Consider the following 230,686-nt stretch of genomic DNA (forward strand, 5'->3'; position numbering starts at 1 on the left):
AGGAGCGCGTTCCGCGAATTCCCGCCGATAGCGGAACCACGATTGGGAGAGGGATCTGCAGCGCCCCGTATCGATACGGAATCCTGCCGCCCACGCTTCCGAAGTCGAACCGCTTTCGGACCTCGTCTGCCATCGACGCGCCCAGGTCCGCGTACAATTGCGCATGGTCACGAATAAACCGGAACCGTTCGGCTAGTTTGACCGCGGAAGCCGAAGGGACGAGGATGCCGGAACAATCCCGGCAGAAGACAACGGGAACGCCGGTCGCCTGGAAATCGAGGGCGGAAAGGGCCCTCCCGCATCTTGGGCACATCAGGGTCGCGGCCAGCCGATGCATCCGGGCCATCGGACGCGTCTCGGCTCGGTCCCGCCCATCCGCGACGGAAGGGAGCTTCGCTTCCGGCGAGGGATCGACAGCCGTGGGGGTGATCCGTCCCTCGGTCAATTCGGAGATCTCGCCCAGGTCGAACCAAAAGGCGCCGCAAGTCGTGCAGCCGTCGACCTCCTTCCCCCCGGAGACGATCTTCTCCATCGAGGAAATCCTGCAGATCGGGCAACGCATCGTAGGATCATGGGTCATCGGGAATCCGGACCTCGAATCGGGAGATCATGATGATACGGGAAGCCATTGCCATCGCTTCGGCCTGGGCGCTTTTCGCGATCGTCCACAGCCTGACGATCACGGACCGGTTTCAGATCGGTTGCCGAAATGTTTTTGGTAAGCGCCGTTTCGACGCTTGGCACCGCCTGGCCTACACGTTCGTGTCGATCGGGACCTTCCTGACGCTCATCGCCTATCTTCGGACGTTGCACGACCGTTCCCTCTATTCCTTGACCGGTTTCCCGCGGGCCGCCCTCCGCCTGGTCCAGCTGGGCGCCCTTGTTTTCCTGCTCAGGACCCCGCTGTCCATCCTCGACTTCCTCGGTGTCCGTTCAGTCCTGGGCCCCCCCGGCTCTCGACAGACAGGACCTACCGGCTGGTCCGTCATCCGCTCTACCTCGGTTGCGCGACGATTTTGGTCTTCCAGCCGGACCAGACGCTCGTTTCCGCCGTCTCGACGGTGATGGCCATCCTCTATTTCTACGTGGGCTCTTTCCATGAGGAATCGCGGCTCGTCACGGAATTTGGAGATGCCTATCGCCGTTATCAGCGATGCGTCCCGCGCCTGTTTCCGATCCGGTTCCGGCGCAAATGAAAATGGCCCCGGAAGATCGCCTTCCGGGGCCACGCATTGACCGGTCAAGGAATTCTCGCCTACATCAGCAGGGAAAGCACCGATTGCTCGGCCAGTGCAAGCACCGACCCGGGGAGCAGGCCGAGCACAAGCACCGCCGCCGCACAGGCGCAAAGCGCAAGCGCGTAGCTCATCGGGGGCGTGTGCGGGACGACAACCTCCCCTTCTTCGGGCATGAAATACATGTAGACGACGATGCGCAGGTAGTAATAGACCGAGACCGCGCTGTTGAGAACACCGATAACCGCCAGCCAGATATAGCCGTTCTTGACGGCCGCACTGAACAGGTAGAACTTGCCTACGAATCCGCCGGTCGGAGGAATGCCCGCCAGGGAGATCAGGAACAGGGTGAGAAGCGCACCCAGGACGGGGTACTTGAACCCGATCCCCCGAAGTGCCCCGATGTCGTACCCTTCGTCTTCCTTCTGGGCGATCAGCATCAGCACACCGAACGCGCCGATGTTCATGAACGAATAGGTGAGCAGGTAGAAAAGCGACGCCTGGCCGCCCAATACGTCGCCCGCCACGAGACCGACGAGAATGTAGCCCGCGTGGGCGATGGAGGAATAGGCGAGGATGCGCTTGACGTTGTCCTGGCGGAGAGCGGTGAGGTTGCCCACCGTCATCGTCAATACCGCAAGTATCCAGAGGACCGGGCCGATCGCTGCCGGTGCGCCGGGGAACAGCAGGAGCCCGACACGGATAAGCGCGGCGAAGCCCGCGGCCTTGACGGCCGCCGACATGAACGCCGTGACCAGGGTGGGGGCCCCTTCGTAGGCGTCGGGCGTCCACATGTGGAACGGCGCCAGCGAAACCTTGAAGGCGAACCCGACCAGCAGCAATCCGAGCCCGCCGACGAACATGGGAGTCCCGGCCATCCCGCCGCCGGCAGCCAGGGAGGCCAGCGCCGGAATCTTGGTCGTGCCGGTCGAAGCGTAGATCAGCGCCATGCCGTAAAGCATGAAGGCGGCGCCGAACGCGCCGAGGAGGAAGTATTTGAGTGAGCCTTCAACCGCCGTCCACCGGTTGCGCTGGAATCCGACCAGGACATAGATCGGGATGGAGAGCGTTTCGAGCCCCAGGAAAATCGTGATGAGGTCGGTCCCCTTCGCCATGAGCAGCATGCCGGCGGTGGACATCAGGATCAACGCGTAGAACTCGCCTTTCTGCGTCCCGGCCCGCTCGGACCAGCCGGTGCCCATCAGCAGCACCAGGGCACAGGCCGAGAGCACCACGAGCGAGAAGAACATCCCGAACCCGTCGGAGGTCACCATGCCGGAGAAACCGACGATCAGAGTCGTCCCGATCGAGGCCACGGTCGCGATCGAGACGAGGACGCCGGCGATGCTCATCCAGCAGAGCGCCGCCTTGTTGTCTTCCGAGAAGAACAGGTCGGCCATGAGGACCGCGAGGGCCGTCAGCACCAGGATGGACTCGGGCGCGACGCTCGCGAGTCCCTGCATGACCTGGGAATTATCGAAGGGAATCGGGGCCATCCGCTTGTCTCACTTCCTCACGTCGAAATATCGGGCCATCAAGGTTTCGCCCACGGGCGCCGAGGCAATCGCCGCCTGCCTTTTCGCATGGATCTGCTGTACGAAAGCGTTGACCGACGCGTCCATTTTGCGCAGGAAAGGCTGCGGGTAGACGCCGATCCAGAAGATGAACAGGATGAGCGGAGCCATGTAAGCGATTTCGCGCGGATTCATGTCGGTCAGGTGAAGCTTGTGGGCGTTGGTCAGCTTCCCGAACAGGACACGCTGGACCATCCAGAGCATGTAGACTGCGGCCAGGATGACGCCGCTGGTCGCAAAAACGGTCGCGATCGGCGATGTCTTGAAGGCGCCGAGCATGATGAGGAACTCGCCGACGAACCCGTTCAGGCCCGGAAGGCCGATGGACGAGAACGTGACGAGCATGAACGTCAGCGTGAACAACGGGACGATCTTGGCGATCCCGCCGAAGTCGGAGATCTGGCGCGTGTGCGACCTCTCGTAGATGATGCCGACGCCGAGGAACAGGGCGCCGGTGGAGACGCCGTGGTTTATCATCTGAAGGATGCCGCCTTCGATGCCTTGCAGGTTAAGCGCGAACAACCCCAGCATGACGAAGCCCAGGTGCGAGACCGACGAGTAGGCGACCAGTTTCTTGATGTCTTTCTGGACCATTGCGACCAGCGCACCATAGATGATGCCGATGACGGCCAGAACCGTGATCAGCGGCATCAGGTCGAATGTGGCGACGGGGAAGAGCGGCATCGCGAGCCGAAGGAATCCGTAGGTGCCCATCTTCAGGAGAACAGCCGCCAGGATGACCGATCCGGAGGTTGGCGCCTCGACGTGGGCGTCGGGAAGCCAGGTGTGGAACGGGAACATCGGCACCTTGAAGGCGAAAGCCAGCCCGAACGCCAGGAACATCCAGAACTGCATCTTGACCGGCAGGTTCAGATTGTAGAGGGCCGAGATCTCGGTCGTGTAGACCCCCGTCACCTTGTAGTTGTAGAAGTAGAGCGCCATGATCGCGACCAGCATGAGCACGGAGCCGGCAAACGTGTAAATGAAGAACTTGACCGCGGCATAGATCCGCCGCTCGCCGCCCCACACGCCGATGAGGAAGTACATCGGGATGAGCACGAGCTCCCAGAAGATGTAGAAGAGGAACAGGTCGATCGCCAGGAAAACGCCGACCATGCCGACTTCAAGCACCAGCATGAAGATCATGAACTCCTTCACGTGCTTCTCGACGGCCGCGTAGGTTGATAGCACGGCGATCGGCATGATGAAGGTGGTCAGCATGAGAAGCCACAGGGAGATGCCGTCGACCCCGACGTTGTAGCCGATGCCGAACTGGGGAATCCACGCGACCTTCTGCGTGAACTGCATGGCCGCCGTGGCCCCGTCGAAGTTGAACAGCACCGGCAGCGAGAGAAGAAACTCGACCAGCGTCACCACGAAAGTGACGTGCTTGATCGCGCGTCCGTTCTCACGGGGCAGGAAAAAGAGGACGAACGCCCCCGCCAGCGGAAGGAAGATCAGTATCGTCAGAATATTCGCCATCAGGTTCGGACTTCCCGTCATCGGTTTATGCTCCGGAAGACTTCCATGCGTAGCTGCCCTATCGCCAGATCAGATAGCCGAGAATGAACACGGCGCCCAGCAGGATCGAGAATGCGTAGTTTCCTACAACGCCGGTCTGCACCTTGCGGGTCTCGTCGCCGGCGTTGCGAACGGTATTGGCGATTCCATTGACGATGCCGTCGATGAACCGGGCGTCGAACATCTGCCACAGCCATTCGGACCAGGAAACCAAGCGGCGGACGACGAGCCATTCGTAGAACTCGTCGACGAAATACTTGTTGTAGACGGCCCGGTAGAGGTTCGGATTGGCCTCGGCGATCTGCGCCGGCTTTTCCCGGTGGGCCATGTAGAAGTAGTACGCGACGCAGATACCGATGATCCCGACCGCGACCGAAAGACCCATGAGGAGATACTCGGTCGGATCATGCTCGCCCGCTCCGTGCGCGGCCGCTTCGGCGGCGAAGGCGGCCGCCTTTTGCCCGCCTTCGAAGATCGGGTCGAGCCAGTGCTCGAACTGGTTGGCCCCGCCAAGCGCGGCGGGAATGCCGATCCAGCCGCCGATGATCGATAACACCGCGAGGATGGACAACGGCAGCGTCATCGTCCAGGGCGACTCGTGGACGTGCGCCTCGACTTCCTTGTCCATGCGCGACTCGCCGAAGAAGGTCATGAAAACCAGGCGGAACATGTAGAAGGCCGTAATCCCCGCGGCAGCGGTGCCGACGAGCCAGAGGAACCGATTGCCGTGGTTCGGGTCACTGAACGCCTTCCACAGAATCTCGTCCTTCGAGAAGAACGCGGCCAGCGGCGGGATGCCCGCGATGGCGATGGTGGCGATGAACATCGTCCAGAAAGTGATCGGGAGATGCTTGCGCAGCGAACCCATCTTGCGCATGTCCTGCTCGCCCGACAGGGCATGGATCACCGAGCCGGAGCCGAGGAACAGCAGCGCCTTGAAAAAGGCGTGGGTCATCAGGTGGAAGATGCCCGCCCCGAACGCGCCGACGCCGCAGGCGAGGAACATGTAACCGAGCTGGGAGACGGTCGAGTAAGCCAGGACACGCTTGATGTCGGTCTGGCAGATGCCGATCGATGCGGCGAAGATCGCCGTGGCCGCCCCCACCGATGCGACGACGGTCATGGAAACCGGCGCCAGCATGAACAGGGCGTTGGAGCGCGCGACCATGTAGACGCCCGCGGTGACCATCGTGGCCGCGTGGATGAGGGCCGAGACCGGAGTGGGGCCTTCCATGGCATCGGGCAACCAGACATAGAGGGGAAGCTGCGCTGATTTGCCGGTAGCGCCCAGGAACATGAGCAGCGTGATGGCGGTCGCGAGCCCCGCGGTCAGGATGCCGGATTGCTGGAGCATCGGGATCCGGGCGAAGACCTCGGTGTAGTTGAGCGTGCCGAAGTTCCAGAAGACGAGGAACATCGCGAGCAGGAAACCGAAGTCGCCGATGCGGTTGACGACGAACGCCTTCTTGCCGGCGTCGGACGCGCTCTTCTTCTCGTACCAGAATCCGATGAGCAGGTAGGAGCACAGCCCCACGCCTTCCCAGCCGACGAACATGAGCAGGTAACTGGAGCCGAGCACCAGCGTGAGCATCGAGAACATGAACAGGTTGAGGTAGACGAAGTAGCGGGCGACGGCCGGCTCGTGCGACATGTAACCGACAGAGTAGACGTGGATCAGGAACCCGACGCCGGTAACGACCAGGATCATGACGGCCGAGAGCGGGTCGAGCTGGAGTGCCGCGGTGACGTCGAGTCCCCCCGACTGGATCCAGGTGAACAGCGGTTTCACCACGGTCCGGGCCTCGGCGGGCATCTGCGCCAGCTGGATGACCGAGAGGAGCGACACGACGAAGGCGGCGAAGATCATCCCGGGGGCGATGACGGCCACGAGCTTCCGATATCCGGGCGTTTCGTGATGGCCGCCGTGGGCGTCGTCATGCCCACCGTGGCCATGGTCGTCGTTCCCGTGCCCTTCGGCAGGCAGAAGCAACGGCCGCTCGGCGACGAGGGCGATGACCCCGTTGATGAGAACGCCGGCCAGCGGAAATGCGAGGATCAGCCAGAGGTATTCGTGAATGTTGCTTACCATTTCAGCACGCTCAGCTCGGTGATATCGATCGTTTCCTTGATCCGGTAGATCGCGATCAGAATCGATAAGCCGACGGCGGCTTCGGCCGCGGCCACCGTCATGACGATGAAGGCGAACACGCCGCCCGTCGGATCGCCCAGGTAGGAGCCGGTTGCGACGAGCGCCACGTTGACTCCGTTGAGCATCAGCTCGACGCTCATCAAAATGATGAGGGCGTTCTTACGGACCACGACGCCGATGGCGCCGATGCCGAACAGCAGCGCTGACAGGACAAGGTATGCGGAAGGTTCCATCATCGTCTCGAATCCCTCAGATCTTCTTTTTCGCGAGGACAACCGCGCCGACCACCGCTGCGAGCAGCAGGACCGACGTGACCTCGAAGGCCAGCAGGTAATCGGTGAAAAGCGCGTGTCCGATGGCTTCGACCGAACCCGAATCCTTGACGGCCAGGGGCGAGGCCGAGAGACGCCGGCCGGCCACCGCCGCCTCGACCATGAACAATCCGGCCGTCACGACGCCGAGCAATCGGTAAACCGTCATCTTCTCGACCGGAAGCTTGTCCTGCGGCACGTTGATCAGCAGGATGACGAAGATGAACAGGACGATGACCGCCCCGGCATAGACGATCACCTGGATCACGGCCAGGAAGTGCGCCTGACGAAGGGCGAAGAGCGCGGCGACCGCAAAGAGCGACAGGATCAGCGAAAGGGCAGCGGACATCGGGCTCTTGCGGGTGACGACCATGAGCGCGCCCGCAACCGCGACGGCGCCGAACAGGGTAAAGAGAATGGGTTCCATGTCGGCCTATTTCTCCAGGAGATCGTCGATCGAGAAGACGAACTTTTCCCGGGCGTCGTCGGGCGGGGTGAACCAGCCCGTGTCCATCCGGATCGCATCGCACGGGCAAGCCTCGACGCAGAGCCCGCAGAAAATGCAGCGCAGGTGATCGATGTCGAAGCTGACGGGCACCTTCTCGATGTCGGGGTTGGGCGACTCGCCGGCCACGATCGTGATGCAATTCGCCGGGCAGGCCGTCTGGCAGCAATAGCAGGCGACGCAGCGCGGCGTGCCGTCGGGCCGCTTCATCAGGCGGTGTTTGCCGCGAAAGCGGGCCGGCATGACGCGCCGCTCCTCAGGGTATTCGTAGGTGTAGATTCCCTCGTCGTGAACGAGGTTGTGCAGCAGGTGCCCTATCGTCACGCCGAGGCCCTTGACGATCTCGACGAGATAAAGGCTCTCGCTGAGAGACATGTTTTCGGGCCGGGAGACTTTCTTGATTCCGATGGTCATGGTCGTTAGAACCTGCCTCGATCGATCAGGAGCAGGATGAGCCCCGTCACGAAGATGTTGATGAGCGAGAGCGGCAGCATCACCTTCCAGCCCAGCCGCATGACCTGGTCGTACCGGAACCGGGGGATCGTCCAGCGGACCCAGATGAAGAGCCAGGCGAAGAAGAGCAGCTTCGCCATGAACGCCCCGATCCTGAGCAGCAGGACCAGCGCGGAGGGGAGCTGCACCCAGAGGCTGGCCGGAGTCCCGAGGCCCTGGTCGGTGAGGAACGGAAGCTGCCATCCGCCGAAGAAGAGCGACGTGATGACGGCGGACCCGACCACGACATGGACGTATTCGGCCATCATGAACATGGAAAACTTGAAGGATGCGTACTCGGTGTGGTAACCCGCGACGAGCTCGGATTCGCCTTCGGGAAGGTCGAAGGGCGTCCGGTTGGACTCTGCGTAAAGTGCGACGATGAAGATGATGAAACCGAGCGGCTGGACGATGATGCCCCACTTGGGGATAAACCCGAAGATCAGGTCGCCCTGACCCTTGACGATCTCGGAGAGCTGGACCGACTGGAACACCATCAGGATGCCGATGATGGATAGACCCATCGTGACTTCGTAGGAAAGCATCTGGGCCGAGGCGCGCAGGCTGCCGAGGAGTGGGAATTTGCTCCCGGAGGCATAGCCGGCAAGGATGACGCCGTAGACCGCCATCCCGCCCATCGCGAACAGGTAGAGAATGCCGACGTTGAGCGGCGCCCCCTGGAGCGCATAACTCTTGCCCATGATGCTGACATCGGGGCCGAAAGGCACGACCGCGAACGTCATGAACGCCGCGGCAACCCCGAACATCGGCGCCATCTGGTAGAAGAGCCGGTGGGCGTGGTCGGGGATGAAATCTTCCTTGAAAAGGAACTTGATCGCATCGGCCAGCGGGTGGAACATGCCGCCGAGCGTGATCCCGGCGATGGACGCGCGATTGGGGCCGCGGCGGTCCTGGATGTAGCCTGCGCCCTTGCGCTCTGCCCAGACGAGGACAGGCACGAGCATGAGCGGGAAAAACATCGATATGAGGACACGGACGACCGATACCGTCAGATCAAGCATTTCCGGCCTCCGACACGTTCTGGCCTTGCTCGCCGAGCGTCTCGTAGGTCATTCCGGAGAACGGCGGCAGTACGGCGGCAAGCGCCGAGAACACGGCAGCCTCGTCGTCGTCTTTCCATCCGGCGCCAAGCCGGTTTGCGATGCCGGCCACGATCTCGATCTCGGGCCTGGCGTTGCCGCGAAGGGGAATGCCCGCGAAGAAGCGCTGCACGCGCCCCGCGAAGCTGGTGAACGTCCCACCGCGTTCGAAAACCGTGGCCGAGGGGAGGACCGCCTGAGCCGCCCGGGAAAGGGCGCTCTCGTTCGATCCGACCACGGCAACGAACGGCACGGCCGACAGCAGCGTGGCGACTTCGTTGTCGCCCAAGTCTCCCAGCACGTTCCCGAACAGCAGCAGCGCCTTGATCTTCTTGTCTGCGATCTTCTGGAGCAGGGCGTCGAAGTCGGCGTCGGAGATGCCGACCAGCTTCGCGCCCCGGCTGTTGGGGTTCTTGTCAGCCTTGATGAGGAAGTCGTCGGCGAAGCCGTCGCCCGCGACCCTGGGCGTGAACGCCAGGTTCGACGTGCGCAGGACCTCGGCCGCCAGACGCCTGAGAAGGAAAAGCGATTCGTTGGAGGACTTTGGCGAGGCGATCACGGCGACCGATTCGGCCCCGCCGTTCTCGATGGCCTCCTGGAACTTGTAGGCCACGTCCGCGAGGGCAGCGTCCCACCCCGGGGTCCGGTCGGAGCCGCCCTGCCGAAGCGTCGGCTCGACGAGCCGCGCCTCGTTGGCCTTCTTGTATTCGAGACGCCCGAAATCGCACATCCAGGTCTGGTTGACGGCGTCGTTCTGCCGTGGCTTGACGCGGTACATCGTCTCGGCGCGATAGTACGCGTCGATGTTGCACCCGTTCGCGCAGCCGGTGCAGACCGACTTCGTGGAGGCGAGGAACCAGACGCGGCACTTGAAGCGGAAGTCCTTGCTCGTCAGGGCGCCGACCGGGCAGATGTCGGCCAGGTTGCCGGTGTAGTTGTTGTCGAGCGGCCGCCCCGGGAAGATCGAGATCTCGGAGTGGTTGCCCCGCTGGCAGATTTCGAGCTCGCCCGTCTTGGTGACTTCGTTGAGGAAGCGCACGCAACGGGAACAGAGGATGCACCGCTCGGAATCGAGCATGATCTGCCCGCCGATGTCCTGGTGCTTGGTCTTGCGCACCTTGTCTTCGAGCGCAAACCGGCTCTTGTGGAGCCCGTACTTCATGTAGTAGTCCTGCAGCCCGCACTCGCCCGCCTGGTCGCAGATGGGGCAGTCGACCGGGTGGTTGACGAGCAGGAACTCGAGGACGCCGGTGACCGCCTTGCGCACCTTCTCGTTGTCGGTATAGACGACCATCCCCTCGGTGACCGTCGTGGAGCAGGCGGTCATCAGCTTGGGCGCCTTCTCGACCTCGACCAGGCACATTCGGCAGCTCCCGGCGATGGGCAGCTTCGGATGGTAGCAGTAGGTCGGGATCTCGATCCCGACCTGCTTGGCCGCATTGAGGATGGTGGTCCCTTCGGGGACCTCGACCTGGATACCGTTCAGTGTGATATTAGGCATGGGCACTCTGGAATTTGTTCCCGTATGGGCATTTCTGGTCGCGGATGTGTTGTTCGAATTCGTCGCGGAACTTGGCGAGGAACGACTTGACCGGCACGCTGGCCGCCTCGGAGAGCGGGCAGATGGTGCGGCCCATCATGTTGTCGCAAAGGTCGAGCAGCAGCTCGATATCGCCCTGCTTCCCCTTGCCGTTCTCGATCCGGGTGACGATGGTCTTGAACCAGCCCGTGCCCTCGCGGCACGGCGTGCACTGGCCGCAGGACTCGTGCGCGTAGAAGTTCATCAGGACGTTGAGGATGCGCACCATGCAGGTGCCCTCGGGGATGACGATGATGCCGCCCGACCCCGACGCGCTGCCGATCTTGGCCATCGACTCGATGTCGTAGGCGACGTCGATCTCGTCGGGCCGCAGGATCGCGGTAGACGAGCCGCCCGGGATGACCGCCTTGAGCGCCTTTCCGTCCTTGATGCCCCCGCAGTGCTTGTAGATGATGTCCTTGAGGTTGGTGCCGCACGGCAGCTCGTAGACGCCCGGCTTCTCGACCCAGCCCGAGACGCCGATGAGGCGCGTGCCGCCGTTCTTCTCGCTTCCGAGCGCTGCGAATTTCTCGCCGCCGTTGTTGATGATCCAGGGGACATCGGCCAGCGTCTCGACGTTGTTGACGATGGTGGGAAGGCCGAAGGCGCCGACGACGGCAGGGAACGGCGGCTTGAGACGAGGCCAGCCCCGCTTGCCCTCGAGCGAGTTGATGAGCGAGGTTTCCTCGCCGCAGACGTAGGCGCCGGCCCCGCGGTGGACCGTGAGGTCGAGGTCGAACCCGCTGCCCAAAATGTTCTTGCCAAGGTAGCCCTTGGAATACGCCTCGTCGATCGCTTCGTTGAGGATGCGCGCCTCGCGGACGAACTCGCCGCGGATGTAGATGTAGGCCTGGTGGGCGTTGAGGGCGAACGCCGCGATCGCGATGCCCTCGACGAGCAGGTGCGGCCCGCGCGACATGATGAGGCGGTCCTTGAACGTGCCCGGCTCGCCTTCGTCGGCGTTGACGACAAGGACGCGGGGACGGTCGTTCTTGGGCAGGAAGCCCCACTTGACGCCGGCCGGGAAGCCTGCGCCGCCGCGCCCGCGCAAGCTGGCCTTCTTGACCTCGTCCATGATCGCGTCGGGCGTCATGGTATAGGCCTTGCGCTGCGCCGCGTAACCGCCCAGCTCCTGGTAGGTGCCGATGGCGCGGTACTGGTCGTTTCCGAAATGGGTAGTCAGGACGAGTTCCATCGTGGTTTCCGGGCTCCTCCTACTTGAGACCGTCGAGGATCGAATCGATCTTCGCCGCCGTCAGGTTCTCGTAGTAATCGTCGTTGATCATCATGACCGGGGCGGTTCCGCAGGCGCCCAAACACTCGACCTTGGCCAGCGTGAACTTTCCGTCGGCCGTCGTCTGGCCGGGCTTTACGCCCAGCTTGCCGGAAACGTGGTCGATCAGGTGCTCGGCGCCCAGGAGCGAGCAGGCGATGTTTCGGCAGACCTGGACATGGTACTTGCCCACCGGCTTGCGGTTGTACATCGTGTAGAAGGTGGCGACGCCCTCGATGCGTGCGGCCGAAAGGCCGAGCAGCCCGGCGACATATTCGATGCCCTCGCTGGTCACGTCGCCGTATTGCTGCTGGACCAGGTGCAGGGCGGGCAGGATCACCGCCTCCCGGTCCGGGTAACGGGTCAGGAGCCGCTCGAATTCCTTCTGGTTCTCTTCGGAAAATGCGACGCTCACCGGTCAAGCTCCCCTGCGATGATATTGACGCTGCCCAGGACGGCTACGAGGTCGGCAAGCATCTGCCCCTCGCAAAGGGTCGGCATCCCCTGGAACATGTTGAGGCAGGGGGGCCGCACCTTGATCTTGTATGGGCCGCCTCCGCCCTTGCTCACGATATAGAAGCCCAGCTCGCCGTTGGCGGTCTCGGTGGCGTCGTATACCTCGCCCGCGGGGACCTGGATCCCCTCCATGATGAACTTGAAGTGGTTCATCAGCCCTTCGATGTTGCCATAGACGTCGTCCTTGCGCGGGATCATGAACCGGGGATCGTCGATGTTGATCGGCCCGCCCGGAAGCTGGTCAAGCGCCTGCCCGATGATCCGGACGGACTGCCGCATCTCTTCCATACGGACCATGTAGCGGTCGAGCGTGTCCCCGGTCTCGCCGACGGGAATATCGAAATCGAACCGGTCGTAGACCAGGTAGGGCTGGTCCTTGCGCAGGTCGAGCGGCACGCCGGTCGCCCGCAGGCAGGGGCCGGTGAAACCGAGCGCGATCGCCTTCTCGGCCGTGATCGGACCGACATCTTTTGCCCGCTCTATGAAGATCCGGTTCTTGGTGAGCAGCGCGTTGACGTCGGCCAGTGCCTTGAGGATCGGCCCCTCGATGAACGCGCGAACCCGATCGGTCCAACCCTCGGGGACATCGGCCGCAAACCCGCCGATGCGGGCAAAAGTAGTCGTGAGCCGGGAACCGCAGACTTCCTCGATAAGCTTGTAGATCTCCTCGCGCGGAGCCCAGAAATACCAGAAATTCGTGAGCGCCCCCATGTCGAGCACGTTGGTGCAGACACACACGAGATGGTCCATGATCCGGTTGAGCTCGGCGAGGATGACACGGACATACTGACACCGTTCGGTCACTTGGAGGCCGCAAAGCTTTTCGACGGCCATCGCGTAGCCGATGTTGTTGGCCAACGGGGAAACGTAGTTCAGCCGGTCGGTGTAGGCCACGACCTGGGTCCAGGTTGCCGCCTCGCACTCTTTTTCGAAGCCGCGGTGCAGGTACCCGAACTCGGGCTCGAGCTTCAGGACCGTCTCGCCGTCGAGCTCGGTGATGAAGCGGAGCGTCGCGTGGGTCGCCGGATGCGACGGGCCGATGTTGATCCGCATCGGCTCGGTCTGGAGGTCGAGCTTGTCGTGGGTCCTCTGTCTTGCGATGAGTTCTGCCATGTCCCTTTACTCTTCCGGTCCGATGGTGGGCTGACGCTTCTTTTTCGGGTAATCCTTGCGGAGCGGGTAGCCGACGAACGTTTCGGGATTCAGGATGCGCCGCAGGTCGGGATGATTGTTGAAGCGGATGCCGTACATGTCGAAAGCTTCCCGCTCGTACCAGTTCATCCCGGTCCAGACACCGGCAACGGAGTCGATCGTCGGGTCTTCGGCCGAAACGCGCGCCTTGATCCGGAGCCGGCTCTTGTGCTCCAGGGAAAAGAGGTGATAGACCACCTCGAAGCGGGGCTCCTCGCCGAGGTAATCGACGCCGGTCAGGTCCATCGCAAAGTTGAAGCGCATGTCAGGATCGTCGCGGAGGAACGTGCAGATCTCGACGATCCGCTCGCGTGCGACCTGAGCCGTGGCGTCTCCGAAGTCGGAATGGGTGGCCAGGATCGCATTTCCGAAATGCGACGCCAACTTCTCGAGAACGATCTTGTTTCGCTGTTCGGTCATGATTTACCCGTCAGACCGTCCGACCTTCGGCGGCCCAGCGTTCGGCCGCGCGCGGGGCGCCGGTTTCGATGAGTTTCTGGAGATTCACGATCGCGTCGATGACGCTTTCGGGGGTGGGGGGGCATCCGGGGATGTAGACGTCGACCGGGAGGATCTGGTCGATTCCCTGGAGGACGCTGTAGTTGTTGTAGAAGCCGCCCGAACAGGCGCAAGCGCCCATCGACACGACCCACTTGGGCTCGAGCATCTGCTGGTAGATGCGCTTGAGGACAGGCGCCATCTTGTAGTTGATGGTTCCGGCCACGAGCAGCACGTCGGCCTGGCGGGGGGAGAAACGGACGACCTCGGCTCCGAAGCGCGAAGCATCGTAATGGGTGCCGAGCACCGCCATCACCTCGATGCCGCAGCATGCCGTTGCGAACGTAAAGGGGTAGAGCGAATACTTCCGCCCCCAGGCGAGCAGCGATTCGAACGTGGTCAGCGAATAGGCGGGGGCGCCGCCGCCCGGTTGCGCCTGCGATTCTACTGCCATTCCAGAGCTCCCTTTTTCCAGACGTAGATCAACCCGACAAGAAGGATGCCGAGAAAGACAACCATTTCGACGAAACCGAACAGCCCGAGCGACCGGAAGAGGATCGCCCATGGGTAAAGGAACGCGGACTCGAGATCGAACAGCAGGAACAGGATGGCGATAAGGTAGAACTTGACGGACACCCGGATCTGGGAACCGGTGAACGGGTCGACGCCGCACTCGTAGACGTCGAACTTGACCTTGTCGTATCGCTTGACGCCAAGCGCCTGCGAAAGCGCAACGAAACCGATCGACATCGCGACTGCGATGACCAGCATCAACAGAACCGGGAAGTACGGGTTCGAAAACTGGATCGTGGACAGGTAACCGGTCATAAGGTCGTCACCTTTTCCCTAGAACGCGCTCAATTTGCTGGATGCTTCGGCGGCCATGCGGATAACGGGTTCCCAATATACACCAAGCAACACGGTCGGGACCATGAAAATCAGGACCAGCGCGGAGGCCAGCGGAGAAACGGAAAGCTCGGTCGTATCGACCGCCTTATCGAGGAACATCGCCTTGACGACACGCGCGTAATAGTAAAGCGAGACGGCGCTGTTGAGCGCTGCGACGATGGCCAGCCAGTAGATGCCCTTGGAGACGAGGGCGGCGAACAGGTAGACCTTGCCGATGAACCCGGCGAACGGCGGGATTCCGGTCAAGGAGAAGAGAAACAGGGCGAACGCGACTGCCAGGAACGCCGAGCGGCTTCCCATGCCCCGGTAGTTCTCGATCTCTTCGCTATTGGTCCGGTTCGCGACCAGGAGAACGATGTAGAAGGCGCCGAGATTCATGAACAGGTAGGTGACGAGATAGAAGAGGATGGCCTGGACGCCCAGAGGTGAAAGCACCACGAAGCCCATCAGCATGTAGCCGGCGTGGGCGATCGAGGAGTAGGCGAGCAGCCGCTTGACGTTAGTCTGCTTGATCGCGACCAGGTTGCCGACGGTCATCGTGACGGCCGACAGCACCGCGAAGAGCATCGGCCAGTCGACGGCTGCGGTGGCTTTCCAGAGGCCCGTGACCGCGTCCTGTGCGGCGAAATTCGAGAAGAAGAATCGGATGAGAAGCCCGAAGCCCGCGGCCTTGGGACCGACCGAGAGGAACGCGGTGATCGGCGTGGGAGCGCCTTCGTAAACGTCGGGGCTCCACATGTGGAACGGGACCGCCGCGATCTTGTAACCGAAGCCGACCGTGACCAGTGCAACCGAAAGCGCGACCGGAACGAGCGGGACGGTGCCAGAGGCCAGCACCCGGGCGATCTCGGAGAAGTGGGTCGACCCCGACACGCCGAACAGCAAGGAGAAGCCGTAGATCATGGAGCCCGAGGCGGTGCCGCCGTAGACCACGTATTTCATCGCGGCCTCGGTCGATTTCTTCTCGCCCTTCAGGTAGCCGGCCAGAAGATAGGACGGGATCGACACGAGCTCGAGCGAGACGTAGAGCATGACGAGGTCGGTCGAGGAAACCAGGGTAAACATCCCCAGAAGCACGGAAACGAGGAAGATGTAGTATTCGGCTTGGGTACGCCCGCAAAGATCCTTGCTCTGGACCGACATCAGGATGACGAAAAGCGTGGTCAGCGACATCAGCACCTTGAAGAAGGTGGCGAAGGCGTCGGTGGCGACCATGCCCTCGAAGAGCCCCGACCCGTTCCCCGGCGCGGAGATGCTCGCCAGGACCAGCGCCGCCCCCACGCCGACCAGCGAAAGAATCGCGGCCGAGGAGGATGTGCGATCCTTTCCGGCCACGTGGACGAGGACAAGCAGGAGCACGGTCGCCGTCAGCGCGAACTCGGGAAGGAAATATTGGATGGAGCCGAGGTTGTCGAGCAACATTTACATCACCATTTTGACGACGTCGACCAGTTTCACCATGGACGCGTTCATGAGGTTGAGGATCGGCATCGGATAGCAACCGATGAACAGGGCCGCGACCGCGAGCGGGACGAGCGTGAACAGCTCGCGGCCGTTGATCTCGGCCAGTCCGGCGTATTTCGGGTTGAGGGGGCCGAGGAACACGCGCTGGAGCGCCCAGAGATGGTAGGCCGCCCCGATGATGATGCCGAACGTAGAGATGATGACAAGCGCCTTGAAACCGGCGAAGGCGGCGGAGAACGCCCCGAGGAACACCAGCTGTTCGGCGAGGAACCCCGGGAGACCCGGCAGGCCGAGGGAGCCGAAGAAAGCGACGGTCACGAAGAAGGTGTAGACCGGGACAACCGCGGCGATGCCGCCGAAGCCGTCGATCTGGCGATGGTGCGCCCGGTCGTAGACGACGCCGACCAGGAGGAACAGCATGGAAGTGACGATGCCGTGCGCGACCATCTGGAAGGAGGCGCCGACCATGCCCAGCGGGGTGAGTGCCGCCATGCCGAGCAGGCAGAAGCCCATGTGGCTGACCGAGGAGTAGGCGACCATCTTCTTGAGGTCGGACTGCGCTAGCGCGCACATCGCCCCGTAGATGATGTTGATCACGCCGAGCACCGCCATCGGATAGACGAAGTACCGGGTCACGTCGGGGAAGATCGGGAACGCGATCCGCATCATCCCGTAGGTGCCCATCTTCAGCAGGATGCCGGCCAGGATGACCGAGATCGCCGTGGGCGCCTCGACGTGGGCGTCGGGCAGCCAGGTGTGGAACGGGAAGAGCGGCACCTTGATCGCGAACCCGATGAAGAGCCCGAGGAACATCAGGATGCGAATGTCGAACTGCTTGAGCCAGGTGCTGTGCCCCGCCTGGTTCATGAACGTCAGCAGGTTGAAGCAGTGCTTCCCGGTCACGGGGTCGGCGGCCGTGTTGAAGTAGAGCGCGATCATGGCGACCAGCATGAGCAGCGACCCGGCCAGCGTGTAGAGGAAGAACTTGATCGCCGCGTATTCCTTGCGGGGACCGCCCCAGATGCCGATGAGGAAGTACATCGGGAGCAGCATGAGCTCCCAGAAGACGTAGAAGAGGAAAAAGTCGAGCGAGGCGAACGTCCCCATCATGCCCGTTTCAAGCAGCAGGAAGAGCGCCATGTATCCCTTGACCTGCTTCTCGATGCCGAACGACGCGATGACCGCAAGGAACGAGATCAGCGAGGTCAACATGAGCATCGGGATCGAGATCCCGTCCGCGCCGAGATAGTAGTCGACGTTGATCGAGGGGATCCAGACGTAATGCTCGACGAACTGGAACTGGCTGGCCAGGTTGACGCCGGCCAACGCCCGGTCGAACCCCCCCCAGAGCTTCACCGAGAGAAGCATCGGGAAGATGGTCGTCAGGACGGCCATGGTCTTGATGACCTTGTCGTTCCCCTTGGGCACCATAAGGATCAGCGCCGCCCCGATCAGGGGGATGAACGTCATCAGGCTGAGAATGTGATTGTCGATCAACTCCACGGAATTCTACCTCCGATTCGTTAAAAAGCTTTTAGCAGGAAGATGACCACGACGCCGCCGATGAGCACGAAAACGTAATGGTATATTTTGCCGGTCTGGATCCTTCGGAGCACGGTGCCGCCGCCGATGGTCGCGCTGGCGACGCCGTTGACCGCCCCGTCGACCACCAGGTTGTCGAAGCGGCCGACGAACCGGCACGCCCACAGGTTGATGCGCGCAACCAGGTTGACCAGCCCGTCGACGATCTTCTGGTCGAACAGCGCCATCAACCTGGCGAGCCACATGGTGCCCGCGATGACGGTCATCGCGTAGAGTTCATCGAAATACCACTTGTTGGCCAGGAAAGTGTGGAGGGGAAGGCACGCGGCCTTGACCTTGGCCGGATCGATCCAGCCCAGGATGTAGACGACTATCGCGAGCAGGATGCCGGCCCCGGCGACGATCAGCGAACAGATCATCGCCCGGCCATGGGCCAGGTGCGTCACGTGCGCGACGTGCTCGGCGTGCTCCTTCTCTTCGGCCGACATGCCGGCGGCCTCGGGAGCGGTCGCCGCCGAATGCTCCATGCCCGCAGGAGCGACGGCCGGAGCCGCTTCGACCTTGGCCGCTTCGCCGTGACCGGACCCGTGGGGGAGGACCACCGCGCTCTGGGGCTTGACGATCAGCTTCTTGAACCAGTCATTGTGCTCGAACGGGTAGGCGAAGGACAGCAGCGCCAGCACGACCAGCGGGAACGCCATGTTGAAAGGCGATTCGTGCGCATGGTCGAACTTGTGATGGTCGCGCGGCTCGCCGAAGAAAGTGATGAACACGAGGCGAAACATGTAGAAGGCGGTCATGCCCGCGGTGACCAGCGGCAGGATGAACAGCGCGTAATGCTGCGGGTTGAGCATCGCGAACGCCAATGCATCGCCCAGGATCATGTCCTTGCTGAAGAATCCGGAGAAGAACGGGACGCCGGAGATGGACAAGGTACCGATCAGGAACGTCGCAAAGGTGATCGGCATCTTCTTGCGCAACGCGCCCATGTCGAAGATGTCCTGGCTGTGGACGGCGTGGATGACCGACCCGGAGCCGAGGAACATGCACGCCTTGAAGCCGGCGTGGGTAACGAGGTGCGCGAGTCCCGCCGTGTAGCCACCGACGCCCAGCCCGCAGACCATGAACCCGAGCTGGGAAACGGTGGAGTAGGCGAGAATCTTCTTGATGTCGTTCTGTGCCAACGCAATCGTCGCCGCCATGAACAGCGTGACGGTTCCCGTGTAGGCGATGACGAGGAAGGCGTCGGGCGTGAAGATCGGGTACATGCGGCCGATGAGGTAGACGCCGGCGGCGACCATGGTGGCGGCGTGGATCAACGCCGAGACGGGCGTCGGGCCTTCCATCGCGTCGGGCAGCCAGACGTGGAGCGGGAACTGCGCCGACTTCCCGACTGCGCCGCAAAACAGGGCAACGCCGGCCAGCGTCAGCATGGTGCCGCTCAGCTTGCCCGCCGCGACGCTCGCGAATATCTCGTCGTATCCGAACACGCCGGTGAAGGCGAACAGGATCAGGATGCCGGCGAGGAATCCGAAATCGCCCACCCGGTTGGTGATGAACGCCTTCTTGCTCGCATCGGACGCAGACTTTTTCTCGAACCAGAACCCGATGAGCAGGTAGGAGCACAGGCCGACCAGCTCCCAGAAGATGAACAGGAAGAAGATGCTTTCGGAAAGAACCAGCCCCAGCATCGAGAAAGAGAAGATCCCCAGATAAGCAAAGTAGCGATTGTATTTGGGATCGCCGTGCATGTATCCGACCGAGAACAGGTGCACCAGGGAGGAAACGAGCGTGACGACGACCAGCATGATGGCCGTGATGTTGTCGATCATGATGCCGACGTTGATATGGAAACGGTCGAGGATCGTCAGCCACGGATACGTGAAATGGTACTTGAAGCCGGGGTTGAACCCCTGGATGATGACTTCGTTGAAAATGCCGAGCGCCATGACCAGCGCGGAGAAGATGGTCAGCAGCGAGACCCAGTCACCCTTGCGCGGCAGCCGCTTGCCGAAGAAGATATTGATAAAAAACGACGACAGCGGCAGGAACGGGATGATCCAGGCGTATTTCAGAAAGAAGTTGGTTTCGTTCAACAGAGCACCCTCTTGAAGTCGGCGGTAGCTGCGTCAGTTCTTGAGCGAATCGGAAATGTCGACCTCGACCGAACCGACCGAGGCGAACATCCGGAGGAAGATCGCGAGCGCGACGGCGGATTCGGCCGCGGCGATGACGATCACGAAAATGGCCAGGATCTGCCCGCCCATCACCGTTCCCAGGTAATGCGAAAAAGCGACAAGATTGATGTTTGCGGCGTTGAGGATCAATTCGACCCCCATGAGCAGCGCAACACCGTTGCGCCGGGTCATGATCGTGTAGAGTCCGCAGCAGAAGAGCGCGGCGCTGACGACCAGGAACTTGTCGAGGGCCATTAGTTGCCTTCCTCCATATCGGGCTTGCCGCCCTGTTTCGGAGCGTCGGGGCGCGACAGCAACGCGGCGCCGATCAGGGCAGCGAGGAGGAGTACCGAGACGACCTCGAACGGGAGCAGGTATTTCGTCATGAGCAACCGGCCGATCGATGCGGTCGTCGGGGCATACTCGACGCCCTGCTTGACGGCCCACGGGGTGGTGACCGCGGTGTGCGACAGGAGGCCGAACAGCGCAAGACAGATGAGAAAAGCGGGAATCCGGAAGTGGGTCGGATTCGACAGCTTGACGTCGGAGATGCGGTTGGACAGGAACACCGCGAACAGGATCAGGACCAGGATGGCGCCGACGTAGACCAGCATCTGGGTCGCGGCAAGGAAGTCGGCGGAGGCAAGGACGTAGAGCCCGGCGACGCCCATGAACGTGAACAGCAAGCCCACGGCGGAATAGACGATGTTGGAGTTGCCCGCGACGATGAGCGCCGAGACGACGATCATCACCGAAAAGAGGACGAAAACGAGATCGGCCATTACTTTTTCTCCGTATCGGCGGGCGGAGCCGCCGGCTTCGGCTGCGCTTCGACTGCCTTCGCTTCCGTCGCCGCCTTCGCCGCAGCCTCGGCAACCGCCTTCGCCACGCGCTGCCGGATCACCGCGGCGTCTTCGTGGATGAAGTGCAACACCATCTCGTCGCGTCTCTGCATGGCTCTTTCGAACCCGTGGGAGTGGGTAAGCGACTTGACGGGGCAGACCTCGACGCACAGCCCGCAGTACATGCAGCGGCCGATGTTGATGTCGTAGGAGACCAGCACCATCTTCTTGTCGGCACCGCGCACCGCCTCGAGCGAGATGCAGTCGACCGGGCAAATCTTGACGCACATGTTGCACGAGATGCAGGTGTTGATGTCGTTCTGGAGGAAGCCCCGGGAGCGTTCGAAGATCGGCGCGCGCTGCTCGGGATACTGGATCGTGACCTCTTCCTTGACGTCGATCCCGACCCGCCCGGTGATGCGCATCCCCTTGGCCGTGGTGCTCACGGCCTCCCAGATGTCGTTGATGTAGGATTTCATGCTCATATTTTTCTCATCCGAAGATCGAGGCGATCAGCTGCGGGATGCCCTTGCCCTTGAAGATCAGCACCCACGCGGAAACGCCCAGGAAGTTGAAGAACGTCAGCGGGACCAGGTATTTCCAGGACATGCGCATCAGCTGGTCGACGCGGATGCGGGGAAGCGTCCAGCGGACCCAGATGATGACGCAGACAAGGGCGAGCGCCTTGGCCATGAAAACGGCGAGAGACAACAGGTTGGCCCAGACCGCCGGGAGCGCAGCCGCATTGATGAAGGGGATCTGCCATCCCCCCAGAAAACAGGCGGTGGCCAGCGCCGAGACCACGAAGACGTCGGCGTACTCGGCCATGAAGTAGATGCCGAAGCGAATGCCGGAATACTCGGTGCTGTAGCCGGCGACCAGCTCGGACTCGGCCTCGGGAAGGTCGAACGGCGCGCGGTTCGTCTCGGCCAGCGCGGCGGTCAGGTAGAGGAAGAAGGAAAAGAAGCTGAAAGGGTTGTGAAACAGGTTCCAGCCGAAGATGCCGAGCAGCCCGCCCTGGGACTTGATGATGTCCTGCGTGGAGAGTGACCCGGCGATGAGCACCGCGGGGATGAGCGCCATGCCGACCGGAATCTCGTAAGAGACGATCTGGGCCGCGGCGCGCATGCCGCCGAGCATGGACCACTTGTTGTTGGAGGCCCAGCCGGTGATCAGGATGCCGATCGCGACCAGTGATGTGACCGCCATCACGTAGTAGATGCCGATATTGAGGTCGGCCGCAACGAGCGAGTAGCCGAACGGGACGACGACGAATGCAGCGAACGACCCCACGAAAACCAGGTAGGGTGCCAGCCTGAACAGGTGATGGTCGGCGGCGGCCGGGATGACGTCTTCCTTGAGGATCAGTTTGACGCCGTCCGCGAGGAACTGGAGGAGGCCGATGGGGCCGACCCGGTTGGGGCCGATGCGGCCTTGGACGTCGGCCGCGATCTTCCGTTCGAGGTAGGTCCCGAAGCCGGCGAACACCATCGCGAAGTTCAGGATGATGAATGCGACGATCCCGATGAGCAGGAGCGTCACCGCCCAAGGGGCCACGGCGAGCGCGGGCACCTTCTGGATGATAAGTGCGGTGAGCTGTTCCATGTTAGCGATCAATCTCCGGAAGAATGATGTCGAAGCTGCCGATGACCGCCACGATGTCGGCGATCATGAGCCCCCTGGTAACCTTCTCGAAAATGTTCATCGTGACGAAGGAGCCGGTTCGGATCTGGACGCGGTAGGGATTGGCCGATCCGTCGCTGATGATGTAGAAGCCGGTTTCGCCGCGGGGATTCTCGGCGCGGAAGTAGACCTCGCCCGGCGCCGGCTTGAACACGCGCGGGACCTTGGCCATGACGGGTCCCTCGGGGATCATCTCGAGGGCTTGACGGAGGATCTTGATGCTTTCGCGCATCTCGTCGATCCGGACCATGTACCGGTCGAAGCAATCGCCGAGCTGCCCCTTCTCTCCGCGTCCGACGCAGACATTGAAGTCGAACTTCGGGTAGACGGAGTAGGGCTCGTCCTTGCGCAGGTCGAACGGAACGCCGGATCCGCGCAGGTTGGGCCCGGTCAGGCCGTAGGCAATGCAATCCTCCGGGGAAATCGCCGCGACGTTGGCGAGCCGGTGGACGAAAATCTTGTTGTAGGAGATGAGCTCGTTGTACATGGGGATCTTCGGCTCGAAATAGTCGAGGAAGTCCTTGACCTTGCCGAGCCAGCCGTCGGGGAGGTCGGCGGAGACGCCGCCGATCCGGCAGTAGTTGTAGGTGAGCCGGTTGCCGCACAGCTCCTCGAACAGGTCGTTGACCCGCTCGCGCTCGCGGATGGCGTAGAGGAACGGCGTAAACGCACCCATGTCGGCCGTGAACGAGCCGAAGGAGATGAGGTGCGAGGAGATCCGGTTAAGCTCGCAGACGATGACGCGGATGAACTCGGCGCGCTCGGGAACCTCGATGCCGGCCAGCTTCTCGACCGCCCAGCTGTAGGCGGCGTTGCAGTTCATCGAGGCCAGGTAGTCGAGCCGGTCGGTGTAGGGCATGAACGAGCCGTAGACGTTGCGCTCGGCGATCTTGGAGAGGCCGCGGTGGAGATAGCCGATGTCGGGGCGGGCGTTGACCACGACCTCGCCGTCGGTGCGCAGGATCACCCGCAGCACTCCGTGCGTGGACGGGTGCTGGGGACCCATGTTGAGAAGCATTTCCTGGGTCGGAAGCGCCTGCCGTTCGGTGGTCTCGATCATACCTTCACCCCGTGGTACGACTCGGGATAGACGTAATCCTTGCGAAGCGGGTGCCCCGGCCAGTCTTCGGGGAGCAGGATGCGTCGCAGGTCGATCGACCCGATGAAGTGGATGCCGAACATGTCGTAGGCTTCGCGCTCCATGAAATTGGCCGTGGGCCAGACCGAGTCGACGCTGTCGAGACGGGGCTCTTCCTTGGGAAGGAGCACCTTGACGCCGATCTTGTGCCGGAGCGACATGGAGTGCAGGTGGTAGGCGACGGCCAGATTCTCCTTGTAGTCGACGCCGGAGAGGCACATGAGCGCGTCGAACTTCATCGAAGGATCGTCGCGGAGGAAACGGGCGATCGACAGAATCGCTGCGGGCGATACGACCACGAACGCGGGATCGAACCCCGCGTCCTGGAGTTCGATCACGGCGTCGCCGAAACGGGATTTGAGCGACTGGAAGATGGCTTTCGCGTCCAAGTGGATATCCTTTTTCAGGCCGACTTGCCGAAATTTTTGCGCTGGTCGATCAATTTCTGGAGGCGGATGATGCCGTCGATGAGCGCCTCTGGCCGTGGCGGGCAGCCGGGCACGTAGACGTCGACGGGCACGATCTGGTCGACGCCCTTGACCACGCAGTAGGAGTCCCGGTAGAAAGGGCCGCCCGTGTTTGCGCAGGAGCCCATGGAAATGACGTACTTGGGCTCGGGCATCTGATCGTAGAGCAGCTTGACGCGCTCGGCCATCTTGTGGGTGATCGTGCCGGCGACGAGCAGCAGGTCGGCCTGGCGCGGGGAAGTGCGGAAGACGGAGCCGAACCGGTCGAGGTCGTAGCGCGAAGCGCCCGTCTGCATGAGCTCGATGCCGCAGCATGCGGTCGCGAACAGCAGATACCAGAGGGAGGAACGGCGCCCCCAGTTGATCAGCTTGTCGGCGCTGCCGACCATGACGACGCCTTCGGGCGCCATGGGGGCGTTGGCCGAAAGGACGGGATCGTTACTCATGAGTTGGCCTTCCTGGCCTTGGCGCCCTGGAGGGAACGGACCCATTCGAGGTCGCCCTCCTTCCAGAGGTACGCGAGGCCCGAGATCAGGATGACGATGAAGATCAACGCTTCCACGAAAACGAGGCCGCCCTGCCCCTCGAGAATGAATTGCTTGAAGATGACCGCCCACGGGTAGAGCAGCGCTACTTCGACGTCGAACACGACGAAGACGAGGGCAAGGACGTAGAAGCGGATGTTGAACTGGACCCAGGAGCTGCCGATCGTGGGCTCGCCGCACTCGTAGGTGGTGAGCTTCGCGGCGCTCTGGTCGCGGGGCTGGAGCAGGCGCGAGCCGCCCACCATGACGAAAACCGTCAGGGCGCCGAGCAACATGAACACGAAGACTGATGCAAATTGAGTCAGCATTTGGACACTTCCCGATTCCTTCGAAATGTATTCGGGCGATCCCCGGGCGCCGGATCAGTCGGTTGGCAACGCGGGGAATGATCACCACTTGTCGGGGGTTCGGTATGTTCGAAAACTGTTGATTCATAACTCGCGGATAGGGACCTGTCAACCAAAAAATGATTTCATCCAGTCGCCGCCCGCGATTCCGGATCGGCAACGAACGCATCGATGCAGCCCGAAAATGGGGTACATTAGGCGCATGCGACCCTTCGATTTCCTGAGATCCCGGAACGAGACAACCTCAGGTACTTCCGTCCCGCCCGCGCAGGACCGGCCGGCGCCCGGCGACCACGGGAACGGGGAGACGAAGCGCTCCCTCCTGCTCGCGCCACCCGCCTCGGTGACGATCAGCCTCTCCGTGCTCGCCGTGCTGGGAGTGCTCGGGCTTCTCCACTACGCGGCGTCGGTCTTCATCACGATCTTTTCCTCGATCCTGATCGCCATCGCGCTCGAACCTCCGGTCCGGGCGCTCCACCTCCGGCTCAGGCTGCCCCGTCACGTCGGCAGCATGATCGTCGTCTTCCTGGCCGTCGGATCGCTCTACGGCATCCTTTACTTCGCCTATACGGGGGCACAGGGCTTCCTGACCGACCTCCCCGCGCTGGCCGACAAGATCCGGACCGCGCCGATCATCGAGTCCGCCACGGAGCGGATGCACGGGTTCGAGCGGGGGCTGGATGCGTTCAAGAAGGGATTGGTTCCGCCGGTGGCCCCGGTCGGAAAATCGCCCCAGGTCATCGTCAGCCAGGACAACTCGTTCATGGAAAAGCTGTTCAGCGGGCTGGGCTCGATCACCTCGGTCGTATTTTCTCTCAGCTTCATCCCCTTCCTGGTGTATTTCATCCTGGCCGAGAAAGATTCGCTGACGCGGCGGACGCTGGCGCTGTTCCCCGACCGCGAGGCGCGGATGCGCGCGCTTCTGACCGAGATCGAGGAAATGATGCAGACGTTCCTCGTCGGCAACGCGATCATCGCGGCGATCCTGAGCAGCCTGACGATCCTCCTGTTCTGGGCGGCCGGACTCCCCTACTGGCTCGTTCTGGGCGCCCTGAGCGGCATCATGAGCACCGTCCCGTACCTTGGGCTGGTGCTGGCGATGGTCCCGGCGCTGATCGTGGGGCTCGTCTCCTTCGACTCCGGGCTGCCGCTGCTGGCCATCGTGGCGGGCGTGACCACGTTCCACCTCCTGGCCGCGAACTACCTGATCCCCCGGCTGGTCGGCGGGCGGACGCACCTGAACGCCGTCTCCTCGACGCTCGCCATCCTCTTCTTCGGCTGGATGTGGGGGGGGATGGGACTCCTCCTCGCGATTCCGATCGCCTCGGTCCTGCGCAGCGTGCTCGAAAGCAATCCGGGGACGCAGCCGCTCGGACAGTGGCTGGGCGATTGAAAAACGTGTACAATTCGCCAATTCACCCAGGAGGCAATCCCGTGGCCCGTTTGAAGATCGCGATGTCCAAGAAGTTGTTCGCAGCGGCCCAGTCCGTCATCCCCGGCGGCGTCAATTCGCCCGTCCGCGCGTTCCGTTCCGTGGGCGGCACGCCGCTCTTCATCGAGAAGGCCAAGGGGGCGACCGTCACGGACGTCGACGGCAACACTTTTATCGACTACGTCTCGTCGTGGGGCCCCATGATCCTGGGACATGCGAACCCGAAGGTGCTCGCGGCCATCAAGACCGCGGCCGTCAAGGGCACGAGCTACGGCGCCCCGACCGAGGGCGAGACCACGCTGGCCCACCTGATCCGCAAGGCGATGCCCTCCATCCAGAAGGTGCGGCTGGTCTCCTCCGGCACCGAGGCGGCGATGAGCGCCATCCGGCTCGCGCGCGGATTCACCGGTCGCGACGGCATCCTCAAGTTCGAGGGCTGCTACCACGGGCATGCCGACTCGATGCTGGTCAAGGCCGGCTCCGGCGTCATCACTTTCGGGGCGCCCGACTCCCCCGGCGTGCCGGCCGACCTCGCGAAGCACACCCTCACCGTCCCCTTCAACGACCTCGACGCCGTCAAGGCCGTGTTCGCCAAAAACAAGGGGAAGATCGCGGCACTGATCGTCGAGGCGATTCCCGCCAACATGGGCGTCATCATCCCGCAGCCCGGCTTCCTCGAAGCACTGCGCGAGATCACGAAGAAGGAAGGCGCGCTGCTGATCTTCGACGAGGTGATCACCGGCTTCCGCGTCGCGTTCGGCGGCGCACAGGAGCTGTTCGGCATCACGCCCGACCTGACGGTTCTCGGGAAGATCATCGGCGGCGGGCTGCCCGTGGGCGCCTTCGGCGGCCGCAAGGACATCATGGACGCGCTTTCCCCGATCGGCCCCGTCTACCAGGCCGGAACCCTCTCGGGGAATCCGCTTGCGGTCGCGGCCGGCATCGCCTGCCTGACCGAGCTTTCGCAGAAGGGGATCTACCAGCTTCTCAACGACAAGGCCGATTATCTGGCCGGGAAGCTGGCGGCCGTGCTGCGCGAATCCGGCGTGCCGACCTACACCAACCGCGCGGGATCGCTGTGGACCACCTTCTTCCAGAAGGGGCCGGTCACCGACTACGCCAGCGCCAAGAAGAGCGACGCGGCCAAATACGGGAAGTATTTCCACGGCCTGCTCGAGCAGGGCGTCTACGTCGCCCCGTCGCAGTTCGAGGCCGGGTTCGTCTCGCTCGCCCACACCAAGGCGCAGCTCGACGCGACCGCCGAAGCGGTCAAGACCGTGCTCAAGAAGCTGAAGTAGGCCCGCCTTTCGGGTTGACCCGGCGGCGGCGGATGTGATAAAAAATGTTCGTTTAACCGCCATGACCGATAAAGACGACCGGAGATCTTTTTACCGCGAACTGGGACGCTACGGCGCTCTCGGGATCGAAATGTCCATCTCGGTGGTCATCGGAATGGGCATCGGCTGGTACCTCGACCGATGGCTCGGCACCGCGCCATGGCTCATGGTGGTCTGGATCGGCTTCGGCTTCGCCGCGGGCGTCCGCAGCCTCTACCGGGCAGCAATCCGGGCGCAGCGCGAGGCCGACGAGGCCGACAAGAAGGATGTGAAACCCGGTGGTGACTGATGGGGGGAAACCGGGCTCCGAAGGGCCGCCGCCCGAACCGGTGGCAGGCGAGTCGCCCGCAAGCGCGGCGCTCTCGCTCCGGCCCGTCGAGCTCAAAATCTTTCTCAGCGCAGCGGTCATCCTGGGGCTGATCGCCCTGCTCGGAAGATACAAGATGCTCCCGGGCGCCCTGTGCGGCGCCGCCATCGCCTGCGGAAACTTCTTCCTCATGAGGAAGATCCTCGAAAAGGCGTTTACGGCGGGCGGAACGCTCGGCAAGGGGTTTGCCGTCCGGTACATCCTCAAGTTTCTCGGCCTGGTCGCGCTGGTCTTCCTCGTGATCCGGTCGGGGTGGTTCGATGCTGCGGGTTTCCTGCTCGGCCTGTCCGCCCTGTTCCTCGGCATCCTGCTCGAGGGACTGTCGCGGGCGATCGAAGCAAAGAATTAGCTTTCTCTAGAAGGGGGTTGGCAATGCGGAAATGGCTCTGGGGAATCACGGCGACCGCGCTGTTGCTGCCGGCGACCGCGATGGCGGCGGAACACGGGTTTACCTGGTTCCAGCTGCTGCCCGAAGGTGGACATCTCGCCCCGATCTACGCCTCCGTCACGATCGCCGTCCTGCTTGTGATTCTCTCGGTGCTCGTGGTCCGGTCGAAATCGACCGACGAGATGGTCATCCCCGACCCGAACTTCACGCTGCGCAACTTCCTCGAGCTGATCCTCTCCTTCCTCGTCGGCATCGCCGAAGACATCCTGGGGCACCACGCGAAGAAATACATGCCGCTGCTCGGCTCCTGCTTCATCTTCATCCTGTTCATGAACCTGCTGGGGCTCATCCCCGGCTTCCTGCCGCCGACCGACAAGATGAACATCACCGTCGGGCTGGCGCTCGTCATCTTCCTGTCGACCCACTTCTTCGGCGTCAAGGAAAACGGTCTCGCCTATTTCAAGCATTTTCTCGGGCCCGTCTGGTGGCTCGGCTGGCTCTTCCTGCCGATCGAGATCATCTCGCACCTGGCCCGACCGATGTCGCTCTCGCTGCGTCTTTTCGGCAACATCAGCGGCGACCACGCCGTCGTCACCGGCTTCATGGCGCTGGTCCCCTTCGTTGTCCCCTCGATCTTCATGGGACTCGGTCTCTTCGTCGCGTTCATGCAGGCCTTCGTCTTCACCATCCTGTCCATGATCTACATCGCGGGCGCGGTGGTGCACGAAGAGGAGCACTAGTCGCAAAGGCTTTTTGTCCGGCTCCACCCTGGCGGGCGGGCGGAACCACCCGTCGGGCAAAACATACAAGGGGGTACACCCAATGTTCCGCAAAACCTTTCTCTTTTTCCTGACGTCGCTGGCACTTGTGCTGGCGGCTTCCGTGGCCTTCGCTGAAGGCGCCGCTCCCGCCGCTGCGGGCGCCGGCGACAGCTCCGTCAAGATGGTGATCGCTCTCGCTGCCGGCTTCGGCATCGCGATCGCCTCGTTCGGCGGTGCAATCGGCCAGGCCAAGGCGATCGCAGCGGGTCTGGAGGGAATTGCCCGCAATCCTTCCGCCCAGAACAAGATCTTCATCCCGATGATCGTCGGTCTCGCGCTGATCGAGTCCCTCGTCATCTACACCCTGGTCATCGCGTTCGTCCTCGTCGGCAAGCTCTAAGACAAAGACGAAAAACCAGGGTCCGAAGATCCGGACCGAAAGAAAAGGCCCTCCCGGAAACGGGGGGGCCTTTTTTGCGTTTTGCCGGACAGGGTTATAATGTCGGCATCCAACCCAACCGGAGGGGCCGGCGTGCCTAAGATCGATCCGCTCGTCTTTACCGCGAAATTTCCCCATCGATGCGACCTCGCCGCCTGCGGCAGCAAGTGCTGCGCGCACGGCGTCTGGACCGACCGCGAGGAGTCCCGCGAAATCCTCGCCCACCAGGAACTGTTCAAGCCGTGGGTGCGGCCCGAGGCGGCCGACCCGGTGTGCTGGTTCGGGGTATCCGAGCCCGACGAGGATTGCCCCAGCGGCGTTGCGGTCGAGACGCAGGCGATCGGCGGGGCGTGCGCCCTGTTCCACCCCGACCACGGATGCGCGATCCAAAAAGGGGCGATCGAGGCGGGCTTCGACGGCTGGCGCTTCAAGCCGCGCTTCTGCATCATGTTCCCGCTCGTCGTCACGGGCGGCCTTCTCACCGTCGATGAGGATATGAAGATGCTTTGGTGCATGCAGCCCGAGAACCGCACGCGCCCGATTCTTTCCGCCGTCGAAGCCGAGGTTCGGAAACTGTTCGAACCGCACGTCGTGGAGAAGCTGCTGGGGAAGGGGCCATGAACTTCCGGTGCTTTAGGCCGCTTTCCCGAGGCGTAGGTTGGCGCGTGGCTCCCCGGCTAAGCGCCACGCGGGGGCTCCCTTCCCGGGGGACGACTTGCCGGCCCTTCCATGGACCGCCTGCGTCTCCCTGAGGCGATTCTCCGGCATCCATGCCTCCCGGATCGCCTCAGAGGCCCCCGTCCAGGGACCCCCGCTTGGGCGTACGCCGGGGAGCGTGAGGCCGCGGTGTCCGTAAACCGATCCGGGGCCTGGTGCCGAAAGGAGCTTTTTTTTTCCGAAACACCGCGCCTACGCAATACCCCGGCGTGCGCAGCGGCTCCGGGCACATTTCGCGTGCATCTTGACGCGGGTCAAGGTCATCCCACACGCGACGGGTTATCCTGCCGTCATCATGTCGTTCAATTTCAACCGAAATGAAAAACGAGGAGGATGACGATGGGCATGTTCTGTAACCAGTGCGAACAGGCGAAGGGCGGGACGGGATGCGACCTTGTGGGCGTCTGCGGGAAGAAGCCGGACGTCGCGGCGCTCCAGGACCTGCTGCTCTTTGCGCTCAAGGGCATCTCGATCTATGCCGACAAGGCACGTTCGTTCGGGGCGCGCGACGAAGCGATCGACCTGTTCGTCATCGAGGGACTCTTCACCATGGTGACCAACGTCAACTTCGACCCGGAGCGGATCGAGTTGGTGATCCGCAAGGCCTTCGAGATGAAGGAAAAAGCGAAGCAGATCTACGTCGAGGCCGCAACGGCCAAGATGGGCGCCGCTCCGCCTCCAAGCCGCATCGATGCCGCCAACTGGGTCCCTGCCGACGACCTTGCCGGGCTGATCGCCCAGGGTGAGCAGCACGGGATCAACACCCAGAACGCAGATCCCGACGTCCGCTCGGCCATCGAGACCCTGGTCTACGGCCTCAAGGGGATGGCCGCTTATGCCGACCACGCCTACATCCTGGGGGCGAAGGACGACGAGATCTTCGGCTTCACCGAGAAGGCGCTGGCGGCGACCACCGACCATTCGCTGGGGCTCATGGAATTCGTCGGGCTGATCCTGGAATGCGGCCGCGTCAACCTCAAGACGATGGAAATCCTCTCCAACGCGCACACCGGTCGTTACGGGCACCCGGTTCCGACGCCGGTCAACCTGGGGACGAAGGCGGGCAAGGCGATCCTCGTTTCCGGCCACGACCTGCTCGACCTCGAGGAGTTGCTGAAGCAGACCGAGGGCAAGGGGATCTCCATCTACACGCACGGCGAAATGATCCCGGCGCACGGCTACCCCGGCCTCAAGAAGTACAAGCACCTCGCGGGCAACTACGGCGGCGCGTGGCAGGACCAGGCCAAGGAATTCGCGCAGTTCCCCGGCGCGATCCTGATGACGACCAACTGCATCCAGAAACCGGCGCAGTCTTACATGGACAACATCTTCACCAGCGGGCTGGTCGCGTGGCCCGGTGTGAAGCACATCGCCGACCGCAACTTCGCCCCGGTCATCGCGCGGGCGCTCTCGCTTCCCGGATTTTCCGAGGCGCCGGGGAAGGACATCCTCGTGGGCTTCGGCCACAACGCCGTGCTCGGCGTCGCCGACCAGGTGATCGCGGGCGTCAAGGCGGGCGCGATCAAGCGCTTCTTCCTGATCGGCGGCTGCGATGGCGCCAAGCCGGGCCGCAACTACTTCACCGAGTTTGCGGAGGCCGTGCCCAAGGACTGCGTGATCCTGACGCTCGCCTGCGGCAAGTTCCGCTTCAACAAGCTCGACTTCGGCGACATCGGCGGCATCCCGCGGCTGCTCGACGTCGGGCAGTGCAACGACGCCTATTCGGCCATCCAGATCGCGCTCGCGCTGGCCGGCGCCTTCGACTGCGGCGTCAACGACCTGCCGCTGTCGTTCATCCTCTCCTGGTACGAACAGAAGGCGGTCGTCATCCTGCTCACGCTGTTCCACCTCGGCGTCAAGAACATCAAGCTCGGGCCGGCGCTGCCCGCGTTCATCACGCCCAACGTCCTCGACTTCCTGGTTGCCAACTTCAACATCGCGCCGATCGGGAATGCGCAGGACGACCTGAAGCAGATCATGGGGCAGGCGTAGGTCCGGCCGAAAAAGTCGGAGTCATCGCAAACGGCGGGGGGAGGCCTTCAGCGGCTCCCCCCGTTACCTTTCGGACCAATCGACGATATTTTCCCGTTGCAGGATCTCGGCCCGGCACTTCTTGAACGCCTCCATGCTGCGCTGCTGCTGTTTCCCGAGCGCTTCGACCGCCTTCAGCTGCTGGTCGGCGATCTCGATCTGCTGGAGGATCCGCTGCCGGCTCAGCGCCCAGTCGGTGGCGCTGTAGCCGTACTTGACGAGGAAGTCGCCGAAAGCGACCGGGAGGGTGCTCATCCCCGCCGCCTCCAGCAGCGATTCCATCTCCTTCCCGAAGACGAAGCCATGCAGGTCGACCATGGGAAAATCCTGGTTGATGATGGCGCCGACTTCCGGGTCGCGGATCGCCTCCGCCAGGTACCGGTCGCCTTCGCCCTCGATCATGGCGATCTCGCTGACGGCGTTCATGAACTGCTCATAGTAGCCGATCCCCTCGGCCCCCGCGTTGGACCATCCCGGGATGCGCGCCTTCGAGATCAGGCGGGTCGCCTTGTCGTAGGACCGGGAGGTGACTTCCAGCTTCGACACGAGCTTGTTGAAATTCTTCTGCCCGTATTTTCCGATCAGCTGCCCCTCCATGTTGTTGAGGCCGGTCCGGAGCTCGGTCGCCCGCGCGACGCGCTTGTCGAGCGCGGCGGTGCAGGAGGCGACCACCGCCTCGACGCCCGCCATGGCCGCATCCTTCCACGCCTGGTCGTTCTTCTCGGTCCACTCCGCGAGCTGCGCCTGCGCCTTCTCGATCTCCTTGCCGTACCGCTTGTTCGCGTCGATGTCCTGCTGAAGCTGGCCGTAAGTCTTGCAGCAGGCCGCGACCTCCGCATCGGCACCCGACGCGAACGCCACCCGGAGCCGCCGGACGGACGCCAGCTCGTTTTCGATCCCTTCCTTCGCCTTCTCGGCTTTGTCCTTCGCCTTCCGCGCATTCACGGCCGCTTGCCGGGCGGTCGCCTCGCTTCCCTTTCCGGCCTCCCGCGCCTGGTCTGCGAGCCGGTCGGCCTTCCCTGCCGTCCCCTCGTATCGGACGATCCGCTCCTTCACCTCGGCGAGCTTCGCTTCGAGCTTGGCCGTGACGTCGTCCAGCCAGAGGTCGCTCGGCGTGGCGGAATAGGCGGACGATACGAAAGCGGAGGACACGAAGAGCAGGGCGATCAGGAAGCGTTTCATCCGGGTTCAACCTCCGTCCCGGACGAAGCCAGGTCGCGGATCGCCTCGGGGGTGATCTCGTAGACCGTCCGGCAGAATTCGCACGTCACGACCACGGGCTCTCCCTTTTCGGAGAGCTCTTCGCGGTCGGCCATCGGCAGCGCCGCCAGCGCATTGAGCACCCGCTCGCGGCTGCAGGGGCAGAAGTAGCGCGGCTCCTTGCGTTCGAGGATGTCGAACGGGATGCCGATCGCCTCCTTGAGCATCTCCTCGGGCGTCATGCCGTCGCGCAGCATCGCCGTGACCGGCTTCGTCTCGGTGATACGATGCTCGAGGAATTCGAGCATCAGGTCGTCGGCCCCGGGAAGCGCCTGGAGCATGTACCCGCCGGCCGCGCCCACCGAGCCGTCCGGATCGATGAAGACCCCAAGCGCGACCGCCGACGGGATCTGCTCGGACACGTGCAGGTAATGCGCGAGGTCCTCGGCAAGCTCGCCGGTCTGCATCGGCACGCTGCCCCGATAGTTTTGCCGGACCCCCAGGTCGCGCACGACGCTGAGAATGCCCTTCCCGACCGCACCCCCGACATCGATCCGGCCGTCAGGAAGATAGAGATCGGCGTGCGGCTGCTTGACGTAGCCGCGGGTACGCCCGGCGGCATCGCCCTCGGCGACGATCCCGCCCAGCGGGCCGTCGCCCGCCACCTGGAGGATGACGCGCTGGCCCTCCTTGAGCATGGCCGAAAACAGCAGCGCGCCGCCCAGAGCTCTCCCGAGCGCCACCGCCGCGGTCGGATGGCAGTCGTGGATCCGGGCGGCCTCCGCCACCGCCGCCGTGCAAGAGACGCCGACGACCAGCAGCGGCGCCCCTTTGGCCGTTCCCTTGATCAGTTGGTCGCCCACTTCTGCTCCTTTTCGATCTTCATCGGACGCGAATCCTTCCGGGAGATGCCCCGCAAAACCGACACTCGAGGAGAAGGGCCTTCAATCTCCCGGAGCGCTCCTCCCCATCCCCGGCAGCTCGCGCAGGAAGCGGCCCGTGTGAGATGACGCGACACGCGCGACTTCCTCGGGCGTTCCCGCCGCCAGGATCTCTCCACCCCGGTCGCCTCCCTCGGGCCCCAGGTCGATGACGTGGTCGGCCGTCTTGATCACGTCGAGGTTGTGCTCGATCACGATGACCGTGTTGCCCGCGTCGGCGAACATCTCGAGCACCGAGAGCAGCTTCCTGATGTCGTCGAAGTGCAGGCCGGTCGTCGGCTCGTCGAGGATGTAGACGGTGCGGCCGGTCGACCGTCTCGAAAGCTCTTTCGCAAGCTTCACGCGCTGCGCCTCGCCGCCGGACAGCGTCGTGGCCGGCTGCCCGAGCTTGATGTAGCCGAGCCCCACCCGCTCGAGCGTTTCGAGCTTGTGCCGGATCGCCGGGATGCTCGAAAGGAACGCGTGGGCCTGCTCGACCGTCATCTCGAGGAGGTCGGCGATGCTCTTGCCCTTGTAGAGGATCTCGAGCGTCTCGCGGTTGTAACGGCGGCCGCGGCACTCCTCGCAAGTCACGTAGACGTCGGGCATGAAGTGCATCTCGATCCGGATGATGCCGTCGCCCTCGCACGCCTCGCACCGCCCCCCCTTCACGTTGAACGAGTATCTCCCGGCCTTGTAGCCGCGCGCCTTGCTCTCGGGCAGCATCGCGTACAGGTCGCGGATCGGGGTAAACACGCCCGAATAGGTGGCCGGGTTGCTGCGCGGCGTGCGCCCGATCGGCGACTGGTCGATGTCGATCACCTTGTCGACGTGCTCGAGGCCGGAGACGGATTCGTGGGCCCCCGGCCGCTCCCGGGCGTCGAACAGCTTCTGGGCCAGCGCCCGGTAAAGCGTGTCGAGCACCAGCGTCGACTTGCCCGAGCCGGAGACGCCGGTCACGCAGGTGATCAGCCCCAGCGGAAAATCGACGTCCAGGCGCTTGAGGTTGTTGGCCGTGCATCCGCGCAGCGAAAGCGCGTGCCCGTTCCCCTTCCGCCGCGCCTTCGGCACCGGAATCGATTTCTTCCCCGACAGGTAGAGCCCCGTCAGCGATTCCGGGTCGCGCACGATCTCGGCGGGAGTCCCGCGGGAAACGACATACCCCCCGTGCTCGCCGGCGCCTGGCCCCATGTCGAGCACATAGTCGGCCTCCCGGATCGTCTCCTCGTCGTGCTCGACGACGAGCACCGTGTTGCCCACGTCGCGCAGGTGCTTCAAGGTGCCGAGCAGCCGCCGGTTGTCGCGCTGGTGGAGCCCGATGGACGGCTCGTCGAGGATGTAGAGGACGCCCATCAGCGAGGAACCGATCTGCGTGGCCAGCCGGATCCGCTGCCCTTCGCCGCCGGACAGCGTCCCCGCATGGCGGGAGAGCGACAGGTAGTCGAGCCCGACGTTTATGAGGAAGCTGAGGCGCGCCCGGATCTCCCTGAGGATACGGGAGGCGATCTTCACCTCGCGCTCGGGAAGCGATATCTCCCCGAAAAAGGCTTCCGCTTCGCGGATCGAGAGGCGGGTGAGCGCATCGATGCCCAGCCCGCCGACCTTGACGCAGAGCGCCTCTTTCTTGAGGCGCGCGCCGTTGCATCCCCGGCAGGGGCGGTTGTTCGTCCAGGAGGATAACTCCTCGCGGATGTCCTCGGACGACGTCTCCCTGGACCGGCGTTCCAGGTTGCCGATCACCCCTTCCCACGGCTTGGAGTAGGAGAAGTCGCGCGTCCCTTCGGAGAGCCGGAAGGTGACGGGTTCGGAAGAGCCGTTGAGGATCATGTCGCGGACCTTCTGCGGCAGCTCGATGAACGGCTTGTCGAGCGAGAAGCGGAAATGGGCGGCGAGCGCCTCGAGCGTCTGCCAGTAAAAAGGCGTGGACCGCTTGCGCCACGGGGCGATCGCCCCGCTACGCAGCGATCGTGCGGGATCGGGCACGATCAGCTCGGGGTCGAAGTAGACCGTGGCGCCCAGGCCGTCGCACTCGGGGCAGGCGCCGTGCGGGCTGTTGAACGAGAAGAGGCGGGGGGTGACCTCGGGGATGCTGACGTTGCAATCGGGGCAGGCGAACTTCTCGCTGTAGAGCATCGAGGCGCCCCCTTCCTCGGTAACGCGAACGAGTCCGTCGGACAGCGAAAGGGCGAGCGTCACCGAGTCGGCGAGACGCCCCCGGGCGCTTTCCGCCACCCGGATCCGGTCGACCACGACGTCGACATCGTGCTTGAGCTTCTTGTCGAGGGCGATCTCGTCCTCGAGGTCGCGCGTCTCGCCGTCGACGATCGCGCGGGTGAACCCATCGCGCCGGAACTTCTCGAACTCTTTCCGGAACTCGCCCTTCCGGCCCCGGACCACGGGCGAAAGCAGCGACACCTTCGCCCCGTCGCCGGCGGACATGACGGCGTCGACGATCTGGGTCACCGTCTGCCGCCGGATCTCGTTGCCGCACTCGGGGCAGTGGACGCGGCCGATCGAGGCGTAGAGGAGGCGCAGGTAGTCGTAGATCTCGGTGACGGTGCCGACGGTCGAGCGCGGGTTCTTGCTGACCGATTTCTGCTCGATCGAAATGGCGGGGGAAAGGCCGTCGATCGCGTCGACGTCGGGCTTCTCCATCAGTTCGAGGAACTGGCGGGCATAGGACGAGAGCGATTCGACGTAACGGCGCTGCCCTTCGGCGTAGATCGTGTCGAAGGCGAGCGACGACTTCCCGGAACCGGAGACGCCCGTGATGACGACGAGCCTGTCGCGCGGGATGTCGACGTCGATGTTCTTGAGGTTGTGCGTACGCGCGCCGCGGACGACGATATGGTCGAGCGCCATGGGAGCTACACCCTCCGGGCGGCGGCGGCCATGCCCGCAGCCATGCGAAGGGCCGCGACGAGGCTGCCGGGACCGGCCTTCCCGGTTCCCGCGATGTCGAACGCGGTGCCGTGATCGACCGACGTGCGGATGATCGGCAATCCCATCGTCACGTTGACGCCGTCGTCGAAGTGGACGAGCTTCAGCGGGGCGAGGCCGACGTCGTGCGTCATGGCGACGACCACGTCGAACTGCCCCCGGTAGGCCCGGTAAAAGATCGTATCGGGCGGGTAAGGACCCGTGGCGCCGATGCCGTCCCGGACGCACGCCGCGATGGCCGGGGCGATGATCGTCGATTCCTCGTCGCCGAAGAGGCCGCCCTCGCCGGCATGAGGATTGAGCCCCGCGACCGCGATGCGCGGCGCCGGCGTCGCCATGTATTTACGGAAAAAGGCGTCGGTGATCCGGATGGTCCTTTCGACGAGCGGCGCGTCGATCCGCGCGATGGCGTTGAGCAGCGACGTGTGGATCGTGACGAGCGCCACGCGAAGGCGGTCGCCGGCGAGCATCATGACGACGTGGTCCGTCCCGCACATCCGCGCGATGAATTCGGTATGGCCCGGGTGCGGGACGCCTGCCAGCTTCAATCCCTCTTTCGTGATCGGACAGGTGACGATGGCGTCCATCTCGCCGGCGCGGACGTCGGCGGTGGCCGCCCGGATGTAATCGGCGGTCGCCCGGGCGCCCGGGAGCGTGGTGACGCCGTATGGGGCATCGGCCAGCTCGAGGGAAGAGGCGGGACGAACCCAGACCGCGCCGGGCCCGGGCTCGGCGCCGGGAGGCAGCGGCTCGACCGCCGCGCTGCAGCCGGTGACGGCGGCCGCTCGCCGCATCACGGAGAGGTCGCCGTAGACGACGGGACGGCAGATCGACGCGACCTCGTGCATCGTCAGTGCGCGGCAGGCGATCTCGGGCCCGACGCCGCCCGGCTCGCCCATCGTCACTGCGAGGCGGGGGAGCGTCATGGCCGCCCTCCCGCGATCGCCGCCTGAAGCTGCGGACGATGCGCCTTCTCGTGCTCGAGGATCACGATGGCCAACCATTCATAGAGATTGAGCGACCCGAACCGGTGGTGCGGAAACACGCCCGCGCCCGGGTCGACGGCGGACAGCATCCGCAACGTCTCGAGCGTCGAGGCGCGGACGTCCGCGGCCTGCGACATCAGCGTCTCCCGGGTCGGTGCGCCTGTGGGACGCGCGGCCGGCGGCGCCTCCATCCCGTCGAAGGAAACCGGCTGCCGGATGCGGAGGCCGGAGTCGTCGGACGGGTAGGGGGGAAGCGACGCGCCCGACTCCCGCAGCACCTTCCGGACGACCTTGCCTGCGGAGATCTCGGACAACAGGAGATGCTCGAGCAGTTCCGGAGCGGTCCAGGCACCGGCCGGTAGCGACGGCGCGCCCGCGTCGGCAGCGGCCAGGACGAGCCCGAGCGTCTCGGCCCGGACCGTCTCGATCGCCTCGAACAGCTCCGCAAGCTTCGGCGGCAGCGTCCCCGGAATCGGAGGATCGGTCCTCATAGCCGGATCTCGATCGATGCGGCTTTCCGGAGTTCGTCCATGAGCTCGGTGAACGCTTTCTCGCTCCGGCGGTCGGTCAGCTCCTCGGTCAGCGCTTCCTTTAGCGTCGAAAATTCGGGAAGCTTCCCTCCCTTCCGCTCGAGCAGGCGGACGATCCGTGCGCCCTCCTCGTTGAAGAAGGGAGCCGAAGTCTCTCCGGTGCGCAGCTTGTGCAGCTCGCGCGCAAGATCGGCCGCCAAATCATCGGTCTTCATGAGGTCGGAGGCGATCAGCCGGACACCGGGGGTCGCAGTGCCGACCAGCGCGGCCGTCTCGGTCATCGATCGGCCTCCGCGCAGCGACTCGATCGCCTGTTGCGCGGCAAGGCGAAGCCGGATCGTCTTTTCCCCCGTGTCGGCGCCCTCTGTCGGCATCGGGATCAGGAGCGTCTCGAAGCGGACCTCGGCCCCCTCCCGGAACCGCTCGGACTGCTCCGAGAAGTACGCCTTGACCTCGTCATCGGCCACCGTCACCTCTTTCATCTTCCGGACCCGGACGATGTTGCCGCGCTCCATCTGCCAGCGGATCCGGCGACGATAGGCGGCCATCGTGATCCCCTCGCGGACGAGCGCCTGGGAAAACTCGTCCTCGGTCATGTTGTTGCTCTTGCGCACCGACGCCACTGCCCCGTCGACGGCGGCGTTGTCGACGGCCGCCCCCGCGCCCGCGAGCGCCTTCCGAACGACCAGGGAATCGACCAGCGGCGCGATCCACTTCACGATGCGTGCGCTGTCGCGCTCCTCGCGGAGCCATGCGTCGGCATCGCCCTGCGGCACGTTCATCCCTTCGGCCACCGCCTCGCGCACCTCGGACAGCGTGATCGGCTCCTCGTCGACGGTCGCCACGACGCCGTCGATGGTCCTTGCCGACGCATACCCGGCAAGCCCCGCGACGAGGATGGCCCCGGCCAATGCAGCGATCGTTTTCCGGTACTGTCTCATGTTTCCCCCGAGGTCTATACAGATGCGGAAAGGCCTTATGCCGATTCCCGGCAGGCAGGCGGTGAAAATGGAACGGGGACACCGCGGCCCGTCAATCACGGTGCCGGCCGGTGCCCCCGTTCGAGGTGGCGCGATCCTTCCGGAACAAACGGAAGGGTTGGTAACCGATTAACGGCCCGGAGTGCCGTGCGCCGGAGGCATGGCGCCCTGGGAAGGACCGGCGCCCTGCTTCATACCGGCCGGCGCCTCGGACCCCATGCCGGGAAGGGGGGCGATGTCGCTCTCCTTGATCATCAGGCGAACGTTGCCCTCTTTCTTGAGCCGCTGGACCAGCTGGTCGAACGCTTCGCGCTGGACCCGCTCGCGCATCTCGCCCGCAAGCTGGCCCTTGACCTCGTCGAAGCTGCGGGTGCCGGCCGGGCGTTTGTCCTCGACCCGGATGATGTGGAAGCCGTAGGTGGTCTTGACCGGCCCGACGACCGTGCCGGGGGCCGCGGCGAATGCGGCGGCCTCGAACTCCTTCACGAAGCTGCCCTTCTCGATGAAGCCGAGGTCGGCCGAAGTCCCGCCCTCGGCGGTTGCCGCCTTCATCAGCGCGTCGAACGGCTCACCCGCCTTGGCCTTGGCGGCCACGGCGTCGGCCTTGCCCTTGTCCTTGAACAGGATGTGCTTGACCCGGACCCGTTCGCCGACCTGGAAGGCGGCGACGTTGTCGTTATAGAACTTGCGCAGCACCTCGTCGTTGACCGCGGCCTTCTCGGTCACCTCGCGCAGGAGCGATTCGAGCACGATCGAACGGCGCGCCTGCGCCAGCTTCTCCTGGACGTCGGGGCGACGGTCGATGCCGCGGCGGACGGCCTCGCGCATCAGCAGGTCGCGGGTGATCATGCCGTCGAGCAGCTGAATCTTGCCGCCGGGCGTGTCGAGGATCGGGCGCAGGTAAGGCGGCAGGTTCTGCGCCTCCTTCTCGAGCGAGGCCTCGGTGATCTTCGCCCCGTTGACCACCGCGAGCGTCTTGCCTTCGCCTTTTCCCTTGGGAGCGGGGCTGCAGCTCCAAAGGAACGGAACGGCGACCAGGACCACGACCATCAGCTTGCGCATGCCGGTATTCTCCTCTTTCTTGATATGTGAAATGGTTGACAGAAACTCTATATGTTACTTCCCGGGGCAAAGCGGTTCAACAGCTTTCTGGCCGACGACAGCACCACACCGGGCGCGTCGCTCTCGATCCGCATCGCCAGCACCTCGCCGCGGACGAAGGAGAAGGTGCCGCGCTCTTTCGTCACCCAGCGCACGAGCTGCGACCGGTCGACCTCGGCACGGGCCGACAGCGTGAGATATAGCGCCTTTTCCCCGCGCTTGAGCTCCTTGACGCCTCCCTCGCGCATGGCCACGCGCAGGCGCGACAGGTCGCACAGCGCCTCGGCCGGATCGGGGAGCCGCCCGAACCGGTCGAGCAGCTCGAGCTCGAGCTCGTCTCCCGCCTCGACGGTGCGCACCTTCGAAAACCGGCGGTAGAAGTCGAGCCGGGTGCCCGCCTCGAGGATGTAGTCGTCGGGGAGGAACGCCGGGATCCGGAGGTCGAGCTCGGGCTCCTCCTCGGCGAGCGAAGCGTTGCCGGAGATTTCCTGGACCGTCTCGGCCAGGAGCTGCGTGTAAAGCTCGTAGCCCACCTGGTGGATATGCCCCGACTGGTCTTTCCCCAGCAGGTTGCCCCCGCCCCGGATCTCGAGATCGTGGCTGGCGATCTTGAAGCCGGAGCCCAGCTCGGTCAGCTCTTCGAGGACGGAAAGCCGCTGCACGGCCTCCTTCGTCATCGCGACGTCCTTGGGGACCAGGAAGTAGGCGTAGGCCCGGTGCCGGTCGCGCCCGACCCGGCCGCGCAGCTGGTAGAGCTGCGACAGCCCGAACCGGTGCGCCTGGTTGACGAGGATCGTGTTGGCGTTGGGGATGTCGAGCCCCGACTCGATGATCGCGGTGCACAGCAGGAGGTCGGTCCGCTTCGAGGCGAAGTCGTCCATCGCCGTGGCAAGCGCCACCTCATCCATCTGCCCGTGGGCGACGCCGATCCGGACGCTCGGGAGGATCTCGCCCAGGTAGCGCGCCAGCGCCGGCAACGACTGCACCCGGTTGTGGACGAAATAGAGCTGCCCGCCGCGGTGCACCTCCCGTTCGACCGCCCCCTTGATCGTCTCCTCGGAGAACGGCAGGACGAAGGTGCGGATCGAGAGCCGGTCCTCGGGCGGCGTCGCGATCACGCTGATGTCGCGGATGCCCGAGAAGGCCATGTGGAGCGTGCGCGGGATCGGCGTGGCCGAGAGCGTAAGGATGTCGACCGAGGCGCGCAGCTTCTTCATCTTCTCCTTGTGCGCCACGCCGAACCGCTGCTCCTCGTCGATGACGACCAGCCCGAGCGCCTTGAAGGCGATGTCCTTCTGGAGCAGCCGGTGCGTTCCGATGACGATGTCGACCGTGCCGTCGGCAAGCCCCTTGACCGTCTCCTTCTGCTCGTCCTTCGACCGGAAGCGCGACAGGATGTCCACCCGGACCGGCGTGGCGGAAAGCCGGGACTGGAAGGTGCGGTAGTGCTGCTCTGCCAAAACCGTCGTGGGGACCAGGATCGCGACCTGACGGCCGTCCATGACGACCTTGTAGGCGGCGCGGATCGCGACCTCGGTCTTGCCGTAGCCGACGTCGCCGCACACCAGCCGGTCCATCGGGCGCGCCGAGGTCAGGTCTTTCAGCACCTCGCGGATGACCGTTTCCTGGTCGGGCGTCTCCTCGTGCGGGAAGGCGGCCTCGAACTCGCGGTAGGTGGCGTCGGGCGGGGAGGCGGGCGGCCGCGTCGCGATCTCGCGCTTGGCCTGGAGGTCGATCAGCTCCTGCGCCATGGCGAGGAGGGAATCGCGCACCTTCTGCTTGGCGCGCTGCCAGGCGGTGCCGCCCAGCTTCGCGAGCGTCGGGCGGCTCTCCTCGGAAGCGATGTAGCGCTGGACCCGGTCGAGCTTCCCGACGGGGACGAAGAGACGGTCGCCGCCCGCGTACTCGAGCACGAGATAGTCGCCCTCGACGCCCCCGGCGGCCCGCCGGAGCATGCCGCGGTAGACGCCGACGCCGTGGTCGACGTGGACCGCGAGGTCGTCGATGCGCAGCTCGCGCAGCGTGAACTCCTCGACCGGCGCCGTCGTGGCCTTGCGCGCACGGCGGTTGCGCTGCTTCTCCCCGAAGATCTCGGCCTCGGTGACGACGCCCACGGAAAGCTCGGGGCAGCGGAAACCGCGCGTCACCTCGGAGCAGCACAAAAAGACGCCCCGGTCCGCGGACATCGCCTCGGCCAGCGTCTTGCCCGTCGAGAAGGGCAGCGCGTAGTTGGAGAGCAGCTCCTCCATCCGGTCGGTCTGCGAGGGGGAAAGCGACGAGATGACGAAGCGGGCGCCCCGCTTCCACCAGGCCTTGCCCTCGGTCGCCAGCGGCAACAGCAATCCCTCGGAGGCGGAGGCGACCGTCACGCGACGGATCTCCTCGTTGCCCTCGATCTCCATCATGCCCCGCAGGGCGTCGCGCCTGTCGAACGGCGCCAGGTCGAGCGCGTCGAAGCTGACCAGCGGCGCGTCCTTCAAGTGGACAGAGAGCGCTTCGGGCGGGAGAAACAGTTCGTCGGGCGCCGGCAACCCGGCCTCCTGCCCCGAGATCAGGAAGTTGTCGGCCCCCTCGTCATAGGCTGCGCGCACGGCGGCCTTGCAAGCGGACGCATCGACGGCGATCGTCACCGTCCCGGGCGGCAGGTATTCGAACAACGAAGACGAGCGGCCATAGAGCCGGGGCAGCAGCGCCTCGATGCCGTGGAAACGGATGCCCTGGCGCAACGCCTCCTCGGAAGTGTCGGAGAGCCCGCCCCCCGCCAGCGCAGCCGCCACGTATTCGGGCTGCAGAAGGACCTGCGAACAGGGGACGACGACCAGCGTCTCGCCCGTGCCGCGCGTCCGCTGCGTCTCGGGATCGAACCAGCGGATCTCGGCGACACGGTCGAAGTCGAGCGTCACGCGCGCGGGATAAGGATGGGCGGGGCTGTAGATGTCGACGATCCCGCCGCGCACCGCGAAGTCGCCCGGGTCGGCCGCCGCCGGCAGACGCGCGTAGCCCAGCGCGGCCAACCGTCGGGAAAGCGCCTCGATGTCGACCTCGACCCCCGGGGAAAGGCGCAACACCGCCTCCTGGAAGATCTCGGGAGGGAGCGTCTTCTCGATGAGCGTCGCCGCGGTCGCGACCACGATGACCGGCTCGGCATCCGACAGCCGCAAGAGGGTCCGCATCCGGTCGTGCACGGCCGGGCCGAACGGAGGCGACGCCTCGTAGGGCGCGACCTCGGCCGACGGAAAGGAGACGACCCGGTCGGCTCCGGCGTAGGCCGCGACCTCTCGGCACGTCTCTTCCGCCTCGGCGTCGGTGGGCACCACGAACAGGAGGGGCCGCGCCAAACGGGTGCAGAGAGCGGAGGCGAGGAAGGCGCGGGCGCCGGGCGGGACCTTCAGCAGCTGGATCGCCGGCGACGCAGCCGGGTCGGTCAGCGCGACGGCGACGTGCTCGAACGACAGGACGGGATGATCGGAAAACATCAATCGCGGGGGATCCGGATCATCGCCTCGAGCGCCAGGACGGCCTTCTCGCGGATGTCGGCCGGCACGGTCACGGACGGGGAGAGGGTAACGAGCGACGCGCGGACGTCCTCGAGCGTGGTCAGCTTCATGTTGGGGCAGACGAGCACGCGGGAAGCCAGGTGGAACGCCTTGCCCGGGTTATCGCGGCGCAGCTTGTAGAGGATTCCCATCTCGGTGCCGATGATGAATTCTTTCGCCGGCGACTTCGCGCACCAGGAATACATCCCGGCGGTGGACAGCACCGCGTCGGCCATCGCGACCACCTCGGGCCGGCACTCGGGATGGACCACCACCGGCGCGCCCGGATGCGCCGCCCGTGCCAACTCGATGTCGGCCGGCGTCAGCCGCTCGTGCGTCGGGCAGTAGCCGTCCCACCACGAGAGTTTCCGCCCGGTCTTTTCGGCTGCGTACTGCGCGAGGTTCCGGTCGGGGACCATGAAGATATCGCGGTCTTCCGGGATGGAGCGGACGACGTTGACCACGTTGCCCGAGGTGCAGCAGATGTCGGACTCGGCCTTTACGTCGGCCGACGAGTTGACGTAGGTGACCACGACGGCCCCGGGGTGTTCCGCCCGCCAGGCGCGAAGCGCTTCGGCCGTGACCATGTCGGCCATCGGGCAGCCGGCGTCGATGCGCGGCAGCAGCACCGTTTTTTGCGGGGCGAGGATGAAGGCGCTCTCGGCCATGAAGTGGACGCCGCAGAAGACGATCACGTCGGCCGCAGACTTCGCCGCCTCCTGCGAGAGCGCCAGCGAGTCACCGGTGATGTCGGCGATCTCCTGGATCTCGTCCCGCTGGTAATTGTGCGCCAGCAGCACCGCGTTGCGATCCTTCAAGAGGCGGCGGATGTCCGCCTTGAGCGCTTCCTGTTCCATCCCCGGGACGTTCTCCTCAAACGTAGTATTCGGTTCAAACGACAAGAGCCGGGAGGCGTTGATCCGCGCCCCCCGGCTTGCCGGTTGCCTATGCCCTTAATATATCATCCCTGCCGGCGGAAGGTCCGCCGCGCCCGGGCCCGCCTACTTCTCGACTTGCCTACGCCTCTTGGACGGCGGGGGGCGCAGGATAATCAAACCAGGCTCGCTGCGTGCATCTCCTTCAGGCGTTCGTAGTCCGCCGGCGTGTCCATGTCCAGGATTACGCCCGCGTCCGGAACGTCCAGCAACCGCACCCGGCCGGCATCCCGCCCGACCACGTCCCGCAAGGTCGAAAGACCCGACAGCTCCTCGATGACCGGGCGCGGGAACAGCGTCGGGTGGCCTTTCCGGCCTGCGTGGACGGGGATCACGATCCGGCCCGGGTCGGCGTAGTACGCGGCGCAGATCGTGCGGATCGTCTTGGGCGCGACCAGCGGGTGGTCGGCGAGGCAGATCATCACCGCCCGTGTGGACGGGTCGATCGCGACCAGCCCGGACCGGACCGATCCGGCCATGTCGCTTTCGGGGTCGCGGTTGCGAACCACCGTCACGCCCAGCGGCGCGACCGTCGCGGCGACCGCCTCGCCGTCGGGCGCGGCGACGACGACCGTCACCTGCTCGATCCCGGCCTCTCGCAGGGCGCGGATGCAGCGGACAACCGCGGGAACGTCACCCAGCGGCAGGAGCGGCTTGCAACGCCCCATCCGCCGCGAAGCTCCCGCGGCGAGCAGGATCGCCTGTACGCCCGGCACCATCATTTTCCCTCCTGGCCTCGATGAGCTGCGCCACGATGCTCGCCGCGATCTCCGCCGGCGTCTCCGCGCCGATCGGCAATCCGACCGGCATGACGATCCGGTGCGTGTCCGACGCGGGGAATCCCTCCTCGGCGAGCGTGCGCAACAGTGCTTCCCGCTTCCGGGCGCTGCCGACGACGCCCACGTACGCGGCCGGCGTGGCCAGCGCGGCCCGGACCGCCTCGAAATCACTCCGGTGATCCGTCGTCGCGACGACGATGAACGTCCCCGCGTCCACCGGAACTTTCGAGAGCGCGAACGCGGGATCGCCCACGATCGTTTCCTCCGCCTGGGGAACCCGTTCGCGGGAAGCGTATTCGGGACGCGCATCGGTCACCGTCACCCGGAAGCCCGCCAGACCGGCCGCGGCGGCCAGCGCCTGCCCCACGTGTCCGGCGCCGAAGACGAGCAGCCGGGGGGCGCACAAAACCGGCTCGACATAGACGAGGAGACTTCCGCCGCAGACGAAGCCGTGCGCCTCGGTCAGGGTGAAGCTCAGCATGCGGGGGCGGCCCGTCGCGAGGATCTCGCGCGCCGCGTCGATCGTTTCCGCCTCGACCCGCCCGCCGCCGACCGTCCCCAGGATCGAGCCATCGGCATGGACGAGCATCTTCGCCCCCGCCTTCCTCGGCGCAGAGCCGGAGGTCTCGACGACCGTCGCCAGCGCGGTGGGCAATCCCTCGCGCGTCGACTGGAGGAGCGCCTCGTAAAGCCGGAGATCGTCCATCCTCTTTGCCTCCTACGCCTGACGCCGGGCGGCGCGGATCGCGTCGCCCGTCAGCGGGAGCGTCCGCAGGCGGATGCCTATGGCCGCGAACAGCGCATTGGCGACCGCCGGAGCCACGGGCGGAACCCCCGGCTCACCCACGCCTCCGGGCGCTTCCGTGCTCGGAACGATGTGCACCTCGACCCGGGGCGCCTCGTGCATCCGGAGGACCGGGTAGTCGTCGAAGCTGCCCTGCTCCACCCGGCCTTTCTTGAGCGTGATGGCCCCGTAGAGCGCGGCTGACAGGCCGAAGGCCACCCCGGATTCCATCTGCGCCTCGATGATGCCGGGATTGACCACCTCGCCGCAATCGATCGCGGTCACGACCCGGAGGACGCGCAGCTCGCCGTCGGCGTCCACCGAGACCTCGGCGACGTGCGCGATGAAACTTCCGAACGATTCGTGGACGGCGATCCCGCGCCCCCCCCCCTTGGCCATCGGCTTGCCCCACCCGGCTTTTTGGGCCGCAAGCTCGAGCACGCCCCGATGGCGGGAGCCGGGCGGGAGCAGCGACAGGCGGAACGCGAGCGGATCTTTCCCGGCGGCCCCGGCCACCTCGTCGAGAAAGCTTTCGACGACGAAGGCATTGTGGGAGTGCCCCACGGAGCGCCACCAGAGCACAGGAACCCCGTTCCGGGTCGAATGCAGGTCGACCTGGAGGTTCGGCACCTCGTAGGGGAGTTCCTTCGCCCCTTCGACGGAGGTCTCGTCGATCCAGTCCTTGCCCGGGTCCGGCATGAACGGGGTCCCGCCCAGGATCGACTGCCCGACGATCGTATGCGTCCAGGAGACCGGCTTCCCCGCAGCGTCGAGCCCCGCGGCGATCCGGTCGCGCCACATGGGTCGATAGAATCCGCCCCGCATATCATCCTCCCGCGTCCACACCACCTTTACAGGCGCATTTGCGCCTTTCGCGACGTGTACCGCCTCGGAGACGAAATCGGAGGCGGGATTGGCCCGACGGCCGAAGCCGCCACCCAGGAGCGTTGTGTGGAGCTTGACCTGTTCTTTGGAGAGGCCCGAGATGCGCGCCGCGGCGTCGCGATCCCACGTCTGCGCCTGCGACCCGGTCCGGATCTCGCAACTGTCTTTCCGGAGATCGACGAAGCAGTTGAGTGGCTCCATGGGGGCATGCGCCAGGTACGGCACCTCGTATTCCGAGACGATCCGTTTCGCTGCGCGAGGGAACGCCTGCGCCGGGTCGCCCTCCTTCCGGGCGACGACGCCGGGCTTCTCCGCCAGCCTCCGGTATTCCTCCCGCATCCCGCCGGTCGACAGCGTCGCCCCCGCCCCCTCGTCCCACGTCACGTCGAGCGCCTCCCGCCCCTTGTTCGCCGAGAAGAAATCGACCGCGACGACCGCGACGCCCGACGGGATCCGAAAAACCTCCTTTACGCCGGGGAAGGCTTTCGCCCGTGTCGCGTCGACCCGAACGACCTTGCCGCCGAAGACCGGCGGGCGGGCGACGACGGCGGTCAGCATCCCGGCAGCGGAAACGTCGAGACCGAACTGCGCCTTCCCCGACACCTTGTCCGGAGAATCCAGCCGGGCGATCCTTTTTCCGAGCAACGTCCGCTCGCCACGCGCCTTGAGCCGGACCTCCTTCGGGACAGGCACTTCCGCCGCCGCCTCGGCCAGCGCGCCGTAGGCGAGCGACCGGCCGTCGTCGTGAAGGACCCGGCCGTTCACGGCCCGGCAGTGCGAACGGTCCGTTTTCCACGTTTCCGCAGCGGTGCTGACGAGCATTTCCCGCGCCGTGGCGCCGGCCATCGAGAGCCGTTCCCACTCGGTCCGGACGCTGGTGCTGCCGCCGGTCACCTGCGTGCCGTACTTGGCGTGGTTATAGGCGGGATCGACCGGGGCGGGCTCGACGTGCACCGACTTCCAGTCGCACATGAGCTCCTCGGCCACGAGCATGGGGAGGCTGGTGTAGACGCCTTGCCCCATTTCGGACTTGTTGACCACGATCGTCACGACATCGTCCGCGCCGATGCGAAGGAAGGCGTTAGGGGCAAACAGTGCCGGGAGTGCCTTTGCTCCTTCGGAAGCCCCCGGAAAGGGAAGCCGGAATCCGAGCACGAGACCGCCCCCGAGGGCAAGGCCGGTCTTCAGCAGATCACGCCGGGAGAGGGAGACGATGCCGGTCATGCCGCACCTCCCCGCCCCGCCTTGCCTGCGGCGCGCCGGATCGCCTTCCGGATCCGCGGGTAGGTCCCGCAGCGGCACAGGTTCGGATCCATCCCCGCGTCGATCTCGGCGTCGCCCGGGTCCGGGTGTTCCGCGAGCAGCGCGGCCGCCCGCATGATCTGTCCCGGCTGGCAGTAGCCGCACTGGGACACCTCCTCCGCGATCCACGCCTGCTTGACGGGGTGATCCTCGGCGATCCCCTCGATGGTCGTGATCTTCCGTTCGCCCACGTCCCCCACTGCGACCTGGCAGGAGAACTCGGCCTTGCCGTCGATGTGGACCGTGCAGGCGCCGCACAACCCCTCGCCGCAGCCGAACTTGGTCCCGGTCAGGTGGAGGTGGTCCCGGAGGACCCAAAGGAGTGGAACATCGGGCGAGACGTCGGCCTGGTGCCGTTTTCCGTTGATCGTCAGAGGAATCATCTGGACCTCCTTATCCGGACGACGGGTTGAATTTCGGGATACCGGAACAATATACATTCATCCGACGTTTCCGGCACACGCGAATTCTCTTGCACCCGCGCGCCGACCCCGAGCGTCCAAAGGAGCGAGGAAGCGGTGCACCGACAGGGCGCTTTCGGGAGGCAACCATGATCAGGCGCAAGCTGGGAGATTCCGGGATCGAGGTTTCTCCACTGGCATTCGGCGGAAACGTGTTCGGCTGGACGCTCGACGAGTCGGCGTCCTTCCGGATGCTCGACGCGTTCGTGGACGAAGGGTTCGACCTGGTCGACACCGCGGACGTCTATTCGAGGTGGGCGCCGGGCAACAGCGGCGGCGAATCGGAAACCATCATCGGCAAATGGCTCCGGAAAAGCGGCAACCGGAACCGGATCGTCCTCGCCACCAAGGTCGGCATGGAAATGGGACCGGGGCAGAAAGGCCTCTCGCGCGGCTACATCCTGCGCGCCGTCGAGGATTCCCTCCGGCGGCTGGGAACCGACCGGATCGACCTGTACCAGGCGCATCTCGACGATCCGGAAACGCCGATCGAGGAAACGCTCGACGCCTTCGGCATGCTGGTCCGGCAGGGGAAGGTGCGCGCCATCGGCGCCTCGAACTACACGGGAGAACGGCTCTCGGCCGCCCTCGAGGCCGCACGTGCCGAGGGGACGCTTCCCGCCTATGCCACGCTGCAGCCGCTCTACAACCTGTACGACCGTGCGGGATTCGAGACGGATCTTGCCCCGGTCTGCACGCGGGAAGGGCTCGGCGTCATCACCTTCTATTCGCTGGCGAGCGGCTTCCTGGCGGGCAAGTACCGGTCCGAGAAGGACCTGGCCGGGCACGCCCGCGCCGAGAGTGTCCGGAAATACCTGGATGCGCGCGGCCTTCGGATCCTCGAAGCGCTGGACCGGGTGGCGAACCACTACGCGGCGCCACCCGCGACGATCGCCCTCGCGTGGCTGATGGCGCGGCCGGGCGTCACGGCGCCGATCGCGAGCGCCACGAACCTGGACCAGCTTCACGACCTGGTGGCGGCCACGCGCATCACGCTCGACGAGAACGCGACGGCGCTTCTGGACCAGGCGAGCGACTATTCCACCGCTACTTCACCGCCCCCATCGTGAAGCCGGAGACGAACCGGTCGAGGAAGAAAGTGTAGACGACCGCGACCGGGATGCTCGCGATCAGCGCGCCCGCCATCAGCGGACCCCACTGGAACACATCCCCGCGCACCAGTTCGGTCGGCACCCCGATCGACACCGTCTTGGCCGCCGAGTCCGAGATGAAGGTCAGCGCGTAGATGAACTCGTGCATCGACAGCGTGAACGAGAAGACCACCACCGTCAGGAGTCCCGAGATCGAAAGCGGGAGCACGACCCGGACCAGCGCCCCCAGGCGGGAAAGGCCGTCCACCATCGCCTGCTCCTCGATGTCGCGGGGAATCGCTTTGAAGAACCCCATCAGCAGCCAGGTGCAGAACGGAATCGTGAAGGTCGGGTAGACCAGGATCAGCGACCAGAGCGAGTTCTGGAGCCCCCAGTCGGCCGTGAAGCGCGAAAGCGGGATGAACAGGATCGTCGGCGGGACGAGATAGGTGAGAAAGATGCCGATCCCCAATATTTCGCCCCACCGTCTCGCCCAGCGCGCGAGGCTGTAGGCCGCAGGAACCGCCAGCAGCAGCGTGACGGCCGCGACGGCCGCCCCGACCAGGAAGGTGTTCGACAGGTAGGTCAGGAAATGCGTCTCGGACAGCAACGTCCGCAGGTGGGAAAGCGTCGGCGGCTCGTTGAAGATGAAGGGGTTGTTCGCCGGGGCGTACAGGTCGTGGTCGCGCTTGAACGTCGCGATCACCATCCAGTAGAAGGGGAACGCGCTGAACGTGACGAACAGGAGAAGCCGGGCGTAGAGCCCGCCGCGCTCCAGATTTTTCCGGATTCCGCCCATCTTCAGGTCACCTCGGCGCGCCGCGCCATCCGGAGGAGCAGGGCGGCGATAGCCGCCAGCACGGGGAACATGAACAGCGAGATGGCCGCCCCCTGGGCGAGGTCGCCGCCCTCGATCCCCTTGAAGAAGGTCCAGGTCGAAAGCACCTGCGTGGCGTTGACGGGCCCTCCGCGCGTCAGGACGTAGACGACCGTCATGTCGGTGAAGGTGAAGACGATGCCGAACAGGAAGGCGATGGCGACGATCGGCAGCGTCAGCGGGATGGTGATCCAGACCGACTTCCGCCACCCGTGCGCCCCGTCGATCTCCGCCGCCTCGAGGATCTCGCCCGGGATGGCGGAAAGACCCGCGAGCTGGATCACGGTCGCCAGCGGCAGGAGCCGCCAGACGTGGACGATCACGACCGACGCCATCGCCAGCGTCGGGCGGCCGAGCCAGTAGATGTTCGACATCGCCCCGAAGAGGTCGCCCGGCTTGCCCAGGAGCCCCGCCCGGCGGTACAGCCAGTCGAAGGGGCTGTAGATCGAGTCGTACATCCAGAGCCAGCCAATCGCGCCGAGGGCGATCGGCGCCGTCCACGGCAGCATGACCAGGAAGCGGACCGCCCATTTCCCCCGGAAAGGCGTTGCGAGCGCCGACGCGAGCAACCGGGACAGGACGATCACGATCGACTGCGACAGCAGCGCGAAGACGAAGGTGTTTTTCAGGGCAAGCCGGAACACCGGATCGGCCAGCGCCGCCCTGAAATTGACCAGCCCCGCGTAGTGGTGGGAAGGGTCGCCCGTCGTCGCGTCGCTCAGGCTGTAGAGGACCGCCATGACGAGCGGGACGCCGATCATCGCGGCGATGTACGCCACCGCCGGGGCGATCAGGATCGCGGCGAGCATCCCCGTCCGGTCGCTGATCCCTCCCCGCTCCTCCGGACCGGTCACGACGACACTCCCTCCGACCGAAGGCCCGTCGCCGGGTCGAAGAAGCGGAGGTCGGAACGGGCCACATGAAACGGATAGGCGCGCCCCATCTCGACTGCAATGCCCAAGTTGGCGGGAATCCGGGACACCACCCGCTCACCCGCGCTCCCCTCGCCCAGCGTCCCGTAGACCAGCCGTTCGGCCCCAAGATCCTCGATCCAGGTCACATCGAGGGACCAGGTGACGGCGTCTGGCGGGATGTGCCCCGCGGCGGCGGGCAGAAACCGTTCCGGGCGGAAACCGACCAGCCGGTCTCCCTGGAGAACGAGATTCATGGGAGGGGACCCGAGAAATCCCGCCACGAAGATGTCGGCCGGGCGGTCGTAAATCTCCAGCGGCCGGCCCACCTGCCGGATCTTGCCCTGGCTCATCACCACGATCCGGTCGCCCAGCCCCATGGCTTCGACCTGGTCGTGGGTGACGTAGATCGTGGTGACGCCGATCCGACGCTGGAACTGCCGCAGCTCTTCCCGGGCGGAAACGCGCAGCTTGGCGTCGAGGTTCGAGAGCGGTTCGTCGAGCAGGAACACGCTCGGGTTGCGCACCACGGCGCGCGCGAGCGCCACGCGCTGCCGCTCGCCCCCCGACAGCTCCCTCGGCTTCCGGTCGAGCAGCCGGCCGATGCCGAACATGCCCGCCGCCGCCTCGACCTTTCCGGCGATCGCCTTTTTCTCGAAATGGCGCATCCGCAGCGGAAAGCCGATGTTCTCGCGGACCGTCATGTGCGGGTAGAGCGCATAACTCTGGAACACCATGGCGACGTTCCGGAGGCGGGGGGGAAGGTCGTTCACCAGGCGATCGTCGATCAGGACGTCGCCCCAGGAAGGCTCCTCGATCCCCGCGATCAGCCGCAGGAGCGTGGTCTTGCCGCAGCCGGACGGCCCGAGAAGGACCAGGAACTCGCCCTCGGCGGCCGACAGGTCCACGCCGTCCACCGCCCGGACTCCGTCGAACTGTTTCGAAAGCCCCCGCGCCTCGACCCGCGCCATCGATCCGCCTCCCGCCCGTTGGACCCCTAGCTGCGCCCTCCGACCAGCTTCTTGCCGCGCCATTTGGCGAAGATCGACCGGGCCTGGCTCGCCGCCCGGGTCACCGCCTCCTCGGGCCGCATCCCCTGCGCGGCCGACGCGAGCATGTTCGGGATCACGAAGGTCGAGAAGATCTCGCCCTCCGCCGGGTTGGCCGGCCCGGGATGCCCCAGGTTGGTACTCCACCGCTCGGCGTCCTTGAGCACCGCCAGCTTGCCTTTGGCTTCCCCGGGCAGGGCAAACGGGTCGTCCTCGAACCAGGCGTTGTGCAGGTCGCGCATCCGCTTCGCACCCGGAACCGGCTTGTATCCCCGGTTCCCCTTCGGGACGGGGGCGTCGAAGAAGGCGGGAGAGTTGTAGAGCTCGCTGTGGTACATCGCTTGGTCGTAATTCGCGACCAGGTCGAGCAGGAACTTCTTCGCCGCATCCAGGTTGTGCGAATATTTCGGCACGATGTACTCGTAGATCACGTGCTCGCAGTTGAATCCGGATCCGCGGGGCCCTTTGAGCGCCGGCGTGAAAAAGATGTCGCGGGCGATCTCGGGCACCTCCTTCTGTGCGGATCGGTAAGCCGAGATGGAGTTCAGGATGTAGGACGCCCGGCCGGCGATGAGCGCCTGGTTGTTCGAGACGGCGGTCCAGGAGAAGACCTCCGGCACCATCGCCTCCTTGTAGAGCCGCGCCATATACGCGACCGCCTCGACGGTATCGGGTTGGTCGAGCACGACGTTCTCGCGGGCGTCCTGGATGCCGCTGTCGTACGACCAGAGCAGCGCCCGCCCCGCCATGTTGGAGTCGAGTTCCTGCGACAGACCGATGCCGAGCTGGATTCCCTGCTCCCGCTTGATCTTGCCGCCGTAGACGACCAGGTCTTCCCAGGTGACCGGGCCGTCGGGCTTGCCCGCCTTTTCCCAAAGGCTCTTCCGGTAGTTTCCCGGGTCGATCGTCCAGCCGGGGACGAAGGCGTAGAACTTCCGGGTGTTCGGGTTATACGAGCTGCGGCGGCACAGCGGGTGCATCTTGCCGAACCGTTTTTCGGCCTCGCGCACCACGTCGCCCAGGTCTTGCACCGCGGGCTCGAACTGGGACGGCGGCGAGATCCACTCGATCAGGTCGTGTCCGCGGCCCGCGGCGATCTCGGCGGCCGTTCGCGCCGGAATCTCGGCGAGGTTGATGTGGTCCACCGTGACCGCAATCCCGTTGGCCCGGCCCCAGTCCGCGGCGTACCCGTCGTACCACGCCTTGTCGAAGCGGGGAACGAAGTGGGACCAGACGAGAATCCTCAACTCCTTCGACGCTGCCGCTCCGTATCTCGGGAAGAAGAAGTCGGGCGCGACGCCCGCCGCCAGCGCCCCAACGCCCGCGGCCCGGATGAATTCCCGCCGCGTCAGACCCTTTTTGCTCCATGCCGACATGACGACCCCTCCTTCCGGTCTTCAACTATTGTTTGGATATCGGCGGAGGTGGAACGGTTTCAGCGGGCGGGCGCCTTTTCGCCGGCGTTGCCCTTGAAGAAGACTTCGAACCGGAACGTGACGGCGGACACCGGGGAATACCCGCCCGTCGGGCCGCGCAGCCAGCTCTGGACCGGCTCGACCTCGGCGAAGAGCCATTCGCGCAGGATGGCCTGGCGGTAGCGCGCGAGGACGTAGTACGTGCTGACGATCGCCGCGGGGCGGGTAAAGCCGCTCATCCCGACGGCGAACGTCGTCGCCTTGCCCCGGCCGAGGGCATGGAGAACGCCCGGCTCGCTGTTCCACTCCATCCCGTGGGTGGCCTCGGTCGCCGTCTCGCTGTTGGCCCAGCGCAGCAGGTAATCGCCGGGCAGGCTGTGTTCGAGGTCGATCGCGGTGGATTGCCCGAGCCCGTCGCGCGTGCGCCAGAACACGTTGGGCGAAAAGCGGAGCAGGGTGTTGTCTCCCAGCGGCAGCGCATAGCGATAACGCGCCCGGGTATAGAAAACGAACGGCAGCTTGACCAACACGCCGGCCCCGATGTCGGCCTCGGAACGGCCCTTGTGCAGCAGCTCGTACCGGATCTCGGTCGAGGATTGCGACAGGACGCCGCTCGTCGGGAGCCCCTGGACGGCCGTCGCGTCGCGGTTGATCCCCAGCGCATCCTCGAACGTCTCCGCCGAGAAGACGATCCGCAGCTTCCGGCTCAGCTGTGCGAGCCGGATGTTGGCCCGCAGGTCGGTCCGGTACGTGAAAGCGCGGTCGGTGCCGAAGCGGAAGTTGTTCCGCCAGCGGACCGTCGACTCGGCGGGCGACGTAGGCTCGCGGGTCGTGTCGCCGAAGAAGTCGTCGAACCACTGGACCGTGTCGAGGGTGCTGCGGGACAGGTAGGCGTGGGTCCGGTCGACCCAGCTGTTGTCGCCGGGGCCGGGGTTGAGATAGTTCGAAACGGATTGCGGGAGGGAAACGTTGTCTTGCGGGGCGCCGGGCGGCGAATCCGGCCATGCGGGGCTCGCGGCGGCCGCCAGCAGGAGAATCACCCCCGCGAGCCGCCGTCGCATCGTCAGTCCCGTTCCATCTTGAGGTCGCGGGCAAAAAGTTCGGAAACCGCCGTCCGGACGTCCTTCCCCTCGTGGAGGATGCGGTAGACCTGCTCGGAGATCGGCATCGGGACGCCCGTGCGCTGCGAAAGCGTGAACGCCGCCTTCGCCGTGTTGACGCCCTCGGCCACCATCGTCATGCCCGAGAGGATGTCGGCGGGCTTCTCCCCGCGCCCGAGGCGCATGCCGACCGTGCGGTTGCGGGACAGGTCGCCGGTGCAGGTGAGCACCAGGTCGCCCAGCCCGGCGAGCCCGGAGAACGTCTGGTGGTGCGCCCCGAGGTAGACGCCGACCCGGGTGATCTCGGCCAGCCCGCGGGAGATGAGCAGCGCCCGGGCGTTGTGGCCGAAGTCGAGCCCGTCGCACATGCCCGCCGCGATCGCCATCACGTTCTTGAGCGCCCCCCCGACCTCGACGCCGACGACGTCGGTCTCGGTGTAGACGCGGAAGCGGTTGGCGGAGAACGCCGCCTGGAGCCGGCGCGCCACCGAGATGTCGCGGGCGGCGACGGTCGCCCCGGACGGCTTTCCCTCGCCGACCTCCCGCGCGAACGTGGGCCCGGAAAGGACCGCCGGCCCCTGGACGTGGGCGGGCAGCGTCTCCTCGAGCAGCTCGCTCATCCGTTGCAGCGAGGACATCTCGAGCCCCTTGGTCAGGGAGACGGCGCAGCAGCCCGGCAGCATGTGCGGGGCGCAGCGTTGCGCCACCGCGCGAAGGTGGTCGGACGGGACGACGAAGGCGACGATCGATTTGCCGGTGACGGCCTCGGCAAGATCGTTCGTGGCGCGGACGGATGGCGGAACCGGGATGCCGGGGAGGAATGCGGCGTTCTCGCGGTCCCCGTTGACCTGAGAAACCACGGCGGGTTCGTGCGCCCAGAGGGCGACGTCGCCGTGCCGTTGCGAGAGGAGGATGGCGATGGCCGTCCCCCAGGAGCCGGCCCCGACCACGGCGATCTTTTCCGCCGCGTACACGCCCTAGGCTTCCGTTTCCGGCGTATCCGGCGCTTCCGGGTCGCCGTTCTCCACGGGTGCTTCCGGGTCGCCCTGCTCTTCCTTCTCGGCCAGCCGCGCGAACGACACGACGCGCTGCTCGTCCCGGACGTCGATCAGGCGCACGCCTTGGGTGTTGCGGCCGATGACGCGGATCTGGCGAACCGGCATGCGGATGATCATCCCGCCGTCGGTGACGATCATCACGTCGTCGTCGGCGGCCACCTGCGCCACGCCGACCACGCTTCCGGTCTTCTCGGTCACCTTGAGCGTGATGATGCCCTTCCCGCCGCGCGACTGGTTCCGGTATTCCTCGACCGCAGTGCGCTTGCCGTAGCCCTTCTCGGTGACGGTGAGCAGTGACCCATGCTGATCGAGGATCTCCATGCCGACGACCGCGTCGCCCGCTTCGAGCGCGATGCCGCGGACGCCGACCGCCCCCCTGCCCATCGACCGGACGTCGGTCTCGGGAAAGCGGATCGACTTGCCTTGCCGAGTGGAGAGGGAAACCTCGTCGGATCCGGAGGTGAGCGCGGTTGCGATCAGCCGGTCGCCCTCGTTGAGCCCCATCGCGATGATGCCGCCGGTGCGGGGGCGCGAATAGTCCATCAGGCCGGTCTTCTTGATGACGCCCTGCGCGGTCGCCATCATGATGAAGCGGCCCTCGACGAATTCGCGCACCGGCAGGATCGATGCGATCCGCTCGCCCGGGGACAGGGGAAGCAGGTTGACGATCGCCCGCCCCTTGGCCACGCGACCCGCCTCGGGCAGTTCGTGGACCTTGAGCCAGTAGACCTTGGCCTGGTCGGAGAAGAACAGGACGTAGGAATGCGTGGACGCGATGAACATCGTCGACACGAAATCCTCTTCCTTGGTCCCCATCCCGACCTTGCCCTTGCCCCCGCGCTTCTGCGCGCTGTAGAGGTCGATCGGGTTGCGCTTGATGTAGCCCGTGTGGGAGACGGTGACGACCATCTCCTCGTCGGCGATCAGGTCCTCGATCCGGATGTCCTTCATGTCGCGGACGATCTCGGAGCGGCGCGGGTCGGCGTACTTCTCGCGGACCTCGCGGAATTCCTCGCGGATGACGCGCAGCAGCTCGGACTCCTCGCCCAGGATCTTCTTCAGGCGCTTGATCTCTTCGAGCACCTCGGCCAGCTCGGCCAGGATCTTGTCGCGCTCGAGGCCGGTGAGCCGCTGCAGCCGCATCTCGAGGATCGCCTGGGACTGGACGGCCGAGAAGCCGAAGGTCGCGATCAGCCCCTCCTTGGCAACAGCGGCGTCCTTCGAGGCGCGGATCAGCTTGATCACGGCGTCGAGCCGGTCGAGCGCGATCTTCAAGCCCTCGAGGATGTGTTCGCGCGCCTCGGCCTTGGAAAGAAGGAAGATGGTCCGGCGCGTGACGACCTCGCGGCGGAAGAGGAGGAACTCCTCGAGCAGCTCCTTGAGGTTCATCGTGCGCGGCCGGTTCTGGACGATCGCCAGAAACTGCACGCCGAACGACGTCTGCATCTGCGTCTGCTTGTAGAGGTTGTTGAGGACGACCTCGGAGACGGCGTCGCGCTTGAGCTCGATGACGACCCGCATCCCTTCGCGGTCGGATTCGTCGCGGATGTCGGAGATTTCCTCGATCGCCTTGCTGCGCACCAGGTCGGCGATCTTCTCGATGAGGCGCGCCTTGTTGACCTGGAACGGCAGCTCGGTGATGACGATGTGCTCGCGGTCGCCCTTCTTCATCTTTTCGATTACGGCGCGCGCGCGGATCTGGACGCTGCCGCGGCCGGTGCGATAGGCCTCGCGCACATGCTCGAGGCCGTAGAGAATGCCGCCGGTGGGGAAATCGGGCGCCGGGACGAACGCCATCAGCTCGTCGATCGTGACGGCGGGGTTGTCGATGAGGGCGACCAGCGCATCGATCACCTCGCCCAGGTTGTGGGGCGGGATCGAGGTGGCCATGCCGACCGCGATGCCGGCGGCGCCGTTGACGAGCAGGTTGGGGATGCGGGCCGGCAGCACTTTCGGCTCGTCGAGCGACCCGTCGTAGTTGGGCCCCATCTCGACGGTCTGCTTGTCGATATCGGACAGCATCTCGCCCGCGATCTTCGACATGCGCGATTCGGTGTACCGCATGGCGGCCGCCGAGTCGCCGTCGACGGATCCGAAGTTGCCTTGGCCGTCGATCATCGGGTAGCGCAGCGAGAAGTCCTGCACCATGCGGACGAGGGCGTCGTAGACCGAGCTGTCGCCGTGCGGATGGTACTTGCCGATGACGTCGCCGACGATGCGGGCGGACTTCTTGTACGGCTTGCCGTACTCGTTGCCGAGGTCGTGCATCGCGAACAGGATGCGCCGCTGGACGGGCTTGAGGCCGTCGCGGACGTCGGGCAGGGCGCGCCCGACGATGACGCTCATGGCGTAGTCGAGGTAGCTCTGGCACATCTCGTCCTGGATGGTGCGCCGGAGCGCCGGCTTGTGAGTAGCGTCCATACGGTGCGGTGACTCCTCGTGGAATGCTCGGGCAGGATTGAACGGTTATTCTATCACGTATGGGGGGTTACGGTCGCGCGCCAAGGCGCGCCGATCACGCGTGCGGCGGGCGCTTCCTCTCGCTTTTGATCTGCTGGACAGCCCCGGAAAAAAGGTATCCTTAAAGCAGTGCCCGCGATATTCGACAAGCCGAAGGGAACCATGTCCACGACCCGCATCCGCCGGTTCTTTTCCGGCCTCCGGGGCCGGATGCTGCTCCTCGTCCTGGCGGCGATGCTGCCCGCGCTCGGGCTCATCTTCCACACGGCGCTGGAGCAGCGAAACGACGCGATCTCCGAAGTGCAGACGCACGTCCACGAGATCGCCGGCCTGGCCGCCTCGGAAGAGAGCGCGCTCATCGCCGGCTTTCGCCAGCTGCTCATGGTGCTGTCCCGCCAACCCACATTCCGGACCGGGAGCCCCGACGAATTCCGGCGGATCGGCGGCGAGCTGATCCGCGACGACCCCCGCGTCCACAACATCGCCCGGATCGATCTCTCCGGCAACACCGTGGCCAGCGTCCTCCCGTTCACCCCGCCGGTTAGCGTGGCCGACCGTCCCTATTTCCGCCATGCGCTTGCCACCGGCGGCTTCTCCGTCGGCGACTACCAGATCGGCCGCATCTCCGGAAAATCGACGATCAACTTCTCCTATCCGATCCGGGACGACCGGGGGAAGATCGTCTCCGTCATCTACACCGCGCTGGACCTCGACTGGCTCAACCGCGGGCAGGCCGAGAAGACCGGGCATGTGCCTCCCGGCGCCACGCTCTCGCGGATCGACCGGAACGGCATCGTCTTCGCCCAGTACCCGGAAACGCCCGGCTGGCGCGGCGCGAAGTTCCCGGTTCCGGAAGTGCTCCGGTCCGTGCGGAAAAAGAACAGCGGCGCCGTCGAGGCGGCGGGGCCGGACGGCATCCCGCGGCTTTACGTGTTCAGCCCGATCGAGCGGCCCGCGGGGTCCGGGGCGGCTTACGTTCTTCTCGGCGTCCCGCGCGACCTGCTTTTCGAGAAGGGCAACCATCTCCTGCGAGTGCGCCTGACGGGACTCGGCCTCGTGACGATTTTGGGCATGCTCGCGGCGTGGTTCGGCGCCGAGGCGACGCTCCTTCGCCCCGTTCACTCTCTGCTCGAAGCAACGCGCCGGTTCGGGGCGGGCGACCTGACGGCACGCAGCGGATTGCCCCACACCAATGGCGAGGCGGGATTGCTGGCGGCCGGCTTCGACCGGATGGCCGAATCGATCGAGAGCCGGGAATTTGCGCGACGGCGAGACGAAGCGCGGCTGGCCACGGCGACCGCGCAGCTCCGCGCGATCTACGACGCCTCTCCCGACATGATCTTCGTCCACGCCGAGGACGGGAACGTCATCGATGCCAACGACCGGGTAGTCGAGACGCTTGGCTGCACTTCGGACCGGTTCATCGGGCAGATGATGCCCGACTTCATGGGCGGCGGGTACCTCGTCGAAGGGGCGATGGACCTTATCCGGGAGACGCTCGCCGGGGGAACCCCCGAGTTCGAATGGGCCTCCCGCCGGGTGGACGGCTCCGACTTCCCGACGGAGGTCCGGCTTCGCCGCTTCGAGCGGGTCGGCGACGACGGCGTGTCCCACCCTTGCGTGCTCGCGTCCATCCGGGACATCTCCGAGCGGAAGCGGCAGGAATCCGCGCGCCGGGAGGCCGAGCAACTGTACCGGACGCTGGTAGAGACGCTACCGGATGCCGTGACCGTCACCGGCATCGACGGCGACATCGAGTATGCCTCACCGCGGGCGCTCGAGATCTACGGCGCGAAAAGCGAGTCCGATGCGATCGGAACCTCCTTCCTTCGCTGGATCGACCCGTCGGACCACGAGAAGGCACTTGCCAACCTTCGCAACGTCATGACGGGAGCGGTCTCCCCGAACGACAACGAGTACCGGCTGCTCCGGTTCGACGGCACGCATATCGTCGGGGCGATCAACGCGAGGCCGTTGCTCGACGCGGAAGGGCACGTCAAGGGCATGATCGCGACGACGCGAGACACGACCGACCGCAAGCGCCAGGAAGAGGCGCTGCATCGCAGCAACGCCCTGTTCCAGGCGCTGATCGACGCCTCTCCGCTCGCGATCGCGACCCTGTCTCCCGAAGGCGAGATCCGGAGCTGGAACCCTGCCGCGGAGCGGATCTCGGGCTGGCTTGCCAAGGACGCCATCGGCCGGAAGTTGCCGATCAACCCGGAGACCGCCGACCCGGAGTCGCTCGCGATCATGCGGCGGATCCTGACCGAGGAGAAGGTCACCGGCATGGAGCTTCCGCGGCCCCGTGCGGACGGCACGCTCTCGGTCGTCAATTTCTCCTCGGCGCTCCTGCGGGACTCGGCCGGCGCAGTCGAGGGGGTGCTGCTGCTCGGGGAGGACATCACCGCCCGGAAAGAGGCGGAAACGCAGCGGGAGACGCTCGAGGCGCAGCTCCGCCAGTCGCAGAAGATGGAGGCGGTCGGACAGCTCGCGGGGGGCATCGCGCACGACTTCAACAACCTGATGACCGTCATCCTCGGGCAGGTCGACAGAATTCGGAAACGGTGGCATGAGCCGGAGCTCCTCGATTGGATCGGCGACATCGGCAAGGCGGGGGAGCGCGCCGCGATGCTGACGCGCCAGCTGCTCGCCTTCAGCCGAAGGCAGCTCCTTCAGCCTAGAGTCGTCGACCTCAATGCCGTGCTCGACGACATGCGCTCGATCCTGGGACGGCTTATCGGGGAGAACTATCCCCTCGACCTGCGCAAGGATCCCGCACTCTGGCCGGTCCTGGCCGATCCCACCCAGATCGGTCAGGTCGTCGTCAACCTGGTCGTCAACGCGCGCGACGCCCTGGCTGACGGCGGGGAGATCCGGATCACGACGAAAAACATCCCGGCGAACGGGCACGGCCGGGCCGGAGGCACCGCCCTTCCGGCCGGCGACTGCGTCCTGCTTTCCGTGCACGACGGCGGGGTGGGGATGGACCCGGCCACGAAGGCCCGGTTGTTCGAGCCGTTCTTCACCACGAAAGAAGTCGGGAAGGGGACCGGCCTCGGCCTCTCGACGGCCTACGGGATCATCATGCAGAGCGGGGGCGCCATCGCGGTCGACAGCGCGCCGGGGGCGGGAACCACCGTCGACATCTACCTTCCCCGGTCGAAAGACCGGCCGGCCGAGCCGCTGCGCGACGATGCGGTCCGGGAGCCGCCGCACGGCCGCGCGACGCTGCTCCTGGTCGAGGACGCCGACCATGTGCGCGGGATGGTGCGGGAGCTCCTCGAGGAATACGGGTACGCGGTACTCGAGGCGCGTCACGGCGCCGAGGCGCTGGTCGTCGCCGCCGCGCAGGACGGGCCGATCGATCTGCTGCTGACCGACATGGTCATGCCCGAGCTGGGAGGCCGGCAGCTGGCAGAAGCGTTGCGTGCAGCGCGTCCGGGGATCCGGGTGCTCTTCATGTCCGGATATGCGGAGGATGCCCGGCTGCGGAGCAACGAATCCACCCGCGACTTCTTCTTTCTCCAGAAACCGTTCTCGCCCGAGACGCTCGGCTGGAAGATCCACGAAGTGCTCTCGGCCCCTTGCCCCCGATAAAGGCGGACGCCGCATCGAAACGAGACGGGCGGGAGCCCCCTTTTCGGGGGTCCCGCCCGTCGTCTTTTCGATGCGCCCGATTCCGGGCGATGCCTTCGCTACAGGCCGAGCTGCTTGAAGAAGTCGTTCCCCTTGTCGTCCACCAGGATGAACGCGGGGAAGTCGACGACATCGATCTGCCAGACCGCTTCCATGCCCAATTCGGGGAAGTCGATGCACTCCACCTTCTTGATGTTCTCCTCGGCGAGCAGCGCCGCGGGGCCGCCGATCGACCCCAGGTAGAAGCCGCCGTACTTCTTGCAGGCGTCGGTCACCTGCTGGCTGCGGTTCCCCTTGGCGATCATGATCATGCTGCCGCCCTGCGACTGGAGCAGGTCGACGTAGGAGTCCATCCGGCCCGCGGTCGTGGGCCCGAAGGAGCCCGACGGCTTGCCCTTGGGCGTCTTGGCCGGGCCCGCGTAGTAGATCGGGTGGTCCTTCAGGTACTGCGGGACACCCTTGCCGGAATCGATCAGCTCCTTGAACTTGGCGTGCGCGATGTCGCGGCCGACGACCAGCGTGCCGTTGAGCAGCAGCGGCGTCGAGACGGGGTGCTTCGACAGCTCGGCGCACACTTCCTTCATCGGCCGGTTGAGGTCGATCTTGACGCCGTGCTCGTGCTTGCGGCGATAGGCCTCGGGGATGAGACGGCCGGGGTTGCGGTCCATCTCTTCAATCCACAGACCGTCCTGGTCGATCTTCGCCTTGATGTTGCGGTCGGCCGAGCAGGAGACGCCCATGCCGACCGGGCAGGAGGCGCCGTGGCGCGGCAGGCGGACGATGCGGACGTCGTGGACGAAGTACTTACCCCCGAACTGCGCGCCGATCCCCAGCTTCTGGGCGGACTTGAGGACCTTCTCCTCGAGCTCGAGGTCGCGGAAGGCCCGGCCATGCTCGTTTCCCGTGGTCGGCAGCGAGTCGTAGTATTTGGCAGATGCCATCTTCACGTGCTTGAGGCACGCCTCGGCGGAGGTGCCGCCGATCACGAACGCCAGGTGGTAGGGCGGGCACGCCGCGGTGCCCAGCGTCTTCATCTTGTCGACCAGGAACTTTTCGAGCGTGGCGGGATTGAGCAGCGCCTTGGTCTCCTGGTAGAGATAGGTCTTGTTGGCCGACCCGCCGCCCTTGGCGACGAAGAGGAACTTGTAGGCCGCGCCCTCGGTCGCGTAGAGGTCGATCTGCGCAGGCAGGTTCGTGCCGGTATTCTTCTCTTCGTACATGTCGAGGGCGACCGTCTGCGAGTAGCGGAGGTTCTCCTCGGTGTAGGTCTTGAAGACGCCCTTGGACAGGTATTCCTCGTCCTTCGCGCCGGTCCAGACCTGCTGGCCCTTCTTGCCGACGATGGTCGCCGTGCCGGTGTCCTGGCAGGTGGGCAGCTCGAACTGCGCCGCCACCTCGGCGTTGCGGAGGAACGCGATCGCGACGCCCTTGTCGTTCATCGACGCCTCGGGGTCGGAGAGGATCTTCGCGACCATCTCGTTGTGCTCCGGTCGCAGGAGGAAGGAGACGTCGCGCATCGCCTGGTTGGCGAGCACGGTCAGCCCCTCGGGATCGACCTTGAGCACATCCTTGCCGTCGAACTTGGAAACGGAGACGTAATCCTTCGTCAGCAGCCGGTACTTCGTTTCGTCCTTCCCCAGCGGAAAGGGATCCTGGTAGACAAACTCGGGCATCGTCGTTTCGCTCCTTTTCGAGTGTGGTCAATCGCGGTCGTTCGAGGATGTTCGCCGATTATATCCATTTTATCGAGGATCAGGCGGACTGGGAGATCGCCGACAGCTTCCAGCCACCGGCGCCGGAAGGCCGGGTGAACGTCCAGTACTCTTCGAAGAGCACGGGGTCGTTCTGGCTGCCGGAAACGAGCGCCCCGGCCTCGTCGACCACGTAGTCGAGCAGGTTGGCCCGGAAGAGGACGGTCACGTAATCCTGCCCCGGCTCCTGCCACGCCTCGACGATCTCGACCTTGCGCATCGCGATGTTCTCGAGCCGGTTGAACTGCTTCCGGGCGCGCAGCGCCTCGGCCTCGACCTGGAACTCGTCGCGCACTTCGGGCGTGAGAAGTGCCGCCACGGGGGAGACGTCCCGGGCCGCGAAGGTGCCCTGCACCTTGAAGAAGAGGCCGGTCGCCGTGTCGTCGCAGAAGCGCTGCGCGTCGAACGCCGGGTCGAGCCCACGGATTCCCGCGATGCCAGCCGCGACGTCGCCGCCTCCCGGCGACTCCTGGTACCGCTGCTGCCAGTCGGACGCGGCCGGCGGCTGCGGCTCGCTGTCCACGGCGCGCGGCCCCGAATAGCCGGTCGGCGCTTCCGGCTTCCGCGCGAACAGCATCTTGTACGCAAGGTAGCCGAGGCCGCCCACGACCAGGATCTCGAAAGGCCCGATGCCGGAGCCGCCGCAGCCGCCCATCCCGCCGCCGTGGCCGAACAGCGAGCCGAACAGCATGCCGCCTAGCAGGCCGCCCGCGAGCCCGCCGCCGAAGCTGCGGAGGAAGCCGCCGCCCGCCGGCGCGGGGGCAGGAGCGGAAGCCGGCGCCCCGGGCGACGGCGTCGGCGCCACGCTCGGGGCGGATCGGTAGGGCGTCGACGAAGGCGAGGAGGGCGACAGCGAACGGCCGCCCCGGCTGCCGAAGGAACGACTCCCCCCTCCGAACCGGGCCTCGGCGGGCACGACCTGATAAAGGACGAACAATGCGGCGGCGAGCAGCAGACAGAAGATCGTGGCGGATCGGCGCATGGGCTTCGGACTCCTTCGCCGGCTCAAGCGATGACCGCCGCTGCGGCCAGCACGGCGTCGTAATCGGGTTCGGAGGTCACTTCGGGGACCTGCTGGATGTAACGGACAACGCCGGCGCCGTCGAGGACGAAGATCACCCGCGACAGCAGCATCAGCTCCTTGATCTGGATGCCCCAGGCCAACCCGAAGGCGTGATCGCGGTAATCGGAGAGCGTGCGCACCTTGTCGATGCCCGCCGCCCCGCACCAGCGCTTCTGGGCGAAGGGCAGGTCGGCGCTCACGGTCAGCACCTCGACGTTCCCGGGCAGCTTCGCCGCCAGGACGTTGAAGCGGCGCGTCTCGGTGTCGCACACCGGCGTGTCGAGCGACGGCACGCAGCTGACGATCGCGACCTTGCCCGCGAGGTCGGCCAGCGTGACCGGCGCCATCCCGTTGTCGATCAGCCGGAAGTCGGGCGCCTTGTCCCCGACCTTGAGGGCGGGACCGAGCAGCGTGAATGGATTTCCCTTGAACGTGATGACTCCGCTTCTTTCCTGCATGACGACCTCCGTTGATGAATGGATTCCTGCGGCTTCGGTTCCCGTGCGTCTTACGGCTTCCGTTCCCCGGCGGCCGGCTTGTCGCCGAACCAGCTCTTGAGGATGCCGCGGACGAGCAGGGACGACTTGAGCGACCCGAGCGGCTTCCCGTTGTGCGACGCGGCGACCGTCCCGTCGCCTCCCAGCAGCAATTCGACCTTGTCGCCCTTGTAGAAGTCGACCTTGAACAGCGAGAGGAACCGCTTCGCATCGGGCGACGTCGCGAAGTCGGGCGAGTCCTTGATGAACCCCTCCTCGAACGCCCCCATGATCCGTTCTTTCTCGACCTTGTCCTTGAGGATGTCAAGGCGCAGCAGTTTGTCGCCCGGCTCCTCGATCAACGCCTCGGGGGTCGGAGAAGATTTCGGCGCGTAGAGCGACCCGGCGAAGGCGTCGTAGACGGAATTGTCCCGGACGCCCGTTCCGTTGAGCTTCAGCGATTGTCCGTTGATCGTCACCGACGGGGGCGCCGGCCTCACGGCGTTGTCCTGCGCGAACAGCGGGGCGGCCAGCGCCAACAGCAACAAGGAAACGGACAGCGTCCTTTTCATGCGAGCCTCCGATCATCCTGGATCACAGCCCCAGTATATTCCGGCTCTGGTATCCTGTGATGCGTGATGTCGCGATAGCGGTTCCGGATCGGAGTGCCGATGTTACCCTTGTTCGTGGCTGACGCCTTATTCGACCGGGGGGACCGGGTCGCCGCGCTGCGGATCATCCTCGTTTACGCCCTGTTCTCCATGGCCTGGATCTACCTTTCCGACCACGCGCTGGAATACATCGCCTCCGATCGCGCGACCATCGTCCGGTTCGCGGTCATCAAGGGCTTCCTGTTCATCGGCGTCACCGCCGCCCTCCTATACCAGTTGATCTCCCGACACCTCCGGGCGAACCGGAAAATGATGGAGGAGCTCCGGGAGGCGCTCGAGCTGAACCGGCAGATGGTCGACTGCGCCGGAGAAGGCGTCATCGTCTACGGCCCCGATATGCGCTATCGGGTCTGGAATCCGTACATGGAGCAGCTTTCGGGCCGGCTTGCGGGCGAGATCCTCGGGAAGCTCCCGCTCGAGACCTTCCCATTCCTGGCGGAAACCCCTGTCCCCGCAGCGATCGGGCGCGCGCTGACGGGGGAGACGCCTCCCTCGTTCGACTATCGGCGCGAGGCCTCCGTCAACGGCCAGGAGATCTGGATCTCCACCGCGATCGCCCCGCTGCGCAACACCGGAGGGGCGGTCATCGGCGCCATCGCGGTCGTGCAGGACATCACCTACCGGAAGAATCTCGAGGAGCACCTTCTCCATGCCCAGAAGATGGAAGCCATCGGCCAGCTGGCCGGCGGCGTGGCGCACGATTTCAACAACATCCTCACCGTGATCTACGGCTACGCCTCTCTGGTCCGGATGAACATGCCGGCAGATGCGCGCTGGCGCCAGGAGATCGACCAGGTGATCGCGGCGTCCGAGCGGGCGGCCCACCTCACCCGCAGCCTGCTCGCCTTCAGCCGGAAGCAGGTGATGGCCCCCAGGCCGATCGATCTCAACGCGCTCGTGCGGCACATCCAGGGCATGCTGACCCGGATCATCGGCGAGGACATCACGCTGGCGACGTCGCTCTGCCAGGGCGCGGTCCGGGTCGTGGCGGATCCGGGGCAGGTCGAGCAGGTCCTGATGAACCTGGCGGCCAACGCCCGGGACGCGATGCCGCACGGCGGACGGCTGGGGATCGAGACCGGGACCGCGGAGGTCACTGCGGACCCATCGGGCACGAACGGAGAGCGCGCGCCCGGCCGCTACGCCGTCCTCTCGGTCTCCGATAGCGGCGAAGGGATGTCTTCTGAAACGCAGGCGCGAGCCTTCGAGCCGTTCTTCACGACCAAGGATGTGGGCGGGGGCACCGGCCTCGGACTGTCGATCGTCTACGGCATCGTCCACCAGCACGGGGGATTCGTCGGCCTGGACAGCAAGATCGGGGAGGGAACCACATTCCGGATCTGGCTTCCCCTCGGAGACACGGAGGTGGCGGAAGAGACGCCCGTCGAGCCCGAGACTCCCCGGAGAGGGGCCGAGACGCTGCTGGTCGTCGAGGACGATGCGACGGTTCGCCGGTTCATGCAGCAAACGCTGGAGCAGTTCGGGTACGCGGTGTTCCTCGCGAACGACGGGGACGCGGCGATCGCGCGCTTCGCGGCCGAAGCCGACAGGATCGATGCGGTCATCCTCGACATGGTCATGCCGGGGAAAAGCGGGATGGAGACGCTCGAGGCGCTTCGGAGGATCAAGGCCGATGTAAGAGCGATATTCGTCAGCGGGTACAGCCCCGAGTCGCTGGATGGGCGGGGACTGGCGCGACGCGGGGTAGAGATTGTACAGAAGCCGGTCCACCCGACGCTGCTCGCACGAAAGGTGCGTGAAGTGCTCGACGGTTAAGCGGTTTACGCCTGTTTCTGGGGTTTCGGCTTCCGGGCGCTCTGGTGCCTGCGATAGGCCTCGAGGTAGAGGGCATCCTCGGCGTAGTTGCCCGGGTAGATGCGCGGGACGGGTTGCGGGATCAGGTTACGATCGACGTGGACGAAGGTGAACAGGCATGAGTTCGACAGGGCGCGGACGGTCCGGTCGAGGCTGGTCCGCTCGATGTCGGCCTCGACGCAGACCGAGTGTTCGCCCGTATAGACGATGCGGGCCGTGTAGTGCAGCTTGTCGCCCATGCGCACCGGCTGGAAGAAGTTGATCCGGTTGACGGCGACGATGATTGCCCGGCCCGGCAGGATCCGCTCGGCGCAGATGTCGGCCAGCTCGTAGGCGCGGCGGACCAGGTAGCCGCCGAAGATCTTGCGGGGGACGTTTTCCTGCTCCGGGTACATCCGCTCCCATGAGCTGGTGGTCAGCTTGCCCGCCAGAAGCCCGGAAAAGCCGGGCCGTTCCAGCGCGTGGTGGAGGCCGGTCAACAGGTCGAACTCTTCCCGGGTCGGCGGTTCGAGCGATGCGGCCATCTGCTGCCGGTAGTTGTCCCGCCGCTCGACCGCCTTGTGCGCGCGCTGCTTTTCGATGTCCGAGGTGTAATCGAGCCCGGGCAGGGCGATGCTCTTCGCGTCGTCGCCGAACCCCTCCCGCGCGACCATCGTGAAGTAGCAGGAGGCGATGTGGGCGGGCGGCCCCCCCGGATGCTCGACCCGGATCCCCACCTCCATCGAGCTGCGCCCGACGTGGTTGATCCGGGCGCGGAACGACAGGTCGCGGGTGACGTCCGCGGCGTGGCGGATGTGGATGTTGTCGATCGCGGCGGTGACGACGCGCCCCTCGGGAAAGAAGCGACGCACGTAGCCCAGCGCCGTATCTTCAGCCAACTTGTCGAGCACCTCGAGCAGCAGGCCGAAGCGCAGGTTCCCAGGCAGCTCGGCATCGAGTACCTGGAAGCGGCGGCGAAGCGCGGGATCGCTCCCCAACGGAAGCGTCCGCTCGACCGATGTGTCGAAAGGCGTCGTCATCCATTTGTCCTAATCCGGCGCGATGGCTCCGCCGATGTAACCTGACCGGTTCCCCGTACGCCTCTTTGTTGCATATCGCGCAAGGAGGGATTCAATGAAACAGGTCAAGAAGGGGATCGTGAACCTGGCCATCGCGGCCATCGTGGCCGCCGGCGGGGTCCTGACGGCCGTTCCCGCCCACGCCGGCCACGGCAGCGGCCGATGCGACTGCGAAGCGTACGCCCGGTGGCAGGTCAACCGCTCCGGCAAGTGGCGACAGATGGCGAAGGCGCTCCACCTGACGAAGGAACAGCGCGAACAGGTCCGGGGGATCTTCGAGAAGCACCGCGAGGGGCTGGCGCCGCTGCGAAAAGAGCTGCGGGCGGGCAGGGATGCGCTTCGGGAGCTGATGCAGGCCGACAAGCCCGACGAGGCCGCCATCCGGGCGCAGGTCGGGAAGGTCTCCGCGACGCAGGCCGAGCTCGCCGTCCTTCGCGCGAAGATGTTCGCCGAGGTGCGCGCGGTGCTGACGCCGGAGCAGCAAAAGAAGTTCAAGGCGATCCGGGAAAAGCGGGACCGGAACTGCGGGCCGCGGGGGGACCGCCACGGCGGCAGGCACGGCAGGCCTTCGCACGACGACGACGACGGGGAATGACCGCCTGCGGGGGCTGGGGAGGTCACTTCTCCCCCATCCAGCCCCGCTCCGACAACGCATCCAGGATGCGGCGGGCCGCCGCCGCCGCATCCTCCCGGCTGCCGTCCACGACGACTTCCGCCGCCGGGGGAGCCTCGTAGGGGGCGTCGATCCCCGGGACGTTTCCGATCTCCCCGGCCTGCGCCCGCCGATAGATTCCCTTGGGGTCCCGGCCGACGCAGACCGAGAGCGGCGTCGACACGTACACCTCCAGAAAACGCCCGATCCTTTCCCGGGCCTGGTCCCGATAGGCTTGCCGGTTCGCGGTCGCGTCGAAGACGACGCAGGCGCCGCGCCCCAGCGCCTCCAGGCCGAGACGCAGCAGCTCGGCGTAGAACGCATCGCGACCGGCGTTCTTGTAGTCGGGCGCAGGGGAGAGGGTGGCGCGCACGGCATCCGATTCCAGGCGCTCCACGGGGATTCCCGCGTCGGCCAAAAGGGCGCAGAGTTCGCCGGCGACGGTCGATTTCCCCGACGCCGGGAGGCCCGTCAGCCAGACCGCGAAGGGAACTCGTCGTCGGCTCACACGCCGCAATATCGGTTGACCTGCCCCGGGTCGAACGCCGGTTCCGAGAGCAGCGCCTGCATGAAGTCGAACAGCCGCCTCCGGACCGATTCCGCCAGCGTTGGATACCAGACCGGCGAGGCCATCACGAGGCAGCGGAAGGCAAAGAAAGGGGCGGCGACCTCGAGGATCTCCGCGTCGCCGCTGCGGGCGATGTACCGCTCCCAGAAGCGCCGGAACAACGTGTCGAAACTCCCGGCGAGACGGCCGTGGCGCTGCAGGGAAGCGAAAAGATAGTTCCCGGTCAGCGAGGTCACATCGTCGGCCGGGTCGCCCCACTCGCCCCGGGAGCGATCGAGCACCGAGAAGTCGATCCCTTCGCGGAACAGGATGTTGTAAGGGTGGAAATCGCCGTGGACCTGGCGGAGCCGGTGCGTCTTCTCTTTCAGCCGCCAGCGCCACCGCACGCAGGCCAGCTCGATCTCCTCGAGCAGACCGGACGTGATGAAGCCGTGGCGGGCGGGGTAGCTGTCCGAAAGGCCGAAGATGCATTCGCCGTGGCCGACCAGCTCGCGCAGCCGCCGGACGTAGAGCCCGGGATCGGTCCCCCGGACGTCGTGTATCGAGACGAGGTAGTCGCACAGCGCGTCAGCCCGCGCGATGTCCCGGTTCTCGAGGAAACCCCCGCCCTGCAGCCGCGTCAGGTCGTTGATGTATTCCTCGCCGGAAACGTGCTCCACCAGGAGGAACAGCTCCTCTACCGCCGCCAGCGACACCGGCGGGCCAACGGCCCGGAAGGCGCCGACGTCCAGTGCGCGGACGTGGCGCGGGAGCCGGTTGTACGCCCCGTGGTCCCAGAGCGCCATCTGGGCCCGGTCGGCCATGTGCTCGTGCCCGAACGGCCCCGGGCTCGTCGTGTCGAGGACGGCGCGCCCGGCCTTCCCGTCCGCCTCGTAGTCCACCATCACGGGGATTCCGTACCCGTACCCCTTCACGGCGCCCTCGCGCGGGGTTTCCCCCAGCCGGGACAGGCCGGTGACGCGCACGCGGGTATTCAGCAGGTCGGAAAGATACGGTTCGAGGAGACGCGGGGTGAGATCGGGCACGGTGCATCCTCCCTTCGGAACTTCGTTACCAACCCCACGGGTACGGGTAATAACCGTAATCGCCGTACTGGTAATCCAGCGTCATCTTCGTCTTCGCCATCTCATCCTGATATTTCGCACGCTCCTTCTTTTCCTGTTCGAACTGCCGCCCTTCTTCCGCGATCCTTTGGGCATCCTCCTGCTTCGCCGCTTGCGTGACGCGCTTGATGATGTCCTGATGCGCGAGGATGCCTTTCTTCGCCGCTTCGTTGTCGTAGTTCATGGTTGCGGCAAACCCCCGCTGGACCAGCCCCTTCCCGATTTGCGGGGCGTCGATGTACACCTCGTCCTCGTAGGTGCTCTCGACGGTCCCTTTCCCGACGAAGCTTCCCTCCGGGTCGAAGATCGAGACCTCCGCGCCAGGCCTGAAGACCCCCTTCATCGAAAGGACGACGAGTCGCCCTTCGGTCGCGGCCAGGCGGGTGACCACGCCCGCCGCCTGCGGGGCGGGCGCCGCGTTCGACGGCGTGGTGCCGTTTTTTAGGTATCGATCGAAGATATTACGGTCTTCCCCGCTTCCGGCCAGCTCCGAGATGGTCGCGTTGACGAGGTCGAGAAATTCGGAATCGCTCTTGCGGACGGCCAGACGCAGCCCCTCGTCGGAGACCACGACCGATTTGGGAATTTCGTACTCGCCTTTCGGAAGGGCGGAAAGGGAACCGTTCAGGACCAGGATGGAGGCTGAGATCGCATCGACCTCGCCGCTCCTGAGCGCGTCGACCGCCTTGCGGATATCGCCATAGGATTTAAGGATTGCCCCGGGCGCCTTCGTTTTCAGGTTGCGCTCAGCGGCGGAGCCGGGCGCAACCGCGACCTTTTTCCCCGCCAGGTCCGTGATCGAGGAGACAGCACCCTTGCGGGCCAGCACCCGCTGGGATGAGTGGAAATAGACTCGGCTGAAGTCCACGAGCATCAGGCGGTCGGGCGTCCGCGTCATGGGGGTGGCGATGAGGTCGATGTGGCCCGACAGCAGTTCCGGGATCCGCTCTTCCGACGTCACCGGCTTGAGCTTCAGGCTGACGCCCAGCCGGCTTGCGATCGCCTTCGCGAATTCGACGTCAATCCCGACAAGTTCCCCGGAGCTCCGTTCGGTGAATCCGAACGGCGGGGCGTCCATCCGCACCCCGACAGCCAGAAAGCCTTTCTTCCTGGCGCTTTCGACGGTGCCGGCGGCTTGAACGACATGGGAGTTGATGGCAACGAGGAACAGCACGGAAAGCAACGCGACCAATCGGTTCATAGGCACGCTCCTTTGGTACTGACGGATGTGCTTCATCATACTGCAAACCGCCGGCCGAATCCGGGAAGGCCTCCGTGCCATCCAAACATACGTGGGATTTGAAACGGGCATGAGGGAAGAAGGGGGGCTTGAACATGTGCCAGACCTGCGGATGCGGAAAGAAGTAACGTTGCTATCCACATATCATCTCGACCGAAAGGGGCGGCCGGCCATCGACCGCTCCTTTTGATTTTATCCAGCGGTTATCGCGCCTTTCCGGTCCCGTCAATTAATGTAGGAATCAGGACCTGCCCTCCTTGCGGCAAATCGGATGCGGGAGCAACATGTGCATCGGGACGTTGGGGAAAATGGCCATTTGAAGAAGGGAGAATATCGACATGACGACCGCAAAGGATACGACGTCGGGACGGATGCTCTCGCTCGGCAGCGACGTCGCGATGCGCCGGCGTTTCCAGGTGCTCGATGAGGCGTTGCCGGGCAACCTGCGGTTCGGCCTGCTGCTCGAAGTGCTCGACAAACTTGCCGAGGACACCTCGCTCGCCTACGTGCGCCGCTTCTATCCCGAGGCGCGCGTCGTCACCGCGGCGATCGACAACATCCAGGTCCGGCATGCCGCCGACGTCATGCGTGACCTGTGGTGCCTCGCGCGGATCAACCACGTCGGCCGCAGCTCGATGGAGGTAGGTATCCGGGTCGAGCATCCGGGCGATCCGCCGACGCATATCGCCTCCTGCTTCTTCACGATGGTGGCGCGGTCTGGGTACGGCGACGACGCGAAGAGCGTCGCGCTGCCGTCGCTCGAATACGTGAGCGACCGCGAGAAGGGGCGGGCGCAAAAGGCGATCGACCGCCGCGACGCCTACCGGGCGCAGCTCGCCGCGTCGCTGGAGCCGCCCAACCGAGAGGAATTCGACCTGCTGACAGGGCTGCACAAGGAGATCGAGAAGCCGTCGTTTTCCGGATTGCTTGCGAGCAGGCTGACCTGCAGCTCATGGGAGCGGATGTACCCGGAGCAGGAAAACGTCCCCCGCAAGATCTTCGGCGGCTACCTGGTCCGCCGCGCCTACGAGCTGGCCGACATCTGCGCCGAGCGGATCCTGCCGGGTCGCGCGATCATCGTCGCCGTCAACCGGATCAACTTCTTCCAGCCGGTCCGGATGGGCGACAAGCTGCACTACAATGCCCGCGTCGTCTACACCGGCGACCATTCGGTCTGCGTTGAAGTCGAGATCGAGCGGACGAGCATCGACCGCACCGTCCGGTCGCTGTCCAATTCGTGCATTTTCACGTTCGTCCACGTCGACCGCGACCTTGTGCCGCAGCCGGTGCCGCCGATCTATCCCGGGAACTACGCCGAGGATGCGAGGTATTTGGAGGCGCATCGTCGCCACGCCCGCGCTCGGGACGTCAAGGCGGCCCCGGTCACGAAATAGGAGTAATCAGACTTCCCATCCATCGGTCGAATGCGCCGAGCGCATCCGGGTCGAGGTAGAGGAAATTGCATTGCTCGCAGGGAGAGGAGAACGCACGATCCGGGAGGGTCGGAAACCGACCCCGGATCGCTTCCCATATTTCTTGCGGACCCAACACACCGAGAAGGTTGAATGAAAGGTTGCCGCAGAGCCTGCACAAAAGTTCCGGGAACGGAATTTCTCCCGCAACCCCCGCGAGACGGGCTCCCTCTCCGAACCCGCAACAGGGGAAAACCGCCCCGCCCGGAAAGACGGTGGGAAATCGGATGACCTTGTCGCACCGGCCGCCGAGCGCTTTCCGCGGCAGGCGCGGCCCGCCTCCGGGCGTTTGACCCGGTGCCCGTTTCGCCCGCCCTACCGGAACCAACGGGACGGAGACGCATCGGACGTTCTTTCGGGAAGGGTCCAGTTTCAGCAGGCGGCCCGGGTCCGCGGGCGAGGGAGGATATCCCGGCGAGACGGTCGTTTTCACCGTCACGTTGAGCCCCAGTTCGGCGGCGGCCTTCACTGCGTTTCCGATGTTTTCGACCGGTATCTGCTCCAGGTGGAAATCGTCGAGGCTCGTGACGAAGTTGACCAGGCCCTGACGTGCCAGCGGCTCCAGCCGTTTTCTTGCCCCCGCTTCGGTGGCCGCCCACGAACCGTTCGTCACGACTTCCGATGAGATTCCCATTCTCCCGGCGAGCACGACGAGATCACGGAGCAGATCGTACTCGAGGAACGGTTCCCCGCCGGTGAAGCTGACGATCCGGAGCGACGGGATCGAAGCGGCTCCCCCGATGTATTCCATCGCTTCGTCCCGGGTCATCGTCTCGCTCGTCGCATCGTTGCACTCGAAACCGCAGTGGCGGCATGAGACATTGCACCGTCGCGTCAGCACCATGCTGAAACCCGCAATCTCGATCACGCCCGTTCCCCCGGCTTTCCGATCGACCACTTCCGCAGGAGGGCGAGAAGCGTTTCTCTAAGGGCGGGGTTGTGGTAAAGCTCGACGCAGACGTCGCAATTGCTGAGATAGCGGCCATGTGTCGATAACCATGGAGACGACGCCATCGCAAGCTGGAGCACCCGGTAAGGGCCGCACTCGGCAAAGAGGCGGAAGAGCAGGTTGTCTTCCATGACCGAGAGGACCCGACGGAGACCGCCTTCGCGCGCATCTCCGCAATACCCGATCCGATCCGCCGGATTACCCGCGGAATTTCCGAAACAACAGCAGGCGAAAACGGAACCATCGGGCGTCACGGTCGGTATCTTCGTGACGAATCCGCACGCCCCGTCGAAATGGTCCGCCTGGTCCGTTTCGATATATTCGGCGGGCGCGATTTCCCTGGCGGCCCTTCCGATCTTCAAGGGGCCGAATTCCTTGAGCATCACGGCGCCTCGCGCGATGTCGGCCGGGGACAGCCCTAACAGGCGCGGGACATCGTTCTTCCGGATCGAACCGGTGCGGGTCACCACCGTATTGACGCAAACGGATATCCCGAGGCCAAGCGCTGCGTGGACGACCCGCTTGACCTGCTCCGGGGAGACAAATTCAAGATGATGGTCGTCGAGGCTCACGACGATGTTCCGTAGCCCGGCGGCGTGAAGTTCACGGATCCTTCGTCCCGCCGAAATCGCGTTGCCGGCCCAGTAGCAGTTCGTCACGACCCCGCCCGCGATGCCATGCCGTTGCCGTCCGTACTCGATCAGCTTCCTCAGCTGCTCGTACAGGAGGAACGGTTCTCCGCCCGTATATCCGATCTGGCTCGGGCCCAGGCATTCGGCCGCCTCGTCGATCCAGCGCCGGGCTTCGTCGAACGACATGGTCTCCCGCCGCGCCGGGCCGCAGTCGCTGATGCAGTGCCTGCATTCATAGTTGCACCGGTAGGTGAGCAGCAGGTTGAACACGGTTTGCTGGACGCTCGTCATCCGGTCCCTCCCGCGACGGTCGCGCTGGATCCGTTTTCGGCCAGGTCGCGAAGCAGACGTCCGACCGCAGCCCGAAGCGCCGCATTTCCGGAGATCTCCTCGCAGATGTCGCAGTTGCTGACGTACGCTTCCCGGAAACGGACATCCGGCTCCCGCTCCCGCACCATCTTGAGCAGCAGGTATGGCCCATCGGTCGCGATGAGGTTCAGAAGCAGGTCCCCTTCGAGCCGCTTCGCCAGCTCGTGGAAAGGGTGCGTCTTGAGGTTCCCCGCATAGGACAGCGAGGAGGGGCCGTTTTCGGTCGCCCCGCCGAATCCGCAGCAGCCGAAGAGGGATCCGTCGGGGGCCGCTACGGCGTTCCGGATGACGAAATGGCAGGGATTCGAAGAAAGCTCTTTTTCCCCGTAGCGGTAAAGATCATCGGCGCGGAAGCGGGCTCGTGCGCGCCCCACGAGCAGCGGGCTCGACTCGCGGATCCAAAGCCGGCGGAGGTCGTTCCTTATCTCGGCATCAAGATCGAGGCGGTTTGCGACATCGGTTTCCCGGAACGCGCCATTCCGGGTCTTCAGCAGGTTGATCCCCACCCGGATGCCGGCGTCGATCGCGGCATGCGCCACCCGCCGGACGTTTTCGAACGGCACGTGCTGTTGATGGTACTCGTCCACGCTGGTGATGATTTCCACGAGCCCGGCCGCTTTCATCTCGGCGATCCGCGTCGCCGCGAGACGGTCGTCCGATGCCCAGAGGCAGTTGGTGACGATGCCGCCCGACATGCCACGGAAGAACGCACGGGTCATGAGCTTGAGGATCTCGTCGTAATGAAGGAAAGGTTCTCCGCCCGAGTAGGCCACCATATCCATTCCCGGGATCGCGCACGCCTCCTCGACATAGCCTTCGGCCTCCCGGAAATCCATTTTCTCGGTACGCCGCGGACCACAGGAGAACCCGCAATGTCTGCAGGCGATATCGCATCGCAACGTATACAGGAGCGTGAACGTGGTCAGGGGATTCATGCCGGCTCGCTTTCCCGGCAGGCGCATATATCGGGCGACGGAACGCGACGCCCGGAGCGCAAGCTGTATCCCAGCGCCCGGCGGAAGGCTTCCACGATCCGCCCATTCGACAGAAGCTCGGTTGACAGGAAGGACCGGGTGTTGATGTCGAGGTCTTCGACGTCGTGCGGGATGACCCGCAGGCCGTAAGCGGAAGGCCGATTCCCGATCGGCGTCCCGGGAAAGGGCGTCAGCATGTGGATGCCGCTCTCAACCCCTTCGAGACGCCGGATCAATGCGAAGGTTTGCTCCAGATCCGATTCCGTTTCGTTCGGCAGTCCGACGATGAACGAGAAAAAGGGACGGATGCCGGCGCGGAGACACAGACGATAGACCTCGAAAACGTCGCGGGCGGAATAACGACGTCCGAGCCCGGCTAGCACGCTGTCGCTGCCGGATTCGACGCCGAAGAACATGTGGCGGCAACCCGCGCGATGCAGGCGACCGATCAGCTTTTCGGACATCGTCTCGATCCTTCCGGTGCATCCCCATAGCGCGCCGACCTCCGCCCGCTCCAGCGCATCGCAGATTTGCTCCGCCCGCCCCGGAACCAGGGTGAAGCAATCGTCCGCGAAGGAAAAATAGGAGAGCTTCTCTTCTCGGCGCAACAGGGAGCGGATCTCCGCGAGGATGTTCTCGACGCTCCGCACCCGGAAGCTCCGCCGCCAGAAGGCCGAGGAGGAGCAATAGGGACATCCGTAGGCGCATCCCCTGGCGCCGAGGATCGAGCGGGGATAAAGCTCGGCGAGCGGCAACCGATCCCGGGCCGGAAAGGGAAGCGCGTCCAGATCGGCCACGAGCGGCGCGTTCCCGGTGCTGAAGGGTTTCCCGTCCTTGCGGCAGGTGATCCCCGGGATGCCCTCGATCGCTTCGCCGGCCGCCAGCGCATCGACCAGCCGGGGGAACGTGACGTCTCCCTCGCCGCGCACGACCACGTCCACCTCGGGGCGTTCGAGCAGTCGATCCGCAAGGAACGTGGCGGTATTGCCTCCCAGGACCGTGATCGTTTCGGGACGGATCGCCTTGATCCCGGCGCAGATTTGCAACGCGGTCCGCCAGGCGCCCGTGAACACCATGCCGATTCCGACGAGGCCCGCCTCTGCGGCGACCAGCCGATCGACGGTTTCCCGGACGTCAAACCGCCGGGCGAAGCTGTCCAGAATTTCCACCGGGTGCCGATCGCCTATGGAAGCTGCGAGGTATTCCAGGCCAAGCGGTTCGTCGATCCCGTGGACGTATCTTCGCGCGACGGGAGGGTTGACGAGGAGGACTTTCATGGGACGTCCCCTTCGTCCGCCGCCGGACCCAGCCAGGCCAGGCCGGTCTCGAGGCTTTTCCGGACCGCGTCGCAATAATGGCGGCGGAACTCCGGTTGCCGGGTCAACAGCTGGCAACCGCCCCCGCACAGCGGCAGGATGGAACAATCCCGGCAGGAAGGAAGGTCCAGCGGACTCAGGTCGTACCAGCGGGAAAAGGCGGCCGGGTCCACGGTCAGGTCGGGCCAGTAACGGCCGACGATCCCGTCCGGATCGTGGGCCTCCTCGGCACAGAGGTGGAGATGCCCGTCGGGGACGAAGACGACCTGGTTCAGGTTGGCTTCGCAGACGTGGGTCTTTGGATAAGGAAAGACGCCCTGGTTTTCCAGGTTGCGGACCGCCGTATAGCCGTCCCACCCGAGGAAATCGAAGATTTCCATCTGCGGGTGGCATTCTTTCATTAGAAGAAGCGTGCCCAGCAGTTTCGCCCGGTTCCGAATCAGACCGAAATCCGCCATGGAGGCATCCCGCAGAGGGGCCACGTAGGCGTAGAATTTCCGGCTGGTGTACCACTGACGATCGATGACGGCATTCGCCAGTTCGGGGAGAAAGGCGGCGTTGTCGGAGTCGACGTTGACCCGCATCTTGACCATGACGGTCTCGCCTTCCACGAGCCGGTCAATGGAATCCATCAGTTCCGCGAAACGGCTTCCGATCCGGCGGCGGTCGTGGATCTCGTCGGGACCGTCGACCGTCACCTGGACTTCCGCGACGCCGTGACGTTCGATCAGTTCCCGATATTCCGGAAGGGTCTTGCCGTTCGTCGTGATCTGGACGGGCCAGCCCAGCGTTGCGCAACGTTCGAGGATGTGGGCGACGACCTCCCGGTTTTCCGCCAGCAGCGGCTCTCCCCCGAACAGATGCATCAGGGGCGGTTGGTTGCCGTCGACGGTCAGGCACCGCATGAGCGTCGGGACGGATGCGATCATGGCGTCCGCCTGCTCCCGGGTCATCGTCCTTCCGGCGGCCTGCGTCGACCGGTGCTGCTGCCAGCAGTACGCGCAACGGAGGTTGCAGTCGAACGAGAGGATCGCGATGCAGTGCAGCGGCATCTTTCGCCGCGTGTCTTGAAGCGATGCCGGGTAGAACTTCTCGACGAACGTCGCTTCGTCGACATCGTCTTTCAGGAGGTACCGGCGGGCGACCAGGAAAGCGTCGGATTCGTCCGCAGGCCCGGCCCCGCCAGCCGAAAGTCGGGCCGCCGTTTCCGCGGGGACGAGATCTGCCGCGCCGGACAGCGTGTTCAGCAGGAACTTGCGGCCGCCGGACAGACCGACGACGAGATTGAATCGGCTCGGCTTGATGATGCACCTCCCGGTTCGGGTTCCTTCCACCCGAGTCGAACGGATCCGGTGGTGCGAGAGGACTACCTGACCTTGATGGCGCCCGGAACGCTGATTTGCGGATTGACCTGCCCGGGAGCGACAGTGTGCTTCAGGTCGTGGGCTTTCAGACCCGCTTCCGGAGACGGAATGCTCACGGAAGATGCGACCGTGGAAACGGGACCGACGACGGAAGAACCCACGGAGGCATCGACGCAGCAATAGTCGCTGGCGATCGAAACAGGTCCGATTCCACCGACTCCTCCGAGTTTCTCCCCTTTGGCCCCGATGACCTTGCGTACGATGTCGTTGATCTGATCCTTGCTGAGAACGATATTCAGATTCCCCGTCATGTTCTGGATCTTGGGTCCCGGCATGGTATTCCTCCTGTTTCGTTGCGGCGGGTTGAACATGCGTGCAGCGACGATAAAACGGGTCGGGAATCGCACGCGACCCGGGTGGAAGGCCGTGGAATACCGCTCCGGATGCGCCACAATGCTGCAATACAATGCGGGATAGTGGGGATTATAGGCTTTGATATTCCATAAAATCAAAAAATATATTTCCGTTACGCTTCCATGGCCTCCCGCTTCCCTTCGGCCGACGCCATGTCGATACCGAATCAGGCAACAAATGCGCAGGATCGGTCTACCGGTCCCGGTTTGCCTGGCCGTACGATGAAACTATCGAAAGCCAGCAAGGAGGAAACGATGCAAAAACGAATCTTGGGAAATAGCGGACTGGAAGTCTCGGCACTCGGGCTGGGCTGCATGGGGATGAGCTTTTCCTACGGCCCGCCCAAAGACAAGCAGGAGATGATCGCACTCCTGCGGACCGCCGTGGAACGCGGCGTCACGTTCTTCGATACGGCGGAAGTCTATGGTCCGTACACCAACGAGGAACTCGTCGGGGAGGCGCTCTCACCGCTACGCGACCAAGTGGTGATCGCCACCAAGTTCGGCTTCGACCTGAATCCCGGAAAAGACCCTCGGGGGATGGGGGGCGCACCCGCCCTGAACAGCCGCCCCGAGCACATCAAGGAGGTCGCCGAGGCCTCGCTCAAGCGGCTCCGGATCGAGGTCATCGACCTGTTCTATCAACACCGCGTCGACCCGGACGTTCCGATCGAGGACGTCGCCGGAGCGGTGAAGGATCTCATTCGGGAAGGCAAGGTCAGGCACTTCGGGCTCTCGGAAGCCGGCGTCCAAACGATTCGCCGCGCGCACGCCGTGCAACCCGTTGCGGCGCTCCAGAGCGAATACTCGCTGTGGTGGAGGAAACCCGAGGAGGAGGTGCTGCCGACGCTCGAGGAGCTGGGGATCGGCCTCGTGCCCTACAGCCCGCTGGGCAAAGGATACCTCACGGGAAAAATGGACGAGAGCACCACGTTCGACAGCACCGACTTCCGCAGCACGCTGCCCCGCTTTACGGCGGAAGCCCTGAAAGCGAATCATGCCCTGGTCGATCTGCTCGGCGCCATCGCGGCGCGGAAGCACGCGACCCCGGCCCAGGTCGCTCTTGCGTGGCTGCTGGCGCAGAAGTCTTGGATCGTGCCGATCCCGGGCACGACGAAGCTGCATCGCCTGGACGAGAACAACGGAGCCGCTTCCCTCGAACTGACCTCCGACGATCTCCGCGAGATCGACGGCGCGGCTTCGAAAATCACGTTGCAGGGAGCCCGCTACCCGGAAAAGCTGGAGAAACTGACGGGGCGTTAAGCGGCACGTTTTCCACGAGGAGGGAGCGCGTCCATAGACGGCAGCTAGCAGGATAATAGATAGTATGCTATCTATTATAGATGAAGATATCCGACACGAAAATCGATCGCAGTAACCTGCTCTACCATCTTGGGCTCCTGACACGACGCTGGCGCCAGGCTCTGGACCGCGAGTTTCGGGCTGCCGGACTGACGGATGCCACCTGGCGCCCCCTCCTGCATCTCAAGCACCTTGGTGACGGCGTTCGTCAGAAAGATCTGGCGACATCCGTCGGCATCGAAGGGCCTTCCATGGTCCGACTGATCGATACGCTTGTAACCAAGGGGCTGGTCCTGCGATCGGAAGATCGTACGGACCGTCGTGCGAAACGGCTCTGCCTGACGCCGGAGGGACAGTCGATCGTCGCCCGGATCAAGGAAATCGAGGCGCCTCTTGAAAACGAGTTGCTCAACTCCGTAAGCGATGTCGCCATCGCCCGGTTCGGGAGGTTCATCCTTTCTCTGGAATCGACCGTGAACGAAGTGCGGAATCGGGGGAAACGATGATGCGGCGCAACTTGCACCTGCTTTATCATCGCGAGTGGCCACGCGTCGTCCTTGCCACCCGGGGAACCGTTGCCGCTGTTGCTGCCCTGGCCGTCGCGGTCTTGCTGAAACTGGAGTGCCCTTATTGGGCGGCAATGACGGCGCTCATCGTCATCCAGCCGACTCGCGGGCTGCTCCTCGAAAAGAGCTATTACCGCCTGGTCGGCACCGCCGCCGGTTCGGTGGCCGGGTTGATGATGCTCCTCTCCTCCCGGTCACCGGCGATGCTGACGATCCTGCTCGCCCTCTGGCTGGCGGCGTGCGTCGGGGCCGGCAACCTGCAGTACGGTCTTAGCTCCTACGGCGCCATGGTGGCCGGCTGCACCAGCGCCGTCATTGCCATGGCCGGCTACAACAATCCACCCCACCTGCACGACCTGGTTTTCGGGAGAATCGCCGGCATCGTCATCGGGATCATCGTCTCGACGACGGTGACCCTGTTCTTTACCCACCGCCGCTCGAAACGCGAACTGCTGGACCGCCTGCGCGCGGTGACCCTGGCCAATATCGAATGGGTGGCGTTGCTGGTGCGTGGAGGCGAGGAAAAGGAACTGATCGCGCTGCGGCAGGATATCCTTGTGGAGATCGCGGATATCGAGGGCGCCGTGGATGCGGCCTGGGCCGGCTCTCTGGACCTCAAGCGCAGGAAGCGACATATCCGGGAGCTGATCGTCTCGCTGCTGGCGCTGCTGGAAACCGGCAAACTGGCCGGCGATCATCTGGTCCGGCAGGATCCCGGCCACACCCCCTGGCGGGAGTCCCTTGCCCGGCACCTGGAGGACGTTGCACTGCATCTGGCGGAACATGGATCAACCAGCCCCGCTGTTGCCGAGATCAGATCGGTCCTGTCCGAGACAAGCGTACACGCCCCCCTGTTGGGTGAGACGCTGGGCGAGCTGATCAATGCGCTGCAACTCCTCATCGATGAATGGGACACGACAACACCGGAAACCGAAAGACCGGCCAGTGCCACGTTCATACGACACCGCGACTGGCAGGAGGCAGGGCGGTCGGCAGTCCGGGCTGCGGCGGCCATATCCGCAGTCGGTGTCGTCTGGCACTTGACCGGCTGGGGGGCCGGCCCACCCATGATGATGGCAACGTCCATCATGGTCAGCATATTCTCGACGCACGATCGCCCGACGGTCATGCTTTCCCATATTTTCTGTGGTGCCGCGTTCGGCGTTGCATCGGCATTCCTCTGCCGGCTGCTCCTGCTGCCGGGAACCAGCGACGCGCTCACGCAGGCGGCCATCAGCGTTCCCTTTCTCATGGCCGGCATGTTGGCGCTCTCCCATCGCAAGACAGCTCTGGGGGCGATGGACTACATGCTTTTTTTCCTGTTTGTCATGCAGCCGGGGCTGCCTGCCGTTCCTGCGCCTGCCGGCTTTGTGTTGGGGGGATTCGCCTGCCTCGGAGGGATCGCTGTCGCCATCCTTGCCTTCCGCTTCCTGTTGCCGATCGATCCTGCCAGGCGTCTGCGCTCGATCCTGATCGCCATCGTCCACGATCTGAACACCATGGCTTCGGCAGATTCGCTTCGGTTGGTGGAGAAGTGCCGGGCCCGGACCCACCACAGGGTCCTGCGCATGCTCGCCAATGCCGGAAAACTGGATCACGATCTCGGGGCCATCGTGGAGGGGGGACTTGCAACGCTGGCCATCGGCAGGTCCCTGCAGCGCTTGAGAGAAACCGAGATGGCCGATGGAATTTCCCTTGTGGCCTCCGGCGCTATCCGGGAGACAACCTCAAGACTCTCGGCGGTCGTTTCGCGACCGGGAGAAATCTTGTCGGTACTGGAAGACGTGTCAAAAAATCTCTGCAAGGTGATGGAAGCCCCTCACGAGGATTACTGGAGTTCCCCCGCTTTCAACTGGGTTTCCCCTGCTTCGGGGCGAAAAATCAGCGCATTGAATGCGTCTACTTCAGATACTTGATCGAATAGCTCGTGCTCCGGCCGCCGGCCGGGTCTTTACCGAGGATGCCACGCTCGAGCAATACCTGGATGTCGCGCCATGCCGTGTCCTGGGAGCATTTCGCGAGCTTACTCCACTTGGTTGATGTCAACTTTCCCTCGAACCCATCCAGAAACCGGGTCAAGACCATACGCTGCCGATCGTTGAGCGAGGCGGGGGTCCAGGATTCCCACAGTCGAGCCCGGGAGATCACCGCTTCGGTTGTCTCCTCGGCCGCTTGAAGCGCCCGGTCGAGGCAACCGAGGAACCACTCGAGCCAGGGCGTGACATCCAGGCCGGAACTCGCCGATTGGGTTCTCTCAAGCCTGTCGTAGTAGTCGTCCCGCTCCAGCCGGATCTGCGCCGACATGCTGTAGAATCGCCTCGAACTCTCCTCCGACCGCGCGAGCAACAAATCGGCCAACGCCCGGGCGATACGACCGTTTCCGTCTTCGAAGGGATGGATCGTGACGAACCACAGGTGGGCCAAGGCGGCGCGCAGGACGAGATGGGTGGATTCCCCCCGGTCGTCGAACCAGGCCAGGAATGCGGCCATCTCCTTTTCGATCCGCTTGGCGGCGGGAGCCTCGTAGTGGACGTTCTCCCGACCGACCGGCCCGGAGACCACCTGCATCGGGCCTTCCGAGTCGTCGCGCCAGGCGCCGACCCTTAATTTCTTCATGCCGCTGTAACCGGCCGGGAAAAGCGACGCGTGCCACCCGAACAGGCGTTCGCGCGTCAGCGGCGCCGCGTAATCGCTGGTGGCGTCCAGCATCATCGACACGACCCCGTCGATCTCCCGATCGGAAGATCCCACCGCTGCGTCTGCGATCCCGAGTCGCCTCGAGACGGAGGAACGCACCCTGCTCCAGTCGAGTACCTCGCCCTCGATCTCGCTCGACTTGACGATGTTCAGGGTGTTCGCTTCCAGCTCCGCATTCTCGCTCTCACGAAGACCCAGCGACTCCATCCGACCGAGTAGCCGGCCCTGTCGGTAGGAAACGCTTGCGAGCTGCGTCGACAGCGAACCGAGATCCCAACGGAATACGGGCCAATCGGGTAGTTCATGGATGTACAGGACCATTCTCCGCACCTCACACGGAGATTATAGGTCTTATTCTCCGCAAAAAGCCAGCAGTATCTTCGCAGTATGTGCGGTCATTTGCGCGAAGACCGCAGGGAGAGCACCATCACCTCAGGTTTGGCCGTTGCCACTGGATAGTCCCCCGCGTCGAACGCCCTGCCGGCGGCCTTCCCGAAGGATTGCTTGCCGTCGTAGCGCCAGTCCTCGCCAATGTCGATCGGCTCGTACTTCTCGAAAAACGAGCGGCCAACCTCGCCGCCTTCCAGTTGAATACCGTCCTTGTAGACGTCGAACAACGCCTTCTTCTGCTCGAAGACGTCGTTGAGCGCGCCGGTGTGGGAACACGCCTGCATCTTCCGCGACAGTTCCTCATACCGGGCGTGTGTCTCATATATGGCGACACCCTATGGGCGGCATAGTAGACTCGGGGGCGAGACTCATTTATCGGAGGATTGGCGATGCGGCTGGACGTCCTGGTCAGGTTCCTGAAGATGCACCGGCTGCTCTCGCGGGTGACGGGCGCTACGATCGCCGACTTGATGGAGGAAGCCCAGGTTTCCCGCGCCACGGTCTATCGGTTGCTGGCCGCCGTCGAAAATTCCGGCGACGCCCTGGAGAAGGAGGAGCTGCCGACCCGTCACGTCCGATACCGGCTGCTCGACCCATTTTGCAAGGGGAACAACAGCGACCACGCCTTCCGGATTGCCCGGGACGAACTGATCGCGGTGCAGTTTGTCCGCCGGTATGCACGGATGTTCAAGGGCACCGAGCTGGAAGAGGACGTCGAGAACGTGTTCGCAAAGATAGAAGGTTCCGTTGACCCGAAGCACTACCGGATGCTGAAGCGGCTCGACCAGCTTTTCATCCCGGCGTTCAAGGGGGTCAAGGACTACACATCGTCAAAGACCGCGGGCGCCATCGACAAGCTGGCGAACGCGATCCTGCTCGAGCGCACCTGCGTCACGAAATACGAGTCCTTCTCCAAGAAAGAGACGAAGGCGCTGACGATCGACCCGCTCCACTTCTTCGACCACAACGGCCTCTACCTGTTCGCTCGCGTGAAGGGGCATACCGACATCCGCATCTTCGCGGTCGAGCGGTTCCAGTCCGTCGAGATGACGGAAGAGCGATACGAATATCCGGAAGGGTTTGACCCGGTCAAGCGGCTTGAAAGCACCTTCACGATCTTCGACTACCAGGCGCCGACGACGTTCCGCATCCGCTTTTCGGAGAACTCGGCCAAGTACGTCAAGGAACGACGCTGGGCGAAGGGGCAGAAGATCGAGAAGCAGGATGACGGTTCGATCATCCTGACGATGACGACGATGGGACACGAGGATGTGCTGCGCTGGCTGCTGAGCTACGGTCCTGACGCGGAGTTGATCGAACCGGTGGATTTGCGCGAAGAGCTTAGGACATCGCTGCGGCGTACGTTGGAGAAATACGGGAACGAATGAGGCGCAGATAATCCCATTCCGTAATCGAATCCCTTACCTGTCCGGAATCACGATTCAACGGACCCCCAAAATCCACCCCTCGACTCCGGCGACCAATTTCTCGGCCGGGTACAATCCCGGGTTCAAATATTCCCCGAGGCGCCCTTCGCGATCCGTTCGCCGCAGCCAGGCCGCAACCGCATACGCATCCTGCTGATCCTGCGTGCGGTCTTCCCGCGGGAACGTACGACTCCAAAGCGATGGGTAGACTTCGAGGAGCGCCGACTTGCCCGATGGAATATCCCACCCATCGAAGGGCCAGAAGTGGACACGGTCCCCCATGCGTTGCCGGATATACCGCAACCACGTAATCCCGGAGTGCGTGGATTTCGCGACCGTGCCCTGGACGTCGAAGTGGAAGACGGACTTCGCTCTTCCCGCCCGTTCCTCCGTCATCCTTCGCCATCGGGAATTACCGGATCGGGCCGCGGCGTCACCGAGCAAACCGTCGCGCACGAAATTGACATATACGTTGTCATCATCGGTCGGCCAGTGCTTCTGGAAGTCGTCCAAAATTGCCGGCCACTCCGGCGGCAGCCAGTGGACCTCGAAATATCGCAGGGGGAAAGAGAAGGCGTGATCGATGCCGACGATCGTGGCGCAGTCTTCCGATATGCGCTCCGCCAACCATTCTGCGATGCCGCGCCGCGTCCAATATTTCCGGGGACTGGGCGGAGGGGGGACCTCGACCGGCGTATTCTCCGCACAAGCCATGTAGACCCGCAACCCTTTCAGGCTCGATGTGGGCGTTTCCGCCCCGGAGTAGTCGATCCCGATGTAGCGATCAAAAATCACTGGACCCCGCTTGGTGCAGGGGAATAGCCATCCCTACACAGTTTAGTATAAAAATACTTATTATCCTATTTCGATTCCGCCATCTGAAATATTCTTATGTGTGCCATTATCTAGTTGAAGATCCCAGTGGTCTCTCCTTTCGGTATCTCTAACCCACTCCCTACCCAATTTATCTATAAAACCACCATTCGGTCCACGCGATACAACACCCATCTTTTCCCACCCCCTCGGAGGGATAAATGGATTATCTCCCCCACTGGGCAAATTATTATCGTACTTAGCCTTCCATGGATACCGTATTATTTCAATATCTTTTAAACTCCATATAACTCTAAATTCATTATTACAACATATACACGCCTTATCTTTGGAGGTAATCCCTATCCCTTCAACGCCATTAAACACCTGAGCCGCATTGCTTAGCATAAAACCCCACCTCTTGCATTCCGCCCCTGGATATGACAACAACCCTTTACATAAATTTTCTCCTTCAGAAGAAATCTGTATCAAGGCCTTAGTTAGTATTGGGAGTATTGCGGATTGCCATTCCAATATATAGCCCTTCCATTGCATGTCACTCATGTGATTCCATGGAAATCCATTAAGAAATCGGTCAACAGTCATTGATAATACTTTTATTTCAATATCGTTCTCCTTACAAACCTTGCTAAACGTAAGGACCCTCGCAATATACTTTTCTGCAAATTCAGCCGGCGTGCCACATATATTGTTTTCCAAATTATTTGGACACATCAACGCCACACAACTCATTTATTTAACCTTGCCAAGATTATTTGTTCAGCTATTTTTTGTGATTCATCCAAAAAACCATCTGGCCAGTCGGGAGGCATCCCGTCTTCGTTAAATTCAAATTGTCGTATATTTACATCCCCAGTTGAATCTGGCTCAATAAATACAACGTTTACCAGTTTAGACAACTCATTATTCTCTACTATTCTCAACCTTAATTTATTTATAAGATCAGCGCTATGTGTCTCAACAATACTTCGCCTACCATCTTTCGCAAATATAAACAACACATCCGCTATTTTGCCTGCGCTAGAAGGATGCAGATGTATTTCCGGTTGTTCATATATTGTAAGAATATCTCCACGCACCGAAAGTCCTCGAATAATCATTGGGAGTATCTGCGAGTACCCAAATCCGACATCTGATATCGGAACCATTTTTTTGGAACTGCCAGGCAGTCGTGCCGTCAATTGATACAATATTCGATTAGTACGCTTCACTGAAATTTCTTGGTCTAATCCTATCGCCTTAAGACATTCATTAACTGCAACAAGCAATGGCTTACTCTCTCCAGCAAACGCAACTTTTTTATCCTTGTTATGCCACAAGTACATAGCCGAATTAGAACCATCGATGGCAATATCTTCATCTTGACTTGAAAATTGCAGGTAAGCCCTTTGGGGAACCGCTCGCAAAGGGCTTAAATACCGTATCTGGTTAATAAAATGAAACAACTCCTTTGCATAAACCATGATAGCCTTAGAAGTTTCCACACCAACAAACCGATTCTTCCCCTTATCCGTTTCCACCAATATTGCTTCTGGCAAAAAACGGAACAATGTCAACTCGGCTGGCAATTTATATGTAGAACTTTTATCCTCATTAATTAAATCAAGAAAAACTTTACTTCCAATCTTCAATTTATCGTTTTCGAGTTTTATCTGCTTATGGCCTATATCCTTATTACCCCAATACATTTCGGAAACGTACGGCCCTTTCTTTGATTTTTTTACTCGACCAGATTGACGGAAAACTATTCCGAAATACCCAGAGGGCATTTTATCGGGTTGTACAAAAAATCTATATTCAATTTTTGCAGAATTTGGTTGTGGTAGACCATGAGCAATATCCGACAAATGAGCATAATGCAAATATTCACCCTCCAAAGACATCTCCACTGCATTTATCCTAGGAGCGTCCAAAGTTTGCTTGAGCAACAATAGGCTTTGGATTAATGAAGATTTCCCACTTGAATTCTTTCCACAAATTATTGTGATTGGCTTAATGTTTATTTCCGCGGTTTTTTTAATTGCCTTGAAATTGCTTACAGAAAATCCCGTTATCATTTTACCCCTCCGTATTTATTAAACAACGTACCGGATTGATCCACTTCGTGGGATAATTGGTGTCAATCGGCTTCAAATAATGACATACTCACGGCGTACAAATCTAATCCTCAGCATATGGAATATCAGCAACTTACGAAACATAGGTGGGTCAAGCACAAGACCGAAAGGGTCACGTTTAAATTCTGGCTCATTACCACTATGCTACATGCTGGTCAGGTTGAACACCATGTCGGTCACGTAGCGGTTAAACGACGGGTTCTCGACAAACTGCCTGTAGACCTCGGTGTCGTCTTTGAGCAGCGTGAGCATCACGCGGGCGAGCGCCTTGTCGTGCTCGATGCGGGCGGTATTGGGCGTGTTCTTTTTCGCGTTCTGATAAGCAGGATCGGCGGCGACCTTCGTGGCGATGTCTTCCTGGATCCGTTTCGCGACGCGGTCGGCATCGGAAAAGAGCGTTCCGAACGTCTCGTTGAACGACTTGAGGATGTTGCTCAGACGGTCCATCTCGGGTTCGGGCTTGTGCCCGCCGCCGCTGGCCGGAACCGGGCCGATCGCAGCGTCCGCATCCGGCAGTGCGATCTTCATTGCGGCCTGTTTCTCGGCGCGGTAGCTGTCCATGTCGATCGATTCGAGGATGCCCCGGGCTAGATCCACATCATTCGGCGAGGGCAGTTTCGCCACCAGGAAGTTCAGGAAGATGGAGAGCTTCTCCCACTCGGCATTGTTGTACGGAAGGATCGACGCGAGGAAATCGTAGGTGCGGGTAAACGCCTTCGCCTTCCCTTTGAAATCCACTTGCCCGTCCTCGTCGAGCTGCTGATACGCAGCCACGCAGACATCCAGCAGCGGATCGAGCGTTTCCCGGCTCTCGCCTTCCAGATACCACGCGACGAGTGTATCCACCTGCTCCTGCGAATAAATCTGTCGGGCGTCCAGCTCGGCTTTCAGGTCGTGCAGCTTGTTCGGGTCGGTCTCCTCGCTCAGGATGGTCGTCCGGTAATAATCCGAGAACGCCAGCGCGATCGCATCGGCGTCATTCATGAAGTCGAGCACAAAGACATCGTGCTTCTTCGGATGGGCGCGGTTCAGCCGCGATAGAGTCTGCACGGCCTTGATGCCGGACAGCGTCTTGTCGACGTACATCGTGTGGAGCAGCGGTTCGTCGTAGCCGGTCTGGAACTTGTCGGCGCAGATAAGGAATCTATAGGGGTCTTCCCGGATCCGGTCGGCGATCTCCCCGCTCGGGAAGCCGTTGAGCGATCCTTCCGTCACCTTCGCCCCGCCGTATTCGTGCTCGCCGGAAAATGCGACAATCGGCTTGTACGGGCTCTTCCGCTCCTCGAGGCATTTCCTGATGGCGTGGTAATACTGGATAGCCCGCTCGACGCCGCTGGTCACGACCATCGCCCGCGCCTGCCCGCCGATCTTGTTCAGCGCCAGCACCTGGTCGTGGAAATGATCGACCATGATTTCGGCCTTGAGGCCGATGGCGTAGTCGTGACTCTCGACATACCGCCGCAACTTCTTCTGCGCACGCCGCGCATCGAACTCCGGGTCGTCCTCGATCTTCTTCACCAGCTTGTAGTAACTGTTGACCGGCGTGTAGCTCTTGAGCACGTCGAGGATGAACCCTTCCTGGATGGCCTGCTTCATCGTGTAGCTGTGGAAAGGGCGATGCGCGGTCTTCCCCTCCGGGCCGGGAACCGCTTCCCCGAACATCTCGAGCGTCTTGTTCTTCGGCGTGGCCGTGAACGCGAAGTAACTCGCATTGGTCAGCATCTTCTTCGCCAGCATCCGCTTTTCGAGCGCATCGTTGACCGTGTCTTCCGGATCGGGGTCGGCCAGCGCCTGGCTCATCGCAGCGGCGGTCTTGCCGCCCTGGCTCGAATGTGCCTCGTCGATGAGGATCGCGAAAGTGCGATCGCGGTGCGAATCTCCGATCTCGTCGAGGATGAAGGGGAACTTCTGCACCGTGCTGATGATGATCTTCTTGCCGCCCTCGATGAACCTGCGAAGGTCGCCGGAATTCAAGGCGTGCCCGACGGTTGCTTTCACGTGCGTGAACTGTTTGATCGTGTCGCGAATCTGCTTGTCGAGTATTTTCCGATCGGTAACGACGATGACCGTGTCGAAGATGTCCTTGTCGTCTTTCTTCAGCCCGATGAGCTGGTGCGCGAGCCAGGCGATCGAGTTCGACTTCCCGCTGCCGGCGGAATGCTGGATCAGGTATCGCTTGCCGGCGCCGCTCGCCCTCACATCGGCCAACAGTTTCCGCACGAGGTCGAGCTGGTGGTACCGCGGGAAGAGCTGCTTCCGCACGACCTTCTTCGTCTTCTCATTCTTCTCTTCGACGAGCTGGGCGTAATTCTCGAGGATGTCGGTGAGTCCCTGCGGCGTCAGCAGCCGCTTCCAGAGATAATCGGTCTTGAGCCCTTCCGGATTGGGCGGATTTCCCGCGCCGTCGTTGTAACCCCGATTAAGTGGCAGGAACCAGGACGCCTTGTCCTTGAGCTCGGTGCACATCCGCACTTCGGAATCGTCGACCGCGAGATGCACCACGCACCGGCCGAACGCAAACAGCCGCTCGCGACGGTCGCGATCGCGACGATACTGCTCGACGGCATCCTCGACCGTTTGCTTGGTGAGACTGTTCTTTAACTCGAACGTGGCGATGGGGAGGCCATTGATGAAAAGGACCAGGTCGAGCGCACGCTTCGTCTCGTCGAGACTGTACCTGACCTGCCGGGTGATGCTGAACCGGTTCAGGGCATGCAGTTCGGCGGCTTTCTCGTTGCCGGGGGAAGGGGTGCCGTAAAAGAGGGCGATATCGTGCGGACCGTGCTTCACGCCGTGTCGCAACACGTCGACCACTCCCCGCTTGGCGATCTCCTTTTCCAGACGGGCGAGAAAGGCGCGGCGGGCGGGCGTGTCGGTCGTCAGTTCCAGCGCGGCGGCAACCTTGGACTGCGTCGCCTCAAGGAAGGTCCGAAGATGGACGATGTCGACGCAATAGCTCCGGTCGTAGTCCTTCGGGTCGCCGGACAGCCAGCCCGTCCCCGCGCCGGCCGGTTCCGACGTAGGCCAAGGCCGCCCGGTCATCGCGGTCACGATCAGGCTCTCAAGACCCTTTTCGCTCGTGTCGGTCGGCAATGCCAAGCCCCTCCCAAAATCAACGACCCGTCAACGAAATTTCCGGGCAAACGGCACAACCTGGCCGCTTTGATAGACTCGCCTGCTATCGGGATTCTGACCCGGTCAAGTTATCAAAGCCTAACACGCTGAAAAACATAAACATGCTGTTTGTGCCTTATGGAAGTACCTTGATTAAATTGCTCGCCGGCGCGCCAATCTATCAAAGCGCCTTTTCATCCCTCTCCAGACGAATCGACTAACCGCCATTGGGATCGGAATTTACTGCCCGCATTCCGAATTTTCCCTTTCCTGGCAAGTTCCGACAGCATGTTATGAACCTTGATCTTTTTTTGCTTGTCGGAAAGGACTTCGGGCAATTTGCCAAACAGGAGGTTGTCAATCGTTTCCCGATCCACAGGCCCATGCTCGCGAATCAGCGAGCGGCGTGCGTCACCGCACCCTGTTTCAACACCTTCGCCTTGTTGAGAAAAGTCCGGTCGTCCCATCCTGCGACTTCGCCCGCCTGGCCCGGATGCTTGATGACGAATTGCTCACGCGCTTTGGCAATGGCTTCCGGATCGAGGTCGTCCAGCGTCGCCGATTCGCATCGCTCGGCCGACCAGTCGCGTCCCTTGGCCCAGATGGCCCTGGCTTTCCCGGGATGCCTGTTCAATTCTGTCGTGCTTGAGCCGACCCGGACAGAATGCTTGCCCAGAAAGGAGACCGGCTGGTTTCTTGCCGGCGAAATTTCGAACAGGACCACTCGCCCATCCGGATGGTCACCGATATGGACCTCGAATCCCGGATTCGGATTCAGCCCCGCAGCAAGCCAGTGGAGAAGGTCCTCTGGTTGCCTTTCCCTTTTTCAGCGTAGGGATCGAACCGGGGCCCGACAACGCGATGCGTCGAGTCATCGATGCCGAACACGAGATACCCTCGGGTCTTGTTGTGCAGGCACGCGGAGTTCGCGAGGGCGGACAGATTTTCACCGATCCGTTGTGGTTCGTGGTTGTTGGCCTTGAATTCCAGCCACTCCGTTTCGGTCGGTTCCGCACGAAGACGGTCGACAAGAGCGATCAACACCCTGATATCCATCGTTATGCGCTCGCCTCTCTCACCGGTTCCAGACTTCGAGGAGCTGTCCGGCAAACTCCCGGCTGACTCGCCCCTCTCGGTCGAGCCTGACTTTCGATCCCGGACCCAAGCGCTTGATCAGGTTTGTCAGGGAGATTCGCCTCTGGTCAGCCCGCTCCAGATAGACAATAGTCGTATTTTCTCGTCCCTCTTTCCACGGCTTCAAATGCACAACGACCCCAGGAGGGGACACCAGCTTCTTTCCCCATCCTTCGTCGGATATCTGGATAATCCGATTGCCGATTCCGATGGGACATTTACCAATAAAGGTAAATCGCTCCAACTTGTTTATTCCTGGTTTCTCCATTTGTTCAATCGCCACTTTTTCGCCGGCTTCCTGTGCCTCCCGGCTGCCTTCCGGAAGGTCCCTATCGTAAAGGTGTTCTATTCGAACCGGATCGAGTGCGAGTCGACCGCTGTTCCGGGTAACACCCTTCTTCCGGGTGCCACCGTCCGGAACTCGCGGGGGCTTGTAGATGTCTGCCAACCGCTTGAGCATTTCGAGACCAATCGGCTGAAGGCACAGCCCACGTACGAATTCCCGGGCTGAAGCAACCGCGGTTGCTTCCGTCGTTTTGATTACGGCTTCGACGAGATTGCGCGCCGAATTTCTGGAGACATTCGCGGAACCGATGATCGCCGTCCTGCCGATCACGAACACCTTGGCGTGAAGATTCTGAACGGTGTAGATCCGGATGCCTTGCCTCATCATCTTCTTCAATTCGGCCGGGCAGGTCTGGCCGCTCTTGACGGCCGATTCGCTGGCGTCGACGACCAGCCGACTTCCGGACGGCAGCGGCAACATGGCGCCAGCGCCCTGTCCGAAGTAGGCGACGGCGACAGACGCTGCAGTCTTCGACCTCTTCGCCGCATCCGTGATTGTTGGCCACACATCCCGTTCAGTCAGCAATCGGGTGCTCATGCCCCGGCCTCCGAGGCTTCGTCGTCCGGATCCGCCTCGAAACCTTCCACCGCTTCGGCTTCAAGAGGTTCGGAATCCTCGACCTCGTCGGGCAGCGAGGCGGCCGCCTCGCGCACATCCAGCTTCCCGGTCACCACGTCGGCGATCAGGCGGGTGCGGTATTCGCGGAGGAGGGAGATTTCGCGCTCTGTGCGATCGAGGACAATTTGTACCGGAGCGGTTGCCTCTGCAATAAACGCTACTATGGCTTTCTGTTCTTCCTCTGGCGCGGCACATATCGCAATACTCATGAGTCGATCTTGGGTAAGTTTCGGTTGTGCAGCCCCTGTGATCCAGGGTCGATAATTAAGGGTTTCTAAGAATCCAGCCAAATATTCGATATTGCCGCGCTTGGGCTTCAAAATGTGTGCGTGGTTATTCACCCAATACTTACCGCGAGCGATTATGGCAAGCGGCAGATTGCGTAGAACAAGATTCGCTCCGTCCTCGGCGATCAGCAGCAAGTCCTCGGCGAACAGATAATCGTCCACCTTGTCAATGACACCCGACGCACCGTAATAGTCATACAGGCGCGAGATCATTCTCCCCCGTTCAACAGAATTTATTGGGATCCGCCGCGTGTTAAGGCAAGAAAACTCATTCTTCATTCGCGATAATTCCCAATGCGCCGGGATTTCGCCGAGCCAGGGGATGCCGGAATCCTTGAGCGGGACGCTCGGGTCGAGGCCGCGGGTGACGGCGCGGTGGATGATGACCTGCTTCTGCTCAGAAAGCAGCGCGATCGTCTTCCGCTTCGCCCGGATCGCCTTCTCCAACCGCCGGTTCGCGTGATCGAGAAAACGCCCGATGGCATCCTGTTCGTCGACCGGAGGAACGGGCATCTCGGCGCGGGCCAAACGACAGTAGTCGATGTTCTGCCCTTCACGGATACCGGTGACGAAAAGCGTCAGCGCGTTGATGAAGTCTGGCGATTTGAAGAAGTGGGTGAAATAACTTTTCCGGGCACCTTCGCGCGGTGTGAGGATCGTATAGGCAGGGCTGATGATCCCTCGACAATGCGCGATTTCGATGCCTCCCTGGAATGACCGCAAACTGATGACGAAATCATCGGGTTCGACCAGTTTGAGAAGGTGCAGATCTTTCTGAGCTGTTACAGTCCGACTTCCGTAATCTTCCTTCCGCACAACTCCCTTGGTCTGCGTCGCCGCAAGCAACGGCTCGTCGGGATAACCCTTTTGGGTCCGTTCTCGGAACAAGACTTTCATCCGACGCTGAGACCAATGCCCCGGCACCGCCCCGAGCCACGCTACCCCCGAGTCCTTGTACTCAAGGTATGGTTTGAGACCGTCGATCACGCCTTGCTTCCCCGTCCCGCGAGCGATTGCCGCGTCATGAACCCGTTGAGCGCTTCCAGCACCGCCCGCCCTTCCGGGGCGACTTCCGGGGTGAAAACAGTCACTGTGGCACGACGGATCATTTTCCACCCCCAATGATCTGCTCTAGCAGCCCTTCGCTCTCCTTCTCCAGCGCCAGGATGTCGGCGCGGATTTCCTCGAGCGGGCGCAGCGGCTGCGGTTTATAGAAGTGACGGGTGAAGCTGACTTCGTAGCCGATCTTCGTCGCCTCTTCCTTGATCCATGCGTCGGACGTGTAGGGCAGCACTTCGCGGCGAATGAATGCCTCGATGCCGCCTTCTTCGAGCAACGGCACCTGCTCGGTGTCGCGCAGGTCGCTGTCGGGCTCGTATTCGACGACGCACTTCTTCCCGTCGATCGTCGCCTCGAACAGCCCGCAAAGCGGGTCTGGCTTGACCCTGCCCGGCTTGTGGATCTTCGCGATGACGGGCGGCGCGTCCTCGTCGGAGCGACTGACTGCGCGCAGGACGAGCTTGAGCATTGCGGCGGGGACCTTCAGGTCGAGCTTTTCGAGCGCCTCGGCCACCGCCTTGCGGAACGCGTTGTGGTCTTCGAACGGCTCCCCGCCGAGCGCTTCGCGCAATTGCATCGCGAGTTCCACGAGCTGCCCGTCACGCTCCCACGTCTTCCCGTCGAGCAACTTTTTCTTTTTCTTCTCGGACAACCCCTTCTTCGCGGTGCCGTCCTCGCCTTCCTCTTCCTCGTCGTCGCCCGAACCCCATTCGGCCAGACGCTTTTCCAACGCCTTTTCGACCGAGGCAAAATCGTCGAACAGCGCGTCGCCAAATTCGTCATGGAGCTGGGCGCGCAGTTCCTCGTCGCCCGACGCGAACCGGAGCGATTCGATCGCCGGCAACGTCAACTGGCTGACCAGCCGCAACGGCCGCTCGACGGTCACTTTCCAATAACCGAACGCCGCGTTGGGGAAGATCTTCGACTGCTCCGTTTCCTCGAACGCGAGGTAGGCATCGCAGATCCGGCGGATGTCCTCCTCGGACAGCTCGCAATTCTTCTTGCCCAGGTTCTTGCGCAGCGGCTTGAACCACTGGCTGGCGTCGATGAGCTGCACCTGCCCCTTTCGATGGTCGGCTTTTCGGTTGCCGATCACCCAGATGTATGTGGCGATTCCGGTGTTGTAGAAGAGGTTGAGCGGCAGGGCGACGATCGCCTCGAGCCAGTCGTTCTCAATGATCCAGCGGCGGATGTTGCTCTCGCCCTGGCCCGCGTCGCCGGTGAAGAGCGACGAGCCGTTGTGCACCTCGGCGATCCGGCTGCCCAGCGGCGTCTTGTGGTTCATCTTCGCGACCATGTTGGCGAGGAAGAGCATCTGCCCGTCGCTGGAGCGGGTGACGAGCGAATATTCGTTATCTTCGTCATGGCTTACCAGGAAGCGGCCGTCGAGGATGCCGTCCTTCCCGCCCATCGCCTCGAGATCCTTCTTCCAGCTCTTGCCGTACGGTGGATTGGAGAGGAGGAAATCGAACTCCATCGCGGGAAACGCGTCGTGGGAGAGGGTGGACCATTCGGCCCCGCCAACGATGTGGTCGGCGTTCTCGCCTTCGCCTTTGAGCAGCATGTCGGCCTTGCAGATTGCGTACGTCTCGGGATTGATCTCCTGCCCGTAGAGGTGCGTGATGACCTCGTTGCCGCGCTCGGCCGCCAGCCCTTTCAGCGTTTCCTCCGCGACGGTCAGCATCCCGCCGGTGCCGCACGCGCCGTCGTATAGAAGGTAAGTGCCCGACCGGATCGCATCGGCAACCGGCAGGAAGATGAGGTTGGCCATCAGCTTCACCGCATCGCGCGGCGTCCAGTGTTCCCCGGCCTCTTCATTGTTATCTTCGTTGAACTTGCGGACCAGCTCCTCGAACACCGTGCCCATGGCGTGGTTGTCCATGGCGGGCTGCCGGACCGAGCCATCGCCGTTGAGGACGGGATTGGGGCTCAGGTTGATGTCGGGGTCGAGGAACTTCTCGATCAAGGTCCCTAGTGCGTCGGCCTTCGAGAGCGTGGAGATCTGGTTGCGGAACTTGAAGTTCTCGAGGATGTCCTGGACGTTCTGGGAAAAGCTGTCGAGATAGGCCTCGAAATCCTGCCGGAGTTGCTGCTGGCTGCTGCGCGACTTGAGGTCGCGGAGCGTGAACTTCGAGGTGTTGTAGAACGCCTGCCCCGCGGCCTGGCATAGCGCGGCGCGCTGCTCGGTGATGCCGGCCCGGTCAAGCATTTCCTTGGTATCGAGCACAGCCCGTTTGGTCGGTTCGAGTTCGGCGTCGAGGCGTCGGAGCACGAACATCGGCAGGATGACGTCGGGATACTTGCCCCGCTTGAACAAATCGCGCAGGACATCGTCGGCGATGCCCCAGATGAACGAGACGATCTTGTTGTGGGTGGCCTGGTCCAAATCGAATCACTCCCGATAAAAAAAGGGGCCTGTGGAGGCCCCTTCAAGATTTTGCTGGTTACAGGATCGTCGCCGCCTCAGATATCCAGCGACGACACGTTCAGCGCGTTGGTCTCGATGAAGCGGCGGCGCGGCTCGACCACGTCGCCCATCAGCTCGGAGAAGATGATGTCGGGGTCTTCGCCTTCGCCGATCTCGACGCGCAGCAGGTCGCGCTTGGTGGGATCCATCGTGGTCTCCCAGAGCTGCTCGGGGTTCATCTCGCCCAGGCCTTTGTAGCGCTGGATTGTGTGGCCCTTCTGGGCGGCCTCGAGAAGCTGGGTGAGCAGGCACAGCGGGCCGTCGGCCTCGGGAAACGTGCCGTCGCCCTCGAGCCGGTAAGGCGGGGGGAGCGTCTCGCGCAACGACGTGAACAGCATGTTGGCTTCGCGAAGTTCGGCGGAGGCCAGAAGCTTCCGGTCGATCTTGTATTCCATCGGGAAGCCGCCCCGCTTCCAGCGGAGGACGACGCGCACCGACTCGCCGTCGGCTTCGGGGTCGTTCTCGACGGTGAAGCCCGAGAAGATGATCTCGGGACGCGCCGCCTTCATCCCGGCGACCAGCGCTCCGAAGTAAGCACGAGCCGACGCCTCGTCGGAAAGCGCCGCGAGCCCTTCGGCCGCGGTCTCGCCCAGCGGCATCAGGACGAAGGGCGACAAGCCGCGCCGCTCGAAGCGGGCGGCGAGCCCCTCGAGGCGCGAAATCTTCTTGAGCCAGACGATCAGCGCCTCTCCCGAGAGCGGTTCCCGGCCGGCCGCAGTCGGAGAGACCGAGCGGACGCTGCGACTCGCCGCGCCGTTCCCGATCAGGTGGTCGCGGAACGCCGACTCGTCTTTCAGGTAGGTCATCTCCTTGCCCTTGCGGATGCCGAAAAGGGGCGGCTGGGCGATGAAGATGTTGCCGTTCTCGACCAGCGGCTTCATGTTGCGGAAGAAGAAGGTGAGCAGGAGCGTCCGGATGTGGGCGCCGTCGACGTCGGCGTCGGTCATGATGATGATCTTGCCGTAGCGCAGCTTGCTGCCGTCGAAATCGTCCTTGCCGATGCCGGTGCCCATCGCGGTGATGAGGCACCGGATCTCTACGCTCGACAGCATCCGGTCGATGCGCGCCTTCTCGACGTTGAGGATCTTGCCCCGCAAGGGGAGGATCGCCTGGAAACGCCGGTCGCGCGCGCCCTTCGCGGAGCCGCCTGCCGAATCGCCCTCGACGAGGTAGAGCTCGCAGAGCGTGGGGTCTTTCTCTTGACAGTCGGCGAGCTTGCCCGGCAGCGACGCCGAGTCGAGCGCCCCCTTGCGTCGGACCAGGTCGCGCGCCTTGCGGGCGGCATCGCGCGCACGCGCCGCCTCGACCGCCTTCTCGATGATCTTCTTGGCGACCGCCGGATTCTCTTCGAAGTAGGTGTTGAGCTTTTCATAGACGAGCGAGTCGACCAGCCCCTTGACCTCGCTGTTGCCCAGCTTGTTCTTGGTCTGCCCCTCGAACTGGGGCTCGGGCACCTTGACGGAGATGACCGCAGTCAGCCCTTCGCGCAGGTCGTCGCCCGACAGGTTCTCCTTGACGCCTTTGAGCAGGTTTCCCGCGTTGGCGTACTGGTTGATCGCGCGCGTCAACGCCGAGCGGAAGCCGATCAGGTGCGTGCCGCCGTCGTGCGTGTTGATGTTGTTGGCGAAGGCGTAGACCGTCTCCTGGTAGGAGTCGTTGTATTGGAGCGCGACCTCGGTGCGGACGCCTTCCCGCTCGCCGTCGATATAGACCGGCTTCGGGTGCAGCGGGATCTTGCTGCGGTTGAGGTGCTCGACGAACGAGGAGATGCCGCCCTCGTAATGGAAATCGAGGCTCTTGTCGTTGCGCTCGTCGGTGATCGTGATCTTGATGCCGGCGTTGAGGAACGACAGCTCGCGCAGACGCCCCGAGAGCGTGTCAAACGAGAACTCGGTCTCGGTGAAGATCTCGGCGTCGGGCTTGAAGGTGACCCGGGTGCCGGTCCGCTTGGTGGTCCCGATGACCTCGAGCTTGGTCGCGGTGATGCCTCGTTCGAACGTGAGCCGGTGGACCTTGCCGTCGCGGCGGATCTCGGCGACGAGCGTCTCGGAAAGCGCGTTGACCACGGAGACGCCGACGCCGTGCAGGCCGCCCGACACCTTGTAAGTGTCGCGGTCGAACTTGCCGCCCGCGTGCAGCACGGTCAGGACGACTTCGGCCGCGGACAAGCCGCCCTCTTCCGCCATCGTGTCGACCGGGATTCCACGCCCGTTGTCGTCGACGGTGACCGAATTATCGGGATGGATCGTCACGACGATCGTGTCGCAGAAACCCGCCATCGCCTCGTCGATCGCATTGTCGACGATCTCGTAGACGAGGTGGTGCAGCCCGTGGACATCGGTGCTGCCGATGTACATCGCCGGACGTTTCCGGACGGCTTCCAGCCCTTTGAGGACCTGGATATTCTCCCCGGTATAGTCGGCCGCGCCGTTTCCGTTGACCGGAACGTCGTTCACTTCGTCTGTCATGGCGTATCGTTTCTCCGGAGGAGTGGTTTGCGGATGATCAACAAGCCATTATACAACGAAAAGGGGCCGGCGTCCCTTTACGGATACCGGCCCCGGAGTCGATGAACCATAAAAAGTGCGGGTAAGAAAACGCGGCTAGAAGATCCTCATCGGCATGATGATCGCCAGGAACGAAGGCTCGCTCTCGGGCCGGATGACCGCCTGCGACACATCGTCCTTCATCTCGATCACCAGGTTGTCCTCGCCGACGCCGGAGACCGCTTCCTGGAGATACTTTCCGTTGAAACCGATCTTGAGCGGCGCGCCCGCGTACTCGATGTCGAGCGCATCGCTGGCTTCGCCCAGGTCGGGGCTGGTGGTCGACACGTCGAGGCGGTTGCCCTCGAACGACAGCCGGACGCTGTGAACCTTCTCGGGCGCCATGACGGCCACGCGCTTGAGCGAGGCGAGGAACGCCTCCTTGGGCACCTTGGCCGAGAGGGGGTTCCCCTTGGGAATCACCTGACGGTAGTCGGGGAAATCGGCCTCGAGCAGACGGACCCAGATCTCGGTATCGCCCTTGCCGACGAAGAGAAACTTCTCGGAGGCCGACAGGTCGATCGCGCCGGGACCGGCCTCGGCCAGCTTGCGGATCTCGATGAGCCCCTTGCGCGGAACGAGCGCCTTGCGGCCGGCCAGCAGCGCGGCGATCCCGGGAACCTCGGCGTCGGAAAGCGCCAGCCGGTGCCCGTCGGTCGCCACCATTCGCAGCATCGACTTGCCGTCGAGATCGTTCTGCTCGAGCAGGACGCCGGCAAGGTTGTAGCGCGTCTCGTCGCTCGAGGCGAAAGGGCTGACGCGATCGGACAGCTTCCGGAACAGCTCGCCGTCGACGCCCACCGACGCGGAGGTCGGCTTCTCGGGCATCTCGGGGAACTCGGACGCCGGCAGCCCCGCCAGTCGGAAGTTCCCGCTCTTGCCCGAGATGCGGACGGAGGTCCCCTCTTTGGTCGTGGCGATGGTCACGTCGCCCTTCGGAAGCACCTTGGCGATGTCGTAGAGCTTCTTGGCGGGGAGCGCGATCGATCCTTCGGCGGTCACGTTTGCCGAAACGATGTTGCAGCGAATGACGATCTCAAGATCGGATGCCACCATCGTGAGGCCCGTCGAATCGGCCTTGATGAGGGCATGCGAAAGCACAGGCATGGTGTGGCGGCGTTCCGAGACGCCCTGGATCCGGGAGAGAAGCCCTTCGAGCTGGTCGCGGTCCACAGTGAAGTTCATCGTCTTCCTCTTTCTGTTTTAGAAATTAAAAAAGCCGAAGAAGCAGAAGGCGCTGTGGAAATGGGGATAACCGTTGGAAGTGCCCGAGATGCCGGCCGAATCGATTCGACCGGGCTGGTGACGAACCGACCGGGGAATCCACAGCGCAAGCGGCACGCACCGACTTGTCCACAACGTCCACAACTGCATCCACACGGTTATCCCTCGAGCGCCTTGCGGAGGGTGTCGACCGTGTTTTTCAAAGATACATCGTCCTTTATCTTTTGCTCTATCTTTTTTACGGCGTGCATGACGGTCGTGTGATCCCTCCCGCCGAAGCGGGTCCCGATGTCCGGGTAGGAGAGCGGCGTCATCTGTCGGAGGAGGTACATCGCGATCTGGCGAGGCAGCACGACGACCTTGTGCTTGCGGTCGGACTTGAGGTCGGACACCTTGACGCCGTGAAGCTCGGCGACCGCCTTGAGGACGGCCTCGGGCTGGATTTCCTTCGGGGTGGCGTTGATCAGCGAGGCGAAGACTTTCTTCGCCAGCTCGACGGTGATGTCCTTGTTCATCAGGGAGGAGTGTGCGCCAAGCTTGTTGAGCGCCCCTTCGAGGTCACGGATGTTGTTGGTCTGGATGGTGGAGGCGAGGAAGAACGCCACCTCCTGGGTCAGCGGGATCCGGTCGGTCTCAGCCTTGCGATTGAGGATGGCGACCTTGGTCTCGAGGTCGGGGGCGCCGATGTCGGCGACCAGCCCCCATTCGAAGCGCGACTGGATCCGCTTCTCGAGGTCGGGGATCTCGGTGGACAGCTTGTCGCTCGTGACGACGATCTGGCGCTGGTGGGAGTAGAGGGCGTTGAAGGTGTGGAAGAACTCCTCCTGCGTCTGCTCCTTGCCCGCGATGAACTGGACGTCGTCCATGAGCAGCATGTCGACGTTGCGGTATTTGGACTTAAAATCCTGCATGCCGCCGCGCTGGTGCCGCATGCTGCTGATCATCTCGTTGGTGAACTTCTCGGCGTCGATGTAGCAGACCTGCATCGCGGGGTTCTTTTCGCGGACGAGGTGGCCGATGGCGTGGAGCAGGTGGGTCTTTCCGAGGCCGACGCCGCCGTAGATGAAGAGCGGGTTGTAGGTCTGCCCGGGGTTATTTGCGACCGCGAACGAGGCGGCATGCGCGAATTCGTTGGCTTTTCCGACGACGAAACGGTCGAAGGTGTAACGCGGGTCGAGCCCCCCGAGCTGACGCGCCGGCTGGGCCGGTGCCGGGAAATCGGTCGTCGTCGCGGAGGACGGTTCGGAAGGGGAGATCGCGGGGGCCGATTCGTCCTCGAGCACGACGATCTCGATGGCGGAAGGCTCGCCGAAGCGGAAAGCGGCCATCCGCTCGACGAGCGGGAGGTAATTGTCGGTCACCCACTGCTTGTAGAAGGGGGCCGGCGCTCCGATCCGGAGCAATCCGTCTTCGCGGGATATGAAGCTCAACGGGCGGAGCCAGGTGTTGAACTCGTGGTCCTGGACCTGGTTCTTGAGGTCGTCGAGAAACAGGTACCATTCGTGGGGGGTGGTCAATTAAGCGTCTCCGGATGGGTCGGCATTACGGACGGGCCCGAAAAAAGCTTCGTATTTTCAGCAGTTAAGGACGTGTCAAGCAGGAAAGTTGCCAACACGTTTGTCAACAGGTGTGGATAACCTGAATAGTCCTTATATATTGGGTGGATGGAAGGGAAAAATAACTCGGAACACACCATGGAATCACCACCGGGTCGCGCCCTCGGGAAGGCTGTGGACAACTTCACCGGGAAAAGCGGAGCGGGAAGATTATCACCGCAGGAAACGGGAATCAAGCGTAATTTTCCGGCTTGGCGGAAGCGGCGATCTTCCGGCGGTAGCGGTCCCAGTCGATCGTCACCCGGGTGCGGTGGGCTGCCTGCCCGCTCTGGGCAAGGTATCGGTCGGAGCGGAAATAGCGGCGAAGCGGACCGTGGACCGGCAGGATCTGCTCGGTCGGGTGCCAGGGGAAAGGATCGCCCGTGCGCGCGTCGACCAGTGCGCCCTCGCTGACCGCCTCGGAAGCCAGGGCGAGCGGGATGCCGGAGAGGTCGCGCATCATCGCCTGGAAGGTGCCCTCGGCGATCGGATCGAAGAAGCGCATCGTGCGGGCGTAGAACTGCGCCGTATGGAAGTGGTCCGGAATGTCGAGGATGCCGTCGATCACCAGCTCGCGGCCGAGGCTGCGGAGCAGCTTGAGGCTCTCGGGGAGCAGGCCGAGGCCCGGACGCTGCTGTCCGGGGAGGCGGGGGCGCCGGTAGTCGAAGACCGCCTCGGGATCGGAAAGGACGAGCCAGTGGATGATGAGCATCCGGAACGCGTCGTCGGGGGTGAAGGGGCCGATCTCGGTCTTCGGGCGGAAGGAGCACAACTGCATCCGCGTCTCGAGCAGGATCCGCTCCCGTTTCTTTTCGCCGGCGTAGAGAAAGATGCGCTGGTCGTCGGGATCGGCGCAGGACATCTCGAGCCGGGGCTCCGGGTAGCCCTTCCTGGCCAGCCCCTGGATCACGCCCGATCGTTCGAGGTGATTGCGGACCCAGTCCTCCCCGAACCGGCCGAAGAGGCGGTTGTCGGGATTGCCGCCGGTCAGCTCGAACAGCAGCTCGCCCTCGGAGGGGGCAGATTCGCCGGCGAGGAACCGCGGGAACGACAACAGTCTGCGAAGGCCGGACCCGCCGGCTTTTCTGGGAGTCATGGGAAGGAGTGTACCACGATCAATATCCGTTGACAGAAGTCAACCTGTTGAATTATATTAGCCATTTCTCTCATGAACAGAAGGAGCTAAAACGATGAGCAAGCGTACCTACCAGCCGTCCAATTGTCGCCGGGCCCGAACCCATGGCTTCCGCGCCCGCATGGCCACCAAGAACGGCCGCCTCGTTTTGGCGCGTCGCCGCGCCAAGGGCCGCAAGCGCCTTACCGTCTCGGTCGGCGGCGGGAAATAGCCGGGGTCGGCGGTCTCCATCGTTGGGCGCCGCCGACTTCGACACCCGATTGCGCTTTCCCAAGTCCGACCGGCTTCGCACCGACCGCGAATATCGGGAGGTGGTTCACAAGGGCGAGCGCACGCGCAGTGCGCACTTCACCATCTATCGCGATTTCCTGGCCGACGACGGGGGCAAGATGGGCATCTCCGTCGGGCGGCGGGTCGGCAACGCGGTGGTCCGGAACCGCATCAAACGGCTGATTCGCGAATTCTGCCGACAAAACCGATCCGTATTCCCGAGGGGTTCCCGGACGGCGATCGTCGCCCGGATGGCCCCTTCCGCCCCGACGTTGCAAGACGTCGGCCGCGAGTTGCTCTCCGCGATCTCGGGGCGCTGGGGCACGAAAGGGGGACCGGCACCGTGCGGGCAACAGACCTCCCCATCTCCCTCCTGAAGGGATACCAGCGGTTCGTCTCGCCGTACCTTGGCGACTGCTGCCGATTCCACCCGAGCTGCTCCGAATACATGATCGCGTCGCTCCGCCTCAACGGCCTTCTGCTGGGCCTGGTCGCCGGGGCCTGGCGCGTCCTGCGCTGCACCCCGTTTTCCAGGGGCGGGGTCGATGTCCCGAGGCGCATCCAAATATTCCCTGTCAAGAGGCATAAGAGCTGATGGAAAAAAGAATGATCCTGGCGATCGCCCTGTCGATCGCCGTTCTGCTCGGCTACCAGTACATTTTTCCGCCTCCGCCCCAGCGTGCGGCGGCTCCCGGCGCGATGGCGCTCAAAGACAACGTCACCGGAGCGCAAGCTTTGGCTCCGAACGCGACCGCGGCAGCCGTGCCGGGCACGCTGGTTCCCGGGACCCAGGCGCCCGCGCGCCTGATCCGGATCAAGACGCCGCTCTACACGGCGGAGCTCTCGACGTCGGGCGGCGGATTGTCGGCCTTCATGGTCGAGCGCTACAAGGACCGCCTGGGCCAGGGCGCAAAGCCGCTCGACATCATCAACGCTTCGCCCGAGCTGCCGGCGCCGCTTTCGCTGTCGGTCGGCCAGAGCACCCCGCCCCTCCCGGCGGCCCCGGTCTACACGACCGACGCGCCCGACCAGCTTTCGCTCAAGGCCGGCGAATCGCGCACCGTGACCTTTTCTTGGGCCGCGACCGATGGCGTCCGGATCACCCGCGAATACGTCTTCACGGGGGGGCGGTACGATTTCGAGATCCGGTCGCAGATCGGCAACGGGAGCACGGCGCCGATCCGGCTCACCCCCGGGATTGCGCTATCCCAGATGTTCCAGGGCAACGTCGGCGGCGCTTCCGACGGCGCCTTCAAGGGCATCGTCGTCGACACCAAGGGCGGTGTCGAGCGGTTCGACCTGAAAGACGTCGACAAGGGCAAGGCGGCTCGCGTCCCGGTGCGATGGGCGGCGGCCGACTCGAAGTATTTCACGCTGGCGGTCATTCCCGAGAAGGAGTGGATGCTCGGCGGCACCGCGCGCGTCTCAGACAACGGCGTCAAGACGACGCTGTCCGACGCCGAGACCGTGGTCAACGCCGGAAACTCCCTTCGCATCAACGTCCGGGTCTACGCCGGTCCCAAGGAACAGGCGCTGCTCGAGAAGAGCGCCCCGAACCTCGAAAAGCTGGTCGATTTCGGCTGGTTCTCAGTGATCGCGCGGCCGGTCGTCTTCCTGCTCGACGCGAGCAACCGCGTCACCCGCAACTACGGGATCGACATCATCATTCTCACGATCCTCATCAAGCTCGTCTTCTACCCGCTGACGCACAAATCGATGACGGCCATGCGCAAGATGCAGGAGCTTACGCCGATCATCGCCAAGCTGAAGGAAAAGTACAAAGACGACACGATGCGCATCAACCAGGAGACGATGCAGCTCTACAAGACCTACGGCGTCAACCCGATGTCCGGCTGTCTCCCGATGCTGCTCCAGATCCCGTTCCTCATCGCCTTCTACAAGGCGCTGATGGTCGCCATCCAGCTCCGCCACGCGCCGTTCGGGCTGTGGATCCGCGACCTCGCGGCTCCCGAGCACCTCTACGACCTTCACGCGGGGGGCTTCACGATCCCGATCCGGCTGCTGCCCCTCCTGATGGGCGGCTCCATGTTCCTCCAGCAGAAGATGACGCCGGCGTCGCCGGGCGCCGACCCGGCCCAGCAGAAGATGATGCTCATGCTGCCGATCCTGTTCACCTTCATGTTCTGGAGCATGCCGACCGGCCTGACGCTCTACTGGTTCGTCAGCAACATCGCCGGCATCGTGCAGCAGCTGTTCTACAACCGGCACGTCGCAGCGGCCAAGGCCGCGTAGCCGACGAGCACCTTTTCGAGGCAACCCCTGCCGGGGCACGGAAACCTTGACGACGCGGCCGGCGCCACCACCATCGTGGCGCCGGCCACGGCGCCGGGGGTTTCCGCCGTCTCGATCGTCCGCCTGTCCGGGCCGGCCGCGTTCGCCGTCGCGGCAGGGATGACCGGGCAACCGGAGCCGCTGTCCCTCCTCCCGCGCACCCTGACCCGCGCGACGCTCGTCGACCGGTCCGGCGCTGCGATCGACGACGCGCTTGTGGCCTTTTTCCCCGGTCCCCGCAGCTTCACCGGCGAGGACATCGTCGAATTTCAACTTCACGGGAATCCCCGGATCGTCTCCCTGGCGTGCGATATTGCCTGCGCCCTGGGCGCCGTGCCCGCCGAGGCAGGCGAGTTCAGCCGGCGCGCATTTCTCAACGGGAAGCTCGACCTGACGCAGGCCGAAGGGGTGGCCGACCTGATCGTCGCGCGCTCCGAGGGCGCCGTCCGGGCCGCACTCTCCCAACTCCGCGGCGGGATCGGTCGACAGGTTGAGCCGCTTCGCGATCGGATGCTGCACCTGCTGACGATGATCGAGGGCGCGATCGATTTTTCCGAGGAGGAGGACGTTCCCGAAGCGGCGCCCGAAACGTTGCGCTCAGAGATCCGGGCCCTTCGGGCGGTCCTCGGAACGTTGTTGGCCTCATGGCGGACGGGACACCGGATGCGCGACGGAGCGACCGTCGTCATTGCCGGCGTGGCCAATGTCGGGAAGTCGCTTCTGCTCAACAGGCTGCTGGGAGAGGAGCGTGCCATCGTCGCGCCCGTCCCCGGGACCACCCGCGACTACCTGGCCGGCGAGGTCGAGCTGGCCGGTTTCCCGGTCCGGTTCGTCGACACTGCGGGGTTGCGTGCGACCGATGACCCGGTCGAGGCGGAGGGGGTCCGGCGCAGCCGGGAGCTCGTCGCCGTGGCCGACCTGGTGCTCTTCGTCCTCGACGGCAGCCGCACGGCCGATGCCGGCGACCGGGCGGCCTACGACTCGGTCGGGCGGCAACCGCACTTCCTGCTGGTCAACAAGAGCGATCTGGCCGGGGTCGAGGACGGTGCCGGATTTGCCGGTGCGGGGCTTTCGGCGCGGATGCGCGTCTCGGCGCGTACGGGGAACGGGATCGAGGCGCTGCGGAAATCGATCGGGGCCGCGCTGTTCCCGGCGGACGATACGGCGCGCGCGGAAGCACCGCTGACGCGGCTGCGGCATCGGGACGCCGTCGCGCGCGCGGACGAGGCGCTGGCGCGAGCCGAGGCGGCGATCTCCCGCGGGCTGCCGATGGAGTGCATCGGGGCCGACGTTCGCGATGCGGCCCGCGCGATGGCCGAGCTGACGGGGGCGATCGCGCCGGGCGAGGTGCTCGACACGATTTTCGATTCCTTCTGTATCGGCAAATAGATTAAAAAGCAGAATACTGCAATATAGCGACTGTTCCACGTGGAACATCGCACCGGGCGGGGACGGGTAGCTTGTACGAATATCCGAAAGAATATGACGTGATCGTCGTCGGCGGCGGCCACGCCGGCTGCGAGGCGGCGCTGGCGGCGGCCAGAATGGGCTGCGCCACGCTGCTGTTGACGATCAACGCCGACACGCTGGGGCTGATGTCGTGCAACCCGGCGATCGGGGGGCTGGCCAAGGGACACCTGGTCCGGGAGATCGACGCGCTGGGCGGCGAGATGGCGAAGAACATCGATGCCACCGGCATCCAGTTCCGGCAGCTCAACACGAGCAAGGGACCTGCGGTCCGCTCGTCGCGAGCCCAGGCCGACAAGCAGGCGTACCGCCTGCGGATGAAGGGCGTGATCGAGGCGACGCCGGGGCTCGACCTCAAGCAGGCGACCGTGGACGCGGTGGTCGCCGAGGGGGGGACGGCCGTCGGCGTCGACACGGACATCGACCTTCGCTTCCGAGGCAAGACGGTCGTCCTGTGCCCGGGAACGTTCATGAAGGGGCTGGTCCACATCGGGCTCGTCAATTACCAGGCGGGTCGGGCGGGCGACTTCGCTTCGCTGAAGCTTTCGGATTCGCTGCGGTCGCTGGGATTTTCGGTAGGTCGCCTCAAGACCGGCACCACGCCGAGGCTTGACGGGAAGACGATCGACTTCTCCAAAGCCGCCGCCCAGATGGGCGACGACCCCCCGGTGCCCTTCTCTTTCGAGAACGAAGCCATCCGGCGCGAGCAACTCCCCTGCTGGCTGACGCACACCAACGCCGCGACGCACGATGCGATCCGCTCCGGCCTCGACCGCTCCCCCCTCTACTCCGGCGTCATCAAGGGAGTCGGCCCTCGGTACTGCCCCTCGATCGAGGACAAGGTCGTCCGCTTCGCCGACAAGGAGCGCCACCAGGTCTTCCTGGAGCCCGAGGGGCAGGGAACCACGGAATACTACCCCAACGGCGTCTCGACGAGCCTCCCTTACGACATCCAGCTGAAGATGCTGCGGACGATCCCGGGGCTGGAGAAGGTCGAGATCATCCGCCCGGGCTACGCGATCGAGTACGACTTCGCCGACCCGGTCCAGCTTTACCCGTCGCTCGAGACCAAGATTGTCCGTAATCTCTACCACGCGGGGCAGATCAACGGGACGAGCGGCTACGAGGAGGCGGCGGCGCAGGGGATTATTGCCGGAATCAACGCCGCGCGCCGCGTCCGGGGGGACGGCCCGGTCGTGCTGGGGCGGGCCGAGGCCTACATCGGCGTCCTCATCGACGACCTGGTGACCAAGGGGGCGACGGAGCCGTACCGGATGTTCACCTCGCGCGCCGAATACCGCCTCCTGCTGCGGGAGGACAACGCCGACCTGCGCCTCTCGGAGATCGGCTATCGGGCGGGACTCCTGCCCGAATCCCGCTACCGGGCATTAATAAGGAAGAAGGAAGGGATCGCAGACTTCGTGGCCGCGCTCGAAAGCCGCCGTGTCGGGGCGGACGACCCGCTGCGCTTCGCCGTCGAAGAAGCCGGGGGCGCCCCGGTTCGGCCGGGCATCTCCTGCCTGGAGCTGCTGCGCCGGCCCGAGGTCACGATCTCGATGCTTTTGTCGAATGTCCCGGAATTGTCCCCCCTTTCGGCGGCGGTGGCCGAGCAGGCGGAAATCACGACCAAGTACGAGGGCTACCTGTCCCGGCAGCAGGTCGAGGCCGACAAGCTGCGCAAGTACGAGATGCTCCGGATTCCGGACGGATTCTCCTTCTCGCAGGTTGGGGGGCTATCGGCCGAGGTGCTAAGCAAGCTCGAAACCGTGCGCCCCGTGTCCATCGGTCAGGCGCAGCGCATTCCAGGCGTCACGCCGGCCGCCGTCGCGCTGCTGCTCGTGGCGCTCAAACGCGCCGGGGCCAGGGCGGCAGGGGACGGGGAAACTCCCGGGTCCAGGGGATGACGTTCCACGTGGAACAAATACCGGCCCTGCGGCAGGTCGAATCGGGATATTCCAGTGGAACGTCGATCGGGCACTGGACGAGTGCGAGGGGGAGTCTACGGCAGGAGAATCTCTTCCCTCCGTGCCGGGAAGGACAAGCCACGCGATCCAACCGGGCTCGGCCTCGGCTCGCGTGACCGTAGATGAGGAATCCCAATAGGAAGCCGGTCCGCCAAGCGGGATCGCGCGGAGCACCCGCCCGTTGGACCCGGGCGAGGGTGGGATACGATGGGGGTCCTGATCCGACCCGAGCGGGAAGGCGACATTCCGGCCATACGGCGGCTGAACATCGACGCCTTCGGCCGTGAAGATGTTCCACGTGGAACATCAAAGGGGAGTACAAACCATGCGATCCGACCAGGATCGGCCTCGGGGCGCGTGATCGAGGTTCCAGGAGAGCAGGGGGGAGGCATGCCGTGGGAATTCTGATCCGGCCCGAACTGGAAGGCGACATCCCGTTCATCCGGCGCCTGAACGCCGATGCCTTCGGCCGGAATTTGGAGGGTGCGCTCGTCGACCGTCTTCGGGCGCGGGGGGCACTGGTCGTTTCGCGGGTGGCGGAGGTCGACGGCATTGTCGCGGGCCACATCGCCCTCACCCGTGTGACGTCGGACGGCGCGGCCCTTTCCGGGACGGGGCTCGGCCCCATGGCTGTCCTGCCGGAGCTACAGCGCGCCGGAATCGGGTCACGCCTGGTCCGGGCGGGGCTCGAGGCGTGCGCGGCGGCGGGATTCGGCTATGTCGTCGTGCTGGGGCACCCCGACTTCTATCCCCGATTCGGGTTCGTCCCGGCGAGCCTGTTCGGCCTGGACTGCAAATGGCCGGTTCCGGACGCGGCGTTCATGGTCCGGGAGCTTTTGACGGGCACGCTGGACGCGGTGCACGGCCGCATCGAATACCAACCCGAATTCGACGAGGTGTGAGGCGCATGTTTCACGTGGAACACATGGGGATCGATGCAGGCCGATAAGAATAGCCTCCCGGGGGGCCTGTTCCCGCTCCCGGTCCTGGAGGCGGCGCTTTCGGGTCAGCGGTTCGTGCTGCCGGACGGCGCCTTGGCGGCGCTAGCCTCCCACGCGGGGGAGATGCTCCGCTGGAACCGGTCGATCCGGCTGACGGCGATCACGGATTTGCGCGAGGTGGCGGTCAAGCACATTCTCGACTCGCTGCTCCTGCTCCGTTTCGCCCCGTTCGAAGGGCGGATCCTCGACGTGGGGAGCGGCGCGGGGTACCCCGGCATCCCGCTGGCGCTCTGCCTCCCCGAATGCGCGGTCACCCTGGTCGAGCCCGTCGGGAAAAAATGCGCTTTCCTGTCGCGCATCGTCGCGATGCTCGGGCTTCGCAACGTCGCGATCGTTCAGGGACGGATCGAACGGAAAGGGGGCGTTGCGCTCCCGCCGTTCGAAACTGTGGTCTCCCGCGCCACGTTTCCCCCGGAGGAGGCGATCCCGCTGCTGGCGCCTCACGTCGCTTCCGGAGGTCGGCTGCTTCTGATGACCGGTCCGGCGTCCGAGGGAGATCTCGCGGCCGGGGGGGCGCGCGCAGACGTCGGGGACGTTTTCCTTTCCGGAACCGGTCTTTCTACCGGACGAACGGAGACCTTCCTTCTTCCATATAATATGGGCGCGCGAACGATCCGGGAATTGCGCGTCTCCTGAGCCTCCGAGAGACGTGTTCCACGTGGAACAACCCGTCACGGGGAGTCGACCGCCATCCGTGACTTTCGTCGCGCGCCGGATTTTCGGTTTCCAAGCGCCATCGTGACGTGGTAAAAAGGATCGCTACCCATTCGATGAATCATCCGCAAGCATCCCGGGGAGAAAATTGACGCGCATCATCGCCATCGCGAACCAAAAGGGGGGGGTCGGCAAGACGACGACCGCGGTCAACCTCGCCGCATCGCTCGCCGTGATGGAAAAGCCGGTGCTGCTGGTCGATATGGACCCGCAGGCCAACGCGACGTCCGGGGTCGGCGGTTCCCCCGAAGCCGACGATACGTGCAACATCTATCGCGTCCTGGTCGGCGACATCCCGATGTCCGAGGCCGTCCGCGGGACCGAGCTTCCGACGCTGCACGTCTCGCCCGCCGGCTCCGACCTGATCGGCGCCGAGATCGAGCTGGTGATGATGGCGGGGCGCGAATACCGGCTGCGGGAAGCGCTCTTGTCGGTGGCCGACCGGTACGAGACGATCATTATCGACTGCCCCCCGTCGCTGGGATTGCTGACGGTCAACGCTCTTTGCGCCGCGGGGTCGGTCCTGGTCCCGCTGCAGTGCGAATATTACGCCCTCGAAGGGCTGACCAAGCTCTACGGCACGATCGGCAAGGTGCGCGAGGCGCTCAACCCCTCCCTGTCGATCGAAGGCGTGGTCCTGACGATGTTCGACGGTCGGACGAACCTGGCGAACGAAGTGGTCAGCGAGGCACGCGAAAACCTGAATCTTCAAGTATTTCAGACAGTTATCCCCAGAAACGTTCGCCTGTCCGAGGCGCCTTCCCACGGGAAGCCCGCGCTGCTCTACGCGATCAGCTCCCGCGGCGCGCAGAGCTACCTGGAACTGGCGAGAGAGATGGTCAGCCGATGGAACGCAAGCCCGAACTCGTAAAGAAAAAGGCCTTGGGCAAGGGGCTTTCCGCCCTGCTGCCCGCGGGGCCGTCCCCGGCCGCGTCCGCTTCCGCGGATGCCGGCTTCCAGCGCATCCCGGTCGACCGGATCCGCCCGAACCCGTTCCAGCCGAGAAAGACGTTTTCGGGCGACGAGCTGCACGACCTGGTCGAGTCGATCCGCGAGAAGGGGGTCCTTCAGCCGATCCTCGTGCGCCCGGTCGGGCAGGGCTTCGAACTCGTTGCTGGCGAGCGCAGGTTGCGCGCCGCCCAGGCGGCAGGGCTCGACGTCATTCCGTCCGTCGTGCGGAAGATGACCGACCGCGAGTCGCTCGAGGCCGCGGTGATCGAGAACCTGCAGCGCGACGACCTCAATGCCATCGAGCTGGGCGAGGCGTACCACCGGCTGATGCACGATTTCTCGATGACACAGGAAGACGTCGCGCGTCGGGTCGGGAAGGAACGCGCGACCGTCGCCAACACGATGCGGCTCCTCAAGCTGCCGGCCGATGTCAAGCAGGCCGTCGTCGAAGGGACCCTGTCGGCCGGCCACGCCCGGGCGCTGCTCGGCGCGCCGCCCGAGCGGATCCCCGCCCTTTTCCTTGCCACTGTAGGCAAGGGGCTCTCGGTGCGTGAGGTCGAGCGCCTCTGCCAAGAGACGCCGAAGCGCAAGACGACCCGGCAAAAGGAGGGCAGCGCCGACGTCCACGTGCGCGATCTCGAGGTCCGTCTGTCACGGCTCGGGGGCACGAAAGTGCGCATCGTGGGAGACGCGCGCAAGGGGCACTTCGAGGTGTCGTACTACTCCGAGGGCGAATTCGAACGCCTTTGCCAGATGCTTTTCGGCGGACGTTGATCAAAAAAAATGATTGCATCCCATTTGGGGTGTGATATATTTCGACGAATTAGATACCACTGCGATTATCCGGTAACGGATAAATTCTCGTGAAAGGAGTGAACCCCAATGCGTAAGTACCTCGCCCTGTTCTTCATGCTTCTTCTTGCGGCGTCGATCGGTCTTTCCGCCTGCGCCAAGAAGGAAGAGGCCCCTGCGGCCCCGCCCGCTCCGGCGGCTGAGCCTGCGGCTCCGGCTGCCCCTGCGGCACCGGCCGACAACGCGGCGCCTGCGGCTCCGGGTGCGCCCGCTGCCCCGGCTGAAGCTCCCAAGCAGTAATTTCGGGACCCAGTCGGAAAAGCTTCATCGGCCTTGCCCGTTTGCGGGCATGCCGGTTCCAAACGAGAAGGGCAGGTGGATTTCCACCTGCCCTTTTTGCTTCCCCCGGCCGCACGCCGGGAAGGTTTTCCCCCTTGACATCCGGGGCTTTTGCATGGTATCAATCTTTCGTTTAACTTTCGCCATTACTTGCCTGCTTCAAGCAACCCTCAGGGGGGGAAAGGGTTCATGGAACTCGTCGCGAAAATTTTCGAAACGCTCGAGATCAACCAGCTGGCGCTCGTGCAGTTCGGCCTGGTGGTCGTCCTCGCGTTCGTCCTTTCCGCTACCTTGATCAAGCCGATCCTCGCCGTGTTCCAGGAACGCGACAACCGCACCGTCAAGCCGGTCGACGAGGCGAAGAAGATGCTGGCCGCCGCCGAGGCCGCCAACGTCACTTACATCGATTCGCTGCGCAAGACGTCGATCGAAGCGCTTGCCCGCAAGCGCCGCGCGATGGACGAGGCCGCCAAGAGCGAGCGAAAGACGCTCGAGGGCGTTTTCGAAGAATCCAACAAGAAGATCGAAGCGATGAAGGCCGGGATCGCCGTCGAGAAGGAAGCCGCCGCCAAGGTGCTTCGCTCCGACGTCGCGCGTCTTTCGGTCGAGATCGCCGAAAAAGTGCTCGGGAGACAGATGGCGTGAAAAAGATTCTCTCCCTCATCGTGTTCCTCGCGACGACTTCCCCCGTCTGGGCTGAAGATGCGGCCGGCGGCCATCACGCCGCGGGCATCCCGTGGGACGTAATCGTCAAGCAGGCCGTCAACTTCGCCATTCTGGCGATCGTCCTCGTCTACTTCCTTCGCAAGCCGCTGTCCTCGTTCCTTAAAGAGCGCACCGAGCTGCTCAAGAAAGCGATCGACGAAGCGGCGCTGGCGCGCACCGAGGCCGCCCGCAAGCTGGCCGACATCGAGGCGAAGGTTTCCGCCTTGCCGTCCGAGATTGCGGCGATCGACCAGCGGATGGACGCCGAGGGCGCCGACGAGGCGAAAAAGATCCGCGAGGCCGGCGCGGCCGAAGCCGCCCGCATCCTGGCGCAGGCCGAGCAGACCGCGTCCCAGGAAGTGATGAAGGCGCGCGCAGAGCTGCGGCAGGTCGCGGCTCTCGAGGTCGCCCGCGCCGCCGAAGAGATCGTCACGAAGTCGATGACGCCCCGGGACCAGGAACGGCTGGTCCAGGAAAACATTGAGAAGATACGGGAGATCGTCCGGTGATCGGTGGAAGCCTGGCAAGGCGGTACGCCCGCGCGCTGCTCGACATCGGGCAGGAAGAGAAGCAGCTCCGGAAGATCCTGGTCGAGGTCGAGTCGTTCTCGGGGCTGTTGTCCGGCACGCCCGAAGTCCACGATATGCTGTTCGCGGCGCACGTCAACCGCCGCGACAAGGCTGCGTGGCTCGAGGGTGCGGTCACGAAGCTCGGCTTCCTCCCCACGACGAAGAACTTCCTTCTGCTGCTCGTCGACAAGGATCGGATGGATGTCCTTCCCCAGATACTCGTCGAACTGCGCCGCATGGTCGAGGAGCTCGAGGGCATCGAGCGCGTCGAGGTGACCGCCCCGGCGGCGCTGTCCTCCGCGCAGCGCGATCAGCTTTGCACTGCGATCGCAGCGAAGACCGGAAAGAAGATCGAGCTCGAAGAAAAGATCGATCCTGCGGTGCTGGGTGGCATGGTCGTGAAGGTGGGCTCCACCGTTTACGACGGCAGCGTCCGCACGCAGATCCACCAGATCCGGGAAAATCTACAAAAGGGGTGAGTCCAGCGCCATGAGCATCCGCGCCGAAGAAATCACGGAAATTCTCAAGAGCCAAATCAAGGGGTACGAGAAGCGGATCGACGTCGCCGAAACGGGCGTTGTCCTTTCCGTCGGCGACGGCATCGCGCGCGTCCATGGCCTCGAAAAGGCGATGGCCGGGGAGCTTCTCGAGTTCCCGCACGACGTCAGCGGCATGGTGCTCAACCTCGAGGAAGACAACGTCGGCGTCGCCCTCCTGGGCGACGACCATTACATCAAGGAAGGCGACACGGTTCGCCGGACCGGCCGCATCGTCGAAGTGCCCTGCGGCGAGGCGCTCGTCGGCCGCGTCGTCAACGCGCTCGGCCAGCCGATCGACGGCAAGGGCCCGATCGTCTCGAAGGACACCCGCCGCGTCGAGATCAAGGCGCCCGGCATCGTCCAGCGCCAGCCGGTCAAGGAGCCGATGCAGACCGGTCTCAAGGCCATCGACGGCATGATCCCGATCGGCCGCGGCCAGCGCGAGCTCATCATCGGCGATCGCCAGACCGGCAAGACCGCCGTCGCGCTCGACACCATCATCAACCAGAAGGGCAACGGCGTCATCTGCGTCTACGTGGCGATCGGCCAGAAGCGCTCCACCGTGGCGCAGGTCGTCGAGAAGCTCCGCCAGTACGGCGCGATGGACTACACCATCGTCGTCGCCGCCACGGCGTCCGAGTCGGCTCCGCTCCAGTTCCTTGCCCCCTACACCGGCGCCACGCTGGGCGAGTTCTTCCGCGATAGCGGCCGCCACGCCCTCTGCGTCTACGACGACCTTTCCAAGCACGCCGTCGCCTACCGGCAGCTCTCGCTGCTGCTGCGCCGCCCGCCGGGCCGCGAGGCGTTCCCCGGCGACGTCTTCTATCTTCACTCGCGCCTGCTCGAACGCGCGGCCAAGCTTTCCGACGAGCTGGGCGGCGGGTCGCTGACCGCGCTCCCGATCATCGAGACGCAGGCCGGCGACGTTTCGGCCTACATTCCGACCAACGTCATCTCGATCACCGACGGCCAGATCTATCTCGAAGCCGACCTCTTCTACTCGGGCGTCCGTCCCGCGGTCAACGTCGGCCTCTCGGTTTCGCGCGTCGGCGGCAACGCCCAGATCAAGGCGATGAAGCAGGTCGCCGGCAAGCTGCGCCTCGAGCTCGCCCAGTACCGCGAGATGGCCGCGTTCGCGCAGTTCGGCTCCGACCTCGACAAGTCAACCCAGATGCAGCTCGCGCGCGGCGCCCGGCTGGTCGAGATCCTCAAACAGAACCAGTACCAGCCGCAGCCGGTCGAGGTGCAGGTCGTCACGATCTTTGCCGCCACCAACGGTTACGTCGACGAGGTCGATATCCTCAGCGTGGGCCGGTACGAGGCCGAGATGACCGCCTTCATGAAAGACAAGCACGGCAAGGTGCTCGATTTGCTCCGCGAGAAGAAGCAGATCGACGACACCGTCAAGTCGGCGCTGACCGCGGCGCTCGACGAATTCAAGGGCGTCTTCCAGGCATAACGGATCGTAACGAAAAGGGGCGACACGTAAAATGGCGAACCTTCGCGCGATCCGCAAGCGGATCAGCAGCGTCAAGAGCACCCAGCAGATCACCAAGGCGATGAAGATGGTGGCCGCCGCGAAATTGCGGCGTTCCCAGGACGCCATCACCGCGGCGAGGCCCTATGCGCAAAAGCTGCGCGAGGTGGTCGAGTCGCTGGCGGGGAAAGCCGGTCCGGAGGCGCACCCGCTGCTGGCGGCCCGCGAGGTCAAGAAGCTCGCGTTGCTCGTGATCACTTCCGACCGCGGCCTTTGCGGCGGGTTCAACTCGGCGCTTCTGCGCACCGTCCATCGTTTCCTGCGCGAGCACGAGGGCAATTACGAGCAGGTCTGCGTGTTCGCGGTCGGCCGCAAGGGGCGCGATTTCTTCCGCCGGCGCGAAGTCGGCATTACCAAGGAATACGTCAACGTGCTCGGCGCCCTGTCTTATTTCAACGCCGAGACGATGTCGCACGACCTGATCGACGGCTTCAATGCGGGGCAGTTCGACGAGGTGCAGATCGCCTTCAACGAGTTCCGGTCGGCGATCTCCCAGACGCCGCGGTTCGAGAAACTGTTCCCCATCTCGGTCGACGCAGGGACCGGCCCGGTCGAAGGCGAGGCCGACATCGACTTCATCTACGAACCGGGGCAAAACGAGATCCTGGCGAAACTGCTCCCCAAGTACGTCGAGATGCAGATCTTCCGGTCGCTGCTCGAATCGGTTGCCGGCGAGCACGGCGCCCGGATGAGCGCGATGGATTCCGCGACGCGCAACGCCAAGGAGATGATCTCGAGCCTGACGCTCCAGATGAACCGCGCGCGCCAGGCGACCATCACCAAGGAGCTTTCCGAGATCGTCAGCGGGGCCGAGTCGCTCAAGGGATAGTCGCTCCGGCGTCAAGGCCCGCGTCGAAAACAATTACGATTCGCACTGTCTTTTCAAGGAGGCGAGGAAGATATGAACAAGGGGAAGATCGTCCAGGTCATCGGGCCCGTGCTTGACATCCGCTTCGAGGCGGGGGAATTGCCCGCACTCTACAACGCGGTCAAGATCAGCAACCCGAGCATCGACGACAAGGAAGGCAACCTCGTGGTCGAGGTCGCGCAGCACCTGGGCGACAACGTCGTGCGCTGCATCGCGATGGACACGAGCGACGGCCTCGTCCGCGGCATGGACGCGATCGACACCGGCGAGTCGATCAGCATCCCCGTCGGCCCCGAGACGCTGGGCCGCATCATGAACGTCATCGGTCTCCCGGTCGACGAGGCTGGCCCGATCACCTCCAAGGTGCGCTACCCGATTCACCGCCCCGCCCCCGCCTTCGAAGACCAGTCCACCAAGGTCGAGATCCTCGAGACCGGCATCAAGGTCGTCGACCTGCTCGCCCCCTACTCCAAGGGCGGCAAGATCGGCCTGTTCGGCGGCGCCGGCGTCGGCAAGACCGTCGTCATCATGGAGCTCATCCACAACATCGCGACCGAGCACGGCGGCTACTCGGTGTTCGGCGGCGTCGGCGAGCGCACCCGCGAGGGGAACGACCTCTGGCTCGAAATGAAGGAGTCGGGCGTCCTCGAGAAGGCGTGCCTGGTCTACGGCCAGATGAACGAACCGCCGGGCGCCCGCGCCCGCGTCGCCCTCACCGCCCTCACCGCGGCCGAATATTTCCGCGACGAGGAAGGGCAGGACGTTCTTCTCTTCATCGACAACATCTTCCGCTTCACCCAGGCCGGTTCCGAAGTGTCGGCGCTCCTCGGCCGCATTCCCTCGGCGGTCGGCTACCAGCCGACCCTGTCGACCGAGATGGGCGAGCTCCAGGAACGCATCACCTCGACCAACAAGGGCTCGATCACCTCGGTGCAGGCCATCTACGTGCCCGCCGACGACTTGACCGACCCGGCACCGGCGACGGCGTTCTCGCACCTTGACGCCACGACCGTTCTTTCGCGCCAGATCTCCGAGCTCGGCATCTACCCCGCAGTCGACCCGCTCGACTCCACGTCGCGCATCCTGTCGCCGCTCGTCCTGGGCGAGGAGCACTATGCGGTCGCCCGGTCGGTCCAGAAGGTGCTCCAGCGCTACAAGGATCTCCAGGACATCATCGCGATCCTCGGCATGGACGAGCTCTCCGAAGACGACAAGATCCTCGTCTCCCGGGCCCGCAAGGTCCAGCGCTTCCTGTCGCAGCCGTTCTTCGTCGCCGAGCAGTTCACGGGTATCCCCGGCAAGTACGTCCGCCTCGAAGACACGATCCGTTCGTTCAAGGAAGTCGTCGAAGGCAAGCACGACGAGCTTCCCGAGCAGGCGTTCTACATGGTCGGCGCCATCGAGGAAGCGATCGAGAAGGGCAAGAAGCTGCTCGCGGTCTAACCGAGACCAGGGGATAACTAAACGATGGCATCCACGATTCAATTAGAGCTGGTCACCCCCGAACGCCTCCTCGTCTCGGAAGCGGTCGACGAGGTCATCGCTCCGGGTTTCCTGGGCGAGTTCGGCGTGCTTCCCGAGCACACCTTCTACCTGACCATCCTGTCCATCGGGGTGATGTGCTACCGGATCGGGGGGGAGACCTTCAAGATCGCGCTCGGCGGCGGCTTCGCCGAGGTTACGCCGGAGCGGGTGGTCGTCATGGCCGACGTCGCCGAACGGGCCGAAGAGATCGACATCGATCGCGCCCGAAAGGCATTCGAGCGTGCCGAGGCCGTGGTTAAAGAACTGTCTCTCGACGACCGGACCTACCAGAAGGCCTATGCCGCGCTCCAGCGCGCCATGGTCCGGATGGCGGCGGCAGACTAGACCCGATAAAAGAACTCGGAACTCGGGACGATCCACCGCCTCCCCGGCCATGCGCCGGGGGGGCGGTCTTATTTGAGGACGGCCCGGATCTTGGGCTTGCCGTCCTCGACCGCGATCCTGAACTCGATTTTCTTGCCGCCGGCGCGGGCTGCGATGTCTCGGGCGCGGGCCATCAGCGCCTCCTTCATGGCCGCGAGGTCGCCGTCGCCTCCCACCGGCAGCCCGCAGGCGACGCGCGCCTCGGCCAACCGCTGGGCCGCCGCGTCGAGCTGCGCCGCGTCGATCGGATCCTCGGCCGGGGGCGCGGGCCGGGTCAGGCGTCCCTTGGCATCGCGGGACAGGCGCCCTTCTTCCATGTCCCGGACGGTTCGGCCCCAGTGGTTTCCGAACGAGTAATACCGGGCCTGGATCGCGTTGAAGCGGAACTGTTCCTGGGTCTGGGTGAACGTTCGCTGTCCCATCTTGCGCAGCGTCGTCTCGAGCGCCGTCCGTTCGCGCACCGGCTCGGACTTCCGGCCGCCGGAAAAGAAAAGCTCGTACTGGTGCTGCAGCCCGTCGAGATCCTGTTCGAGGCGGTCCAGCGCGCTTTTCATCTCATCGGCCAAGACGGTTCCTTTCGCCATGCAAACCGGATAGACTAAGACGTCCGCCCCCGGCGCGGGGCCTCCATTCTAGCATCCGGAAAGGGAACTTTGTCGATGGACAGCGTCGGTGTCGTGGTACTCGCAGCAGGACTCGGCAAAAGAATGAAGTCGGCGCTCCCGAAGGTGGCGCACGTCGTCGCCGGCCGCTCGATGGCCTGGCGCGTAGCGAACGCGGCCCGGTCCGCGGGCGTCGCCGAGATCGTTTTCGTCCTGGGCCACGGCCGCGACAAGCTGCTCGAGGCCGCCGCCGCGTTCGGGGCGAAGATCGCGATCCAGGACCGCCAGTCGGGCACCGGAGATGCGGCCCGCTGCGGGCTGGCCGAGCTGTCGCCGAAGATCAGGGACGTCGTGGTGCTGTGCGGCGACGCGGTCATGATGCGGCCCGCGACGATCAAGGCGCTGGTGGCCGCCCGCCGCAAGCGGAAGGCCGCGGCGTCCGTGCTGACCGGCATGCTGCCCGATCCGGCCGGGTACGGGCGCATCGTCCGGGACCGCTCGGGAAACGTCTCCCGGATCGTCGAGGAACGCGACGCGACGCCCGACATCAAGAAAATCACCGAGGTCAACTCGGGCAGCTACGCCTTCGATCGGGCGTTCCTGTCGCGCAGCCTCCCGCGCTTGAACGACGTCAACGCCCAGCGCGAATACTACCTGACCGACACCGTGATCCAGGCGCTCGAGGAAGGGCGGGTCGTGGTTCCCATCGCGGCGTCCGATCCCGACGAGGTGCGGGGGATCAATTCGCGCCGCGAGCTGGCCGAGGTCGGCGCGCTTCTCGTCAGGAAGAAGACGGAGGCGCTGATGGACGCAGGCGTCACGTTGGTCGATCCACGACGCGTCTGGATCGAGCCCGAGGTCAAGATCGGCGCCGACTGCGTCATCGAGTCTCCCGTGACGATCGCCGGCGACACGAGGATCGGGAAAAACGTGCGCATCCAGATGGGCTGCGTCATCGAGGACAGCATCGTGGGGGACAACGTCCACCTCCGCCCCTACTCGATCCTGACCGGCGCCCGGGTCGAAAAGGGCGCGATCATCGGCCCCTTCGCGCACCTGCGCCCCGAGGCCGACATCGGCGAAGGCGCCCACGTCGGTAATTTCGTCGAGGTGAAGAAGAGCCGGATCGGCGCGGGATCCAAGGCGAATCACCTGGCCTACATCGGTGACGCCACGATCGGGAAGAAGGCGAACATCGGCGCCGGGACGATCACCTGCAACTACGACGGCCTCGCCAAGCACAAGACGTTCATCGGCGATGGCGTCTTCATCGGCAGCGATACCCAGCTGGTCGCGCCGGTCAAGGTTGGCAAGGGCGCGCTGGTGGCGGCCGGAACGACGGTCACAAAGGATGTGCCGCCGTTCGCGCTGGCGCTGTCGCGGGCGCCTCAGAAAAACATCGAGGGCTGGGTCGCGAAAAAGAAACCCGAGCTTCTGGCGAAGTCGGGCCTCAAGGCGCCGAAGTTCCCCAAGGCCGGAAAAGGAGAATAAGCGCATGTGCGGCATCGTCGGATATGTGGGGCGCAGGCCCTGCGTCGACCTGCTGGTCGAAGGGTTGCGGAAGCTCGAATACCGGGGGTACGACTCGGCGGGCGTCGCGATCCAGAACGGGACATCGATCGCGGTCCGCAAGAGCCAGGGGAAGATCGACCAGCTCGCGCAAAAGATCGCCGAGGAGCCGGTCACGGGCACGTGCGGCATCGGGCACACCCGGTGGGCGACCCACGGCCGCCCTTCCTACGTCAACGCCCATCCGCAGCAGGCCGGCCGGGTCGTGGTCGTCCATAACGGCATCGTCGAGAACCACCGCACGCTCAAGGAAAAGATGATGGCGCGCGGGCGCGTCTTCACCTCCGAGACCGACACCGAAGTGATCGCCCACCTGCTCGACGAATTCGTCTCCGAGGGGATGCGGCTCGAGATCGCCGTCCGCCGGACCGTCGCCTTGCTGCAGGGCTCCTACGCCTTTCTCGCCATTTCCGAGACCGATCCCGGCACGATCGCCGGGGCGCGGCTCAATTGTCCCATGGCCGTCGGGATCGGGGAGGGCGAGACGTTCTTTGCCTCGGACCTCCCGCCGATCCTGGGGCACACGCGGGAAGTGGTCTATCTCGAGGACGGCGAGATTGTCGTCGCCGATGCGTTCGGCGTCCGGATCACCGATTTCGCGGGCGTGGCGCACGACCGGAAGCCCGAGCACATCGACTGGTCCCCGGTCATGGCCGAGAAGGGCGGTTTCCGCCACTTCATGCTCAAGGAGATCCACGACCAGCCGCGCGCGATCATCGACACGCTGACGGGCCGCATGCTGCCCGAGTCCGGCGAGATCTTCTTCGAGACGCTGCCCCTTTCCCCCGAGACGCTGGCGTCGCTCAAGCGCGTGGTCATCATCGCCTGCGGGACATCGTGGCACGCGGGGCTCGTCGGCAAGTTCATGATCGAGACGCTCGTCCGGATGCCGGTCGAGGTCGACCTGGGCTCTGAGTACCGCTACCGCGACCCGGTCGTCGAGCCCGGGACGCTGTGCATCGCGATCTCGCAGTCGGGCGAGACGGCCGACACGCTGGCGGGGATGCGCGAGGCGAAGTCGCGCGGCGCCGTCACGGTGTCCATCTGCAACGTCGTCTCCTCGACGATCGCCCGCGAGGCCGATGGCGTGGTCTACACGCATGCAGGCCCGGAGATCGGCGTCGCCTCCACCAAGGCGTTCACGACGCAGCTTGTCGCGCTCTACCTGCTGGCGCTCAATCTTGCCCAGGTGCGCCGGACGCTGACCCCGGCGCAGATCTCCGACCACTTGCTCGAACTGACCGAGCTGGCTCCCCGGCTGGAGGGGGTGCTCCGCCAGGAGCGGGCCGTGGCGCGGATCGCGAAGAAATACAAGGACGCCTCCGACTTTTTGTTCCTGGGACGCGGCATCTCCTGGCCCATCGCGCTCGAAGGCGCCCTGAAGCTCAAGGAGATCTCCTACGTCCACGCCGAGGGGTACGCGGCGGGCGAGATGAAGCACGGGCCGATCGCGCTGATCGACGAGCGGATGCCGGTCGTGGTGCTCTGCTCCCAGGGGGAGTCGTACGAGAAGACGATGTCCAACCTCGAGGAGGCGCGCACGCGCGGCGGCCGGGTGATCGCGATCGGCACCCAGGGCGACGTCGAGCTGCCCGAGAAAGCCGAGGACTGCATCCTGCTCCCGCCGGTCGGCCGGATGTCCCGCCCGATCCTGGAGGTGGTGCCGCTCCAGTTGCTGGCGTATCACATGGCGGTGCTCAAAGGTACCGACGTCGATCAGCCACGTAACCTGGCCAAGAGCGTCACGGTGGAATAAGCCGCCACCTTGAAGGTATCCCGCAAATCCCGTATCATTCGTACGATGGGCTGCGTTCGCGCAGAACCCCGTCCGGATGCTGTCGCGAAGACTTCCAGCGCCATCCCCAGGAGAAAAGGATGAAGTTCTTTTCCGGAATGTCGGTTGCGGCGCTGTTGCTCCTCGGCAGCCTCGCCACCTACGCGGGCCCGATCGGGTCGATCGACGTGACCTCGCCGGGAGCGTCCGAATACCGGGTCGACATGGGCGGCGGCTATTTCCACCAAGGCCGCAGGCTCCGGACGACGGGCGCCGGGAAATTCGACCTGACCCGGAACGAGGTCTACGGCACGCTTCAATACACAGGATACGACTGGTCGATCGGGGCACGCCTCGGCGGGGCGAGTTTCGACGAGAAAAGTTCCGAGCCGGCATCCGTTGGCAGCGACCGCACGTTCGGCTTTCAGCCGATGGTCGGCCTGATCGCCAAGGGACTCATCACAAGCGATTCGTCCGGCGATTTCGCTATCGGCGCCACGCTCCAGGCCACGAGTTACCAGACCAAAGCCTACCAGAACTACTTCAACGCCGGATTGGCGATCACCGCCCAGCAGCGTTGGGGCGGGATTGCCACCATCTACGGCGGGCCCTTCTTCTCCATGGGTGGTGGACGCCGCAAGGGGGGCGTGATCGACAACAACACCGGAATTCCCCGGATCGATTACGCCAAGGAGACGCCGGTCGGCGGGATCTGCGCCGGGTTCAATTTCGCGCTCCCCAAGGCGATGTCGTTCGGGGTCGAAGGCCAGTACATGGGCATCGGCGGCGGCAAGGGAATCGCGACGGGGCTTTCCGACTGGGGGGTGGGCGCCATGCTGCGGCTCCCCCTGGTCTATTGAGCGGAGGATCGATGAAACAGATCGCAGCGGTCGCAATCCTCCTGCTGGCGCTTCTTTCGGGCGGTGCGGCCCACGCCATCGGTCCGCTCGGGACGCTTCCCCCCAAGACCGAAGAGTTGGGGAGCCTCTCGCTGTCAGGCGGGTACATCCTCGGTGAAACCCGCCTGCTCCCGAAAAAACCCGATTATGTGCCGATCAAGGCCAGGCAGAATCACTATTATGTCCAGGCGGCCCAGGAATCGTTCGGGTGGGAGTGGGCCCTCCGCCTCGGAATGGCCGATTTCGGCGACGGCAAGCAGTTCGAGGCCGGGTACAGGCCGTTCGGCGGCATCGGGCTCAAGGGGAACCTGGCCGGCGACCGGTTTTCCGAGCGGGGGCTGCTGGCTTCTTTCCGTGCCGACGTCTACACAGGCTATCGGACGAAGGGCGTGACCGTGGCGCCGGGTCTCGTCGCCGACGTCCATATCAGGGACCTCTGGGATGTCGAGGGGGGGCTGATCGGTTACCAGCGCACGGGCCGGCTGACGGTCTACGGCGGACCGTTCCTGCGATATGTCGAAGCCAAGATGTATCGCGCAACGTCGGTCCCGATCGGCACCCAGATGACCGAAGACAGTTACTACAAGCTGAAGAACAACCTCGGCTTGGCCGGCGGCGTGTCGTGGGCGTTGGGCGACACGCGGCTCGGATTCGAAGCGGGCGCATCGAGCGGCAGCTATTCGGCCGCCTTCGATGCGGCGATCGGTTTCTGACAAACCAGATGGGTCCCGGAAGTCTTGGGGGGTCGATGAAGGCAAGCAGGTTCGACAGATATCCGGTGGTGCTTTGTCTTGCCTTGCTGTCGTTATTGGCGGCTTGCGGTGGGGGCGATAACGGCGGCCTGTTCGACGGCCTCAACTCCGACACGAAAACCATCTACGCCTACAGTTATGCGGATAACACCCATTACCCGACTACCATCAACAAGGTCGGCGAAGGGGCGCACTGCTATCTTTACGTTGAGGCCGGCCGGACGATCGACAATTCGACGCGCAATGAGCTCATTACCGGGTTCGACAACCTGATCTATCCGAGGGTCACGTCTTTTTTTGGATCGGAGCCCAATCCCGGCGCAGACGGAGATCCGAAGATCTACATCGTTCTGCTTCACATTCCGCAATCACCGACCTCGCCGACGGGTGTGGGGGGATATTTCGATCCGGTCAACGAATATCCACGGCGCGGGACCAATCCTTTCTCCCCGATTTCAAACCAGAAAGAGATGTACTTCGCGGACATCGACGACGTGAGGCAGGATATTCCATACGCTCTGCGCACCATGGCGCATGAGTTCCAGCACATGATCCACTGGGAACAGAAGGATCACTTGGCGCTGGGTCTCACGGGCAGCGACGATATCTGGCTCAATGAAGCGATGTCCGTGGCTGCCGAGATCTACTGCTACGGGATATATCCTCCCCGTATTTCAATTTACGCGAACAGCACAGGGAATGCGTTGACGCTCTGGAGCCCCCAGACCGACCGGCGTGATTATGCCAAAGTCGCCATGTGGACCCAGTACATCATCGACCGGGTGTCCTTTGCCGAGGTTCCGGACAATAACGTTTTCCGCAAGGCGCTCCATTCCACTCTGGTCGGGCAGGCTTCCATCGACAACGCGCTGATCGGGACGGGCAAGACGTTCGTCGACGTGTTCGTCGACTGGACGATCGCCAACACGATTTCGGGGATCAACCCGGTTCTATCAGTGGCAGGCCATCCTGAATGGAGCTACCGGTGGAGTCACTATCAGGGGAATGCGGCATCGTTGTCCAATCTTGGGAATATTTTCTGGGCGGACAACGTAACCTTCGCTCCTCTCCCCCGCTGGAGTTCGACTTATGCGCTTTACACCCCGCTCGGCGGCGCGGCCGGAGGGAGCGTGACATGGGTTCCCTCTGCGACCCAGACCTCGGCAACACTAATCGACATGGGCAGGGGAGTATTGGTCCCTCTTGTTCCGAATACTCAGTACGACTATCTGGGGGAAGCGTTTCTGTGCATCCGCAATGCATCGGTTCTGGACACCATCGGGATCGTCGGGGACAACGTCGTTTCCGCGGCTCCGGCCGCCGGATCGTTGTCTCGTTCGCGTTCCGTCGGGAGGGCGATTCCCATGGATGTTCCCCCCCCTCCTCCGGGGAGCGGTTGCGGGACGCTTCAGCTTCTCGAAAACGAACGGCGATTGCGCACCCCCGGAATCCGGGTCGATTTCTAGGCCGATCCGCATGCGGGCCGGGAGCGGCGCAGCCGCGCTGGTTTTCGTCCTGGCGGTATCCCTGTCCTCCGGTTCCGGAGCGATGTCGGTTCGGCGCTCCAGGCCGATGAAGACGGTCACCGGCACCGTGCGCGTGGTCGGTAACGAGCCGTTTCCGAGGACGGTGGTCACCGTGTTCCACGATGGCGTCCCCGCCGACTGCCTCGTCCAGGGACCGCTGGAAAGCGTTTTGCGCGACCGCCACCAGGGCCGGGTGGTCGTCGTCGAAGGCACTTCTTGCTCCACCGTTCCGCCCGGCTTCGCAGACTGCATCGTCCCCACGAAAATCCTCCCGGCGGATTAACAGGACAACCTTTGCAACCCCGTCTTTTCCCGGCGTCCTCCGATGGCGCCGCCGAGATCCTTTCCGGCCTCGACCCCGATCAGCGCCGCGCCGTCACGCACCCCTCCGGCCCGATCCTGCTGGTCGCCGGCGCCGGCTCCGGCAAGACGCGCGCGATCGTGGCGCGTATTGCCCGTCTCCTGCACGAGGGGGTTCCGCCGCGGTCGATCGTCGGCATCACCTTCACCAACCGGGCGGCCGAGGAGATGCGCGAGCGCGTCGCGAAGCTGTTCCCCGGGCGGAAGGAGCTGCCGTGGCTCGGCACCTTCCACGCCTACGGCGCTCTTCTGCTCCGCCGCTACGGCAGCCGCATCGGCCTCTCGCCCGGCTTCCTCATCTACGACGCGCGCGACCAGGGCGATGTGCTCAAGGGCATCCTGAAAGAGCAGAACATCGACGAGAAGAAGTTCCCGGCCCGGAAGTTCGCCGACCTGATCGAGCGCGCCAAGCGGGGGGGCAAGTCGATCGAGGACGCGGCGCTCGAGGCGGGTTGGCTCTTCGTGGGCAAGGCCGAGGACGTCGCGAAGGCGTACGACGCGGCGCTGACGGCGGCGGGGGCGATCGACTTCACCGACCTGATCCGGCTGCCGGTCCGGCTGTTCCGCGAGGCGCCCGAGGTGCTCGAGACGGTGCGGCGCGACACTCGCCACCTGCTGGTCGACGAGTTCCAGGACGTCGACGGGCTCCAGGCGACGCTGACGAAGATGCTGGCGACCGGTGCCGATTCCTTCTGCGCGGTTGGCGACGAGGACCAGTCGATCTACGGCTGGCGCGGCGGCTCGGCCGGCCCCATGCTGTCCTTCGAGCGCGATTACCCCGGGGCGACGATCGTCCACCTGGCGACGAACTACCGGACCGTGTCGTCGATCCTGTCGGCCGCCGGCGCGGTGATCGCGAAGAACAGCTCCCGCCGCGACAAGCGGATCGTGGCGGCCCGGGAGGGGGGCGATCCGCCCGTCGTCCGCATCTACAACGACAGCGATACCGAGGCGCGCGAAGTGGCGATGGCCATCTCGACCGAGATCCACCGCGGGACGGCGCCTTCCGACATCGCCGTCTTCTACCGGATCAACAGCCAGTCTCGGGCGTTCGAGGATGCGCTGCGCCAGCGCGATGTGAAATACGTGCTGCGCGGGGCGCTGTCGTTCTACGACCGGGCCGTCGTGCGCGACGCGGTTGCCTGGCTCAAGTGGGTACTGCATCCGGACGATCTCGTCTCCCTTCGGCGGCTGCTGAAAAGCCCCCGGCGCGGCGTCGGCGAGGCGAAGCTTTCGGCTGCGGCCGAAGGCGCGCGCCGCGAGGGCGTCCCGGTGTCCGCGATGCTCGCGGGCGTCCCCCAGTTGACCTCGCTATTCCAGCTCCGGATGTCCTGGCTCGGGGCGCTGCCGGAACGGACGACGGGCGAAGCGCTGCGGTCGCTTCTCGACGAGGGGGGCTACCTCAGCTGGCTCCGGGATGCGGGCGGAAGTGCTACGTCGAAGGAGCGGGAAGACGACCTCGCCAACATCGGAGAGCTGCTCCGGATGGCCGAAGCCTTCGAGGGCACGGGGGAGGAGGGCGTCACGGCGTTCCTCGAAACGGTCTCCCTGTCCCCGCGCGACATGAACGCCGAAGAAGGCGAGGCGGTCCGGCTGATGACGCTCCACAACGCCAAGGGGCTCGAGTTTCCCGTGATCTTCCTGGTCGGGGTCGAGGAGGGGCTGCTGCCCCATTCCCGGTCGGCCGACTCCGAGGACGACATCGAGGAGGAGCGGCGGCTGTTCTACGTGGGGCTGACGCGGGCGCGCGAACGGGCGACGCTTTCCTTCGTGCGACGCCGGAACCTGTTCGGATCATGGAAGGACGCGATCCCTTCCCGGTTCCTCTCGGAGATCCCTCCGGCGATGCTGCGCTGGGAAGACGAGACCTCGAACGAGGCCGAAAACGAACGGGTGCGCTTTTCTTCAGGAAGGCCGTATCCGACAGGCGCGCGCGTCGAGACGATGAGCAGCTACATCTCGACCCGGTCGTACCCGCCGACGCCGGCGACCCGGGCCGGCCGACCGGCGACGGTCGTGCGCAGGCCGGTCGAGCGCGAAAGCTCGCCGTTCGGGGAGAAGCGCGCCCCGGATGCGAACTGGCCGAAGCGGGTGCTGCACCCGGTGTTTGGGGAGGGGCGTGTCGAGTCGAGCGAAGGGGAGGGGCCGGATCAGAAGCTGATCGTCCGCTTCCAGGTATACGGGCTCAAGAAATTGCTGGTGCGCGCCGCGAAGATGGAACTGTTTTACTGACGCCGCGGCGGGTCAGGCCGGGTATTTTAAGACCCGATGAAGAGCGGATCTTCGCCGTCCCGTTCGCCCCCTTCGGGGCGGGTGTAGATCGGCGAAAACTTCTGGTCCTGCCGCCGGCTGAGCAGGGCATACACGAAGGTCGCCGTCGCGGCGACCAGCAGTGTGGTGACAACCACCTGTTTCTTCTTCACGGTAACCGGATCCCCCGTCGGGCGGCCGCTCGATGCTTCAGCCGTCTCTCTGTGCAATTGTACAAGGATCGCACGCGTTCCGCCAAGCCTTCTTGCATGGGACGCACGATTCGTGTCATTCTTGACCCCTGAACGGCAATTCCAAGGAAACCCGAACGACGCAAGCAGAATCTGAAGGGGGAGCGGATGTCGATCGAGCGATTCCAGGACGACAATGTTCTCCTCGAGGAGCTCCGGGCCGGCTCTCAGGATGCAGTCGAGGCGTTGTTCGACCGTTTCCACGGCAAGATCTACAGCTTGGCGCTGTCGATCCTCAAGAACGAGAGCGACGCGCAGGAAGCCGCGCAGGACGTATTTATCACGGTGATCCGCAAGGTGGGGATGTTCAAGGGCGACTCGGCCCTTTACTCGTGGATTTACAGGATTTGCGTGAACACCTGCCTCATGCGGCTCCGGGGCAAGCGGCGCAACGAGACGGTTTCGATCGAAGAATTCATGCCCGTGTTCACCGAAGAGGGAATGCATGCGAACCCGATCGACGACTGGAGCAAGGAGGTCGAGCGGAACTTCCTCAACAAGGAGCTGGGCGAGGTCATCCAGAAATATACGGACAGCCTTTCCGAGAAATACCGGGTGGTCTTTGTGCTGAGCGACGTCGAGGGACTTGCGAACGAGGAGACCGCCGAGATTCTCGGACTTTCGGTGCCGGCAGTGAAGTCCCGCCTCCATCGCGCGAGGCTCTATCTGCGGGAGCGCCTGACCCGATACATGACGCAGGGGAGGGTGGATTAGTCGATGAATTGCAAGGAGCTCGTTTATCTTCTCGGAGACTATTTCGACGGCTCGATGGATCCCCGGCTTCGCGAGGAACTTGGAGAGCACATCAAGTTGTGCGACGTCTGCACGAACTTCCTGAAAACGTACGACCAGACCCGCATCCTGTGCCGGTCGATCCGGTGCGACGAGATTCCGGCGCCGGTCCGCGAGAACCTACGGGCCTTCGTCCTCGAAAAGGCGCGCGAGCATCGGATCGACATCGACAAGTACAGGTCCTTGACGATGCAGGAGCGACAGCAGTTCGCGCGGCAGCTCGTCGACCGGTACGCCAAGGCCGACCTCCCGCCGGCGATGACCGAGGTCGTTGCCCAGCACGCCCGCCATTGCCCGATTTGCGCCCCATACCTTACCGAGGGCGGGAAGCCTCCCTCGGAGATTCCGCCCGAGGTCGTCGACCATCTGGCCGACCTGGCCGACGAGTTGCCGCCCGGCGAGCTGCCGTTCGGCGACTAGGCCGCCCTCCCCTCTACCCGTCCAGTTCGGGCGCGTGCGGCTTGATGTCGATGACGGGCGTCCCGTCGATCGCATCCATCCCGCGGACGCGCAGCACGTTCCCCCGGATTTCCAGCAGCGTCACCGTGTGAAGCGAGATCGGGTTGGGCCGATGGGGCGACCGCGTCGCGAAGACACCGCGCAAGCCGCGGTTTGTATCGCCCCGCGGGTGGACCAGTAGTCGTTCGCGCTCGGCCCCGTGCATCCAGCACAGCACGACGATCTTTGCCTGCCTGCGGTGGCGATCGTCCGGTAGAGAATTCACCCAGGACGGGTTCACCCGTTCCGACATCCCCTTCAACCCGTCCACGTATGCCGGGTCGAGAACCACCTCGGCCACGACGTCCGACAGGGCGCCCTGGAAAGGCGCGTCCCCCGGTTTCTTGATCGGCGACCGGATTTCGCCGATCGGGCGCAGCGCAAAAGAGATGACCGGTTCTCGGGGGTCGGCTTTCATGACGCTACGTTCCTCCATGCGGTTTTTCCCGGGCGCAGCAGCAGCTGTTCCGCGGGGGAGAAGGCGCGCCTCCGGATGAGCAGGACGCCCGTCATGGCGGCGATGCCCGACGAGGCGTAGATCATCGCGATGACGACGAACTGATAGATGGCGGCGTAGACGGGATCGCTTCCGGAGAGCAGCATGCCGGCCATCATCCCCGGGATCCAGACGATGCCGAGCGAGCGCAGCGTGTCGATGCGCGGGATGAAGGCGGCGGTGACGGCGCCCTGCACGCAGGGAAGCGCGGCGCTTTCGGACGAGGCGCCGAGCGCAAGCGCGGCCTCGATGAAGCCGGTGCGGGCGACTACGTCGGCGCGGAACCGCTCGAGCGCCTGGGAGCACGAGGTCATCGCGTTGGCGATGACCATGCTGCCGATCGGGACGAGCGAATGGTTTCGCATCTCGATGACGCCGAAAAGGACGAGGGGCAGAACGATGGCCGCGGAGCCCGCGGTGATGGCGGCCAGCGAGACGCCGAAGGCGCCGGGGATTCCCTCGGCCCGGCGTGCCGCGATGCCGGCGGCGGTCGCGATCATGACCGCCTGCGCCAGGAAGCCGAGGGCGACGGGGCCCTTGAGCACGGGAATCAGGATGAGGCCCACGGCGACGATCTGGAAGATGCCGCGGGCGAGGGAGGAAAGCGTCTCCCGCTCGACGTGGATCGATTTCCGGCGCGCGACCAGCATGACCGCCAGCGCGAGCAGGGTGACGACCGCGGCCTGGGAAAGGCCCAGCGCGACCGGCGTGTGGAAGTAGCGGGCGAGCATCTAGGCGGGATCCCGCGCCGGGCCGATCCCCGTGACGCATCCGTTGTCGAGATGCATCGTCCGGTCGGCCATCCGGCGCGCCTGGGCGGGGTCGTGGGTCACGATCAGGCAGGTGAGGCCGCGCTCTCGGATGAGCCCGGAGACGAGTCGTTCGACCTCGTCGCGCGATCCCTCGTCGAGCGCCGAGGTGGGCTCGTCGAGCAGCAGGATCTCGGGCGCGTTTGCGAGGGTGCGCGCCAGCGAGACGCGTTGCGCCTCGCCGCCGGAAAGCCCCGAAACGTCGCGCGAGGCCTGCCCCGAGAGGCCGAGGCGCGCCAGCAGCGCTTCGATCGCCTCGGCCGGGAATGCTTCCCCGCGCTGGGCGGGGCCGAAGCCGACGTTGTCCGCGATCGTCCCCGGAAACAGGTGGGGCGCCTGGATCACCAGGCCGACCCGACGTCGCAACGCGCGCGGCGGCAGCGTCCGGTAGTCGACGCCGTCGAGCAATACGGTTCCCTCGTCGGGTTCGTCGAGCCGGTTGAGCATCCGGAGGAACGTCGATTTTCCCGATCCGCTCTGGCCGACGATCGCGAGCACCTCGCCGCGCGCGACTTCGACGCTTACCCGGTCGACGATCCGCTTCCCGTCCGCGATGCGGCTCAGCCGGTCGGCGCGAAGGAGGGAAGCGGAGGTCACGGGCGCAGATCGTACCGGAGGAGCCGGCAGTCGATGGGGCCGTTCATGAGGGGAATCCGGCGCGACGTCTTCAGCTTGAGCCCCCGGGTGGCCTCGGGATTGCCCGACAGGATCCAGGCGGTCCAGCCGCCGCAATTATCCTTGAGCGCCTTGCCGAGCCCCGCGTAGAACGGCTCGATGCCGCCCGGGCCGCCCGTAAGGCGCACGCCGTAGGGAGGATTGCAGACGATGAGCCCGGGGCCGCCTTCGGGCGCAAGCGCCGAGACGTCGCGCACCGCGAACGCGATCTTGTCGGCGAAGCCGGCGTTGCGGGCGTTGGCGCGGGCGTCGGCCAGGACGGTCTGCGAGATGTCGAAGCCCGAAAGCGGGCCGATCCGGCGCGGCTGCACGGCGGCCCGCGCCGCGTCGACCAAACGGCTCCAGCGCTTCGGCTCGAAGTCGCGCAGGTTCTTGAACCCGAAGTCGTCGCGCAGCAGCCCCGGGGCGGTGTTGGAGGCAATCAGCGCGGCCTCGATCAGGAAGGTCCCGGCCCCGCAGGCAGGATCGACGAGCGGCTGCTCCCCGTCGTATTCGGCCAGGAGGAGGATGCCCGCCGCCAGCGTCTCGCGCAGCGAGGCGAACGCCGGCCCGGTGCGGTAGCCGCGCCGGTTGAGGCTTTCGCCCGAGAGATCGAGCGAGAGGACGGCTTCGTCGCGAACGATGCGCAGGTTGATCCGGACCTGGGCGTTCAATCGGTCGACGTCGGGGCGGAAGCCGACGGCGTCGCGGAAGGTGTCGACGACCGCGTCCTTGCATTTCTGCGCCGCGAAGTGGGAGTGGGTGATGCCCGATTCGCGGACGGTCGCGTCGACGGCGATGGTGCGCTTGAGGTCGAACAGGTCGGTCCAGCGAATCGCGCGGACGCCTTCATAGAGCGCTTCGGGTGTCGGGGCGTCGAAGTCGGAAAGATGGCGCAGCACCCGGTTGGCGGTGCGCAGCCACAGGTTGGCCTGCATCCCGAGGTCGGCGTCGCCCGAAAAGGACACGCCCCCCGTGACCGCGGAGATCTCCTCGCCGCCGAGAGCGACGACCTCCCCCGCCAGCGTTTCTTCCAGCCCCTTGCTCGTCGTCGCGAAATACTTGTATTTTTCCATCGCAACATCATACCCCGAGCGCCAGCCGATACGTTGCATCACATGCATGGCAGCTCGGTAAGGATGCCCGGGGGTTCCTTCGCTTCGGGGAGAAGGGCCGTTCACTCCGTAACCAGCCGCAACGTTTCCATCCATCGGCACTACGTTAAGACCCCCCCGCCCCTGCGCCTCGTTCGTGGCGCTTTTCGGGCGCCGTCGAAAGGGGCCACGCCGCAGGGATCCACCGAACGCGAGGAGCGAGCGGAAGCGGCGAAAGGCCCGCCATCGCGGGCTCGAGCAGGGTGCGCGGGCGAAGAGGCGTGGCGGGGCGCGGGAAGGCGTCCGAATGGCACGTTCGCTGCCTGGAGCCGCGGAGCGACGCGACGCAGCGGGCGGGGGAGCCCGGAGGCGCAGCCCCGGCGGCCATCGCCCGCCCCGGCGCCGATTCGCTGGGAGCGTGGGACGAAGGGGCATCCGGTTTTGCCGGGGGGGCCGGGCTGTGGTAAATTGGGGGTCTTTCGGCACGTTATTGCAGCAATTCGACGGGGGATTTCGCGATGGCGATCTCGACGGACGAGGTCCGGCACGTGGCCCGGCTTGCACGACTCGCGCTTTCCGAGGGCGAGCTCGACACGCTTTGCGGGCAGCTCGGCCAGATTCTCGATTACGTGAAGCAGCTCGACCGGCTCGACACCGCCGGGGTGACCCCTACCTCGCATGCGGTCGAGACCGGGACTCCGTTCCGGGAGGACGTCGTCGTGCCGTTTCCCGACAAGGAGGCGCTGCTGGCCAACGCCCCCGACCGCGAGGGCGACGCGTTCCGCGTTCCCCGCATCATCGAAGATTAGAAGAGAGAAAAGAGGCCGATACGCTCATGGCGACGATTCCCGTTCACGAATGGACGCTGCTCGAGGCGGCCGCCGCGGTCCGCGCGGGCGACGTCTCCTCCCGGGCGCTGACGCAGGCGCTGCTCGACCGGATCGCGGCGCTCAACCCGACGATCAACGCATACGTCACCCTGCTGCCGGAAGCGGCCATGGCCCGGGCGGCTGCGTGCGACGAGGCGCAGGCGCGGGGCGAATCGCTCGGCATCCTCCACGGGGTGCCCGTGGGCCTCAAGGACATTTTCTGCACGAAGGGCATCCGCACGACCTGCGGGAGCCGGATCCTCGGCAACTTCATCCCCCCCTACGACGCGGCCGTGACCGAGCGGGTGCTGGGCGCGGGGGCGGTGCTGCTCGGCAAGCAGAACATGGACGAGTTCGCGATGGGCTCCTCCACCGAGACCTCCTTCTTCGGGAAGACGCTCAACCCCTGGGATACGGCGCGCATCCCCGGCGGTTCCTCGGGCGGCACGGCGGCGGCCGTCGCCGCGGCGATGTGCTTCGCCGCGATGGGCACCGATACCGGCGGATCGATCCGGCAGCCGGCCGCGCTGTGCGGCGTCGTGGGACTCAAGCCCACCTACGGCCGCGTCTCGCGCTACGGGATGGTCGCATTCGCCTCCTCGCTCGACCAGGGCGGCCCGCTCACGCGCTCCGTCGCCGATGCGGCGGCCATGCTCGGCATCGTGGCGGGGCACGACCCGCGCGATTCCACGTCGCTCGACGTGCCTGTCCCCGACTACGCGGCTGCGGTCGGCCGCGACCTGAAAGGGCTTCGGGTCGGGCTGCCCAAGGAATATTTCGCAGGGGAAGGGCTCGACCTCGAGGTCCGCGCGGCGATCGGCCAGGCGCTCGACGCCCTGCTGGCGGCGGGCGCGGAAGCGGTCGAGGTGTCGCTCCCGCACACCGAGTACGCGCTGTCCACCTACTACCTCATCGCGCCGGCCGAGGCGTCGTCGAACCTGGCGCGGTACGACGGCGTCCGGTACGGCCACCGGGCCGATGGGGCGTCCAGTCTCGTCGAGATGATGTCCCGGACGCGCGCCGAGGGGTTCGGCCCCGAGGTCAAGCGGCGCATCATGATCGGCACCTACGCGCTCTCCGCCGGCTACTACGAGGCGTTCTACGCCAAGGCGCAGAAAGTGCGCACCCTCATCCGGCGCGACTTCGACGCGGCGTTCGACAAGGCCGACGTGCTCCTCACGCCGACGGCGCCGACGCCGGCGTTCAAGATCGGCGAGAAGACCGGCGACCCGCTGACGATGTACCTGTCCGACATCTACACGATCCCGTGCAATCTTGCCGGGATCCCCGGCATCTCGGTGCCGTGCGGGATGTCGTCCGACGGGCTGCCGATCGGCGCCCAGCTCCTGGGCGGCCATTTCCGGGAAGAGACGGTGCTGTCGGCGGCGGCCGCGATCGAGCGCGCGATCCCGCTGCCGCGCGTCGCTCCGTTCGAGGGATAAGGGGACTCATGATGGATTTCGAGGCGGTCATCGGGCTGGAGGTTCACGCCCAGCTCTCCACGAACAGCAAGATCTTCTGCGCCTGCTCGGCGGCGTTCGGCGCCACGCCCAACGCCAACACGTGTCCCGTCTGCACGGGCATGCCGGGCGTGCTTCCGGTGCTCAACCGGCGGGTCGTCGAGTTCGCCATCCGGGCGGCGCTGGCCACCGGCTGCACGGTGCAGGAGAAGAGCGTCTTCGCCCGGAAGAACTACTTCTATCCCGACCTGCCCAAGGCTTACCAGATCTCCCAGTACGAGCTGCCGGTCGCGCTCGCGGGGCATCTCGACATCGAGGCGGGCGGCGTGGCCAAGCGGGTCGGCATCACCCGGATCCACATGGAGGAGGACGCGGGCAAGCTCGTGCACGACGGCGCCTTCTCCGGCAGCCAGGGTTCGCTCGCCGACCTCAACCGCTGCTCCGTCCCGCTGATCGAGATCGTCTCCGAGCCCGACATGCGTACGCCGGAAGAGGCGAGCGACTACCTGCGGCGGCTCCGCGACATCCTCGTCTACCTCGAGGTTTGCGACGGCAACATGGAAGAGGGGTCTTTCCGCTGCGACGCCAACGTGTCGGTGCGGCCGCGGGGGCGGGAGGCGCTCGGCACCCGGGCCGAGCTCAAGAACATGAACTCGTTCCGCAACGTCGAGAAGGCGATCGAATACGAGATCCGCCGCCAGGTCGACCTGATCGAGGACGGCGGCACGGTCGTCCAGGAGACGCGCCTCTGGGACGTCGACCGGAACGAGACGCGCTCGATGCGCGGCAAGGAGGAAGCGCACGACTATCGCTACTTCCCCGACCCCGACCTGCTGCCGCTCGTGGTCGACGAGGCCTGGATCGAGGCGGTCCGCAAGACGATCCCCGAGCTTCCCGTCGAAAAGTCGGCCCGCTTCGCATCGCAGTACGGGTTGACGGCGTACGACGCCGCGCTGCTGTCCTCCTCCCGGGCGCTGGCCGATTTCTTCGAGGCGTCGCTTGCGGCGTTCGGAAAGAATCCGAAGACGACCGCGAACGAGTGCATCCAGTGGAAGGAAGCGGCCCTGTCCGGCGCCCTGTCCGCCCACACGATCGCCGAGGTCGTCGAGGACCGCGAGGCGGGGCTCATCTCCGCGACGGCCGGCAAGACGCTGATCGAGCAGGCATTGGCGACCGGGAAGCCGGTCCGGGCGCTGCGGGAGGAGCTGGGGCTCACGCAGGTGTCCGACACGGAGGCGCTCGAGGCGATCGTGGCGAAGGTGATCGCAGGCAACCCGAATGAAGTCGGGATCTACAAGAGCGGGAAAGAGGGGTTGCTGTCGTTCTTCGTCGGACAGGTGATGAAGGAGACGAAGGGCAAGGCGAACCCCAAGATCGTCTCCGAGGTGCTCAAAAAACTGCTGGGGTAGTCATCATGCGCAAGGCGGCGTACGTCGTGGCGGCGATTCTTGCCGGGATCCTGATCTTCGTGGCCGTCCTGCCGCGGGTCGTGTCGCTGGAGGGCTATCGTCCTGCTCTCCTCGCTGTCCTCGAGGAAAAGACGGGTCGCAAGGCGTCCTTCTCGGCCGTCTCGCTTTCCCTGTTCCCCGGCATCGGCATCAAGGTCCGCAACCTGACGCTGTCGGGCGATCCGAACCACGAATCCGAAAAGCTGCTCTCGGCGCCCGAGGCCGAATTCCGGCTTGCCCTGCTTCCGCTCCTGTCCGGCCGCGCCGAGCTCGGCCGCCTGATCCTGTCGCACCCGGCCATCCTCCTCCGGAAGTACGCGGACGGGTCCACCTCGCTTACGGAGATGGCGGGCCGGATGCTGCACCCCGTTCCCGCGGTCCGGGCGGTCGATCTCCGCGAGGCGCAACTGGGCTTCCGGATCCAGGACGGCGACGGGCGGGAGCGCGCGTATGACGTGACTTCAGTGACCGCACGGATCGGCGGTTTCGACGGCAACGGGTGCGATTTCGACGTCTCGGCGCGCATCGGCGGGCGGCTGCGCGGCCACGTCTCCCTGAAAGGGCGGCTCGCGCGGGAGCGCGGCGACTCGGGGCCGTTCCTGCTCAAGGCCGACGGCGACCTGTTTCGCCAGGATATCTCGGTCGAGGGGAGGGTCACGCCCTCCGACGCGGGCCCCGACATGGATCTGTCTCTGGCGATGCGGCGGGTTCGGCTGGGCGACCTGCGCGAGATGTTCCGGGAGCCGCCTGCCCTCCTCGAGCGCGTCCGCCCCGAAGGGTTCGCCCGGCTCTCGGCCAAGCTGTCCGGCCCGCCCGAGGCGCTGGGCTTCGAAATCGACGTCGATCTCCGGGAGGCGGGCTGGACCGTGACGCCCGGCCTCCAGAAATTCATCGACATGCCGTGCATGCTGGTGCTTCAGGGCCATCGCTTCCCCGACCTGCTGATGATCTCGAACGCCGAGGTCCGCTTCCCGCCGCTCCTCCTGATCGGGAATCTATCGATGGTCCCCTCCACCGGGGCCTACGAATGGTTCGCCTCGTCCCGGATCGCCTCCCTGTCCGAATTCGCGTCGAGCCGGGGGGAGCTGCTGCAGCGCTGGTCGCTCGCCGGACGCGTCACCGCTTCCGGAAAGGGGAGGAAAAAGGACGCCGGGACGCCGGGAGGCTGGTCCGTCGGGGTCGACCTCGGGGAGGTCGGATTCCAGCAACCGGATTCCGGCATCGAGTTCCGGGGGCTCGATGGCCACCTGGTGCTGTCGCCGGGCGCCCTCGAGTTCGAGCCGCTGGCCGGCCTGTGCAACGGGCAGAGCTTTACATTGCGCGGGAGGCTCTCGCAGGGCGACACGGCGACCGGGCCGCTCGCGCTGAAGATGGCCTACCTCGATCTCGACAACTTGTTTCCTGAGGGCGGCCACGGCCGGAAGGGCGCGAAGCCGGAGGCTGGGGCCGAGACGCAGCAGGTGGCGTTCTCCGCCAATCTGTCGATCGACGCCGGGCGTGTCCGCGGGATCGATTTCCGCGACCTGGCCGGCCGGGTCCGGTTCGAGAAGGGGGCCCACGCCTTCGAGGCGCTGCGGGCGAAGGTCTACGGGGGCGAGCTCTCGGCAACGGGGGAGATCGAGACCGGGGGAAAGACGCCTGCCCTCCGGATGCGCGTGTCGCTCAAGGACGTGGAGGCCTCGGAGCTGCTGTCGCGGAAGACGCGCCTCGGGAAGCTGGTCTCCGGGCCCGTGACGATGACGGCAAGGATCGAGGGCGGCATCCGGGACTTCGCCGACTTTTCCCGGACCGCGACGGGCGAGGGCTCCCTCTCCCTGTCGGACGGGAAGATCGAGGGGATTGCCCTGCCGGGCGACGCCGCGCGGCTGGCGGGCCTCCCGGCATCGAGGCCCACAGGGAAAAACGAGGGAACCGCATTCTCGAAGATGTCCGCGGATTTCCGGATCGGAGGCGGGAAGATCCGGACCGACCGGCTATGGATCGAATCCGGCCGGTTCGGTCTCGAAGGGACGGCGGCGCTCGGCTTCGATCGGACGATCGATTTCGTCGGGAGGCTCCAGCTTCCTGCGGGATCGGCCGGGGCCACTCACGGGGCGTCGGCGAGATATCTGACCGGGCCGTCGGGCCGGATCGAGATTCCGCTGGTCATCTCGGGTGGGCTGAGGTCTCCGGCGATGGCGATCGACTCGCGGGCGATGGCTGGCGATAAATAGGAGGATTCCCCGGATGGAAAAGGTCGGAAGCGCCCTGCTCGTGATCGACATGCTCGAGGATTTCATCCGGAAAGGGGCGCCGCTCGAGGTGCCCGCGGCGCGGGCCATCGTTCCATCTGTCCGCCGGCGAATTGCGCAGGCGCGGAAAAAGGGCGAGCTGGTCGTCTACGTCTGCGATTCCCACAAACCGAACGATCCGGAGTTTTCCCGGATGGGCTGGCCCCCGCACGCGGTCGAGGGCACGCCCGGCTCCGCGGTCGTCTCCGCGCTCGCGCCGGAGCCGGGCGACATCCTCGTCGAGAAGCGCAGCTACTCCGGTTTCCACGGGACGGTGCTCGGGACGGCGCTTTCGCGGCACGGCATCACCCGCCTGGAGCTGTGCGGCTGCGTCACGAACATCTGCGTCCTCTACACCGCCGCCGACGCGGCCATGCGCGGATACGAAACGTCCGTCGACGCGCGGCGGGTGGCGGGGATCGATCCGGCAAGCCACGCTTTTGCGCTCGACCAGATGGAAAAAGTGTTGGGCGTCCACGTTGCCCGGGAAAAGGAGCAGAGCAATGGTTGACGAGACGGTGCGCGACATCATCCCCTCGTGGGAGGAGATCTGCCGGGGCGACACGACCGACGTCTACTTCCCCCGCACGATGGACATCCTGCGCAAGCTGGGGCGCGACCGCCTCCCGCTCGTCATGGAGGGGTACGTCAAGCGTTTCCCGGCCGGATACGGATACGCGGTGCTCGCCGGGATGGACGAGATGCTGGCGCTTCTGGCCGGGCGCGGGGTGACCGTGCGCGCGATGCCGGAAGGGACGATCTTCTTCCCGGGCGAGCCGGTGTTCTCGGTCGAGGGGCCCTATGGCGAGTTTTGCGAGATGGAGACGGCGATGCTGGGCCTTTTGTGCCAGGCGTCCGGGATCGCCACGAAGGCCGCCCGGCTGAAGACGGCGGGGGGCGATCGGCCGCTGATGTCCTTCGGCGCGCGCCGGATGCATCCGGCGCTGTCGACCCTCATCGACCGGAACGCGTTTATCGGCGGCGCCGACAGCGTGTCGGCGGTCCGGAGCGCAAGGTACCTCGGCGAGCCTCCGTCGGGAACCATGCCGCACGCCCTGGTCCTGGCCGTGGGCGATACGGTCGAGGCGATGCGCGCCTTCGACGAGACGGTCGAAGCCGGCGTGCCGCGCGTCTGCCTCGTCGACACGCTGCAGGACGAGAAGTTCGAGGCGCTCCGGGTGGCCGAAGCGCTTGGGAGCCGGTTGGCGGCCGTCCGGCTCGACACGCCGGCCTCCCGCCGGGGCGATTTCCGCTGGATCCTCCAGGAATTGCGATGGGAACTCGACCTTCGCGGGTTCTCCCACGTCCGGCTCTACGTGTCCGGGGGACTCGACGAGCCCGACCTGGAGGCCCTTCGCGACGTCGTCGACGGGTTCGGCGTCGGGACGTGCCTCAGCAACGCGCCGACGATCGACTTCGCCCTCGACATCGTCGAGATCGAGGGCGCTCCCTTCGCCAAGCGCGGTAAATGTTCCGGCGTGAAGGAAACGCTGCACTGCCCCGCCTGCGGCGCCCGCCGGGTCGTCCCGGCCGGGGTTGCGACCGCTGCCTGCCCCTGCGGCGCCGGACCGATGACGCCGCTGCTCTCGGTCGCGCTCCGCGACGGGGTGCTCCAGGCGCCCCCTCGCCCGTTCCGGGAGATCCGTGCGGCGGTCCTGGCGCAGGTCGATAAAATACAATCCGGTTCCGAAAGGAAAGCATAAGTGGCATTCAAGACGATCGAGTGGACAGGCGATGCGCTGTTGCTGCTCGACCAGCGGATCCTGCCGATCAAGGAGTTCATGCGCAGCTGCAACGACGCGGCGTCGGTCGCGGAGGCGATCCGGACGATGGTCGTCCGGGGGGCGCCCGCCATCGGAGTGACGGCGGCGTTCGGCCTCGTCCTCTCGGTGCAAACCGCCGTTCGGCGAAAGCGTCCCTGGCGCCCGCTGTTCCAGAAAGCGGCTACGGATCTCGCCGCCACGCGCCCGACGGCGGTCAACCTCTTCTGGGCCATCGCGCGGATGTCCCGGTTGGCCGACACGCTGCAAGACGACGATGCGCCCGCCGCCGCCGCACGGCTTGAGCGGGAGGCGCTTGCCATTTATGCGGACGATGTCGCGGTCAACAAGGCGATGGGGGCGCACGGCGCGAAGCTGCTGAAAAGCGGCGAATCCGTGCTGACCCACTGCAACGCGGGCGCGCTCGCCACGGCGGAATACGGCACCGCGCTGGGCATCATCCGGGCGGCCATCGCGTCGGGCAAGAAGATCCACGTCTTCGTCGACGAGACGCGGCCCTGGCTCCAGGGCGCGCGCCTCACGGCCTGGGAGCTGATGAAGGACAACATCCCCTGCACGCTGATCACCGACAACATGGCAGCGTCGCTCTTCGCCAAGGGGAAAATCCAGGCGTCGATCGTCGGGGCCGACCGCGTGGCGGCCAACGGGGACGTGGCCAACAAGATCGGGACCTACGGCGTGGCGGTGCTGGCGCGCGCACACAAGGTTCCGTTCTACGTCGCGGCACCGATCTCGACGATCGACCCCAAGATCAAGAACGGGACGCAGATCCCCATCGAGGAGCGCGAGGACAACGAGGTGACGCACCTGATGGGCACGCGGATCGCCCCGGGGGGCGTCCGGGTCTACAACCCGGCGTTCGACGTCACGCCGGCCCGGCTGGTCAGCGCCATCGTAACTGAGAAAGGCGTGCTGAAAAGCCCCTACGGGATGGCGATCCGGGGCGTCATCCGGTGACCGAGGCCGTCCCGACCCCCGAGGCCCGGCTGCGCGCGGCCGGGGTCCGGGACGTGGCGCGTGCCCTGCCGCTGGTTGCGGAGCTCTTTCCCGTCTTCCGGCGCGACGATCCCGTCTGGGGCGCGATCTGGGCCGCCGCTGCCGCGTCCCCCGACCCGAACCTGTTTTTCCTGAACCTGTCGCACCTGAACGACGCCCTGGCGCCGGACGTCCTCCGGGCCGCGTTCGCGGACTCCCGCAACGTCCCGGTCGTCGGCGCGCTCCTGGGCGGGTCCGAATTCCTCACGCGGCAAGTCGCCCGTCGTCCCCGGCTGTTCGCCTTCCTGTTCTCCTCCGGGGGCGTCCACATGCGGATGTCGCACGAGGCGCTGATGCAGGAGGCGCAGGATGCCGTCCTCGCCTGCGAGACCGAAGAGCAGGCCAAGCAGGCGCTGCGCGAGATCAAATGGCGCGAGATCTCCCGGATCGCGGCGCGCGACCTGTCGGGGCTCTCCGACCTGACCGAGGTGATGGCCGACCTGTCGGCGCTGGCGTCCGCGGCGCTCGATGCGGCGGTCGCCTTCGGGCGCCGGCAGCTCGACGCCCGGTACGGGGCGCCGTGGCTGGAGACCGCCGGGGGTCGACGGCCTGCCCGCTTCGTGGTGCTCGGCATGGGCAAGCTCGGGGGGTTCGAGCTCAACTTCAGTTCCGACATCGATCTCATCTACTTCTACGAGACGGACCGGGGGGCGACCGGCGGGGAGGGTGGGGGCCAGCCGGTCTCGTTCCACGAATATTTCGTCCGTCTCTCCGAGTCGGTCACGCGCATCGTCTCCGAAGTCACCGAGGACGGCTTCGTCTTCCGGATCGACCTGCGCCTGCGCCCGGAAGGAAGCAAGGGCGACCTCGCCTGCTCCCTTCGCTCGGCCGAGATCTACTACGAGACCTCGGGCATGACCTGGGAACGCGGCGCTCTCGTCAAGGCACGCCCCGTGGCCGGCGACCGGGCGCTGGGCGACGAATTCCTGAAGATCGTCTCTCCGTTCGTCTTCCGGAAATATCTCGACTTTACCGCGATCGAAGAGATCAAGGAGATGAAGGACAAGATCAACCTCGAGAACGCCCGGAAGCGGATCGGAGGGAAGGATCTCAAGCTGGGCATCGGCGGCATCCGCGAGATCGAGTTCTTCGTCACCGCCCACCAGCTCGTCTACGGGGGGAAGCTGCCCGAGCTCCGCCTGCGCGGCACGATGGAGACGCTGCGCGTGCTGCGATCGCTCGGGACCGTCTCGCCCGAGGAGTGCGCCACCCTCGAAACGGCCTACGATTTCCTGCGGCGTCTCGAGCACCGAATCCAGGTATTCGGCGAGCGGCAGACGCACGTGCTGCCCGACCGCGACGAAGACCTGTTCCGGCTGGCGCGGGCCATGGGGCTGCAAGACGGCGATACGTTGCTCTCGGTGTTGTCGAAGCACGGCGATAACGTGCAGGCGATCTACGGCCGATTGTTCGGGGGTGACCGGCGCGAGGCGGATGAAGGGTTGCCCGCGGAGCTGGCGCTTCTCCTCGACGCCGAGGGGAAGGAGGCCGAGCTCGCGTCTTGTCTTTCCGCACTGGGCTTCGCCGACGGCGAGGCGGCGGTCAGGCACCTGGCGGCGCTTCGCGAGCGGCCGACGCGGGGACGCCTGTCCGCGCGGGCGCGGCGCTACCTCGACAAGATCATCCCGGTGGTGCTGGCCCGCGTCCTCGAGACGCCCGATCCCGATTCGGCGCTCGCCCATTTCGAGCGCTTCCTGACGGCTGTCGGCGGCCGCACCATGTACTACGCGCTGCTGTTCGAGAACCGGAAGGTGATCGAGACGCTCGCGCGCCTGTTCGGGAGCAGCCCGTTCCTGTCGGGCTACCTGCTGCAGCACCCGGAGTTGCTCGACCTGCTGTTGCGCCACGACATCGGCATCTTCGTCAAATCGAAGTCCGAGCTGCGCCGGGAGCTGGGGGAGCTGCTGTCGGCGTGCACGGATCTCGAACAGGAAATGGACGAGCTGCGTCGCTACAAGCACGTCGAGACGCTTCGGATCGGCATCCACGAGCTGGCTGGGGAGCTGTCGCTCGAGGAGGCGACGTTCCAGCACTCGGCGCTGGCCGAGGTGCTGCTGGGCATGGCGCTGAACCTGGCGGAACGGGAAGTGCGGCGCCGGTTCGGCCGGGCGATGCTGGCGCCGGGAGAGGACGGGTCGCCACTCGGCGAGGCCGCCTTCTGCGTGGTCGGCATGGGGAAGCTCGGAGCCGAGGAACTGTCCTACCACAGCGATCTCGACATCATCTTTCTCTACGAGGGGGCGGGGGAGACGGAGCCGGTGCCCGGAGAGGGCGATGCCGGGTTCCGCAAACTGGGCAACCACGAATATTTCGCGAAGATCGCCCAGCGGCTGATCTTCATCCTGACGATGACGACGCGTGAAGGCGCGGTCTACAAGCTCGACACGCGGCTGCGCCCGTCCGGCAACTCCGGTCCGCTGGTCAGCTCGATGGCCGCGTTTCGGGCGTACCACGAGACAAGTGCGCAGCTCTGGGAGCGGCAGGCGATGCTCAAGTCGCGCTTCGTCGCGGGCGACCGGGAGTTCGGGAAACGGGTCGAGGCGCAGATCCGCGGATACGTGTATGAGCGCCCTCTGCCTCCCGGCGCCGCCTCCGAGATCCACCGCCTCCGGAAGCGGATGGAGGTCGAGCTTGGGCGCGAGAACGACGGCCGGCTCAACCTGAAGGTGGGCCGGGGCGGCGTCGTCGACGTCGAGTTCGCCACGCAGTACCTGCAACTCGTGCACGGGCCGGGAACCCCCTCGGTCCGCACCCGGTCGACGCTGAAGGCGCTCTATGAGCTGTGGCGCGCCGGGGCGATCGACGATGAGAAGTACCGGGCGCTCGAGGAGGGGTATCGGTTCCTCCGGGGGCTCGAGGTGCGGTTGCGCCTGACCCATGACGCCTCCATCGAGCAGTTCGATCCTTCGGGCATCGAGCCCGGGACGATGGCGCGGTATCGGGAAGAGACGGAGCGGGTCCGGAGGGTGTTTCTCGAGGTGTTGGGAATCGGGGAGTGAAGCCGGGCGAGGAGCCGAATTGCGAAAAGGCGATCAGCCGATCTCGTCGTCGGGGAAATCGAAGATGGGCAGCCGCTTGATCCAGTCGGTCGCGAGGGTGTTCATGGCGCTGTTCGGTTTCTGGTTGGGATCGACCGAGAGGAGCGCGTTCCGGATCTCGCTGAGCAGGTGGGTGTTGAATCCTCCCACATCTTCCCAGTCGACGTCCTGGTCTTGCTTGTCTTCGTAGAAATAGGCCACTTTAACGTTCTCCCTGCTTACTTAGAACGGCAGATAATGCCGAAAGGTTCAGGATTATTTTCGACGGAAACTTGGGGGATAGACTGTACCTGCCCGCGGTGGGGGGTGTCAACCGGCAATCGCACCCCGGGCGATCCATTTTGCGAAGGAGGCCGTTTCCGATGCCTTGGGACCCGGAACAGTACCACCGATTCACGCAGGCGCGCTTTGCGCCGTTCTCCGACCTGGTTGCGCTGATTCGCGTTCGGCCTGACATGACGGTCGTCGACCTCGGATGCGGTACTGGAGAGCTGACCGTCGATCTGGCGAACCGCCTGCCCCGGAGCACGATCCTGGGCGTCGACGAATCTCCGCAGATGCTCGAGAAGGCGCGTTCCCTGGGGGCCAAGGGTGTTTCGTTCGAACAGGGGGATCTGCAGGGTGTGACGGGCGAGTACGACCTCGTCTTCTCCCACGCGGTGCTTCACTGGATCGACGACCACCCGTCGCTCTTCCCCCGGCTCTGGTCGCTTGTCGCGCCCGGCGGGCAGATCGCCTTCCAGATCCCGTCGAACCATCGCCATCCGTCGCACACCTGCGTGCTCGCCGTCGCCGACGAAGAGCCGTTCCGGTCGGCGCTCGGGGGCTGGAAGCGGCTCTCGCCCGTGCTCGAGATCGACGCCTACGCGACGCTGCTCGACGGGCTCGGGGCGGAGGCCATCGTGGCGATGGAGAAGGTCTACCCGGTACGTCTGCCGTGTGCGGCCGACATCTCCGAATGGACGAAGGGATCGACGCTCGTTCCCTGGTTCGATCGGCTCCCCGAGACGCTGCACGCGCCCTTCGTCGCGCGCTACCGCGAGCTGCTCTCGGCCGCCCTGCCGCCGGGCCCCCACTTCTTCACCTTTCGTCGCATCCTGCTCGCGGCGGCGAAGCCCGAGGACGCGGCGTGAAGGGGGGACGTCGGGTTCGGGGTTTGAGGGAGGACGGTCCCGCTCAGTAGCGCGGCCGCACCGCGTAGGGGATCGGGTCGTCGACGCCTGCCTCGGCGAACGAACGCAGCCGCAACGCGCACGAGTCGCAGGCGCCGCAGGCGGGCGCCTCGTCCTTGTAGCACGACCAGGTTGCCTCGAACGGGACGCCGAGCGACTTTCCCATCAGGATGATGTCTTTCTTCTTCAGGCCGATGAACGGGGTCTTGACGATGATGCCGCTGCCCGGCTTCGTGCCCTGCCGGATCGCCTGGTTCATCGCATCGTAGAAGGCGGGGCGGCAGTCGGGGTAGCCCGAGGAATCGGCCTCGACCGCCCCGACGTAGATGTTTTTCGCCCCGACCACCTCGGCCCACGAGACGGCGATGGCGATGAAGTGGGCGTTGCGGAACGGGACGTAGGTGACGGGGATGCCGTCGTGATCGAGGTCTGCGGCCGGCACGTCGATGGCGGCGTCGGTCAGCGCGCTGCCCCCGATCCGGGCGAGGTGGGAGATGTCGACGACGAGGCGGTCGTGTGGCGGCACGCCGAGATGGTCGCCGATCGCCTGGAAGCATGACAGCTCTTTCGCTTCGGTGCGCTGCCCGTAGTTGACGTGGAGGAGCGACAGGTCGGACTCGCGCTGCGCGAAGGCGGCCAGGACCGAACTGTCCATGCCCCCGCTGGCGAGGACGATGCCTTTCGGCTTGGGAAGAGGGTTCATCCAGAGGATTTTACCATGCCGGGCCCGGGTTTTCGGGCCCGGCATGGTTATGCCGCGAACCGGGAAAGGTCAGTCTTGAGCCGCGAGCGCTCCGACCTTGATGCGGACCGGGGCCAGGCGCCGTTCAACCGTGGCGTCGCCCAGTTGCCCCTTCGAATTGGAGCCCCAACCCCACAAGGAGCCGTCCTTGTCTTGTGCCATCCCATGATCGACGCCGCCGACGATGGATACCACGTTGGACAGGCCGTGCACCTTCTCGGGGAAGGCGTTGCCGGCGCTCGTCTCGTTGCCGAGGCGGCCCCCCGCGCCCCAGGCATAGACGCAACCGTCTTTGCCGAGCGCCATGCCGTAGTCCCACCCCGCCGCGATCTCGGCGATTTCGGAAAGCGCGTGCACCTGGACGGGGCGGCTCTGGTCATCGGTGGTTCCGTCGCCGAGCTGGGATTGCCCGTTCGTGCCCCAGGTCCAGACGGTTCCGTTCTTCTTGAGCGCCAGGTTATGGGAGCGTCCGGCCGAGATGTCGGTGACATCCGCGAGATCGGCCACGCGTACCGCGTTGAGGCGGTTCTCGACCGACCCGTCTCCCAGGCGTCCCCGGGTGTTATTGCCCCATGCCCAGACCGTGCCGTCGGACGTCAACGCCAGGCTGTGGTACTGGCCGCTCGAAACGTGGATCACGTCGGACAGCCCCTTGACCTGCACGGGCGTGACCCGGTCGACCTCCGTGCCATCGCCGATCTGGCCGAAATGGTTCCGGCCCCAGGCCCAGACGGTCCCGTCCTTTTTCAGGGCGAGATTGTGGAGCAACCCGCTCGAGATGGCGACAACGTCGGTGAGCCCGGCGATCTGCACGGGGCTGATCCGGTCCTCGGTCGTCCCGTCGCCCAGCTGCCCGCGGTCATTCGAGCCCCAGGCCCAGACTGTCCCGTCATTCTTCAGTGCGATGGTATGCGCGCGTCCCCCGGCGATCGATTTCACGTCGGTCATGGCGAGGCGTACGGGGGTGGTCCGGTCAATGCCCGTTCCGTCGCCGAGCTTGCCGTTGAAGTTGGCCCCCCACCCCCAGACCGAGCCGTCTTTCAACAGGGCAAATCCGGAGCGGAAGCCGACGCAGGCTGATGCCACGCCGGGCGTCTCCTCGGCGGAACACCGTATAGCCACAGGCAGGACCAAGGCAATGGACATCAACAGGGCGACGATCGGCACACAGGTGCGACGCTTGCTCATGCATTTCCTCCCCGAGTCGTTTGTGATCACAACAGGAGAAATGGAGCATGATTCATACCGCCAGCCGGCTCTGCTAACTCATTGTTTTATTGATGTTTATTTGTTGGCCTCCTTTGGTCGGGGCAGTAGCCAGTCCCTACATTGGGAAAACATTTGCCGAGATACCGCACAATAATATCCCGCGCTAACGGAAACGGCGCCCCGGAGGCAGGCCGGGGCGCCGTTTCGCTCTCGCGTCCCGCCGGAAGCCCGGCGGCGCGGAACTCAAAGTTTGATGATCTGGGTGTGGCCCGGGGTTCCCGGTGCTCTTTTTGGGACGTACCAGGAGACGCCTGCCGCCATCTTCGAGACCTCGCCCGTGCTCAAGACCGACTTGGCCGTGAAGTAGACGGTCGTTCCCCGCGTCATGCCGGCAGTCGTCGGATCGAACGAGACCGTGGAAGCGCCGGTTCCGGTGGCCACGGGCTTCAGCGAGCCGGCCGTGAGGGTCGGGTCGGTCGTCCAGTAGACCGTGTAGGTGACGATTTTCCCGGTCTCGAAGGGCGTCCCGTCCGAGTAGGTCGTGACGGGGGTCATGCTGACCTTGTACGTATCCGCGAAGGCGGGGACGGCGACAATCGTGAGCGCCAGCAGGACGAGGGCGGTCAGGGCGCGACGTTGGATGCAGCCGGACATGGTCATTCTCCTTCCAGGCGAGGCCATGGCGACGACGCTCAACCCAGGTCCCACTCGACGGGGGTCGAGAAGGAAGACACGAGGTTGTCGATCCCGACGGCGCGAACCGAGACGTAATAGGGCTTGCCGGGCTCGACCAGCGGGGCGATGTTGGTCAGGTTGAAGCTGCTGGTCGCCTTTTTGGTGCTCACGCCGTTGTGGTCGGTGTCGACCGTGACGGCCGCGACTGCGGCGACCGGGGCGTCGTTGTCGGTGAAGACCGGCGAGCTGCTGACGTAGATCTCGTAATAGGCCAGGTCGGTCTGCGGATTGAGCGGGGTGTTGTCGAAGTAGGAGGTCGGGGGCGTCCAGGCGATTGCCTCGGCCACGGGAGCAGGTCCTGCGGCGGAATCCGCTGCGGCTCCGCCGCCGCTGCCGCAACCGCCGGCGAGCGCCGCCAGCGCCAGGAGGGCTGCTGCTGCGAAGGTCGTCCGGCTGTTCCTCCAATGTAACATGGTGTTGCCCCTTTCGGTCCATCGATCTTCGTTCCTGCGCCCGAAGGGAACTTCACGGGGCGTGCCACGGAGGCGCCCTGACCCGGGGCAAAGTCTTATCACCATAACCAGTCGGAATCATTGTGCTATTTTGTTAGCAAGGGAAGGTGTCGCCAGCGGGGCGCTCTGCCGTGCGCAGGTCCGGTTTCAATTAGGGAACCGTAAAACTCAGGATTGTAATCGCGCCGGGGACATGTAAGGAAAGTTGGCAGAGGAAGATGGCGCGAACGGGTGGTATCATATTCTACTATTTTTCCTGGGGAGCGTAACGATGGCGCTGGCCAACGAGCATTACCTGAAACTGAAGGCAGGGTATCTTTTCCCCGAGATCGGCCGCCGGGTACGCACGTTCGCGGAAAGCCACCCGCAGGCGAAGGTGATCCGCCTGGGCATCGGCGACGTGACGCGAGCGCTGCCGCCCGCCATCCTCAAGGCGTTCCACGACGCGGTCGACGAGCTGGGCGTCGAGAAGTCGTTCATGGGATACGGCCCCGAGCAGGGCTACGAGTTCCTGATCGACACGATCATCGAGAAGTCGTACAAGCCGCTGGGCGTCTCGCTCAAGACGAGCGAGCTGTTCATCTCCGATGGCTCCAAGTGCGACACCGCGAACATCCTCGACATCTTTTCGCTCGACAACACGGTCGCCATCGGCGACCCCGTCTACCCCGTCTACAACGACACCAACGTGATGATCGGCCGCACCGGCGAGGCCGACGAGAAGGGTTACTACAAGGGCCTCGTCTACATGCCGTGCACCGAGGAAAACGGCTTCTTCCCCGCCTACCCGTCGGCAAAGGTCGACATCATCTACCTCTGCTTCCCCAACAACCCGACCGGCGCGACGGCGACGAAGGCGCAGCTCCAGGGCTGGGTCGACTACGCGCTCGCGAACGATTCGATCCTCTTCTTCGACGCGGCATACGAGGCGTTCATCACCGATCCGTCCATCCCGCATTCGATCTACGAGATCGAGGGTGCGAAGCGGTGCGCGATCGAGTTCCGCTCGTTCTCGAAGACGGCCGGCTTCACCGGCGTCCGCTGCGCGCTGACCGTGGTGCCCGAGGCGCTGGTCGCGAAGACGAAGGACGGCGGTGCCGTCGCGCTCAACAAGCTGTGGAACCGCCGGCAGACGACCAAGTTCAACGGCGTCTCCTATCCCGTCCAGAAAGCGGCCGCGGCGGTTTACTCCGACGAGGGCTGGAAGCAGACGAGGGAGATCATCGGCTATTACATGGAGAACGCCCGCATCATCCGCGAAGGGCTGGCCGGGGCGGGACTCACCGTGTTCGGCGGCGTCAACGCCCCCTACATCTGGCTGAAGACGCCGGGAGGGCTCACGTCGTGGGACTTCTTCGACAAGCTTCTGACCGAATGCAACGTGGTCGGCACGCCGGGCAGCGGCTTCGGCCCGAGCGGCGAGGGATACTTCCGGCTGTCGGCGTTCGGCAACCGCGACAACGTGATCGAGGCGGTCGAGCGGATCCGGAAGAACCTGAAGCAGGGATGACGGGAAAATAGAAGACAGGAGAGGACGAAGGGCATGCGCAAGCACCTGGTGCTCCCGGGTTCGGGGGGGATGGACTACGAGATCCGCAACATCGTCAACGTGGCGGAGAGGTTGCAGAAGCACGGCGTCAAGATCCAGTGGGAGAACATCGGCGACCCGATCGTCAAGGGCGAGGTGATCCCGGCCTGGATGAAGGAGATCGTCGCCAGGGCGGCGATGCAGAACGAGACGTGGGGCTACTGCCCGACGCGCGGGGTGCTCGAGACGCGCGAGTTCATCTGCGAGACGACCAACCGGCGCGGCGGCGCGCAGATCACGCCCGACGACGTCATCTTCTTCAACGGGCTGGGCGACGCGATCGCCAAGGTCTACGGGTCCTTGCGGGCGCCGGCCCGGGTCCTCGTGCCCTCCCCGACCTACACGACCCACTCGCTCGGCGAGGCGTTCCACGCGCACGCCTCCCCCATCGCCTTCCCGCTCGACCCGGCCAACCGCTGGTACCCCGACATGGAGGCGTTGCGCAACTACGCGCGCTACAACCCCCAGGTCATCGGGATCATGATCATCAATCCCGACAACCCCACGGGCATGGTCTATCCGGCCGAGACGCTGCGCGAGATCGTGGCGGTGTGCCGCGAGCACGACCTGTTCCTCGTCGCCGACGAGGTCTACAACAACATCGTCTACAACGGCGAGAAGACGGTGCCGATCTCCGACGTCGTGGGCGACCTGCCGTCGATCGCGCTCAAGGGAATCTCCAAGGAGCTGCCCTGGCCCGGCTCCCGCTGCGGCTGGATCGAGGTCTACAACTACGGCCGCGACGAGCATTTCCAGCATTACATCGACACGATCCTGTCCTCGAAGATGAACGAGGTGTGCTCGACCTCGCTGCCGCAGACGGTGATCCCCGAGATCATGCGCCACCCGCAGTACCGGCCTTATCTTGCCGAGCGGATCGCCTGCTACGAGCGCAACAGCAACATCACCTACGATTTCCTCAAGACGGTGCCTGGGCTCGTGGTCAACCGCACCAACGGCGCCTTCTACATGGCCGTGTCGTTCGAGGAGGGCCTGCTGAACGGCAAGCAGTCGCTGCCGATCGACAATCCCGAGGTGCGTTCGCTGGTCGAGGGGCTGGTCAACGCGCCGGGCGTCTCGCCCGACAAGCGGTTCGTTTACTACATGCTCGCGAGCACGGGCATCTGCGTGGTGCCGCTCTCCTCGTTCAACACGGGGCTGCAGGGCTTCCGGGTGACGCTGCTCGAGAAGGATGAGAAGGCGTGCATGCGGATCTACGAGACGCTGGCGGCCAAGATCAAGGAATACCTGGCGTCGTAAAGCGGGAGGGCGGGCGTCAGACCCCGCGCCTGGCGGGATCCCAGACGACCTTGTGCAGCTGGATCTGGAAGCGGGCGTCGAGCGCGTCCGAGACGATCCAGCCGGCGAGCCGGTCGGGCGGCATGAGGCCGAACGCCGGCGAGAGGAGCGGCTGGAACTCGCGCCCGGGCCGATACCGGGCGATCACGTCCTTCGCGTAGGCGTAGTCCTCCGCGTCGGCGATGACGAACTTCACCTCGTCCTGCGGCGTGAGCGCTTCGAAATTCTCCCAAATCATCTTTCCGGCTTCCCCCGACGACGGGCACTTCACGTCCATGATCTTGACGGCGCGCGGGTCGAGCGACGCGAGCGGCACGGCGCCGTTGGTCTCGACGAGGACGGCGTACCCGTGGTCGAGCAGCGCCCGCACGAGGCCGAACGCCTCGGGCTGGAGCAGCGGCTCCCCGCCGGTGACCGCCACGCGCGGCACGGCGAATGCCGCGACCTGGACGAGGATTTCCTCGATCGAGGCCTCGTCGCCGCCCTCGTAGGCATAGGCCGTGTCGCAGTACCGGCAGCGCAGGTTGCAGCCGGTCAGCCGGACGAAGACGAAGGGCAATCCCGCGTGCGACGATTCCCCCTGGATGCTGGCGAAGATTTCGGTGATCCGGAGCATGGGATCATTCTATCCGCTTCCGGTTGATCCTGCCCCGCCCGTGTGTTGAAATGGCGCGATGCGTCTTCCACTGCGCGCGGTCATCGTGCTGCTGCTCGTCCTGTTCGCCGTCCTGCCGGCGGCGCTGATCGGCGCCATCTCCTACGACGGAAGCCGGGAGGCGGTCCGGGCGATGTCGCAGTCGCTGCGCGGGGAGATCGTCTCCCGTGTCGCGCAGCACCTCGACCATTTCCTCGAGTCCGCCGCCCGCGTGAACCAGGCCAACGTGGAATCCGCACGGCAGGGCCTCCTCCCCCTGGAGGACCGCGAGGCGATGGCCCGCTATTTCTGGCGGCAGGGTACGCTGGTCGACGGGATCGGCACCGTGGCGTTCTCGAACGCCTCGGGCGAATTCTTCGGCGGGAACCGCGCGGAGCGGTATCTCGTCTTCGCCGACCGGCGGACCACACACGGGGCGTATCGCCGATACGCGACGGATGAAGGAGGCCGCAGGACGTCACGCGTCCTGAGCGACCTTCCCTTCTACGACGCCCGCAGCCGCAACTGGTATCTCACCGCCCTCAACGCCACCGGCCCGACATGGGCGCCGATCAGCGTGTCGACGACCGAGGGGCGCCTCGACCTGACCGCCGTATCGCCCTGGTACGGAACCGACAACGCCCTGCGCGGCGTCTTCCTCGCCAAGGTGTCGTTGGCGCAGATCGACGATTTCCTGCGCCGGCTTCCCGTCGGCCGGTCGGGGCGGGTGTTCATCATGGAGCGCAATGGCGAGATCGTCGCCTCCTCTGCGGGGGAGAAGGCGCCTGGCGCCGCCGTCGGCAGGCGCGAGGCGCCGGACCGGGTGCGGGCGATCGACAGCCGCATTCCCATGATCGCGGGCGCGGCAAGGCGGCTCGCCGGGATGCCCGGCGGGATGACGAAACTGTCGGCCCCCCGGGAAGACGTCTTCGAGATCGACGGGCGGCGGTGCTTCCTCGAGAGCGTCCCGTTCCGCAGCCACCCGGGCATCGACTGGATCATCTGCACCATCCTTCCCGAATCCGATTTCATGGGGCCCATCGTCGCCAACGGCCGCAAGTCGGCGCTCCTCGCGGCGCTTGCCCTGTTCGCGTCCGCCCTGGCCGGCTGGGCGACCGCCCGCTGGGTGACGCGCCCGATCGTCGCGCTCCACGAATCGGCCCGGGCGCTCGCCAACGGCACCTGGGACCACCCCGTGCCGATCGACCGCAACGACGAGGTGGGCGCGCTGGCGCGCACGTTCAACGTCATGGCCGAGCGGCTTCACCATTCGATCGAGGTGCTGAACCGGGAGGTCGTCGATCGGCTGCGGGCCGAGCACGGGCTGCGCGAATCCGAGGAGAAGTACCGGGCGCTGTTCGAGGAGTCGCACGACATGATCTTCATCTCGACGCCGGGAGGGATGCTGCTCGATATCAACCCGGCGGGGGTGCGGATGCTGGGGTTCCCCTCGAAGGAGAAGATGCTCGGCATCCCGATCACGCCGGACCTCTACGCGTCCGCCGAAGACCGGGACTGGTTGGCCGCCGAGCTGCGCGCGCGAGGCGAGGTCAACGACTTCCAGACGGTCATGAGGCGTCCGGACGGCCGGGAGATCAACGTCGCGATCACCGCGTCGGCGATCCGGAACGGCTTGGGCGAATTCGTCGCCCTGCGCGGGATCGTCCGGGACGTCACGGAGCATATCCAGCTCGAGCAGCAGCTTCGCCAGGCCCAGAAGATGGAAGCGGTGGGGCAGCTCGCGGGTGGCATCGCGCACGATTTCAACAATATCCTCACGGCGATCATCGGGTACGCGAACCTGCTCGAGGGGCGGCTGGCGCCGGAAGACCCGCTGGCGGAATACCCCAGAAGCATCGCGGCCTCCGCCCGGAAGGCATCGGACCTGACGCGGGGGTTACTGGCGTTCAGCCGGAAGCAGGTGCTGAACATGCGGCCCGTCGACCTGAACGGGCTGCTCGAGGGCATGACGTCGCTTTTGCGCCGCCTGGTCCGCGAGGACATCGAAATCCTGACCGACTTCTGCGCCGAGCCCACCCCCGTGCTGGCCGACCCGGTGCAGGTCGAGCAGGTGCTCATGAACCTGGTCACCAATGCCGCCGACGCGATGCCCGCGGGCGGGAAGATCACGCTCGAGACCCGGGGCCGGGAGGGGCACGTCATCCTGTCGGTCGCGGACACCGGGACCGGGATGGACGAGGCGACGCAGGACAAGATCTTCGACCCCTTCTTCACCACCAAGGAAGTCGGCAAGGGAACGGGGCTCGGGCTTGCGATGGTGTACGGCATCGTCCGCCAGCACAAGGGAACGATCTACGTGGACAGCGAACCGGGCCGGGGGACGTGCATCAAGATCTCCCTTCCGGCCTCCGGGCCTGCGTTGCCCGGGATGGACGTCGTATCGATCAGCACCGGGCCGATGACCGGGCGCGAGACGATCCTGGTGGCCGAGGACGACGCGGCGCTGCGCGGGCTGGTCCGGGAGATGCTCCAGCAGTTCGGCTACTCGGTGCTGTTGGCCGCCGACGGGCTCGAGGCGTTCGAGATCTACCGTGCCGACCCCGGCCGGATCGACATGCTGCTGGTCGACCTCGTCATGCCCCGGATGAACGGCCAGACGTTCTACAAGGCCGCGCAGGAGCTGAATCCCGGCGTCCGGGCGCTCTTCTACAGCGGGTACTCGGCCGATCTCGTCGCCTCCGAAAGCGGACTCGACCCGGGGATGCACCTGCTGCACAAGCCCTTCACGATCAACGACCTGGGGCGCAAGGTCCGGGATGTCCTCGACGGGGCGCCCTCTCCCGGCGTGGTATAATCGCCGCACCATGCGCGGCATCCTCTTCCTCATCGTCCTGATCCTCGGCCTGGTGGCGTTGTTCACGTTCCAGAATGCCGCCCTCGTCGAAGTCCGTTTCCTCTGGTTCGGCTGGACGGCGCAGCTCCTCGGCGTGATCGCGGCCTCTTTCGCCGCAGGCGCGGTGGCCGGCTTCCTCGCCGGGGTCCCCGCCTCGTGGGCGAAATCCCGCCGCATTCGCGATCTAGAGCGGGAGGCCGCCGAACGCGCGTCGATGGCTCCCGTCGTTCCGCAGCCGCCCACGGCTTCCGAAAAGCCCATCGCCCCCCAATCTTCCGGTCCGGAGTCCAAATGACGTTCCCCGAAGCATCCGGCGTCGAGCGCAAGCTGCTCGCCTGCCTTCTGCAGTTCTACCGCAACATCGGCCCCGGCGCGACGCCCGCGATCAAGGGGCTGGGCGACGAGGCCGGGCTCGAGCCGTGGGATCTCGACGAGGCGGTCAAGGGGCTGCGCGCGAAGGGACTGATCGAATACTGGCCGCTCCAGCCGGCGGTCCGTCTGACGCCTGAAGGGCTCGCGCTGTCGCTCGCGCTCGAAGGCGGCGACGGCACGGATTGAGGGCCACGATGCCGGGGAAGGGCGTTCCCCGCCCGGAACGGCTCCCCCTCGTCTCGGACCGATTGGCGAAGGCCTACGGCCGGCCCGGGCTGTGCGCCCACATCACCGAGGGCGTCGATAATCTCGTCCTGACGATCCTCTCCCAGAACACCACCGACCGGAACCGCGACCTTGCATACGACCGCCTCATGACCCGCTTCGGCTCGCTCGAGGCGCTGGCCGCTGCGGAGGTCGCCGACGTCGAGGCGGCGATCCGGGTCGGCGGGCTCGCGAAGGCGAAGGCCGGGGCGATTCTCTCGGCGCTGCGCAGAATCCGGGAAGAGCGGGGCGGGTTCACGCTCGATTTCCTCGCGTCGATGCCGCTTCCGGCCGCACGCGACTACCTGACCTCCTTCCGGGGCGTGGGGGTCAAGACCGCGAACATCCTGCTCCTCTTCTCCTTCGGGATGCCCGCGTTTCCGGTCGACACGCACATCCTCCGCGTCGCGAAAAGGCTGGGGCTGGTCGCCAATGACGCCGACCTCGCCCACGCCGCGTTGGCGCTCGAGCCGCACGTTCCGTCCGGCGAGGGCGTCCCGCTCCACCTGAACCTGATCCGGATCGGGCGGGAGCTGTGCAAGCCGCGCGCGCCGCACTGTCCCGAATGCCCGCTGTGCCCGGACTGCCCGACCGGGCAAAAAATCATCAATGGAGCCCTTGTCCTGTGAGCCCGCTCAACGTCCTGCAATTCGCCGCGATGGGTCTCATGACCGTGCTGATCGGCGTTCCTGCCGTGCTGATCGGTCTCCTGATCCCCGGCCGTTCGCGCAAGGGCCGCTTCTTCCGCTACGTCGCGAAGGCTTATTGCGGGCTCTCGCTTCCCTTGTTCCGGATCCGTGTGCGGGCGACGGGCCTCGAGAACATCGATCCCGCGAAGCCGTACGTGTTCATGGCCAACCACATCAGCCATGCCGATGCGCCGGCGCTGGCCGTCATCCTTCCGCAGCCGATCCACTGGGTGTTCAAGAAGGAGCTGGGCGCGATCCCGTTCTTCGGCTGGGCGCTGCGGGCGGGGGGGCAGATCATGGTCGACCGGGCAGACCGGCAGCAGGCGGCGGGGGCGCTCCGGAAGGCGCTCGAGGGGCTGTCGGGCAACAATTCGATCATGATCTATCCGGAAGGGACGCGGAGCCGCGACGGGCGGCTTCTGCCGCTCAAAAAAGGGGGATTCCGAATTGCGGTGCAGTCGGGAATCCCGATCGTGCCGGTGCGCGTCTCGGGCACGCGCGAGATCGTGGCGGCCGATTCGCTCCGGGTCATCGGCGGGACCGCCTTCATCGAGATCCTGCCGCCGATCTCCGCCGATGGGAAGACGCCGGCCGACATCCCCGAGCTGATGGCCGCCGTGCGCGCGGCGCTCAGCCCTTCCGGCGGGCCAGCCCCGGAATGAGGAAGATGGCCGCGCCCGCGGCCGTCAGCCCCGCCGCGATCCCGAACATCGGCGCGTAGCCGAGCCGCTCGGCGACGAATCCAAGCAAGCCCGAACCCGCCACCGTCCCCAGGTCGAACGATCCCGTGTAGAGCGCCATCGCCATTCCCTCTCGCCCGGGGCCCGCCCGGTCGACCGTCATCGCCGACAGCGCGGGGAAAAGAAAGCCGTGCCCGAGACCCGTGGCGACGCCGACCAGCGTCAGCTCCAGGTTGCCGCGCAGCCAGGGGATACCCAGGATGCCGGCCGCGAGCAGCAGCAGCGCCGCGAGGCAGACCCAGGGGCGCGGAAGCCGGTCGGCCAGGCGGCGCCCTAGGGTGCGCGTCGCCACCACGGCGGCGGAATAGACCAGGACGAAATGGCCGAGCGTTCCCCCATGGCGGACCATCAGGAAGACCGGCAGGAAGGTGAAGATCGTCCCGTACGCAGCGCCGAAGAGGAACCCCGCCGTGTTCGGGACAAGTCCGTGCAGCGAAAAGAAAACGCGCAGCTCTGTCCGGTCCAGCGTGGCGCCCGTGTGCCGCCGGCGCAACAACGCGGGGAGCGCGATCGCCGGCAGTGCGGCCAGGATCGCCCACGCGAACATCCCGTGGAAGCCCGCCCGGCCTACGATAAGCTCGCCGAGCTGCCCGCCGAACGCGGTGGGGATGAAGAATGACAGCCCGAAGACGCCGAGCGCCTCGCCGCGCCGGGCGGGCGGCGCGGCGGCGGCGACGTATCCGAAGGCCGCGGTGGCGAAGAAGGAGTAGGCGACGCCCTGAATGGCCCGCAGAAAGAAAAGGGCCGCCCCCGGCTCCGGGGGGCTCAGCCAGGGAAGAGTCGCGAGGGCGGAAAACAGGGCGCCGGCCGACAGGAAAAGGGCGTGCCGCCCCCGGTTGACCAGCCAGCCGTTGAGCGGTTTGCAAAGGACCGAGGTGAGCGTCCCCGTCGCCATCAGAAGACCGATTACGCCCGCGGAGAGCTTGAGCGTGTACAAATACGCGGGCATGAAGATGAACATCGTCGCGTGAAGGGAATAAAAGGCGTTGGCCGCGTTGACGACGAGATAATCGCGGTCGTAGACGTTTTCGGGGGCGTTCGCGGGCATTGCTGCCGATGGTATCATGAGTGCCATGAAACCGCTTCGCATCGCCCTCGCCCAGATCAACACGACCGTCGGGGACATCCGCGGCAACGCCGCGAAGATCCTCGATGCCGTCGATCGCGCCCGCGACGCGGGCGCCCGCCTCGTCCTGTTTCCCGAACTTGCGATTCCCGGCTATCCCCCGGAAGACCTGCTGTTGCGACCCTCGTTCGTCGCCGACAACGTCGCGGCGTGGGGCGAGCTGGCTCGCGCGATCCGCGGGATCACGGCCGTCATCGGCTTCGTCGACTGCGACGCCCGCGGGCATGTCTACAATGCGGCGGGCGTCTCCGCGGGGGGAAAGGTGCTGGGCGTCTACCGCAAGATGCGGCTGCCGAACTACGGCGTCTTCGACGAGATGCGCTATTTTCGCAAGGGGTCCGAGCCGCTGGTCGTCCCGGTCGCCGGGATCGGCGTCGGGCTGACCATTTGCGAGGACATCTGGGTGGGCGGCGGGCCGATGACGCGGGAGGCGAAGGCGGGCGCCGGCCTGCTCGTCAACATCTCGGCGTCCCCGTACCACGCGGGGAAGTGGGAGACCCGGCGTCGGCTGGTCGCGGCCCGGGCGAAGGCGGCCGGTTGCGCGATGGCCTACTGCAACCTGGTGGGCGGGCAGGACGAGCTGGTGTTCGACGGCGGCTCGATGGTCGTCGACGCCGGCGGGACGCTGCGCGCGCGGGCGCCGCAGTTCGAGGAGGCGCTGCTACTGTGCGACCTCGGCGGCAAAAGCCCGGGCGGGTCCGTGGCGCCGCTGCCCGAGACGCGCGACGACGAGATCTTCCGCGCGCTCGTCCTGGGCACGCGCGACTACGTCGAGAAAAACCGCTTCCCCGGGGCGATCATCGGCCTGTCGGGCGGCATCGACTCGGCGCTGGTCGCCGCGGTCGCGAAGGAGGCGCTGGGAGCCGAGCGGATCACCGGCGTGACGCTGTCGTCGGTCTACACCTCGCGCGAGAGCGTCGAGGACGCCCACCTCCTGGCGAATAACCTGGGCATCCGCTGCATCGACCTGTCGATCCGGGAGGCATGCGCGGCGTTCGACGCGACGCTGGCCGCCCCGTTCGCGGGGCGCGCGCGGGACCTCACCGAGGAGAACCTGCAGGCGCGCGTGCGCGGCACGATCCTCATGGCGCTGTCGAACAAGTTCGGCAGTATCGTCCTGACCACGGGCAACAAGAGCGAGATGAGCGTGGGCTACGCGACGCTCTACGGCGACATGGCGGGCGGTTTCGCGGTCATCAAGGACCTGTTCAAGACGACGGTCTACTCAGTGTGCCGAGGCTACAACCGGCGGCAGGGGTTCGACGCGATCCCCGAGAGCATCCTCGTCAAGCCGCCGTCGGCCGAGTTGCGGCCCGACCAGAAGGACTCCGACTCGCTGCCCGAGTACGACGTGCTCGACGCCGTGCTCAAGATGTATGTGGAGGAAGAGAAGGGGCAGGCCGAGATCGTCGACGCGGGCTATCCGGAGGCGGACGTCCGCCGGGTGATCGGGCTGGTCGACGGCAGCGAGTACAAGCGCCGGCAAGCGCCGCCCGGCGTCAAGATCACGCCCCGTGCGTTGGGCAAGGACCGCCGGATGCCGATCACCAATCGGGCCAACAAGCAGGGAAGGTAGCGCAATTCAGGGCGATCCGTCGACCCGGATCAAGTCGATATCGATTTCGAGCTCGACCGTGTCGCTCCCGACGAGCCCACCCATCCGGAACATCTCCCGGCTGATCGTCCCCGCGGCCTTGCCCCCGACGTGCTCCTTCCCGGCGGAGTCCTTCGGGAGCACGGTCGGCCCCTGGACGTCGAGCACCACTTCCTTCGTCACGCCGTGAAGCGTCAGATCGCCGGTCACCTTGAGCTTGCCGTCGGCGACCTGCACGATCTTCTTCGACCGGAAGACGGCCGTCGGGTATCTCGCGACGTCGAAAAACCTCCTGCCCCGGAGGTCCGAGTCGCGCAGGCCGATTCCCGAGTGGATCGAGGCGACGTCGATCGTGATTTCCGCGGACGATTTCGTGATGTCCTTCTCGTCGTAGACGACCTTCCCCGAGAACCGGTCGAAGCCGCCCTGGACGGAAACGACCTGAAAAGTCGTGGTCCTGAACCGGATGCCCGAACTCGGGAGATCAAGAATCCAGCCGGCCCACGCGGCGGCTGGCAGCAGGCATACGGACAACAAGGCGGCAGACGCGAACCTTTTCATCCCGGAGTCCTCCTTGGTCCTGTTGCCCATTGGATGGCCTGCGGCAGACGAGGATTCCTTATCTGGACGCCTAACGCACGTTGATCGTCGTATACGACGCGATCCGGACGAGGCCGGGCTTGGCTCCCTTGAACTTCGAGACGTCGCGGGCGGCGGCGAGGAACACCGGGACGTTCGACGATCCTCTGGCCTTGCTGTGCAGCACCGCGAGGCGCGCGGCCTCCTCGATCACTTCGGCCGGCACCTCCGCCCCCGCAGGTCGCTTGACCAGCACGTGGCTTCCCGGGATGCCCTGCGCGTGCAGCCACAGGTCGTCGGGCGAGGCCAGTTCGCGGACGATCCGGTCGTTGCCGACGTTGTTGCGGCCGACGAAAAGCGTCCAGCCGCGGAAGTCGATCCGCTCGACCTGCGGGACGAGCGGCGCCGCGGGCTTCGCCTTCACGGTCTTCGGCTTCGCCTTCTGGCTGCCCCCGTGCCCTTTCGCGGAAATCGATTCCGTGAGCTCCTGCCGGATCGCCATCAGCGCCTCGATCGTTTCCGCCTCCGCCAGCTGTGCCTCGAGCGATTCGAGGTAGAACACTTCCTCGGACAGGTCGCGCAGGCGGTTGCGAACGATCCCGGCCGCGCCCTTCGCCTTCTTCGCCAGCCGGAAGTAGCGTTCCATGTTCTCGACGGGCGACTTCGACGGGTCGAGCGGGACTCCCTGGAAATCGGTCATCCCCTTGCGGATCTGCCCGAGCGCATATTTCAGCGTCTCACCGTGAGCGCCTCCCGCAAGCCCTTCCCGCAACCGCGCTTCGTCGCCTTCCACTTTTTCCAGCGTGTGCCGTGCTTTCCGGAGCAGCGTGCCCAGGCGGGAGGCGATCTGCTGCCGAAGCGTCGCCGCGTCGCGCTCCGCCGTGACCCCGCCGAAGAAGCGGTCGGCGGCTTCGTTGGCGGAGGGGAACGACTCGAAGGACACGAACCCGGCCGCGGGACAGGGAAAGGGGAGCAGGCGCGCCTTGCCGGAGGGAGGCATCCCGATGCACGGCCGCGATTCGCCCGATTCGTAGCGGCGTGAAAGGTCGCGCACCGCCCTGAGCAGCCCCGCGGGATCGTCGCCTCCCGCCGCCGCGGCTTCGTCGGCCAACTCCCGCCCCAGGCCGGTTACGACGCGCTGGAGCGCGCGCCCCGCGCCTTCCAGGCGTCCCGCCGCCAGGACGGATTCGGCGTCCTCAAGGGAAAACTCGGGCAGGAAGATTCGGGCGGGCTTGGGGAGCGGACGATAGGGAACGCCCGCAGCGACCTCGCGGATCGCGCTCTCCTCGGTCGGGACGGCGCGAAGCGGCTCGAGGATCGTCCCGTCGCCGTCGACGTAGATCAGGTTGGCGTGGCGCCCGAACAGCTCGGCGTAGAGCGACGTGCGGGCGTGCAGCGCGTCCGTCCGGGTCGAGGCGAAATCGATCCGGACCGACCGGTCGAACGGCGCGAGGTCGAACCGTTCGATGCGCATTCCTTCGAGATGGCGGCGCAGGTACCGGCAGAAGCGGAGCGGCGTCTGCGGGTTATGCGGCTTGCGCGCGACGAGGTGGATCCGGCACAGCGCCGGGTCGGCGGAGAGGAGCAGCAGCCGGTCGGCGCGCCCGGTCCAGAGGACCAGCACGAGGTCGCGGGCGGAGGGCTGGTGGACCTTCGAGACGAGCGCCCCGGGAAGCTCGCGGGAAAGCTCGGACACGACCTGCCGGACGAGGAAGGAATCCATCGGCCCAGCCCTCCGGACGCGGGGCTACCGGGATGCCTTCGATCGTTTCCCGGTCGATTTCCCGTTGCCGCTCGCGGCACTCTGCGGCAGACCTGTCCGTTCGCGCCGCTCCCCGACCGGCCGGATGCGTCGTTCGTGGAAGGTGACGATGTGCTGCACCGCCGCCTCGGGGTCGTCGGTGACGAAGAACAGGTCGATGTCGGTCGGCAGGATCGTCCCCTCGCGCACCATCGCGTTTTTCAGCCAGTCGACCAGCCCGCCCCAGAACTTGGTCCCCATCAGGACGACGGGGAAGCGGCGGATCTTGCCGGTCTGGATCAGCGTAAGCGCCTCGAAGAACTCGTCGAGCGTCCCGAAACCGCCGGGCATGATGACGTAGCCCGAGGCGTATTTCACGAACATCACCTTGCGGGCGAAGAAGTGCCGGAAGGTGAGCGACTTGTCCTGGAACCGGTTCCGCTTCTGTTCCATCGGCAGCTCGATGTTCAGGCCGATCGACAGCCCCTTCCCCTTCTGTGCCCCGTGGTTGGCTGCCTCCATGATCCCGGGCCCGCCGCCCGAGATGATCGAGAAGCCGCGTCGGGCGAGGAGCTCGGCCACCTCCAGCGTGAGCTTGTAGAACTTGTCGTTCTTCCCCGTGCGGGCGCTGCCGAAGATCGAGATCGCCGGGCCGATCTGCCCGAGCGATTCGAACCCCTCGACGAATTCGCTCATGATGCGAAACACGCGCCACGTTTCGTTGCCGGCCAGGTCTTCCATGGACAAGGTGCTCTCCCCCCCGTTAAAGACGTGCAAGATTGAAGAACGGACTCCTTTTTTGATGACACATTCGCCGGCCGGAAGCAAGCCCGGCAAACTTGCCGGAGGTGCGCCGCATCTAAAGGGCCGGAGGTTGACGGCCATGAAAAACGAGATCGACAACAAGGCGGCCTTTCTGGAGTTCAAGGAAATCCTGGTGACGGGGGGAACGGGCTTCGTCGGCCAGCGCGTCTGCCGGGCGCTGATCGCACGGGGATGGCTGCCGCGCCTGCTGGTCCGCGCCGGGTCGGAGGGGAAGATCCCGCTGGATATCCGGCGCCAGTGCCGGATATCGCTCGGCGACATCACCGACCAGGAATCGGTGATCAATGCAGCGCAGAGCACGGACGCGATCGTTCACCTGGTCGGGATCATCCGGGAATTCCCGAGGAAGGGGATCACCTTCGAGAAGATCCACGTCGAGGGGACGCGCAACGTGATCGCCGCCGCGAAGGTCTGGAAGATCCCCCGGATCATCCACATGAGCGCGCTCGGCGCGCTGGCGGGCAGCCCGGTCGCCTACTTCGATACCAAGGGGCGAGGGGAGCGTCTGGTCCGCGAATCGGGTCTCGATTGGACGATGTTCCGTCCCTCGATCGTGTTCGGCGAAGGGGACGGATTCATCTCGAAGCTGTCGGAAGTCGTGCGGCTTTCGCCGGTTGTCCCGGTCCCGGGTGACGGGAGGTACGAGCTGCAGCCGGTCTGGGTCGGGGACGTGGCGCGGGGATTCGCCTTGGCGCTGACGCAGCCTTCAGCCATCGGGCGCAGCTTCGACGTGGGCGGGCTGGAGCGGTACAGCTACGACGCGCTGCTCGACGAGATCGGCGCGTCGGTCGGTCGCACACGCCTCCGGAAGTTGCATGTCCCGTTGCAGCTGGTTCGAACCGGCGTCGGGTTGATGTCCCGGTTCGAGTCCTACCCGATGTCGCCCGACATGCTGGAGATGTTGACGGCAGGGAGCGTCTGCGAGACGGCGGATTTCCGGAGCGTCTTCGAGGATCACCTGGTCTCGCTGCGCGAGTACCTGTCGTGCAAGGGCATCGGGAAGAAGACGGGCCGGACCGTTGAGGAGCCGGCCGACCGGATGATTCGAAAGGCGGCCTGACCCGGCGCGGCTCTGATACCATCGGGGAGGCATGCTCGACCGATTGATCGACATCGCGGGGTTCGTCGGACCCTGGGGCTACTTGGTCTTCTTCGTCGTCGTGGCGTTGGAATGCCAAGCCATCGTGGGGCTATTCATGCCGGGGGAGAGCTTGGTGCTCTTCGGAGGGTTCCTCGCCGGGCAGGGGGTCTACGATCCCGTCCTGCTCGTCGCCGTGATCTCGCTGGCCGCCATCGTCGGTGACAGCGTCGGCTACGAGCTGGGGCGGACGCTGGGGCTCGACTGGCTGCTGCGGCACGGACGATGGCTCGGTATCCGGCAGGCGCAGCTGGACCGCGTCAGCGGCTTCATCGGTCGTCACGGCGGGAAGGCCGTGTTCGTCAGCCACTTCACCCATCTGATGCGGGCGCTGATGCCCTTCTTCGCGGGGGCGTCCCGCATGCGTTATCGGCGCTTCCTCCTCTTCAATGCGGCGGGGTGCGTCGCCTGGGCGGCGGCGTTTGTTGCACTTGGCACCCTGGCGGGCGCCAGTTGGCGGGTGGTGGCGAAATGGGCCGGGCGCGCCGGGGAGATCGTGGGCGGTGCCATCCTCCTTGCGATCGCGCTGGAATGGGGCTGGCGCTGGCTGTTGCGGCACGAGGACGATGTTACCCGCCGCTGGCGGGCGTTGGTCGATCACCCCAAAACGGTCGCCTTGCGTCGTCGCTTTGAGCCCCAGTTGGCGTTCCTGCGGTCGCGCTTCTCGCCGGAGGGCTTCATGGGGCTCGAGCTGACGCTAGGCGTGCTGCTACTCGTCGCGGCCTCCTGGCTGTTCGGCGGCATCGCCGAGGACGTCGTGGAAGGCGACCCGCTGACCGTCGTCGATCAGAGCGTCGCCCTGTGGCTCCACGCGCGCACCACGCCGGACCTGCTCCTGTTGATGAAGGGGGTCACCGCCCTCGCATCGCCGGCCGGCGTGTCCGGCATCGCCACGATCGCGGCACTGGTCCTTCTGTGGCGTCGCCGCTGGATTCGGCTGCTGGCGCTGGTGATCGTGCTGCCCGGCGGGATGCTCCTCGACCTCCTGCTGAAGACGGCCTTCCACCGCAGCCGTCCCGTCTTCGAGGATCCCGTCCAGATCTTCTCCGGCTACAGTTTCCCGAGCGGGCACACGATGGCGGCCACCTTGCTGTTCGGGCTGCTGGCCGCCTTTGCCGCCGCGTCGCTGCGGAGCTGGCGCTGGCGCATCCGGTCCGTCCTCGTCGCGATCGTGCTGGTGCTCCTGGTCGCCTTCAGCCGGATGTACCTGGGCGCCCACTACCTGAGCGACGTTCTTGGCGCGATCGCCGCCGGTGTCGCCTGGCTCGCGCTCTGCCTGACCGCGGTCAACACGTACCGGCATTACCGGTGATGGTATAGTTTCTCTCCCGTAATCCATCTCCCGAAGGAGTTTTCGATATGGCCGTCCAGTACGTGTACACGATGAAGGCGCTAGGCAAGGTGGTCCCGCCCAAGCGGATGATCCTCGAGGATATCTGGCTCTCGTTCTACCCCGGCGCGAAGATCGGCGTCCTGGGCCTCAACGGCGCGGGCAAGTCGACGCTGCTCAGGATCATGGCGGGGGTGGACAAGGAATTCCTGGGCGAGGCAGCGCCTGCGCCCGGCATCTCGGTAGGCTTCCTGCCGCAGGAGCCGCAGCTCGATCCGGAAAAGACCGTCCAGCAGTGCGTCGAGGAGGGCGTGGCCGAAACGCGCGCGCTGCTCGACCGCTTCGAGGAGATCAGCCAGAAGTTCGCCGACCCGATGGGCGACGACGAGATGGAGAAGCTGCTCGCCGAGCAGGGGAAGCTGCAGGACGCGATCGACGCGGCCGACGCCTGGGAGCTCGACCGCCGTCTCGAGATCGCGATGGACGCGCTGCGCCTGCCGCCTGCCGACGCGATCGTAGGGCCGCTATCGGGCGGCGAGAAACGCCGCGTGGCGCTGTGCCGGCTGCTGCTCCAGCATCCCGACATCCTGCTGCTCGACGAGCCGACCAACCATCTCGACGCCGAGTCGGTCGCCTGGCTCGAACGGTTTCTCGTCGAATATCCCGGCACCGTGGTCGCCGTCACGCACGACCGCTACTTCCTCGACAACGCGGCCGGCTGGATCCTCGAACTCGACCGGGGGCGCGGCATCCCTTGGGAGGGCAACTACTCCTCGTGGCTCGAGCAGAAGGAAGAGCGGCTCGCCCAGGAAGAGAAGTCCGCGGTCACCCGGCGCAAGACGCTCGCGCGCGAGCTCGAGTGGATCCGGATGGGGACCAAGGCGCGCCACGCCAAGGGGCAGGCGCGCATTAACCAGTACGAGAAGCTCTTGAACGAGGAGCAGCTCGACAAGTACGAGGCGGGTTCGATCGTCATCCCGCCGGGGCCGCGGCTGGGCGACCTGGTCATCGAGGCCGAGGGGCTGTCGAAGGCGTTCGGCGACCGGGTCATCTTCGACAACCTGGGCTTCCGGCTTCCGCCGGGCGGCATCGTCGGCGTCATCGGGCCCAACGGGGCGGGGAAGTCGACGCTGTTGCGGATGCTGACGGGGCTCGAGACGGCGGATTCCGGCACGATCAAGATCGGCCCGACCGTGCAGATCGCCTACGTCGACCAGTCGCGTGATGCGCTCAACCCGTCGAAGACGGTCCACGAGGAGATCTCGGGAGGGGCCGACACGATCGAGCTGGGCAAGCGCAAGGTGGCGTCGCGCGCGTATTGCGCCGCGTTCAACTTCAAGGGCTCCGACCAGCAGAAGCGGGTGGGCGACCTCTCGGGCGGGGAGCGGAACCGGGTACACCTGGCGAAGCTGCTCAAGACCGGCGGCAACCTGATCCTGCTCGACGAGCCGACCAACGACCTCGACGTCGACACGCTCCGCTCGCTCGAGGAGGCGCTGGTCGACTTCGCGGGCTGCGCGGTGGTCGTGTCGCACGACCGCTGGTTCCTCGACCGGATCGCGACGCACATGCTGGCGTTCGAGGACGACGGCTCGGTGGTGTGGTTCGAGGGGAATTTCCAGGATTACGAGGAAGACCGCAAGAAGCGGCTCGGCGTCGCGGCCGACCAGCCGCACCGGATGCAGTTCAAGCGGCTGCGGCGCTAATACCCCCGAAGTTGATCGAGGGACACGACTTTACACCAGCTCCTTGCAAAGCCGTTGCGCGGCGAGGCGCGACTGCAGGACGCAGTCGTTGAGCGAGACGCCTCGGTAGGCGTTGCTGTTGAGATAGAGCCCCGGGAAAGCCGCGAGCGCCGCGTCAATCCGGTCGAGCAGCCGGGCGTGGCCGACGAAGTATTGCGGGATCCCCTTCTCGTGGAAGAAGACGCGCCCCAGCACCGGCTCGGCCCCGATCCCCATGATGTCGCGGAACTCCTGGCGGACGATCCGGACCAGTTCGGCGGCCGGGATCGACGCCAGCTCGGGAGCGCGGGCGCCGCCCACCATGGCGCGGATCAGCGCCTTGCCCTGCGGTGCGCGGTTGGGAAACACGCTCGAGTCCCACAGCGCGCCCAGGATCTTGCGCTGTTCCTTGCGCGGGATGAGGAAGCCGAAGCCGTCGAGCGGGTTCTCGAGCGTGGCCTTGTCGTAGCCGATCGCGACTACCGAGACGGGCGCGTAGGGAATGGAGGCGAGGGCGTCCGCCATCGAGGGGTCGAGCCGGGAGAGCTGCGCGCTCGCCGCGTAAGCCGGCGTCGAGACGACCACCGCGTCGGCCAGGATCTCGTCCTGCTTGCCGCGCTCGGTCACCGAGATCCGGAAGCGGCCGTCTTTGCGCTCGATCCGGTCGACCGACACGCCGGTGTGCAGCCCTTCGGCCAGCTCGGCGGACAGGAGGTCGACCAGCACCTGCACCCCTTCGTCGAACGAGGTGAGGACGCCGCCGGGGCCGGCCGACATCACCTGCTTCACGCCCTTGCGCCGCTTCTCCTGCCGGATCGCGAGCATCCCCTTGACGAGGCTTCCGTACTTCATCTCCATGTCGTGGATCGTGGGAAAGCAGCTTTTGAGCGACATTCGCTCGGGGTCGCCGCAGAAGATGCCGGTGACCATCGGGTCGAGCAGCTTCTCGAGCGCCTCGGGACCCAGGCGCCGCCGGGCGAAATCGCCCAGCGTCTCGTCCTCGATCATCCGGGAGGGCGGCTTGGCGAACGGTTCCATGCAGATGCGCAGCTTGCCGCCGGTCGTCATCAGCTTCGACTTGAGGAAGGCGCCGGGCGATTCGGGCAGGCGGTGGAGCATGCCGCCCGAGAAGATGAAGCGCTTGCGCGCCAGGTCGGAGGAACGCGCCAGCCGGTCTTCGGCACCCAACTCGCGGACGAGCTCGAGCGAATACGGCTTGTTGGTCAGGAATCCGTTGGGGCCCCATTCCATGTTGAAGCCGTCCTGCCGGACCGTGCGCATCTTGCCGCCGGGGACATCCTCCGTTTCGAGGATGAGGATCTCGGCGTCGCGCTTGGCGGCCGACAGCTCCCGGACGAGATAATGGGCGGTGCAAAGGCCCGAGATTCCGGCCCCGACGATAGCGATGCGCGGCATGAGCGTTACCTCCCCTGAATTTCCCGAAAGACGATATCACGAAGGACGGCGATGAACGCCGGGTCATCGCCGAGCGTGGGGGTGCGGATGAAGCGGGCGATGCCGGCGGCTTCCGCGTCGGCCCGGAGGCGGATGTCGAGCTCGTGCAGCGTCTCGATGTGCTCGGAGACGAAGCTGACCGGCACGACCACCAGCGTCTTGACGCCCGCCGCCGCCAACCGCTTCGTTTCGTCGATCGTGTCGGGGCCGAGCCAGACCGCGCGTCCCGCCCGACTCTGGAACGAGATCGAGCGCGGGATGCCCGGGAACCAGGTGCCGATGGCGGATACGCATCGCCTGATCTCGGCCTCGTAAGGGTCGCCCCCGTCGATGAACGCCTGCGGGACGCCGTGGGCGCTGAAAAGAAGGTGCATCCCGTCGGTTGGGACCCCGCGGATCGCCTCGGTGATCTTTCCCGCCATCGCGGCGACGTACCCGGGATGGTCGGGGTAGGAGCGGATCTCCCGGAGCGGTACGGAGAATCCCGCCCAGCGCATCCAGCGCTTGAGGTCGTTGAGACTGGAGCCGGTCGTGGCGGCGCAGTAGTGCGGGTAGAGCGGCAGCGCGACGACCTCGGTGATCCCGTCCCCCATCATCTGAAGCACCGCGTGCTTCGCCAGCGGGTGCCAGTAGCGCATCCCCGCGTAGACCCGGAAGTCGCGGTCGCCGGCAGAGCCGGCGGCGAGGGCGGCCTCGAGCGCGCGCGCCTGATCTCCGGTGATCCGGGCGATGGGGGAGCCGCCGCCGATGTCGGCGTAATATTTACGGACGTGGCGCGCCCGGAAGCCCGACACGAGCCAGGCGAAGATCGGCTGGGTGAGGAAGGCCGCGGGAAGCCGAATCAGCTCCTTGTCGGAAAACAGGTTCGCGAGGAAGGGGCGGACGGCGGACAGCGTGTCCGGCCCCCCCATGTTGAGGAGGACGACGCCGGTCTTCTTGCGTACCGCGGTGTCGGTCAACTGCTGAGGGCGTGCACCGCTTCGACCATGGCGATGGCATTTTCGGGCGGAACCGTCGGCAGGATGCCGTGCCCGAGGTTGAAGATGTGGCCCGGGCGCCCGGCGTTCTCGTCGAGGACGCGCCGCACCTCCCGCTCGATGACCGGCTTCGGCGCGAAGAGCACCGTCGGGTCGAGGTTGCCCTGCACGGCCATCTTGTCGCCAAGGATGTCGCGCGCCTTGCCCAGGTTGATGTGCCAGTCGAGCCCCATGACGTCGCCGCCCGCCTGCGCCACGATGTCGAGCATCGTGCCGGCGCCCTTGACGAAGTGGATGACGGGGACGTCCTTGGCCTCGAGCCCGCCGATCAGCCGCTGCGTGTAGGGCAGCACGAAGTGCGCGTAGTCGGACGGGGAGAGGACGCCGCCCCACGTATCGAAGATCTGGATGGCCTGTGCGCCCGCCTTGATCTGAGCGTTGAGGTAGCGCGTGTCCATCGCGGTGATCTTGTCCATCAGCGCCGCGTAGACGTCGGGGGCTGCGTACATCATCTTCTTGATCCAGGCGAAATCCTTGGAGCCCTTCCCCTCGACCATGTAGCAGGCGAGCGTGAAGGGCGCTCCGCCGAAGCCGATGAGCGGCACACGGCCTTCAAGCGCCCGCCGCAGCATCTTGATCGTCTCCATCACGTAGGGCACGCCTTCCTCGGGGTCGGGGACGATCAGCGCATCGACGTCGGCCATGGTGCGCACGGGATGCTCGAAGACCGGGCCCGGGACGAAATCGAGCTTGAGCCCCATCGGTTCGATCGGCGTCAGGATGTCGGAGAAGAGGATGGCGGCGTCGACCTTCAGGACGTCGACCGGCTGGATCGACACCTCGGCGGCCAGCTCGGGCGTCTTGCACAGCTCGAGGAACGACACCTTCGAGCGGACCTTCATGTAGTCGGGCAGGTAGCGTCCGGCCTGGCGCATCAGCCACACGGGGGTCATGTCGACCGGCTCGCGCCGGCAGGCCTTCAGGAAACGGTAGTCGCTCATCGTCGTCATCTCTCCGGATCTATAGGTTGTCATCGGATCTTTATCAGGCGATTCGGCGGGGTTATTTCCCCTCGGCCTCGAGCCGCTTGCGCGTCTTGATCGGCACGTAGTTGCAGAACGGTTCCTCTTCCATGTAATCACCCGTGACGGCGTCGGCCCGGGCGCGGCATCCGCCGCAGACGTTGAGGTACTCGCACTCGCCGCACTTGCCCTTGTAGGCCTTGAAGTCGCGCAGCTCCTTGAAGATCTCGGAGTTTTCCCAGATCTCTCGGAACGGCGTGGTCTTGACGTTGCCCGCCGACCGGTGGAAGTAAGAACAGGGCTTGACGTTACCGAAGCAGTCGATCAGGCAGATGGTCTGGGCCGCGATGCAGCCCTTGCCGCCGCCGGTCGAGAAGGTGAGCGAGCGCCGCTCGAACTTGACCCCTTCGGCCTTGGCGCGCTGCGGCACCACCCGGTAGTAGTGGGGCGCACAGGTGGGGCGCATGAGGATCTCGTCCTCGAGCTTCTCCTGCTGGTAGTGCCACTCGAGGATCTCCTCGTAGTCGTCCTTGGAGATCAGCTCGGACATGATCTCCTCGCCGCGGCCGGTCGGAACGATCATGAACATGTACCATGCAGTGGCGCCCAGCGACTTGGCCATCTTGAACGTGGCGGCGATGTCATGCTGGTTGCGCTTGGTGAACGACGAGTTGATCAGGAACTTGATGCCGTGCTTGCGGAATTTCTCGGCCGCGTTGACGACGCCCGCGAAGGCGCCGGGGCACTGGCGGAAGTTGTCGTGCAGCTCGGGCGTGGAGCCGTCGAGCGAGAGCGACACCATCTTGATCTCGGACGCCTTCATCTTCTCGCAGATCTCGTCGGTGACGAGGGCGCCGTTGGACGCCATGCACATCCGCAGCCCGAGCGACGTGCCGTACGACGCCAGCTCGAAGATGTCCTTGCGGATCAGCGGCTCGCCGCCGGAGAGCACGACGACCGGCTTGGAGAAGTCGGCGATCTCCTTCAGCAGCTTCTTGCCCTCTTCGGTGGTGAAATCGCCTTCGGAGGAGGTCATGTCGGAGGAGCATCGGCAATGGACGCAGCGCAGGTTGCAGCGCTGGGTGGTTTCCCATGCAACCCATTTAGGGATGAATTCTTGCGTGGCCACAACATATCCTTTCGGGGAACGATCAACCGCCTGGCGGGTTTATTCTTATTATATAAGCATTCTTCGTTCCAGGCAGGAGGAAAAGCCATGAACCGACTTCACATCGCCGCCCTGATCCCGGCCGCGGCGATCCTGTTTTTCGCATCCGGCGCATTCGCGGCGGGACTAACCGTCGACTTGAAGAACGATGATGCGCGCTCGGTCTCCATCTCTATCGGTGCCGACAACGGCGTCACGCCCGAGAGCGATTTCGAGGTGGTGATCGACGCCGAACACACGATCCCTGTCTTTCCAGTCGAGATCTTTCCGCTGCGGTTCTGGAGCGCTCCTCTGGCCCCCGACGATTACGATGCGATCCGAACCGGGATGGCCATCCAGCCGCTCAAGGCCGACAAGACCACCCACAGGCTGATGCGGAAGATGGCCGCCGAGCAGCAGAAGACGTTGCGTCGGGAGCAGGCCGAGGTGAAGCGGGCCGAAACCGGGAAGAAGCTGGACGACCTGCTGGCCCGCCGGGCGCGTCTCGTGGCGCAGAAGGATAAGATCGACGGCTGGATCGTGGACGCCGATCGCGGCCTCGCCGACGAGACCGACCGGGCCCAATGGCGTGACGACAGCGCCGACCAGGACATCGCCCGGTCCCAGCAGCGCATCGACGACCTTACCGACCAGCGCAACGAGCTGCAGGCGCAACGCGATGCCTTGCCGCGCAAGGACCGCGCCGGTTACGACCGGCTGACCAGCCAGATCACGTCGGTCAACGCCGGCATCGCCTCCGAGCGCAACTCGCTGCGTTATGCGCAGGATCGCAAGCGCGACAGCCGAACGTTCGTCGACCGGGGCGTGCGCGACAAACGCAAGCTCCAGGCCGACCGCGACGCGCTCGCCGTCGAGATACGGGCGCTCGACCGGGAGATCGCCAACATGCGGGAAAAGTGAGCGGGCGGGCCGCCCTCTTCCGAGGTCATCTGCGGTAAAGTATCCGGAAGAACCGTTGCGGGAAGCGCGGGAGGCGAAAGCAAAAAGATTGGCCCACAGGCGCAGGAAACGATGGCAGAAGCCCGGCACCATGCCGGGAACGCTGACGGCGCACGCCGAGGCAGCGCTGTGCCCGGTCTCGCTGTCCGCGATCGCCTACGACGAGCACGACTATCGCGAATGGACGCTGCCCGTTTCGGAGGTGGCGACCCTCGCCCCGCCCGGGAACGGCGTCCTGTGGATCGATGTCTGCGGGCTGGGCGACCCGGCCGTCGTCCAGGCGATCGGCGACCGGTTCCATTTTCATCGCCTCGCGCTCGAGGACGTCCTCAACGTGCCGCAGCGCCCGAAAGTCGACAGCTACGAGGGGCATCGGCTGATCGTGCTCCGCGAGTTCCGCTACCCGGAGCCGCCCGAGCAGGTCAGCATGTTCCTGGCGCCCGGCGTCGTGGTCACCTTCCAGGAGCGCCCGGGCGACGCGTTCGAGCCGGTGCGCGAGCGGCTTCGCAAGGCGGCGGGAGCGATCCGTTCCAGCGGCGCCGATCTCCTGGCCTACGCGCTTTGCGACGCGGTCATCGACTCCTTTTTCCCCGCGCTCGAGAAGATCGGGGATCTCGTCGACCTCCTCGAGGACAAGGTGCTCGCCGAGCCGGTGCCCGACACGTTCCGCGAGATCCGGAACCTGAAGCGGCTGCTGCTCGACGTGCGCCACGCCTCCTGGCCCGCCCGCGATGCGATAAACGAGTTGATCCGCGACGAGTCGGGGCTGATCGCCCCGGGGACGAAGACCTACCTGCGCGACTGCTACGACCACACGGTGCAGGTGCTCGACATGGTCGAAACCTACCGCGAGGTGGCCTCGAGCCTGGTCGACGAATACATGACCTCGGTGTCCAACCGGATGAACGAGATCATGAAAGTGCTCACCATCATCGCAACGATCTTCATGCCGCTGTCGTTCGTGGTCGGGCTTTACGGAATGAATTTCGACCGGACCTCGCCGTACAACCTGCCCGAGCTGGGATGGCGCTACGGATATCCGGCGGTGCTGCTGCTGATGGCGGTCGCGACGGCGGGCATGATCTGGTTTTTCAGGCGGAAAAAATGGATGTGACCGGATCCGGAATGCAAAAGGGGGACACGCGATGCGCTGCTTGATCCTTGGGAACGGCCCCGCGGGCATCGCGGCGGCTAAGGCGATCCGTGGGCGAGACGCCGGGGCGGAGATCCTGGTCGTCGGCGACGAGGCGGCGGCGCCGTACCTGCGGCCGCTGCTGACCGACGTGATCTCCGGCGAACGGCTGCCCGAAACGCTCGTCAACCCGCAGGCCGCCGACCTGGCCGAGCAGGGCATCGCGATGCGGCTTTGCGCGAAAGCGACGCATCTCGACCCGCGCGCCCGCACCGTGGAATTTTCCGACGGGACGACCGAGCGGTACGACGCGCTGCTGATCGCGACCGGCGGCCGGCCGGCGATCCCGCACAAGCTCCGGGGGTTCAAGGCGCAGGTCGTCGCGCTGGACTCCCTCGGCAACGCGCTGCGCATCCGGGACCGCGCGACGGCGTCGGGCGTCGTCGCCGTGCTCGGCCCCGGCTTCCTGGCGGCGGTGACGGCGCTCTCCCTGCGCAAGGCGGGGCGGTCGATCGTCTGGATGAAGCCGGGCGAGCCGCGCTTCGGCAATCCCGAAGGGGGCAAGGTCGACGCGGAGGTGCTGGCGGCGGCCCGCGCCGCGGGCATCGTGGTGCTGGACGGGGCGGGAATCGGCGAGGCGCACGCGGAGGGCGACGGTCTGCGCCTCACGCCGAGCCGGGGCGGCGACCCGGTCGTCGTATCGATGGTCGTGATCGCCACCGAGCGCCACCCGAACACGGCGTTCCTGCGCGGCAGCGGCGTCGAATCGGGCATCGGCGTACTGGTCGACGACGCGCTGCGGACCAACCTGCCGGGCATCTTCGCGGCGGGCGATTGCGCCGAGCTCTACGACAAGACGACGCACGAGAGCCGCTTCAATTTCGGCTGGCGCAGCGCGATGGCGCAGGGGCATCTGGCGGGGGAGAACATGGCGGGGGCGGGCAAGGCGTACCTGCGCACGCGCGACGACTACTTCTGGCGGCTGTTCGGCCCGCCGCTGCGCGAGCGGTTCGGCCCGCGATAAGCATTCAGCCGGTAGCGGTTTGGTGGATGCCCGGAATCCTTCGCATCGCGGGCGTGTTATCTGCTTGACGGGCGGGTGACCGGGGGTTATATTTTTTGTCTGTCTTTTTAACGTTCCCTGGTAGCTCAACGGCAGAGCACCCGGCTGTTAACCGGGTTGTTGCAGGTTCGAAACCCGCCCAGGGAGCCAGAAATTCCAAGGCCCGCACAGGATTTCCTGCGCGGGCCTTTTCTTGTCATGGCTCCGATGCGCGGGTGAGGCGATGGCATGGTTACGGTGAAGATCCGGAAGATCGGGAACTCGGTGGGAGCCATCTTTCCCGCGGAGGTAGCCGCAAGGCTTCGGGTTCAGCCGGGGGACACGTTGGCTGTGACCGAGACGCCCGACGGGATACAGCTTTCCCCGTTCGACCCGGAGTTCGCTGACGCGATGAAGGCGTTCGAACACGGGCGAAAGAAGTATCGTAACGCGCTCAGGGCCCTTTCGAAGTGAAGCGCCGGATTCGCTGGGTCCCTGAAGCAGCGGTTCGCGCCGTGCACGGGGAACTGATCGCCGAGCACGGCGGGGTTCCCGGCATGCGCGATCCCGGTCTGCTGATTTCGGCCTTGGCGAGCCCTCGGAACCGGCGCGTTTACGGCGAGGCGTCCGGGATCGTCGAACTGGCGGCGGCATACGGAAGTGCGATCGCGCGGAACCACCCGTTTATCGACGGGAACAAGCGCGTCGCGCTGATGACGGGATTCATCTTCCTCGAAATGAACGGATGGCAGCTGGTCGCCACGGAAGTCGACGCGGTCGATGCAATGGTGCGGCTTGCGGTTGGATCGATGTCGGAAAAAGCATTGGCCGATTGGATCAGGACGAATAGCGAAAAGATCGGCGGAGCTTGACGCAGAACACTCCGGTTCCATCCGGGTCTGTCATGATCCAGCATGCCCAAGACCCGGGTTACCCGGCGCGGGAGAATCCTGCCCGACGAGCAAGGTCGGCCTGGGTGGCGATATTACCGGAAGGCCAAAGACGAGAGGGCTGCTTTCCTGTTCTGGAAGGCAGCCCTCTCGCGTTCCGTCGAGTCATGCAGGTTTCAAAGACGGGGAAACATCGGCGCTACCGGGTCACCAGTAGTACTCGAAGAAGGTGTAGGTTCCCGCGCCCCAGATTCCCGTTCCGGCCGCCGTGCCGTCGGAGGTCCAGAGGATTGATCCTTGGGAAGGCGTGGCCGCTCCAAACGGGAGGTTGGCGAGCTCCCCCGATACGTAGGCATTTTGCCACTTGCGGGCTTCGTACTGGAGCGAATAGGAGACATACGAGACCACGCCGGAGTCTGTCAGCTTGGTGGTGCCGGCCACGGTGCCGTCGGTGGCCCAGAGTTGGAGGGACGGGGAAGTGGGATCCGTGGCCTGGAAATAGAGCTTGCTGTTGTTGACGGTGAACCCCGGATCGTAGGCGCCATCACCCGGGTGGATGTCCGTCAGCATGGAGGTGCCCGCCGCGGTGCCGTCGGTGACCCAGAGTTCGCCGTTGAGAGGTTGGCCCGTGGCCGAGAAATAGAGCTTTCCGTTGTAAACGACGAACCGCCAGGGAAAGCCCCCCCCCGCGGCCGAGTTGATGTATTTGACCAGGGCGGTGCCGTTCGCGGTGCCGTCGGTGACCCAGAGTTCGCCTCCGTTGGCATTGAAATAGAGCTTGCCGTTGTAGAGAGTGAGCTCAGTGGCCCTGATGTCCTTGACCATGGTCGTGCCCGCCACGGTGCCGTCGGTGACCCAGAGTCCGAAGCTGTTGCCGTCATAGGCATTGAAATAGAGTTTGCCGTTGTAACCGGTGAACCCGTAGGGATAAGCGTCGCTCGTGCCCGGGTTGATGTCCTTGAGAAGGGTGGTGCCCGTCGCGGTTCCGTCGGTCACCCAGAGCTCACTCCCGTTGGTGCCGTCGGAGGCGCTGAAATAGAGCTTGTCATTGTAAACGGCGAACTCCCCCGGAGAAGAATCGCCCGTGCCCGGGTTGATGTCCTTGAGCATGGCGGTGCCGTTCGCGGTGCCGTCGGTGACCCAGAGTTCGTAGCCGTTCGTCCCGTCGGTGGCCTGGAAATAGATCTTGCCGTTGCAGGCGGTGAACTGGGGCACGATCGACCCGAGCGGGGGCAGATCGATGTGCTTGATGAAGGTGGTGCCGTCCGTGGTGCCGTCGGTGACCCAGATCCCGACCGCGCCGGTGATGTCGGTGGCCTGGAAATAGATCTTGCCGTTGCAGGCGGTGAACCCCCAGGGAGAGGAACCCGAGCCCGGGTAGATCGCCTTGAGGAGCGTCGCGACATTGTCTTTCAGGAGATAGGGCTCGGCCCCTGCCCCATTGTTCATCGCGAGGACTGCGAAGGGCGTCGCCGGGTTGGGGGCGGACGTCGATTTCCCACCCCAATGACATCCCTGGTAGAGCAGGGCTCCAAGCAGCATGACACCCACGTACAGCGATCGGGTCGATCCCGGCATTTAGTCTCCTCCATTTGGGAAATAACTCCCAAGGGTTATCGACAAAAAACGCCGGAAACTTTACTGGAATCCGCCCATCTGTCGGCCTTCCTGAGGTTGACCGACGGCATGATTCGGCAGTTATCCTGTTTTCCGCTTCCTGCTGCGGCGCAACCGGTAGCCCCGGTAAAGCAGCGCGATGCCGAACCAGACGAACAGCGCCAGCAGCGGGTACGCAAGACCGCGCGGGAAGAAGCCGAAGAGGAGGGCGAGCAGCAGGAACGCCGCGCCGGCCGTGACCGTCATGCGCGCCTCCACCGGCTCGATCACCCGCCGGCCCGTGAAGGCCGCGCCCAGGGCGTTGCCGAAGCGGATCGCGCTGGCGGCCGCCCGGCCTCCGCCCCCGCTGCCGACGGCCAGCGGCGCCCGCCGCCGCCTCGGCTCGCCCGGCGCGCGCACTTTTTGCTTCGCATCCAGCACCAGCTCGGTCGCGTTCGACAGGTCCTCGACGTACATCGCCTCCATCGCCTGCCCGAATCCCTCGTCCTCGACCACTGCGTCCAGCTCGCAGTTGCCGAACCAGCTGGCGAGGTTGAGGTTCGTCGACCCGACGCGCGCCCAGCGCCCGTCGGCGACGGCGGTCTTCGCGTGCAGCATCGACCCGTTCCATTCGAAGATCCGGACCCCCGCCTCCAGGAGCGGCCGGTAGCCCGCCCGGGACAACGGCTTGAGGATGGGGATATCGCTTCCGCCCGGGACCAGCAGCCGCACGTCGACGCCGTCCATCGCCGCCGCCCGCAACGCCTGCACGTAGGTGGTCGTCCCGGCGAAGTACGCATCCGTCAGCCAGATCCGCTCCCGGGCGAGCGCGGCGATGAGCTGGTCCACGCGGAACATTCCCGCCGTCGCGGGCACGGTTGCGACCACGCGCAGGCGCATGTCGCCGCCCCCGGCCGCGGCGTCGGTGCCGTCCGCTTCCTGCAAGGGCATCGGCTTGCCGGTCATGTCCCAGACCTGTGCAAACGCGCGCTCGATGTCCGCGACGGCGGCCCCGCGGACCGAGATGCCGGTGTCCCGCCACGGGTCGATATGCTTTTCGGGAATGCCTTCCCACATCTGTCCGACGCACAAGCCCGTGATGAATCCGACCTGCCCGTCGATCGCGATCATCTTGCGATGGTCGCGCGAGAGCCAGCCGAGCGGGCTGTCAAGACGGGGCGGATTGTAGCAACGCACTTCGACGCCGCCTGCCCGCATCCGGTCCCAGAACCGGCGCGAGGCGTTGCCGAGCCCGCCCATCCAGTCGTAGACGAGCCGGACGCGCACGCCCTCGCGCGCCTTCGCGATCAGCGCGTCGGCAAACCGATTCCCGACGTCGTCCGCATGGATGATGTAGCTTTCGAAGTGGATGTGATCGCGGGCCGCGGCGATGGCGTCGAGCCACGCCGGATAGTTCTCGCGGGCATCCTTGAGCAGCCGGACGTTTCCTTCGACGAGCGGCGCGCCGGCGGCGCGCGAAAAGGCCTGGTTCGCGAGCGCGCGCAGCGGCTGCGCGTCCTCACGATCGCGGCTGTCGCGCGCTGTGGAAGCATCCGTCGCCATGACCTATTCTTGCACGGATCAAGCCGCCCCGGCAGAAACCGGTATAATCCTCGTCAGTGTTGGCACATCCTGGCGGGAGGATCATGGGCAACGCCGCGACACGCTTCACGATCATCTTCGGACTGCTGCTGGTCATCGGCGGATGGACGGGATTCGCCGTGGTCTCCCGTCTCGACCGCGACCGGGAGATGGCGCGCGTCCGCAATGAAAACGCCTTCGTCGCCGTCGCGTTCGAGGAGCACGCCCGCCGGGTCATCCGGACCGCCGATACCGCGCTCCTCTACTTGAAAGACGAGTTCGAGAAGGGCGGCATCGTATCCCCGGGGATGCGGAATTTCATCCGGCTGACGAAGGACGACCTCCAGGCCGTCCAGCTCTCCGTCGCGGGTCCGGAAGGCGACATCATCTACAGTGCCGTCCCGCTGAAGTCCCCGGTCAACATCCGCGACCGCGAGCATTTTACGGTCCAGCGCGCAGGCCGCGGCGCCGGGCTCCATATCGGCAAGCCGGTGCTGAGCCGGTCGACGGGCGGCTGGACTTTCTTCCTCAGCCGCCGGATCTCCCGGCCGGACGGTTCCTTCGGCGGAACCGTCATGATCGGCCTCGACCCCTTCTACTTCAGCAAGGTTTATGGCAGCCTTCGTCTCGGCGAGGAGCGCAGCGGGCTGATCGCCGGAAACGACCACATCGTGCGCGTCCGCATCGCCCCGACCGAAAGACTTGTCGGGGACGACATCAGCGGGTACAGCCCGGTCTTCCGGGAGGCGGCCAAAAATCCGATCGGCCACTACGAGGTCGTCACTATCCGGGACGGGACGACGCGGATGGCGAGTTACAGGACGATGCCCGACTATCCGCTGGTCGTGATCATCTCGACCGTCAAGTCCGACGCGTTGTCCGGGTGGACGCACCGCCTGCGGCTGAATGCGGTCGCCGCCGCCCTGTTCACCCTGTTCGTCGCCGGCTTCTGCTTTTTCCTGGTTCGGGCGCAACGGCTCGCGGAAAAGAGCGAGGAGGAGACCCGGCAGCTCCAGGCCCGGCTGGTCCAGTCGCAGAAGATGGAGGCCATCGGGACGCTCGCCGGCGGCGTGGCCCACGATTTCAACAACATGCTGGGCGTCATCATCGGGCGCACCGAGCTGGCGATGGACCAGGTCGCGCCGGGAAGCACCCTGCATGAAAATCTTGAGGAGATCGGCAAGGCGGCGGAGCGGTCGGCCGACGTGACGCGGCAACTGCTGGCCTTCGCGCGGAAGCAGACGATCGCCCCGAAGGTGATCGACCTCAACGAGGGCCTTGAGTCGGTGCTCAAGATGATCCGCCGGCTCATCGGCGAAAACATCGACCTGTCCTGGAACCCGGGTCGGAACATCGGGAAGGTGAAGATCGACCCGTCGCAGGTCGACCAGATCCTGACCAACCTGGCGACCAACGCGCGGGATGCCATCACGGGCGCAGGGCGGGTGACGATCGAGACCGCCAACGCCACGCTCGACGCCGCTTACTGCAGCGGGCATCCGGGCTTCGTGCCGGGCGACTACGTCCTTCTCTCGGTCAGCGACGACGGCCACGGGATCGCGCGCGACAAGCTGCAAAGCATCTTCGACCCGTTCTTCACGACGAAGGGCCCCGGGAAGGGGACGGGGCTCGGGCTGGCGACGGTCTACGGGATCGTCAAGCAGAACGGCGGGGCGATCAACGTCTACAGCGAGCCCGGGGCCGGGACGACCTTCCGGATCTACCTGCCGCGGGTGGCCGGGGAGGACGCCGCCGCAGGGAGTGGCGACGCGCCGGTTCCGGTCTCGGGGGGCACGGAGACGATCCTGGTTTGCGAGGACGAGACGGCCAACCTGACCATGGCGACCCGGATGCTCGAATCGCTCGGCTACCGGGTGTTGGCGGCCGGCAGCCCCGAGCAGGCCATCTCGCTGGCCTCTTCTCCCGGGACGGCGATCGACCTGCTGCTCACCGACGTCGTGATGCCCGGCATGGACGGCTGGAAGCTGCACGACGCGATCATCGGCTTCCGCCCCGGACTCAAGTGCATCTTCATGTCGGGGTACACGGCGAACGTCATCGGCCAGCGGGGGGTGCTGGAAGCGGGCGTGACCTTCCTCCAGAAGCCGTTCTCGCGCAAGGAGCTGGGGACGCTGGTGCGCCGGACGCTCGACGGCGGGGCCTGACGAACCCTTCTTCCCGAACCGTTATTCCTGCTGCCCGAAGGGTCATTCCATTTCCGTGGCGCGGCGGACGATGCTCCGGATCATGTCGCTGAAGATGAAGGCGTGGAAGGGCAGCATCGAGTACCAGTACAGGTGACCGGCAATCCCTTCGGGGACGTGGCAGGCTGTCTGCACCAGCGTATCGCCCTCGATCCGGAACTCGAGCCAGGCCTTTCCCGCCACCTTCATCTGGGCCTCAAGAAGGAGCCGCTTGTCCTCCTGGAGGTCGACCACCCGCCAGACGTCCAGGAAGTCGCCCACCCGCAGCCCCGTTGCGGTGCGCCGCCCGACCGCGGTGCCGTAGCCGCCCGCCAGCTTGTCGATGAATCCCCGGATCTGCCACAGGATGTCGAAGGTGAACCACCCGGCGCTGCCGCCGATCGAGGTGACGGCCCGGAAGATGCGATGCGGCGGGATCGGGCCGAATCGTTCGCGGCGCACGTCGCAAAACTTCGCGCCGGCCATCGCCGCGTCGGCGTCGGTCCGGGCCTGGCCGGCGAGGCTGTCGGTCCAGCGGCTGGCGACGCGGTCTTCGTCGATCGCGAGCAGCGCCCGCCGGATCGCCCGGTCGACCGGAATGGGCGAGACCTCGGGGAAGACGGCCCGGGCATCCTCCTCGGGGCTCCCGGTTTCGGCGCGCCCTTGGCGCGCCAGCGTCCCGATGAGCGAGGAGGCCAGGCGCCACGACAGCGGGGAGGCGAGCGTCAGGAGGAGCGTCGACGCGCGCCGTCCGATGCCGGGGACTGGCAGGATGCGCAGCTTGCGCCCCATCGCCTCCGCGGTCCGGGAGACGAGATCCCGGATGCTGACCGGGGGCAGCCCGATGTCGACGACGATCGACCGGTCGCGCGGAAGGCGCGCGGCCCGCACCATGTATTCGATCGTGTCCGCGACGCCGGTCACGGCCGGCGTCGCATTCATCCACCGGGGCGCGAGCAGCACCGGCGCGTTCCGGGCCATGCCTCGCACCGCTTCGAAGAGCAGGCTGCCGGAGCCGAGGATGTAGTCGTTGCTCAGGCAGACGGTGCGGATCGCCTCGGGACGCGCCGACAGGATTTCCCCGATCTCGGCGAGCGAGCGGAAAGGGTGGCCGGTGTCTTCCCCCTTGCGGCCGCGGACGCCGAGGAAGACGATCCGGCCGACGCCCGCGTCGATGCACGCGTCGCGGAAGAGGCGGGCGAAGCGGCGGTTGCGGCCCGCATTCACGAAATCGGAGCGCAGGAAGCGGGTCGGGAAGTAGGCGACGTCGATCCCCTTCACGGCCCGGGCGAGCGTCTCCGCATCGAGCGGATCGCCCTCGACGATCTCGGCGCGGCCGCTCGCTTCCTCGTCGATCCGTCGGGCATCCCGGGTCAGCAACCGGAGACGGACGTCGGGGTCGCCAAGAAAGCGGTACATCAGCCGGACCCCGAGGTAGCTGTCCGGCCGGGTCAGCAGGATGTGCACGCTACTCCTCCCAGCGATAGCCGACGCCGCCGACGAAGATGTCGGTGTCGCGGTTGTTGCCGCTCACCACGCGATGCCAGTTGAAGCGGGTGATCCAGCGGTCCGCGAAACGCCATCCCGCGGTCAGCGACAGGATGCCTCCGAGGTCGCCCGGGTTGCCGCCCCGCGTTCCGTTCGGGTTGCGCGTGTCGATGAAGGCGTAGCCGCCCCCGCCGATCCCGAGCGCGAGCCGTCGGTCCATATAGAGATCGACCAGCCAGAGCTCGCCGGCCACGCCGTTGCGGCGGATCACGTCCTGGTCACCCTCGTAGATCCAGGAGAGGCTCGCATCGACGTGGTCCGCGATCCCCTTCCGGAATTCGACGCCGGCCGCGATTCCCTTCTGGTCTGCGAAGCTGTTGACCACCGACTGGCCTGCGAAGAGCATCGCTTCGTCGCCCGTCGTGCGCGAAGGCGGCTTGCAGGCCGACTCGGGCGGCAGGGGGCACGGTTCCGCCGGTGCGTTCCAGAGCCGGTAGCCGACGCCCAGGCCGTAGGTGTTGGTATCGACGTCGTGCGGGGGGTTCACCCGGTTCGCGGTGAAGCGGAAGAACCAGGGCGAGCGGAGGTAGTACGTTGCGGAGGCGGAATAGATTCCGGCCCAGTCGTTCACGTCGGCATAGCTGCCGGCGGGGCGCGGCTGCGTGTCCGAGTAGCGATAAATGCCGGCTCCGAAGTCGAGCGCCACCGCCCGGCGGAAGAGGGGAACGCTGCCCCAGAGCTGCGCGGCAAGCCCGTCGCGCTTGTGGCCGGGAACGTGTCCCTCGTTCAGGTAGGCGGCCGAGGCTGCGAAATTGGTAGCGAACCGGTAGCGGAAATCGATCTGCCAGCTCCGGTCGCGTCCCTCGCCTTTTTCGACCTGGGTCGTGCCGTACTGCAAGGCCAGTTCCTGAGCCGCCGCGGCGGCCGGGTGCATGGACAGGAGCAGCACGAGGGCGAGGGCGACGTGCGGTGCGCAGCGTTTCATCTCCCCATCATAAACGGCGGGGCTTGGCGCTACAATCGAACCGCTGTAAACTGGCCCGGGAATTATTAGGTTTACAGGCCGCAGGGCGAAGCGGCCGCGCATGGGAATGGTGGCGCATGGACTGGATCGAACAGGCACTGGAAAAGCAGGAACGGGACGGCTTGCTGCGCGGGACGACCGCCTGGCCCGCAACCGGCGGGCGGTTGGCGCTCGGGGCCGGACGGACGCTGCTCAACTTCTCCTCCAACGATTATCTCGACCTCGCGAACGACGCGCGCGTGAAGTCCGCCGCCTCGGAGGCGACGCTGCGCTCGGGTTGCGGCGCGACCGGATCGCGCCTCATGAGCGGGACGCTCCCGGTGCACGAGGCGCTCGAGGCGGCGCTGGCGCGGCTTTGCGGGACCGAGTCGGCGCTCGTGTTCGGGGGGGGATTCCCCATGAACGTCGGCATCCTCTCGGCGCTGGCCGGTCGCGACGACGTGATCTTCGCCGACCGCCTCAACCACGCGAGCCTCGTCGACGGGGCCCGGCTGTCGGGGGCGACGGTGAAGCGTTTTCCGCACAGCGATGCGGCGGCGCTTCGGCGGATGCTGGCGAAAACGCCGGTGCGCGGCAGGAGATTCGTCGTTTGCGAGTCGGTCTTCAGCATGGACGGCGACCTGGCCCCGCTGGCCGCCATCGGCGCGGCGGCCCGCGAACACGGCGCGATGTGGCTGGTCGACGAGGCGCACGCGATCGGCGTCTTCGGGGGCGGGGGCGGTTGCTGCCTCGCGCTCGACGCCCTGGCGCCGCGGCCCGACCTCGCGCTCGGCACGCTGGGCAAGTCGCTGGGCAGCTTCGGTGGATTTGCAGCGTGCAGCGCCACGGTGCGTCGCTTCCTCGTCAACCGGGCGCGCAGCTTCATCTACGCGACGGCACTGCCTCCCGGCGTCGCCGCGGCCGCGCTGGCGGCGGTCGGAATCGTCCTCGCCGAGCCGGCGCTGGGGGCGGGGCTGCTCGACCGGGCCCGCGCGTTCCACGTTCTCCTGTCGGACGCCGGCCTCCGGTTGCCGCCCTTCTCGTCCCAGATCCTGCCCGTGCACGTCGGGGACAACCGGCGGGCGCTCGAGTTCGCGAAAAGGCTGCGCGATAAAGACCTGCTCGCGGTGGCGATCCGCCCGCCGACGGTCCCGGCCGGCACGGCGCGGCTGCGGCTGTCGGTGACGCGGGCCCATTCGGAAGAAGACCTGGCGCACGCCGCGGCCGCGATCGCCGACGTGGCCCGCGCGCTGGAGATCGCTTGATTCCGGCGCACCGCATCATCTGTATCGGCGGGTGGGGCTCCACGAAGGACGTGTGGATCAACCTCGCGCGCGCGCTGCCCGAGTTCCGGCTTGAGCCGATCCCGTGGTGGAAGTGCCTCGACCCGGGCGTCGGCGCGCTCCGGACCGCCCTCGCGGCGGGGCGGCCGGCGCTGGTCGTCGGGTGGTCGCTGGGCGGCCTCGCCCTGCTGCGCACGCTGCAGGAAGGCATCGCCGGGGAGATTCCGGCTTGCCTCCTGGCGTCGACGGCGCGGATGACCGCGGACGACGGCTACCCGGGAACGGATCCGCGGGCCTTGCGCGCGATGCGGATGCGGCTTTCGCGCGACCCGGATGGCGTGATGGCCGATTTCGTGGCGTTGTGCGGCGCGCCGTCGCCCCCGGGCGATTTCGTGGCGCGGTACGTGGCCCGGTCCCGGGCCATCCCGCCGGGGATGCTGGCGGCGGGCCTGTCGTTCCTCGCCGACACCGACCTTCGCGCCGGATTACCGCACCTAGATTCCCCGTTGTTGTGGCTTCACGGGGAGGCCGATGCGGTCATCCCGGTCGACAGCGCCCGGGACGCGGCGGCGTACGGGCCTTCGATCCGGCTCGAGACGATTCCCGGCGTGGGCCACTCTTTCCCGATGACCCACACGCTGCTGGTCGCCGACCGGATTCGGCGGTGGCTCGCATGATCGCGGCCGCCGTCGACAAGGCCGCCGTCGCGCGCAATTTCTCGGAAGCCGCCGGCTCCTACGACGGCTGGGCGTCGGCGCAGGCCGCCATCGCAGGCGCGCTTGTGCGGCGGCTGCCCCCCGGGTTCGATCCCGCCCGGATCGCGGACCTCGGCTGCGGGACGGGGCGGCTGAGCGAGCTGCTGCTGGCCCGCTACCCTTCGGCGTCGCTCACGGGGCTCGACCTCGCCGACGGGATGATCGCGCATTGCCGGTCGCACGCGATCGGCGGCGGCCGCGCGGCGTTCCGGCGGGGCGACGCCGAGTGCCCGTCGTCGTTGCCGGACGGCGTCGACCTGATCGCATCGAGTTGCGCGGCCCAGTGGTTTTCCGACCTGCCGGCGACGCTGCGGATGTGGGCGGACGCGCTGCCGCCGGGCGGCGTGCTCGCGCTCGCGACACTCGTTCGGGGGGCATTTCCCGAGCTCGACGCGGCACACGCCGCTGCGACGGGGTCTCCCTTCCCCGGGCTCGCTTTCCCCGAGGCCGCCGCGCTCGCCCCGGTCGTCCGCGCCGCCGGGCTCCGGCTGCTGGCCGACGATCCGGTCGCCCCGCAGGCGACATACCCCGACGCGCTCGGTGCGCTCCGGTCGTTCCGGAAGATCGGCGCCCGCGTCCCCGGCCGGCCGTTGCTGTCCCCGCACGGGATGCGGCGGCTGCTCGCGGCGCTGGACCACACCCGCAACGCGGCCGGCGAAGTGACGCTGACCCATCGCGCGCACGTCCTCGTTGCGCAGAAGGAGTGTCGATGATGCGAGGCCTGTTCGTCACCGGCGCGGGCACCGACGTGGGGAAGACGACCGTCGCCGCCGGGCTGCTCCGGATGCTGCGGGCGCAAGGCCTCGACGCGGTCCCGATGAAGCCGGTCCAGACCGGGGCCCGGCGGGACGAGGACGGGACGCTCAACGCCCCCGACCTCGATGTGTCGCTCGCCGCCGCCGGGCTTTCGCCGGACGCCGCCGAGCGGGCGCGGATGTCCCCGTGCCTGTTCGAGCCGGCCTGCTCCCCCCACCTCGCCGCCCGGCTCTACGGCCGGCTGATCGACGCCGGGACGATCTTCGCGGCGGCGCAGTGGCTCTCGGCCCGCCACGACGCTTTGGTCGTCGAGGGCGCCGGCGGCGTCCTGGTTCCGATCGGCGAGGGGCGCACGATGGCCGATCTGATGGTATGCCTCGCCATGCCGGTCGTGCTGGTCTCGCCGGGGGGGCTGGGCGCGATCAACCACGCGCTCCTGTCGATCGAGGCGATTCGCAGCCGGGGGCTTCGCCTGCTTGGCGTGGTGATGACCGAAACGCACCGCGTCCCGGAAGTGTCGCGCTACATCCACGAGGACAACGTCCGCACCATCGCCGAGGCGGGGAAGACGAAGATCCTCGCCCGGATCCCGTACTTGGGCACGTCGCCGGACTGGGCGGCGATCGACACGGCGCTGGGCGGCTGCCAAGACATCCTGGAATACGAAGAGGAGACGAACTCGCCTTGAACATCGAAGACCTTCGACGCCGCGATGGCGCCTATCTTTGGCATCCGTACACCGAGATCACGTCTTTCGAACAGGAACGATTCCCGGTCGTCGACCGCGCGCGCGGCTGCACCCTGACCACCGTCGAGGGGGACGAGCTGCTCGACGGCATCGCTTCGTGGTGGTGCGCGAACTTGGGGCATGGCCACCCGAAAATCGTCGCGGCGATCCGGGAGCAGGCCGCGGTACTGCAGCACACGCTGCTGGGCGGCATGTCCCACCCGAATGCCGTCTTGCTTGCCGAGCGGCTGTCGGAAATCGCCCCGGGGGGCTTGAGCCACGCGATGTTCGGGGCCGACGGCTCGCTCGCGGTCGAGGCGGCGCTCAAGATCGCGCTGCAGTACTGGCACAACCTGGGCGAGCGCGGAAAGACGATCTTCATCGCGCTCGAGGAGGGCTACCACGGCGACACGATGGGGGCGATCGGCGTCGGCTACGTCGAGACGTTCCACGCCCCGTTCGCGGCGGCGGTCATCCCGTCGCTTCGCGCGCCGTCGCCGCACTGCAACCGTTGCCCGCTCGGGAAAAGCCCCGAAAGCTGCGCGATCGACTGCTTCGAGCCGATGGGCGACCTGATCCGCGACCATCGCGACACGTGCGCGGCGGTGATCGTCGAGCCGCTATGCCAGGCGGCGGGCGGGATGCGGATCTATCCGGAGGAATACCTTCGACGGTTGCGCGCCGCCTGCGACGAATCCGGCGTGCTGATGATCGCCGACGAGATCGCGACCGGCTTCGGCCGGACCGGCGCGATGTTCGCCTGCGACCGCGCGGGCATCGTCCCCGACATCATGACGATCGGCAAGGGGCTCACGGGGGGGACGCTGCCGATGAGCGCGACGCTCGCGACCGATACGATCTACGACGCGTTCCGGGCCGACGGCGGTCGCCCCCGCACCTTCTTCCACGGCACCACCTTCTGCGGGAACCCGATCACGAGCGCCGCCGCGCTGGCGGCCCTCGACGTCTACCGCGACGAGCGCATCGTCGAACGGACCCCCGCGCGGTCCGCGCAGCTCGAGGCGGGCATGCGTCTCGTCGCGGAAGCGCTGGGCGGGTCGCCGCTTCGGACGCTCGGCATGATCGCCGCGATCGAGATCGGCGAGAAGGAGGGCGGCGCGGCGCGCGCCCGTGCCGTCGTCGGCCGGGCGTTCGAGATGGGGCTGTTCGCCCGCCCGCTGGGGGCGACCGTTTATCTTTGGCCGCCGCTCACCGTCACGGAAAACGAACTCGGCCGGATGCTCGACATCCTGCTCCGCGCCGCGGGGGAGGTTCGATGAAAGTCGTCGCGTTCAACGGAAGTCCGCACAAGGCAGGCAATACGGAGACGCTCCTGCGCCGTGCCATGGCTGAGATCGAGGCCGAGGGGATCGGAACCGAGCTGGTCCACCTCGGGGGCCGGCCGATCCGGGGTTGCACGGCGTGTTTCAAATGCGTCGCCAGCAAGGACGGTCGCTGCGCGATCAAGAGCGACATCGTCAACGACTGCATCGAAAAGATGGCGGCGGCCGATGGCATCCTCATCGGCTCCCCGACCTATTTCGCCGACGTGACCGCCGAAACCAAGGCGCTGCTCGACCGGGCGGGGATGGTCGGGAAGGCCAACGGCGACCTGTTCCGCCGGAAGGCCGGCGCCGCCGTGGTCGCGGTCCGGCGGGCAGGCGCGCTCCACGCCTTCGACACGATCAACCATTTCTTCTTCATCGAGCAGATGATCGTCCCCGGCTCCAGCTACTGGAACCTCGGCATCGGCCGCGAACCGGGCGCCGTCGAAGGCGACGAGGAGGGCATCGCCACGATGACCACCCTCGGGAAAAACATGGCGTGGCTGCTGAAGGCGCTTCACGCCGCGAGGTGATATTCTTCCCTTCCGGAGGAGCCTCTTTATGGATTGGCTGACCGACCCGCAGGTCTGGCTGTCCCTTGCCACGCTGACCGCGCTCGAGATCGTGCTCGGGATCGACAACATCATCTTCGTCTCCATCCTGTCGGGGAAGTTGCCGGCCCATCAGCAGCGGAAAGGGCGGCTCCTGGGGCTCGGCCTGGCGATGTTCATCCGGATCGGGCTGCTCTGCTCCCTGTCCTGGCTCATGGGATTGACCGCGCCGCTGTTCATGGTGCTGGGGAACGCGATCTCGGGGCGCGACCTCATCCTGATCTCCGGCGGGCTGTTCCTGCTCGGGAAAAGCACGCTCGAGATCCACGAAAAGCTGGAAGGGGAAGCGTCTTCGTCCGCGCCTGTGCGCGTGGCCGTGTCGTTTTCCGGGGTGATCGTCCAGATCCTGCTCCTGGACATCGTTTTTTCGCTCGATTCGATCATCACCGCCCTCGGGATGTCGAACCGCCTTCCCGTCATGGTCGCTGCGGTCGTCATCTCGGTCTTCTTCATGATGCTGTTCTCCGGAAAGATCGGCACTTTTGTCGAAAGCCACCCGACCGTCAAGATGCTCGCGCTCAGCTTCCTGATCCTGATCGGCGTCGCCCTGATCGGCGACGGCCTCGACATGCACATCGCCAAGGGGTACATCTACTTCGCCATGGCGTTCTCGGTGATGGTCGAGATGCTGAATCTGCGCATCCGCGGCCAGGGGGCGCCGGTCAAATTCCACCAGCCGTTCGGGAAGTGACGCGCCCGGTCCTCTGGACCTCTTCGGCAAAATAGAGTAAATTTCAAGTAAGCGATCCATTTGCACCATGTTTTCGATGAACACGGCCATCGATATCCGGGCGGCGTCCTGCCGTCATGTTCGTGATCAATTCTCAGGGGGAGGAAAAAAATGAGGAAATCCGTCGCGGCAATTGCTGCATCGGCCTGCCTCGCGTTGGCGGCAACCGCCGGCGCCGAGATCCGGCCCCACAGCTACACCTTCTCGCCGTTCCTCGGCGGATACACGTTCGAGGGCGACCACCACGTCGAGACCAGCTTCGTCTTCGGGGCGCGCCTCGGGTATGACTACACCAAGCGGGTCGGCGTCGAAGCGCTGATCGACTTCGGGAAGACCGAGACCCACGGGGTCGTTCCCAAGCGCGACGTCCGGCTGACGACCGCCGGGGTCGAAGGGCTCTACTACCTCATGCCCGACAGCAAGTTCGTGCCGTTCCTGGCCGGCGGCGTCCGCGGCGTCAAGATCGAGGACACCCAGAACCATGTGACCGGCGAAGACCTCGACAAGGAGCGCGTCGCCCTCACCTACGGCGTCGGCGCCAAGTATTTCCTGGCGCCCGAGATTGCGCTTCGCGCCGACGTTCGTCACCTCGTGCTGTTCGACGAGGGATGGAACAACCTCGAGTACACGCTGGGCCTCGCATGGGTGTTCGGCGGCAAGCCCGCGCCGGCACCTGCCCCCATCGCGCCTCCTCCGCCGCCCCCGGCGGCGCCCACGGCCTCCCTGTCCGCGAACCCGTCCTCGATCGAGGCCGGCAAGTGCGCGAACCTAGACTGGTCGACGACCAATGCGACCAGCGTCTCGATCGACCAGGGCGTCGGCTCGGTCGGGACGAGCGGCTCGAAGCAGGTCTGCCCCACCGCCAGCACGAACTACACCATCACGGCCTCCGGCGCCGGCGGAACGGGCACCGCGTCCACGCAGCTCAACGTCACGCAGCCCCCGCCGCCACCGCCGCCCGCGGCGCCCACGGTTTCCATCGCTGCCAGCCCGGCCTCGATCGAGTCCGGCAAGTGCACGGACCTTTCCTGGTCCTCGTCCAACGCGACCAGCGCCTCGATCGACCAGGGCGTGGGGACCGTTCCTGTGAACGGTTCGAAGCAGGTCTGCCCCACCTCGAACGCGAACTACACGATCACGGCCTCGGGTGCGGGCGGCTCGCGGACCGCTTCCGCGCCGGTCACCGTCACGCAGCCCCCGCCGCCTGCCGCGCCTGCGGTGTCGATCTCGGCTTCCCCGGCGTCGATCCAGCAGGGCAACTGCACGAACCTGTCCTGGAACTCGTCCAACGCGACCAGCGCCTCGATCGACCAGGGCGTGGGCGCCGTTTCGCCGAACGGCTCGAAGTCGGTCTGCCCCACCGCCAACACGAACTACACGATCACGGCTTCGGGCGCGGGAGGTTCGCGCACGGCAGTCACCGGGGTATCGGTGACCATGCCCCCGCCGAAGGAGCCCACCAAGGAAGAGCTCACGATCACGCTGGCGGTCGAGTTCGATACGGCCAAATCGGTCGTGAAGTCGCAGTACCAGCCCGAGCTCGCGCGGGTCGCCGAGTTTATGAAGAAATACCCGCAGGTCAAGGGCGTCATCGAAGGCCATACCGACAACATCGGCAGCAAGGCCTATAACGAGAAACTCTCGCTCCAGCGCGCCAACGCGGTCAAGAAGCAGCTGGTCGAGAAGTACGGCATCGACGGGTCTCGGCTGACCACGGCCGGTTACGGTTTCTCCAAGCCGATCGCCGACAATGGCACCCCCGAGGGGCGTCAGAAGAACCGCCGCCTCGTGGCGAACTTCGACAAGGTCACGATCATCAAGCCGTAGCCGCCCGGCGCTTCCGGCGCCGACCGCACGGACCGGCCCGCGGGGTTTCACGACCCCGCGGGCCTTTTTTTGCATAAAATTTGCGTACACCGGTTCTGATATAATTTTTCCCCATGATGATCGAAGCCTATCGCGACCGATATTACGACGCCGTATTCGACACCGACCGCGCCCTGGCGCTGGCGGTCGTCGACGAGGCGCTCGCGGGGGGCGCCACGCCCGAGCAGGTTGTGTTCGAAATCGTCGTGCCCGCCATCGAGCGGATGATCAAGTCGTTCACGGAAGACTTCGACGCCACGCTCGCCCAGCATTTCCTCGCCTCCCAGATCGCGGTCGAGGTGACCGACGCGATGTTGCCCCGGTTCGCCCGGGCGCCCGAGATCGTCGGGCGCGTCGTGATCGGCACGGCGCGGGGCGACTTCCACGGGCTCGGCAAGAAGATCGTCTCCGGATGCCTCAAGGCGAAGATGATCCAGGTCGTCGACCTCGGCCTCAACGTCGAGCCCGCGCGGTTCGTCGACGAGGCGGTCGCGCAGGGGGCCTCGGTCATCGGCATCTCCTCGATGATGATCCACACGGCGCGGGGGGCCGATGGGCCATCGGGGGTTCGTGCCCTGCTCGACGCGCGAGGACTTTCCGGCCGCATCAAACTGGTGGTCGGCGGGGCCCCCTATCGCTTCGATCCCGACCTCTACAAGACCGTGGGCGCCGACGGCTGGGCGGCGGACGGCATGGCGGCCGCCCGGGTGGTCGCGGATTTCATCGCGGCGGTCAAGACGGCATGACCGGGACGGAGCGCTTCTCGGCGCTGGCGGAGGGCCGCCTGCCTGACCGGGTGCCGGTGCTGTGCAACCTGCTCGACCAGGGCGCCCGCGAGCTGGGCATGACGCAGCGGCAATACTATTCGCGCGCCGGGCACGTGGCCGAGGGGCAGCTCCGGATGCGCGAGAAATACGGCTACGACGTCCTGTGGGGCTATTTCTACGTCGGACGGGAAGCCGAGGTGCTGGGCTGCCGGAAGATGCTCTGGTCGGAGAACGGCGCCCCGAACGTCGGCCACCTGGTGATCCGGGAGCCGGAAGACATCGAGCGGCTGGAGATTCCGAAGGACCTCTCCGCCATCCCCGCGTTCCGGGAACAGCTCGAATGCATCCGGCTGCTCAAGGAGGCCGCGGGCGGGCGAACGCCCGTCCTGTCCGCCGTCACCGGCTCGGTGACGCTTCCGTCGATCCTGATGGGGATGGACCACTGGATGCGGCTCCTGCTGACGGGGCCGGTGTCGCTGCGCGAGGAGCTGCTGTCGAAATGCTCCGATTTCTGCACCCGACAGGTGCGGGCACTCCGGGAAGCGGGCGCCGATTTCGTCGCTTACACGAATCCGGTCGCCTCGGCCGATTTCCTGACGCCGCGCCTCTTCCGCGAGCTTGCGCTTCCGACGATTTGCCGCGACATCGAGGCCGTCGGCCCGGCCGGCATCGTCTATTTCTGCGGCGGCGGGCGCATCCTGCCGACGATCGCGCCGATCCGCGAGGCCACAGGCCTGGACGCCTTCTACCTCAACCCGTTCGACGACGTCGCCGAGGCAAAACGACTGCTCGCCGGGCAAGGAATGTGCATCGGCGCCATCAACGACATCCGGCTGATCGACGGCTCGCCCGAAGAGATCCGCGCCGACGTGCGACGGATCATGGCGGCGGGAGCGCCCGGCGGCAACTTCCTGTTCGGGACGCTTCTGATGCCCGCGATGATCCCCGACGACAGCATCCGGGTCATGATCGATGCGGCGCACGAATTCGGCGAGTACGGGCTTGTTGGTGTCTGACCCCGGGCCGCCGGGCGAACGGAAGCTGCTCCTCGGCTGCGGCATTCTCCGCAAGGAAATCGAGTTCCTGGTCGGGAAAAACCGCTGGCCCGTGGAAACCCTCTTCCTCGACTCCGCACTCCACGTCAGCTTCAACCGGCTGTCGACCGCGCTCGAGCGATCCCTCGCCCGGTCCGCCGGCCGCGACGTCGTCGTGTTCTACGGCGCCTGCCACCCGCTGATGGAGCCGATGCTCGCGGCGGCCCGGACCCGGCGAACCGTCGGACAGAACTGCGTCGATATCCTGCTCGGCAACGCCCGGTTCACCGAGGCGCTCGCCTCGGGCGCCTTCTTCCTGCTGGAAGACTGGGTCCTGCGCTGGGAGTCGATCATGGCCCGTACCTTCGGGAGCGACCTGTCGATCCGGCGCGACATCTTCCAGTCCTCCCACACCCACCTGCTGGCGCTGAAAACCCCCTGCTCGGGCGATTTCTCGGCCGAGGCCGAGGCGATCGGCGCCTCGCTGTCGCTGCCGGTCCGCTGGGCGGAAGTGTCGCTCGATCCCCTTGAGCGTACGCTCGCGCAAGCGCTGTTCGGAGAGGAGCCGGGCGATGGATGACCTCGTGACGATCCCCGCCGCCGAGCTAGCGGCGCTTCGCGAGCGGGTTACCCGGCTTTCCCGCGAGAAGGCGCACTACGCCCTGGTCAACGACATCATCAACCGGCTCGGGGCGGTCGCCGGGCTCGACGATGTGGTCGACCACATCCTGACCACGCTGATGAACACGATCGGCGGCGCCAACCTGCTGCTTTACTACCGGGTCGAAGAGGAGCTGTTCCTTGCCGACGTCTACGGCCGCCGCGAACGGATCACCGAGATCGAGGATCCCCTCGTGCGCGAGGTGTTCCTGACGCGGGAGGCTTCCGGCGATGTCCCCGGCGTCCCGCGAGCGGGGCTTCTGGCCGGCAGCGACCGGTCGGGCGCGGTCTGGCTGTTTCCCCTCCTGGCCGGAAACGACCTGATCGGCGTCTTCAAGATGGAAGGCATGCTGCTCGAAGGTTCCGAGATGCGCAGCCAGCTCCAGGTCGTGTTCCATTACGCCGCCATGACGCTTCGGGGCGAGATCCAGAACTACAGCCGGCTCCGGGCGGCGTTCGAGGCTTTGCGCCATAGCGAAGAGCGGTTCCGCAGCGTCGTCGACACCGCGCACGACGGGATCCTTCTGATCGACGGCCAGGGAAGGGTCGTCTTCTGGAACCAGGCAGCCGAGGCGATCTTCGGGTACACCGCGGCCGAGGCCGGCGGGCGCGACCTGACGTTCATTATCCCCGAGGCGTCCCGCGACCGGCATCTGGAGCGCTTCGCGCGGCTCAGGGGCGAAGAGGAAGGGGCGCCCCCGGGGAAGGTGACAACGGTCGAGGGGGTGCGCAAGGACGGGAGCGCCATCCCGCTCGAGCTGTCTCTCGCGTCCTGGCGGGGGGGCGGGGAGGTCTTCTGCACGGCTGTCGTCCGGGACATCCGCGAGCGGCGCGCGGCGGAGGAGGCCCTTCGCTTCTCCGAGGAGCAGTTGCGGCAGGCGATGAAGATGGAAGCCGTGGGAAGGCTGGCCGGCGGCGTCGCCCACGATTTCAACAACCTGTTGACGGTCATCAATGGCTACGGGGAGATGGTCCTGCGCCGTTTGCCGCCGGATTCCCCCATTCGCCGGGAGATCGAGGAAATCCGTCTCGCCGGCGTCCGGGCCGCCGCGCTGACCCAGCAGCTGCTCGCGTTCAGCCGGAGGCAGGTGATGCAGCCCCGGCCGCTCGACCTGGACCAGGTCGTTCGGGGAATGGTCGAGATGCTGCGCCGCTTGATCGGGGAGGACATCCTGCTGACCGTCGATCCGTCCGGTGCTCCCTGCATCGTGATGGCCGACGAGGGACAGGTCGCGCAGGTCGTGGCGAATCTCGCCGTCAATGCGCGCGACGCGATGCCGGAAGGGGGGAAGCTGGCGATCCGGATCGGGAGGGTGACCCCTGACGCGCAATTCCTGCGCCGGCACCCGGACGCGGCCGGGCTTCCGCACGCGGTGCTCAGCGTTTCCGACACCGGGTGCGGCATGGATTCCGCCACGCGGGCGCACCTGTTCGAGCCGTTCTTCACGACCAAATCGATCGGAAAGGGGACGGGGCTGGGGTTGTCGACCGTCTACGGCATCGTCTCCCAGAGCGGCGGTCACATTGAGGTCGAGAGCAAGCCCGGGGAGGGAAGCGTGTTCTCGATCTTCCTGCCCGTCGTGGCCGACGCGATCGTCTCCGGTGCCCCGACTCCCGGCGACGACATGCCCCGCGGCAGCGAGACGATCCTGTTCGTCGAGGACGAGCCGGCGATCCGGGCGCTGGTCCGGGAGGTCCTCGGCTCGCTCGGCTACACCGTGATCGTGGCCGAGAACGGCGTCGACGCACTCGAGCGCTTCGAGGGCCATCCCCGCGCCATCGACCTGCTGGTCACCGACGTCGTGATGCCGCGCATGAACGGCCGGGAACTGGCGTCCCGCCTCCAGGAGCGCGACCCGCGGCTGCGTCTCCTCTTCATCTCGGGCTACACCGACCACGATTCGGTCCGCCCGGGCTCGTTCCCGCCCGGTTCCCTGTTCCTCCAGAAGCCGTTCGCACCCGACGTGCTGGCGCGGAAGGTCCGCGAGGCGCTGGCCGACCGTCCGACCTTCCGGTAAATAGGAGTGGTTTGCAGGATTCCGTAGCATTATAGTTTTCCTGTGAACGTATTACTGGATATCCTGACGCAATTCGGCGGCGGAGGGGCGGAACCCGTCCAGGGCGCCGTCCGCTACCTGCTGCCCGGCTTTTTCTGGGGAGGCCTGGCGCTGGTGGCCTTCGTCCATTGGCGCGCCGTCCGGGAGCGGCGCGACCGCCTGGTCGGGATCGCGGCGCTGGTCGGGTTGTCCCGGGAATTGTTCCTGTTCGTCGCCGTCTACGGCAGCAGCAGGGGATGGATCCCGGTGCTTCCGCTCCTCCGGCTGACCCCGCCGTTGGAACACGCCGCGACGCTCCTGTCCAGCGCCCTGATCTGCTACGCCTTCATCCGCTGCCTCCTGAGATGGCCCCCGATGCCCCGCGCGCCGATGGCGCTGCTGCTGGCGGGGATGGGGCTGATCTTCGCCGGGGTGCTTTATGCCTGGGCGCGGCAGGTGCAGGCGATCCCGGCGTCGCCCTTCGTCGCGTTCCCGGGCCACCTGGTCCTGCATGTCGCGGGGACGTTCCTCCTGGCTGCGCTCCTGGCTTCCGCTCTGTCCGAGATCTTCTGGGGACGGCGCCGCGTCCCGGTCGTGCTGCTGATCGCGATGCTGTTCCTGCTGACGGACGAAGGAATCCCGGTGGCCGCCGCCATGGCAGGCGACGACCACCTTGCGCTGCTCGTTCCCATCCAGTACAACCTGCACCTTTGGGCAATCCCGCTGTTCATCGCCGTCTACTGGCAGGAGTTGCGACTGCGCATGGAGGAGGCCGAGAAAACGCGCTCCGGCTTCTTCGAGCTGAGCCCCGGCCTGTTGTGCGTCGCGACCATGGACGGCACCATCCGGTTCGCCAACCCGGCGTCGCTCCGAATCCTGGGGATCTCGCCCGCGGCGCTGGCGGGCCGCTCGCTGTCCGAGTTCTGCCGGCCGCCCGGCCCGGACGTCTTCGACCTGTCGATGCTCCAGAAGACGTCCGATGCCGTGCACGTCGAGGCGCCTCACGCGTTTCCCGGAGAAAAGGCCGAGCGTTGGCTCCACTGGACGTTCCGGGCGGAGCCGCGGGGGAGCCGCATCTTCGCCATGGCCACCGACGCCACGGCGCAGAAACGAGCGCACGATTCGCTGCTGCGCAGCGAGGAGATGCTGCGCCACTCCACCAAGATGGAGGCGATCGGCCGGCTGGCCGGCGGCATCTCGCACGATTTCAACAACCTCCTCACCGCGATCCTCGGCTACTGCGAGCTGATCGATTCCCACTGCGAAGACACCGGGCGCATCCGGAAGGACGCCGGAGAGATCCGGAAGGCGGCCGAGCGGGCGGCCGCGCTGACCCGGCAGCTGCTTGCCTTCAGCCGGCGGCAACAGATGCGGCCCCGCGCGATGGACCTCAACGAAACGCTTCTGTCGATGGGCGGCCTCATGCAGCGGCTGATCGGCGAAGATATCGCGCTCGTCGCGCGCCCCGGCGCGGGCCTTGCGAAAGTGAAGGCCGACCCCGGCCAGGTCGAACAGGTCATCGTCAACCTGGTCGTCAATGCCCGGGACGCCATGCCCCAGGGGGGACAAATCATCCTGTCGACGCGAAACGGGGATGCGAAGGATGCCGTCGTCCTCGAGGTCCGCGACACCGGATGCGGCATGGACGCGGAGACGCAGGCCCGAATCTTCGAGCCTTTCTTCACGACCAAGGAGGTCGGGAAAGGGACGGGGCTCGGATTGTCGACCGTCTACGGGATCGTCCAGCAAAGTGGGGGCAGCATCCGCGTGTCGAGCGCGCCCGGGGCCGGAACGACGTTCACCGTGTCGTTTCCGATGGCGGGGGACGAAATCATCGAAGGGGCCGCGCCGCCGCCGGACGAACCGGTTCCGATTCCGACGCGCGAGCGGATCCTGCTGGTCGAGGATGAGGATGCCGTGCGCGACATGGTGAGACAGAGCCTGCAAATGCATGGCTATGTCGTGCGCGAAGCGAGCGACGGCCGGTCCGCGCTCGCGATCTACGAAATTGAGCGCGGCGCCTTCGACATGGTGCTGACCGACGTGGTGATGCCGGGGATGAGCGGCGGGGAGCTGGCGGCGGCGCTGCGGGTGATCGATCCCGCGGTCCGGGTGCTGTTCATGTCGGGTTATTCCGACGACGCGCTGGTCAGCCGCGGGGTCTCGGGCTCCGGGATGGCGTTCATCGAGAAGCCGTTCACGCAGGAAGCGTTGGCGAAAAAGGTCCGGGAGGTCCTCGGGACGGGAGCGCCCGCAGCGGCCTCCTAGCCCCGGCGGCGTGCGAGGAAGGCCAGCGTCTCGATGTGGTGGGTCTGGGGGAAGAAGTCGAGCAGCGTGACCGATTCGATCGAATAGCGATCCGAAAGCGTTGCCAGGTCGCGCGCGAGCGTGGCCGGATCGCAGGAGACGAAGGCGATGCGCGTTGCCTCGGTCCGTTCGACCAGAAGGCGTGCGGCGGGCGTCAGCCCCGTGCGAGGCGGGTCGAGCAGTACGACGTCGTACCTGCCGCTGCTCCGGAACCGCTCGACCGGGCTCCGGACCGCCCGGCAGCGTGCCGCCAGCCCGTTGGCGACGATGTTCTGCTGCAGGTCCCGGAAGGACGCCTCGTTTCCCTCGACCGCGACGACGTTGCATCCCGCAGCGCCGACCGGGAGCGCGAAGTTGCCGGCGCCCGCGTAAAGATCCAGCACCCGCACGGGGCCATTGGTTCCCCCCTTCGCCTCAGCCTCCGCCTCGCCGCACCAGGCCACGAGCCGGTCGACCAGCGCCAGGTTGACGCGCCAGTTGGCTTGGAGAAAGCTCAGCGGGCCGACCGTGTAGCGGAGCGCCCCGATCGGGAAAGTCAGCGACGGCTTCCCCCACGTCCGGTCGGCGAACCGGACGCCGGCGACGCCGGCCGAGTCGAGGCGCGCCGCGGTCTCTGCGTCGAAGCGGCGATCGCGGAAGGCGAGCAGCGTCTCGTCGCCGTTGCTGAGCGCGCGCATCTCGTCGACGCCGAGGTTTCCGGGGAGAGCGCAAAGCGCGGGCAGCACCCGGTTGATCCCTTCTGTCATCAGCGGGCAGCGCGTGAGGTGGATCAGGTCGTGGCTTGCCTCGCGCAGGAAGGCCGGGCCCTGCGCGTCGATCCGGAACGTGCCGCGGGCGCGGTAGCCGTACGGCTCGGAGGTGATCGCCGCGATCCCTTCGCAATCGATCTTGCCGATCCGGCGCAGGACGTCGCGGAGCACTTCGATCTTCATTTCGACCTGGAAGGGATAGTCCGAATGCTGAAGCCGGCATCCGCCGCAGATGCCGTAGATGGGGCACGGCGCATCCACCCGGTGCGGCGACGGATCGACGATCCGGGTCGCCCGGGCGAACCGGTGGTGTTTCTTCGACTCGGTGATCTCGGCCTCGACCGTCTCGCCCGGCAGTGCCCCGCGCACGAAATGGACCATGCCATCGACCATCGCCAGCGAGGAGCCGCCGGCTGCCGGTTTCAGGGCGGTGAGGATCACGGCTTTTCGTCCTGGTCGTCCGTCCGGCTTCCCGCCTTCGCCTCCATCGCCCAGAACGCTTCCCGGATCTCGGCGACGATCTCGGTCTGCCGGTGCCCGATGAAGCGGGCGATCCGCCCTTCCCCGACGGAATCGCCCTGGAGGTCGAACACGCACCGCGAAAGGTCCCCTTCGGGCCACGATTTTGAGGCACTGGCCAGGACGTCGAGCGCCAGATCGGGGGTGTCCGGCCCCATCGGAAGCGTCAGCCGGAGCCGGGAGATCGTGCCCGGACGCACGGGGCAATCCCGCGGGAGGTCGATCGCAGCGCTTTTCAGGCAGATATCGACGAGATTTCCCCGGATCAACCGGCCGGCGTAGTCGACTTCGATCTCGCGTTTTTCCTGGAGCGCCACGCGGACGAAATTCCTGTTTTCAGCGAGCACCTTCGTGTAGAGGAAGTTCTTGAGCGACACCTCGCGCTCCGGCACCCGGACGTAGAACGCCTCGGCAAGGATCTCGTGCCGGAAATGGCCGCTCTTGATGAACGTGCTCTTGTCGCAGTCGATCGCGACCGCCTGGTAGGCGTGCGTCTCGAATTCGACGAACTCGTGGTCGATCCCGAGCACGGAGGCCGGATAATTGATCGGGATTCCTTTGTAGTAGTTTAGCAGGGAAAGGTCGTTCTCGATCTCCCCGGCATGGATCTTCCGGAAGACGTCCAGGATGTCCTGGATGTTCCTTCCGTAGTCCGCCTTGTCGACCGGGTTGCAATACTGATCCATCGAAATTTTCCTCGAGTGAGCCGTGACGCTCCGATGGTTTTCGGGGCGAGACCATGATAACTTTTTTTGCGGGAGGAGATGGCGCGAAGATGATGATCCCGACCACGGTCCACGACATCAGCGTCCCGCTGGGGACGGGCTCCGTTGCTTACCCCGGGGATCCGCCCTTCGAACTTCGCCGCGTGGCGTCGTTCGAGACGGGGCCTTTCACGCTTTCCCGCCTGGCGATGAGCGCGCATGCCGGCACGCACCTCGATTTCCCGGCGCACGTGGTCGCGCGGGGGGCGGACATCGCAGGCTACCCGGCGGCGCGCTTCATCCTTTCGGCGGTGGTCGTCGACGTTCCGCCCGACGCCGCGTATGTCACCCACGAAGACGTGCTCCGGGCAGGCCTTGAGCCCGGCGATGCCGTCCTGTTCCGCACCCGGAACTCGGCCGACGGCGTTTGCCGCAGCGGTGCGTGGACCGATCGGTACGTCTGCCTGACCCCGGAGGCGGGACGCGCCTGCCTTTCCGCGGAAGCGTCGCTGGCGGGCATCGACGGGCCGAGCGTCGACCGGTTCGACGACGAGGGGCTGCCCGTCCACCGGATCCTGCTCGCCAACGACATCCTGGTGCTCGAGGGGATCGACCTCTCGGGAATCTCCGCCGGCCGCTACACGCTCGTGTGCCTCCCCTTGCCGATCCCCGGCTGCGAGGCGTCGCCGGTGCGCGCCGTCCTGCTGGGATAAGGCTGCATGCGCGCCGTCGTCCAGAGGGTCACCAGCGCATCGGTCGCCTCCGAAGGCGAGCTGCTGGGCCGGATCGGGCACGGCCTGCTCGTCCTGGTCGGCATCGGCAGGGAAGACACCCCGGAGCAGATGCGCTGGATGTGCGACAAGATCGCGAAGCTGCGCATCTTCTACGATGATGCCGGAAAGATGAGCCGGTCGGTCCTCGACGTGGGCGGCGGCATCCTGCTCGTGTCGCAGTTCACCCTCTACGGCGACGCGCGCAAGGGGAACCGGCCGGGTTTCGACGCGGCCGCGCCGCCGTCGCTTGCCGAGCCGCTCTACGACGCGATGGTGCGCCACCTCCGCGAAACGCTTCCGCTGCCCGTCGAGACGGGACGCTTCGGCGCCGACATGTCGGTCTCGCTCGTCAACGACGGGCCCGTCACGCTGATCCTCGAACGCTGACCATCGAACCGCCGCGACCCGTCCGGCATCTTATCGGGGGGACGGGTCGGATGAAGGGGGCAAGGTGAACGATTCGAGACGAGGCGATGAAACCGACAGAGTCCTGTTTCCCGCTGTGTTCTCGGAAGAGGTGCGCTACCCCTCTTGGGCTTGGTTCGGCCCGGCCCTGCTCTCCGGAATCTTCCTCGTTGGGCTGGGCATCCTGCTCTACTTCCTGCAGGTCCGGATGACCGACGAGAATATCCGGGCGCTCGATGCCGACGCCGTTTCGGCCCGGGAGGCGCTCCAGGCCCGCCTCGACGCCGACCGTAATTTCCTCCTTTCTCTAGCCGACGACTTTTCCCGCGATGCGCTCGACGAAGTGTCCTTCCAGGGGCGCGTCGCCCGCTATACGCTCGATCATCCCGAGATCCTGTCCGTAAGGTGGTTGAGCCCCGACCTGAACATCCACCGGCAGGCGCCTGCCGGGGCGACCGGGAAGGTCGTCGGAATTCCCGTGACAGGGGGGGAATCGCTGCGTGCGATCCGCCTCGCCGCGGCCGGGAAGCGCTGGCTCTGGACCCGTCCATTCACATCGGCAGGTGGGCGGGTGTCCATCGAACTATGGTCGTCGGTTTTTCGGGAGGGGCGGTTGGCAGGGTTGTTCGGCGCCACCTTCTCTTTCGAGGAGATTCTCCGGGTGTCGGCGCCCGCGCCGCTCGCGCTCGATTACCGGCTGGCGCTCGAGGCTGGGCTCGGCGGAATCGTCGCCGCCCTTCCCGCGGTCGAACGCGTCGATCCGAATCTGTCGAGGCGGGTACCTCTCGATCCGCCGGGGTACGGCGTCTCGCTCCTGATGCAGCGGTACGGATCCCGGTTCTGGGGCTGGGGGATGAGCGCGCTGGCGGTCGCCTGCGTCGCCCTCGCGGTCGGGATGGGATTCGGGATGTGGCTGCTCGGCCGGACGATCGGCGCGGGCCGCCGGGCGGAAGCGGCGCTGCGGGCCGGCAACGAGGCGCTCGGCGCCCTGATGGAGGCGTCGCCGTTGGCGAGCATCGTGCTTGATGGCGATGGGCGCGTGGCCTTGTGGAACAAGGCGGCCCAATCGTTGTTCGGATGGGCCCCGGAAGAAGTGGTGGGCCGCCCCAACCCGATCGTGCCGCCCGACCGGCAGGACGAGTTCCACCGGCTCCTCGCCCGCGCCGTTGCGGGAGGATTCGAGGCCGTCGAGACGCGCCGCATCCGCAAGGACGGCACGCCCGTCGAGGTTCGCATCTCCGCCGCACCGCTCAGGGATCCCTCGGGGGGGACGCGCTTCGTCATCGACGTCCTCGTCGACATCTCCCGGGAGCGCGCGATCGAGGAGCGACTGCGGGAGGCGGAAAAAATCGAGGCGGTGGGGCGACTGGCCGGCGGGGTCGCCCACGATTTCAACAACCTGCTTACGGCGATCCTCGGCTACAGCGACCTGCTCATGCACCGGTTGCCGGAGGGAGACCGGATGCGTCGCGAGATCGAAGAGATCCACAAGGCGGGGGAGCGGGCGGCGGTGCTGACGCGGCAGTTGCTCGCCTTCGGGCGGAAGCAGGTGCTGCAGCCGCGCCGGATAGACCTGAACGCGGTCGTCGTCGGGATGAGGCCGATGCTGTCACGGCTGGTCGGCGAGGGGATCCGGCTTGAAATCGTCCCGGCGCCCGCTCCGGTCCCGATCGACGCCGACCCGGACCAGATCGGGCAGGCAGTCGCAAACCTGGTCATCAATGCGCGCGAGGCGATGCCCGGCGGAGGGTGGTTGCTGATCGCGGTCTCAGCCGCGCCGGGGGGGCGGCACGTTTTGTTGTCCGTGAGGGATACGGGCAAAGGGATCGACGAGGAGACGCGGGCGCACCTGTTCGAGCCGTTTTACACCACTAAGGAAGGGGGCAAGGGAGCAGGACTGGGTCTTCCGACCGTCTACGGGATCGTGGCGCAGAGCGGGGGTTCCATCGAGGTAGAGAGCGCGGTCGGCCATGGAACGGAGTTTCGGATCTCCCTGCCGGCGGCCGGCGAGGCGCCTGCCGCCACGCGGGAGAAGACCGCAGTCCCGGAGGCGTCTACTTCCGCCGGGGTCGAGACGGTCCTTGTCGTGGAGGACGAGCCCGTGATCCGGCGCCTGGTGGCGTCGATCCTCGAAAGGACCGGGTATACGGTGCTGGAAGCGGGCGACGGGGTCGAAGCGTTGCAGGTTGCGTCCGGTCACGCCGGTCCGATCGACCTCTTGTTGACCGACGTCGTGATGCCGCGCATGGGAGGGAAGGAGCTGGCCGACCGGCTCGCGGCGCAGCGTCCCCGGATGAAGGTGCTGTTCATGTCCGGCTATCCCGACGACGCCCTTGGCGCCGACGGAGTGTTGCCGGAGCATGTGTCGTTCCTCGCCAAGCCGTTCATGCCGAACGCCGTCGCGCACAAGGTCCGTGAGCTGCTCGACGGCCGGGAAAAGAAAGGAGACTGAAATGACTGCAATGAATGATTTCAACCGGGTGCTGGTCGACCAGTTCAGGGCGGCTGCCGGCCTGCTGGAAGCGTTGATGGCGGACGTGACGCCGGAAGTCGCGCATTGGCGCCCTGCCGGCCTCGCCAATCCGATCGGCGCGACGTATGCGCACGCGATCACGTCGATCGACGGGATCATCCACGGGTTGCTGCAGGGGCGCGAGCCGCTGTTCGCCTCGACGTTCGCGGGAAAGACCGGGATGAGCGAGCCGCCGCCCAGGCCCGACGCCCGTCCCGCGGGGCAGGAGGCATTCGCCCTGGAGGCTCACGCATGGGCTTCCCGGGTCACGATCGACCTGACGTTGCTCGGGACGTACGCGTCGGCGGTCCGAGCGTCCGCCGAGGAGTGGCTTTCGACGGCGACGCCCGCCGATTTCAACAAGCCCGTGGACCTGTCGTTCCTGGGCCTCGGGATGTCCACCGCCGGCTTCGTCCTGCACAACGCGGTGCTGTCCCACGCCGCCTCGCACGCGGGCGAGATCGCCGCGCTCAAGGGGCTCCAGGGGCTGAAGGGGTACCCGATGTAGGCGGGAGAAGTCGTTGCCGGGTGCCGGGGATGCCCCCTGCACTCGGCGGCACGGGTATCTCCTTCCGCGGGACGTCTTGCTCGCCCATCCATGGGCTTGCTGCGACTCCATACCCCTCGCGGTGCCATCCATGGCACCTCAAGCCGCTCGGGGCATAGGCCCGCTTCAGGAGCCACCCTTAGCCGCTGCGTTCCGGGGAAGAGCCCCGATGATGGGTGCTTCTACGAACGAATACCGGATACCGAGGCCTCATGCTACCGGGCGTATGCCTAAGCGGGGGTCCCCGGGAGGGGATACCCGGAGCGCGTCAAGCGCCGGCCCCCGCGTGGCGTTAGCTTGGGAGCTTCAAGCCGAGGCGGGAACCGGGTCAGTTCTTTTCGAGCCAGGTATCGATGCCGGCGGCGGCGCGGCGGCCGAAGTCGATGGCGCGGACGATGAGCGAGGCGCCGATCGCGGCATCGCCGGCGGCGAAGACGCCCGGCACCGAGGTCATCGTGTCTTCGCCGGTGACGATGTTGCCGCGGCCGTCGGTCTCGATGGCCAGGTCGGTGACCAGCGGGCCGTGCTCGACATGGACGAACCCCATCGCGAGGAGGACGAGTTCGGCCTTCATCGTCTGCTCGGAGCCGGGGATTTCGGCGAACGACATCCGGCCGGAAGCGTCGGTCTTCCATTCGAGGCCGACCAGCTTGAGCGCCGAGACGGCGCCGCCCTTTCCGGCGATCTCGCGCGTGTTGAGCGACCAGAGCCGCGTGCAGCCCTCTTCATGGGAATAGTTGGTGCGCAGCACCTGCGGCCAGGTCGGCCACGGGTTGCCCGCGGGGCGCACTTCGGGCGGCTTGGGGAGCAGCTCGATCTGGGTGATCGAGCTGGCGCCCTGCCGGCGGCTGGTGCCGACGCAGTCGGCCCCGGTGTCGCCGCCGCCGATGACGACGACGTTCTTGCCCGAGGCGCTGATCGCGGCGGCCTCGGGAACCAAGATCCCCGCGTTGCGCAGGTTCTGCTGGATCAGGAAGTCCATCGCGAAGTGGACCCCCGCAAGCTCGCGGCCCGGGACCTTGAGGTCGCGGGGGACGCCGGCGCCCGCGGCGATGAGCATCGCGTCGAAGGTCCGGCGGAGGTAATGGACCGAGACGTCGCTGCCGGCGGTGACGCCGGTCTCGAAGCTGACGCCCTCGGCCCGCATCTGGTCGATGCGGCGGTCGAGCACCCATTTCTCGAGCTTGAAGTCGGGGATGCCGTAGCGCAGGATGCCGCCGATCTTGTCGGACTTCTCGAAGACCGTCACCTGGTGGCCGGCACGCGCAAGCTGCTGGGCGGCCGCGAGCCCCGCGGGGCCTGATCCGACCACGGCGACCTTTCGGCCGGTCGAGAAGCCGGCCGGCTCGGGCTGGATCCAGGATTCCTGCCAGCCCCGCTCGACGATCTGGAGCTCGATCTGGCGGATCGTGACCGCAGGCTGGTTGAGCGAAAGCGTGCAGGCCGGCTCGCACGGCGCCGGGCAGATTCGGCCCGTCACCTCGGGGAAGTTGTTGGTCGAATGAAGCAGGTCGAGCGCCCGCTTCCAATGCTGCTTGTAGACCATGTCGTTCCAGTCGGGAATCCTGTTCTTGACCGGGCATCCGTAGGTGTGGCAAAACGGGATGCCGCAATCGCTGCAACGCGCCGCCTGCGTCTCGAGCTGGGCGATGGGCAGCATCTCGTCGAATTCCCGGTAGTCGGTAATGCGATCCTCGACCGATCTGTGGGGCGCATCTTCGCGCGCAAATTCCATGAAGCCGGTGACCTTACCCACGGAAAACCTCCTCGGTCGCGGCGACGTTGTCGTTGTCCGCGTATTCTTCGAGACGCATCCGCTCGAGTGCCTTGCGGTATTCGATCGGCATGACCTTGACGAACAGCGGCAGCCGCGATGCCCAGTCGGCCAGGATCGTCTTCGCGCGCGGGCTGCCGGTATATTTGACGTGGTCCTCGATCATCGAGCGGAGCCGCTTGACGTCGGTTTCTTCCCAGACGCTCTCGACGTCGACCATGTCGAGGTTGCAGCGGGTGTCGAACAGCTCGGTCTCGTCATAGACGTAGGCGACGCCGCCGCTCATGCCCGCCGCGAAGTTGTTGCCGGTGGGGCCGAGGACGACGACAACCCCGCCGGTCATGTATTCGCACCCATGGTCGCCCACGCCTTCGACGACCGCCTTCGCACCGCTGTTGCGGACGGCGAACCGCTCGCCGGCCCGGCCGTGGAGGAACACTTCCCCGCCGGTCGCCCCGTAGAGGATGACGTTGCCCGCGACGACGTTCTTGCTCGGGTCGAAACCGACCCCCTGGGGCGGGGTGACGACAATGCGGCCGCCGCTCATCCCCTTGGCGAGGTAGTCGTTGGCGTCGCCGGTTACCCGGACCGAGATGCCGTTGGTGAGGAATGCGCCCATCGACTGGCCCGCAGAGCCCGTGAAGTCGATGTCGATCGTCCCGTCGGGAAGACCGGAAAGCCCGTACCGCTTGGCGACCTCGCCCGCCAGCATCGTGCAAGCCGTGCGGTGGACGTTGCGGATGGGCATCGTGATCTTCACGGGCGTCTTGTCGTCGAGCGCCGGCTTGGCCTGGCGGATCAGCTCGGCGTTGATCCCCTTCATCACGTCGTGCTCCTGCTTCTTGATGCAGCGCAGCGATTGGCCGTTGCCGTTGCCGGAAGGAAGCAGCACGCGCGAGAAGTCGAGGCCGCGCGCCTTCCAGTGCTCGATTGCGGGGAGCACCTCGAGGCGGTCGACCCGGCCGACCATCTCGTCGATGGTACGGAAGCCCAACTGCGCCATGTGTTCGCGCAGTTCCTGCGCCATGAAGCGGAAGAAATTGACGACGAACTCGGGTTTGCCCGTGAAGCGGGCGCGCAGCTCGGGATCCTGCGTTGCGACGCCGACGGGGCAGGTGTTGAGGTGGCACTTGCGCATCATGATGCAGCCGAGCGTGACGAGCACCGTGGTGCCGAAGCCGAATTCCTCGGCGCCCATGAGCGCGGCGATGGCCAGGTCGCGCCCGGTCTTGAGCTGACCGTCGACCTGCACCCGGATCCGGTCGCGGAGCTGGTTGCCGACCAGCGCCTGCTGGGTCTCGGCGAGCCCCAGTTCCCACGGCAGCCCCGCAGACTTGATGGAGGTGAGCGGCGAGGCGCCGGTGCCGCCGTCGTGCCCCGAGATGAGGACGAGATCGGCCTTGGCCTTGGAGACGCCGGTCGCGATGGTGCCGACGCCGACTTCGGAGACCAGCTTGACCGAGACGTCGGCCGCGGGATTGACGGATTTGAGGTCGAAGATGAGCTGCGCCAGGTCTTCGATCGAGTAGATGTCGTGGTGGGGCGGCGGCGAGATGAGCGTGACCCACGGCGTCGTGTGGCGGACGCGCGCGATCTCGGGGCTGACCTTGTGGCCCGGGAGCTGGCCGCCCTCGCCGGGCTTGGCGCCCTGAGCCATCTTGATCTGGATCTCGTCGGCGTTGACGAGGTATTCGGTCGTCACGCCGAAGCGGGCGGAGGCCACCTGCCTGATGCGCGACCGCTTGCTGTCGCCGTTGGGCAGCGGCTTGTTGCGGACCGGATCTTCGCCACCCTCGCCGCTGTTGCTGCGGCCACCGAGCCGGTTGAGCGCAATGGCGATCGTCTCGTGCGTTTCCTTGCTGATCGAGCCCAGCGACATCGCAGCCGTGACGAACCGGGGAAGGATCTTTTCGACAGACTCGACCTCGCCGATCGGAATGGGGCCGTCGCCGGGCGTGAAGCTGAACAGCGAGCGCAGCGTCGCCCGGTCGCGCGACTGGTCGTTGATCAGCCCGGTGTATTCCTTGAACTGGCCGTAATCGCCCTCGCGGGTGGCCGCCTGGAGCTTGTAGATCGTGTCGGGCGTCCACAGGTGCTTCTCGCCGCCGACGCGCAGATTGTAGGAGCCGCCGACGTCGAGCAGCTTCGCGGGACGCCCCCGCAAGGGGAAGCCGCGCCGGTGACGGGTGTTGGATTCGACGGTGATCTCGTCGAGTCCGATGCCGCTGATCCGGGATGCGGCGCCGCAGAAATAGCCGTCGATGACCTCCTCGGACAGCCCGACCGCCTCGAAGATCTGGGATCCGAAGAAGCTGCGCAGCGTCGAGATGCCCATGCGGCTGAACGTCTTGAGCAGCCCCTTCTTGACGGCGGTGAAGTACTTGTCGACCGCCTCGCCGGGCGTCATGCTCTTTTCGAGGAGTCCGCTCTCGGCCAGGTCGCGGATGGTCGAGAAGGCGACGTTGGGGCAGATCGCATTGGTGCCGAAGCCGAGCAGCAGGGCGAAGTGCATGACCTCGCGCGGCTCGCCCGACTCGACGACGATGGCGGCCCGCGTGCGCAGGCCGCGGCGGATCAGGTGGTGGTGAAGCCCGGCGGCGGCCAGCAGCGAGGGGATGGGCGCGTGATCGGCGTCGACGTTGCGATCGGTGAGGACGAGGACGGTGGCTCCGTCGAGGATGTGCCTCTCGGCCTGGACAAACAGCGTCTGCAGCGCGTCGCGGAGCACGCGGCCGTCGCCGCCCGCGGGGAACAGCATGTCGAGGTCGCGCGTGACGATGTCGGGCGCCTGCCCGGTGCGCAGGCGGATCATGTCCTCGGGCGTGAGCATCGGGTGAGGGATGCGCAGCATCCGGCAATGCTCGGGCGTCTCCTCGAGCAGGTTCTTTTCACGCCCGATGAAGGTGTTGAGCGACATGACCAGCTCTTCGCGCAAAGGGTCGATCGGGGGGTTCGTGACCTGGGCGAACAGCTGCTTGAAATAGCGGAACAGCAGCTGCGGGCGGTTCGACAGCACCGCAAGCGCCGAGTCGTCTCCCATCGAGCCGACCGGCTCCTGGCCCGTGGTTGCCATCGGGGTGAGGATGATCTTGAGGTCTTCCTCGGTGTAGCCGAAGACATGCTGCTTCCGGAGGAGGACGTCGGGATCCTCGGCGGGGATGTTGGGCGGGACGAAGAGCCCGCGCAAATCGATCCGCTGTTCCTTGACCCAGTGGCGGTAGGGGCGTTGCCGCGCGATCTTGGCCTTGATCTCGTTGTCGGGGACGATGCGCTTCTCCTCGAGGTCGATGAGCAGCATCTTGCCCGGCTGCAGGCGCCCGCGCCGGATGATCTGGTCGGCCGGGAAGTCGAGGACGCCGGTCTCGGAGGCGAGGACGATGAGGCCGTCGCGCGTGATCGTGTAGCGGGCGGGGCGCAGGCCGTTGCGGTCGAGGGTGCCGCCGATGTAGCGGCCGTCGCAGAACACGACCGCCGCGGGGCCGTCCCATGGCTCCATGAAGGTGGCGTGGTATTCGTAGAACGCCCGTTTGTCGGCGCTCATGTGGTATTTCTTGCCCCACGCCTCAGGCACCATCATCATCATCGCGTGCGGGAGCTCGCGGCCGGCCAGCGTCAGCAGCTCGAGCGCGTTGTCGAAGATGGCGGAGTCGCTGCCGCTCTCGATGAGGACCGGCTTGATCTTCTCGAGATCGTTGCCGAACAGGTCGGATGCGAGCGACGCCTCGCGCGCTTTCATCCGGTTGATGTTGCCGTGCAACGTGTTGATCTCGCCGTTGTGCGCCAGCATGCGGAACGGGTGGGCCAGGTGCCAGGTGGGCAGCGTATTGGTGCTGTAGCGCTGGTGGATGACTGCGAAGGGGCTCACGAACGATTCGTCGGCGAGGTCTGGGTAGAAGACCGCGAGCTGCGAGCCGGTGAGCAACCCCTTGTAGACGATGGTGCGGCTCGACAGGCTGGTCAGGTAGAACTGGCTGACGTCGGCGTTGTCCCAGCGCGCCGCCTCTTTCTCGACCAAGCGCCGGATGACGTAGAGCTTGCGTTCGAAGGCCAGCGTGTCGAGGCCCGGATTCTTGATGAAGCACTGGCGAATGAGCGGCAGCGTCGAGCGTGACAGCGCTCCCAGCGTCGATGGATCGACAGGAACGGTGCGCCACCCGATGAGGGGGCATTTCTCGGCCGAGGCGATGCGTGCGAGGGCGTCTTCGCAGCGCGACGCCGATGCGGGGACCGTGGGGAGGAACACCATGCCGACGGCGTAGCCGCCGGCCTCCGGCAGCGCGAGGCCGGCCTTGGCGCATTCCTTCTCGAGGAAGGCGTGCGGGACGCGCATCATGATGCCCGCCCCGTCGCCGGTGGCCTTGTCGCCCCCGAGGGCGCCGCGGTGCTCGAGGTTGATGAGCACCTGAACGCCCTGGGTCACGATGTCGTGGCGCGGTTCGGCGTTGATGCGGGCGACGAATCCCACGCCGCAGGCGTCATGCTCGTTGGCGGGATCGTAAAGCCCTCTGGGCGCAGGGACACCTGCGGCATTCGATCTGAAAAAGGATGCATGGGACATGGCGGTCGGTCCTCGTGACTCTCTGAGTGGTAAGTGTTTCAGTGTACCCCGAAGAACCGGTCTATGTCGATGATAAACCAAGGAAACGGCCGCCCCCATCCGCGTCGAGATCGGGCCCGCCCAAGGGAGCGGTCTGTGCGATAATGTGTTGCAGAAACAGGAAGACAATCGAACCGAGGTGTGCCGAATGCAACAGCGCGTGGGATTTCGAGACGCCCGTTGGACCCCGATCCTGCTGCTGACAACTTTTCTGGTAACCGTTCCGGTACTTCGGGCGTCGGCGCTGGTCGACAACGATTTCAACGATCCCCGGAATTGCGGCGGCTGCCACGACAGGATCTTCTCCCAGTGGGAGGGTTCGATGCACGGGCTTGCGGTCCAGGACAACATTTTCCGGAAATTCTACGAGATGGTGGTCGAGGAAGTGGGCCCCCCGGCGGTCGAATTCTGCATGAAATGCCACACGCCCGTCGGCGTCTCCCGCAAGGAGTTGCCGCCGGTCACGGGGGAGAATCTCGACAACGTCGCCATGAAGGGCGTGTTCTGCGATTTCTGCCACACGGTGACGCCGACCGGGATCGGAAACGCCGCGTTCGACACGGGCCCGTCGACGACCAAGAAGGGGCCGTACGCCGATGCGGCCGCTCCCGTTCACGCGACGAAGACCGACAATGCCTGGCGCGGCTCCGGCTTCTGCGGGATGTGCCACAACGTGACGCACCCGATCTCCGGCCGGCCGATCGAGCGGACCTGGCAGGAATGGAAGGACTCCCCATACAACACCGGCGACCCCGCCACCGAGACCGCCTGCCAGGACTGTCACATGAGGCAGACACCGGACGACCCCGCCACCGGCGAGACGGTGCGCAAGGACAACCCCGGGAAAGCGGTCGCGGCCGGCCCCGACCGCCCGCACGTCTGGACGCACTACTTCGTCGGCGGAAATGCGCTTTACTCCAACGAGCCCAACGGCGAGCGGCGCCAGGCGATGGCCATGGCCCGGCTTCGCCACGCGGCCCGTATCGAGATCAACCTGGAGGACATCCCCTCCCCCCGGAACCATTACGGCTCCTTCCGGATCCGGGTGAGCAATGTCGGGGCCGGGCACAAGCTCCCCACCGGCCTGTCCGAGGTTCGCGAGATGTGGCTCGACGTCACCGTGACCGACGCGAAAGGCAAGGTGCTTCTCCGCTCCGGGGCGCTCGGCGAGAACGGCGGCATCGACCCGACAGCCGCGATCTTCAAGACGTTCCTCGGGATCGGCCGCACCAACGTCAAAATGTCGTGCTGCTTCTTCGCGATCGGCGAGCGCAACAAGATCCTTTCGGCCGAGGCGATCACGCGCGACCGCCGCATTCTGCCCAAGGGCTACGACGAGGAAAAATATGCATTCGAGGTGCCAAGGGGGGCGGCCTACCCGATCCGGGTCGAGGCCCGGCTCAACTACCGGTCGATGTCGCAGGACTTCGCCAACATCTTCTTCCCCGACGGCACGTTCAAGGTGCCCGTGATCCGGATGGACGAGGCGACCGCCCGGATCAGCCCCGGAAGTTCCCGCGACGTCGGTTCGGCCAGGCCGGCTCCCCGCAAGAAGGGAAGCGCCCCGAGGCGGAAATGAGGCGGGCGGAGGGCGGTCAGATCGCCTTGCGCCAGGCGAGCTTGCGCTCGAGCCAGCGCGACAGCGAGGTGAAGGCGTAGCAGAGGATGAAGTAGATGAGCGCGATGAACAGGAAGATCTCGGTGGGGAAGATCATGCTGCGGTTGTTGACCTGGGTCGCGACGTGGGTCAGTTCGTCGACGCCGACGATGAAGGCGAGCGAGGTGTCCTTGATCATCGAGACGAACTGGTTGACGAACGACGGGATCATGTTGCGCAGCGCCTGCGGCAGCACAATGTAGAACATGGCCTGGGCCGGGTGCAGCCCGGTCGAGAGCGCCGCCTCGGTCTGCCCCTTCGGGATGCCTTTGATGCCCGCCACGACGATCTGCGACATGTAGGCCGAGGTGAACAGACTGAGCGCGAAGATGACCGTCTGGCTCTCGGGGACGGTCTTGCCCAGCATCGCCGGCATCAGGAAGTACATCCAGAAGATGACCATGAGCAGCGGCATTCCGCGGACCGTGTTGATGCACAAAAGGGCGGGCTGCCGGACCCACCGGCGGTGGGAGACGCTGAGAAGGCCGAGCACGAGACCCCCGAAGAACGAGAGCACGAGCGAGGCGATCGCCAGCCAGAAGGTGAGCGCGACGCCGCCCAGCGGCCCGTTGGGGTAGCGGCCGATGAAGAAGTAGACCCAGTTCTCGCGAATGATGCTGAAGTCGAGGCCCACGTCAGCGCGCCTTCAGGGGCGAGAGGACCTTGCGGTCGTAGAGCGTCATCAGCCCCGTGATGACGAACGAGAGGACGACGTAGATGAGGGTGGCCGCCGTGAATGCCTCGAAGCCCTTGAACGTGGCGCTCTCGATCTGCCGCGCCTGGTAGGTGAGCTCGGCCACGCCGATGGTCATGGCCAGCGACGAGTTCTTGGCGATGTTGAGGAACTGGTTGATGAGCGGCGGGACCGTGAGGCGCACCGCCTGCGGCAAAATGATGTACTGCATCGAGCGCAGGTAGGAGAAGCCCGCGCTGCGGGCGGCCTCCATCTGCTCCTTCGGGATCGACAGGACGCCCGAGCGGATGTCCTCGGCGATGAAGGCCGAGGTGTAGATGGTGAGGGCGATGGTGGCCGCGGCGAACTCGAAGTTCCACCCGGCGTGCGACTGGTTCATCCAGTCGTTGACCGCCTGCGGAAGGATCTTGTAGGAGCCGAAATACCAGAAGAAGAGCTGGACCAGCAGCGGGGTGTTCCGGAAGAACTCGAGGTAGCCGTGCGCGAACCAGCGGGCCGGCTTGAAGTGGGACATCCGCATGACGGCGATGACCAGGCCGAGCATGAACGACAGGGCGATCGACACCACGGAGAGCTTCATCGTCAGCAGGAATCCGGACACCAGCCAATCGACGTATTTCCCCTGGGTGACGACCGCCCAGTCGAAGGAGGATCTAAGCACGGCGGTTCAATCCCTTCGAGACGCTATTTCCCGGCTACGATCTTGAAGTTGCGGGGGATCGGCGTGTCGGACTTGGGGCCGAACCACTTGTTGTAGATCTTCTTCGCGTCGCCGCTTTTCTCCATCTCGAGCAGCGTCTTGTTGACGAAGTTGACGAGGTTCGTGTCGCCCTTGCGCATGCCGATGCCGTAAGGCTCGTCGGAGATCTGGACCTTGGGCGGAATCTCGAACGCCTTCTTGTTCGGGGCCTTGGCCAGCAGGCCGGCCAGGATCGATTCGTCGGTGGTCACCGCGGCGACCTTTCCCTGCTGCAGCGCAAGGAACGCCTGCGGGTAGTCGTCGAAGGAAAGCACTTCGGCGGTGGGCAGCGATTTCTTGACGTTCTGCTCGGAGGTGGAGCCCTTCGCCGTGCCGATCCGCTTGCCTTCGAGGTCCTTGAGCGACTTGACGGTCCCCTTCTTCACGAGGAACTTCTGGCCCGTGAGGAAGTAGGTGTCGGAGAAGTCGATCTCCTTGGCGCGCTCGGGGTTCTTGGTCATCGTCGCCGCGATCAGGTCGATGTTGCTTTCCTTGAGCTGAGGCATGCGGGTCGCGGAGGTGACCGGCTTGAGCTCGACCTTGACGCCCATCTTCTTGGCGATCGCCCGGACGAAGTCGATGTCGTACCCGACGATGGTGCGCGTCTTCTCGTCGACGTAGCCGAACGGCGGGAGCGAGTCTTTCACGCCCGCGACCAGGACGCCTTTCTTCTTGACGGTCTCGAGCGTGTCGTCCGCGAATGCGGACATCGTCATGCCGGCCACGCAAGCCGTTGCCAGGAACAGGGCCAGAGTCTTTTTCATGCTTTCCCCTCCTTAAGGTGGTTTTTGCGGGATCAGTGCATCGGCGACAGGATCTGTTTCAGGAACTGCTTGGCCCGGTCGTGCTGCGGGTTTCGGAAGAAGTCTTCGGGCGCCGCCTCCTCGAGCACGGTGCCCTGGTCCATGAAGACGACCCGGTGCGAAACCTCGCGGGCGAATCCCATCTCGTGGGTGACGACCATCATCGTCATGCCGCTCTTCGCCAGATCCTGCATGACCGCGAGGACTTCACCGATCATCTCGGGGTCGAGCGCAGATGTGGGCTCGTCGAACAGCATGATGCGCGGTTTCATGGCGAGCGCGCGGGCGATCGCCACCCGCTGCTGCTGGCCCCCCGAGAGTTGGGCGGGGTAGGCGTCGCGCTTCTCGGCCAGGCCGACCCGCTCGAGCAGCGTCATGGCCTGCCCGTTGGCCTCCTTGCGGGTGAGCTTGCGGATCTTGACGGGCGCGAGGGCGATGTTCTGGATAACGGACAGGTGGGGATAGAGGTTGAACTGCTGGAACACGAAGCCGATTTCGGCCCGGAGCTTGTTGATGTCGGACTTCTTGTCGGACAGGTCGACCCCGTCGACGACCAGGGTTCCCTCGTCGATCGGTTCGAGCTGGTTGATCGTCCGGATGAGCGTGGATTTGCCGGAGCCGGAGGGGCCGCAGACGACCACGACTTCCCCCGCTTTGACATGAAGGTTGATCTCGTTCAGCACGTGCAATTTGCCGAACCACTTCTGGACACCCTCGAATCGGATCATGCCGAAAGCCGCCTCCCGACCGATATCTGAACAATATAGCACGCGAGATCCACGGGACAGGCATGCGGAATAAATTCATCAATCCGCACGAATCGGATGGAACCCGGCGGTCCGGGGGCGCATCATGACTCTTATTTGCCGAGGAGGTCGTGATGTTTCGTTTGTTCCGATTCGCGGGCGTGGCGACGCTGTTCGCTTCGATCCTGCTGTTTCCCGCCGCCGCTCCCGCCTCCGAACGCGTCGAATCGCTCGTCCGGAAGACCGTCGAGGCGTACGGCGGGGAGTCGGCGCTGGCCAAGGCTTCGCACGTCCGGCAGTTCGGGGAGACCACGTCGATCATGCGCCCGGGCCGGAAAGGCGTGATCCAGCGCGAGTTCACGTATCCCGACAAGCTCCGCGTCCAGATCACCTATTCAAGCGAAATCGAGACGCGCGTCTATGACGGCAAGGCGGGCTGGCGGATGGGGGAGGCGGTCACGGGCCCCCAGCTCGACGCCATGGTGCTGCAGGCCGCACGGCTCGCGCTGCCGCTCAACCTGCTCCGGAGCATCAGGAAGGTGGTCGACAAGGGGGAGGGAAAGGTCGACGGCAAGGCCGTCCGGACGCTGGAACTGCCGCTCGGGAAAGAATTGACGCTGACGGTGGACATCGACCCCCGGACGGGGCTTATCCTCCGATCGGCGGGCCGCGGCGGCCTCGGGATGGGGCGGCCTCTCGAATTCATCACCGGATATTCCGACTACAGGAAGTCGGGCGGGATTCTCTTCGCGTTCAGGGAGTCCAATTTCGCCAACGGGTTCGTCACCGGCGAGACGATTCTCGAGAAGATCGAACTGCCGGCCAAGCTCCCCGCGTCGACGTTCAAGCCCTAGCGGGCGGTGCCGGAGGAATCGGCTTCGAGCGCCTCGAGCCGCTTCTTGAGCGCGAGCTCTTTTTCGCGGCGGGCGGTCGCATCGCGGATGATCGCCGCGACGCCGGCAACCCGGCCCGCCGGCTCGCGCAGCAGCACGACGGTGAACTCGATCGAGGCGCGGCTGCCGTCCGCCCGCATCGCCGGGACGTTGAGCGTTTCGGCGCCGTATTTCGTCGCGCCGGACGCCATCGTTTTTTGGAAGCCCGCCCAGTGGTCGACCCGGTATTTTTCGGGCACGATCAGGTCGAGCGTCTGACCCAGCGCCTCGGCGGCCGGTCGGCCGAAGATCCGCTCGGCGCCGGTGTTCCAGAGGCGGATCGTCCCCTCCCGGTCGGCGATGATGATGCCGTCGAGCGCTTCCGTGACGATCTGACGGCAGATCCAGTTGGTTTCCTTCGAAGATGTCCAGTCCATCAGTTTCTGGGCCCCGAGTGCAGCGCTTCGTCGACGGCGCCCTTGAGCGTCTTGAGCGAGCACGGTTTTGAGATGACGTAGTCTACGCCGGATTCGCGGACCTTCTCCTCGTCCTGTTGGATCGCCCAGCCGCTGAGGAGGATGACCGGCACGCGCGGATTGCACGCCTTGACCTCGCGGGCGACCTGCCAGCCCGACATGCCCGGCATGCTGAGGTCGGTCAGGACGAGGTCGAAGGGCTCCCGCCGGAAGATCTCGATCGCGTCGTTTCCGGTCGAGGATGCGGAGACCCGGTGGCCGCGCGCGGTCAGCGCCTCGTTGAGCATCTTGAGGTTGAGGTCGTCGTCGTCGACAATGAGGATGCGCGCGGAAGGCTGGAGCGCCGCACCCGCGTCGCCGGGGGCGTCGGATGCTTGCCGGGCGGGGGCGCGGACGGGAATGCGCACCGTGAAGGTCGTTCCCCGGTTCTCGCCGCTGTCGACCGAGATCTCGCCCCCGTGGCGCGCGAGGATGCCGTAGACGATCGACATCCCCAGCCCCTGCCCCGTCTCCTTGGTCGTGAAGAACGGCTCGAAGATGTGGCCCTGCGTGGCCTTGCTCATGCCGACGCCCGTATCGGCGATGCCGATGGCGATCGCGTCACCGTCGCGCCGGGAGGTGATGACGACGCGCCCGCCGCGGGGCATCGCCTCGACCGCGTTGAACACGAGGTTGGACACGACCTGGGTCAGCTCGGACGGGTTCCCCGTGGTCGGCGGCACGTCGCCGAGCAGCAGCTCGACGTCGACCGGGACGCCGCGCGTCTCGGCCTCATACTTCCACTTGGGCTTGGTCATCTCGACGGCGTTGCGGATGAGCGCGTTGACGTCGACCGCGTTCGTCGGGTGGTCTTTCCTTATACGGGTGAAGTCCTGCACCCGTTTGACCGTCTCGGCGCCCTGCAGCGTGATCTGCTCGATCATCTCGAGGCCGGCAAGGATGGCGCCGCGGTCGGGTTCCTTCTCGGAGAGCTTCAGCGCGAGCAGCTCGGCCTTGCCGAGAATGCCGTTGAGCAGGTTGTTGAAATCGTGGGCGACGCCCGCCGCCATCTGGCCCAGCGCCTTCAGGCGCTCGGAGGCGACGAGCTGGTCCTGGGCGTCCTTGAGCGACTCGTAGGCGAGCTTGAGCTCGTTGTAGTGGCGCGTCTTCTCGATGGCGACTGCCGCCTGCCCGGCAAGTCCGTAGAGGAAGGCCATGTCCTCTTCCCGGAACGGGTCGCCGGACCGCTTGTTGGTGACGTTGATGACGCCCAGCGTCTTCTCGTGGACGATGATCGGGATCGAGAGCACGATCGGGGCCGAGATGAAGGAACCCTCGTCGCTCGGCGTCTCCGTGAGCGCGTTCCGGGCGAGGGAGCGATGGGTGCGCGGGTCGGTCCGGACGTCCTTGACCAGGATCGGCTTGCCCTCCTTGGCGACCCACCCGGCGATGCCGTCGCCGACCCGGATGCGGATCTTGGCGGCCAGCTCGCTGCTGATGCCGCGGCTCGCGGCCACGCTCATCTCGCGGCTGTTCTCGTTGATCAGCATGAGCGACGCCCGCTCGACGTCGAGCTCCTTGCTGACCAGCCCGATGAAGAAGTCGAGCAGCTCGGAAAGCGACTCGATGCCGCTCATCGCGCGCCCGGCCTCGATCAGCGCGGTCAGCCGCATGACCGCGGCCGAGAGCTCGCTGTTCCGCGACGCGAGGTCGGCGACCAGCTCGCGGTTCCGCATCGCGAGGCGTCGGTGCTCGCAGGCCCGCTCGACCGACCTCAGGACGTCGTCGATGTCGGAGAACGGCTTGCGAAGATAATCGTATGCCCCGCGCCGGATGGCCTCGATCGCCGTCTCGAGCGTGGCGTGACTCGTCATCAGGATCACTTCGGTGTCGGGAGCTAGTCGGTCCAGCTCGGCCAGCATCTGGAGGCCGTCCATCCCCGGCATGTTGAGGTCGACCAGGGCGACGGCGAACCGGTCGATCCCGGGAAGCGCGAGACCTTCTTTCGCGGAGGCGACGGCGCGCACGCGGCAGCCCCTGCCTGTAAGGTGGGTCAGGAGCGTTTCGCGCGACGGCGCATCGTCGTCGACGAGGAGGATCGGGCAGCGCGGATCGTCGTCGTTCTCCGCCGGGGGGGCGGTATCGGACGGCTCTTCCGGAATCTTTCCCGTCTGGCCGGTCGGGAACAGCGTGGAAAGGATCGTGGCGGCGTCTTCTCCCGCGAAGACTTCGCGGGTTTCGGGGAGCGAGGGCAGCGTTCCCGGGGGGAGCGTCGTTCCGCCGGCGGAAAGGGAGGCGCCCGGCTTTTCGGATCGGTCGTCGGTCATAGGAGTGTGCCTTGCCTCCCGAGGGAGTGGGTGATGGATCGGTCCCCGATTCTAGCCGGAACGGGCCGGGAATGCCATGTTCGAATGTATACTGGCGAAGATGATGCCTGCAACGAAACGGATCTGCCTGCTCCTGTCGACGCTGGCACTCCTCTCGATCCCCGGGATGGAAACCGCCTCCGCCGGAGGGGGAAAGGGAAGCCGCAAGACGGAGGCGTTCCGCGAGGTCGCCCCCGACCGCCGGATTCCGCTCTCTTTGCCCGATTTCGCCGTGGAGGGGAGCGCGGAGGGCGCCCTCGGCCGCGAGATCCCCGCCCTGATCGCAGCCGACCTCGGCATGACGCCGTTTTTCGAATTTCCGGCGGCCGACGCTATCCCCGAAAAAGCGACGGCCGAGATGTTCGCCCCGGGGGGGCGGGCGCCGGAACTTGCCCGATGGGGGCATGCCAAGGTCGATGCGCTTCTCATCGGGCGCATTGCGGGCGGAGGCGACAGCCTGACGATCGACGTCCGCCTGTACGACGTCGCCCGTGGCGGAGTACTCCTTGGCCGGAAATGGGTGGTCCCGATGGATGGGTGGCGGATCGCGGCGCACCGGATCGCCAACGAGATCCAGCTTGCCTTCACCGGATTCCGTGGCGTCTTCGACACCGAGATCGCCTTCACGGCCCACCCGCCGCAAAGGGACGGGGCGGGGCGGGGGAAGGAAGTCTACGTGGTCGGGCTGGACGGCGCCGCGCCGCGCCCGGTGACGCGCAACGGCAGCTTCAACCTCTTCCCGCGATGGTCGCCCGACGGGCGGCGGCTCGCCTTCACGTCGTTCCGTACGGGGCTGCCGAAGATCTACCTCCGCGACCTCGAATCCCGGACGGAGCGCGAGGTCGTCCCGTCCGGCAACGCCTTGTCGCCGGGCTGTTTCTCTCCCGGGGGCGATCTCCTCTACTATTCCAGGAGCGAGAGCGGGTCCACCGACATCTTCGCACTGCCGCTGGACGGCGGAGACCCGATCCGGGTGGCCGGCGGCGCCATCACCACCTCCCCCTCGGTTTCCCCGGACGGCACCCGCATGGCGTTCGTGTCGGATCGCAACGGCACGCCCGCGATCTTCGTGCGCGAGCCGGGTCGGGGGGCGGAACGACAGGTGACGCCCTCGGGCAAGTTCCACACCTCGCCCAGCTGGTCGCCGACCGGGGACCTGATCGCCTATACCTCTCAGTCCGCGGGCCGCTTCTCGTTGATGCTCATCCGCCCCGACGGATCGGAGCCCCGGCAGCTTGCCGGGGGCGCCGGGGATTGCATCGACCCCGCCTTTTCCCCGGACGGGAATTTCGTGGCGTACACCTACCAGGAGGGCGCGCACTCGGAGATCCGGATCGTCTCGGTGGACGGGCGAGCGACCCGCCGGGTCTTTTCGGGAATGACGGGGATCGGATCCCCTTCATGGTCTCCAAGGCGGTAGAATAAAAGCCGGCCGCAAGACGTCCAACGCAGTAATAAAAGGAGATCTCCGATGCGACGATTCGTTTGGCTGGCCCTGGCCTGCCTGCTGGCGCTTCCGATTGGCTCCGCATCCGCCAAGACCGAGTTCAACGCGGCCGATTACCAGACGTCGACCCAGTCCGACCTAGTCAAGAACCCCGATGCGCATGTCGGGAAGAAATACCGGGTCACCGAGCCGTTCCAGTTCTGCGGCAGCGATTTCTGCTTTCAGCAGCGGATGAAGATCAACACGCGGGACTATTACTGCTTCACCCTCGGCCCGCTCTGCCTCGTCCGGATGTACATCAAGCGGGACCACCCGCAGGCGCAGACCGTCCTCGACCTGAAGAAGGGCGACAAGGTGACGGTCTACGGGACGTTCGACCGGATGGGATCCAACTACAACTACCTCGTCGTCGACCAGGTGACCATCGAGCGGAAGTAGCCGCTTCGAACGGCCAAAGCGGTCAGCAGATGCGCGGGAGAGCGTCGCCGGCGGGGTAATCGACCGCGCGGAGGCCGCCCGCGCGCGTCTCGAGCAGGACGCCGGGGGCGCCGTCGGCCACCCGGCCGACGATCGCCGCATCGCGGCCGTATTCGTGCCGAGAAAGGAGCGCCAGCGCCTCGTCGGCGGCTTCGGCGGCGACGATCAAAAGCGCCTTCCCCTCGTTCGCCAGGAATAACGGATCGAAGCCGAGGATCTCGCAGACGGCGGACACGGCCTGCGAGACCGGCAACCGCGACTCGTCGAGCACGATCCTTCGCCCCGAGGCGTGCGCCAGCTCGTTGAGCGTCACCCCGACTCCGCCGCGCGTGGCGTCGCGCATGATCCGGATGGCGGGACCGAACCGGTCGACCGCGGGCAGCAGCAGCCCGTTGAGCGGGGCGGCGTCCGACCGGATGTCCGCGTCGATCGCCATCTTGTTGCGGGCGATCAGCACGGCCAAGTGATGATCCCCCATCGTGCCCGTCAGGATCACCTTGTCGCCGGGGAGCGTCGCTTCGGGCCGCGGCCGCCAGCCGCTGCGGATCACCCCGACGCCCGCCGTGGTGACGAAGATTCCGTCACCCTTCCCCCGCTCGACCACCTTCGTGTCGCCGGTCGCGATCGGCACGCCCGCCTCGTCGGCCGCGGCTCGCATCGCGTCGGCCACGCGCTCGAGCTCGGAGACTGGCAGCCCCTCCTCGAGGATGAAAGCGCACGACAGGGCGATGGGCGCGGCACCGCAGACGGCGAGGTCGTTGACCGTGCCGCAGACGGCGAGCCGGCCGATGTCCGCCCCCGGGAAGAAGCGGGGGGTCACGACGTACCCGTCGGTGGTGAAGGCGAGGTCGCCGCCGGGCGCGCCCAGGAGCGCCGAGTCGAACAGCGGGGCGAGCAGCGGGTTGGCGAAGCGGGCGGCGATGGTCCGCTCGACCAGGTCGCGCGACCGCCGGCCCCCTTCGCCGTGGGCGAGCAGGACCGTCACGCGAGGCTCCCGTACTTGAAGGCCGCCGCGCAGGCGCCTTCGGTCGACACCATGCAGGGACCCACCGGCGTCGCGGGGGTGCAGGCGGCGCCGAACAGCGGGCAGCCGGGCGGGTCGATCATCCCCTTGAGCACGTCGCCGCAACGGCACCCGCTGCGCACCGGAGTGGCGGCGACCGCAATCCCGAGCTTCCGCCCGGCGTCGAAATCCGCGTACCCGCCGGCGATCCGGAGGCCCGAGGCAGGCAGGACGCCCAGGCCGCGCCAGTCGGCGTCGCACGGCTCGAAGACCTCGGCCAGCAGCGCCTGGGCGCGGCGGTTGCCCCCCGGCGTCGCCACGCGGGCGTACTCGTTCTCGACCCGGGCCTCGCCGCGCGATTTCTGGCGCAGGATCATCAAGACCGACGAAAGGATGTCGAGCGGCTCGAAGCCGCCCACGACGCAGGGCAGGAGGTATCTTTCGGCGAGCGGGCGGTAGGCGTCGGCGCCGATGATCGCGCTGACGTTGGCCGGGCAGAGGAATGCGTCGATCCGGACCGCGGGGTCGGCGGCGAGCAGCGCCATCGCGCCGGGGATCGTGCGCAGCGAGGAAAGGACCGAGAAGTTGCGCGTGTTTCGCTGCCGCGCCGTGACGATCGCGCCGGCCACGGTGGGCGCGGTGGTCTCGAACCCGACGCCCAGGAAGACGACCTCGCGGTCCGGCTCTGCGGCCGCGAGGTCGACCGCGTCGAGCGGGGAGTAAACGATGCGGACGTCGGCGCCGGCCGCGCGCGCCTGCTCGAGCGACCCGCGGCTCCCGGGCACGCGCACCATGTCGCCGAACGTGGCGAGGGTGATCTTCGCCCGGGATGCGAGGGCGACCGCGGCATCGATGTAGCCGTCGGGCGTCACGCAGACCGGACAACCGGGGCCCGAGATCAGTTTGACTGCGCCGGCCAGCGGCGCCCGCAGCCCGTGACGCGCGATCGCCATCGTGTGGGTGCCGCAGACTTCCATGATGCGCACCGGCGGGCCGCTCCAGGCCTCGCGGATCCGGGCGATCAGCGCGGCGGCGGGGGCCGCGGCGCGGTAGGCGTCAACGTGCGGGATCGGCATCGGCCATTTCCCGGATCAGGGCGAGCGTTTTTTCGGCTTCGTCGGGATCGAGTTTCTCGATGGCGAATCCCGCGTGCAGCAGCACCCAGTCGCCGACCGCCGCCGAATCGAGCAGCATGACGCTGGCTTCCCGCGTCACGCCGCCGATCGAGACGACGGCCCTCGTTTCTTCAAGCGTCAGGATCTGTGCGGGGATCGCGAGGCACATGGCGGTCGGTCTTCACCTTTCCCGAAAGTCGTATCGCGGCATAGAACGCCTGCCCCAGGCTCAACCCGCCGTCATTGCACGGGACCTGCCGGTGGATCACCGGGACGAGGCGCCGCGCGCGCAGACCGGCGCGCAGCAGGCGGAGCAGCAGGAGATTCTGGAACACGCCCCCGCTCAGCAGAACGTGGCGCGCGCCCGTCTCCGCCGCGAGTCGGGAGGCGACGTCGAGGATCATCGCCGCGACGGTCTCGTGGAAGCGTCGTGCGATCGCCGCAGGATCGACGCGGCGATCGCGGTCGGCGATGAGGCCGGCGACGGCATCATTCCAGCATACCGCAAGGAGCGACCCTTCGGAACGGACTGTGAACGGGTAGCTCCCGCCGCCGTCGCCCCGGATGGTCGCCGCAAAGCACTCCAGCCGCATTGCGGCCTGCCCTTCGAACGAGCTGGCAGCGCCCAGGCCGCACAGGGCGCTCGCGGCGTCGAACAGCCGCCCGGCACTCGAGCAGGCGACGGTGTTGACGCCCTTCGTCGTCGCCTCGGCCGCGAGGGCGACCGCCTCGGCGGAAACCTCGGGGAGCAGGCGCCGCGCGACGTCCTCGGCCTCCGCGCGGGGGAACGTGGCCAGAAGCGTCGACAGCGCGCTTTTCCAGGGGGCGCGGACGGCGGCATCGCCGCCCTGGAGCGGGAAGGGGGCCAGCGATGCGACGCGTCGCATCGAGAAGCCGTCGATCGCGTAGAATTCGCCGCCCCGGATCGAGCCGTCCTCGCCGTAGCCGGTGCCGTCGAAGGCGACGCCGACCGCCTTCCCGGAGAAGCCGCTCTCGGCGATCAGCGAATAGAGGTGCGCCTCGTGATGCTGCAGCCCGAACGTCTCGCTGCCGCCCGCCGCCCCCGCGAGTCCGGTCGTGTAATAGCCCGGGTGGAGGTCGGCGCAGGTGGCTGCGACCTCCACCCCGAGGAAACGCCGGTAGAATGCGAATTCGTCCCGGTAGAATTCGCGGGTGCCGATGTCCGACAGGTCTCCCAGGTGCTGCGACAGGACGGCCTCGTTCCCGTCGAGCAGACAGAAAGTGCTCTTCATCTCGCCCCCGAGACCGGCGACGGCCCCGTCCCTCATGGCCTTCCGGAACGCGGCCGCGTGGCGGGGCGCAAGCCGCACGGGGGCGGGCACGAAGCCCCTGGCGCGGCGGACCGGGTACGGCTTGCCGCCGACCGACGCCACGACGGAGTCGTCGGCGCGCCGCAGCACGTCCCGATCGTGAAGCAGGTACAGGTCGGCGAGGCCCGCAAGGCGCGCGATCGCCTCCTCGTTGCCGATGGCGATCGGCTCGTCGGTGCGATTGCCGCTGGTCATCACGAGCGGGCGGGAAACGGCGGAGAGCAGCAGCCGATGGAGCGGCGTGTACGGCAAAAAGAGGCCGATGCGGGAGAGGCCGGGCGACACGGATGGGGCGACCGGCGCCTGCTGTTTCCGCACGCAAAGCAGGACGGGTGCGGAGGGGGCCGATAGGATGGCCTCATCGGCGGCCGATAGCCGGGCGATCTCGCGCGCCTCGGGCAGGCCGGCCACCATGACGGCGAACGGCTTTTCCTCGCGCCGTTTGCGCAGGCGCAGCTCTCGAACGGCGGCCTCGTTGCCGGCGTCGCACGCGAGCTGGAAGCCGCCCAGGCCGCGCAAAGCGACGATGCGGCCCGCCGCCAGGGCGGCTGCCGCGGAGGCGACCGGAGAGGCGGCCGCGATCGGTTTCCCGTCGGCATCCGCGAGCGCGAGCGACGGGCCGCAGGCCGGACAGGCGACCGGCTCGGCGTGGAACCTGCGATCGGCGGGATCCTCGTATTCGCGGCGGCAGTCGGGGCAAAGCGGAAAGGACGCCATCGACGTATTCGCCCGGTCGTAGGGCAGCCGCGAGACGATCGTGAAGCGGGGGCCGCAGTTCGTACAGTTGATGAAGGGGTAGTCGTGCCGCCGGTCGCCTGGATCGGCCAGCTCGGCCGCGCAGGCCGGGCAGGTCGCGATGTCGGGCGGAATGCTCGATAGCGGCTGTCCGACCGGACGGCTGGGGGCGATGACGAAGCCGAGGATTCCTTCCGGGCGCACGGCGCGTGCCGTGATGCGCGCGATCCGCGCCGCGGGCGGCGCCTCGGAAACGAGCCTGGCCCGGAAGGCGCGCAAGGGGAAGGGCGCCCCTTCGGCGTGGATGCGAACGCCGTCGGCCCGGTTCTCTACGAAGCCGGCGATTCCGCAGGCCGCGGCCAGCCGGTAGACGAACGGCCGGAAGCCCACCCCCTGCACGGTCCCGCGGACGGCGAGGCGAACGGCGGCGAGCGTGGGCGGAAGCGTGGATCGACTCATCCGCCCAGTCTAGCACCGGCAATCCCGCTTCCGTCCCTGAGTCGTCGTCTTCCACGCCCGTCTGGGGTAAAATCCCTTGTCCCCCGGATGATTTCGGGGACGCCTTCGGAAAGCGAGGTCTTTAGATGCGATCGATTCGACGTGTGCAGGGGTGGCCCCGATGCCCCCTCACGGTTGCAGCCCTGGCGTTGCTGCTGGTCTCCGCCGCACCGTGGCCGGGCGGAAGGGCGGCGGCCGAGCCGATCCGGATCGGCGGGACGGGCGGCGCGCTAGGTGCGATGCGCATGCTCGGGGAAGCCTTCCGGAAGCACGAGCCGGCGACCCCGGTCGTCATCTTCCCCACCCTGGGGAGCGGGGGCGGGATCAAGGCGGTCCTGACGGGCAACCTCGACCTCGGGGTCAGTGCGCGGCCGCTGACCGCCGAGGAACGGGCGTTGGGCGCCCGGGAAGAGGTCTTCGGCAAGACGGCGATGGTCTTTGCCGTCGCGAAGATCAGCCCGGTATCCGGCGTCACGACCCGCGAGGTGACCGACATTTACTCGGGGACGATGACCGCGTGGCCCGACGGCGACACGATCCGGCTCGTCCTGCGTCCCCCGGACGACACCGACATCCGCCAGTTAATAGCCAAGTCTCCCGGGATGAAGCGCGCGGTCGAGGCCGCCCTGGCCCGGAAGGGGATGATCTCTGCGCTGACCGACCAGGAAGCCGCCA

The 230,686-nt window shown here is 65.6% G+C and carries 208 protein-coding genes and 1 tRNA gene (2 of these 209 cut by a window edge); 95 read left to right on the top strand and 114 right to left on the bottom strand.

The genetic code is table 11. The annotated features are described in order from the left end of the window. On the bottom strand, positions 1–580 hold the start of the coding sequence (locus VGK27_03130; GenBank protein HEY3489099.1) for a rhomboid family intramembrane serine protease. Its footprint begins 626 nt before the window's first position; the window shows 580 of its 1,206 coding nt (coding positions 1–580); its start codon is at positions 578–580; the stop codon falls past the left edge of the window. 29 nt (positions 581–609) lie between these two features. Between VGK27_03130 and VGK27_03135 the strand changes: the two genes are divergently transcribed. Continuing rightward, the gene (locus tag VGK27_03135) at positions 610–1,065 is read left to right on the top strand and encodes a hypothetical protein (protein HEY3489100.1); all 456 of its coding nucleotides are present in this window, start codon (positions 610–612) and stop codon (positions 1,063–1,065) included. 190 nt (positions 1,066–1,255) lie between these two features. Here VGK27_03135 and VGK27_03140 read toward each other — a convergent pair whose 3' ends face one another. The 25 genes from VGK27_03140 to VGK27_03260 are packed head-to-tail and all read right to left on the bottom strand — an operon-like array spanning position 1,256 to position 25,019. Further along, complete coding sequence (locus VGK27_03140; GenBank protein HEY3489101.1) at positions 1,256–2,731, bottom strand: NADH-quinone oxidoreductase subunit N; 1,476 nt, start codon at positions 2,729–2,731, stop codon at positions 1,256–1,258. Between the two features lie 9 nt (positions 2,732–2,740). Further along, positions 2,741–4,312 carry an NADH-quinone oxidoreductase subunit M gene (locus tag VGK27_03145; protein ID HEY3489102.1) on the bottom strand — a complete coding sequence of 524 codons (1,572 nt, stop codon included), beginning with the start codon at positions 4,310–4,312 and terminating at the stop codon, positions 2,741–2,743. Between the two features lie 37 nt (positions 4,313–4,349). Beyond that, on the bottom strand, positions 4,350–6,419 hold the full coding sequence (gene nuoL / locus VGK27_03150) for an NADH-quinone oxidoreductase subunit L (protein ID HEY3489103.1): 2,070 nt from the start codon (positions 6,417–6,419) through the stop codon (positions 4,350–4,352). Next, complete coding sequence (gene nuoK, locus VGK27_03155; protein ID HEY3489104.1) at positions 6,413–6,715, bottom strand: NADH-quinone oxidoreductase subunit NuoK; 303 nt, start codon at positions 6,713–6,715, stop codon at positions 6,413–6,415. The genes nuoL (VGK27_03150) and nuoK (VGK27_03155) overlap by 7 nt, the downstream gene beginning before the upstream one ends. Positions 6,716–6,728: 13 nt before the next feature. After that, positions 6,729–7,217 (bottom strand): NADH-quinone oxidoreductase subunit J, encoded by a 489-nt coding sequence (locus VGK27_03160; protein ID HEY3489105.1) that lies wholly within the window; start codon positions 7,215–7,217, stop codon positions 6,729–6,731. A gap of 6 nt (positions 7,218–7,223) precedes the next feature. Continuing rightward, on the bottom strand, positions 7,224–7,709 hold the full coding sequence (locus VGK27_03165; protein HEY3489106.1) for an NADH-quinone oxidoreductase subunit I: 486 nt from the start codon (positions 7,707–7,709) through the stop codon (positions 7,224–7,226). 5 nt (positions 7,710–7,714) lie between these two features. Beyond that, the gene (nuoH, locus tag VGK27_03170) at positions 7,715–8,809 is read right to left on the bottom strand and encodes an NADH-quinone oxidoreductase subunit NuoH (GenBank protein HEY3489107.1); all 1,095 of its coding nucleotides are present in this window, start codon (positions 8,807–8,809) and stop codon (positions 7,715–7,717) included. After that, positions 8,802–10,388, bottom strand: coding sequence for a 2Fe-2S iron-sulfur cluster-binding protein (locus VGK27_03175; protein ID HEY3489108.1), 1,587 nt, complete (start codon positions 10,386–10,388; stop codon positions 8,802–8,804). Before VGK27_03175 ends, nuoH (VGK27_03170) begins: the two co-directional genes overlap by 8 nt. After that, the gene (nuoF, locus tag VGK27_03180; GenBank protein ID HEY3489109.1) at positions 10,381–11,661 is read right to left on the bottom strand and encodes an NADH-quinone oxidoreductase subunit NuoF; all 1,281 of its coding nucleotides are present in this window, start codon (positions 11,659–11,661) and stop codon (positions 10,381–10,383) included. The genes VGK27_03175 and nuoF overlap by 8 nt, the downstream gene beginning before the upstream one ends. A 19-nt stretch (positions 11,662–11,680) precedes the next feature. After that, the gene (gene nuoE, locus VGK27_03185) at positions 11,681–12,154 is read right to left on the bottom strand and encodes an NADH-quinone oxidoreductase subunit NuoE (protein HEY3489110.1); all 474 of its coding nucleotides are present in this window, start codon (positions 12,152–12,154) and stop codon (positions 11,681–11,683) included. Then, the gene (nuoD, locus tag VGK27_03190; GenBank protein ID HEY3489111.1) at positions 12,151–13,368 is read right to left on the bottom strand and encodes an NADH dehydrogenase (quinone) subunit D; all 1,218 of its coding nucleotides are present in this window, start codon (positions 13,366–13,368) and stop codon (positions 12,151–12,153) included. The genes nuoE and nuoD overlap by 4 nt, the downstream gene beginning before the upstream one ends. A gap of 6 nt (positions 13,369–13,374) precedes the next feature. After that, positions 13,375–13,866, bottom strand: a complete 492-nt coding sequence (locus VGK27_03195; protein HEY3489112.1) for an NADH-quinone oxidoreductase subunit C — start codon at positions 13,864–13,866, stop codon at positions 13,375–13,377. Between the two features lie 10 nt (positions 13,867–13,876). Next, positions 13,877–14,398 (bottom strand): NADH-quinone oxidoreductase subunit NuoB, encoded by a 522-nt coding sequence (gene nuoB / locus VGK27_03200; GenBank protein HEY3489113.1) that lies wholly within the window; start codon positions 14,396–14,398, stop codon positions 13,877–13,879. After that, entirely contained in the window at positions 14,389–14,772 is a 384-nt protein-coding gene (gene ndhC / locus VGK27_03205; GenBank protein HEY3489114.1) for an NADH-quinone oxidoreductase subunit A, read from the bottom strand. Before ndhC ends, nuoB begins: the two co-directional genes overlap by 10 nt. Positions 14,773–14,790: 18 nt before the next feature. After that, positions 14,791–16,275, bottom strand: a complete 1,485-nt coding sequence (locus tag VGK27_03210) for an NADH-quinone oxidoreductase subunit N (GenBank protein ID HEY3489115.1) — start codon at positions 16,273–16,275, stop codon at positions 14,791–14,793. Further along, a complete protein-coding gene (locus VGK27_03215) occupies positions 16,276–17,820 on the bottom strand; it encodes an NADH-quinone oxidoreductase subunit M (protein ID HEY3489116.1) in 1,545 nt (514 codons plus the stop codon). Positions 17,821–17,840: 20 nt separating this feature from the next. After that, positions 17,841–19,955, bottom strand: a complete 2,115-nt coding sequence (nuoL, locus tag VGK27_03220) for an NADH-quinone oxidoreductase subunit L (protein HEY3489117.1) — start codon at positions 19,953–19,955, stop codon at positions 17,841–17,843. A gap of 33 nt (positions 19,956–19,988) precedes the next feature. Then, positions 19,989–20,291: an NADH-quinone oxidoreductase subunit NuoK gene (gene nuoK / locus VGK27_03225; protein HEY3489118.1), complete on the bottom strand. Its 303-nt coding sequence runs from the start codon at positions 20,289–20,291 to the stop codon at positions 19,989–19,991. After that, the gene (locus tag VGK27_03230; GenBank protein HEY3489119.1) at positions 20,291–20,818 is read right to left on the bottom strand and encodes an NADH-quinone oxidoreductase subunit J; all 528 of its coding nucleotides are present in this window, start codon (positions 20,816–20,818) and stop codon (positions 20,291–20,293) included. Before VGK27_03230 ends, nuoK (VGK27_03225) begins: the two co-directional genes overlap by 1 nt. After that, on the bottom strand, positions 20,818–21,363 hold the full coding sequence (locus VGK27_03235) for an NADH-quinone oxidoreductase subunit I (GenBank protein HEY3489120.1): 546 nt from the start codon (positions 21,361–21,363) through the stop codon (positions 20,818–20,820). The genes VGK27_03230 and VGK27_03235 overlap by 1 nt, the downstream gene beginning before the upstream one ends. Before the next feature lie 7 nt (positions 21,364–21,370). Next, on the bottom strand, positions 21,371–22,483 hold the full coding sequence (gene nuoH / locus VGK27_03240) for an NADH-quinone oxidoreductase subunit NuoH (GenBank protein HEY3489121.1): 1,113 nt from the start codon (positions 22,481–22,483) through the stop codon (positions 21,371–21,373). A 1-nt stretch (position 22,484) separates the two neighbouring features. Beyond that, positions 22,485–23,621: an NADH-quinone oxidoreductase subunit D gene (locus VGK27_03245; protein HEY3489122.1), complete on the bottom strand. Its 1,137-nt coding sequence runs from the start codon at positions 23,619–23,621 to the stop codon at positions 22,485–22,487. Then, a complete protein-coding gene (locus tag VGK27_03250; GenBank protein ID HEY3489123.1) occupies positions 23,618–24,088 on the bottom strand; it encodes an NADH-quinone oxidoreductase subunit C in 471 nt (156 codons plus the stop codon). Before VGK27_03250 ends, VGK27_03245 begins: the two co-directional genes overlap by 4 nt. 14 nt (positions 24,089–24,102) lie before the next feature. After that, entirely contained in the window at positions 24,103–24,612 is a 510-nt protein-coding gene (locus tag VGK27_03255) for an NADH-quinone oxidoreductase subunit B family protein (GenBank protein HEY3489124.1), read from the bottom strand. Beyond that, positions 24,609–25,019 carry an NADH-quinone oxidoreductase subunit A gene (locus VGK27_03260; GenBank protein ID HEY3489125.1) on the bottom strand — a complete coding sequence of 137 codons (411 nt, stop codon included), beginning with the start codon at positions 25,017–25,019 and terminating at the stop codon, positions 24,609–24,611. Before VGK27_03260 ends, VGK27_03255 begins: the two co-directional genes overlap by 4 nt. 241 nt (positions 25,020–25,260) lie before the next feature. Here VGK27_03260 and VGK27_03265 point away from each other — a divergent pair, with 241 nt between their 5' ends. The 8 genes from VGK27_03265 (at position 25,261) to hcp (ending at position 32,491) form a co-directional block, all read left to right on the top strand. Continuing rightward, on the top strand, positions 25,261–26,451 hold the full coding sequence (locus VGK27_03265; protein HEY3489126.1) for an AI-2E family transporter: 1,191 nt from the start codon (positions 25,261–25,263) through the stop codon (positions 26,449–26,451). 41 nt (positions 26,452–26,492) lie between these two features. After that, a complete protein-coding gene (hemL, locus tag VGK27_03270) occupies positions 26,493–27,788 on the top strand; it encodes a glutamate-1-semialdehyde 2,1-aminomutase (protein ID HEY3489127.1) in 1,296 nt (431 codons plus the stop codon). Positions 27,789–27,849: 61 nt separating this feature from the next. Next, positions 27,850–28,116, top strand: coding sequence for an AtpZ/AtpI family protein (locus tag VGK27_03275; GenBank protein HEY3489128.1), 267 nt, complete (start codon positions 27,850–27,852; stop codon positions 28,114–28,116). Beyond that, entirely contained in the window at positions 28,106–28,543 is a 438-nt protein-coding gene (locus VGK27_03280; protein HEY3489129.1) for an ATP synthase subunit I, read from the top strand. The genes VGK27_03275 and VGK27_03280 overlap by 11 nt, the downstream gene beginning before the upstream one ends. 23 nt (positions 28,544–28,566) lie before the next feature. Beyond that, entirely contained in the window at positions 28,567–29,322 is a 756-nt protein-coding gene (gene atpB / locus VGK27_03285; GenBank protein HEY3489130.1) for a F0F1 ATP synthase subunit A, read from the top strand. A gap of 82 nt (positions 29,323–29,404) precedes the next feature. Continuing rightward, complete coding sequence (locus VGK27_03290) at positions 29,405–29,743, top strand: ATP synthase F0 subunit C (GenBank protein HEY3489131.1); 339 nt, start codon at positions 29,405–29,407, stop codon at positions 29,741–29,743. Between the two features lie 132 nt (positions 29,744–29,875). Next, a complete protein-coding gene (locus tag VGK27_03295; protein ID HEY3489132.1) occupies positions 29,876–30,403 on the top strand; it encodes a DUF3109 family protein in 528 nt (175 codons plus the stop codon). A 435-nt stretch (positions 30,404–30,838) separates the two neighbouring features. After that, positions 30,839–32,491, top strand: a complete 1,653-nt coding sequence (gene hcp / locus VGK27_03300) for a hydroxylamine reductase (GenBank protein HEY3489133.1) — start codon at positions 30,839–30,841, stop codon at positions 32,489–32,491. A gap of 63 nt (positions 32,492–32,554) precedes the next feature. Here hcp and VGK27_03305 read toward each other — a convergent pair whose 3' ends face one another. The 13 genes from VGK27_03305 to VGK27_03365 all read right to left on the bottom strand — a co-directional run bounded on the left by VGK27_03305 (position 32,555) and on the right by VGK27_03365 (position 49,791). After that, entirely contained in the window at positions 32,555–33,712 is a 1,158-nt protein-coding gene (locus tag VGK27_03305; protein HEY3489134.1) for a hypothetical protein, read from the bottom strand. Then, entirely contained in the window at positions 33,709–34,593 is an 885-nt protein-coding gene (gene hslO, locus VGK27_03310; GenBank protein ID HEY3489135.1) for an Hsp33 family molecular chaperone HslO, read from the bottom strand. The genes VGK27_03305 and hslO overlap by 4 nt, the downstream gene beginning before the upstream one ends. An 81-nt stretch (positions 34,594–34,674) precedes the next feature. Next, on the bottom strand, positions 34,675–37,512 hold the full coding sequence (gene uvrA / locus VGK27_03315; protein ID HEY3489136.1) for an excinuclease ABC subunit UvrA: 2,838 nt from the start codon (positions 37,510–37,512) through the stop codon (positions 34,675–34,677). 5 nt (positions 37,513–37,517) lie between these two features. Continuing rightward, the gene (gene pdxA / locus VGK27_03320; protein HEY3489137.1) at positions 37,518–38,516 is read right to left on the bottom strand and encodes a 4-hydroxythreonine-4-phosphate dehydrogenase PdxA; all 999 of its coding nucleotides are present in this window, start codon (positions 38,514–38,516) and stop codon (positions 37,518–37,520) included. Then, complete coding sequence (locus VGK27_03325) at positions 38,513–39,067, bottom strand: DinB family protein (GenBank protein HEY3489138.1); 555 nt, start codon at positions 39,065–39,067, stop codon at positions 38,513–38,515. The genes pdxA and VGK27_03325 overlap by 4 nt, the downstream gene beginning before the upstream one ends. Next, positions 39,064–40,047, bottom strand: a complete 984-nt coding sequence (locus VGK27_03330) for a SurA N-terminal domain-containing protein (protein ID HEY3489139.1) — start codon at positions 40,045–40,047, stop codon at positions 39,064–39,066. Before VGK27_03330 ends, VGK27_03325 begins: the two co-directional genes overlap by 4 nt. A gap of 168 nt (positions 40,048–40,215) precedes the next feature. Further along, positions 40,216–41,148 (bottom strand): peptidyl-prolyl cis-trans isomerase, encoded by a 933-nt coding sequence (locus VGK27_03335; protein ID HEY3489140.1) that lies wholly within the window; start codon positions 41,146–41,148, stop codon positions 40,216–40,218. Positions 41,149–41,195: 47 nt separating this feature from the next. Next, positions 41,196–44,663 (bottom strand): transcription-repair coupling factor, encoded by a 3,468-nt coding sequence (gene mfd / locus VGK27_03340; GenBank protein HEY3489141.1) that lies wholly within the window; start codon positions 44,661–44,663, stop codon positions 41,196–41,198. Next, positions 44,663–45,580 carry a quinolinate synthase NadA gene (gene nadA, locus VGK27_03345; GenBank protein ID HEY3489142.1) on the bottom strand — a complete coding sequence of 306 codons (918 nt, stop codon included), beginning with the start codon at positions 45,578–45,580 and terminating at the stop codon, positions 44,663–44,665. The genes mfd and nadA overlap by 1 nt, the downstream gene beginning before the upstream one ends. A gap of 194 nt (positions 45,581–45,774) precedes the next feature. Beyond that, positions 45,775–46,326, bottom strand: a complete 552-nt coding sequence (locus VGK27_03350; protein HEY3489143.1) for a nucleotidyltransferase family protein — start codon at positions 46,324–46,326, stop codon at positions 45,775–45,777. Next, positions 46,292–47,143, bottom strand: a complete 852-nt coding sequence (locus tag VGK27_03355; protein ID HEY3489144.1) for an XdhC/CoxI family protein — start codon at positions 47,141–47,143, stop codon at positions 46,292–46,294. The genes VGK27_03350 and VGK27_03355 overlap by 35 nt, the downstream gene beginning before the upstream one ends. A gap of 12 nt (positions 47,144–47,155) precedes the next feature. Further along, positions 47,156–49,330 (bottom strand): xanthine dehydrogenase family protein molybdopterin-binding subunit, encoded by a 2,175-nt coding sequence (locus VGK27_03360; protein HEY3489145.1) that lies wholly within the window; start codon positions 49,328–49,330, stop codon positions 47,156–47,158. Beyond that, entirely contained in the window at positions 49,327–49,791 is a 465-nt protein-coding gene (locus tag VGK27_03365; GenBank protein ID HEY3489146.1) for a (2Fe-2S)-binding protein, read from the bottom strand. The genes VGK27_03360 and VGK27_03365 overlap by 4 nt, the downstream gene beginning before the upstream one ends. 167 nt (positions 49,792–49,958) lie before the next feature. Between VGK27_03365 and VGK27_03370 the strand changes: the two genes are divergently transcribed. Next, positions 49,959–50,939: an aldo/keto reductase gene (locus VGK27_03370; protein ID HEY3489147.1), complete on the top strand. Its 981-nt coding sequence runs from the start codon at positions 49,959–49,961 to the stop codon at positions 50,937–50,939. Here the strand turns inward: VGK27_03370 and VGK27_03375 are convergent. The 7 genes from VGK27_03375 to gyrA are packed head-to-tail and all read right to left on the bottom strand — an operon-like array spanning position 50,917 to position 59,791. Continuing rightward, entirely contained in the window at positions 50,917–51,759 is an 843-nt protein-coding gene (locus VGK27_03375; GenBank protein ID HEY3489148.1) for a carbohydrate ABC transporter permease, read from the bottom strand. The two genes, VGK27_03370 and VGK27_03375, sit on opposite strands and share 23 nt — an antisense overlap. 2 nt (positions 51,760–51,761) lie before the next feature. Further along, positions 51,762–52,691, bottom strand: coding sequence for a sugar ABC transporter permease (locus VGK27_03380; protein ID HEY3489149.1), 930 nt, complete (start codon positions 52,689–52,691; stop codon positions 51,762–51,764). Then, on the bottom strand, positions 52,688–53,719 hold the full coding sequence (locus tag VGK27_03385) for an ABC transporter ATP-binding protein (protein HEY3489150.1): 1,032 nt from the start codon (positions 53,717–53,719) through the stop codon (positions 52,688–52,690). The genes VGK27_03380 and VGK27_03385 overlap by 4 nt, the downstream gene beginning before the upstream one ends. A gap of 26 nt (positions 53,720–53,745) precedes the next feature. Further along, positions 53,746–55,173 carry an ABC transporter substrate-binding protein gene (locus tag VGK27_03390; protein HEY3489151.1) on the bottom strand — a complete coding sequence of 476 codons (1,428 nt, stop codon included), beginning with the start codon at positions 55,171–55,173 and terminating at the stop codon, positions 53,746–53,748. A 59-nt stretch (positions 55,174–55,232) separates the two neighbouring features. Beyond that, the gene (locus VGK27_03395) at positions 55,233–56,273 is read right to left on the bottom strand and encodes a hypothetical protein (protein ID HEY3489152.1); all 1,041 of its coding nucleotides are present in this window, start codon (positions 56,271–56,273) and stop codon (positions 55,233–55,235) included. A 2-nt stretch (positions 56,274–56,275) separates the two neighbouring features. Continuing rightward, entirely contained in the window at positions 56,276–57,286 is a 1,011-nt protein-coding gene (locus tag VGK27_03400; protein HEY3489153.1) for an NAD(P)H-dependent glycerol-3-phosphate dehydrogenase, read from the bottom strand. A gap of 3 nt (positions 57,287–57,289) precedes the next feature. Further along, positions 57,290–59,791 (bottom strand): DNA gyrase subunit A, encoded by a 2,502-nt coding sequence (gyrA, locus tag VGK27_03405; GenBank protein ID HEY3489154.1) that lies wholly within the window; start codon positions 59,789–59,791, stop codon positions 57,290–57,292. A gap of 201 nt (positions 59,792–59,992) precedes the next feature. Here gyrA and VGK27_03410 point away from each other — a divergent pair, with 201 nt between their 5' ends. Continuing rightward, positions 59,993–63,427 carry a PAS domain S-box protein gene (locus tag VGK27_03410; GenBank protein HEY3489155.1) on the top strand — a complete coding sequence of 1,145 codons (3,435 nt, stop codon included), beginning with the start codon at positions 59,993–59,995 and terminating at the stop codon, positions 63,425–63,427. A 98-nt stretch (positions 63,428–63,525) separates the two neighbouring features. Here VGK27_03410 and VGK27_03415 read toward each other — a convergent pair whose 3' ends face one another. From VGK27_03415 to VGK27_03430, 4 genes are all read right to left on the bottom strand, one after another. Next, the gene (locus VGK27_03415) at positions 63,526–65,139 is read right to left on the bottom strand and encodes a fumarate hydratase (protein ID HEY3489156.1); all 1,614 of its coding nucleotides are present in this window, start codon (positions 65,137–65,139) and stop codon (positions 63,526–63,528) included. A gap of 79 nt (positions 65,140–65,218) precedes the next feature. Beyond that, entirely contained in the window at positions 65,219–66,199 is a 981-nt protein-coding gene (locus VGK27_03420; GenBank protein HEY3489157.1) for a Tim44 domain-containing protein, read from the bottom strand. Between the two features lie 23 nt (positions 66,200–66,222). Continuing rightward, positions 66,223–66,738, bottom strand: coding sequence for a thiol peroxidase (gene tpx, locus VGK27_03425; protein HEY3489158.1), 516 nt, complete (start codon positions 66,736–66,738; stop codon positions 66,223–66,225). A gap of 50 nt (positions 66,739–66,788) precedes the next feature. Continuing rightward, positions 66,789–67,328 (bottom strand): chalcone isomerase family protein, encoded by a 540-nt coding sequence (locus VGK27_03430; protein HEY3489159.1) that lies wholly within the window; start codon positions 67,326–67,328, stop codon positions 66,789–66,791. 99 nt (positions 67,329–67,427) lie between these two features. Between VGK27_03430 and VGK27_03435 the strand changes: the two genes are divergently transcribed. Continuing rightward, positions 67,428–69,203 carry an ATP-binding protein gene (locus VGK27_03435; GenBank protein HEY3489160.1) on the top strand — a complete coding sequence of 592 codons (1,776 nt, stop codon included), beginning with the start codon at positions 67,428–67,430 and terminating at the stop codon, positions 69,201–69,203. Positions 69,204–69,208: 5 nt separating this feature from the next. On the opposite strand, the gene VGK27_03440 is transcribed toward VGK27_03435, so the two are convergent. After that, positions 69,209–70,261: an acyl-CoA thioesterase gene (locus VGK27_03440; protein HEY3489161.1), complete on the bottom strand. Its 1,053-nt coding sequence runs from the start codon at positions 70,259–70,261 to the stop codon at positions 69,209–69,211. Positions 70,262–70,355: 94 nt separating this feature from the next. On the opposite strand from VGK27_03440, the gene VGK27_03445 reads away from it, so the two are divergent. Next, a complete protein-coding gene (locus tag VGK27_03445; protein ID HEY3489162.1) occupies positions 70,356–70,895 on the top strand; it encodes a Spy/CpxP family protein refolding chaperone in 540 nt (179 codons plus the stop codon). 22 nt (positions 70,896–70,917) lie between these two features. On the opposite strand, the gene VGK27_03450 is transcribed toward VGK27_03445, so the two are convergent. Genes VGK27_03450 through VGK27_03460 form a run of 3 tightly spaced genes read right to left on the bottom strand, consistent with a single transcriptional unit; the run spans position 70,918 to position 73,824 of the window. Then, positions 70,918–71,460 (bottom strand): adenylyl-sulfate kinase, encoded by a 543-nt coding sequence (locus VGK27_03450; GenBank protein HEY3489163.1) that lies wholly within the window; start codon positions 71,458–71,460, stop codon positions 70,918–70,920. Then, complete coding sequence (locus VGK27_03455; protein HEY3489164.1) at positions 71,457–72,545, bottom strand: phosphotransferase; 1,089 nt, start codon at positions 72,543–72,545, stop codon at positions 71,457–71,459. Before VGK27_03455 ends, VGK27_03450 begins: the two co-directional genes overlap by 4 nt. 25 nt (positions 72,546–72,570) lie before the next feature. Next, positions 72,571–73,824, bottom strand: a complete 1,254-nt coding sequence (locus VGK27_03460) for a transporter substrate-binding domain-containing protein (protein ID HEY3489165.1) — start codon at positions 73,822–73,824, stop codon at positions 72,571–72,573. A gap of 377 nt (positions 73,825–74,201) precedes the next feature. On the opposite strand from VGK27_03460, the gene VGK27_03465 reads away from it, so the two are divergent. Continuing rightward, a complete protein-coding gene (locus VGK27_03465; GenBank protein HEY3489166.1) occupies positions 74,202–75,257 on the top strand; it encodes an acyl-CoA thioesterase in 1,056 nt (351 codons plus the stop codon). Here VGK27_03465 and VGK27_03470 read toward each other — a convergent pair. Genes VGK27_03470 through VGK27_03495 form a run of 6 tightly spaced genes read right to left on the bottom strand, consistent with a single transcriptional unit; the run spans position 75,247 to position 81,274 of the window. Further along, complete coding sequence (locus VGK27_03470) at positions 75,247–76,203, bottom strand: radical SAM protein (GenBank protein HEY3489167.1); 957 nt, start codon at positions 76,201–76,203, stop codon at positions 75,247–75,249. The two genes, VGK27_03465 and VGK27_03470, sit on opposite strands and share 11 nt — an antisense overlap. Continuing rightward, positions 76,200–77,207: a radical SAM protein gene (locus VGK27_03475; protein HEY3489168.1), complete on the bottom strand. Its 1,008-nt coding sequence runs from the start codon at positions 77,205–77,207 to the stop codon at positions 76,200–76,202. Before VGK27_03475 ends, VGK27_03470 begins: the two co-directional genes overlap by 4 nt. After that, the gene (locus VGK27_03480; GenBank protein ID HEY3489169.1) at positions 77,204–78,247 is read right to left on the bottom strand and encodes a radical SAM protein; all 1,044 of its coding nucleotides are present in this window, start codon (positions 78,245–78,247) and stop codon (positions 77,204–77,206) included. The genes VGK27_03475 and VGK27_03480 overlap by 4 nt, the downstream gene beginning before the upstream one ends. Next, positions 78,217–79,536 carry a radical SAM protein gene (locus tag VGK27_03485; protein ID HEY3489170.1) on the bottom strand — a complete coding sequence of 440 codons (1,320 nt, stop codon included), beginning with the start codon at positions 79,534–79,536 and terminating at the stop codon, positions 78,217–78,219. The genes VGK27_03480 and VGK27_03485 overlap by 31 nt, the downstream gene beginning before the upstream one ends. Next, on the bottom strand, positions 79,533–80,909 hold the full coding sequence (locus tag VGK27_03490; protein HEY3489171.1) for a radical SAM protein: 1,377 nt from the start codon (positions 80,907–80,909) through the stop codon (positions 79,533–79,535). Before VGK27_03490 ends, VGK27_03485 begins: the two co-directional genes overlap by 4 nt. Positions 80,910–80,941: 32 nt before the next feature. Continuing rightward, positions 80,942–81,274: a hypothetical protein gene (locus tag VGK27_03495; protein HEY3489172.1), complete on the bottom strand. Its 333-nt coding sequence runs from the start codon at positions 81,272–81,274 to the stop codon at positions 80,942–80,944. Between the two features lie 333 nt (positions 81,275–81,607). Between VGK27_03495 and VGK27_03500 the strand changes: the two genes are divergently transcribed. From VGK27_03500 to VGK27_03510, 3 genes are all read left to right on the top strand, one after another. Further along, on the top strand, positions 81,608–82,615 hold the full coding sequence (locus tag VGK27_03500) for an aldo/keto reductase (protein HEY3489173.1): 1,008 nt from the start codon (positions 81,608–81,610) through the stop codon (positions 82,613–82,615). An 80-nt stretch (positions 82,616–82,695) separates the two neighbouring features. Then, positions 82,696–83,160: a MarR family transcriptional regulator gene (locus VGK27_03505; GenBank protein ID HEY3489174.1), complete on the top strand. Its 465-nt coding sequence runs from the start codon at positions 82,696–82,698 to the stop codon at positions 83,158–83,160. Then, positions 83,157–85,136 carry an FUSC family protein gene (locus tag VGK27_03510; GenBank protein ID HEY3489175.1) on the top strand — a complete coding sequence of 660 codons (1,980 nt, stop codon included), beginning with the start codon at positions 83,157–83,159 and terminating at the stop codon, positions 85,134–85,136. The genes VGK27_03505 and VGK27_03510 overlap by 4 nt, the downstream gene beginning before the upstream one ends. On the opposite strand, the gene VGK27_03515 is transcribed toward VGK27_03510, so the two are convergent. Both VGK27_03515 and VGK27_03520 read right to left on the bottom strand, forming a co-directional pair. Beyond that, positions 85,120–86,238: a Fic family protein gene (locus tag VGK27_03515; protein HEY3489176.1), complete on the bottom strand. Its 1,119-nt coding sequence runs from the start codon at positions 86,236–86,238 to the stop codon at positions 85,120–85,122. The two genes, VGK27_03510 and VGK27_03515, sit on opposite strands and share 17 nt — an antisense overlap. A 74-nt stretch (positions 86,239–86,312) precedes the next feature. After that, on the bottom strand, positions 86,313–86,591 hold the full coding sequence (locus tag VGK27_03520; GenBank protein HEY3489177.1) for a hypothetical protein: 279 nt from the start codon (positions 86,589–86,591) through the stop codon (positions 86,313–86,315). 105 nt (positions 86,592–86,696) lie between these two features. Between VGK27_03520 and VGK27_03525 the strand changes: the two genes are divergently transcribed. Next, complete coding sequence (locus tag VGK27_03525) at positions 86,697–87,695, top strand: WYL domain-containing transcriptional regulator (GenBank protein HEY3489178.1); 999 nt, start codon at positions 86,697–86,699, stop codon at positions 87,693–87,695. Positions 87,696–87,749: 54 nt separating this feature from the next. Here VGK27_03525 and VGK27_03530 read toward each other — a convergent pair whose 3' ends face one another. From VGK27_03530 to VGK27_03595, 14 genes are all read right to left on the bottom strand, one after another. Continuing rightward, the gene (locus VGK27_03530) at positions 87,750–88,529 is read right to left on the bottom strand and encodes a hypothetical protein (GenBank protein ID HEY3489179.1); all 780 of its coding nucleotides are present in this window, start codon (positions 88,527–88,529) and stop codon (positions 87,750–87,752) included. 60 nt (positions 88,530–88,589) lie between these two features. Further along, a complete protein-coding gene (locus VGK27_03535; GenBank protein HEY3489180.1) occupies positions 88,590–89,300 on the bottom strand; it encodes a polymorphic toxin type 17 domain-containing protein in 711 nt (236 codons plus the stop codon). Then, positions 89,297–90,625: an AAA family ATPase gene (locus tag VGK27_03540; protein HEY3489181.1), complete on the bottom strand. Its 1,329-nt coding sequence runs from the start codon at positions 90,623–90,625 to the stop codon at positions 89,297–89,299. The genes VGK27_03535 and VGK27_03540 overlap by 4 nt, the downstream gene beginning before the upstream one ends. 204 nt (positions 90,626–90,829) lie before the next feature. Further along, positions 90,830–93,784 carry a type I restriction endonuclease subunit R gene (locus VGK27_03545; protein ID HEY3489182.1) on the bottom strand — a complete coding sequence of 985 codons (2,955 nt, stop codon included), beginning with the start codon at positions 93,782–93,784 and terminating at the stop codon, positions 90,830–90,832. Between the two features lie 409 nt (positions 93,785–94,193). After that, positions 94,194–94,523 carry a hypothetical protein gene (locus tag VGK27_03550; protein ID HEY3489183.1) on the bottom strand — a complete coding sequence of 110 codons (330 nt, stop codon included), beginning with the start codon at positions 94,521–94,523 and terminating at the stop codon, positions 94,194–94,196. A gap of 50 nt (positions 94,524–94,573) precedes the next feature. After that, positions 94,574–94,855 (bottom strand): ATP-binding protein, encoded by a 282-nt coding sequence (locus VGK27_03555; GenBank protein HEY3489184.1) that lies wholly within the window; start codon positions 94,853–94,855, stop codon positions 94,574–94,576. Between the two features lie 19 nt (positions 94,856–94,874). After that, positions 94,875–95,816 carry a phospholipase D family protein gene (locus tag VGK27_03560; GenBank protein ID HEY3489185.1) on the bottom strand — a complete coding sequence of 314 codons (942 nt, stop codon included), beginning with the start codon at positions 95,814–95,816 and terminating at the stop codon, positions 94,875–94,877. Further along, a complete protein-coding gene (locus tag VGK27_03565) occupies positions 95,813–97,171 on the bottom strand; it encodes a restriction endonuclease subunit S (GenBank protein ID HEY3489186.1) in 1,359 nt (452 codons plus the stop codon). The genes VGK27_03560 and VGK27_03565 overlap by 4 nt, the downstream gene beginning before the upstream one ends. Next, the gene (locus tag VGK27_03570; GenBank protein ID HEY3489187.1) at positions 97,168–97,293 is read right to left on the bottom strand and encodes a hypothetical protein; all 126 of its coding nucleotides are present in this window, start codon (positions 97,291–97,293) and stop codon (positions 97,168–97,170) included. The genes VGK27_03565 and VGK27_03570 overlap by 4 nt, the downstream gene beginning before the upstream one ends. Next, a complete protein-coding gene (locus VGK27_03575; protein HEY3489188.1) occupies positions 97,290–99,629 on the bottom strand; it encodes a class I SAM-dependent DNA methyltransferase in 2,340 nt (779 codons plus the stop codon). The genes VGK27_03570 and VGK27_03575 overlap by 4 nt, the downstream gene beginning before the upstream one ends. Positions 99,630–99,706: 77 nt before the next feature. After that, the gene (gyrB, locus tag VGK27_03580; GenBank protein ID HEY3489189.1) at positions 99,707–102,178 is read right to left on the bottom strand and encodes a DNA topoisomerase (ATP-hydrolyzing) subunit B; all 2,472 of its coding nucleotides are present in this window, start codon (positions 102,176–102,178) and stop codon (positions 99,707–99,709) included. 135 nt (positions 102,179–102,313) lie between these two features. Continuing rightward, positions 102,314–103,441, bottom strand: a complete 1,128-nt coding sequence (gene dnaN / locus VGK27_03585) for a DNA polymerase III subunit beta (protein HEY3489190.1) — start codon at positions 103,439–103,441, stop codon at positions 102,314–102,316. A 197-nt stretch (positions 103,442–103,638) separates the two neighbouring features. Next, positions 103,639–104,997 (bottom strand): chromosomal replication initiator protein DnaA, encoded by a 1,359-nt coding sequence (dnaA, locus tag VGK27_03590; protein ID HEY3489191.1) that lies wholly within the window; start codon positions 104,995–104,997, stop codon positions 103,639–103,641. 271 nt (positions 104,998–105,268) lie between these two features. Beyond that, on the bottom strand, positions 105,269–106,129 hold the full coding sequence (locus VGK27_03595) for a hypothetical protein (protein HEY3489192.1): 861 nt from the start codon (positions 106,127–106,129) through the stop codon (positions 105,269–105,271). A 136-nt stretch (positions 106,130–106,265) separates the two neighbouring features. On the opposite strand from VGK27_03595, the gene rpmH reads away from it, so the two are divergent. From rpmH to VGK27_03685, 18 genes are all read left to right on the top strand, one after another. Then, a complete protein-coding gene (rpmH, locus tag VGK27_03600) occupies positions 106,266–106,421 on the top strand; it encodes a 50S ribosomal protein L34 (GenBank protein HEY3489193.1) in 156 nt (51 codons plus the stop codon). A gap of 22 nt (positions 106,422–106,443) precedes the next feature. Then, a complete protein-coding gene (gene rnpA, locus VGK27_03605) occupies positions 106,444–106,857 on the top strand; it encodes a ribonuclease P protein component (protein ID HEY3489194.1) in 414 nt (137 codons plus the stop codon). Next, positions 106,824–107,075, top strand: a complete 252-nt coding sequence (gene yidD / locus VGK27_03610; GenBank protein ID HEY3489195.1) for a membrane protein insertion efficiency factor YidD — start codon at positions 106,824–106,826, stop codon at positions 107,073–107,075. Before rnpA ends, yidD begins: the two co-directional genes overlap by 34 nt. Continuing rightward, complete coding sequence (gene yidC, locus VGK27_03615) at positions 107,075–108,733, top strand: membrane protein insertase YidC (GenBank protein HEY3489196.1); 1,659 nt, start codon at positions 107,075–107,077, stop codon at positions 108,731–108,733. The genes yidD and yidC overlap by 1 nt, the downstream gene beginning before the upstream one ends. Positions 108,734–108,808: 75 nt before the next feature. After that, positions 108,809–110,161 carry a tRNA uridine-5-carboxymethylaminomethyl(34) synthesis GTPase MnmE gene (mnmE, locus tag VGK27_03620; GenBank protein ID HEY3489197.1) on the top strand — a complete coding sequence of 451 codons (1,353 nt, stop codon included), beginning with the start codon at positions 108,809–108,811 and terminating at the stop codon, positions 110,159–110,161. Between the two features lie 71 nt (positions 110,162–110,232). Continuing rightward, positions 110,233–112,143, top strand: coding sequence for a tRNA uridine-5-carboxymethylaminomethyl(34) synthesis enzyme MnmG (gene mnmG / locus VGK27_03625; GenBank protein ID HEY3489198.1), 1,911 nt, complete (start codon positions 110,233–110,235; stop codon positions 112,141–112,143). A 455-nt stretch (positions 112,144–112,598) separates the two neighbouring features. Beyond that, a complete protein-coding gene (locus VGK27_03630) occupies positions 112,599–113,105 on the top strand; it encodes an N-acetyltransferase (GenBank protein ID HEY3489199.1) in 507 nt (168 codons plus the stop codon). A 33-nt stretch (positions 113,106–113,138) separates the two neighbouring features. Then, the gene (gene rsmG, locus VGK27_03635; GenBank protein HEY3489200.1) at positions 113,139–113,840 is read left to right on the top strand and encodes a 16S rRNA (guanine(527)-N(7))-methyltransferase RsmG; all 702 of its coding nucleotides are present in this window, start codon (positions 113,139–113,141) and stop codon (positions 113,838–113,840) included. A 166-nt stretch (positions 113,841–114,006) separates the two neighbouring features. Then, positions 114,007–114,789, top strand: a complete 783-nt coding sequence (locus tag VGK27_03640) for a ParA family protein (GenBank protein HEY3489201.1) — start codon at positions 114,007–114,009, stop codon at positions 114,787–114,789. After that, positions 114,765–115,643, top strand: coding sequence for a ParB/RepB/Spo0J family partition protein (locus VGK27_03645; protein HEY3489202.1), 879 nt, complete (start codon positions 114,765–114,767; stop codon positions 115,641–115,643). Before VGK27_03640 ends, VGK27_03645 begins: the two co-directional genes overlap by 25 nt. A 108-nt stretch (positions 115,644–115,751) precedes the next feature. Further along, positions 115,752–115,961: a hypothetical protein gene (locus VGK27_03650; protein HEY3489203.1), complete on the top strand. Its 210-nt coding sequence runs from the start codon at positions 115,752–115,754 to the stop codon at positions 115,959–115,961. 228 nt (positions 115,962–116,189) lie between these two features. Next, positions 116,190–116,645 carry an ATP synthase F0 subunit B gene (locus tag VGK27_03655; GenBank protein ID HEY3489204.1) on the top strand — a complete coding sequence of 152 codons (456 nt, stop codon included), beginning with the start codon at positions 116,190–116,192 and terminating at the stop codon, positions 116,643–116,645. Beyond that, a complete protein-coding gene (locus tag VGK27_03660) occupies positions 116,642–117,214 on the top strand; it encodes an ATP synthase F0 subunit B (GenBank protein ID HEY3489205.1) in 573 nt (190 codons plus the stop codon). The genes VGK27_03655 and VGK27_03660 overlap by 4 nt, the downstream gene beginning before the upstream one ends. Beyond that, positions 117,211–117,753: an ATP synthase F1 subunit delta gene (gene atpH, locus VGK27_03665; GenBank protein ID HEY3489206.1), complete on the top strand. Its 543-nt coding sequence runs from the start codon at positions 117,211–117,213 to the stop codon at positions 117,751–117,753. The genes VGK27_03660 and atpH overlap by 4 nt, the downstream gene beginning before the upstream one ends. A 10-nt stretch (positions 117,754–117,763) precedes the next feature. After that, a complete protein-coding gene (gene atpA, locus VGK27_03670; protein ID HEY3489207.1) occupies positions 117,764–119,272 on the top strand; it encodes a F0F1 ATP synthase subunit alpha in 1,509 nt (502 codons plus the stop codon). A 31-nt stretch (positions 119,273–119,303) separates the two neighbouring features. Beyond that, the gene (atpG, locus tag VGK27_03675; protein HEY3489208.1) at positions 119,304–120,179 is read left to right on the top strand and encodes an ATP synthase F1 subunit gamma; all 876 of its coding nucleotides are present in this window, start codon (positions 119,304–119,306) and stop codon (positions 120,177–120,179) included. Positions 120,180–120,251: 72 nt separating this feature from the next. Continuing rightward, positions 120,252–121,661: a F0F1 ATP synthase subunit beta gene (gene atpD / locus VGK27_03680; protein HEY3489209.1), complete on the top strand. Its 1,410-nt coding sequence runs from the start codon at positions 120,252–120,254 to the stop codon at positions 121,659–121,661. Positions 121,662–121,685: 24 nt separating this feature from the next. After that, complete coding sequence (locus tag VGK27_03685) at positions 121,686–122,087, top strand: F0F1 ATP synthase subunit epsilon (GenBank protein ID HEY3489210.1); 402 nt, start codon at positions 121,686–121,688, stop codon at positions 122,085–122,087. Between the two features lie 68 nt (positions 122,088–122,155). On the opposite strand, the gene VGK27_03690 is transcribed toward VGK27_03685, so the two are convergent. Continuing rightward, entirely contained in the window at positions 122,156–122,692 is a 537-nt protein-coding gene (locus tag VGK27_03690; protein HEY3489211.1) for a hypothetical protein, read from the bottom strand. Between the two features lie 93 nt (positions 122,693–122,785). Here VGK27_03690 and glmU point away from each other — a divergent pair, with 93 nt between their 5' ends. The 7 genes from glmU (at position 122,786) to VGK27_03725 (ending at position 131,840) form a co-directional block, all read left to right on the top strand. Next, on the top strand, positions 122,786–124,219 hold the full coding sequence (glmU, locus tag VGK27_03695) for a bifunctional UDP-N-acetylglucosamine diphosphorylase/glucosamine-1-phosphate N-acetyltransferase GlmU (GenBank protein ID HEY3489212.1): 1,434 nt from the start codon (positions 122,786–122,788) through the stop codon (positions 124,217–124,219). Positions 124,220–124,223: 4 nt separating this feature from the next. Beyond that, positions 124,224–126,053 carry a glutamine--fructose-6-phosphate transaminase (isomerizing) gene (gene glmS, locus VGK27_03700; GenBank protein HEY3489213.1) on the top strand — a complete coding sequence of 610 codons (1,830 nt, stop codon included), beginning with the start codon at positions 124,224–124,226 and terminating at the stop codon, positions 126,051–126,053. Positions 126,054–126,172: 119 nt separating this feature from the next. After that, on the top strand, positions 126,173–126,931 hold the full coding sequence (locus tag VGK27_03705) for a hypothetical protein (GenBank protein ID HEY3489214.1): 759 nt from the start codon (positions 126,173–126,175) through the stop codon (positions 126,929–126,931). A gap of 11 nt (positions 126,932–126,942) precedes the next feature. Continuing rightward, the gene (locus tag VGK27_03710) at positions 126,943–127,683 is read left to right on the top strand and encodes a hypothetical protein (protein HEY3489215.1); all 741 of its coding nucleotides are present in this window, start codon (positions 126,943–126,945) and stop codon (positions 127,681–127,683) included. Positions 127,684–127,718: 35 nt separating this feature from the next. After that, the gene (locus tag VGK27_03715) at positions 127,719–129,188 is read left to right on the top strand and encodes a hypothetical protein (protein ID HEY3489216.1); all 1,470 of its coding nucleotides are present in this window, start codon (positions 127,719–127,721) and stop codon (positions 129,186–129,188) included. Between the two features lie 10 nt (positions 129,189–129,198). Further along, positions 129,199–129,531: a hypothetical protein gene (locus tag VGK27_03720; GenBank protein ID HEY3489217.1), complete on the top strand. Its 333-nt coding sequence runs from the start codon at positions 129,199–129,201 to the stop codon at positions 129,529–129,531. A gap of 11 nt (positions 129,532–129,542) precedes the next feature. Next, positions 129,543–131,840, top strand: a complete 2,298-nt coding sequence (locus tag VGK27_03725; GenBank protein ID HEY3489218.1) for a UvrD-helicase domain-containing protein — start codon at positions 129,543–129,545, stop codon at positions 131,838–131,840. 26 nt (positions 131,841–131,866) lie between these two features. Here the strand turns inward: VGK27_03725 and VGK27_03730 are convergent, their stop codons facing one another. Beyond that, positions 131,867–132,031 (bottom strand): hypothetical protein, encoded by a 165-nt coding sequence (locus VGK27_03730; GenBank protein ID HEY3489219.1) that lies wholly within the window; start codon positions 132,029–132,031, stop codon positions 131,867–131,869. A 186-nt stretch (positions 132,032–132,217) separates the two neighbouring features. Here VGK27_03730 and VGK27_03735 point away from each other — a divergent pair, with 186 nt between their 5' ends. Both VGK27_03735 and VGK27_03740 read left to right on the top strand, forming a co-directional pair. Continuing rightward, on the top strand, positions 132,218–132,823 hold the full coding sequence (locus tag VGK27_03735) for a sigma-70 family RNA polymerase sigma factor (GenBank protein ID HEY3489220.1): 606 nt from the start codon (positions 132,218–132,220) through the stop codon (positions 132,821–132,823). 3 nt (positions 132,824–132,826) lie between these two features. Continuing rightward, positions 132,827–133,321, top strand: a complete 495-nt coding sequence (locus VGK27_03740) for a zf-HC2 domain-containing protein (GenBank protein HEY3489221.1) — start codon at positions 132,827–132,829, stop codon at positions 133,319–133,321. Positions 133,322–133,334: 13 nt separating this feature from the next. On the opposite strand, the gene tsaA is transcribed toward VGK27_03740, so the two are convergent. Genes tsaA through VGK27_03760 form a run of 4 tightly spaced genes read right to left on the bottom strand, consistent with a single transcriptional unit; the run spans position 133,335 to position 136,434 of the window. Beyond that, positions 133,335–133,817, bottom strand: coding sequence for a tRNA (N6-threonylcarbamoyladenosine(37)-N6)-methyltransferase TrmO (tsaA, locus tag VGK27_03745; GenBank protein HEY3489222.1), 483 nt, complete (start codon positions 133,815–133,817; stop codon positions 133,335–133,337). Further along, positions 133,814–134,626, bottom strand: coding sequence for an ABC transporter permease (locus VGK27_03750; GenBank protein ID HEY3489223.1), 813 nt, complete (start codon positions 134,624–134,626; stop codon positions 133,814–133,816). Before VGK27_03750 ends, tsaA begins: the two co-directional genes overlap by 4 nt. After that, complete coding sequence (locus tag VGK27_03755; GenBank protein HEY3489224.1) at positions 134,627–135,301, bottom strand: phosphate ABC transporter ATP-binding protein; 675 nt, start codon at positions 135,299–135,301, stop codon at positions 134,627–134,629. It abuts the gene before it with no gap. Next, positions 135,298–136,434 carry a THUMP domain-containing protein gene (locus VGK27_03760; protein ID HEY3489225.1) on the bottom strand — a complete coding sequence of 379 codons (1,137 nt, stop codon included), beginning with the start codon at positions 136,432–136,434 and terminating at the stop codon, positions 135,298–135,300. The genes VGK27_03755 and VGK27_03760 overlap by 4 nt, the downstream gene beginning before the upstream one ends. Positions 136,435–136,733: 299 nt before the next feature. On the opposite strand from VGK27_03760, the gene VGK27_03765 reads away from it, so the two are divergent. Genes VGK27_03765 through glnE form a run of 9 tightly spaced genes read left to right on the top strand, consistent with a single transcriptional unit; the run spans position 136,734 to position 148,314 of the window. Next, positions 136,734–136,919 carry a hypothetical protein gene (locus VGK27_03765; GenBank protein HEY3489226.1) on the top strand — a complete coding sequence of 62 codons (186 nt, stop codon included), beginning with the start codon at positions 136,734–136,736 and terminating at the stop codon, positions 136,917–136,919. Between the two features lie 51 nt (positions 136,920–136,970). Beyond that, positions 136,971–137,261 carry an Asp-tRNA(Asn)/Glu-tRNA(Gln) amidotransferase subunit GatC gene (gene gatC / locus VGK27_03770; GenBank protein ID HEY3489227.1) on the top strand — a complete coding sequence of 97 codons (291 nt, stop codon included), beginning with the start codon at positions 136,971–136,973 and terminating at the stop codon, positions 137,259–137,261. A 26-nt stretch (positions 137,262–137,287) separates the two neighbouring features. Continuing rightward, a complete protein-coding gene (gatA, locus tag VGK27_03775; protein HEY3489228.1) occupies positions 137,288–138,763 on the top strand; it encodes an Asp-tRNA(Asn)/Glu-tRNA(Gln) amidotransferase subunit GatA in 1,476 nt (491 codons plus the stop codon). Between the two features lie 8 nt (positions 138,764–138,771). Further along, complete coding sequence (gatB, locus tag VGK27_03780; protein HEY3489229.1) at positions 138,772–140,190, top strand: Asp-tRNA(Asn)/Glu-tRNA(Gln) amidotransferase subunit GatB; 1,419 nt, start codon at positions 138,772–138,774, stop codon at positions 140,188–140,190. A gap of 5 nt (positions 140,191–140,195) precedes the next feature. Beyond that, positions 140,196–142,442, top strand: coding sequence for an AsmA-like C-terminal region-containing protein (locus VGK27_03785; protein HEY3489230.1), 2,247 nt, complete (start codon positions 140,196–140,198; stop codon positions 142,440–142,442). 13 nt (positions 142,443–142,455) lie between these two features. Continuing rightward, positions 142,456–143,010 carry an isochorismatase family cysteine hydrolase gene (locus tag VGK27_03790; protein HEY3489231.1) on the top strand — a complete coding sequence of 185 codons (555 nt, stop codon included), beginning with the start codon at positions 142,456–142,458 and terminating at the stop codon, positions 143,008–143,010. Further along, positions 143,003–144,202 (top strand): nicotinate phosphoribosyltransferase, encoded by a 1,200-nt coding sequence (locus tag VGK27_03795; GenBank protein HEY3489232.1) that lies wholly within the window; start codon positions 143,003–143,005, stop codon positions 144,200–144,202. Before VGK27_03790 ends, VGK27_03795 begins: the two co-directional genes overlap by 8 nt. After that, positions 144,203–145,237 carry an S-methyl-5-thioribose-1-phosphate isomerase gene (mtnA, locus tag VGK27_03800; protein ID HEY3489233.1) on the top strand — a complete coding sequence of 345 codons (1,035 nt, stop codon included), beginning with the start codon at positions 144,203–144,205 and terminating at the stop codon, positions 145,235–145,237. It abuts the gene before it with no gap. Beyond that, entirely contained in the window at positions 145,234–148,314 is a 3,081-nt protein-coding gene (gene glnE / locus VGK27_03805; protein ID HEY3489234.1) for a bifunctional [glutamate--ammonia ligase]-adenylyl-L-tyrosine phosphorylase/[glutamate--ammonia-ligase] adenylyltransferase, read from the top strand. The genes mtnA and glnE overlap by 4 nt, the downstream gene beginning before the upstream one ends. Before the next feature lie 33 nt (positions 148,315–148,347). On the opposite strand, the gene VGK27_03810 is transcribed toward glnE, so the two are convergent. Next, positions 148,348–148,554: a hypothetical protein gene (locus VGK27_03810; protein ID HEY3489235.1), complete on the bottom strand. Its 207-nt coding sequence runs from the start codon at positions 148,552–148,554 to the stop codon at positions 148,348–148,350. A gap of 161 nt (positions 148,555–148,715) precedes the next feature. Between VGK27_03810 and VGK27_03815 the strand changes: the two genes are divergently transcribed. Next, positions 148,716–149,486 carry a methyltransferase domain-containing protein gene (locus VGK27_03815; GenBank protein ID HEY3489236.1) on the top strand — a complete coding sequence of 257 codons (771 nt, stop codon included), beginning with the start codon at positions 148,716–148,718 and terminating at the stop codon, positions 149,484–149,486. 43 nt (positions 149,487–149,529) lie between these two features. Here the strand turns inward: VGK27_03815 and queC are convergent, their stop codons facing one another. The 4 genes from queC to VGK27_03835 all read right to left on the bottom strand — a co-directional run bounded on the left by queC (position 149,530) and on the right by VGK27_03835 (position 152,624). Next, on the bottom strand, positions 149,530–150,228 hold the full coding sequence (gene queC, locus VGK27_03820) for a 7-cyano-7-deazaguanine synthase QueC (GenBank protein HEY3489237.1): 699 nt from the start codon (positions 150,226–150,228) through the stop codon (positions 149,530–149,532). A 69-nt stretch (positions 150,229–150,297) separates the two neighbouring features. After that, entirely contained in the window at positions 150,298–151,455 is a 1,158-nt protein-coding gene (locus tag VGK27_03825) for a hypothetical protein (GenBank protein ID HEY3489238.1), read from the bottom strand. A gap of 264 nt (positions 151,456–151,719) precedes the next feature. After that, on the bottom strand, positions 151,720–152,130 hold the full coding sequence (locus VGK27_03830; protein HEY3489239.1) for a hypothetical protein: 411 nt from the start codon (positions 152,128–152,130) through the stop codon (positions 151,720–151,722). A 38-nt stretch (positions 152,131–152,168) separates the two neighbouring features. Next, positions 152,169–152,624, bottom strand: coding sequence for a hypothetical protein (locus VGK27_03835; protein ID HEY3489240.1), 456 nt, complete (start codon positions 152,622–152,624; stop codon positions 152,169–152,171). Between the two features lie 310 nt (positions 152,625–152,934). Between VGK27_03835 and VGK27_03840 the strand changes: the two genes are divergently transcribed. Together VGK27_03840 and VGK27_03845 are read left to right on the top strand one after the other, a co-directional pair. Then, entirely contained in the window at positions 152,935–154,173 is a 1,239-nt protein-coding gene (locus VGK27_03840) for an LL-diaminopimelate aminotransferase (protein ID HEY3489241.1), read from the top strand. Between the two features lie 33 nt (positions 154,174–154,206). Beyond that, positions 154,207–155,511, top strand: a complete 1,305-nt coding sequence (locus VGK27_03845) for a pyridoxal phosphate-dependent aminotransferase (GenBank protein ID HEY3489242.1) — start codon at positions 154,207–154,209, stop codon at positions 155,509–155,511. A 16-nt stretch (positions 155,512–155,527) separates the two neighbouring features. Here the strand turns inward: VGK27_03845 and VGK27_03850 are convergent, their stop codons facing one another. Beyond that, entirely contained in the window at positions 155,528–156,166 is a 639-nt protein-coding gene (locus VGK27_03850; GenBank protein ID HEY3489243.1) for a radical SAM protein, read from the bottom strand. A gap of 58 nt (positions 156,167–156,224) precedes the next feature. On the opposite strand from VGK27_03850, the gene VGK27_03855 reads away from it, so the two are divergent. The 5 genes from VGK27_03855 to VGK27_03875 are packed head-to-tail and all read left to right on the top strand — an operon-like array spanning position 156,225 to position 161,025. Next, positions 156,225–158,999: an ATP-binding protein gene (locus VGK27_03855; GenBank protein ID HEY3489244.1), complete on the top strand. Its 2,775-nt coding sequence runs from the start codon at positions 156,225–156,227 to the stop codon at positions 158,997–158,999. 10 nt (positions 159,000–159,009) lie between these two features. Then, the gene (locus VGK27_03860; protein HEY3489245.1) at positions 159,010–159,333 is read left to right on the top strand and encodes a lipopolysaccharide assembly protein LapA domain-containing protein; all 324 of its coding nucleotides are present in this window, start codon (positions 159,010–159,012) and stop codon (positions 159,331–159,333) included. Continuing rightward, positions 159,330–159,596: a hypothetical protein gene (locus VGK27_03865; protein HEY3489246.1), complete on the top strand. Its 267-nt coding sequence runs from the start codon at positions 159,330–159,332 to the stop codon at positions 159,594–159,596. The genes VGK27_03860 and VGK27_03865 overlap by 4 nt, the downstream gene beginning before the upstream one ends. A gap of 8 nt (positions 159,597–159,604) precedes the next feature. Further along, complete coding sequence (locus tag VGK27_03870; GenBank protein HEY3489247.1) at positions 159,605–160,303, top strand: hypothetical protein; 699 nt, start codon at positions 159,605–159,607, stop codon at positions 160,301–160,303. Then, positions 160,300–161,025, top strand: coding sequence for a lysophospholipid acyltransferase family protein (locus VGK27_03875; protein ID HEY3489248.1), 726 nt, complete (start codon positions 160,300–160,302; stop codon positions 161,023–161,025). The genes VGK27_03870 and VGK27_03875 overlap by 4 nt, the downstream gene beginning before the upstream one ends. Here VGK27_03875 and VGK27_03880 read toward each other — a convergent pair. Continuing rightward, on the bottom strand, positions 160,994–162,178 hold the full coding sequence (locus VGK27_03880) for an MFS transporter (protein HEY3489249.1): 1,185 nt from the start codon (positions 162,176–162,178) through the stop codon (positions 160,994–160,996). The two genes, VGK27_03875 and VGK27_03880, sit on opposite strands and share 32 nt — an antisense overlap. On the opposite strand from VGK27_03880, the gene VGK27_03885 reads away from it, so the two are divergent. Further along, entirely contained in the window at positions 162,168–163,805 is a 1,638-nt protein-coding gene (locus tag VGK27_03885; protein HEY3489250.1) for an NAD+ synthase, read from the top strand. The two genes, VGK27_03880 and VGK27_03885, sit on opposite strands and share 11 nt — an antisense overlap. 6 nt (positions 163,806–163,811) lie before the next feature. On the opposite strand, the gene VGK27_03890 is transcribed toward VGK27_03885, so the two are convergent. From VGK27_03890 to VGK27_03900, 3 genes are all read right to left on the bottom strand, one after another. Continuing rightward, positions 163,812–164,384 carry a YceI family protein gene (locus tag VGK27_03890; protein HEY3489251.1) on the bottom strand — a complete coding sequence of 191 codons (573 nt, stop codon included), beginning with the start codon at positions 164,382–164,384 and terminating at the stop codon, positions 163,812–163,814. Between the two features lie 70 nt (positions 164,385–164,454). Further along, the gene (locus tag VGK27_03895) at positions 164,455–166,125 is read right to left on the bottom strand and encodes an NFACT RNA binding domain-containing protein (protein HEY3489252.1); all 1,671 of its coding nucleotides are present in this window, start codon (positions 166,123–166,125) and stop codon (positions 164,455–164,457) included. A gap of 24 nt (positions 166,126–166,149) precedes the next feature. After that, the gene (locus VGK27_03900; protein ID HEY3489253.1) at positions 166,150–166,884 is read right to left on the bottom strand and encodes a TIGR00730 family Rossman fold protein; all 735 of its coding nucleotides are present in this window, start codon (positions 166,882–166,884) and stop codon (positions 166,150–166,152) included. A 142-nt stretch (positions 166,885–167,026) separates the two neighbouring features. On the opposite strand from VGK27_03900, the gene VGK27_03905 reads away from it, so the two are divergent. From VGK27_03905 to ettA, 3 genes are read left to right on the top strand one after another with little or no spacing between them, the layout of a single operon-like run. Next, positions 167,027–168,028: a complex I NDUFA9 subunit family protein gene (locus VGK27_03905; GenBank protein ID HEY3489254.1), complete on the top strand. Its 1,002-nt coding sequence runs from the start codon at positions 167,027–167,029 to the stop codon at positions 168,026–168,028. A 31-nt stretch (positions 168,029–168,059) separates the two neighbouring features. Further along, positions 168,060–169,418, top strand: coding sequence for a bifunctional DedA family/phosphatase PAP2 family protein (locus VGK27_03910; GenBank protein HEY3489255.1), 1,359 nt, complete (start codon positions 168,060–168,062; stop codon positions 169,416–169,418). Between the two features lie 47 nt (positions 169,419–169,465). Beyond that, positions 169,466–171,142: an energy-dependent translational throttle protein EttA gene (gene ettA, locus VGK27_03915; protein HEY3489256.1), complete on the top strand. Its 1,677-nt coding sequence runs from the start codon at positions 169,466–169,468 to the stop codon at positions 171,140–171,142. A 30-nt stretch (positions 171,143–171,172) separates the two neighbouring features. On the opposite strand, the gene hemG is transcribed toward ettA, so the two are convergent. Genes hemG through VGK27_03935 form a run of 4 tightly spaced genes read right to left on the bottom strand, consistent with a single transcriptional unit; the run spans position 171,173 to position 175,743 of the window. Beyond that, positions 171,173–172,576 carry a protoporphyrinogen oxidase gene (gene hemG, locus VGK27_03920; GenBank protein HEY3489257.1) on the bottom strand — a complete coding sequence of 468 codons (1,404 nt, stop codon included), beginning with the start codon at positions 172,574–172,576 and terminating at the stop codon, positions 171,173–171,175. Positions 172,577–172,581: 5 nt separating this feature from the next. Further along, positions 172,582–173,574 (bottom strand): ferrochelatase, encoded by a 993-nt coding sequence (gene hemH / locus VGK27_03925; GenBank protein HEY3489258.1) that lies wholly within the window; start codon positions 173,572–173,574, stop codon positions 172,582–172,584. Further along, positions 173,571–174,602: a uroporphyrinogen decarboxylase gene (gene hemE, locus VGK27_03930; protein ID HEY3489259.1), complete on the bottom strand. Its 1,032-nt coding sequence runs from the start codon at positions 174,600–174,602 to the stop codon at positions 173,571–173,573. The genes hemH and hemE overlap by 4 nt, the downstream gene beginning before the upstream one ends. A 52-nt stretch (positions 174,603–174,654) precedes the next feature. Further along, positions 174,655–175,743, bottom strand: coding sequence for a radical SAM protein (locus tag VGK27_03935; GenBank protein ID HEY3489260.1), 1,089 nt, complete (start codon positions 175,741–175,743; stop codon positions 174,655–174,657). Positions 175,744–175,830: 87 nt separating this feature from the next. Between VGK27_03935 and VGK27_03940 the strand changes: the two genes are divergently transcribed. The 6 genes from VGK27_03940 to VGK27_03965 all read left to right on the top strand — a co-directional run bounded on the left by VGK27_03940 (position 175,831) and on the right by VGK27_03965 (position 179,767). Next, on the top strand, positions 175,831–176,682 hold the full coding sequence (locus VGK27_03940; protein HEY3489261.1) for a hypothetical protein: 852 nt from the start codon (positions 175,831–175,833) through the stop codon (positions 176,680–176,682). An 88-nt stretch (positions 176,683–176,770) separates the two neighbouring features. Beyond that, positions 176,771–177,835 (top strand): magnesium/cobalt transporter CorA, encoded by a 1,065-nt coding sequence (corA, locus tag VGK27_03945; protein ID HEY3489262.1) that lies wholly within the window; start codon positions 176,771–176,773, stop codon positions 177,833–177,835. Positions 177,836–177,866: 31 nt separating this feature from the next. Further along, on the top strand, positions 177,867–178,877 hold the full coding sequence (locus VGK27_03950) for an NAD(P)/FAD-dependent oxidoreductase (protein ID HEY3489263.1): 1,011 nt from the start codon (positions 177,867–177,869) through the stop codon (positions 178,875–178,877). Positions 178,878–178,991: 114 nt separating this feature from the next. Further along, positions 178,992–179,066: transfer RNA gene (locus VGK27_03955), tRNA-Asn, on the top strand. 78 nt (positions 179,067–179,144) lie between these two features. Next, positions 179,145–179,369: an AbrB/MazE/SpoVT family DNA-binding domain-containing protein gene (locus tag VGK27_03960; protein ID HEY3489264.1), complete on the top strand. Its 225-nt coding sequence runs from the start codon at positions 179,145–179,147 to the stop codon at positions 179,367–179,369. Beyond that, a complete protein-coding gene (locus VGK27_03965; GenBank protein HEY3489265.1) occupies positions 179,366–179,767 on the top strand; it encodes a type II toxin-antitoxin system death-on-curing family toxin in 402 nt (133 codons plus the stop codon). The genes VGK27_03960 and VGK27_03965 overlap by 4 nt, the downstream gene beginning before the upstream one ends. Before the next feature lie 225 nt (positions 179,768–179,992). Here the strand turns inward: VGK27_03965 and VGK27_03970 are convergent, their stop codons facing one another. Beyond that, positions 179,993–181,363, bottom strand: coding sequence for an ELWxxDGT repeat protein (locus VGK27_03970; GenBank protein HEY3489266.1), 1,371 nt, complete (start codon positions 181,361–181,363; stop codon positions 179,993–179,995). A 120-nt stretch (positions 181,364–181,483) separates the two neighbouring features. After that, on the bottom strand, positions 181,484–182,944 hold the full coding sequence (locus tag VGK27_03975) for a phospholipase D-like domain-containing protein (protein ID HEY3489267.1): 1,461 nt from the start codon (positions 182,942–182,944) through the stop codon (positions 181,484–181,486). 83 nt (positions 182,945–183,027) lie between these two features. On the opposite strand from VGK27_03975, the gene VGK27_03980 reads away from it, so the two are divergent. Then, positions 183,028–185,127 (top strand): ATP-binding protein, encoded by a 2,100-nt coding sequence (locus tag VGK27_03980; protein HEY3489268.1) that lies wholly within the window; start codon positions 183,028–183,030, stop codon positions 185,125–185,127. Positions 185,128–185,169: 42 nt separating this feature from the next. On the opposite strand, the gene VGK27_03985 is transcribed toward VGK27_03980, so the two are convergent. Then, a complete protein-coding gene (locus tag VGK27_03985; protein HEY3489269.1) occupies positions 185,170–186,612 on the bottom strand; it encodes an SDR family oxidoreductase in 1,443 nt (480 codons plus the stop codon). Between the two features lies 1 nt (position 186,613). Continuing rightward, on the bottom strand, positions 186,614–187,618 hold the full coding sequence (locus tag VGK27_03990) for an outer membrane beta-barrel protein (GenBank protein HEY3489270.1): 1,005 nt from the start codon (positions 187,616–187,618) through the stop codon (positions 186,614–186,616). A gap of 116 nt (positions 187,619–187,734) precedes the next feature. Here VGK27_03990 and VGK27_03995 point away from each other — a divergent pair, with 116 nt between their 5' ends. The 13 genes from VGK27_03995 (at position 187,735) to VGK27_04055 (ending at position 202,454) form a co-directional block, all read left to right on the top strand. Then, positions 187,735–188,901 carry an 8-amino-7-oxononanoate synthase gene (locus tag VGK27_03995; protein ID HEY3489271.1) on the top strand — a complete coding sequence of 389 codons (1,167 nt, stop codon included), beginning with the start codon at positions 187,735–187,737 and terminating at the stop codon, positions 188,899–188,901. Further along, the gene (locus tag VGK27_04000) at positions 188,898–189,596 is read left to right on the top strand and encodes an alpha/beta fold hydrolase (GenBank protein HEY3489272.1); all 699 of its coding nucleotides are present in this window, start codon (positions 188,898–188,900) and stop codon (positions 189,594–189,596) included. Before VGK27_03995 ends, VGK27_04000 begins: the two co-directional genes overlap by 4 nt. Beyond that, a complete protein-coding gene (locus tag VGK27_04005; protein HEY3489273.1) occupies positions 189,593–190,387 on the top strand; it encodes a methyltransferase domain-containing protein in 795 nt (264 codons plus the stop codon). The genes VGK27_04000 and VGK27_04005 overlap by 4 nt, the downstream gene beginning before the upstream one ends. Beyond that, a complete protein-coding gene (gene bioD / locus VGK27_04010; GenBank protein ID HEY3489274.1) occupies positions 190,384–191,118 on the top strand; it encodes a dethiobiotin synthase in 735 nt (244 codons plus the stop codon). Before VGK27_04005 ends, bioD begins: the two co-directional genes overlap by 4 nt. Beyond that, complete coding sequence (bioA, locus tag VGK27_04015; protein ID HEY3489275.1) at positions 191,115–192,437, top strand: adenosylmethionine--8-amino-7-oxononanoate transaminase; 1,323 nt, start codon at positions 191,115–191,117, stop codon at positions 192,435–192,437. Before bioD ends, bioA begins: the two co-directional genes overlap by 4 nt. After that, complete coding sequence (locus VGK27_04020) at positions 192,434–193,015, top strand: flavodoxin family protein (GenBank protein ID HEY3489276.1); 582 nt, start codon at positions 192,434–192,436, stop codon at positions 193,013–193,015. The genes bioA and VGK27_04020 overlap by 4 nt, the downstream gene beginning before the upstream one ends. A gap of 28 nt (positions 193,016–193,043) precedes the next feature. Next, positions 193,044–193,784: a TerC family protein gene (locus VGK27_04025; GenBank protein ID HEY3489277.1), complete on the top strand. Its 741-nt coding sequence runs from the start codon at positions 193,044–193,046 to the stop codon at positions 193,782–193,784. A gap of 150 nt (positions 193,785–193,934) precedes the next feature. Next, a complete protein-coding gene (locus VGK27_04030) occupies positions 193,935–195,650 on the top strand; it encodes an OmpA family protein (GenBank protein ID HEY3489278.1) in 1,716 nt (571 codons plus the stop codon). A gap of 113 nt (positions 195,651–195,763) precedes the next feature. Further along, on the top strand, positions 195,764–196,435 hold the full coding sequence (locus tag VGK27_04035) for a cobalamin-dependent protein (protein ID HEY3489279.1): 672 nt from the start codon (positions 195,764–195,766) through the stop codon (positions 196,433–196,435). Beyond that, entirely contained in the window at positions 196,432–197,472 is a 1,041-nt protein-coding gene (locus VGK27_04040) for a uroporphyrinogen decarboxylase family protein (protein HEY3489280.1), read from the top strand. The genes VGK27_04035 and VGK27_04040 overlap by 4 nt, the downstream gene beginning before the upstream one ends. Continuing rightward, entirely contained in the window at positions 197,465–198,070 is a 606-nt protein-coding gene (locus VGK27_04045) for a DUF1638 domain-containing protein (protein HEY3489281.1), read from the top strand. Before VGK27_04040 ends, VGK27_04045 begins: the two co-directional genes overlap by 8 nt. After that, complete coding sequence (locus VGK27_04050) at positions 198,063–200,168, top strand: PAS domain S-box protein (GenBank protein HEY3489282.1); 2,106 nt, start codon at positions 198,063–198,065, stop codon at positions 200,166–200,168. The genes VGK27_04045 and VGK27_04050 overlap by 8 nt, the downstream gene beginning before the upstream one ends. A gap of 42 nt (positions 200,169–200,210) precedes the next feature. Beyond that, positions 200,211–202,454 carry an ATP-binding protein gene (locus tag VGK27_04055; GenBank protein HEY3489283.1) on the top strand — a complete coding sequence of 748 codons (2,244 nt, stop codon included), beginning with the start codon at positions 200,211–200,213 and terminating at the stop codon, positions 202,452–202,454. Here VGK27_04055 and VGK27_04060 read toward each other — a convergent pair. Beyond that, a complete protein-coding gene (locus VGK27_04060; GenBank protein HEY3489284.1) occupies positions 202,451–203,683 on the bottom strand; it encodes a class I SAM-dependent RNA methyltransferase in 1,233 nt (410 codons plus the stop codon). The genes VGK27_04055 and VGK27_04060 overlap by 4 nt on opposite strands. After that, entirely contained in the window at positions 203,680–204,447 is a 768-nt protein-coding gene (locus tag VGK27_04065) for a hypothetical protein (protein HEY3489285.1), read from the bottom strand. Before VGK27_04065 ends, VGK27_04060 begins: the two co-directional genes overlap by 4 nt. A gap of 89 nt (positions 204,448–204,536) precedes the next feature. Between VGK27_04065 and VGK27_04070 the strand changes: the two genes are divergently transcribed. The 4 genes from VGK27_04070 to VGK27_04085 all read left to right on the top strand — a co-directional run bounded on the left by VGK27_04070 (position 204,537) and on the right by VGK27_04085 (position 208,663). Beyond that, complete coding sequence (locus VGK27_04070) at positions 204,537–205,178, top strand: cyclase family protein (GenBank protein HEY3489286.1); 642 nt, start codon at positions 204,537–204,539, stop codon at positions 205,176–205,178. A 6-nt stretch (positions 205,179–205,184) separates the two neighbouring features. Further along, positions 205,185–205,625: a D-aminoacyl-tRNA deacylase gene (gene dtd, locus VGK27_04075; GenBank protein HEY3489287.1), complete on the top strand. Its 441-nt coding sequence runs from the start codon at positions 205,185–205,187 to the stop codon at positions 205,623–205,625. Positions 205,626–205,689: 64 nt separating this feature from the next. Next, positions 205,690–208,095: an ATP-binding protein gene (locus VGK27_04080; protein ID HEY3489288.1), complete on the top strand. Its 2,406-nt coding sequence runs from the start codon at positions 205,690–205,692 to the stop codon at positions 208,093–208,095. 1 nt (position 208,096) lies between these two features. Continuing rightward, positions 208,097–208,663, top strand: coding sequence for a DinB family protein (locus VGK27_04085; protein ID HEY3489289.1), 567 nt, complete (start codon positions 208,097–208,099; stop codon positions 208,661–208,663). A 367-nt stretch (positions 208,664–209,030) separates the two neighbouring features. On the opposite strand, the gene VGK27_04090 is transcribed toward VGK27_04085, so the two are convergent. Next, entirely contained in the window at positions 209,031–210,458 is a 1,428-nt protein-coding gene (locus VGK27_04090) for a glutamate synthase subunit beta (protein HEY3489290.1), read from the bottom strand. Next, entirely contained in the window at positions 210,451–215,034 is a 4,584-nt protein-coding gene (gltB, locus tag VGK27_04095; GenBank protein ID HEY3489291.1) for a glutamate synthase large subunit, read from the bottom strand. The genes VGK27_04090 and gltB overlap by 8 nt, the downstream gene beginning before the upstream one ends. Before the next feature lie 199 nt (positions 215,035–215,233). Between gltB and VGK27_04100 the strand changes: the two genes are divergently transcribed. Then, positions 215,234–216,652, top strand: a complete 1,419-nt coding sequence (locus VGK27_04100) for a multiheme c-type cytochrome (protein HEY3489292.1) — start codon at positions 215,234–215,236, stop codon at positions 216,650–216,652. A 16-nt stretch (positions 216,653–216,668) separates the two neighbouring features. On the opposite strand, the gene VGK27_04105 is transcribed toward VGK27_04100, so the two are convergent. From VGK27_04105 to VGK27_04120, 4 genes are read right to left on the bottom strand one after another with little or no spacing between them, the layout of a single operon-like run. Beyond that, a complete protein-coding gene (locus tag VGK27_04105; protein HEY3489293.1) occupies positions 216,669–217,364 on the bottom strand; it encodes an amino acid ABC transporter permease in 696 nt (231 codons plus the stop codon). A gap of 1 nt (position 217,365) precedes the next feature. Continuing rightward, the gene (locus tag VGK27_04110; protein ID HEY3489294.1) at positions 217,366–218,085 is read right to left on the bottom strand and encodes an amino acid ABC transporter permease; all 720 of its coding nucleotides are present in this window, start codon (positions 218,083–218,085) and stop codon (positions 217,366–217,368) included. Between the two features lie 23 nt (positions 218,086–218,108). Continuing rightward, complete coding sequence (locus tag VGK27_04115; protein HEY3489295.1) at positions 218,109–218,927, bottom strand: ABC transporter substrate-binding protein; 819 nt, start codon at positions 218,925–218,927, stop codon at positions 218,109–218,111. Between the two features lie 32 nt (positions 218,928–218,959). Beyond that, complete coding sequence (locus VGK27_04120) at positions 218,960–219,694, bottom strand: amino acid ABC transporter ATP-binding protein (GenBank protein HEY3489296.1); 735 nt, start codon at positions 219,692–219,694, stop codon at positions 218,960–218,962. Between the two features lie 152 nt (positions 219,695–219,846). Here VGK27_04120 and VGK27_04125 point away from each other — a divergent pair, with 152 nt between their 5' ends. Continuing rightward, positions 219,847–220,566, top strand: a complete 720-nt coding sequence (locus VGK27_04125; protein ID HEY3489297.1) for a hypothetical protein — start codon at positions 219,847–219,849, stop codon at positions 220,564–220,566. Here the strand turns inward: VGK27_04125 and VGK27_04130 are convergent. Together VGK27_04130 and VGK27_04135 are read right to left on the bottom strand one after the other, a co-directional pair. After that, positions 220,563–221,021 (bottom strand): PAS domain S-box protein, encoded by a 459-nt coding sequence (locus VGK27_04130; GenBank protein HEY3489298.1) that lies wholly within the window; start codon positions 221,019–221,021, stop codon positions 220,563–220,565. The genes VGK27_04125 and VGK27_04130 overlap by 4 nt on opposite strands. Beyond that, on the bottom strand, positions 221,021–223,366 hold the full coding sequence (locus VGK27_04135; GenBank protein ID HEY3489299.1) for a response regulator: 2,346 nt from the start codon (positions 223,364–223,366) through the stop codon (positions 221,021–221,023). The genes VGK27_04130 and VGK27_04135 overlap by 1 nt, the downstream gene beginning before the upstream one ends. A 76-nt stretch (positions 223,367–223,442) precedes the next feature. On the opposite strand from VGK27_04135, the gene VGK27_04140 reads away from it, so the two are divergent. Together VGK27_04140 and VGK27_04145 are read left to right on the top strand one after the other, a co-directional pair. Beyond that, the gene (locus VGK27_04140; GenBank protein HEY3489300.1) at positions 223,443–224,825 is read left to right on the top strand and encodes a hypothetical protein; all 1,383 of its coding nucleotides are present in this window, start codon (positions 223,443–223,445) and stop codon (positions 224,823–224,825) included. Between the two features lie 51 nt (positions 224,826–224,876). Beyond that, positions 224,877–225,290 (top strand): hypothetical protein, encoded by a 414-nt coding sequence (locus VGK27_04145; protein HEY3489301.1) that lies wholly within the window; start codon positions 224,877–224,879, stop codon positions 225,288–225,290. Positions 225,291–225,312: 22 nt separating this feature from the next. Here VGK27_04145 and hypE read toward each other — a convergent pair whose 3' ends face one another. The 4 genes from hypE to hypF are packed head-to-tail and all read right to left on the bottom strand — an operon-like array spanning position 225,313 to position 229,972. Then, on the bottom strand, positions 225,313–226,314 hold the full coding sequence (gene hypE, locus VGK27_04150; GenBank protein ID HEY3489302.1) for a hydrogenase expression/formation protein HypE: 1,002 nt from the start codon (positions 226,312–226,314) through the stop codon (positions 225,313–225,315). Next, positions 226,311–227,408 (bottom strand): hydrogenase formation protein HypD, encoded by a 1,098-nt coding sequence (gene hypD, locus VGK27_04155; GenBank protein HEY3489303.1) that lies wholly within the window; start codon positions 227,406–227,408, stop codon positions 226,311–226,313. The genes hypE and hypD overlap by 4 nt, the downstream gene beginning before the upstream one ends. After that, positions 227,389–227,616: a HypC/HybG/HupF family hydrogenase formation chaperone gene (locus VGK27_04160; GenBank protein ID HEY3489304.1), complete on the bottom strand. Its 228-nt coding sequence runs from the start codon at positions 227,614–227,616 to the stop codon at positions 227,389–227,391. The genes hypD and VGK27_04160 overlap by 20 nt, the downstream gene beginning before the upstream one ends. Further along, a complete protein-coding gene (gene hypF, locus VGK27_04165; protein ID HEY3489305.1) occupies positions 227,579–229,972 on the bottom strand; it encodes a carbamoyltransferase HypF in 2,394 nt (797 codons plus the stop codon). Before hypF ends, VGK27_04160 begins: the two co-directional genes overlap by 38 nt. A gap of 125 nt (positions 229,973–230,097) precedes the next feature. Between hypF and VGK27_04170 the strand changes: the two genes are divergently transcribed. Beyond that, on the top strand, positions 230,098–230,686 hold the 5' portion of the coding sequence (locus VGK27_04170) for a substrate-binding domain-containing protein (protein HEY3489306.1). The gene runs 266 nt beyond the window's last position; 589 of the gene's 855 nt are visible here — the first part of the coding sequence; the start codon lies at positions 230,098–230,100; the stop codon falls past the right edge of the window.

This window comes from Candidatus Deferrimicrobiaceae bacterium, assembly GCA_036504035.1.
GTDB lineage: Bacteria > Desulfobacterota > Deferrimicrobia > Deferrimicrobiales > Deferrimicrobiaceae > JANXPS01.

Bases quoted from the DNA above. Each gene is read 5' to 3' on its own strand.
- VGK27_03135 (HEY3489100.1), top strand. From the start codon at position 610: ATGATGATACGGGAAGCCATTGCCATCGCTTCGGCCTGGGCGCTTTTC.
- VGK27_03140 (HEY3489101.1), bottom strand. From the start codon at position 2,731: ATGGCCCCGATTCCCTTCGATAATTCCCAGGTCATGCAGGGACTCGCG.
- VGK27_03145 (HEY3489102.1), bottom strand. From the start codon at position 4,312: ATGACGGGAAGTCCGAACCTGATGGCGAATATTCTGACGATACTGATC.
- nuoL (HEY3489103.1), bottom strand. From the start codon at position 6,419: ATGGTAAGCAACATTCACGAATACCTCTGGCTGATCCTCGCATTTCCG.
- nuoK (HEY3489104.1), bottom strand. From the start codon at position 6,715: ATGATGGAACCTTCCGCATACCTTGTCCTGTCAGCGCTGCTGTTCGGC.
- VGK27_03160 (HEY3489105.1), bottom strand. From the start codon at position 7,217: ATGGAACCCATTCTCTTTACCCTGTTCGGCGCCGTCGCGGTTGCGGGC.
- VGK27_03165 (HEY3489106.1), bottom strand. From the start codon at position 7,709: ATGACCATCGGAATCAAGAAAGTCTCCCGGCCCGAAAACATGTCTCTC.
- nuoH (HEY3489107.1), bottom strand. From the start codon at position 8,809: ATGCTTGATCTGACGGTATCGGTCGTCCGTGTCCTCATATCGATGTTT.
- VGK27_03175 (HEY3489108.1), bottom strand. From the start codon at position 10,388: ATGCCTAATATCACACTGAACGGTATCCAGGTCGAGGTCCCCGAAGGG.
- nuoF (HEY3489109.1), bottom strand. From the start codon at position 11,661: ATGGAACTCGTCCTGACTACCCATTTCGGAAACGACCAGTACCGCGCC.
- nuoD (HEY3489111.1), bottom strand. From the start codon at position 13,368: ATGGCAGAACTCATCGCAAGACAGAGGACCCACGACAAGCTCGACCTC.
- VGK27_03195 (HEY3489112.1), bottom strand. From the start codon at position 13,866: ATGACCGAACAGCGAAACAAGATCGTTCTCGAGAAGTTGGCGTCGCAT.
- nuoB (HEY3489113.1), bottom strand. From the start codon at position 14,398: ATGGCAGTAGAATCGCAGGCGCAACCGGGCGGCGGCGCCCCCGCCTAT.
- ndhC (HEY3489114.1), bottom strand. From the start codon at position 14,772: ATGACCGGTTACCTGTCCACGATCCAGTTTTCGAACCCGTACTTCCCG.
- VGK27_03210 (HEY3489115.1), bottom strand. From the start codon at position 16,275: ATGTTGCTCGACAACCTCGGCTCCATCCAATATTTCCTTCCCGAGTTC.
- nuoK (HEY3489118.1), bottom strand. From the start codon at position 20,291: ATGGCCCTCGACAAGTTCCTGGTCGTCAGCGCCGCGCTCTTCTGCTGC.
- VGK27_03230 (HEY3489119.1), bottom strand. From the start codon at position 20,818: ATGGCCGATCTCGTTTTCGTCCTCTTTTCGGTGATGATCGTCGTCTCG.
- VGK27_03235 (HEY3489120.1), bottom strand. From the start codon at position 21,363: ATGAGCATGAAATCCTACATCAACGACATCTGGGAGGCCGTGAGCACC.
- nuoH (HEY3489121.1), bottom strand. From the start codon at position 22,483: ATGGAACAGCTCACCGCACTTATCATCCAGAAGGTGCCCGCGCTCGCC.
- VGK27_03245 (HEY3489122.1), bottom strand. From the start codon at position 23,621: ATGATCGAGACCACCGAACGGCAGGCGCTTCCGACCCAGGAAATGCTT.
- VGK27_03255 (HEY3489124.1), bottom strand. From the start codon at position 24,612: ATGAGTAACGATCCCGTCCTTTCGGCCAACGCCCCCATGGCGCCCGAA.
- VGK27_03260 (HEY3489125.1), bottom strand. From the start codon at position 25,019: ATGCTGACTCAATTTGCATCAGTCTTCGTGTTCATGTTGCTCGGCGCC.
- VGK27_03265 (HEY3489126.1), top strand. From the start codon at position 25,261: ATGCGACCCTTCGATTTCCTGAGATCCCGGAACGAGACAACCTCAGGT.
- VGK27_03275 (HEY3489128.1), top strand. From the start codon at position 27,850: ATGACCGATAAAGACGACCGGAGATCTTTTTACCGCGAACTGGGACGC.
- atpB (HEY3489130.1), top strand. From the start codon at position 28,567: ATGCGGAAATGGCTCTGGGGAATCACGGCGACCGCGCTGTTGCTGCCG.
- VGK27_03290 (HEY3489131.1), top strand. From the start codon at position 29,405: ATGTTCCGCAAAACCTTTCTCTTTTTCCTGACGTCGCTGGCACTTGTG.
- hcp (HEY3489133.1), top strand. From the start codon at position 30,839: ATGGGCATGTTCTGTAACCAGTGCGAACAGGCGAAGGGCGGGACGGGA.
- VGK27_03305 (HEY3489134.1), bottom strand. From the start codon at position 33,712: ATGAAACGCTTCCTGATCGCCCTGCTCTTCGTGTCCTCCGCTTTCGTA.
- uvrA (HEY3489136.1), bottom strand. From the start codon at position 37,512: ATGGCGCTCGACCATATCGTCGTCCGCGGCGCGCGTACGCACAACCTC.
- pdxA (HEY3489137.1), bottom strand. From the start codon at position 38,516: ATGACGCTCCCCCGCCTCGCAGTGACGATGGGCGAGCCGGGCGGCGTC.
- VGK27_03325 (HEY3489138.1), bottom strand. From the start codon at position 39,067: ATGAGGACCGATCCTCCGATTCCGGGGACGCTGCCGCCGAAGCTTGCG.
- VGK27_03330 (HEY3489139.1), bottom strand. From the start codon at position 40,047: ATGAGACAGTACCGGAAAACGATCGCTGCATTGGCCGGGGCCATCCTC.
- VGK27_03335 (HEY3489140.1), bottom strand. From the start codon at position 41,148: ATGCGCAAGCTGATGGTCGTGGTCCTGGTCGCCGTTCCGTTCCTTTGG.
- mfd (HEY3489141.1), bottom strand. From the start codon at position 44,663: ATGTTTTCCGATCATCCCGTCCTGTCGTTCGAGCACGTCGCCGTCGCG.
- nadA (HEY3489142.1), bottom strand. From the start codon at position 45,580: ATGGAACAGGAAGCGCTCAAGGCGGACATCCGCCGCCTCTTGAAGGAT.
- VGK27_03350 (HEY3489143.1), bottom strand. From the start codon at position 46,326: ATGGGGCGTTGCAAGCCGCTCCTGCCGCTGGGTGACGTTCCCGCGGTT.
- VGK27_03355 (HEY3489144.1), bottom strand. From the start codon at position 47,143: ATGGACGATCTCCGGCTTTACGAGGCGCTCCTCCAGTCGACGCGCGAG.
- VGK27_03360 (HEY3489145.1), bottom strand. From the start codon at position 49,330: ATGACCGGCATCGTCTCCCTCTCCCGGCGTGATCTGCTGAAGACCGGC.
- VGK27_03365 (HEY3489146.1), bottom strand. From the start codon at position 49,791: ATGATTCCTCTGACGATCAACGGAAAACGGCACCAGGCCGACGTCTCG.
- VGK27_03370 (HEY3489147.1), top strand. From the start codon at position 49,959: ATGATCAGGCGCAAGCTGGGAGATTCCGGGATCGAGGTTTCTCCACTG.
- VGK27_03375 (HEY3489148.1), bottom strand. From the start codon at position 51,759: ATGGGCGGAATCCGGAAAAATCTGGAGCGCGGCGGGCTCTACGCCCGG.
- VGK27_03385 (HEY3489150.1), bottom strand. From the start codon at position 53,719: ATGGCGCGGGTCGAGGCGCGGGGGCTTTCGAAACAGTTCGACGGAGTC.
- VGK27_03390 (HEY3489151.1), bottom strand. From the start codon at position 55,173: ATGTCGGCATGGAGCAAAAAGGGTCTGACGCGGCGGGAATTCATCCGG.
- VGK27_03395 (HEY3489152.1), bottom strand. From the start codon at position 56,273: ATGCGACGGCGGCTCGCGGGGGTGATTCTCCTGCTGGCGGCCGCCGCG.
- gyrA (HEY3489154.1), bottom strand. From the start codon at position 59,791: ATGGACGCTACTCACAAGCCGGCGCTCCGGCGCACCATCCAGGACGAG.
- VGK27_03410 (HEY3489155.1), top strand. From the start codon at position 59,993: ATGTCCACGACCCGCATCCGCCGGTTCTTTTCCGGCCTCCGGGGCCGG.
- VGK27_03415 (HEY3489156.1), bottom strand. From the start codon at position 65,139: ATGCCCGAGTTTGTCTACCAGGATCCCTTTCCGCTGGGGAAGGACGAA.
- VGK27_03420 (HEY3489157.1), bottom strand. From the start codon at position 66,199: ATGCGCCGATCCGCCACGATCTTCTGTCTGCTGCTCGCCGCCGCATTG.
- tpx (HEY3489158.1), bottom strand. From the start codon at position 66,738: ATGCAGGAAAGAAGCGGAGTCATCACGTTCAAGGGAAATCCATTCACG.
- VGK27_03430 (HEY3489159.1), bottom strand. From the start codon at position 67,328: ATGAAAAGGACGCTGTCCGTTTCCTTGTTGCTGTTGGCGCTGGCCGCC.
- VGK27_03435 (HEY3489160.1), top strand. From the start codon at position 67,428: ATGTTACCCTTGTTCGTGGCTGACGCCTTATTCGACCGGGGGGACCGG.
- VGK27_03440 (HEY3489161.1), bottom strand. From the start codon at position 70,261: ATGACGACGCCTTTCGACACATCGGTCGAGCGGACGCTTCCGTTGGGG.
- VGK27_03445 (HEY3489162.1), top strand. From the start codon at position 70,356: ATGAAACAGGTCAAGAAGGGGATCGTGAACCTGGCCATCGCGGCCATC.
- VGK27_03460 (HEY3489165.1), bottom strand. From the start codon at position 73,824: ATGAACCGATTGGTCGCGTTGCTTTCCGTGCTGTTCCTCGTTGCCATC.
- VGK27_03465 (HEY3489166.1), top strand. From the start codon at position 74,202: ATGACGACCGCAAAGGATACGACGTCGGGACGGATGCTCTCGCTCGGC.
- VGK27_03475 (HEY3489168.1), bottom strand. From the start codon at position 77,207: ATGACGAGCGTCCAGCAAACCGTGTTCAACCTGCTGCTCACCTACCGG.
- VGK27_03480 (HEY3489169.1), bottom strand. From the start codon at position 78,247: ATGCGCCTGCCGGGAAAGCGAGCCGGCATGAATCCCCTGACCACGTTC.
- VGK27_03485 (HEY3489170.1), bottom strand. From the start codon at position 79,536: ATGAAAGTCCTCCTCGTCAACCCTCCCGTCGCGCGAAGATACGTCCAC.
- VGK27_03495 (HEY3489172.1), bottom strand. From the start codon at position 81,274: ATGCCGGGACCCAAGATCCAGAACATGACGGGGAATCTGAATATCGTT.
- VGK27_03500 (HEY3489173.1), top strand. From the start codon at position 81,608: ATGCAAAAACGAATCTTGGGAAATAGCGGACTGGAAGTCTCGGCACTC.
- VGK27_03505 (HEY3489174.1), top strand. From the start codon at position 82,696: ATGAAGATATCCGACACGAAAATCGATCGCAGTAACCTGCTCTACCAT.
- VGK27_03510 (HEY3489175.1), top strand. From the start codon at position 83,157: ATGATGCGGCGCAACTTGCACCTGCTTTATCATCGCGAGTGGCCACGC.
- VGK27_03515 (HEY3489176.1), bottom strand. From the start codon at position 86,238: ATGGTCCTGTACATCCATGAACTACCCGATTGGCCCGTATTCCGTTGG.
- VGK27_03520 (HEY3489177.1), bottom strand. From the start codon at position 86,591: ATGCAGGCGTGTTCCCACACCGGCGCGCTCAACGACGTCTTCGAGCAG.
- VGK27_03525 (HEY3489178.1), top strand. From the start codon at position 86,697: ATGCGGCTGGACGTCCTGGTCAGGTTCCTGAAGATGCACCGGCTGCTC.
- VGK27_03535 (HEY3489180.1), bottom strand. From the start codon at position 89,300: ATGAGTTGTGTGGCGTTGATGTGTCCAAATAATTTGGAAAACAATATA.
- VGK27_03540 (HEY3489181.1), bottom strand. From the start codon at position 90,625: ATGATAACGGGATTTTCTGTAAGCAATTTCAAGGCAATTAAAAAAACC.
- VGK27_03555 (HEY3489184.1), bottom strand. From the start codon at position 94,855: ATGGATATCAGGGTGTTGATCGCTCTTGTCGACCGTCTTCGTGCGGAA.
- VGK27_03560 (HEY3489185.1), bottom strand. From the start codon at position 95,816: ATGAGCACCCGATTGCTGACTGAACGGGATGTGTGGCCAACAATCACG.
- VGK27_03570 (HEY3489187.1), bottom strand. From the start codon at position 97,293: ATGATCCGTCGTGCCACAGTGACTGTTTTCACCCCGGAAGTCGCCCCG.
- gyrB (HEY3489189.1), bottom strand. From the start codon at position 102,178: ATGACAGACGAAGTGAACGACGTTCCGGTCAACGGAAACGGCGCGGCC.
- dnaN (HEY3489190.1), bottom strand. From the start codon at position 103,441: ATGAACTTCACTGTGGACCGCGACCAGCTCGAAGGGCTTCTCTCCCGG.
- rpmH (HEY3489193.1), top strand. From the start codon at position 106,266: ATGAGCAAGCGTACCTACCAGCCGTCCAATTGTCGCCGGGCCCGAACC.
- yidC (HEY3489196.1), top strand. From the start codon at position 107,075: ATGGAAAAAAGAATGATCCTGGCGATCGCCCTGTCGATCGCCGTTCTG.
- rsmG (HEY3489200.1), top strand. From the start codon at position 113,139: ATGCAGGCCGATAAGAATAGCCTCCCGGGGGGCCTGTTCCCGCTCCCG.
- VGK27_03645 (HEY3489202.1), top strand. From the start codon at position 114,765: ATGGAACGCAAGCCCGAACTCGTAAAGAAAAAGGCCTTGGGCAAGGGG.
- VGK27_03650 (HEY3489203.1), top strand. From the start codon at position 115,752: ATGCGTAAGTACCTCGCCCTGTTCTTCATGCTTCTTCTTGCGGCGTCG.
- VGK27_03655 (HEY3489204.1), top strand. From the start codon at position 116,190: ATGGAACTCGTCGCGAAAATTTTCGAAACGCTCGAGATCAACCAGCTG.
- atpA (HEY3489207.1), top strand. From the start codon at position 117,764: ATGAGCATCCGCGCCGAAGAAATCACGGAAATTCTCAAGAGCCAAATC.
- atpG (HEY3489208.1), top strand. From the start codon at position 119,304: ATGGCGAACCTTCGCGCGATCCGCAAGCGGATCAGCAGCGTCAAGAGC.
- atpD (HEY3489209.1), top strand. From the start codon at position 120,252: ATGAACAAGGGGAAGATCGTCCAGGTCATCGGGCCCGTGCTTGACATC.
- VGK27_03685 (HEY3489210.1), top strand. From the start codon at position 121,686: ATGGCATCCACGATTCAATTAGAGCTGGTCACCCCCGAACGCCTCCTC.
- glmU (HEY3489212.1), top strand. From the start codon at position 122,786: ATGGACAGCGTCGGTGTCGTGGTACTCGCAGCAGGACTCGGCAAAAGA.
- glmS (HEY3489213.1), top strand. From the start codon at position 124,224: ATGTGCGGCATCGTCGGATATGTGGGGCGCAGGCCCTGCGTCGACCTG.
- VGK27_03705 (HEY3489214.1), top strand. From the start codon at position 126,173: ATGAAGTTCTTTTCCGGAATGTCGGTTGCGGCGCTGTTGCTCCTCGGC.
- VGK27_03710 (HEY3489215.1), top strand. From the start codon at position 126,943: ATGAAACAGATCGCAGCGGTCGCAATCCTCCTGCTGGCGCTTCTTTCG.
- VGK27_03715 (HEY3489216.1), top strand. From the start codon at position 127,719: ATGAAGGCAAGCAGGTTCGACAGATATCCGGTGGTGCTTTGTCTTGCC.
- VGK27_03720 (HEY3489217.1), top strand. From the start codon at position 129,199: ATGCGGGCCGGGAGCGGCGCAGCCGCGCTGGTTTTCGTCCTGGCGGTA.
- VGK27_03735 (HEY3489220.1), top strand. From the start codon at position 132,218: ATGTCGATCGAGCGATTCCAGGACGACAATGTTCTCCTCGAGGAGCTC.
- VGK27_03740 (HEY3489221.1), top strand. From the start codon at position 132,827: ATGAATTGCAAGGAGCTCGTTTATCTTCTCGGAGACTATTTCGACGGC.
- tsaA (HEY3489222.1), bottom strand. From the start codon at position 133,817: ATGAAAGCCGACCCCCGAGAACCGGTCATCTCTTTTGCGCTGCGCCCG.
- VGK27_03750 (HEY3489223.1), bottom strand. From the start codon at position 134,626: ATGCTCGCCCGCTACTTCCACACGCCGGTCGCGCTGGGCCTTTCCCAG.
- VGK27_03760 (HEY3489225.1), bottom strand. From the start codon at position 136,434: ATGGAAAAATACAAGTATTTCGCGACGACGAGCAAGGGGCTGGAAGAA.
- gatC (HEY3489227.1), top strand. From the start codon at position 136,971: ATGGCGATCTCGACGGACGAGGTCCGGCACGTGGCCCGGCTTGCACGA.
- gatA (HEY3489228.1), top strand. From the start codon at position 137,288: ATGGCGACGATTCCCGTTCACGAATGGACGCTGCTCGAGGCGGCCGCC.
- gatB (HEY3489229.1), top strand. From the start codon at position 138,772: ATGATGGATTTCGAGGCGGTCATCGGGCTGGAGGTTCACGCCCAGCTC.
- VGK27_03785 (HEY3489230.1), top strand. From the start codon at position 140,196: ATGCGCAAGGCGGCGTACGTCGTGGCGGCGATTCTTGCCGGGATCCTG.
- VGK27_03790 (HEY3489231.1), top strand. From the start codon at position 142,456: ATGGAAAAGGTCGGAAGCGCCCTGCTCGTGATCGACATGCTCGAGGAT.
- VGK27_03795 (HEY3489232.1), top strand. From the start codon at position 143,003: ATGGTTGACGAGACGGTGCGCGACATCATCCCCTCGTGGGAGGAGATC.
- VGK27_03815 (HEY3489236.1), top strand. From the start codon at position 148,716: ATGCCTTGGGACCCGGAACAGTACCACCGATTCACGCAGGCGCGCTTT.
- queC (HEY3489237.1), bottom strand. From the start codon at position 150,228: ATGAACCCTCTTCCCAAGCCGAAAGGCATCGTCCTCGCCAGCGGGGGC.
- VGK27_03825 (HEY3489238.1), bottom strand. From the start codon at position 151,455: ATGAGCAAGCGTCGCACCTGTGTGCCGATCGTCGCCCTGTTGATGTCC.
- VGK27_03830 (HEY3489239.1), bottom strand. From the start codon at position 152,130: ATGTCCGGCTGCATCCAACGTCGCGCCCTGACCGCCCTCGTCCTGCTG.
- VGK27_03835 (HEY3489240.1), bottom strand. From the start codon at position 152,624: ATGTTACATTGGAGGAACAGCCGGACGACCTTCGCAGCAGCAGCCCTC.
- VGK27_03840 (HEY3489241.1), top strand. From the start codon at position 152,935: ATGGCGCTGGCCAACGAGCATTACCTGAAACTGAAGGCAGGGTATCTT.
- VGK27_03845 (HEY3489242.1), top strand. From the start codon at position 154,207: ATGCGCAAGCACCTGGTGCTCCCGGGTTCGGGGGGGATGGACTACGAG.
- VGK27_03850 (HEY3489243.1), bottom strand. From the start codon at position 156,166: ATGCTCCGGATCACCGAAATCTTCGCCAGCATCCAGGGGGAATCGTCG.
- VGK27_03855 (HEY3489244.1), top strand. From the start codon at position 156,225: ATGCGTCTTCCACTGCGCGCGGTCATCGTGCTGCTGCTCGTCCTGTTC.
- VGK27_03860 (HEY3489245.1), top strand. From the start codon at position 159,010: ATGCGCGGCATCCTCTTCCTCATCGTCCTGATCCTCGGCCTGGTGGCG.
- VGK27_03865 (HEY3489246.1), top strand. From the start codon at position 159,330: ATGACGTTCCCCGAAGCATCCGGCGTCGAGCGCAAGCTGCTCGCCTGC.
- VGK27_03870 (HEY3489247.1), top strand. From the start codon at position 159,605: ATGCCGGGGAAGGGCGTTCCCCGCCCGGAACGGCTCCCCCTCGTCTCG.
- VGK27_03885 (HEY3489250.1), top strand. From the start codon at position 162,168: ATGAGTGCCATGAAACCGCTTCGCATCGCCCTCGCCCAGATCAACACG.
- VGK27_03880 (HEY3489249.1), bottom strand. From the start codon at position 162,178: ATGGCACTCATGATACCATCGGCAGCAATGCCCGCGAACGCCCCCGAA.
- VGK27_03890 (HEY3489251.1), bottom strand. From the start codon at position 164,384: ATGAAAAGGTTCGCGTCTGCCGCCTTGTTGTCCGTATGCCTGCTGCCA.
- VGK27_03895 (HEY3489252.1), bottom strand. From the start codon at position 166,125: ATGGATTCCTTCCTCGTCCGGCAGGTCGTGTCCGAGCTTTCCCGCGAG.
- VGK27_03900 (HEY3489253.1), bottom strand. From the start codon at position 166,884: ATGGAAGACCTGGCCGGCAACGAAACGTGGCGCGTGTTTCGCATCATG.
- VGK27_03905 (HEY3489254.1), top strand. From the start codon at position 167,027: ATGAAAAACGAGATCGACAACAAGGCGGCCTTTCTGGAGTTCAAGGAA.
- VGK27_03910 (HEY3489255.1), top strand. From the start codon at position 168,060: ATGCTCGACCGATTGATCGACATCGCGGGGTTCGTCGGACCCTGGGGC.
- ettA (HEY3489256.1), top strand. From the start codon at position 169,466: ATGGCCGTCCAGTACGTGTACACGATGAAGGCGCTAGGCAAGGTGGTC.
- hemG (HEY3489257.1), bottom strand. From the start codon at position 172,576: ATGCCGCGCATCGCTATCGTCGGGGCCGGAATCTCGGGCCTTTGCACC.
- hemE (HEY3489259.1), bottom strand. From the start codon at position 174,602: ATGACGACGATGAGCGACTACCGTTTCCTGAAGGCCTGCCGGCGCGAG.
- VGK27_03940 (HEY3489261.1), top strand. From the start codon at position 175,831: ATGAACCGACTTCACATCGCCGCCCTGATCCCGGCCGCGGCGATCCTG.
- VGK27_03950 (HEY3489263.1), top strand. From the start codon at position 177,867: ATGCGCTGCTTGATCCTTGGGAACGGCCCCGCGGGCATCGCGGCGGCT.
- VGK27_03960 (HEY3489264.1), top strand. From the start codon at position 179,145: ATGGTTACGGTGAAGATCCGGAAGATCGGGAACTCGGTGGGAGCCATC.
- VGK27_03970 (HEY3489266.1), bottom strand. From the start codon at position 181,363: ATGCCGGGATCGACCCGATCGCTGTACGTGGGTGTCATGCTGCTTGGA.
- VGK27_03975 (HEY3489267.1), bottom strand. From the start codon at position 182,944: ATGGCGACGGATGCTTCCACAGCGCGCGACAGCCGCGATCGTGAGGAC.
- VGK27_03980 (HEY3489268.1), top strand. From the start codon at position 183,028: ATGGGCAACGCCGCGACACGCTTCACGATCATCTTCGGACTGCTGCTG.
- VGK27_03990 (HEY3489270.1), bottom strand. From the start codon at position 187,618: ATGAAACGCTGCGCACCGCACGTCGCCCTCGCCCTCGTGCTGCTCCTG.
- VGK27_03995 (HEY3489271.1), top strand. From the start codon at position 187,735: ATGGACTGGATCGAACAGGCACTGGAAAAGCAGGAACGGGACGGCTTG.
- VGK27_04005 (HEY3489273.1), top strand. From the start codon at position 189,593: ATGATCGCGGCCGCCGTCGACAAGGCCGCCGTCGCGCGCAATTTCTCG.
- bioD (HEY3489274.1), top strand. From the start codon at position 190,384: ATGATGCGAGGCCTGTTCGTCACCGGCGCGGGCACCGACGTGGGGAAG.
- VGK27_04020 (HEY3489276.1), top strand. From the start codon at position 192,434: ATGAAAGTCGTCGCGTTCAACGGAAGTCCGCACAAGGCAGGCAATACG.
- VGK27_04025 (HEY3489277.1), top strand. From the start codon at position 193,044: ATGGATTGGCTGACCGACCCGCAGGTCTGGCTGTCCCTTGCCACGCTG.
- VGK27_04030 (HEY3489278.1), top strand. From the start codon at position 193,935: ATGAGGAAATCCGTCGCGGCAATTGCTGCATCGGCCTGCCTCGCGTTG.
- VGK27_04035 (HEY3489279.1), top strand. From the start codon at position 195,764: ATGATGATCGAAGCCTATCGCGACCGATATTACGACGCCGTATTCGAC.
- VGK27_04040 (HEY3489280.1), top strand. From the start codon at position 196,432: ATGACCGGGACGGAGCGCTTCTCGGCGCTGGCGGAGGGCCGCCTGCCT.
- VGK27_04050 (HEY3489282.1), top strand. From the start codon at position 198,063: ATGGATGACCTCGTGACGATCCCCGCCGCCGAGCTAGCGGCGCTTCGC.
- VGK27_04065 (HEY3489285.1), bottom strand. From the start codon at position 204,447: ATGGATCAGTATTGCAACCCGGTCGACAAGGCGGACTACGGAAGGAAC.
- VGK27_04070 (HEY3489286.1), top strand. From the start codon at position 204,537: ATGATGATCCCGACCACGGTCCACGACATCAGCGTCCCGCTGGGGACG.
- dtd (HEY3489287.1), top strand. From the start codon at position 205,185: ATGCGCGCCGTCGTCCAGAGGGTCACCAGCGCATCGGTCGCCTCCGAA.
- VGK27_04085 (HEY3489289.1), top strand. From the start codon at position 208,097: ATGACTGCAATGAATGATTTCAACCGGGTGCTGGTCGACCAGTTCAGG.
- gltB (HEY3489291.1), bottom strand. From the start codon at position 215,034: ATGTCCCATGCATCCTTTTTCAGATCGAATGCCGCAGGTGTCCCTGCG.
- VGK27_04115 (HEY3489295.1), bottom strand. From the start codon at position 218,927: ATGAAAAAGACTCTGGCCCTGTTCCTGGCAACGGCTTGCGTGGCCGGC.
- VGK27_04120 (HEY3489296.1), bottom strand. From the start codon at position 219,694: ATGATCCGATTCGAGGGTGTCCAGAAGTGGTTCGGCAAATTGCACGTG.
- VGK27_04125 (HEY3489297.1), top strand. From the start codon at position 219,847: ATGTTTCGTTTGTTCCGATTCGCGGGCGTGGCGACGCTGTTCGCTTCG.
- VGK27_04130 (HEY3489298.1), bottom strand. From the start codon at position 221,021: ATGGACTGGACATCTTCGAAGGAAACCAACTGGATCTGCCGTCAGATC.
- VGK27_04135 (HEY3489299.1), bottom strand. From the start codon at position 223,366: ATGACCGACGACCGATCCGAAAAGCCGGGCGCCTCCCTTTCCGCCGGC.
- VGK27_04140 (HEY3489300.1), top strand. From the start codon at position 223,443: ATGTTCGAATGTATACTGGCGAAGATGATGCCTGCAACGAAACGGATC.
- VGK27_04145 (HEY3489301.1), top strand. From the start codon at position 224,877: ATGCGACGATTCGTTTGGCTGGCCCTGGCCTGCCTGCTGGCGCTTCCG.
- hypD (HEY3489303.1), bottom strand. From the start codon at position 227,408: ATGCCGATCCCGCACGTTGACGCCTACCGCGCCGCGGCCCCCGCCGCC.
- VGK27_04160 (HEY3489304.1), bottom strand. From the start codon at position 227,616: ATGTGCCTCGCGATCCCCGCACAGATCCTGACGCTTGAAGAAACGAGG.
- hypF (HEY3489305.1), bottom strand. From the start codon at position 229,972: ATGAGTCGATCCACGCTTCCGCCCACGCTCGCCGCCGTTCGCCTCGCC.